General features: G+C 43.8%; 207 protein-coding genes and 1 riboswitch (2 of these 208 only partly in view). Of the genes, 103 read left to right on the top strand and 104 right to left on the bottom strand.

Translation table 11 applies throughout. From position 1 onward, the window contains the following. The 3 genes in view from G458_RS0104150 to G458_RS0104140 are tightly spaced (at most 4 nt apart) and all read right to left on the bottom strand, a layout consistent with a single transcriptional unit that may run on beyond the window. Window positions 1-259 carry the 5' portion of a secondary thiamine-phosphate synthase enzyme YjbQ gene (locus tag G458_RS0104150; protein WP_026950792.1) on the bottom strand. It extends 173 nt beyond the left edge of the window, so 259 of the gene's 432 nt are visible here — the first part of the coding sequence; it begins with the start codon at window positions 257-259; the stop codon falls past the left edge of the window. Continuing rightward, window positions 256-612, bottom strand: coding sequence for a TfoX/Sxy family protein (locus tag G458_RS0104145; RefSeq protein WP_026950791.1), 357 nt, complete (start codon window positions 610-612; stop codon window positions 256-258). Before G458_RS0104145 ends, G458_RS0104150 begins: the two co-directional genes overlap by 4 nt. 4 nt (window positions 613-616) lie before the next feature. Further along, entirely contained in the window at window positions 617-1,462 is an 846-nt protein-coding gene (locus tag G458_RS0104140) for a fumarylacetoacetate hydrolase family protein (RefSeq protein WP_026950790.1), read from the bottom strand. 93 nt (window positions 1,463-1,555) lie between these two features. Continuing rightward, a riboswitch (TPP riboswitch) is annotated at window positions 1,556-1,652 on the top strand. Between the two features lie 136 nt (window positions 1,653-1,788). On the opposite strand from G458_RS0104140, the gene G458_RS0104135 reads away from it, so the two are divergent. Further along, the gene (locus G458_RS0104135) at window positions 1,789-4,176 is read left to right on the top strand and encodes a TonB-dependent receptor (RefSeq protein WP_026950789.1); all 2,388 of its coding nucleotides are present in this window, start codon (window positions 1,789-1,791) and stop codon (window positions 4,174-4,176) included. A gap of 193 nt (window positions 4,177-4,369) precedes the next feature. Here the strand turns inward: G458_RS0104135 and G458_RS0104130 are convergent, their stop codons facing one another. The 8 genes from G458_RS0104130 to G458_RS0104095 all read right to left on the bottom strand — a co-directional run bounded on the left by G458_RS0104130 (window position 4,370) and on the right by G458_RS0104095 (window position 13,753). Continuing rightward, window positions 4,370-4,870: a hypothetical protein gene (locus tag G458_RS0104130; RefSeq protein WP_026950788.1), complete on the bottom strand. Its 501-nt coding sequence runs from the start codon at window positions 4,868-4,870 to the stop codon at window positions 4,370-4,372. Between the two features lie 67 nt (window positions 4,871-4,937). Continuing rightward, window positions 4,938-5,567 (bottom strand): YceI family protein, encoded by a 630-nt coding sequence (locus G458_RS21330; protein WP_051287012.1) that lies wholly within the window; start codon window positions 5,565-5,567, stop codon window positions 4,938-4,940. Beyond that, window positions 5,560-6,189 (bottom strand): dioxygenase family protein, encoded by a 630-nt coding sequence (locus tag G458_RS0104120; RefSeq protein WP_026950787.1) that lies wholly within the window; start codon window positions 6,187-6,189, stop codon window positions 5,560-5,562. Before G458_RS0104120 ends, G458_RS21330 begins: the two co-directional genes overlap by 8 nt. Before the next feature lie 75 nt (window positions 6,190-6,264). Continuing rightward, on the bottom strand, window positions 6,265-7,086 hold the full coding sequence (locus G458_RS21325) for a LytR/AlgR family response regulator transcription factor (RefSeq protein WP_026950786.1): 822 nt from the start codon (window positions 7,084-7,086) through the stop codon (window positions 6,265-6,267). 191 nt (window positions 7,087-7,277) lie between these two features. Then, window positions 7,278-8,345: a Fic family protein gene (locus tag G458_RS0104110; RefSeq protein ID WP_026950785.1), complete on the bottom strand. Its 1,068-nt coding sequence runs from the start codon at window positions 8,343-8,345 to the stop codon at window positions 7,278-7,280. A gap of 221 nt (window positions 8,346-8,566) precedes the next feature. After that, window positions 8,567-9,943 carry a TlpA family protein disulfide reductase gene (locus G458_RS0104105; protein ID WP_026950784.1) on the bottom strand — a complete coding sequence of 459 codons (1,377 nt, stop codon included), beginning with the start codon at window positions 9,941-9,943 and terminating at the stop codon, window positions 8,567-8,569. A gap of 50 nt (window positions 9,944-9,993) precedes the next feature. Then, window positions 9,994-11,106, bottom strand: coding sequence for an amidohydrolase family protein (locus tag G458_RS0104100; protein WP_026950783.1), 1,113 nt, complete (start codon window positions 11,104-11,106; stop codon window positions 9,994-9,996). Window positions 11,107-11,200: 94 nt separating this feature from the next. Then, the gene (locus G458_RS0104095; RefSeq protein ID WP_026950782.1) at window positions 11,201-13,753 is read right to left on the bottom strand and encodes a M14 metallopeptidase family protein; all 2,553 of its coding nucleotides are present in this window, start codon (window positions 13,751-13,753) and stop codon (window positions 11,201-11,203) included. Between the two features lie 93 nt (window positions 13,754-13,846). Here G458_RS0104095 and G458_RS20150 point away from each other — a divergent pair, with 93 nt between their 5' ends. From G458_RS20150 to G458_RS20145, 4 genes are read left to right on the top strand one after another with little or no spacing between them, the layout of a single operon-like run. Continuing rightward, on the top strand, window positions 13,847-14,098 hold the full coding sequence (locus tag G458_RS20150) for a PLD nuclease N-terminal domain-containing protein (protein WP_035467707.1): 252 nt from the start codon (window positions 13,847-13,849) through the stop codon (window positions 14,096-14,098). A gap of 12 nt (window positions 14,099-14,110) precedes the next feature. Beyond that, window positions 14,111-14,332, top strand: a complete 222-nt coding sequence (locus tag G458_RS0104085; RefSeq protein ID WP_035467758.1) for a PLDc N-terminal domain-containing protein — start codon at window positions 14,111-14,113, stop codon at window positions 14,330-14,332. 4 nt (window positions 14,333-14,336) lie between these two features. Beyond that, window positions 14,337-14,504, top strand: a complete 168-nt coding sequence (locus G458_RS21600) for a PLDc N-terminal domain-containing protein (protein ID WP_084438812.1) — start codon at window positions 14,337-14,339, stop codon at window positions 14,502-14,504. A gap of 8 nt (window positions 14,505-14,512) precedes the next feature. Then, complete coding sequence (locus G458_RS20145) at window positions 14,513-15,007, top strand: DUF1648 domain-containing protein (protein ID WP_157359695.1); 495 nt, start codon at window positions 14,513-14,515, stop codon at window positions 15,005-15,007. 63 nt (window positions 15,008-15,070) lie between these two features. Here the strand turns inward: G458_RS20145 and G458_RS0104070 are convergent, their stop codons facing one another. Continuing rightward, window positions 15,071-15,961 carry a TIGR01777 family oxidoreductase gene (locus tag G458_RS0104070; RefSeq protein WP_026950780.1) on the bottom strand — a complete coding sequence of 297 codons (891 nt, stop codon included), beginning with the start codon at window positions 15,959-15,961 and terminating at the stop codon, window positions 15,071-15,073. A 164-nt stretch (window positions 15,962-16,125) separates the two neighbouring features. Between G458_RS0104070 and G458_RS0104065 the strand changes: the two genes are divergently transcribed. After that, the gene (locus G458_RS0104065) at window positions 16,126-17,325 is read left to right on the top strand and encodes a voltage-gated chloride channel family protein (RefSeq protein ID WP_245579225.1); all 1,200 of its coding nucleotides are present in this window, start codon (window positions 16,126-16,128) and stop codon (window positions 17,323-17,325) included. On the opposite strand, the gene G458_RS20140 is transcribed toward G458_RS0104065, so the two are convergent. From G458_RS20140 to G458_RS0104045, 4 genes are read right to left on the bottom strand one after another with little or no spacing between them, the layout of a single operon-like run. Further along, the gene (locus tag G458_RS20140; RefSeq protein WP_035467704.1) at window positions 17,322-18,128 is read right to left on the bottom strand and encodes an ion transporter; all 807 of its coding nucleotides are present in this window, start codon (window positions 18,126-18,128) and stop codon (window positions 17,322-17,324) included. The two genes, G458_RS0104065 and G458_RS20140, sit on opposite strands and share 4 nt — an antisense overlap. 26 nt (window positions 18,129-18,154) lie before the next feature. Then, window positions 18,155-20,626, bottom strand: a complete 2,472-nt coding sequence (locus tag G458_RS0104055; protein ID WP_026950778.1) for a bifunctional UDP-N-acetylmuramoyl-tripeptide:D-alanyl-D-alanine ligase/alanine racemase — start codon at window positions 20,624-20,626, stop codon at window positions 18,155-18,157. Beyond that, complete coding sequence (locus G458_RS0104050; protein ID WP_026950777.1) at window positions 20,627-21,694, bottom strand: lysylphosphatidylglycerol synthase transmembrane domain-containing protein; 1,068 nt, start codon at window positions 21,692-21,694, stop codon at window positions 20,627-20,629. Window positions 21,695-21,696: 2 nt separating this feature from the next. After that, complete coding sequence (locus tag G458_RS0104045) at window positions 21,697-22,446, bottom strand: segregation and condensation protein A (RefSeq protein ID WP_026950776.1); 750 nt, start codon at window positions 22,444-22,446, stop codon at window positions 21,697-21,699. A gap of 178 nt (window positions 22,447-22,624) precedes the next feature. Between G458_RS0104045 and dxs the strand changes: the two genes are divergently transcribed. Together dxs and G458_RS0104035 are read left to right on the top strand one after the other, a co-directional pair. Beyond that, window positions 22,625-24,535, top strand: coding sequence for a 1-deoxy-D-xylulose-5-phosphate synthase (gene dxs, locus G458_RS0104040; RefSeq protein WP_026950775.1), 1,911 nt, complete (start codon window positions 22,625-22,627; stop codon window positions 24,533-24,535). A 4-nt stretch (window positions 24,536-24,539) separates the two neighbouring features. Next, window positions 24,540-25,310, top strand: coding sequence for an alpha/beta fold hydrolase (locus G458_RS0104035; protein WP_026950774.1), 771 nt, complete (start codon window positions 24,540-24,542; stop codon window positions 25,308-25,310). Here the strand turns inward: G458_RS0104035 and G458_RS0104030 are convergent. The 4 genes from G458_RS0104030 to G458_RS0104015 form a co-directional block, all read right to left on the bottom strand. Continuing rightward, complete coding sequence (locus G458_RS0104030) at window positions 25,307-25,789, bottom strand: GAF domain-containing protein (RefSeq protein WP_026950773.1); 483 nt, start codon at window positions 25,787-25,789, stop codon at window positions 25,307-25,309. The genes G458_RS0104035 and G458_RS0104030 overlap by 4 nt on opposite strands. After that, window positions 25,782-26,810 carry a bifunctional diaminohydroxyphosphoribosylaminopyrimidine deaminase/5-amino-6-(5-phosphoribosylamino)uracil reductase RibD gene (ribD, locus tag G458_RS0104025; protein ID WP_035467702.1) on the bottom strand — a complete coding sequence of 343 codons (1,029 nt, stop codon included), beginning with the start codon at window positions 26,808-26,810 and terminating at the stop codon, window positions 25,782-25,784. Before ribD ends, G458_RS0104030 begins: the two co-directional genes overlap by 8 nt. Continuing rightward, window positions 26,807-27,595, bottom strand: a complete 789-nt coding sequence (locus G458_RS0104020) for a DUF4382 domain-containing protein (protein ID WP_026950771.1) — start codon at window positions 27,593-27,595, stop codon at window positions 26,807-26,809. The genes ribD and G458_RS0104020 overlap by 4 nt, the downstream gene beginning before the upstream one ends. An 85-nt stretch (window positions 27,596-27,680) precedes the next feature. Beyond that, window positions 27,681-28,490: a DUF4382 domain-containing protein gene (locus G458_RS0104015; protein ID WP_026950770.1), complete on the bottom strand. Its 810-nt coding sequence runs from the start codon at window positions 28,488-28,490 to the stop codon at window positions 27,681-27,683. A gap of 107 nt (window positions 28,491-28,597) precedes the next feature. Here G458_RS0104015 and dgt point away from each other — a divergent pair, with 107 nt between their 5' ends. Beyond that, on the top strand, window positions 28,598-29,944 hold the full coding sequence (gene dgt, locus G458_RS0104010; protein ID WP_026950769.1) for a dGTP triphosphohydrolase: 1,347 nt from the start codon (window positions 28,598-28,600) through the stop codon (window positions 29,942-29,944). A 27-nt stretch (window positions 29,945-29,971) separates the two neighbouring features. Here the strand turns inward: dgt and hflX are convergent, their stop codons facing one another. Further along, complete coding sequence (gene hflX / locus G458_RS0104005; RefSeq protein WP_026950768.1) at window positions 29,972-31,240, bottom strand: GTPase HflX; 1,269 nt, start codon at window positions 31,238-31,240, stop codon at window positions 29,972-29,974. Window positions 31,241-31,414: 174 nt separating this feature from the next. Between hflX and rfbC the strand changes: the two genes are divergently transcribed. The 8 genes from rfbC to purU all read left to right on the top strand — a co-directional run bounded on the left by rfbC (window position 31,415) and on the right by purU (window position 38,825). Further along, window positions 31,415-31,966 (top strand): dTDP-4-dehydrorhamnose 3,5-epimerase, encoded by a 552-nt coding sequence (rfbC, locus tag G458_RS0103995; RefSeq protein WP_026950767.1) that lies wholly within the window; start codon window positions 31,415-31,417, stop codon window positions 31,964-31,966. After that, window positions 31,966-32,715, top strand: a complete 750-nt coding sequence (locus G458_RS0103990) for a tyrosine-protein phosphatase (RefSeq protein ID WP_026950766.1) — start codon at window positions 31,966-31,968, stop codon at window positions 32,713-32,715. Before rfbC ends, G458_RS0103990 begins: the two co-directional genes overlap by 1 nt. 8 nt (window positions 32,716-32,723) lie before the next feature. After that, on the top strand, window positions 32,724-33,677 hold the full coding sequence (locus tag G458_RS0103985) for an NAD-dependent epimerase/dehydratase family protein (RefSeq protein ID WP_026950765.1): 954 nt from the start codon (window positions 32,724-32,726) through the stop codon (window positions 33,675-33,677). A 161-nt stretch (window positions 33,678-33,838) separates the two neighbouring features. Continuing rightward, window positions 33,839-35,254, top strand: a complete 1,416-nt coding sequence (locus tag G458_RS0103980) for a tetratricopeptide repeat protein (RefSeq protein WP_026950764.1) — start codon at window positions 33,839-33,841, stop codon at window positions 35,252-35,254. Between the two features lie 109 nt (window positions 35,255-35,363). Beyond that, window positions 35,364-36,134 carry a phosphosulfolactate synthase gene (locus G458_RS0103970; protein WP_026950763.1) on the top strand — a complete coding sequence of 257 codons (771 nt, stop codon included), beginning with the start codon at window positions 35,364-35,366 and terminating at the stop codon, window positions 36,132-36,134. Window positions 36,135-36,277: 143 nt separating this feature from the next. Then, window positions 36,278-37,213: a DUF368 domain-containing protein gene (locus G458_RS0103965; RefSeq protein WP_026950762.1), complete on the top strand. Its 936-nt coding sequence runs from the start codon at window positions 36,278-36,280 to the stop codon at window positions 37,211-37,213. Next, the gene (locus G458_RS0103960; RefSeq protein WP_026950761.1) at window positions 37,210-37,947 is read left to right on the top strand and encodes a shikimate dehydrogenase family protein; all 738 of its coding nucleotides are present in this window, start codon (window positions 37,210-37,212) and stop codon (window positions 37,945-37,947) included. The genes G458_RS0103965 and G458_RS0103960 overlap by 4 nt, the downstream gene beginning before the upstream one ends. A 23-nt stretch (window positions 37,948-37,970) precedes the next feature. Next, window positions 37,971-38,825: a formyltetrahydrofolate deformylase gene (gene purU, locus G458_RS0103955; protein ID WP_026950760.1), complete on the top strand. Its 855-nt coding sequence runs from the start codon at window positions 37,971-37,973 to the stop codon at window positions 38,823-38,825. Here purU and alr read toward each other — a convergent pair. Then, window positions 38,822-39,976, bottom strand: coding sequence for an alanine racemase (gene alr / locus G458_RS0103950; protein ID WP_026950759.1), 1,155 nt, complete (start codon window positions 39,974-39,976; stop codon window positions 38,822-38,824). The genes purU and alr overlap by 4 nt on opposite strands. A gap of 85 nt (window positions 39,977-40,061) precedes the next feature. Between alr and G458_RS0103945 the strand changes: the two genes are divergently transcribed. Beyond that, window positions 40,062-40,646, top strand: a complete 585-nt coding sequence (locus tag G458_RS0103945) for a DNA-3-methyladenine glycosylase I (RefSeq protein ID WP_026950758.1) — start codon at window positions 40,062-40,064, stop codon at window positions 40,644-40,646. A gap of 135 nt (window positions 40,647-40,781) precedes the next feature. Here the strand turns inward: G458_RS0103945 and G458_RS0103940 are convergent, their stop codons facing one another. From G458_RS0103940 to G458_RS0103920, 4 genes are all read right to left on the bottom strand, one after another. After that, window positions 40,782-41,357 carry a hypothetical protein gene (locus G458_RS0103940; RefSeq protein ID WP_157359693.1) on the bottom strand — a complete coding sequence of 192 codons (576 nt, stop codon included), beginning with the start codon at window positions 41,355-41,357 and terminating at the stop codon, window positions 40,782-40,784. A gap of 559 nt (window positions 41,358-41,916) precedes the next feature. After that, entirely contained in the window at window positions 41,917-43,437 is a 1,521-nt protein-coding gene (locus tag G458_RS0103930) for a sodium:proton antiporter (RefSeq protein WP_026950756.1), read from the bottom strand. Window positions 43,438-43,618: 181 nt separating this feature from the next. Further along, window positions 43,619-44,845, bottom strand: coding sequence for a Glu/Leu/Phe/Val dehydrogenase dimerization domain-containing protein (locus G458_RS0103925; protein WP_026950755.1), 1,227 nt, complete (start codon window positions 44,843-44,845; stop codon window positions 43,619-43,621). 75 nt (window positions 44,846-44,920) lie between these two features. Further along, entirely contained in the window at window positions 44,921-45,994 is a 1,074-nt protein-coding gene (locus tag G458_RS0103920) for an anhydro-N-acetylmuramic acid kinase (protein ID WP_026950754.1), read from the bottom strand. A gap of 91 nt (window positions 45,995-46,085) precedes the next feature. Between G458_RS0103920 and G458_RS0103915 the strand changes: the two genes are divergently transcribed. The 11 genes from G458_RS0103915 to G458_RS0103865 all read left to right on the top strand — a co-directional run bounded on the left by G458_RS0103915 (window position 46,086) and on the right by G458_RS0103865 (window position 55,967). After that, window positions 46,086-46,802 (top strand): type III pantothenate kinase, encoded by a 717-nt coding sequence (locus G458_RS0103915; protein WP_026950753.1) that lies wholly within the window; start codon window positions 46,086-46,088, stop codon window positions 46,800-46,802. Next, window positions 46,792-48,075 carry a hypothetical protein gene (locus G458_RS0103910; RefSeq protein WP_026950752.1) on the top strand — a complete coding sequence of 428 codons (1,284 nt, stop codon included), beginning with the start codon at window positions 46,792-46,794 and terminating at the stop codon, window positions 48,073-48,075. Before G458_RS0103915 ends, G458_RS0103910 begins: the two co-directional genes overlap by 11 nt. 79 nt (window positions 48,076-48,154) lie before the next feature. After that, window positions 48,155-49,453, top strand: a complete 1,299-nt coding sequence (locus tag G458_RS0103905) for a hypothetical protein (RefSeq protein WP_026950751.1) — start codon at window positions 48,155-48,157, stop codon at window positions 49,451-49,453. 80 nt (window positions 49,454-49,533) lie between these two features. Beyond that, window positions 49,534-50,082: an LPS export ABC transporter periplasmic protein LptC gene (gene lptC / locus G458_RS0103900; protein WP_026950750.1), complete on the top strand. Its 549-nt coding sequence runs from the start codon at window positions 49,534-49,536 to the stop codon at window positions 50,080-50,082. Further along, the gene (locus G458_RS0103895) at window positions 50,079-50,288 is read left to right on the top strand and encodes a hypothetical protein (protein WP_026950749.1); all 210 of its coding nucleotides are present in this window, start codon (window positions 50,079-50,081) and stop codon (window positions 50,286-50,288) included. Before lptC ends, G458_RS0103895 begins: the two co-directional genes overlap by 4 nt. A gap of 2 nt (window positions 50,289-50,290) precedes the next feature. Then, entirely contained in the window at window positions 50,291-51,574 is a 1,284-nt protein-coding gene (locus tag G458_RS0103890; protein ID WP_026950748.1) for a hemolysin family protein, read from the top strand. 86 nt (window positions 51,575-51,660) lie between these two features. Then, window positions 51,661-53,769 (top strand): peptidylprolyl isomerase, encoded by a 2,109-nt coding sequence (locus G458_RS0103885; protein WP_026950747.1) that lies wholly within the window; start codon window positions 51,661-51,663, stop codon window positions 53,767-53,769. A gap of 83 nt (window positions 53,770-53,852) precedes the next feature. Continuing rightward, window positions 53,853-54,119 (top strand): DUF493 domain-containing protein, encoded by a 267-nt coding sequence (locus tag G458_RS0103880; RefSeq protein ID WP_026950746.1) that lies wholly within the window; start codon window positions 53,853-53,855, stop codon window positions 54,117-54,119. A 13-nt stretch (window positions 54,120-54,132) separates the two neighbouring features. After that, a complete protein-coding gene (locus tag G458_RS0103875) occupies window positions 54,133-54,366 on the top strand; it encodes a 4a-hydroxytetrahydrobiopterin dehydratase (RefSeq protein ID WP_026950745.1) in 234 nt (77 codons plus the stop codon). Continuing rightward, window positions 54,363-55,103: a 16S rRNA (cytidine(1402)-2'-O)-methyltransferase gene (rsmI, locus tag G458_RS0103870; RefSeq protein ID WP_035467698.1), complete on the top strand. Its 741-nt coding sequence runs from the start codon at window positions 54,363-54,365 to the stop codon at window positions 55,101-55,103. Before G458_RS0103875 ends, rsmI begins: the two co-directional genes overlap by 4 nt. 60 nt (window positions 55,104-55,163) lie before the next feature. Then, the gene (locus tag G458_RS0103865; protein ID WP_026950743.1) at window positions 55,164-55,967 is read left to right on the top strand and encodes an inositol monophosphatase family protein; all 804 of its coding nucleotides are present in this window, start codon (window positions 55,164-55,166) and stop codon (window positions 55,965-55,967) included. Window position 55,968: 1 nt separating this feature from the next. On the opposite strand, the gene G458_RS0103860 is transcribed toward G458_RS0103865, so the two are convergent. Further along, window positions 55,969-56,877 (bottom strand): AEC family transporter, encoded by a 909-nt coding sequence (locus tag G458_RS0103860; protein WP_026950742.1) that lies wholly within the window; start codon window positions 56,875-56,877, stop codon window positions 55,969-55,971. A 104-nt stretch (window positions 56,878-56,981) separates the two neighbouring features. Here G458_RS0103860 and G458_RS0103855 point away from each other — a divergent pair, with 104 nt between their 5' ends. Beyond that, window positions 56,982-57,209, top strand: a complete 228-nt coding sequence (locus G458_RS0103855; RefSeq protein ID WP_026950741.1) for a hypothetical protein — start codon at window positions 56,982-56,984, stop codon at window positions 57,207-57,209. On the opposite strand, the gene G458_RS0103850 is transcribed toward G458_RS0103855, so the two are convergent. Further along, the gene (locus tag G458_RS0103850; RefSeq protein ID WP_026950740.1) at window positions 57,206-57,580 is read right to left on the bottom strand and encodes a hypothetical protein; all 375 of its coding nucleotides are present in this window, start codon (window positions 57,578-57,580) and stop codon (window positions 57,206-57,208) included. The two genes, G458_RS0103855 and G458_RS0103850, sit on opposite strands and share 4 nt — an antisense overlap. A 250-nt stretch (window positions 57,581-57,830) precedes the next feature. On the opposite strand from G458_RS0103850, the gene glyA reads away from it, so the two are divergent. From glyA to rpiB, 3 genes are read left to right on the top strand one after another with little or no spacing between them, the layout of a single operon-like run. Then, window positions 57,831-59,099: a serine hydroxymethyltransferase gene (gene glyA / locus G458_RS0103840; protein ID WP_026950739.1), complete on the top strand. Its 1,269-nt coding sequence runs from the start codon at window positions 57,831-57,833 to the stop codon at window positions 59,097-59,099. Between the two features lie 16 nt (window positions 59,100-59,115). Beyond that, window positions 59,116-59,973 (top strand): twin-arginine translocase subunit TatC, encoded by an 858-nt coding sequence (gene tatC / locus G458_RS0103835; protein ID WP_026950738.1) that lies wholly within the window; start codon window positions 59,116-59,118, stop codon window positions 59,971-59,973. Window positions 59,974-59,978: 5 nt separating this feature from the next. Next, a complete protein-coding gene (rpiB, locus tag G458_RS0103830) occupies window positions 59,979-60,416 on the top strand; it encodes a ribose 5-phosphate isomerase B (RefSeq protein ID WP_026950737.1) in 438 nt (145 codons plus the stop codon). A gap of 72 nt (window positions 60,417-60,488) precedes the next feature. Here rpiB and G458_RS0103825 read toward each other — a convergent pair whose 3' ends face one another. The 21 genes from G458_RS0103825 to G458_RS0103725 form a co-directional block, all read right to left on the bottom strand. After that, entirely contained in the window at window positions 60,489-62,123 is a 1,635-nt protein-coding gene (locus G458_RS0103825) for a S8 family peptidase (protein WP_026950736.1), read from the bottom strand. Between the two features lie 69 nt (window positions 62,124-62,192). Next, window positions 62,193-65,939, bottom strand: coding sequence for an eCIS core domain-containing protein (locus tag G458_RS20135; protein ID WP_051287008.1), 3,747 nt, complete (start codon window positions 65,937-65,939; stop codon window positions 62,193-62,195). Between the two features lie 3 nt (window positions 65,940-65,942). Then, a complete protein-coding gene (locus G458_RS0103815) occupies window positions 65,943-66,128 on the bottom strand; it encodes a hypothetical protein (RefSeq protein WP_026950735.1) in 186 nt (61 codons plus the stop codon). 11 nt (window positions 66,129-66,139) lie between these two features. Beyond that, entirely contained in the window at window positions 66,140-67,489 is a 1,350-nt protein-coding gene (locus G458_RS0103810) for an ATP-binding protein (protein ID WP_026950734.1), read from the bottom strand. After that, window positions 67,483-69,045: a contractile injection system tape measure protein gene (locus G458_RS0103805; protein WP_026950733.1), complete on the bottom strand. Its 1,563-nt coding sequence runs from the start codon at window positions 69,043-69,045 to the stop codon at window positions 67,483-67,485. Before G458_RS0103805 ends, G458_RS0103810 begins: the two co-directional genes overlap by 7 nt. Further along, on the bottom strand, window positions 69,045-72,416 hold the full coding sequence (locus tag G458_RS0103800) for a carboxypeptidase-like regulatory domain-containing protein (protein WP_026950732.1): 3,372 nt from the start codon (window positions 72,414-72,416) through the stop codon (window positions 69,045-69,047). The genes G458_RS0103805 and G458_RS0103800 overlap by 1 nt, the downstream gene beginning before the upstream one ends. 12 nt (window positions 72,417-72,428) lie before the next feature. Further along, entirely contained in the window at window positions 72,429-76,619 is a 4,191-nt protein-coding gene (locus G458_RS0103795) for a hypothetical protein (RefSeq protein ID WP_026950731.1), read from the bottom strand. 3 nt (window positions 76,620-76,622) lie between these two features. Then, entirely contained in the window at window positions 76,623-80,024 is a 3,402-nt protein-coding gene (locus G458_RS0103790) for a baseplate J/gp47 family protein (RefSeq protein ID WP_035467696.1), read from the bottom strand. Next, a complete protein-coding gene (locus tag G458_RS0103785) occupies window positions 80,021-80,434 on the bottom strand; it encodes a GPW/gp25 family protein (protein ID WP_026950729.1) in 414 nt (137 codons plus the stop codon). The genes G458_RS0103790 and G458_RS0103785 overlap by 4 nt, the downstream gene beginning before the upstream one ends. Window position 80,435: 1 nt before the next feature. Beyond that, window positions 80,436-80,714, bottom strand: coding sequence for a PAAR domain-containing protein (locus G458_RS0103780; RefSeq protein ID WP_026950728.1), 279 nt, complete (start codon window positions 80,712-80,714; stop codon window positions 80,436-80,438). A 3-nt stretch (window positions 80,715-80,717) separates the two neighbouring features. Beyond that, window positions 80,718-82,478 carry a type VI secretion system tip protein VgrG gene (gene vgrG / locus G458_RS0103775; RefSeq protein ID WP_026950727.1) on the bottom strand — a complete coding sequence of 587 codons (1,761 nt, stop codon included), beginning with the start codon at window positions 82,476-82,478 and terminating at the stop codon, window positions 80,718-80,720. A gap of 3 nt (window positions 82,479-82,481) precedes the next feature. Continuing rightward, window positions 82,482-83,273 carry a CIS tube protein gene (locus G458_RS21320; protein WP_051287006.1) on the bottom strand — a complete coding sequence of 264 codons (792 nt, stop codon included), beginning with the start codon at window positions 83,271-83,273 and terminating at the stop codon, window positions 82,482-82,484. Between the two features lie 6 nt (window positions 83,274-83,279). Next, a complete protein-coding gene (locus G458_RS21760; protein WP_157359691.1) occupies window positions 83,280-83,435 on the bottom strand; it encodes a DUF5908 family protein in 156 nt (51 codons plus the stop codon). A 3-nt stretch (window positions 83,436-83,438) separates the two neighbouring features. Next, on the bottom strand, window positions 83,439-83,912 hold the full coding sequence (locus G458_RS0103760; RefSeq protein ID WP_026950726.1) for a phage tail protein: 474 nt from the start codon (window positions 83,910-83,912) through the stop codon (window positions 83,439-83,441). A gap of 4 nt (window positions 83,913-83,916) precedes the next feature. Next, a complete protein-coding gene (locus G458_RS0103755; RefSeq protein ID WP_026950725.1) occupies window positions 83,917-84,351 on the bottom strand; it encodes a phage tail protein in 435 nt (144 codons plus the stop codon). 30 nt (window positions 84,352-84,381) lie between these two features. Beyond that, a complete protein-coding gene (locus G458_RS0103750; RefSeq protein WP_035467694.1) occupies window positions 84,382-85,827 on the bottom strand; it encodes a phage tail sheath family protein in 1,446 nt (481 codons plus the stop codon). Between the two features lie 29 nt (window positions 85,828-85,856). Continuing rightward, a complete protein-coding gene (locus G458_RS0103745) occupies window positions 85,857-87,572 on the bottom strand; it encodes a phage tail sheath family protein (protein WP_026950723.1) in 1,716 nt (571 codons plus the stop codon). 12 nt (window positions 87,573-87,584) lie between these two features. Next, window positions 87,585-88,715: a hypothetical protein gene (locus G458_RS0103740; RefSeq protein WP_026950722.1), complete on the bottom strand. Its 1,131-nt coding sequence runs from the start codon at window positions 88,713-88,715 to the stop codon at window positions 87,585-87,587. Next, on the bottom strand, window positions 88,712-89,320 hold the full coding sequence (locus G458_RS21315) for a DUF4255 domain-containing protein (RefSeq protein WP_051287004.1): 609 nt from the start codon (window positions 89,318-89,320) through the stop codon (window positions 88,712-88,714). The genes G458_RS0103740 and G458_RS21315 overlap by 4 nt, the downstream gene beginning before the upstream one ends. A gap of 208 nt (window positions 89,321-89,528) precedes the next feature. Then, window positions 89,529-90,917: a hypothetical protein gene (locus tag G458_RS0103730; protein WP_157359689.1), complete on the bottom strand. Its 1,389-nt coding sequence runs from the start codon at window positions 90,915-90,917 to the stop codon at window positions 89,529-89,531. Between the two features lie 95 nt (window positions 90,918-91,012). Beyond that, a complete protein-coding gene (locus G458_RS0103725) occupies window positions 91,013-92,404 on the bottom strand; it encodes a hypothetical protein (protein WP_026950720.1) in 1,392 nt (463 codons plus the stop codon). An 85-nt stretch (window positions 92,405-92,489) separates the two neighbouring features. Here G458_RS0103725 and rbfA point away from each other — a divergent pair, with 85 nt between their 5' ends. Then, the gene (gene rbfA, locus G458_RS0103720; RefSeq protein ID WP_026950719.1) at window positions 92,490-92,873 is read left to right on the top strand and encodes a 30S ribosome-binding factor RbfA; all 384 of its coding nucleotides are present in this window, start codon (window positions 92,490-92,492) and stop codon (window positions 92,871-92,873) included. Window positions 92,874-92,884: 11 nt separating this feature from the next. Further along, window positions 92,885-94,111, top strand: a complete 1,227-nt coding sequence (locus tag G458_RS0103715) for an FtsX-like permease family protein (RefSeq protein ID WP_026950718.1) — start codon at window positions 92,885-92,887, stop codon at window positions 94,109-94,111. Here G458_RS0103715 and G458_RS0103710 read toward each other — a convergent pair. After that, entirely contained in the window at window positions 94,108-95,301 is a 1,194-nt protein-coding gene (locus tag G458_RS0103710) for a tetratricopeptide repeat protein (RefSeq protein ID WP_026950717.1), read from the bottom strand. The two genes, G458_RS0103715 and G458_RS0103710, sit on opposite strands and share 4 nt — an antisense overlap. A gap of 186 nt (window positions 95,302-95,487) precedes the next feature. Between G458_RS0103710 and G458_RS0103700 the strand changes: the two genes are divergently transcribed. The 3 genes from G458_RS0103700 to G458_RS0103690 all read left to right on the top strand — a co-directional run bounded on the left by G458_RS0103700 (window position 95,488) and on the right by G458_RS0103690 (window position 99,107). Continuing rightward, window positions 95,488-96,078, top strand: a complete 591-nt coding sequence (locus G458_RS0103700; RefSeq protein WP_026950716.1) for a hypothetical protein — start codon at window positions 95,488-95,490, stop codon at window positions 96,076-96,078. 43 nt (window positions 96,079-96,121) lie between these two features. Next, complete coding sequence (solA, locus tag G458_RS20120; RefSeq protein WP_035467749.1) at window positions 96,122-97,243, top strand: N-methyl-L-tryptophan oxidase; 1,122 nt, start codon at window positions 96,122-96,124, stop codon at window positions 97,241-97,243. A 76-nt stretch (window positions 97,244-97,319) separates the two neighbouring features. Further along, window positions 97,320-99,107, top strand: a complete 1,788-nt coding sequence (locus tag G458_RS0103690) for an ABC transporter ATP-binding protein (protein ID WP_026950715.1) — start codon at window positions 97,320-97,322, stop codon at window positions 99,105-99,107. Here G458_RS0103690 and G458_RS0103685 read toward each other — a convergent pair. Continuing rightward, window positions 99,104-99,775 carry a class I SAM-dependent methyltransferase gene (locus tag G458_RS0103685; protein WP_026950714.1) on the bottom strand — a complete coding sequence of 224 codons (672 nt, stop codon included), beginning with the start codon at window positions 99,773-99,775 and terminating at the stop codon, window positions 99,104-99,106. The two genes, G458_RS0103690 and G458_RS0103685, sit on opposite strands and share 4 nt — an antisense overlap. Before the next feature lie 152 nt (window positions 99,776-99,927). Here G458_RS0103685 and G458_RS0103680 point away from each other — a divergent pair, with 152 nt between their 5' ends. Both G458_RS0103680 and G458_RS0103675 read left to right on the top strand, forming a co-directional pair. Then, window positions 99,928-101,298 (top strand): exopolysaccharide biosynthesis polyprenyl glycosylphosphotransferase, encoded by a 1,371-nt coding sequence (locus G458_RS0103680; protein WP_026950713.1) that lies wholly within the window; start codon window positions 99,928-99,930, stop codon window positions 101,296-101,298. After that, window positions 101,288-102,220 carry a class I SAM-dependent methyltransferase gene (locus G458_RS0103675; protein ID WP_026950712.1) on the top strand — a complete coding sequence of 311 codons (933 nt, stop codon included), beginning with the start codon at window positions 101,288-101,290 and terminating at the stop codon, window positions 102,218-102,220. The genes G458_RS0103680 and G458_RS0103675 overlap by 11 nt, the downstream gene beginning before the upstream one ends. Here G458_RS0103675 and G458_RS0103670 read toward each other — a convergent pair. After that, window positions 102,210-103,124 (bottom strand): universal stress protein, encoded by a 915-nt coding sequence (locus G458_RS0103670; RefSeq protein ID WP_026950711.1) that lies wholly within the window; start codon window positions 103,122-103,124, stop codon window positions 102,210-102,212. The two genes, G458_RS0103675 and G458_RS0103670, sit on opposite strands and share 11 nt — an antisense overlap. 112 nt (window positions 103,125-103,236) lie before the next feature. On the opposite strand from G458_RS0103670, the gene thpR reads away from it, so the two are divergent. From thpR to G458_RS0103650, 3 genes are all read left to right on the top strand, one after another. Beyond that, on the top strand, window positions 103,237-103,782 hold the full coding sequence (gene thpR / locus G458_RS0103665) for an RNA 2',3'-cyclic phosphodiesterase (protein ID WP_026950710.1): 546 nt from the start codon (window positions 103,237-103,239) through the stop codon (window positions 103,780-103,782). 485 nt (window positions 103,783-104,267) lie between these two features. After that, window positions 104,268-107,336 carry a SusC/RagA family TonB-linked outer membrane protein gene (locus tag G458_RS0103655; protein WP_026950708.1) on the top strand — a complete coding sequence of 1,023 codons (3,069 nt, stop codon included), beginning with the start codon at window positions 104,268-104,270 and terminating at the stop codon, window positions 107,334-107,336. 27 nt (window positions 107,337-107,363) lie between these two features. After that, window positions 107,364-108,881: a RagB/SusD family nutrient uptake outer membrane protein gene (locus G458_RS0103650; protein WP_035467691.1), complete on the top strand. Its 1,518-nt coding sequence runs from the start codon at window positions 107,364-107,366 to the stop codon at window positions 108,879-108,881. 58 nt (window positions 108,882-108,939) lie between these two features. Here the strand turns inward: G458_RS0103650 and G458_RS0103645 are convergent, their stop codons facing one another. The 3 genes from G458_RS0103645 to G458_RS0103635 form a co-directional block, all read right to left on the bottom strand. Beyond that, window positions 108,940-109,332: a DUF302 domain-containing protein gene (locus tag G458_RS0103645; protein WP_026950706.1), complete on the bottom strand. Its 393-nt coding sequence runs from the start codon at window positions 109,330-109,332 to the stop codon at window positions 108,940-108,942. A gap of 116 nt (window positions 109,333-109,448) precedes the next feature. After that, window positions 109,449-110,429, bottom strand: a complete 981-nt coding sequence (locus G458_RS0103640) for a hypothetical protein (RefSeq protein WP_026950705.1) — start codon at window positions 110,427-110,429, stop codon at window positions 109,449-109,451. Window positions 110,430-110,730: 301 nt separating this feature from the next. After that, window positions 110,731-111,594, bottom strand: a complete 864-nt coding sequence (locus tag G458_RS0103635; RefSeq protein WP_157359687.1) for a hypothetical protein — start codon at window positions 111,592-111,594, stop codon at window positions 110,731-110,733. Window positions 111,595-111,878: 284 nt separating this feature from the next. Between G458_RS0103635 and crtD the strand changes: the two genes are divergently transcribed. After that, window positions 111,879-113,357: a 1-hydroxycarotenoid 3,4-desaturase CrtD gene (gene crtD, locus G458_RS0103625; protein WP_026950703.1), complete on the top strand. Its 1,479-nt coding sequence runs from the start codon at window positions 111,879-111,881 to the stop codon at window positions 113,355-113,357. Here the strand turns inward: crtD and G458_RS0103620 are convergent. Continuing rightward, window positions 113,351-113,857: a regulatory protein RecX gene (locus G458_RS0103620; RefSeq protein ID WP_026950702.1), complete on the bottom strand. Its 507-nt coding sequence runs from the start codon at window positions 113,855-113,857 to the stop codon at window positions 113,351-113,353. The genes crtD and G458_RS0103620 overlap by 7 nt on opposite strands. Before the next feature lie 66 nt (window positions 113,858-113,923). Here G458_RS0103620 and tpiA point away from each other — a divergent pair, with 66 nt between their 5' ends. The 9 genes from tpiA (at window position 113,924) to G458_RS0103575 (ending at window position 122,821) form a co-directional block, all read left to right on the top strand. After that, window positions 113,924-114,685 carry a triose-phosphate isomerase gene (gene tpiA, locus G458_RS0103615; protein WP_026950701.1) on the top strand — a complete coding sequence of 254 codons (762 nt, stop codon included), beginning with the start codon at window positions 113,924-113,926 and terminating at the stop codon, window positions 114,683-114,685. 79 nt (window positions 114,686-114,764) lie between these two features. Beyond that, the gene (prmA, locus tag G458_RS0103610) at window positions 114,765-115,592 is read left to right on the top strand and encodes a 50S ribosomal protein L11 methyltransferase (RefSeq protein WP_026950700.1); all 828 of its coding nucleotides are present in this window, start codon (window positions 114,765-114,767) and stop codon (window positions 115,590-115,592) included. Between the two features lies 1 nt (window position 115,593). Further along, window positions 115,594-115,800, top strand: coding sequence for a hypothetical protein (locus G458_RS0103605; protein ID WP_026950699.1), 207 nt, complete (start codon window positions 115,594-115,596; stop codon window positions 115,798-115,800). A gap of 92 nt (window positions 115,801-115,892) precedes the next feature. Next, a complete protein-coding gene (gene recJ, locus G458_RS0103600) occupies window positions 115,893-117,617 on the top strand; it encodes a single-stranded-DNA-specific exonuclease RecJ (RefSeq protein ID WP_026950698.1) in 1,725 nt (574 codons plus the stop codon). Between the two features lies 1 nt (window position 117,618). Further along, window positions 117,619-118,356: an LPS export ABC transporter ATP-binding protein gene (gene lptB, locus G458_RS0103595; RefSeq protein ID WP_026950697.1), complete on the top strand. Its 738-nt coding sequence runs from the start codon at window positions 117,619-117,621 to the stop codon at window positions 118,354-118,356. Further along, on the top strand, window positions 118,356-119,876 hold the full coding sequence (locus G458_RS0103590; protein WP_026950696.1) for a GH3 auxin-responsive promoter family protein: 1,521 nt from the start codon (window positions 118,356-118,358) through the stop codon (window positions 119,874-119,876). The genes lptB and G458_RS0103590 overlap by 1 nt, the downstream gene beginning before the upstream one ends. A 39-nt stretch (window positions 119,877-119,915) precedes the next feature. Continuing rightward, the gene (locus G458_RS0103585) at window positions 119,916-120,374 is read left to right on the top strand and encodes a hypothetical protein (protein WP_157359685.1); all 459 of its coding nucleotides are present in this window, start codon (window positions 119,916-119,918) and stop codon (window positions 120,372-120,374) included. A 41-nt stretch (window positions 120,375-120,415) separates the two neighbouring features. After that, on the top strand, window positions 120,416-121,354 hold the full coding sequence (locus G458_RS0103580) for a lytic transglycosylase domain-containing protein (protein ID WP_026950694.1): 939 nt from the start codon (window positions 120,416-120,418) through the stop codon (window positions 121,352-121,354). A 180-nt stretch (window positions 121,355-121,534) separates the two neighbouring features. Further along, window positions 121,535-122,821: a M24 family metallopeptidase gene (locus G458_RS0103575; RefSeq protein ID WP_035467690.1), complete on the top strand. Its 1,287-nt coding sequence runs from the start codon at window positions 121,535-121,537 to the stop codon at window positions 122,819-122,821. A 5-nt stretch (window positions 122,822-122,826) separates the two neighbouring features. Here G458_RS0103575 and G458_RS0103570 read toward each other — a convergent pair whose 3' ends face one another. Both G458_RS0103570 and G458_RS0103565 read right to left on the bottom strand, forming a co-directional pair. Beyond that, entirely contained in the window at window positions 122,827-127,908 is a 5,082-nt protein-coding gene (locus G458_RS0103570) for an adenylate/guanylate cyclase domain-containing protein (protein ID WP_026950692.1), read from the bottom strand. Between the two features lie 5 nt (window positions 127,909-127,913). Then, window positions 127,914-130,112 (bottom strand): carotenoid oxygenase family protein, encoded by a 2,199-nt coding sequence (locus G458_RS0103565; protein WP_026950691.1) that lies wholly within the window; start codon window positions 130,110-130,112, stop codon window positions 127,914-127,916. 354 nt (window positions 130,113-130,466) lie between these two features. Here G458_RS0103565 and uvrA point away from each other — a divergent pair, with 354 nt between their 5' ends. The 4 genes from uvrA (at window position 130,467) to G458_RS0103540 (ending at window position 136,061) form a co-directional block, all read left to right on the top strand. Further along, on the top strand, window positions 130,467-133,310 hold the full coding sequence (gene uvrA, locus G458_RS0103555) for an excinuclease ABC subunit UvrA (protein ID WP_026950690.1): 2,844 nt from the start codon (window positions 130,467-130,469) through the stop codon (window positions 133,308-133,310). 71 nt (window positions 133,311-133,381) lie between these two features. Continuing rightward, entirely contained in the window at window positions 133,382-134,434 is a 1,053-nt protein-coding gene (locus G458_RS0103550) for a sensor histidine kinase (protein ID WP_026950689.1), read from the top strand. A 14-nt stretch (window positions 134,435-134,448) separates the two neighbouring features. Further along, window positions 134,449-135,183: a LytR/AlgR family response regulator transcription factor gene (locus G458_RS0103545; protein ID WP_026950688.1), complete on the top strand. Its 735-nt coding sequence runs from the start codon at window positions 134,449-134,451 to the stop codon at window positions 135,181-135,183. 122 nt (window positions 135,184-135,305) lie between these two features. After that, complete coding sequence (locus G458_RS0103540) at window positions 135,306-136,061, top strand: LytR/AlgR family response regulator transcription factor (RefSeq protein WP_026950687.1); 756 nt, start codon at window positions 135,306-135,308, stop codon at window positions 136,059-136,061. A gap of 138 nt (window positions 136,062-136,199) precedes the next feature. On the opposite strand, the gene G458_RS0103535 is transcribed toward G458_RS0103540, so the two are convergent. Further along, on the bottom strand, window positions 136,200-136,448 hold the full coding sequence (locus G458_RS0103535; RefSeq protein ID WP_026950686.1) for a hypothetical protein: 249 nt from the start codon (window positions 136,446-136,448) through the stop codon (window positions 136,200-136,202). Window positions 136,449-136,811: 363 nt separating this feature from the next. Here G458_RS0103535 and G458_RS0103530 point away from each other — a divergent pair, with 363 nt between their 5' ends. Further along, a complete protein-coding gene (locus G458_RS0103530) occupies window positions 136,812-137,369 on the top strand; it encodes a hypothetical protein (RefSeq protein WP_026950685.1) in 558 nt (185 codons plus the stop codon). 118 nt (window positions 137,370-137,487) lie between these two features. Here G458_RS0103530 and G458_RS0103525 read toward each other — a convergent pair whose 3' ends face one another. The 4 genes from G458_RS0103525 to ileS all read right to left on the bottom strand — a co-directional run bounded on the left by G458_RS0103525 (window position 137,488) and on the right by ileS (window position 146,235). Beyond that, window positions 137,488-138,834, bottom strand: a complete 1,347-nt coding sequence (locus G458_RS0103525) for a PhoH family protein (protein WP_026950684.1) — start codon at window positions 138,832-138,834, stop codon at window positions 137,488-137,490. A gap of 260 nt (window positions 138,835-139,094) precedes the next feature. Continuing rightward, on the bottom strand, window positions 139,095-142,037 hold the full coding sequence (locus G458_RS0103515) for a DEAD/DEAH box helicase (protein ID WP_026950683.1): 2,943 nt from the start codon (window positions 142,035-142,037) through the stop codon (window positions 139,095-139,097). Window positions 142,038-142,229: 192 nt separating this feature from the next. Beyond that, on the bottom strand, window positions 142,230-142,850 hold the full coding sequence (locus G458_RS0103510; protein WP_026950682.1) for a lipoprotein signal peptidase: 621 nt from the start codon (window positions 142,848-142,850) through the stop codon (window positions 142,230-142,232). Between the two features lie 10 nt (window positions 142,851-142,860). Then, complete coding sequence (gene ileS, locus G458_RS0103505; protein WP_026950681.1) at window positions 142,861-146,235, bottom strand: isoleucine--tRNA ligase; 3,375 nt, start codon at window positions 146,233-146,235, stop codon at window positions 142,861-142,863. Window positions 146,236-146,468: 233 nt separating this feature from the next. Between ileS and G458_RS0103500 the strand changes: the two genes are divergently transcribed. After that, entirely contained in the window at window positions 146,469-146,906 is a 438-nt protein-coding gene (locus G458_RS0103500) for a hypothetical protein (RefSeq protein WP_026950680.1), read from the top strand. Between the two features lie 85 nt (window positions 146,907-146,991). Here the strand turns inward: G458_RS0103500 and G458_RS0103495 are convergent, their stop codons facing one another. Together G458_RS0103495 and G458_RS0103490 are read right to left on the bottom strand one after the other, a co-directional pair. After that, complete coding sequence (locus G458_RS0103495) at window positions 146,992-149,106, bottom strand: IPT/TIG domain-containing protein (RefSeq protein WP_026950679.1); 2,115 nt, start codon at window positions 149,104-149,106, stop codon at window positions 146,992-146,994. A gap of 99 nt (window positions 149,107-149,205) precedes the next feature. Beyond that, window positions 149,206-149,649, bottom strand: a complete 444-nt coding sequence (locus G458_RS0103490) for a hypothetical protein (RefSeq protein ID WP_026950678.1) — start codon at window positions 149,647-149,649, stop codon at window positions 149,206-149,208. Window positions 149,650-149,832: 183 nt separating this feature from the next. On the opposite strand from G458_RS0103490, the gene G458_RS0103480 reads away from it, so the two are divergent. Beyond that, on the top strand, window positions 149,833-151,821 hold the full coding sequence (locus G458_RS0103480; RefSeq protein ID WP_169719251.1) for a tetratricopeptide repeat-containing sensor histidine kinase: 1,989 nt from the start codon (window positions 149,833-149,835) through the stop codon (window positions 151,819-151,821). 18 nt (window positions 151,822-151,839) lie between these two features. Continuing rightward, window positions 151,840-152,469: a response regulator gene (locus G458_RS20115; protein WP_035467688.1), complete on the top strand. Its 630-nt coding sequence runs from the start codon at window positions 151,840-151,842 to the stop codon at window positions 152,467-152,469. Here the strand turns inward: G458_RS20115 and G458_RS0103470 are convergent. Continuing rightward, a complete protein-coding gene (locus G458_RS0103470; RefSeq protein ID WP_026950676.1) occupies window positions 152,466-153,521 on the bottom strand; it encodes a hypothetical protein in 1,056 nt (351 codons plus the stop codon). The genes G458_RS20115 and G458_RS0103470 overlap by 4 nt on opposite strands. 159 nt (window positions 153,522-153,680) lie before the next feature. Between G458_RS0103470 and G458_RS0103460 the strand changes: the two genes are divergently transcribed. From G458_RS0103460 to G458_RS0103445, 4 genes are all read left to right on the top strand, one after another. Beyond that, window positions 153,681-154,502 carry a VOC family protein gene (locus G458_RS0103460; RefSeq protein WP_026950675.1) on the top strand — a complete coding sequence of 274 codons (822 nt, stop codon included), beginning with the start codon at window positions 153,681-153,683 and terminating at the stop codon, window positions 154,500-154,502. Between the two features lie 122 nt (window positions 154,503-154,624). Continuing rightward, window positions 154,625-154,957, top strand: coding sequence for an ArsR/SmtB family transcription factor (locus tag G458_RS0103455; RefSeq protein WP_026950674.1), 333 nt, complete (start codon window positions 154,625-154,627; stop codon window positions 154,955-154,957). A gap of 39 nt (window positions 154,958-154,996) precedes the next feature. Continuing rightward, window positions 154,997-155,461, top strand: coding sequence for a DUF6428 family protein (locus G458_RS0103450; RefSeq protein WP_026950673.1), 465 nt, complete (start codon window positions 154,997-154,999; stop codon window positions 155,459-155,461). 95 nt (window positions 155,462-155,556) lie between these two features. Next, window positions 155,557-156,186, top strand: a complete 630-nt coding sequence (locus G458_RS0103445) for a low molecular weight phosphatase family protein (RefSeq protein WP_051287000.1) — start codon at window positions 155,557-155,559, stop codon at window positions 156,184-156,186. 15 nt (window positions 156,187-156,201) lie between these two features. On the opposite strand, the gene G458_RS0103440 is transcribed toward G458_RS0103445, so the two are convergent. Further along, window positions 156,202-157,734: a SulP family inorganic anion transporter gene (locus G458_RS0103440; protein WP_026950671.1), complete on the bottom strand. Its 1,533-nt coding sequence runs from the start codon at window positions 157,732-157,734 to the stop codon at window positions 156,202-156,204. Between the two features lie 455 nt (window positions 157,735-158,189). On the opposite strand from G458_RS0103440, the gene G458_RS21850 reads away from it, so the two are divergent. The 5 genes from G458_RS21850 to G458_RS0103410 all read left to right on the top strand — a co-directional run bounded on the left by G458_RS21850 (window position 158,190) and on the right by G458_RS0103410 (window position 164,490). Next, complete coding sequence (locus G458_RS21850) at window positions 158,190-158,366, top strand: hypothetical protein (protein WP_169719250.1); 177 nt, start codon at window positions 158,190-158,192, stop codon at window positions 158,364-158,366. A 10-nt stretch (window positions 158,367-158,376) separates the two neighbouring features. Beyond that, a complete protein-coding gene (locus tag G458_RS0103425; RefSeq protein ID WP_026950670.1) occupies window positions 158,377-159,000 on the top strand; it encodes a pseudouridine synthase in 624 nt (207 codons plus the stop codon). Between the two features lie 117 nt (window positions 159,001-159,117). Beyond that, a complete protein-coding gene (locus G458_RS0103420) occupies window positions 159,118-160,089 on the top strand; it encodes an AAA family ATPase (RefSeq protein WP_026950669.1) in 972 nt (323 codons plus the stop codon). A 187-nt stretch (window positions 160,090-160,276) separates the two neighbouring features. Beyond that, window positions 160,277-161,512: a hypothetical protein gene (locus G458_RS0103415; protein WP_026950668.1), complete on the top strand. Its 1,236-nt coding sequence runs from the start codon at window positions 160,277-160,279 to the stop codon at window positions 161,510-161,512. Between the two features lie 74 nt (window positions 161,513-161,586). Then, window positions 161,587-164,490, top strand: a complete 2,904-nt coding sequence (locus G458_RS0103410) for a TonB-dependent receptor (RefSeq protein WP_157359683.1) — start codon at window positions 161,587-161,589, stop codon at window positions 164,488-164,490. A 69-nt stretch (window positions 164,491-164,559) separates the two neighbouring features. On the opposite strand, the gene G458_RS0103405 is transcribed toward G458_RS0103410, so the two are convergent. Then, window positions 164,560-165,045 (bottom strand): cupin domain-containing protein, encoded by a 486-nt coding sequence (locus G458_RS0103405; RefSeq protein WP_035467686.1) that lies wholly within the window; start codon window positions 165,043-165,045, stop codon window positions 164,560-164,562. Next, window positions 165,042-166,136, bottom strand: coding sequence for a non-hydrolyzing UDP-N-acetylglucosamine 2-epimerase (gene wecB / locus G458_RS0103400; protein ID WP_026950665.1), 1,095 nt, complete (start codon window positions 166,134-166,136; stop codon window positions 165,042-165,044). Before wecB ends, G458_RS0103405 begins: the two co-directional genes overlap by 4 nt. Window positions 166,137-166,268: 132 nt before the next feature. Here wecB and G458_RS0103395 point away from each other — a divergent pair, with 132 nt between their 5' ends. Both G458_RS0103395 and G458_RS0103390 read left to right on the top strand, forming a co-directional pair. Continuing rightward, entirely contained in the window at window positions 166,269-166,940 is a 672-nt protein-coding gene (locus G458_RS0103395) for a hypothetical protein (protein ID WP_035467685.1), read from the top strand. Further along, window positions 166,937-168,637 (top strand): capsule assembly Wzi family protein, encoded by a 1,701-nt coding sequence (locus G458_RS0103390; RefSeq protein WP_026950663.1) that lies wholly within the window; start codon window positions 166,937-166,939, stop codon window positions 168,635-168,637. Before G458_RS0103395 ends, G458_RS0103390 begins: the two co-directional genes overlap by 4 nt. Here the strand turns inward: G458_RS0103390 and G458_RS21310 are convergent. Then, window positions 168,626-169,468: a glycosyltransferase family 2 protein gene (locus G458_RS21310; protein WP_169719249.1), complete on the bottom strand. Its 843-nt coding sequence runs from the start codon at window positions 169,466-169,468 to the stop codon at window positions 168,626-168,628. The genes G458_RS0103390 and G458_RS21310 overlap by 12 nt on opposite strands. Window positions 169,469-169,608: 140 nt before the next feature. On the opposite strand from G458_RS21310, the gene G458_RS0103375 reads away from it, so the two are divergent. After that, on the top strand, window positions 169,609-170,124 hold the full coding sequence (locus G458_RS0103375) for an FKBP-type peptidyl-prolyl cis-trans isomerase (RefSeq protein WP_026950661.1): 516 nt from the start codon (window positions 169,609-169,611) through the stop codon (window positions 170,122-170,124). A 128-nt stretch (window positions 170,125-170,252) separates the two neighbouring features. Continuing rightward, entirely contained in the window at window positions 170,253-170,759 is a 507-nt protein-coding gene (locus G458_RS0103370) for a DUF6252 family protein (RefSeq protein ID WP_026950660.1), read from the top strand. 117 nt (window positions 170,760-170,876) lie between these two features. Here G458_RS0103370 and G458_RS20105 read toward each other — a convergent pair whose 3' ends face one another. After that, window positions 170,877-171,707, bottom strand: a complete 831-nt coding sequence (locus tag G458_RS20105; RefSeq protein ID WP_051286999.1) for a hypothetical protein — start codon at window positions 171,705-171,707, stop codon at window positions 170,877-170,879. Between the two features lie 101 nt (window positions 171,708-171,808). Beyond that, a complete protein-coding gene (gene rlmH, locus G458_RS0103360; protein ID WP_026950659.1) occupies window positions 171,809-172,282 on the bottom strand; it encodes a 23S rRNA (pseudouridine(1915)-N(3))-methyltransferase RlmH in 474 nt (157 codons plus the stop codon). A gap of 167 nt (window positions 172,283-172,449) precedes the next feature. Here rlmH and G458_RS0103350 point away from each other — a divergent pair, with 167 nt between their 5' ends. After that, window positions 172,450-172,914 (top strand): fasciclin domain-containing protein, encoded by a 465-nt coding sequence (locus tag G458_RS0103350; RefSeq protein ID WP_407636945.1) that lies wholly within the window; start codon window positions 172,450-172,452, stop codon window positions 172,912-172,914. A gap of 152 nt (window positions 172,915-173,066) precedes the next feature. Here the strand turns inward: G458_RS0103350 and G458_RS0103345 are convergent, their stop codons facing one another. Further along, window positions 173,067-173,540, bottom strand: coding sequence for a YcxB family protein (locus G458_RS0103345; RefSeq protein WP_026950657.1), 474 nt, complete (start codon window positions 173,538-173,540; stop codon window positions 173,067-173,069). A 149-nt stretch (window positions 173,541-173,689) separates the two neighbouring features. Between G458_RS0103345 and G458_RS0103340 the strand changes: the two genes are divergently transcribed. Continuing rightward, window positions 173,690-173,920: a hypothetical protein gene (locus G458_RS0103340; protein WP_026950656.1), complete on the top strand. Its 231-nt coding sequence runs from the start codon at window positions 173,690-173,692 to the stop codon at window positions 173,918-173,920. Here G458_RS0103340 and G458_RS0103335 read toward each other — a convergent pair. Together G458_RS0103335 and G458_RS0103330 are read right to left on the bottom strand one after the other, a co-directional pair. Continuing rightward, window positions 173,914-174,330, bottom strand: a complete 417-nt coding sequence (locus G458_RS0103335) for a Fur family transcriptional regulator (protein ID WP_026950655.1) — start codon at window positions 174,328-174,330, stop codon at window positions 173,914-173,916. The genes G458_RS0103340 and G458_RS0103335 overlap by 7 nt on opposite strands. Before the next feature lie 78 nt (window positions 174,331-174,408). Continuing rightward, entirely contained in the window at window positions 174,409-176,949 is a 2,541-nt protein-coding gene (locus G458_RS0103330; RefSeq protein ID WP_035467740.1) for a zinc-dependent metalloprotease, read from the bottom strand. Between the two features lie 105 nt (window positions 176,950-177,054). Here G458_RS0103330 and G458_RS0103325 point away from each other — a divergent pair, with 105 nt between their 5' ends. After that, on the top strand, window positions 177,055-178,173 hold the full coding sequence (locus tag G458_RS0103325; RefSeq protein WP_026950653.1) for an NAD(P)/FAD-dependent oxidoreductase: 1,119 nt from the start codon (window positions 177,055-177,057) through the stop codon (window positions 178,171-178,173). Here G458_RS0103325 and G458_RS0103320 read toward each other — a convergent pair whose 3' ends face one another. Then, the gene (locus tag G458_RS0103320; protein ID WP_026950652.1) at window positions 178,174-179,067 is read right to left on the bottom strand and encodes a UbiA family prenyltransferase; all 894 of its coding nucleotides are present in this window, start codon (window positions 179,065-179,067) and stop codon (window positions 178,174-178,176) included. 64 nt (window positions 179,068-179,131) lie between these two features. On the opposite strand from G458_RS0103320, the gene G458_RS0103315 reads away from it, so the two are divergent. The 3 genes from G458_RS0103315 to G458_RS0103305 are packed head-to-tail and all read left to right on the top strand — an operon-like array spanning window position 179,132 to window position 181,771. Next, window positions 179,132-180,229 (top strand): type III polyketide synthase, encoded by a 1,098-nt coding sequence (locus tag G458_RS0103315; RefSeq protein WP_026950651.1) that lies wholly within the window; start codon window positions 179,132-179,134, stop codon window positions 180,227-180,229. Beyond that, a complete protein-coding gene (locus G458_RS0103310; protein ID WP_026950650.1) occupies window positions 180,226-180,930 on the top strand; it encodes a methyltransferase domain-containing protein in 705 nt (234 codons plus the stop codon). Before G458_RS0103315 ends, G458_RS0103310 begins: the two co-directional genes overlap by 4 nt. A 16-nt stretch (window positions 180,931-180,946) precedes the next feature. Further along, window positions 180,947-181,771, top strand: a complete 825-nt coding sequence (locus tag G458_RS0103305; RefSeq protein ID WP_026950649.1) for a mechanosensitive ion channel family protein — start codon at window positions 180,947-180,949, stop codon at window positions 181,769-181,771. Between the two features lie 52 nt (window positions 181,772-181,823). On the opposite strand, the gene G458_RS0103300 is transcribed toward G458_RS0103305, so the two are convergent. From G458_RS0103300 to G458_RS21845, 4 genes are read right to left on the bottom strand one after another with little or no spacing between them, the layout of a single operon-like run. After that, window positions 181,824-182,669 carry a hypothetical protein gene (locus G458_RS0103300; RefSeq protein ID WP_026950648.1) on the bottom strand — a complete coding sequence of 282 codons (846 nt, stop codon included), beginning with the start codon at window positions 182,667-182,669 and terminating at the stop codon, window positions 181,824-181,826. A gap of 51 nt (window positions 182,670-182,720) precedes the next feature. After that, on the bottom strand, window positions 182,721-183,401 hold the full coding sequence (locus G458_RS0103295; RefSeq protein WP_026950647.1) for a nitroreductase family protein: 681 nt from the start codon (window positions 183,399-183,401) through the stop codon (window positions 182,721-182,723). A gap of 54 nt (window positions 183,402-183,455) precedes the next feature. Continuing rightward, window positions 183,456-184,283 carry a hypothetical protein gene (locus tag G458_RS0103290; RefSeq protein ID WP_026950646.1) on the bottom strand — a complete coding sequence of 276 codons (828 nt, stop codon included), beginning with the start codon at window positions 184,281-184,283 and terminating at the stop codon, window positions 183,456-183,458. A 27-nt stretch (window positions 184,284-184,310) separates the two neighbouring features. Beyond that, window positions 184,311-184,481, bottom strand: coding sequence for a hypothetical protein (locus tag G458_RS21845; RefSeq protein ID WP_169719248.1), 171 nt, complete (start codon window positions 184,479-184,481; stop codon window positions 184,311-184,313). A 101-nt stretch (window positions 184,482-184,582) separates the two neighbouring features. Here G458_RS21845 and G458_RS0103280 point away from each other — a divergent pair, with 101 nt between their 5' ends. The 7 genes from G458_RS0103280 to G458_RS20100 all read left to right on the top strand — a co-directional run bounded on the left by G458_RS0103280 (window position 184,583) and on the right by G458_RS20100 (window position 190,951). Beyond that, a complete protein-coding gene (locus G458_RS0103280) occupies window positions 184,583-186,352 on the top strand; it encodes a MutS-related protein (protein ID WP_035467735.1) in 1,770 nt (589 codons plus the stop codon). A gap of 65 nt (window positions 186,353-186,417) precedes the next feature. Continuing rightward, window positions 186,418-186,570, top strand: coding sequence for a lmo0937 family membrane protein (locus G458_RS21755; protein WP_157359681.1), 153 nt, complete (start codon window positions 186,418-186,420; stop codon window positions 186,568-186,570). A 55-nt stretch (window positions 186,571-186,625) separates the two neighbouring features. Beyond that, the gene (locus tag G458_RS0103270) at window positions 186,626-187,771 is read left to right on the top strand and encodes a 5-(carboxyamino)imidazole ribonucleotide synthase (protein WP_026950644.1); all 1,146 of its coding nucleotides are present in this window, start codon (window positions 186,626-186,628) and stop codon (window positions 187,769-187,771) included. After that, window positions 187,768-188,283, top strand: a complete 516-nt coding sequence (gene purE / locus G458_RS0103265) for a 5-(carboxyamino)imidazole ribonucleotide mutase (protein WP_026950643.1) — start codon at window positions 187,768-187,770, stop codon at window positions 188,281-188,283. Before G458_RS0103270 ends, purE begins: the two co-directional genes overlap by 4 nt. Window positions 188,284-188,370: 87 nt before the next feature. Then, window positions 188,371-188,520: a hypothetical protein gene (locus G458_RS21840; RefSeq protein ID WP_169719247.1), complete on the top strand. Its 150-nt coding sequence runs from the start codon at window positions 188,371-188,373 to the stop codon at window positions 188,518-188,520. 135 nt (window positions 188,521-188,655) lie between these two features. Further along, the gene (locus tag G458_RS0103255; protein WP_026950642.1) at window positions 188,656-189,765 is read left to right on the top strand and encodes a Fic family protein; all 1,110 of its coding nucleotides are present in this window, start codon (window positions 188,656-188,658) and stop codon (window positions 189,763-189,765) included. A gap of 61 nt (window positions 189,766-189,826) precedes the next feature. Beyond that, window positions 189,827-190,951, top strand: coding sequence for an amidohydrolase (locus G458_RS20100; RefSeq protein ID WP_035467681.1), 1,125 nt, complete (start codon window positions 189,827-189,829; stop codon window positions 190,949-190,951). 30 nt (window positions 190,952-190,981) lie between these two features. Here G458_RS20100 and G458_RS0103245 read toward each other — a convergent pair whose 3' ends face one another. The 3 genes from G458_RS0103245 to G458_RS0103235 form a co-directional block, all read right to left on the bottom strand. After that, on the bottom strand, window positions 190,982-191,752 hold the full coding sequence (locus G458_RS0103245; RefSeq protein ID WP_026950641.1) for an NIPSNAP family protein: 771 nt from the start codon (window positions 191,750-191,752) through the stop codon (window positions 190,982-190,984). 167 nt (window positions 191,753-191,919) lie between these two features. Next, a complete protein-coding gene (locus G458_RS0103240) occupies window positions 191,920-194,250 on the bottom strand; it encodes a M1 family metallopeptidase (protein ID WP_157359679.1) in 2,331 nt (776 codons plus the stop codon). Between the two features lie 77 nt (window positions 194,251-194,327). Then, window positions 194,328-194,906 carry a HupE/UreJ family protein gene (locus G458_RS0103235; protein ID WP_026950639.1) on the bottom strand — a complete coding sequence of 193 codons (579 nt, stop codon included), beginning with the start codon at window positions 194,904-194,906 and terminating at the stop codon, window positions 194,328-194,330. 85 nt (window positions 194,907-194,991) lie between these two features. Here G458_RS0103235 and G458_RS0103230 point away from each other — a divergent pair, with 85 nt between their 5' ends. Then, on the top strand, window positions 194,992-195,483 hold the full coding sequence (locus tag G458_RS0103230; RefSeq protein WP_026950638.1) for a DUF6702 family protein: 492 nt from the start codon (window positions 194,992-194,994) through the stop codon (window positions 195,481-195,483). A gap of 101 nt (window positions 195,484-195,584) precedes the next feature. On the opposite strand, the gene G458_RS0103225 is transcribed toward G458_RS0103230, so the two are convergent. Beyond that, on the bottom strand, window positions 195,585-197,051 hold the full coding sequence (locus tag G458_RS0103225; protein ID WP_026950637.1) for a glycine--tRNA ligase: 1,467 nt from the start codon (window positions 197,049-197,051) through the stop codon (window positions 195,585-195,587). A 207-nt stretch (window positions 197,052-197,258) separates the two neighbouring features. On the opposite strand from G458_RS0103225, the gene G458_RS21305 reads away from it, so the two are divergent. Continuing rightward, entirely contained in the window at window positions 197,259-197,936 is a 678-nt protein-coding gene (locus G458_RS21305) for an outer membrane beta-barrel protein (RefSeq protein ID WP_026950636.1), read from the top strand. A gap of 44 nt (window positions 197,937-197,980) precedes the next feature. After that, a complete protein-coding gene (locus G458_RS0103215; RefSeq protein WP_157359677.1) occupies window positions 197,981-198,586 on the top strand; it encodes a hypothetical protein in 606 nt (201 codons plus the stop codon). A 40-nt stretch (window positions 198,587-198,626) separates the two neighbouring features. Here G458_RS0103215 and G458_RS0103210 read toward each other — a convergent pair whose 3' ends face one another. The 11 genes from G458_RS0103210 to G458_RS0103150 all read right to left on the bottom strand — a co-directional run bounded on the left by G458_RS0103210 (window position 198,627) and on the right by G458_RS0103150 (window position 209,277). Next, the gene (locus G458_RS0103210) at window positions 198,627-199,067 is read right to left on the bottom strand and encodes a hypothetical protein (protein WP_026950634.1); all 441 of its coding nucleotides are present in this window, start codon (window positions 199,065-199,067) and stop codon (window positions 198,627-198,629) included. Window positions 199,068-199,120: 53 nt separating this feature from the next. Further along, entirely contained in the window at window positions 199,121-200,167 is a 1,047-nt protein-coding gene (locus G458_RS0103205; RefSeq protein ID WP_026950633.1) for an oxidoreductase, read from the bottom strand. Between the two features lie 9 nt (window positions 200,168-200,176). Then, on the bottom strand, window positions 200,177-200,803 hold the full coding sequence (locus G458_RS0103200; protein WP_026950632.1) for a response regulator transcription factor: 627 nt from the start codon (window positions 200,801-200,803) through the stop codon (window positions 200,177-200,179). 66 nt (window positions 200,804-200,869) lie between these two features. Further along, window positions 200,870-201,619 carry a sensor histidine kinase gene (locus tag G458_RS0103195; RefSeq protein WP_026950631.1) on the bottom strand — a complete coding sequence of 250 codons (750 nt, stop codon included), beginning with the start codon at window positions 201,617-201,619 and terminating at the stop codon, window positions 200,870-200,872. Beyond that, complete coding sequence (locus G458_RS0103190) at window positions 201,609-202,367, bottom strand: hypothetical protein (protein ID WP_026950630.1); 759 nt, start codon at window positions 202,365-202,367, stop codon at window positions 201,609-201,611. The genes G458_RS0103195 and G458_RS0103190 overlap by 11 nt, the downstream gene beginning before the upstream one ends. Window positions 202,368-202,646: 279 nt before the next feature. Continuing rightward, window positions 202,647-203,399, bottom strand: a complete 753-nt coding sequence (locus G458_RS0103180; RefSeq protein WP_026950629.1) for a sensor histidine kinase — start codon at window positions 203,397-203,399, stop codon at window positions 202,647-202,649. 705 nt (window positions 203,400-204,104) lie between these two features. Then, entirely contained in the window at window positions 204,105-204,473 is a 369-nt protein-coding gene (locus G458_RS21300; RefSeq protein ID WP_051286995.1) for a hypothetical protein, read from the bottom strand. Window positions 204,474-204,586: 113 nt separating this feature from the next. After that, window positions 204,587-207,553 (bottom strand): protein translocase subunit SecDF, encoded by a 2,967-nt coding sequence (gene secDF, locus G458_RS0103165; protein ID WP_026950627.1) that lies wholly within the window; start codon window positions 207,551-207,553, stop codon window positions 204,587-204,589. A gap of 86 nt (window positions 207,554-207,639) precedes the next feature. Then, complete coding sequence (locus G458_RS0103160) at window positions 207,640-207,984, bottom strand: hypothetical protein (protein ID WP_157359675.1); 345 nt, start codon at window positions 207,982-207,984, stop codon at window positions 207,640-207,642. 57 nt (window positions 207,985-208,041) lie between these two features. Next, window positions 208,042-208,662, bottom strand: a complete 621-nt coding sequence (gene udk / locus G458_RS0103155; RefSeq protein WP_026950625.1) for a uridine kinase — start codon at window positions 208,660-208,662, stop codon at window positions 208,042-208,044. A gap of 33 nt (window positions 208,663-208,695) precedes the next feature. Next, window positions 208,696-209,277 (bottom strand): non-canonical purine NTP diphosphatase, encoded by a 582-nt coding sequence (locus G458_RS0103150; protein ID WP_026950624.1) that lies wholly within the window; start codon window positions 209,275-209,277, stop codon window positions 208,696-208,698. Window positions 209,278-209,358: 81 nt separating this feature from the next. Between G458_RS0103150 and G458_RS0103145 the strand changes: the two genes are divergently transcribed. Both G458_RS0103145 and G458_RS0103140 read left to right on the top strand, forming a co-directional pair. After that, a complete protein-coding gene (locus G458_RS0103145) occupies window positions 209,359-209,922 on the top strand; it encodes an LOG family protein (RefSeq protein WP_026950623.1) in 564 nt (187 codons plus the stop codon). A 93-nt stretch (window positions 209,923-210,015) separates the two neighbouring features. Next, complete coding sequence (locus G458_RS0103140) at window positions 210,016-210,519, top strand: hypothetical protein (RefSeq protein ID WP_026950622.1); 504 nt, start codon at window positions 210,016-210,018, stop codon at window positions 210,517-210,519. A gap of 85 nt (window positions 210,520-210,604) precedes the next feature. On the opposite strand, the gene G458_RS0103135 is transcribed toward G458_RS0103140, so the two are convergent. Then, entirely contained in the window at window positions 210,605-211,333 is a 729-nt protein-coding gene (locus tag G458_RS0103135) for an LOG family protein (RefSeq protein WP_026950621.1), read from the bottom strand. 164 nt (window positions 211,334-211,497) lie between these two features. On the opposite strand from G458_RS0103135, the gene G458_RS0103130 reads away from it, so the two are divergent. The 4 genes from G458_RS0103130 to G458_RS0103115 all read left to right on the top strand — a co-directional run bounded on the left by G458_RS0103130 (window position 211,498) and on the right by G458_RS0103115 (window position 213,642). After that, window positions 211,498-212,100, top strand: a complete 603-nt coding sequence (locus G458_RS0103130) for a YkgJ family cysteine cluster protein (RefSeq protein ID WP_026950620.1) — start codon at window positions 211,498-211,500, stop codon at window positions 212,098-212,100. Between the two features lie 64 nt (window positions 212,101-212,164). After that, the gene (locus G458_RS0103125; protein ID WP_026950619.1) at window positions 212,165-212,524 is read left to right on the top strand and encodes a phage holin family protein; all 360 of its coding nucleotides are present in this window, start codon (window positions 212,165-212,167) and stop codon (window positions 212,522-212,524) included. Continuing rightward, window positions 212,517-212,894: a hypothetical protein gene (locus G458_RS0103120; RefSeq protein ID WP_026950618.1), complete on the top strand. Its 378-nt coding sequence runs from the start codon at window positions 212,517-212,519 to the stop codon at window positions 212,892-212,894. Before G458_RS0103125 ends, G458_RS0103120 begins: the two co-directional genes overlap by 8 nt. Continuing rightward, the gene (locus G458_RS0103115) at window positions 212,887-213,642 is read left to right on the top strand and encodes a geranylgeranylglyceryl/heptaprenylglyceryl phosphate synthase (protein WP_026950617.1); all 756 of its coding nucleotides are present in this window, start codon (window positions 212,887-212,889) and stop codon (window positions 213,640-213,642) included. Before G458_RS0103120 ends, G458_RS0103115 begins: the two co-directional genes overlap by 8 nt. Here G458_RS0103115 and G458_RS0103110 read toward each other — a convergent pair. From G458_RS0103110 to panC, 6 genes are all read right to left on the bottom strand, one after another. Next, window positions 213,625-214,554, bottom strand: coding sequence for a helix-turn-helix domain-containing protein (locus G458_RS0103110; RefSeq protein ID WP_026950616.1), 930 nt, complete (start codon window positions 214,552-214,554; stop codon window positions 213,625-213,627). The genes G458_RS0103115 and G458_RS0103110 overlap by 18 nt on opposite strands. Window positions 214,555-214,691: 137 nt before the next feature. Beyond that, the gene (locus G458_RS0103105; protein ID WP_026950615.1) at window positions 214,692-215,831 is read right to left on the bottom strand and encodes an acyl-CoA dehydrogenase; all 1,140 of its coding nucleotides are present in this window, start codon (window positions 215,829-215,831) and stop codon (window positions 214,692-214,694) included. Between the two features lie 105 nt (window positions 215,832-215,936). Beyond that, entirely contained in the window at window positions 215,937-216,623 is a 687-nt protein-coding gene (locus G458_RS0103100; RefSeq protein WP_026950614.1) for a zinc metallopeptidase, read from the bottom strand. A gap of 35 nt (window positions 216,624-216,658) precedes the next feature. Beyond that, on the bottom strand, window positions 216,659-217,660 hold the full coding sequence (locus G458_RS0103095; protein ID WP_035467680.1) for a lysylphosphatidylglycerol synthase transmembrane domain-containing protein: 1,002 nt from the start codon (window positions 217,658-217,660) through the stop codon (window positions 216,659-216,661). After that, window positions 217,660-218,007, bottom strand: coding sequence for an aspartate 1-decarboxylase (panD, locus tag G458_RS0103090; protein WP_026950612.1), 348 nt, complete (start codon window positions 218,005-218,007; stop codon window positions 217,660-217,662). The genes G458_RS0103095 and panD overlap by 1 nt, the downstream gene beginning before the upstream one ends. Window positions 218,008-218,032: 25 nt before the next feature. Beyond that, the gene (gene panC, locus G458_RS0103085) at window positions 218,033-218,881 is read right to left on the bottom strand and encodes a pantoate--beta-alanine ligase (RefSeq protein WP_026950611.1); all 849 of its coding nucleotides are present in this window, start codon (window positions 218,879-218,881) and stop codon (window positions 218,033-218,035) included. Between the two features lie 125 nt (window positions 218,882-219,006). Between panC and G458_RS0103080 the strand changes: the two genes are divergently transcribed. The 5 genes from G458_RS0103080 to G458_RS0103060 all read left to right on the top strand — a co-directional run bounded on the left by G458_RS0103080 (window position 219,007) and on the right by G458_RS0103060 (window position 224,924). Beyond that, window positions 219,007-219,819 carry a glycogen/starch synthase gene (locus tag G458_RS0103080; RefSeq protein WP_026950610.1) on the top strand — a complete coding sequence of 271 codons (813 nt, stop codon included), beginning with the start codon at window positions 219,007-219,009 and terminating at the stop codon, window positions 219,817-219,819. Beyond that, window positions 219,779-221,149, top strand: coding sequence for a DUF4270 family protein (locus G458_RS0103075; protein WP_084438810.1), 1,371 nt, complete (start codon window positions 219,779-219,781; stop codon window positions 221,147-221,149). The genes G458_RS0103080 and G458_RS0103075 overlap by 41 nt, the downstream gene beginning before the upstream one ends. A gap of 122 nt (window positions 221,150-221,271) precedes the next feature. Continuing rightward, a complete protein-coding gene (glmS, locus tag G458_RS0103070; RefSeq protein ID WP_026950608.1) occupies window positions 221,272-223,113 on the top strand; it encodes a glutamine--fructose-6-phosphate transaminase (isomerizing) in 1,842 nt (613 codons plus the stop codon). A gap of 133 nt (window positions 223,114-223,246) precedes the next feature. Then, complete coding sequence (prfA, locus tag G458_RS0103065; RefSeq protein WP_026950607.1) at window positions 223,247-224,320, top strand: peptide chain release factor 1; 1,074 nt, start codon at window positions 223,247-223,249, stop codon at window positions 224,318-224,320. 79 nt (window positions 224,321-224,399) lie between these two features. Continuing rightward, window positions 224,400-224,924: a GNAT family N-acetyltransferase gene (locus G458_RS0103060; RefSeq protein ID WP_026950606.1), complete on the top strand. Its 525-nt coding sequence runs from the start codon at window positions 224,400-224,402 to the stop codon at window positions 224,922-224,924. A gap of 130 nt (window positions 224,925-225,054) precedes the next feature. On the opposite strand, the gene G458_RS0103055 is transcribed toward G458_RS0103060, so the two are convergent. Next, on the bottom strand, window positions 225,055-226,293 hold the full coding sequence (locus tag G458_RS0103055) for a cystathionine gamma-synthase family protein (RefSeq protein WP_026950605.1): 1,239 nt from the start codon (window positions 226,291-226,293) through the stop codon (window positions 225,055-225,057). A gap of 206 nt (window positions 226,294-226,499) precedes the next feature. Next, window positions 226,500-229,241 carry a YCF48-related protein gene (locus G458_RS0103050; RefSeq protein WP_169719246.1) on the bottom strand — a complete coding sequence of 914 codons (2,742 nt, stop codon included), beginning with the start codon at window positions 229,239-229,241 and terminating at the stop codon, window positions 226,500-226,502. Window positions 229,242-229,482: 241 nt separating this feature from the next. Here G458_RS0103050 and G458_RS0103045 point away from each other — a divergent pair, with 241 nt between their 5' ends. Then, a complete protein-coding gene (locus G458_RS0103045) occupies window positions 229,483-230,136 on the top strand; it encodes a Tll0287-like domain-containing protein (RefSeq protein WP_026950603.1) in 654 nt (217 codons plus the stop codon). A gap of 73 nt (window positions 230,137-230,209) precedes the next feature. Further along, a protein-coding gene (locus tag G458_RS0103040) for a formylglycine-generating enzyme family protein (protein WP_026950602.1) crosses the window boundary here: on the top strand, window positions 230,210-230,686 show its 5' portion. The gene runs 480 nt beyond the window's last position; the window shows 477 of its 957 coding nt (coding positions 1-477); the start codon lies at window positions 230,210-230,212; its stop codon lies beyond the right edge, outside the window.

Below are 230,686 nucleotides of genomic sequence, written 5' to 3'. Positions count from 1 at the left end.
CTTCGTAATTGTGAACAAATCGGGGATAATTCTCAGGAATTAATTCATTGATAAAAGTCTGAAAGTCCTTCCTTACCGTGGGATCTGCATTCTCGTTGATGCATAATCCCGCAGACGTATGTTGAATAAAAACTTGGAGAAACCCTACCCTGATTTCTCGAATTTCTGGAAAAGACCTTTCGATCTGGTCGGTGATTAGATGATATCCTTGTGGATAACTGGGTAATTTCAGGTTCTTTTGAAAAAAGAGGGTACTCATTTTTTACTCTTTTTGGCTTGAGGATTAAAGGCTAGGCATAGGCCTATCCAATAGTCTAATTGTTCATCGGCATCCAACCCTTCCGGATAAACATACACATATCCTTTCATCGGCCTGCCGGTAAAATCCATCGGACGACAGCCGGGTTTCAGGAGGGCTTGTTGGGAAGCTTCCTCACCGATACGAGCCATTAGCCTGTTTTCCCCGGTGTTCTTATCTTGATCCAGCCCCAAGAGCATTTTTTCATCCAAGAAGAAAGCGGCTCCTCCCATCATTTTCTTGAAGGTGAAAGGAGCTTTTCGCTGCTTCAGGTTTTGGGATATTCGATCAAACTGATAAGAATCGAAGGCCATGGTTTTAAATTAAGCTGACGGGATTTTCGAGCGTCCCAATTCCCTCAATGGTGATTTTTACCAAGTCGCCTTTTTCAAGGGTGAAGTTATCCGGGACTATTCCCGTGCCGGTCATCATAAAACATCCGATGGGAAATGTATTTGCCCGAAACAGCCAATCAGCCAATTCCTGAGGCTTCCGCTTCATCTGCGCAAGGGTTGTTTCGCCTGTAGCTTCGATTTTTCCATTTCTTAGGATTTCGAGACTGATTTTATGGGTGTCCGGAAGCATTTCTTCCTGAATCAAAATGCAAGGTCCTATGGAGGCACAGCCTTGGTAAACTTTGGCTTGGGGCAAGTAGAGCGGGTTTTCACCTTCAATACTTCGGCTGCTCATGTCATTGCCTACGGTGAACCCCTGTACTTTTCCAGATGGAGAAATCAGCAAAGTAAGCTCGGGCTCAGGGACATCCCAGGTGGAGTCTTTTCGGATATTGACTTTTTCTCCGGGATTAGATACCCGGCTTGCGGTGGCTTTGAAGAATAATTCAGGACGTTCTGCCCCATATACCTTGTCGTAAAAATCGGCTCCGCCAGCATCTTGGGATTCTTCCATTCTGGCCGTTCTGCTTCGGTAATAAGTAACGCCGGCAGCCCAAATCTCCTGATTGCCCATGGGGGCTAATATGCCTTCTGATTTTAATTCTTCGGCTTTTTCAGGTGTGATTTTTTCCCAATGAGCCGATTCGGATCGAAGTAATTTGGGGAGATTTTCCCTTCCTAAAAGCTGATCCCAGTCTAATTCTGGTCCAAGAAATAGGCCGTTTTCAGTTTCTAGAAGAGTAGAAGAAGAGAGTTTAAAGAGGCGCATAGGTTTTTGGGTTTGAGGAATAGGTTTTGAATTTAAAGAAAATCAATTCAAGGGGAAGAATTGCAAAAAAACTTTTCGCGCTTACCTTTGTTCTCAGATCATAAGGGGTGCCTTAACATAACGGGCTGAGATCATACCCATACGACCTGATCCGGGTAATGCCGGCGAAGGGAAATGAACAAGCAGAGTAAGAAGAAAACTGTCCCATCTGGTACCATTGGGAATAATGTATTCTTTCAGCTTTGCGAAGCGGGTAAACAAAAAAGAAATACCTCCCCTGGGTTTTTCAATGTTTAACTCAATCTCCCGAAAGGGAAAAAGTAACCATGAAAAAATTAATTATTGGCTTGGTGCTATGCCTAGTCACAACCACTCTTTGGGCTCAAAACAGCCTGAAAGGAAAAGTTTTGAATGCTCAATCCAAAGAACCTCTTTCTGGAGCTTCAGTCTGGATTGAAAATCTTCGAAAAGGAGCCGTCACAGATCTGGATGGCGAGTTTGCCTTGGGAAAATTACCCAATGGAAATGTTGAAATACGGGTTTCTTACCTCGGCTATGAAACTCAATCACTTTCGATCAACCTACCCGTTAGTGGGGAATTAGTCGTGGGATTATCTCCCAAAGAGTTTTTGGCGGAAGAGTTTATTGTTTCAGCCACTCGGGCCTCGGCAAGTACCCCGACCACCTTTCAGACGGTCACCAAGGATGAGATTGCAAAAAGAAATCTGGGACAGGACATTCCAATTCTCCTGAATTTTACTCCTAATGTGGTTTCTCATTCTGATGCAGGTGCCGGTGTGGGTTATACCGGAATCCGAATCCGAGGAACAGACCAAACCCGGATCAACGCTACAATCAACGGGATTCCATTGAACGATGCGGAATCACATGGGGTGTTTTGGGTGAATATGCCAGACTTTGCCAGTTCTGTGGAAAACGTCCAAATCCAGCGAGGTGTCGGTACTTCAACTAATGGGGCAGCTACTTTCGGCGCTAGCCTTAATTTCCAAACCGAATCCCACCAAGAGCAGCCTTATGCCCAGTTGGATAACGGTTTTGGCTCATTCAATACCTGGAGAAATACTGTGAAAGTAGGAACTGGGCTTTTGAATGACCGATTTTCTGTAGATGCTCGGCTTTCATCCATTACGTCTGATGGGTATGTGGACCGTGCTTTTTCAGATTTGAAAAGCTGGTTTGTCTCTGCTGGATATTACGGGGAAAAGAGTGTCATCAAGTTGGTGACTTTCTCTGGAAAAGAGCAAACCTACCAAAGCTGGTGGGGACTTCCACAGGACAAGCTGGAAAACGACCGTACTTGGAATTATTACACCTATGAAAATGAGACTGATAATTACCAGCAGGATCATTATCAGTTGATTTACTCTGGTCAGCTATCTGCAAATTGGAAGGCAAATGCTGCCCTGCATTATACCTATGGACGTGGATACTACGAGCAATTTAGAGAAAATGATAGGCTCTCCCGATATGGGCTTCCTAATGTGATCATCGGTGGGGAGACAATCTCCCGAACAGATATCATCCGAAGACGATGGTTGGACAATGATTTCTATGGCTTTGTAGGATCGGTCAATTATGTTTCTCCTTCGGGTAAATTAGACTGGATCTTAGGTGGTGGTGCCAACCGATACGATGGGGATCACTTTGGAGAAATCATCTGGGCCAGAATTGCCGGAGCTACCAACATCCGGGATCGATATTACGACAACAATGCCGTCAAAGATGATCGGAATATTTACACCAAAGCAACTTATGAGTTTAAGCCTGGATTGAATCTCTTTGGTGACTTGCAGGTCAGAGGAATCAATTACACCTTTTTCGGAGTAAATGACGATAGAAGAATCGTGGACGGAGAAGAAAACTATACCTTTTTCAACCCGAAGTTTGGGCTTTCTTATGAGCAAGGTGCCAAAACTTGGTATGCAAGCTTTGCAGTTGCAAACCGGGAGCCTACCCGCTCTGATTTCACCGATAATCCGATTGCAGAGGTTCCCAAGCCTGAGCGACTGAATAATATTGAGGCTGGAGTGCGGATGAATACTACCCAGTATTCTTTCAATGCCAATTTCTATTACATGGATTACAAGGATCAATTGATTCTGACAGGACAGATCAACGATGTGGGTGCCTATATCCGTGAAAACGTTCCAAACTCCTATCGGGCTGGAATTGAACTGGATGGTGCATATCGATTGTCCAAGACTTGGACTTTGGGCGCCAATCTGGCATTTAGTCAAAATAAGATCCAGGAATTCACAGAATATATCGATGATTACAGCACGGATGATTTCCGACAGGAGGCGATTTCATATTCCAATACGGATATTGCTTTTTCACCCAATGTGGTAGGTTCTGCCATATTGGAATACAAACCCACTCAGAATTTTTCTATCAATTGGTTGAGTAAGTATGTCGGACGGCAGTTTCTGGATAACACTTCTAATGTAGATAGATCTTTGGACGCTTTCTTTACCAATGATCTGAGGCTAAGCTATTCCGCAAATCCGAAATTCTTCAAAGGTCTTGAAGTGAATCTGCTGATCAACAATATTTTCAATGAGCTGTATGAGCCGAATGGATACACGTTCAGCTATTTTGTGCCTGAAAACTCCGGAAGGGAATTGATCACGGAGAACTTCTATTACCCACAGGCAGGAACCAACTTCCTACTGGGCTTAAGAATGAAGTTCTAAGATCTTTGTATTTATGACTTAAAGTCCTGTTTCTTTGGAGACAGGACTTTTTTATTCCTAAGAAATCGTATCCCGTGGATTGACGCTGAAAACTTCGGAGATTGTTAGAGTAGAAAGAGGAAAATAGATTTCACTTCTTTTATAAGGCCTTCTCAGTCTAATAATTGCCTAGACTGAGTCCTAAAGTCAGAGCTTAATCAATTAATCTCAAATTCGAATCTTGAATCAAATCGTTGATTTTATCCATGGTCTCCAAGGCTTCCTTTTCCTCTCGAATTTCCAAAACTAATTCCACCTTATCGGTGGAAATCAAGGCGATTTTGAAGACTAAGTTTTGGGTGTGGAAAGTAGGGGTAATCCCGTTTGGAAGGTTTTTGGAAATATACTCGTGCTGGATTAGCTCTACTTTCTTGATAGGCGGGAGTCTTTCCCATTTACCGAAATAGATTCCCAAAACCGAAAAGTATTCCCGAAATCTGGAATTCTTCAAGTCAACCATTTTTCCACTGGAAAGGCTCATCAGAACTCCCCCGATTAATACGGCACCGATCCCAAACCAAATTGTCTTCTGGATAGACGGTTCGTTTTCGATAAAAAGTAAGGAAGAGAAGGCTACAATTCCCGCTATCGCGCAAATGAAACCCAGTAGGTTGGGACCATTGGAGAAAAATCTTTGTGATCGGACTTTCAGCATAGCTGACCAAATAAACCGTTTCAAAGGAAAAAATCGAATAATTCTTCTTTTTTATGCGAGGCACGTACTATGGCAGCACTAATTTTACCCAGAATTCGATGTCCCGATCCACCAGGGTTCGGTCTGCCCATGAACCTTCATAGGCGATATTCCAATCAAACCGATTGATTTTGAAATTGGCCGATATTGTTTTTCCTCGGGATTCAGCTGCGAAACTGACTGTATTCTGAATTCCTTTTATTTCTAATATGCCGGTAACCCGATAAAAGCTTCCTTCTATTGGTTCAAATTTGGTGATCGAAAAATGAGAAACAGGGAATCGTTCAACATCGAAAAAATCCTCTCCTTTTAAATGGTTGGTGAGATTTCGAAGGGGAATCGGGTCCGAGGCGGGAATATCCGTGACTGTAAGGGTGTTCATTGAAACCGTGAAATTTCCCCCAGACCACTGCCCATTTCTTTGGACAAGAACTCCTTTTTGAATTTTTATTTCTCCTTCATGTTTCCCTAATCCCATCAACTTTGTGCCTTTCCAGCGAATTTCTGATCGCCGAAGGTCTATGGGAATTGTATCGTAGCGATTAATACCTCGGGTATCAGGTGAATGGAATTGAATTGCATCGCTAATGAAATTTATGCTGTTCTTTTCCGTGCAGGAGAAAAGCAGAATCCAGCTCAGTAAGATCAGCCTATTCATAATTCGGAATGTTTTTTCCCAATACTAGGTCACGGCGTATCACCCAGATGCCATTTTCCAAAACCGGATTTGTAATTCCGGATCCTCCCCGATTGGGAAGTCGATTTCGTTCAGCCTGAGTCAGTCTGGGGTCATCCTCAAAAACAAATTCATCCAGATAGTAGGCAATTTTACCCGGTTCCTTTAGGGTCAGATGAATGTGCTCCGGCTCACCTCGGTCAGGATAGGCTCCTGGGCGAAAGGTGTAAAAAGTATATTTTCCATCAGCATCGGTTTTCACCCAGCCACGGAGATAGCCATGCCGCTTGGCCCATCCTTTTTCATCACCCAGAACCGGATAAACCCCTGTTCGGTCAGTATGATAAATGTATAGGATAACCCCTTCAGCAGGAGTTTTACCATCTTTAAGAAGAACCTTTCCCGTGATTTTCAACTTGGGTTCGGTCTGAATGAAGTTAGGGAGGGTATCGGTGTTGCTTAATTTCTGACTTCCATATTCTTGCAAGGCTTCACATCCCTCACAGGGTCCACCAACGATTTTATCTGGAGTTTGCTGTGTTTGGCAGGCGATGGTTGTAAAAGCAATGGACACAACAAGAAAGGAGAAGCGTAGCGGGTTCATTTTGTTTTTTTCCTAAAGCTTTGAAAATATACGCTTTACACCAAGCCCAATAGTGTCTCCTGAGTATTAATTAGCTTAAGACGTGGAGTGCTCTTCAAATTTCTTGCGGAAACTTTCGGTAAAGTTTCGACTCAAGCGTAATTCCGTTCCGTTGGATAATACTATGTCATAGTCTCCATTGAGACGGGAGTGCATGGATTGCACATATTTGAGGTGTACTATCGTGGACTTGTGAATCTGAACAAACTTGCTCGGATCAAGTGTGGGCAGTAAGGCTTTGAGTGTGCCGCTTTGCAGATGTTTTTTACCGGGTGTATGGATTTCCACATAGGGAGAAGCTGCAGCAAGGTATAGGATGTCTTCAGTTGGGATCACTAAAGTCGTTCTTCCGCTACTGAAGCTTAAGTTTTTCTTAAAACCAAGAGCTGGGTTTGTGGGGCTTAGTGATTTATTTTTTCGGAAAATCAATAAAGTGGAAGCTCCATAAATCAAGAGATATTTATATAAATCCTGGGAGACGGTGTATTTCAAATTTCTCCAAAAGGAAAAAGTGTGCTCATAAAAAAGCCAAGAAATAAGGTGAACTAGGGCCGAAAAGAGAATTAAATGTGTGATAGTAGCCATTGCCACAAATAGTATATTTCGAAGCAAGGTAGATTTTAGCCTTTGGAAAAAGGGAAGGCTTAGAACAATCCACCTGAACCCCGCCGCAACCGGGAGGATAAACACCCAAAACAGATTAAAAAGAAAGGATTCTGAGGCATAAAATGGGTATTCATGATACCTGGAGCTGAGAAAATCCTGTAGAACCGCAACAGCCAACACAATTGCCAATAGAACCAGAAATTTGATGGTTTTCTTGATTTTAGGATTTCTGGGACGGCTAGGGGAATTCATCTACGGGTATTAAATGATCTTAAAAGGGGTTTTAAGATCATTTAATTTAAGCTTCTTCTGCCTCAGAAAGCAAGACTTCTTATGATTTGACCACAGCCGAAATGGTTGGGGACTGGTATTCTAATGGTGTAGAGAATAAATTTTGTCAGCTCCTTGCCAACTTTATTAGATGTGGATCTTTGAGAATCGATCTACCTACTACTCAGAAGCGCAAACAGCCGCTCATTCACATAATAATTCCCTGTTCCCAGCCTTTCCTTTCGAAGTACACCATCGGCCGCCAATTGGTTCAGATAGTTTGCAGCGGTAATGCGGGAGACTCCCAAGTCCCGGACCAAAAATTCAATCTTGGTGTAGGGATGGGCAAAAAGATTATTGAGCAATTCTTGTGAGTAGAATTTGTAGTTATCCCTCAGTTGAGTTTTCATGTCTGCCATGAGGGCTTTCAGTTCTTCGATAAGCACAAGGGTTTCTTTTGCGGTATTTTCCACACCACGTATCATGTAGCTGATCCAGCTTTCCCAGTCTCCGTTTTCTCTTACTCCCTGGAGCAATCGATAGTAATCCGGCTTGTTTCGGATCATATGACTACTGAGATAAAGGACAGGAAGCTTTTGTAACCCAGAGAGAACTAAGTAGAGGATATTCAAAATACGGCCAGTTCTTCCGTTACCGTCATAAAAAGGATGGATGCTCTCAAACTGAAAATGAATGATTGCCATCTTCACCAATGGATCATAATCGCTCATTTCCGGATCATTGATAAACTGTTCCAGATTGGCCATAAGGCTGAGGATTTCATTGGGATCCTGTGGAGGGGAATAAACTGTATCTCCGGTCTGGGCATTTTTCAGGGCAGTTCCGGGCAGTTTCCGGAAACCAGCATTATTTCCTTCCAAAGTCTCCTGAATTTTAAGGATCGTTTGGTTGGTCAGCAATCCCTGTTTTTCCACCAGTTCGAATCCCTGCTTCATTGCCGCCACATAGTTTTGTACCTCTTTGACTTCAGGGGAAATACTGACCTCAAAGTCAAGATTAGCTTTGTACAAGTCGTCATGGGTGGTGATGATGTTTTCAACCGATGAGCTGTCCTTCGCTTCCTGAATTCCCAAAGTATTGAGCAGGATGGTCTGATTAGGTAGGGATTGAACGATTCCTTTCAATTCAGCCAAAGCCGCATGGGCAGGCGGAAGTTGCTTGAGGATGGATTTGGTTTCCAAGTCCTCGGCATAGGGTAAAGGAATCAGTTTCCAGCTCATACTTTGTAAATAAAAGGCGAATTTCTTTACAAAGGTAAGTTGTTGTGTAAAGAAAACAAGCTTTTCTTTACAAAAGACAAGTTGAATGTAAAGCAACTGATCATTTAAGGAAAAGCCCCAGATTGAGGGGTCGAAATATCCAGTCCCTGATTTTTCACCAGAGATCATTAATGATCAACTTGGCTAAAGAAACTAAATCAATTTCTTTCTGATAACGGGCCTCAAGGTGATTTTTTCATTTTACCCAATTCTTTTTCAATGAGTTGTTCCATTCCCAAAGAAGGCTCCGGTAAATCTGAACTGAGAATTATTCCCTCAGAATCTATCAAGAAATACTTCGGAATAGCTTTTACTAAAAATTTGTCTCCAAAAGTGTTATTCATTCCATCTGGAATATTGACTTCATAGCCAAAGTTGCTGGGATTGGTTTTAGAAACATAATTTTTCCATCTATCCAATTCAGAATCGACAGAAACCATCACCACAGCCAATCTTGGATCATTTCCATATTTGGATGCAATTTCCAAAATTCTTGGTCGGTGCTGGATACAAGGGCCGCACCAAGTAGCCCAAGTATCAATCAGTACCAGCTTTCCCCGTAAATCTGAAAGTTTAATAGAGGAATCATCCAGTCGCTTTGCGGAAAAGTCATAAGCCGCAACCCCAGCCATGGAAGAGAAAAACGAGTCAGAAGCCCTGTTGATCAGATAAGCGTAGGGATTATTTTTTTCGCTTACTAGGGCTTCTTGGATTTGATCTGTGGTAAAAAGATGCTCATGGGGTCTCCAATAAGTTGGAAATTCAATTACAGATTGGATGTAATAAGCTTTCAAAAAATCCCTTAGGTCCTGATTGGCAGTTCTGGATTCAATGAATTCTAAAAATGAGGGAATGGAGCGAATCGAGTCATTTTTTCTGAGGTACTCAATTTCATATTGATACAAAAGCACATCGGGAAGGGATTTGGCTTCTGTTCCAAAGGCAGGAATTTTTTCAACAAAGTCAAAATACGAATTTGTGTGAGGTAATTCTCGGACAATCCGCCCATAAAACATCAAAAAATTATTTGCACGAGCCTGGTTTTGGTAATTCAAAATCTTACGCTCTCGATCAGTCAATTGATCTGTTACTTTCTGGATATCTGCTTGCCTCTTCGCGACCAAACTGTCAAATTTTTCTTTGACGATTCCCAAATCATCTTGACGAAAAAGGATACCGGCATACCTTGAAAACATTTCATCGGTGGAATGCCAGATATAATTGCTAAGCGAATCAGCTATTGCATTTTTGGTTTGGAACTCTTTCCCATCAAAGATCAACTCCTTTCTGCTTCCCGGCTCCAGAATACTCAAAAATGAGGTTTCTCTTCCCTTTACCTGAAAGCTTGTCAAAAGAGAATGCCGGATGGGAAAGAAGAATTTTCGCTGAGGAGAATTAAGCGGAAGTTTGGCAATCGTTTCCCCCGTGATTAACTCTTGGATAAATAAGCTGTCATAGGGATTTTGACCTTCGGGAACAGTTATTTCAAAAACCTTTGGGTCTGAACAGGATTGAAAAATCAAGAATATTCCAAAAAAGAAATAGAGGATCTTATTCATAATGAATTGTTTAAGATCCTCAATATATTAAATACCCGTGAAACAACTACTTATTCCGGAAAAAGAGTCTTGTCCAATCCTGGCACGATCCTAAGCGCATTTTTGTAATACACTTTTTTCAATACCTCGTCAGGAAGGCCCATGCCATACATCGCCCAAAAGGCATGGTATTTTTTGTAATAGGGGAAATATTCATCCTCTGTCTCCAAGACCCGGAAATAGGTATTGAATTCCTCAGGATTGTAGGCATCCTTGCCAAAAAGGATTCTGTCTTGGTATTGGATAAAGAATTCCTTGGCCCGTTTAGGCTGACGACCGAGTTCTGCGATGATTGCCCCTATTTCGTAATTCACATTTGGGTATTTGTCCAAATGGGCACCGGCTGCCTCCAGATCATTGGCCATCCAGCCCATGTGGGCATTGATAAACGTGGTTTTGGGGTGTTTGGCAAACACCTGATGCTGCTCGGCGATGATTTGCTCAAAAGGAGCCGGGTCAGTATCCGAACGCTTGCGGTTAGGATGTGTCTTTAATTCCAGCCATCGTTCATTGTTTGCATCCATGGGTTGCCAAAATTGGGCAGGATCAGCCGCATGAATTAAGACAGGAATCCCGAGCTCTCCCGCTTTTGCCCAAACTGGATCTAAATCCGGATGATCTATTGGAACCCGTTTTCCTTGATTATCCTTGACATTCAGTCCTAAGCTTTTATAGATTTTCAATCCCACGGCTCCAGCGGCAACGTCTTCCTCCAGCTCTTTCACGGCGACTCTACTCCAATTCTCATCTCCAAAGCCTGCAAAATTCAAATTGGTAAACACCATAAACCTGCCGGGAGCATGGGTGTTAAACTCCTGAATCATACTCTTGATGTATTCTTGCTGGGAATTGCTGTCCCCTCTTCCAAAGCCCCGACCACTGAGATTAATCATGATGCCCATGTTCAAGGCATCCATTTCTTGGATGAGCTGACCAATTCGTTCTTGATTGATTCCGCCTTGGTGACTGTGGATGTCTATAAATGGGAATTTAGCCCGGGTCAAGGGATGCTCAGGGACCTTAAGTGTGGATGGTGGATTATAACTTTCGAAGTCCATTTCCTGAGCATTCAGGATATTTATTGACAATAGGATGCCTAGGCTGAAGAGTATAGATTTTTTCATGGATGATTTAACTGAAAAGGAAGAGCATTGGGTTGGAAAATTCCTTGAGTGGACAAAAAAGAAATCCTGACGGATAAGTCAGGATTTCAATCCTTTATCGGGCAGTTCCTCCGGAGATAATCTGTCCGAAGAAAATCGAATTCATAAACAGCTTGTTGGTGCCAAACCAGAAGGCTCTAAAATTTGGGTTATCTGCAAATCCGATGATTCGTCCTCTTCCCTGAGATGAAACACGGATAACTGCGCTTTCTTTTACTCCCGGAAGATTGGAAGGATGAAGGTACCCAGATGCCAATGGGTTGGCTGTATATACCAATGGGTTGGCATAAGGATTTTCGGAAGGCTCCAAGAAGAAGTTGTCATTTCGGAAAGTATGGATATCCGAATCCGTATATCCATAGCCAACAGGATGGGTGACATCCAGTTTTCCTTTGAAGATTGCGCCAAAGGTCTGCTTGGACCCTGAAGCATTTTCATAATCTGCATAGCTTTTTTGGAGACCTTTCTCAGCGTTCTGGACTTCTCGGAAAGTGAATTTACCGATTTCGTTTTGGGCGAGCCAGCGAAGCGCACCGCCTTTGGCCACTAGGGTATTTCCTTGACTTACCCAGTTTTTCAGGGCATTGGCACCGGATTGTCCCAGTCTTCCATAATTTCCGTCTGCCATCAGAATTACATTGTAGCGGGAAAGATTGGCTCCGGCCACGGATTCCAAAGGAAGAAGTGTGACAGGCATATTCATGCGCTGATCCAAAAGGTGCCAGATTTCTCCAGCCTCATAGCTATCCACACCACCATCGACTATCAAGGCGATATTCGGCGTATCCAATTTTGAAATATAGGTGGATCCCATATTGATCCCAGAGGTATATCCCGTGCTGATCGCATGGATGTCCACGTGGGCAAATTGGGCAATTTCCTGCAGCTTGGCATAAAATGCAGCAGGATTCATTCCAGACTCCCCTTTGTCAATCAAGATAGTGCCGCGACGGAAAGTCTTGCCTTCCGGTGTCGTGAATTCTGCATTGGTGACTCTGACCAAAAAACCTGCTTTAAGGAGTTGATAGGCCGCTTTTGGAGCATAATAATCTGTCCATTCCATGGCATATTGATAGGCTCCAGCTTCTCCGATGACTTTGCCCGGTGCCAACTGGAGGGAATTTTTCTCAACCTGACGAACGCTTGCAAGATTCAGAATTCGGCTATTCAAAGCCATGTAATCCAAGTTGAACGCCATCGGATAAGTCCAGGCGGAAATGTCATAGAAAAGGCTGTCCTCAAAGGAAGTGCGGGTCTCAAACATCGCCTTGATCAGTCGGTATTGAGGCTGATCCGCAGGGACGATGTAGGAGGTCTCTTTCTTAAACTCTTTTCCGTTGACAGTGATGTTTTCATTCAGGGCAAATACCTTGATGTTGTGCTGAAGGATCAAGTCTGCCAAATGGTAGCTGCGGGCATCATCTTCTTTTGCACCGAAAATGTAAGCTTTATTGATGTCAGCAGTAGTTTCGTTTTTGATTTCATTGTAGAAATCCTTCATCCACTGGTTCAGCTCAACCCGCATTTCTTTGGCTGCCTGAAAAGAAGAAAGATTGGCCGTAAACTGGTTTCGGATAGTAAAAGGAAAACTCAGCATGCCATTGGCACTTTCCTGCAAATGCCCTCTCGAGCTGGCCTGCTCAAACAAAATTCCGATTGATCCCTGAACATCCGGATAGGTGGAGCCTTTTCCATAGTAGAAGTCATCGTAATTTTCTTTGGTGAAATACAGAGATCCGATTTCATCCAGTGCCTTGGCGTGGTAAGTGCCGATTTTGGAAGTTAACTCAAAGTTTTTCTTTGGAGTCAAAGGATGAACTCGTGCTTCCACGCCCGGCTGGAAAAAGAAGGTGCTGTTGGTACCCATCTCATGAAAGTCCAGGTGGATATTTGGAAGCCAGCTTTGAAATACGCGGACTCTGTTTCTTGACTCAGGATGCTGAACAGGCAACCAGTCACGGTTTAGGTCAAACCAATAATGGTTGGTTCGGCCCCTCGGCCAAGCCTCGTTTAATTCCCGCTGGGCAGGATCTCCATTCATGACATAGGCCTTGTGAGAATTAACCCAAGAAGCAAATCGGTTTAAGCCGTCTGGGTTGATTGCCGGATCCAAAAGAAGAATGATATTTTCCAACTCTCCGGCGATTTCATTGGCTGCTGCAAAGTGATAGGCAGCGAGTAAGGATGCATTGGCTCCGGACGGCTCGTTTCCGTGCACTGAATATCCCATAAACATCACCACAGGCATGTTTTGAATATTCACGCTTGCGCCAGGCTCCCGGAGTTTGGCCCGGTCTGCCTTGATTTGATCAAGTTTTCCCAAGTTGCTGGGAGAAGTAATCGTCAAAAGTGTCTGAGGACGCTTTTCGTAGGACCTTCCGGTTTCTTCGAAGATTACCCGGTCGGAAGCTTCCGCCACTGCTTTCATATACATCACCAATTGATCATGGGTGACGTGCCACTCGCCGACCTCGTATCCAAGAACTTGCTTGGGAGTAGGGATAGCCGGATTGTAGGTATAGCCTTTGGGTAAGTAATAACTCAGATCCTGTGCGAATGTAAGCGATGCGATTAGGGCTAAAAGCACCGAAAAGGTGAACTTTTTCATGAGTTGGGGTTTAAAACTTTTGACTAAATTCTTACTTCTTTTTGTCTGAAAAAGCTATTTTAGACAGGTGGTAAAAATAATAGAACAAACGATATGGATTTGGTAAGTCCTGGATCAGGATTGATTTTTTGGCAATTATCGGGCCTTGTTTATTTCGCATTCTGGGCATACGCTCTTTTTGATTGCGTGAGAAATGAATTTCGGACCCCCAATCAAAAATTGATTTGGTTGATGCTGATTCTTTTTGCCCCGATCGTAGGTACTTTTCTCTACCTAAGCATGAGCAAAAGAGCCAAAGAGAAGCGTGTTTTTAGACCCGATTTCGAGAAAAATAAAAATCAATAATTTTCAATGACCATGAGTTTAGCATTTATCATGAATATGGGTGGTTTCGGGATCATCCTTTTACTTTTATCGCTTGCCTATTTCATCCTATGGGTCTATTGCCTCGTGGATGTAATCAACGGGAATTTCAAAGATCCCAACATGAAGCTCATCTGGGTGATCATTCTGCTGTTTGCCCATGGTCTAGGGCCGATTGCCTATTTGATTTTAGGAAAAAACTCCAAAACCACGTAAGACTATGCTAAAAATACTTGGAATACTGATATATGCCTATACGATTTATGATGTGGTGACTAGCCGCTTTTCCAACTCGAATGACCGCTTAATCTGGATTTTGGTGGTGATTTTGCTGCCTATTCTGGGAACAATTTTGTGGTTTTTGGTGGGGAGGAATAAACGGATTTGATTCAATGGATGGAAAGACCTATTCTTAAACTCGAAAAGAGACCCTTTGATTGGGTTTTGAAAATACTCATTCTATGCGTTATCGGTTTTCTGTTGATTTACCCATTTATTTATTTTTCTGAATTGCCGGAGACTATTCCAGTTCATTTCAATTTTCAAGGAGAACCGGATGGATGGGGATCAAAAAATGGCATTTGGACCCTGCCCGCTATGGGAATTTTTTCGTACTTGCTTTTGGCTTTTTTCAGAAGTATCCCTCACGTGCTGAATATCCCTTTACAAATCACCCCTGAAAATGCGGAAAGACAGTATAGACTTGTCACGAGAATGTTAAGTTGGCTGAGTTTGCTGATCCTTTTGATCTCCTCCGTTCTTGTTTATAAACAAATTCAGGCAGGATTTGAAAACTCAATGAGGCTAGGCTTTTTCTTCCCTGTACTGTTGGGCGGAGGTCTTATTGGGATTTTGGGTGGCTTTATTTTTCTTTCTTTTAAGAATAAATAAGGCCAAGCTTAAAAGCCTCTAGCCCGGACATTAATACCATGGCCTTTTTGAAAATGGGATTATTTACCGGTGAAAAATATCTCTCAAAGCCGCTAAAAGCTCAGAGAACTCAAACTGAAATCCTGCCTTTTGGATTTTTTGGCAGGAAACCCGGTTGCCTCCCAAAACCATAGCGGCCATTTCTCCCAAAACCAATTTTAGCATAAAAGGAGGAGCTCCGATTCCCAAATAAGGCTTGCCCGAAGCATTTGCCGCTTCTCGGGTCAGCTGTTGATTGGTAGCAGGATTAGGAGCAACGGCGTTATAAACTCCCTGAAGCGTAGTCTTCTCCAAAGCAAAAACAAACATCCTGGCCAAGTCTTCGATGTGAATCCAACTCATCCATTGATCACCGCTTCCAAGTGGAGCTGCTACCGGAAGTTTGAGGATTTCCTTCAAGGCCCCCCCATCCTGATCCAGCACAATCCCGATTCTAAGCATGACGGTACGCAGGTGAATACTTTCCATTTTTTTGACTTCATTTTCCCATGCTTGGACTACCTCGGCTAAAAAATCCTTTCCTGCAGGGCTGCTTTCATCCATGAGTGCAGTTCCGGTATTGAAGCCATAGTATCCCACGGCAGAGGCTGAAATAAAGGTGCTGGGCTTGTTTTCTGCCTTTTCAATGGCTGAAAAAAGAAGTTTGGTGCTTTGAGTTCTGGATTCTAAGATTAATTTTTTCCGTTCGGGAGTCCATCGTTTTTCGGCCACTCCTGCTCCTGCCAGATGAATGACGGCATCGGCCCATTCCATAGCTCGGGGATCTATTTGGTCCTTTTCCACGTCCCATAGGAAACTTTTTCTGTTTTGGGTACTGCGACTGAGCCAAGCCACTTCAAACCCTTTCTTTTCCAAGAGGGCTGTAATTTCCTTTCCAACAAGTCCGGAACCGCCGCTAATAAGAATATGCTTCATGTCTTGCTTTTATTTGGTAACCTGAAAGTCCGGAGAAAGTTGAAATGTACGCTTTTGCTACAATCGACCGTGCAATCAGTTGGGATTATTAATGCTTATTTTATTCCAAAATTCTACCGGGTTGGTTTTCTTTGTTCTAATTCCTTAAGATCAACGCAGACATTTTGGTTCGATATCTCCTTCAATGGTTAGGTTTTGGCGCATTAGTGGGCATTTTGTCGGGCTCGGCTTCTGCTGTTTTTTTGATTTTGCTCGATTGGGCAACAGAATACCGTGACGCTCACCTCTGGCTTTTGGCCCTTTTACCTTTGGCAGGGTTCTGTATCGGCTATGTATATCACCATTATGGGGCCAATTCTGTACAGGGAAATAATCTCCTCCTGGAAGAACTCTACCAAAGCAAGCAGCCAATTCCCTTGAGGATGACTCCATTGGTACTTTTCGGAACAATATTCACGCATCTATTTGGGGGCTCTGCAGGCAGGGAGGGGACAGCTGTTCAGATGGGAGGATCTTTGGCGGATCAACTCAATAAATGGATCTCGATAGACTCGGAAAGCCGCAGGATTCTATTGATCTGCGGGGTAGCGGGAGGATTTGCTTCTGTGTTTGGAACTCCCCTAGCTGGGGCAATTTTTTCCCTGGAGTGGATGCTGACGCGCCAATTTCGATGGAAGTCATTGTTTCCGGCTTTTTGGGCAGCTTTTGTGGCGGATTGGGTTTGCGAGATTGCTTGGGGAGTAGGACACACGGCCTATTTTATACCGGAGATTCCAGCACATACTTTGGCAAATCTCCTTTGGATTTTTCCAGCAGGGATTGCCTTTGGTTTAGCAGCTTGGTTGTTTGCTCAAGTCGGTCATGGCTTTGGGGATTTATTTAAAAAGTACATTTCCTATCCTCCTCTTCGACCGGTAATCGGAGGACTGATTCTGGCAGTTTTCGTGTATGCCACAGGTGCTTTCGATTATATCGGACTTGGAGTTCCCAGGATTGTGGAGGCCTTTGAAACGCCGCTGCCTTGGTATGATTTTCTGGCCAAAATTGGGCTTACCGGCCTAACTTTGGGTTCAGGATTTAAAGGTGGAGAAGTGACACCTCTGTTTTTTACGGGAGCCACTTTAGGCAATGCACTTTCAGTATGGATTCCATTGCCGCTGGCTTTGCTGGCAGGATGTGGTTTTGTGGCGGTATTTTCGGGAGCCACGAATACCCCCTTAGCATGTACTGTCATGGGTATGGAGCTCTTTGGGTATGAGGCTGGGGTTTTTCTTGGATTGGCCTGCTTGGTGGCTTATTTGGCTAGCGGGAAGAGCAGCATCTATTCAGCCCAAAAATTTCATCAAAAATATCCCTGGCCCTAATCTACTTTGGTGCCGCATTTTCTGCAGTAGCTATCCCCTAGTTCTATTCCCTCAAAACTGCAGTGGGTGCAGGATTTCAAAAATTCGTAATGTCTTGGAGTTTTTCTTTTGGCCATCTCCGCAGTCACAATTCCCGTTGGAACTGCAATGATCGCGTAACCCAAGAGCATGATCACAGATGCCATAAACTGACCCAAAGGAGTGCTGGGGGTAATATCTCCAAAGCCAACGGTGGTCAAGGTGACGATAGCCCAATACATGGAAACAGGTATGCTGGTAAATCCATGCTCTGGTCCCTCTATTACAAACATTACCGTGCCCATGATTAAGACTATGGTTAAAACGGAAAATAGAAAAAGCTGAATTTTTGCAGCGCTGGCCTTTAAGGAGTCGCCAATAAAATCCGCCTCAGCCAGATACCTTCCCAATTTCAAAATCCTAACAATTCTCAATAATCTCAAGGCTCGAATTACGGATAGTAACTGAGTATTGGCGACGAAAAAACTCAGATAAACCGGTAAAATGGCCAGTAAGTCTACAATACCAAAAAAGCTACTAATATACTTGTAGGGCTTGGTGGTCAGCCAAATCCGAAGAATGTACTCGATAGTAAACAAAAAAGTAAAACCCAATTCTAGGTAATAAAAGGTTTGGCCATATTCATCTTTTAGGGACTGCACCGAATCCAGGATTGCCACGGTTACCGAGCCGAAAATCAGTATCAGAAGTACGATATCAAACAATCGGGATACCCGATCATTTGATTCAAATACGATGTGGGCTAACCTTTTTTTATCAAGCATAGATTCAAAATTTAGGAATTTTCTGCTTAATCAAGGTAATAAACTCGTTTTACTCTGGCGCTGATATTGGTCAAAAGCTCATAAGGGATCGTTCCTATTCGGTCAGCAAGCTCTTTGAGGGAGATTTTTTCCCCATAGATGACTACTTCATCTCCTTCCTTCGCTTCAGGGATATCGCGCAAATCTATCATGGTCATGTCCATGCAGACATTTCCGATTACAGGTGCTTTTTTCCCATGCACCAGCACATATCCATTTCCTCGGGAGAATCTTCGGTCATATCCATCTGCATAGCCAATAGCCAATGTTCCGATTCGGCCTCCTTCAGGCAATTCCCCCTTTCTGGAATATCCTACGGTCGCCCCAGGAGGCAAGTCTTTGATTTGGGAAATGGTCGTCTTCAGCGTGCTGACAGGCTTAAGGGAAGAATCATATCTGCAGGTGACCTCGACTCCGTAAAGGCCAATTCCCAAACGGACCATGTCAAGCTGAAATTCTGGAAAACTGATGATCCCAGCTGAATTCAGCGCATGTGCCAAAGGTTGATAATCCAAATGCGGCTCAATTTGGGCTTTCATATCCACAAACTGATTCAACTGGCTCAGTGAAAATTCCCGGTGGACTTCCTCATCCGCGCCGACCAAATGGGTGTAAAAGCTGGCGACTGTTAGCTCGGGATATAGCTTCAGGAGGTTCACCAATTCCGGAATATGCCGCTGCTCAAAGCCCAGCCGGTGCATTCCTGTATCTAAATCAAGGTGTATCGAAAGCGATGTCTGGTGAAGGCGGGCATAAGAGCCCAGTTTTTTGAAAAAATCCAGACTGAATACCACCGGCTCAAGTCCAAATTCACGAAGCAGATCAAAGGACTCCTCCACAGGGTTCAGAACCATGATTGGAAGCCGAATTCCCTGTTTTCTCAGCACCACACCTTCATCAGAGAATGCCACCGCGAGATAGTCCGCGCCCATGGTCTGGAGGTGGTTGGCAATTTCTGCAGCTCCTCCTCCATAGGCAAAGGCTTTGACCATCACCATAACTTTGGTGCTCGGGTTCAGCTGCTTTTTATAAAAATTGAAATTGTGGGTAATCGCATTAAGGTTGATCTCCAAGGTAGTGCCATGGATCCTCTGCTGTAGTTTGTTGACCACTCGCTCAAAAGCAAAAGACCGTGCTCCGGTGATCAAGACTAGGTCATTTTGAAATCTCTCGGGATCCAGCTCTGCCAACAAATGATCGGTGGTCGAGAAGATCTGAGCTTTCTCTCCAAAAACTTCCTTGAGCCGCTCTACCTCGGTTCCCACGCCCAAAATCAGGTCAAGTTGGTAGGTTTGAATCAAATCAGCTACCTCCGCATAGACTTTTTCAGGACTTCCCTGCTGAAGTAAATCCGACAAAATCAGGGTTTTGGTTCGCTTGGGCCTTTGTTGGCTCATAAACTCCAAAGCGACTTTTAGCCCTGCAATGTCATTGTTGTAAGTGTCGTCGATGAGAATGGAGTCATTGATCCCAGGCTTCAATGTCAGACGCATATCTACCGGCTTGAGGTGCTCCAAACCCTCCTGAATTGCCTGAATTTCCTGACCCAGAGAAATAGCGGCAATGATCACATGGGTGACATTTTCTAAGGATGCTTTATCCGAAAAGGGAACCGAAAAAGTCAAGATGCTGAGGTCATTTTTCATCAGCAGGATTCGGGTTTTGCCTTCAAGTTGCTTGTAAGAGACACTGAAATCAGCACCTGGAAGTTGAGACCAGGAGATCAGTTTATTTTCAGGAAAGGACTTTTCTATTGCCTCCCGGATTTCAGGGTGGTCTTTGCAGTAAATCAGGTATTGGCAGTTTTTGAATAGCTGCAATTTTTCTGAAATCTTTTCCTCCAGGCTGGAAAAGCCTTCTTTATGGGCTGATCCGATGTTGGAAAAAATGCCCAAATTGGGCTGAATCATCTCCACCAGATTCTGCATTTCCCCCACTCTTGAAATTCCGGCTTCCAAAATAGCCACCTGATGATAAGCCTGAATCCCGAAAATTGACAAAGGTACACCTACTTGGGAATTGTAACTTTTTGGGCTTTTGGCCACCGCAAAGCTTTGGCTCAAAACCTGCCCCAGCCATTCTTTGATAATGGTTTTTCCATTGCTTCCGGTAATACTTACTACAGGTTTGGTAAACTGAACCCGCTGAAATGCGGCTAGCTGCTGAAGGGCTTTTCGAGTATCTGGGACTTTCAGGAATAGAGCCTTTTTTTCAAGTTCAGAGGAAATCTCAAAATCCTCATGCACCAAAAAAGCAGCTACTCCTTCCTCTATCAATTGAGAGATGAAGGCGGCACCATCAGCTTTGGCACCTCGAAGGGCAACAAACAGCGACTGATTGGGGTGAATGAGTTGACGGGAATCAATGCTGATCTGTGTGATCCGAGATTCAAATTCCTTTCCCTGAGCTTTCCCTCCGGTAATATCGACTAATTGGGATATGGTCAGTTGAGCCAGCATTTATTCCTCCTCTTCTTTGAGCTTCTTTTTGAAAAACACTTGTCTAATCCATCTGGGAAGAAATATAGCTCCCAAAATCAAATAAGGATAGTAAGAAAGCATCCTCCAGGCAATACTGGTCACAAAGGTGTATTGTCCCAAGAATTGGGAGAAAAACTGCCCATAGAAGAATTCAGCCGTCCCGCTACTTCCCGGAGTAGGAGAAATCATCATCACGATCCACATGATCACCTGTCTGGCAAATACGATCACATGATCCATCATGTCCATTGGGACGAATGCTGCCACCAAGGCATTGAGCATCAAGTAGCGAGAAGTCCAAATGAAAATTGTAGCACCAATGATTGGCAACCAGTAACGATAGTTTTTTCCTGAAAGCTGTCTGGAAGCTTCGATAATCTGGTTTCCATATTCCTGGGCATCATGCTTCCACTTACTTAGGAATTTCAGGGAAAAGATTTTGATCAAGACCCATTTGAATACTCTTGGCCTGTAGAAAAGGGCTGCAGCCATGACGATGCTGTAGGAGGCATAGAGTGCATAGCTGATCCAAAAGATGGCTTCCAGACTGTTGCCCAGCTGGGTTTCCAGAAGTCTGCTGTCAGGAAAGATGTTTCCCTTGGCGAAATAAAGAATAATTGGAGCGCCGATGACAAAGAACAGATTGTCCAAAATGGCTGTCACCATGACAAAGGCAATGGCTTTCCCCATTTTGATGCCTTCCTTGTTGAGGATAAACATCGCTACGGCCGTACCTCCGACGACAGATGGGGTGACTGCTGAAGCAAATTCCCAGAGTATAATCACATAGATGGAACGAGTCCAAGTGAGCTGTCGGTCTGTGATTTCCCGGATTCGGTAAACATAGCCCAGGTCCCTTGAAAAGATCACCAAAACAGCCAAAATGATATAAGGGGCCGAAGCATCAAAGATCCCTTTCAAGGTGTCCGAATTTACTGTAGGATCGAGGTAGAACATCAAAAACACGATGCCAAGCCCGATCAGAACAGGAACCCAGACCTTATTGGGATTAAGGGTTTTGAAGATTTTCTTATTGTCCAACTTCATGCTTAGGCTGTAGCGACAGGCTCAGTCTTTTCGACCCAAAAGTTATTGTATCCTTCTCCGATGATGATAGTCACTTGGGAAAGCTGCAAGAGCTCCAAAATGGCCAAGAAAGTGTAAATCACAAAGATTTTGTCAGGTTGATATTGAATAAACTCGGTAAAGGGTACTTGTTTTTTGAAGGTGATCTTTTCCAAAACAAAATCTTTTTGCTGTTCAATGGTATAGGGATACTGAATTACAGTGTGCTTGGTTTCATCTGTTCGCGAAGCCATTCGGGCCATGCATTTCTGGAATACTTTCAGAAGCTTATAGAGATCAACGTGCTGCATTTCTGCATCCACGTCATCCACTTTGCTCAGTTCCTTGAGTTCGCGGGCCAAATTCCCCCGCTTTTCTTTGGAAAGCCTTTGTTCTTCCAGTAAAGCCAAATCCCCAATCACAGATTTATACTTTTTGTACTCCAGAAGGTTTCTGACCAATTCCTCTCGGGGGTCGATCTCTTCCCCTTCTTCGTTGAACTCAGGTCTTGGCAAAAGCATTCGTGACTTGATCTTCATCAGGGTAGCTGCGAAAAGGATAAATTCGCTGGCAACCTCAATTTCCATTTTTTCCAAATGATGGATATAATCCAGAAAGTCATTGGTTATCTTGGAGATCGGAATGTCATAGATATCCAGTTCATCACGCTCGATAAAGAAAAGCATGAGGTCGAAGGGTCCTTCAAATAGAGGCAATTTGATCTCGAAACTCACCGGATATTGAAATTAATAGGTTAATTTTGGCGCCTAATAGCCAAAGATATTCAATTAAGCTAAATTAATTGGACAGCAGGGAATTTACCGGAGAAATGAACCGATGAGGATTGCGCTTGTATCGCAAACATTCTAGTCTCCGTTAGGTTACCTACTTTGAACTCAAAGATATCAAGTAATGCAGATACAACCCGGTCCACTCCTAGCCCAAATAAATACTCCAGAGGATTTAAAGAAGTTTTCCAAAGATGATTTGGTCAAAATCTGCGATGAATTGCGCCAGTTTATTGTGGACAGTGTCTCCGTTTATGGGGGACATTTTGGAGCCAGCCTAGGAGTAGTAGAGTTGACAGTAGCTTTGCATTACGTGCTGAATACTCCTAAGGACCAATTGGTGTGGGATGTAGGACACCAGGCTTATGGTCATAAAATCCTGACTGGAAGAAGAGAAAAATTCCACACGAACCGGATTTATGGGGGCCTCTCCGGATTCCCAAAAATGAAGGAAAGTCCTTACGATGCCTTCGGGGTTGGCCATTCCAGTACTTCAATTTCTGCGGCTTTGGGTATGGCCGTTGCCTCCAAATACAAGAATTCAAACATCCAGCATGTGGCGGTCATCGGAGATGGATCCATGACGGGAGGAATGGCTTTCGAAGCCATGAACCATGCCGGAGTTAGCGATACTAACCTGTTGATCATTTTGAATGACAACTGCATGTCCATCGATCCCAATGTGGGGGCCTTGAAGGACTATTTGACCGATATCACCACTTCTCATACTTACAATAAAGTAAAAGATGAGGTGTGGAAGCTCTTGGGCAAGCTCAGCAAATTTGGAAGCTCTGCGCAGGAGGTTATATCCAAAGTAGAAGGTGCCATCAAATCCGCAGTGCTTAAGCAGAGCAATCTTTTTGAATCTCTCAACCTTCGGTATTTTGGTCCAGTGGATGGGCATGATGTCAACCATTTGGTAGAGATCCTGAAAGACCTTAAGGATATCCCTGGTCCTAAAATCCTCCATTGTGTTACCGTGAAAGGAAAAGGCTTTGGTCCAGCTGAAACGGGAAACAAAACCACCTGGCATGCTCCCGGAACTTTTGACAAAGTCACCGGAGAGATTTTCAAAAAAGTACCTTCAAGTCCTCAGGCTCCTAAGTATCAGGATGTGTTTGGACACACTTTGGTAGAATTGGCCGAGATGGACTCCAGAATCATGGGGGTAACCCCGGCGATGCCTTCAGGCTCCTCCATGAATATCATGATGAAAGCCATGCCTGACCGGGCATTTGATGTAGGAATTGCCGAGCAACACGCAGTTACTTTTTCTGCGGGGATGGCTACTCAAGGTCTGATTCCATTCTGTAATATTTATTCTTCCTTCATGCAGCGGGCCTATGATCAGGTGATTCATGATGTCTGTCTTCAAAATCTTCCGGTAGTATTCTGTCTGGATAGAGCAGGATTCGCAGGAGCGGATGGTCCAACTCACCACGGAGCTTATGACTTGGCATACTTCAGATGCATTCCAAACCTTGTGGTTTCTGCTCCCATGGATGAAGAAGAACTTAGAAACCTAATGTTCACTTCGGTACAATATCAGGGTCCATTCTCGATCAGATATCCTCGGGGAAATGGAGTCATGCCTGAGTGGAAAACTCCTTTCAGGGAAATTCCCGTGGGTCAGGGAAGAATCATCAAAGAAGGCGAAGACGTGGCTATTCTTACGATCGGTCATATTGGAAATTATGCCGTAGAAGCCTGCGATACGCTAGAAAAAGAAGGACTGAGCCCTGCGCATTATGACATGCGATTTGTCAAACCTTTGGATGAAAGCCTTCTTCACGAAGTGTTCGGAAAATTCAAAAAAGTGATTACCGTAGAAGACGGCTGTCTGATGGGGGGCTTTGGTTCTGCTGTCCTGGAATGGATGATGGACCATGGCTATCAAGCTCAGGTGAAGCGACTGGGAATTCCAGATGCTGTGATTGAACATGGAGAGCAGATTGAACTTCAGCGTGAGTGCGGATTTGATCCAGAAGGAATCGCAGAGGCGGTCAGAAGCTTTGTAGAGATCGAAAAAGTCTAATTTCATGTCTTCCGTTCATTTTTTTGAAAAAGGCGCTGGTCAGCCTTTGGTGCTGATTCATGGATACTGTGAAACCTCTAATATGTGGTCTGAATTCGCAGAATCCCTTTCCGGAGAATTTCGGATAATCTGCCCAGACCTGCCCGGATGCGGGAATTCTCCCATTCATGGAGATCAAATCACTTTGGAAGAAGTGGCGGTGATCCTAGAAGAGTGGATGGAAGAAAATCAACTGGAAAAACCTATTGTAATCGGTCATTCCTTAGGCGGATATGTGACTTTGGCCATGACTGAATTGATGGGCAATAAGCTTTCAGGCATTGGCCTTTTTCATTCCACAGCCTATGCAGATGATCAGGAAAAAAAGGATACTCGAAACCGCACAATTACTTTTTTGAAGAAAAACGGAGTGGAAAAGTTTGTCACTTCCTTCGTGCCTCCTCTTTTCCCCGAAAATAGAAGAATGGAGCTCGCTGAGGAAATCAATCAGGCAATCGAAGAAGCGAAGCGGTGCTCCCTCGAGGGGTTGGTCGCTTTCGCAGGAGCGATGCGGGACAGAAAAGAGAGAACTGAAGTTCTCAATTCTTTTCGGGGGCCAAAGCTTTTGATAGCTGGGACCGAAGATGGAGCTGTGAAAATTGAAGCCAGCCGCGCTCAGAAAGCTCTTTTTTCCAATTATGTAGAACTGGAAGGTGTCGGGCACATGGGAATGGTCGAGGAGAAAGAGAAAACGCTGGAGCTTATTCGGAATTTTGCTCTTTCCTGCAAGGATTAAAGGGTTTTGCTCAAAATGCCCATCAACTTTTCCAGGTATTCCTGATCGATTTGGTCGAAGTCATTCAGCTGATCGCTGTCCACGTCCAAAACCATAGCTACTTCCTCACCTTTGAATACAGGCACTACGATCTCGGACTTTGAGGCAGAACTGCAGGCAATGTGGCCTGGAAAGGCTTCTACATCCGGGACAAGTTGAGTTTGTTTTTCTTTCCAGGCTGTTCCGCAAACGCCTTTTCCAAAATTAATCCGGGTGCAGGCGATGGGCCCCTGAAATGGCCCCAAAACCAGTTGATCACCTTTTACCAGGTAAAACCCCACCCAAAAAAAGCCAAAAACTTCCTTCAAAGCAGCGGCAATATTGGACAGGTTGGCATACAGATCTGGCTCTCCACTGATCAGGGCTTCAATCTGAGGAAGGGAGGCATTGTATTTTTCTGCTTTGGTGGCAGCTTCTGGAATAAAAAGGGTCTCAGCCATGGTAATAGTAGTCTAATCGGTCTTCCCCGATAGCAATTGTTTCTAAAGGATTTTGGTTCAGGACAGGAGCAGAAATTCCGCTCCCAAATTTATTCAATGAAGAAAAAATACGGGCCTCATCCCACAGCCCTGCTTGGATGAACTGGTTCAGCACATAAGTTCCTCCTTCGACGATCAGGCTTTGAACTTTTCGATGATGTAGCTCATCCAGAATTTCTTTCGGGCCAAATTCCTTATTCATTTTGACCCATTCCACGCCATCCTTTTGATCAGATTTCAAGGTGTTTAAGCAAAGGGTTGGGACATTCCCGTCGAATAAATTCAGTTTTTCAGAAAGTTCAAGTCTGGAATCCAAAACAATTCGCAGAGGATTTCTGCCTTTCCAGTCTCTTGCCGTGAGGCTTGGGTTGTCAAAAACGGCGGTGTTTTTTCCTACGAGGATTGCATCTTCCTCGGTCCTCCATTTATGGACCAATTGTCGGCTTGGTGCGGTACTGATCCATTTGGATGAATAGTCAGCCTTGGCTACAAAACCATCTTGAGTTTGCGCCCATTTGAGGATCACATAAGGTCGGCTTTTTTCGATTTGAGTGAAAAACCTTCGGTTAAGCCATCTGGATTCCTGATCCATTAACCCAACTTCTACCTCAATTCCGGCATTTTTTAGAATTTCTATTCCTTTTCCTCCGACGAGGGGATTGGAGTCTGTAGAGGCAATGATGACTTTTTTGACTTTCTTTTCGACCAGGAGATTGACACAGGGAGGGGTTTTGCCCCAATGCGCACAGGGTTCGAGGGTGACATATACTGTGCTTTCAGCCAATAATTCAGGATCCTGAACAGAATTGATTGCATTCACCTCGGCGTGTGGTCCTCCATAAATTTGGTGGTAGCCTTCGCCGATGATTTTGTTATCATGGACAATCACACAGCCCACTATTGGGTTTGGGCTTACAGATCCCATTCCCAGTTGGGCGAGCTCCAAAGCTCTCTGCATGAAAAGATCCTTTTCCCGATTCATTTTTTGGTCAGGGTAATTTGATCCAAGGTGGTTTTCTTTTTCTCCTCTACGACCACATTGGAAATGGATCTGGAATTGTAGGTCGTATTTTTGGGATCTATGTAAAGGTTATAGGTCCCGGAGGGCAATCGAAAAAGAAATGTTCCTGAGGAGTTGATGTGAGTGGAAATCGAGTCTGTCCCTCTTATGGCGTAAATGGCCGGGTCCAGCGTGGCAGGAGTAATCGTCCCTTGAATATCACCGTTGCCGATGTCGGAGGTAATCCGGATGGTGGGCTGGAAGTTAAAGCTAAGCGGAGAGCTGCTTTTTTGACTGATAGATTTTTCCAAATCAAGATCCACAATCAGATCATAGGAAATCCCTGCTTGGAGATCCACGGAAACTTGCCCTGAATAGTCTGTTTGTCCGTTTGGTAAAGAAAGCGCGTAGCTTTTGTCACCTTGATATAAGGTGTTTTTCGAACCCAGTCTCAAAGTCGCTCCGGTAATGGTACCTAGATTCAGCTCTTTCCTTCCTATCTGCAGCACCGTTCCCCCTACCAATTGCGAAACATCAATCTGTTTGTCCTCCAATTCATAGGGGAAGTAGATTTTTTCTAAGCTTCCTTCACGAGCATTTGGAACAAAGTCCAATTCCACTCCCTGAATTTCCACTAAAACGGAGTCCCATTGGGCGGGAGCATCAATCAGAAAAATATTGACCAATGCCTTTGGGCTTTCATCAGGCCCTGTACAGGCACCAGTGATTGCTATCAAAAAGAAAGAAAAGTAAAGGAGTCTATTCACGACGCAAATTTAGGCCAAAACTTTTCAAAGTGGGACCTCGGGAAAGTGGAAATAAAAAATGCCGGAATTTCCGGCATTTCTTGGTTTAAGAGGCAGGTTCTAAATTGACCACATTCGGGTTGGTAACCTTGTCGTCTTCGACAATGATATTGGTCAGGGTCTGAGATTTGTATCCTTCCTTGGGCGTAAAAGTTATTGTGTAGGTACCAGGAGAAAGACCCATGACAGAATATTTCCCGGTGCCGTCAGCGAAGGTGTTTACTTCAGTCCCATTGCCGGTGACAGTAACCTGAATCGGTTGAGCTTCCAGCGGGAAGACTTGTCCCTGGATTCCCTGAGAGATCTCTAGATAAGCTCTCAACACAGGCTTGAGGATTACATTTCCTGAATTCCCGGCGTTGACGATGGATTTGGCAGCATCAAAATCAATCACCAAATCATAAGTTTGGCCGCCTTGGATTTCTTCTTCAACTTTTATTTTCAAGCCGCTCTGTTGAGCGCTTGGAGTTTTGAGCTCGATTTTTTGCTCACCTTTCATCAGGTAGTTGTTGTCGCCTAGGATCAATCTAATTTGATCGATTTCACCTTCTGGAAAATCTTCCGAGCCGATCAAAAGGCTATTTCCACCAGTGAGATCCAAAAGATTAACCATCCGCGGTCCATCATAGATGATTTCCTCCCAGGTGGAGTCATCCTCTTCCATATCGCTATTGTCATAATCGACTTTTACCCGAAGGGCCAGGACCTCAATCCAAACTTCATCATAGTCTGCCGGGGCATCTACAAGTCTGAAATTTACTCTGGCTTCAGAAGAATTGGGTTCATCGTTGACATCACAGCTGGATACCAGACCTGCGAGCAAGAGAAGGTTAAATAAGGCTAGTATAGTTTTCATGGGACAATAATTTTTGATTGTGGATGCTGTAAAGGCCAATGTCTGTGCCAATTTCGGAAAGATATTTTTTCAAGGGAAATATTCTGAGGAGATTTCTATTTTTGGGCATGATGAAATGGGAAAGACTTCTGGCAAAAGGAAGGTTTGGGGAAAGCGCCCGAACAAGTGGCTCAGAACAAGGAAGAAGCGAATTTGAAATTGATTATGACCGGATCATTTTTTCTGCTCCCTTTCGGAATCTGCAGGACAAAACTCAGGTTTTTCCTCTACCTGACCAAGCCTTCGTCCATACTCGTTTGACACATAGTCTGGAGGTTTCCAGTGTAGGCAGATCTCTTGGAAAAGGGGCCGGAGAGTTTCTTTTGGCCAAATTTCCCCATTTGGAATCATTTGAAATCAGCGCTTCGGCGATTGGTTCAATCGTTGCCGCAGCGGCACTAACCCACGACATCGGCAATCCTCCCTTTGGCCATGCCGGGGAAGAGGCTATATCGGATTTTTTCCGACTTCACCCAGACGGGAAGTTATGGGAAAGGCATGTTCGTGTAGATCAGTGGGCGGATTTGATCAATTTTGAAGGAAATGCCCAAGGATTCAGAATGTTGGTTTCCAAGCAATTTGGCCTGAAACTTACCTATGCCACATTGGCAGCATTTACCAAATATCCTCGTCCTAGCCTGATCGCACAGCGGGATATTGCCAGAAAGAGTCAGAAGAAATTCGGCTTCTTTATCAACCAACTGGTTGATTTTGAGCAGATGACGGACACTTTGGGAATTGAGAAAATAAGTGGGGACACCTGGGTAAGACATCCTTTGGCCTTTTTGGTGGAGGCAGCAGATGACATCTGCTACAGCATCATTGATTTGGAAGATGGCTGCACCATGGGCTTGGTTAGTTTTGAAGAAACCTTGGAGCTGCTTAAGCCAATATTGGGTGAGAGGTTTGATCCTGAAAAACTAAAAGACAGGACAAAAACTCAAAATTTGGGAGCACTCCGAGCCCTTGCCATCGGGCAGTTGATCCGGGAGACTGTGGAGGTGTTTGGACAGTATGAGGAAAATATGCGCAAAGGGACATTTGATAAGGCATTGACAGATATCATCCCATCCGCCAAGGCTCTTGCGGAAATCTCCAAAGTGTCTATCCAAAAAATATACAGATCCAAGTTGGTTTTGGAAAAAGAGGCCGCTGGATTTCAAGTGCTGGAAGGATTGCTGTCCGTTTTTTCCAGAGCCCTTTATCATCACTTTTACAATCAAGATGCTTTCTCTGGTCAGGACAAAAGTATCCTAAGGCTCTTGCCGGAAGATTTTCCAATGAAAGGCTGGGGAGCAGAAGTGAATCCCTATCCCTTACTGAGAGCATTGGTGGATTTTATTGCCGGAATGACGGATAAGTATGCGCTTAATCTCTACCGAAAAGTCAAGGGAATTGCACTCCCCGGCGCATAAAAAAAAGCGGGCTTTGACCCGCTTTGCTTATTCTTCAAAATCCAATTTGGAACTCCAGTCCACCACTTCATCTTCCAGATAATGAGGATAGATTTTTCGGTGCTGTTTCTTGACTTCCGCGACTAAGGCCTCCCGGAATCCTTCTACATTTTCGCCCGAGTTGGCAGCCATGAATACAGGTTTGATCCCATTTTTCTTTTCATAGGCTTCCGAAAGTGCCTTGAAGTCGAGGTATCGTGTCTCCTGCAATTCGTGTTCGCTGATTTGCATCGCTTCTTCCTCCGATGGCATTTGCTCTACTAGATCGATTTTGTTGAAAACCAAAAGGACGGGCTTATCTCCGGCTTTTATTTCTCTTAAAGTCTGCGTCACTACCCCAATATGCTCCTCGAAAGCATGGTGGGAGATATCCACCACGTGCACCAAGAGATCTGCTTCTCTAATTTCATCCAAAGTGGATTTGAAGGATTCGATCAGGTGTGTAGGAAGCTTGCGAATAAATCCAACCGTATCGGATAGCAAAAATGGAATATGCTCCAACACGACCTTTCTCACGGTGGAGTCAACGGTCGCAAAAAGTTTATTCTCAGCAAGGATATCGGTTTTGGTGATCAGATTCATTAGGGTGGATTTGCCTACGTTGGTGTATCCCACCAAAGCCACACGCACAATGCCTTTTCTACCCTTTCTTTGAGTTACTCCTTGCTTTTCGATTTCCCGAAGTTTTTCCTTCAAGAGCGTAATCTTATTTCGGATATCCCGCTTATCGGTTTCAATTTCCTTTTCACCTGCACCACCCCGGGTTCCTGTTCCCCCTCTCTGACGTTCCAAGTGAGTCCACATTCGGGTAAGTCTTGGAAGTAGGTATTGGAATCGGGCTAGCTCAACCTGGGTTTTGGCTTGGGCAGTTTGAGCTCTTTGAAGAAAAATATCCAGAATGAGCAGGGAGCGGTCGTAAATTTTGACTTTCAGCTCGTTTTCCAGATTTCTCATTTGGGAAGGGCTGAGGTCATCGTCAAAAATGACCATGTCTACCCCAAAATGCTCCACATAGGCTTGAACTTCTTCCAGCTTTCCTTTTCCGACAAAGGTCCGGATGTCAGGCTTTTCCATCTTTTGGGTAAAACGATAAACCGTCTTGACACCCAAGGTCTCAGCGAGGAAGGCTAATTCTTCCAAGTGCTCCTCAATTTCCTGCTCACTTTGCTGTTGCCGGATCAAAGTGACCAAGACAGCCGTATCCTGTTTGGGGGCGGTATCGTGTAGTTTTTGAAGTTTTCTGGAAATTTTACTCATAATGAATCTATCTTTTCAAAAGATAATTTGGTGGGATTTGGTTCAATTTCCTCGGTTGGACTTTTGAAATTGTTTGGACCCATTGCAAATTTGGGCATTATTCCTCAGAATAGTTAGGATACTCCCTTGGGGAGTGGTTATTTTACTCTCGAAAATCAAAGATTATCAAGCCAAATGGCAGAAATTAAGACAACTCCTATCGAAGGATTACTGGAAATATTTCCTAGAATTTTCCCGGATAACCGGGGCTATTTCTTTGAATCATTCCGGGAGGATTGGTTCAAAAACCGGGGGGATGAAGAAAAATGGGTTCAGGATAATCAGTCTTTTTCCCAAAAGGGGACCGTGAGAGGTCTTCATTTCCAGCGGGAGCCCTATGCACAGGCCAAGCTGGTTCGGGTGATCTCCGGAAAAGTTCTGGATGTAGCAGTAGATCTGAGAAAAGGCTCTCCGACATTTGGAAAGCATTATTCCACCATTTTGGATGTCGAGCGGTTCAACCTCTTTTATGTTCCCAGGGGCTTTGCGCATGGATTTTCTGTGTTGGAAGATGCCATATTCGCATACAAATGCTCCAATTTTTATCACAAAGAGTCCGAAGGAGGAATCCTATGGAACGACCCCGCTTTGGGCATTGATTGGGGAGTTTCGGCTCCGATCATCTCCGAGAAAGACAAACTTTGGCCAACACTTTCCGAATTTCAAGAGTTAACAGGAGGTCTTTGATGGGCTGGTTGGATTTTCTTAAGATGAAGCCTGAGGTCGTGGAAGACCTTGATTTAAGTTGGTTGGGAACCGACATGCACTCCCATTTAATCCCGGGAATAGATGACGGCTCCAAAACGATGGAGGAATCACTCTCCTTGCTTCAGCGAATGGAGAGCTTTGGCCTTAAGAAAGTCATTACCACTCCGCACATCATGTCGGAGTACTACAGAAATACCCCAGAGATTATCCAACTCGGATTGGAGGACCTGCAAAAAGCCGCCCGTGAAGCTGGAATAAAGCTTGAAATTCAAGCTGCCGCGGAATATTACATGGATGAGATTTTCCTGGAAAAAGTTAAAAATGAAGAAAAGCTCCTGACTTTCGGAGACAACTACATCTTGGTGGAAACCGGTTTTATCAACAAACCTCAAATGCTGTTGGAGATTATTTTCCATCTGGAAATGGCCGGCTACAAGCCTGTATATGCCCACCCGGAGCGATATCAATATCTTCTGACCGATAAAAAGCTTTTGGAAGACCTGCTGGAGAGAAAGTTGATTTTCCAGATGAACTTGCTTTCCCTGACAGGGTTTTACTCTAAACCCGTCAAAGATTTTGCGGAGATGCTCCTCGAGCGGGAAGCAGTTTCTTTTTTGGGAACCGATTGCCATAATCCACGCTATTTGGATATGTTGGAATCCTTGCCCAGAAACCAAAAAATCTATTCAAAAATTAGACAAATGGAGTGGATTAATTCCACCCTTTGAGATCAAGCATGGAGATTCTCATCACAGGAATTACTGGACTTTTTGGCAGCCAACTGGCCAAGGAATTTAGCCAAGTCGGAAGCATCCATGGACTAAAAAGAAAGGATTCCAAACTTGATCTTTTGGACCCAAGCCTGGAGATCATCTGGCATGAAGGAAGCATTGGCGATTTGGATTCGATTTTGGAAGCTCTCCAAGGAATTGATTTGGTGATTCATGCGGCTGGATTGGTTTCATTTTCCTCCAGAGATCAAGTAGCCTTAGATCAGGTGAACACTCAAGGCACGAAAAACTTGGTGAATGCAATGCTAGCTTCCGGGGTCACCAAACTGGTTCATGTCAGCTCAGTTGCAGCCATTGGAAGGATGCCGGGAATTCAAAGCCTGGATGAGAACTTTATCTGGACGGATTCTCCCCTCAATACCGATTATGCGATTTCCAAATATAGAGCAGAACTTGAGGTGTGGAGAGGGCAACAGGAAGGCTTGGAGGTTTTGGTGGTGAACCCTTCCATCATTCTTGGAAAAGTATCCTGGAAAAGAAGCAGCACAGAGATCTTGGACTATGTGATGAATGAGAACAGGTTTTATCCTTTGGGAAATCTTAATTACATCGATGTTCGGGATGCGGCTAAAATCACGAGGCTTTTGGTGGAAAAAGAGACTTGGGGAGAGCGGTATATTTTAAATAAGGAAAGCATTCCTTATCGTGATTTTTTTGAAACTGCCGGTAAGGTATTTTCAAAAAAAGCCCCTTCGATTCCCGTTTCTTCAAGTTTGGTAAAAATAGTAGCTCCCTTAATGGGGATACTGAGAATGCTGGGCCTGGGTAAAAGTACCCTGAATAGGCAGACTGCCATGATTTCCCAGCAGAAGACAGAATTCAATAATCAAAAGGTCAATGCCGCTTTGAATTACACTTATTTGACTCTTGAGGAAAGTCTGGAATGGGCAAAATCCTAGTTCATAAACTTATTTTTCAATCTTTGCGTTAGCACAACACGCCCAAAATCTCCCTGAATTTAACTCAGCAATCAATCCCGAGAGGATTAAGAAAAATTAATTTGTATCCGTTTTGAGATTCCTGTTTTATCGGTATCTTAAATAAACCTTAACTCATTCGAATGACCGGAGATCACGATCACGACTGGGAAGAAGACAAAAAGCTCGTCGAGCGGTTTGAAAACTCCCTCAAATCCAACTTGGACCTCTATTTCGAAGAAGAAGAACTGGAAGACATCATCCGGTTTTACTTTGATCAGCAAAAATTCCTCAAAGCCCTCAGAGCCTCAGAATTTGCCTTGGAAAAATTCCCTTTTTCTGTGGAAATCCGCTTGCTTAAAGCCCAATGCCTCATTTTTAATGATGAGCTAGACGAAGGCTTGAGTATTCTGGAAAATCTAAACAACCTCTCCCCCAATAACGAGGAGATTCTATTGGCTTTGGCCAATGCCCATATTTTGGCTGGAAACCCGCAAGATGGAATAGACCTTTTGGAAAGTTTTATTCCCTTGGCAGAGGACAAGGCAGAGGTATTCTATTCTTTGGGAAACCTATACCGGGCAAAGGGAGATAATTCCAAGGCCAGTGAGTACTACAAAGAAGCGGTCAAAAACAGGATCAATCATGAAGATGCGCTCTTTCAGCTAGCCATGATTACAGAGGAAGAAGGCTCTTTTGATGAAATTTTGGAATTCTACCAGGAATTTATCGATCAAGACCCCTATTCGGCAGGAGCCTGGTATAACCTAGGAGTGGTTTACAACCGACTCGGTAGATTTGAGGACGCGATCCAAGCCTATGAATACGCCTTGTTGATTGATGATTCCTTTGCCTCGGCGTATTTCAACATGGGAAATTCCCTGATGAATACCCAGCAATATCAGGCTGCTGTGGAAGCTTACCAAAATACAATCAATTGCGAAGGAGCCAATGCAGAAAACTGCTGCTACATGGGCGCCGCCCATGAAAAGCTCGGTAATATCGAGGAGGCATTCAAGTACTTTAAGAAATCCGCAAAACTGGATGAAGAGTACGACGATGCCTGGTTTGGCCTGGGTATGTGCATGCTGAAAAAAGAGAAGTTTTTTGAGGCCATCCATTATTTCCGAAAAGCCCTTAACCTCAACAAAGACAATCCCAATTATTGGGTTGGACTGGCGGATGCTGAATTTAACTTGGGGAACATGCAGGCTAGCTCGGAGGCTTACGAAGAGGCCATCAATCTGGAGCCTGGAATCATGGAAACTTACGTGAATCTTTCCGTGATTTATTTCGAGCAAAACCGTTTTGAGGAAGCCATTGACGTCGTTCGGGAAGGTATCGAAGAATCTCCCGAAGAACCTGAATTGTACTATCGCATGGTAGTGTATTTGATCAAAATGGGCAAATACAAAGAAGCCTTCACTTATTTAGAAAATGCCTTAACTTTGGACTTCGAAAGGCATACGATCTTGTATGAACTCATGCCGGAGCTCAAGCAGCAAAAGGCAATCTACAAGATCATAGACCAATATCGGGATAATCAACTGCCCTCTTAAACATTAAAACCTAGCAGATGGAATCAAGCATGATTAATACGTCACAAGCGGTGATGATTATTCAACATGCGAGGTTTCATGTGGCAATTAAAAAACAAATCAAAAACACATGAATTATGTGCTGAAGAATCTTCCTGTGCGGACTGAAAAGCCTCGTAACACGGGATTTACTATGGCGATGGACAAAGGTCTAAGCCTCAGGGAAACTGAAGATTTTGTAGATAGCTGTTCGGATTACGTGGACATTGTGAAGTTGGGTTGGGCGACTTCTTATGTTACTAAACACCTGAAAGAAAAAATTGCCGTTTACAAGGAAGCCGGCATTCCAGTTTATTTTGGAGGAACTCTTTTTGAAGCCTTTATTGTACGTGGTCAATTTGAAGACTACCGAAAAGTGCTTGACAAATTTGAACTTCAATATGCTGAGGTTTCTGACGGTTCCATCTCTCTTAACCATGACAAAAAGTGTGAATTCATCAGCACACTTGCCCAACAGGTAACTGTACTTTCCGAAGTGGGATCCAAAGACGCAGCGAAAATTATCCCTCCTTACAAGTGGATCGAACAAATGCAGACCGAACTCAGTGCAGGTGCATGGAAGGTAATCGGAGAAGCCAGAGAAGGAGGAAACGTGGGTCTTTTCAGAGATTCGGGAGAAGTACGCCAAGGTCTGGTGGAAGAAATTCTGACTCAAGTTCCTGAAGAAAGAATCATTTGGGAAGCACCACAGAAATCCCAGCAAGTTTGGTTTATCAAGTTACTCGGAGCAAATGTAAATCTGGGAAATATCAGCCCTTCTGAAGTTATCCCCTTGGAGACCATTCGTTTGGGACTGAGAGGAGATACTTTTGATCACTTCTTAGGAGAAATTAAGCTCTAAAATCACATCTTTCTAGGCTGATCGATCCATCGGTCAGCCTTTCTTTTTGACCATGAAATCGTGCAGGTAAAAAATTTCGATTCATTGATCGAAATATTTCCCTTTAAGATTTCATCGGAGCTTTTAAAACCAATTTAAAACAGATGAGATCCATCAAAAAATACGGTCTGACTTATCTAAAGGGAATGGCCATGGGAGCTGCTGATATTGTTCCCGGAGTTTCCGGAGGCTCCATCGCTTTGATTGCGGGCATTTACCAAACGCTCCTGGATAGCATCAATTCATTTAACCTGGAAAACCTTTCCTTACTCAAAAAGCTGGAGGTAAAGAAATTTTACAAGGCCGTCAACGGAAGCTTTCTCTTAAGCCTTCTGCTTGGAATTTTGACCAGTGTTTTTGCCCTGTCCAAGGTGATTACTTACCTGATGAGTGAGCATCCGATTCCTTTGTGGTCCTTTTTCTGCGGGCTGATTTTGGTCAGCGCATTCATGATTTTGAGAGATATCAAAAGGTGGCATTTGGGAGTCGTATTGGCTGTTTTGCTGGGAACTGTTTTGGCCTTTTGGGTGACAAATCTTCCCCCTACTGCTTCTCCGGATGCCAAGTGGTTTGTCTTCGTTGCGGGAGCCATCGCGATTTGTGCGATGATCTTGCCGGGAATCAGCGGAAGTTTTATTCTCTTGATTCTGGGGAAATATGAAACTATCCTTCAGGCTGTTTCAGAAAAAGATATATTCACTTTAGCCCTTTTTGCCTCCGGATGTGTGGTGGGAATTCTCTCTTTTAGCCGTTTGGTAGCCTTTTTACTCCGAAAATTCCATTCGACTACGATCGGTCTTCTTTCGGGATTTATGCTGGGATCAGTGAATGAACTTTGGCCGTGGAAAATTGTGACCGCATGGAGAACCTCTTCCAGTGGAGAGCAAAAACCTTTTCTCACTGAAAATCTTTGGCCGACTGAATATGCCGAGCAAGTAGGAAACGATCCATTGATTCTAAATGCTCTTTTGGCATTTCTTTTTGGGATCGGTCTGGTCTTAGGAATTGAAAGGCTGGCGACAAAACTTCAGAAATCATGAGAAAATTCGGGTTGATCGGCTATCCTTTGGGACATTCCTTTTCCAAAAAATATTTCACCGAGAAGTTTGAAAAAGAGAAGATCTCAGGATGCCAATTTGACCTTTATGAAATCCCGGAAGCGAAGCAGTTTGTGGAAATTGTGAAGGATCACCCGGAATTGGAAGGGATGGCGGTGACTATCCCCCACAAAGAAAGCGTGATTCCATTTCTGGATGAGTTGGATCCGGCGGCAAAGGCCATGGGAGCAGTAAACTGTATCCAAATCAAAGCGGGCAAAACGAAGGGTTACAATACGGACTATCTGGGTTTTAAGCATTCTCTTCAGGCTTGGCTTGGAAAAGATATTCCCCCAGCCTTGATTTTGGGAACCGGCGGAGCTTCCAAAGCCGTCCGACAAGCTTTGATGGATTTGTCCGTTCCATTTTTGTCCGTTTCCAGAAATGCCGGCAAAGACCAGATTACGTATGAGGATTTGAAAAATAATCCTGTTTACTTACGCGATTACCCTTTGCTGATCAATTCTACTCCATTGGGAACCTATCCAAAAATTGAGGGGATTCCGGATATTCCTTTGGAGCAACTGACTTCCTCTCATCGGGTTTATGATCTGGTGTATAATCCCGCCTTCACACAATTGATGCAGGCTTGTCTGGATCATGGAGGAAAAGCCAAAAATGGGCAGGACATGCTGGAGCTTCAGGCAGAAGAAAACTGGAGAATCTGGAATTCTTAACTTTGCCTCCAAACCTATTCCCTATGAAACAAGCTATTTTGATCGTGCAATGCCCTGACCAAAAAGGGATTGTAGCCGAGGTTTCCAGATTTCTATATGCTCATCAAGGGAATATATTGGAAGTGGACCAGCATGTGGATGAGGAAATGGGCAGGTTTTTTATGCGGGCTGCTTGGGAGCTGGATTCTTTTGCTCTGGGAAAAGATGAAATCGCTTCCAAATTTCAGGAAGAAGTGGCCTACAAGTTCGGGATGGAGTTTTCTCTGCAGTTCAATTTTCCCAAGCCCAAAATGGCCATTTTTGTCAGTAAGCTTTCTCATTGCCTTTTTGATATTTTGGGAAGGCACCACGGAGGTCAGCTAGAGGTGGACATTCCACTGGTCATCTCCAATCATCAGGATTTGAGAGGGATTGTGGAGGCATTTGGGATTCCTTTTCATCACATTCCTGTTACGGCTTCTACCAAGGAGGTCGCAGAGGCCGAACAATTGAGACTATTGGAGGAATATGAGGTAAACTTCGTGGTCTTGGCCAGATACATGCAGATTCTATCCGGAAATTTTATCAACAAATTCCCCAACCGGATCATCAACATTCATCATTCCTTTTTGCCGGCCTTTGTAGGGGCTAGACCTTATCATGCTGCCTACGAGCGGGGCGTGAAAATCATCGGTGCTACTGCTCATTATGTGACCGAGGAACTAGATGCGGGCCCGATCATTGAGCAGGAAGTAGCTCGGGTAAGGCACCACAATTCTGTGGCAGAGTTGGTTCAAATAGGGCAGGATGTGGAAAAAGTGACGCTTTCGAAGGCCATCAAATACCATGTCGATCGCAAGGTTTTGGCCTTTCGAAACAAGACGGTGATTTTCTATTAATCCACGATTCTTCTGGAAATTTCGGAAGGCAGACAAGTCAGCATTTCGTAATTGACTTGCCGGGTGGTCTCAGCAAAGGAGGCCACTGTGATTTCTTTGTCTCCCTGAGTTCCAATCAAAACCACCTCCTGTCCGGTTTGCACTTTATCCAGGTGGCTGACATCCACCGCAACGGCATTCATATTGACCGTGCCCACGACAGGGCAAATAACGCCTGAAATCAATACTTCCCCCTGGTTGCTGAGTATTCTCCGGTATCCATGAGAGTATCCCACCGGAACAATGGCTAATAGCATTTTTTCTAAAGTCTGATAGCTCTGCCCATAGCCAACATATTCACCCGTTTCTACGGGCTTCAAACTCATAATCTGGCTTTTCCAGCTGATGACTCTGCGAAAAGGGTTGTATTGGGATTCATGAAGACTAGGCTTGAGCAAGTGAAAAGTCTCTTGGGTAGGCCAAAAGCCATACCCTGCGATACCTATTCTAACCAAATCCAGGTGGAATTCAGGGAAAAGAAGGGTGGCTGCTGAGCAGGCAGTATGATATCGTTCAAAAGTGATTTCATGCTGGGCAAAGGCTTTTTTAAAAGTTTCATAGCGCTCAAACTGAAGTCGTACTCTCGGATGGTTGATGGCGCTTTCTGCTCCTGCAAAGTGGGTGCAAAGGCCTTTAAGCTGAAGATGTTTTTTCTCCCGGATTAAAATCTCCACCAAGCGGTCCAGACCTTCTAACTCAAATCCGGTTCGGTGAAATCCAGTCTCAACTTCAATATGGATTTGAGCCTGTTTTTGGAGGGATTTTGCGGTTTCGATAGCAGCTTCCAGACGTTCAAAATCAAACACATAAAAGCTGATTTCTTGGGTGATTAGCTGCGGTAACTCCTCCAAAAAGAGCATACCCATGATCATGATTTCACTGGTAAATTGGCTGTGGCGGTTGACCAAAAATGCTTCATCCGAACTGAATGTGCTGAAATGCCGAATCCCTGCTTCCTCTGCTACTTGGACCATCTGTGGAATACCGTGTCCATAGGCATTTCCTTTGACGACGGCAGAAATCACCGGAGAAGGCCCGATTCGGGATCGGATGAAGGCAATATTCTGTCGGTAGGCACTGGCACTGATTTCCAAGTAGGAGGTAGGTCTCATAGGTTTTGAATATCTTCAATCCAAAAAGTAAGGCCTGCGGAAGTCAATTCCCAATTCTTGGCTAATTTTAAGAAAATACCTAGCGATGACTCCTACTTCAGAACCCAAAATCCGATGCCCTTGGTGCCTGGGCTTTCCTCAATATGTAGAATATCACGATCAGGAATGGGGCGTACCGGTCTATGATGATCGGGTGCATTTTGAATTTCTTGTTTTGGAAAGTGCACAAGCCGGCCTGAGCTGGGCTACTGTTTTGAAAAAGAGAGACGGATATCGAAAAGCCTTTGCAGACTTTGACTACCGAATCGTGGCGGAATTTCCAGATTCCTATGTGGAGGAGCTTCTTCAGGATTCCAGCATCATCCGAAACGGTGCAAAAATCCGCTCAGCGATCAACAATGCCCGCCGGTTTATGGAGGTTCAGGAGGAATTTGGATCTTTTTCCGATTACATCTGGAGGTTCGTTGGAGGAAAACCTATTCAAAACGCTTTAAGAGCAGGAGAAGCCTATCCTGCCACTTCTCCGGAATCCGATGCGCTGGCCAAGGATCTAAAAAAGCGAGGATTTAAATTTTTGGGAAGCACCGTGATGTACGCCCATATGCAAGCCACCGGGCTGGTCAATGACCATTTGGTGGAATGTTTCCGCCACCAAGAAGTGAAAATTTAAATAGAAACCCCTTTCTATCGAGTAAACTCTATTCGTTATAAAATCCACGTAAAAAGTCCAGTTTTGGCAAACTTCGGTCTTCCAACTTTTCAACGAAAGAGATTATAGCTTGAGGCTCTATTGCTGATAAACCTATTATTTCACGGTCAGATTGATTTCATCAAAATAGACTTTTCCCAATGTATGATCGGGAACATGTAGGCCAACCACGATTCTTTCGGCATCTTTCGGAAAGTTTTCCAGGGTTGCTTTTACCAAGACCCAATTAAAATCCCCTTGCAAATCCAAAGCAGTGGTTGCTGCACTGATTTGATTGATTTGAGGAAATGTACTAACTCCGATATATACCCTTCCTCCAAGAGTAAGATCTTGAACTTTTTCCCCTTTGATGAAGGCGACTAACTCCAAAGTACTTCCCGGTCTGGGCATTGGGCCCGTGTATGTTTGTGACCAAGATGAAGCCGAAGCCATTTCCCTGGTTTTGTTTTCAATGAACAGGGAGCGGTTGCCGCTGATAAATACCTCCCGGCTCACCCCAAGCTGAATTCCGTCTGGGTTGGACGGTTTCCAGGGATTGACCGAATCAGAGTATCTGGACAAATTCGGATTTAGCATCAATTGAGCTCCTTTAGGAAGAAAATCCTCCTCTTCCTTTTGGCAGGAAAACAGGAACATCAGCAAGAGGAAATAAAAGGATCTAAACTTTTTCATTTTCCTTAAAGAATGATGTAAAAATAAATTCTATCTAAGATACTAGTTTTTGTGAAAGAATAACGTAACAAGGCTTGCTTTATTGATAGCCAAGGTTGACCCAGAATTTGGCTGGATGTTTATCAAGGATAAAAATCGAATATGATTATGCGCATTGATAACCACTTGGCAAATTTAATTAGTAGATGTAAAGGTCAATGTTTGGTAGCCTAAGATCCAAAGGATCGCAACAATTCATAACCCCCGGTGCAGCCGGGGGCAAAGTCAAAATAGTAGAAAATGAGCCCCGAAGGGGTGACACATTGAGGTTTCACCCCTTCAGGGCTCAAGGAAGAGAAATTTAAATGACTACCCTGCACTTCGTAAAGGGTCATGAATGGTTTGGCTCCTTCGGGGCTACTTGAAATTCTTTGAAAATTTTGACCTCATAAGTCTTATTCTGCTTTCCTTTTGGTGCTGGTACAATTCCGGATGTATAAAAAATAGAAATGCCAGAAATAAAACAGCCTGTTCAAGATAAATCTACTTGAACAGGCTGAAGGATTAGTGGGAGAAAAGCTTATACGAAAGCGATAAACACCAGCCAGACCAAGAATAGGATAGGCAACAAAATCGGAAGTGTAAACCGGATGATGTAACCGAAGAAAGAAGGCATTTTGATTCCGCTTTGCTCGGCGATGGATTTCACCATGAAGTTTGGACCATTTCCGATATAAGTCATTGCACCGAAGAATACCGAGGCAATGGAAATCGCCAACAACTGGAAAGTAGTGTCAGAATTATTCATCGTATTGGCGGCAAACTCCCGTACTTCTGCGATGTTTCCAATATCGGCTCCCTCTGAAGCCATAGCAGCGGCCAGGAAGTTCAGATAAGTCGGCGCATTATCCAAAACTGCCGAAAGGGTGCCTGTTCCCCAATAAAGGGTATTGACTGTAATCAACTCGGCACCTTCAGGGGATTTGGCAAAGTTTCCGACCAATTCCAAAGCTGGCATCATCGTCCCGAAGATCCCGATAAAGATAAAGGCCACTTCCCGGATCGGCTCAAAGTTGAACTCATTGCCTTTTAGGGCTCTTTGATCTGCAAACTTGTAAGAAAAGAATGCCACAGAAAGCATGATAATTTCCCGAAGGAAAGAGAACTTCTGTCCGTCGTATTCAATCGCCGGTACGCCTTCGATGACATTGGGGTCAAGAAATACTGCACAGATCACCACGAATAGCCAGCCGAAGTTTTTCGTACCGATCATGGTGAATTTGTTGGTATAAGTGATCTCTTCCTCGAACTCGTCCTCTCCTGCTTTGCCGAATTTTTTGTCCACGAAATAGAACAAAATCGCCAACAAGGTCAGCGCCATAGCCCAAGCCGGCCAGTTATGCTCAATCGTCCAGAAGAATGGCACACCTTTCAGAAATCCCAGGAACAAAGGCGGATCACCGATTGGCGTCAAGGAGCCTCCCACGTTGCTGACCATCAGGATGAAAAATACAATATGGTAGGGTTGAATATTGGCTTTGTTTAATCGGATAAAAGGCCGGATCAAGAGCATGGAAGCACCGGTGGTACCGATTAGATTTGAAATCACAGCTCCGATCAAGAGCAAAGCCACATTGGCTACTGGCGTGGATTTTTTATCGATTTCGATCAAAATCCCACCGGAAGCCACATACAAAGAGGCCAAAAGCGCAATGAATTGGACGTACTCAGCCAGAGCATGTACCGGAGCGTGGACATTATTCAGAGCAAAGAGGTAATACAAAACCACCAAAACGGAGAATCCTACTGCGATTTTGGGATAGTTGTGGTGCCAGAAATGCTCGTAGAACAAAGGTCCTGTAGCGATCATCAGCAACAAAGTGATGAAAGGAATGACTAGCCAAGCCGGTGCGGAATGCCCGTGAGCATCGTCAGCATGGGAATCCAATTCTAAAGACGCATCGTGTCCGGTATCCAGGGTACTCTGGGCTAATAATTCCTGGGCAGGCTCAAGAGTTTCAGCATAGCTTTCGGAGACTTGGGATAGTCCAAAAAATATTATTCCGAAAAGTATGATAAAACTTACAATAGATTTCTTCATTGGGTCAAATGAGTAAGCAGGGTTTTACTTCACAATAAACATAGAAAATTTTCTATAGGAATTTATTCGGTGAAGCGACCGCTAAACTACGATTTTTGATGGAAACTGTCCAAGAGAAGAAACAATCCCCCTCCTGATTTCACCAAAAGTTAATCTGGAAGGGGGAAATGAAGGCCTGCTTTTACACGAGTTGTGTCAAAGCTATTTTAAAGGACGCTTGAGCAATATTTGTTTTGGAAGGATTTTCTGAAAAAGTCTTTTTCAAGGCTTTTTCAATAGTGGTAGATACATCCGAAAATATCGCTTGGTCGGTGACTTCGGCATTGTCACTCATCAGATAGGCAAATACTCTCGCCATACCACAGTTGGCAATGAAGTCAGGAATCACGGATATCCGAGCATCTGCCCATACTCCTGTCGGCCCGAAGAAGATTTCAGGATCTGCAAACGGAACATTGGCACCGCAGGAGATTACTTCCAATCCTGCTTGATGCATTCTTGCCACCTGATCTTGGGTGATCAGTCTGGAAGCTGCTGCAGGAATAAAGATTTCACTTTTGATATCCCAGATTTTGGCATTGATCTCCTCAAAAGGAATCAAATTCTCTGCGACCAATTTGTTTCCCTCTCTTTTGAGAAACAATTCCCGGATTTCGTCCAAGTTAAAACCTTCCTCTCGGATCAGCCCACCTTCCCGGTCGATAATTCCGACAATTTTCACACCTTCCACTGCCAGGAAGCAGGCTGCTGCAGCCCCTACATTTCCCCAGCCTTGAATTACCGCTCGCTTTCCTTTGAGCTCGCCTCCCCAGATGGCATAGTAATGCTTCACCGCTTCAGCGACCCCGTATCCGGTGATCATATCGGCTACAGTGTATTTTTTGGATCCGTTAGGGGTAAAGTTGGGATCTTCCAATACCTTGGAAACTCCTTGCCGAAGCTGACCTATTTTTCGGATTTTCTGAGGTTCATTGGCTTGAAAGTGACCATTGACGATGCCCTCTTGAGGGTGCCAAAGTCCGTAGGACTCAGTGATAGGGATTACTTCATGGATTTCGTCCACGTTGAGATCACCTCCCGTTCCATAGTAATTTTTCAGAAGAGGCATCACCGCCTTGTACCATCTTTCCAATACGCCGGCTTTGCGGGGATCGGATGGATCAAAGTTAATCCCTGATTTAGCACCGCCGATGGCAGGACCCGAAACAGTAAATTTAACTTCCATGGTTTTGGCCAAGGATTCTACCTCCCGCTTGTCCAAACCTTTGCGCATTCGGGTTCCCCCGCCTGCTGCTCCCCCTCTCAATGAATTGATGACCACCCAGCCTTCCGCCTCGGTCTCACTGTCACTCCATTCAAAAGTTATTTCCGGTTTTTTGTTCTCAAACCGTTTGAGCAATTCCTGCATAATTCTTTGGGTTTATATTCGGACCCAAAAATAGAAAAATAACTTTGCCCTGAAGTGGAGCCAGGGAAAAGAGAATCAAGGGTAAACGGTTCCTCCGCTGCTATCCCGGCTGGCTCCCGTTACTGATGACAGGCTGTTGACTTCTCTCTGGAGTCTCAATATTCCCAAAAAAGCGAAGATCAATGCTTCTTTAAACTCGATTAATTCTGAGCTTGCAGCATATTTTTCCCATTCCTGATGCAGGTAATGGCTTAGTCTTTCCTCAAAAAATTCATGGTAAGCGCCACCGCCGGTGATCAAAATCAGCGGCTTTTCCTGCTGTTTTTCTTCCAGAATAACTTTCCCAATCTGGAAGGCAAAATGCTCGACCAGTGTTCGAAGCACATCCCGGGGTTTGAGATTGCTCTTTCGGATCAAGGGAAGGAAGGATTCTTCGATATCTTCTCTTCCCAATGATTTGGCTCCCTTTTGAATATAAAATGGCAGCTCGTTGAGCTGGGTGAAAAGCGGGAGATTCAATTCCCCTTTTCTGGATTCTTTTCCCCCTTCATCGTAAGCAAGCCCGAGTTTATTGGCTTCGGGATTGAGCAGCATATTAAATGGACTCATGTCAAAGGCCACCCGATTATTGCCTTTTTGAAAGGAGATATTGGAAATTCCTCCGAGATTGATGCAAAAGTCCACCTGAGGAAAAAGTAGCTGATCGCCAATCGGAACCAAAGGAGCTCCTTGTCCCCCCAATTGTACGTCCAGCATTCTGAAATCATTGATCACGGGCAGGCCGCAGGCTGCATGAAGGGCCCAGCCATTTCCGATTTGTTTGCTCAAGCCAAGCTTGGGCTGATGAAAAACGGTATGCCCATGAGAGGCTACGGCAAGGGGTTTTAACTCAAACTCCTCGCAAAACTCCCGAACTTTTTCTCCCATCCATCTTCCAAATTCCACATCTAATAGTGCCAGATCCAAGGCAGGAAGTAGGTGGGAATTGATGAGCTTCTTTCCCAAATAATCTGGAAAAGTATAGGTTTTGGCTTCCTCAATCTCAAATAGCCACTGGTTTTCCTTATTAAAATTCACGAATGCCACATCCAATCCATCACCGGAGGTTCCTGACATAAGTCCGATCATATTATAGGTGTTAGAGGCCATGGGTTAAAGATTGTTAAGTGAGCAAGGATTCTCAAAGATAATTTAAGTGTCAAAAAGTCTTCCTTTCAAATATGTCTATTTTGCACCCTTCATGAGAAATCTGATTATCGACATCGGGAATTCCAGAATCAAATCGGCTGTCTTTGAGCCCAAAGGCTTGGTTGGAGACCATGTTTTCGATTCTTTAGAAACTGCCCTGGAGTTTTGGCAAAACATGGACTTTGACCATTGTTTGGTGAGTTCTGTGAGATTTGAAGAGGAAGACTTACGGAGAGCTTTGCCTTTCGATTTTCTTTTTCTGAATCACTCCACCCCTCTTCCCATCCTTAATGGCTATGCGACTCCCAAGTCCCTGGGCTTAGACCGGATTGCAGCAGCAATTGGGGCTTGGCAAATTGCCGGGAAAGGTCCGGTATTGGCAATTGATCTTGGGAGTTGCGTGACTTATGAGCTGGTAGATGAGCTGTCGATTTATCGGGGAGGAGCCATATCTCCCGGCTTGGACATGAGAGCCAGAGCTATGCATGAATTCACGGCAAAGCTTCCGAGGATTTCCCTGAAAGAAAAGCCGCAAAGTCTGACTGGGGATTCTACCCTCACTTGCATGGAATCCGGTGTCTGGTACGGTCTGGAGTTCGAAATGAAAGGCCAAATCGAGGCTTATCGTATTAAATTTCCTGAAATTCGGGTGTTTCTCTGCGGAGGTGACGCTCAATCTTTTGTTTCAATGGCAAAAGACCACATATTTGTAGTCCAAAATTTGGTCCTGTTTGGATTGAATTGTATTCTAAACCACAATGTTGAGTAAAAAAGGGTTGAAAACTTTGGGTGTCATTTGCACCCTTTTATTATTTAGTAAGGCCTATGGCCAAAACAGTTCCTCGCCTTATAGTGCACTGGGGATCGGGGAATTCAATTATTCCGGACTTACCCAAAATCAGGGTATGGGCGGACTGGGAATCAGCTACGGTACCGGCTGGCAAGCCAATGTTGTGAATCCGGCACTTACTACCCGAAACACCATTTTTAACTTTCAGGTCGCTTTCAATTATGACCGAAATAATGTGGACAACGGCACCGAAAGTTCCTTGGTAGATGGTGGTGGTCTTTCTTACATCGCCATTTCCCTTCCGATCAAATCCGGAAAATTTACCACTGGATTGGGCCTAGGCCAGGTGACAAGTGTAAACTACCGCCTTCAAGTAAAAAGTGAAGTGGACAACTCCAATTTGGAAGCGATTAACTTCCTTCAGGGTGACGGAGGTATTTCGGAAGCTTATCTGAATTTTGGTTGGCTGATTGCCAAAAACCTCAGTATCGGGATGCAAGGTTCCTATTTGTTTGGATCCACCATCCGAACCAATCAGTTGGTAATTTATGATACCGAGAGTAAAGAGGTAGGAAATCCCTCAGAATATTACGAGCGACTGACTGTCTCGGACGTAGGATATAAGGCGGGAATTCATTACCAATTGAAGACTTCTGCTAAAACAAATCTTCATTTGGGCGCCATTTATCAGAAATTCGGGGATGTTAATGGAACCGGATTTGCAAAATTAGCCGGGATTAACCAAGCTAGCGACCCGGATTCCGATGGGGATTTGATTGCGAATAATGTCAAAGGAAGTGTTTACCTCCCTAATCGGGTAGGATTTGGGCTCACTTTCGAGAAAATGAATAAATTCGCGGTTGGTTTGGAAGGTCAATTCCAAGATTTTAATGATTATAGAAATTTCTTTGGCGATCCTTTGAACCTTCAAGCCTCCCAAAAAGTGGGTTTTGGCTTCCAGATTGTCCCTGATTATCTGAACTTTGACAACATTCTCATGAGGTCAACCTACCGCTTTGGTATAGAATATCTTCAGACTCCATACATGTTAAATAATACTAACATCAATGATCTTGGCATCAACCTTGGAACATCTATTCCTGTGAACAACTTGTCTCTATTAAATCTGGCAGTGAAAGTAGGCAGAAGGGGGACTCTGGATAATGGCCTAATCCGAGAATCTTATGTCAATTTCACACTTGGATTTTCACTGAACGACAATAGCTGGTTCTACAAAAGAGTATTTGAGTAAACCTTTATTACCAAAAAACTATTAACCAATCATAAGAACACCTGATTATCCATCTGCAACCGATTAAAACCTTACAGATATGAAACTTAAATCAACTCTTCTTGCTCTAGGGGCAATCCTTATGGCAGGATATGCACAGGCTCAGGACTGGAACTGGCCAGCCGATGCAGCCAAAGAATCCCTAGCCCGGGAGAAAAATGCGGCTTATGTGGACTACATGAAGTCCGATCAGTTTATTGAGGCGACTAAGCCTTTGAACTGGCTATTGGTAAATGTTCCAGAATTGAACGAATCTATCTATATCAATGGGGTGAACATCTACAAGGGTGCAGCTGATGCCACTGAAGATGCAGCCCAGAAGTTGATCTACCAGGATAGCGTAATGAAGGTCTATGAAAAAAGAGGTGAGATCTACAACAATCCTGAAAAATGGATTGAGAACAAAGCCTATTTCGGATACCTGTTCTTCAAGAATGATCCTAAAAGAATTCCAGGAGTAATCGCTGACTTCGACAAAGCGATCGAATTAAATGGAAATATCAACCACCAGTTGGTTGCAGCCTATTTCGATTTGATTTATCGAAACTATGCTTACAACGAAGCTTATACTGGAGAGCAAATCCTTGCACTGTATGACAAGTCCAACGCATTGCTGGACAAGTCTGCCGCAGAAGGTACTGACGTATCTGGTCCTAAGTCTACTTTGGAAACCCTACTAGTTGCAATGGAGCTGATCGATTGTAACTTCATAGAGAAAACAATGGGGCCTAAATTGGCTGCCGATCCATCTAACTTGGACATTGCCAATCAGATCTTCAAGTACTCTGTACAGTACAAGTGCTATTCTTCCAATTCCTTCTTGGCGGCTTTGGAATTGATTGACTCCAATAACCCTACTTTCGCTACTTCTCAGGTAAGAGCAATGCGATATATGGCAGCTGGTGACTTTGCAAAAGCTCAGCCTGTATTGGAAAAAGCCCTGACTTTGGCAGAAAACAACAAACAAAAAGGCGAAATCCAAATGGAATTGGCCAAGATCCATACCAATGCTGGTAGAAAAGCTGCTGCTAGAACTGCGGCAAAAGAAGCCGCTGCTTTGGATGCTGAATTGACTGCCGCTGCTTACTCCCTAATCGGTGACTTATACATGTCGTCTTTCAACGATTGTAAAGGTGGAGAAAGCCGTGCAAAAGATTACTCTGTATTCATTGCAGCCTACAATGCTTACCAAAAAGCTGGTGATTCCAAAGGAATGGGTCAGGCTAGATCCAGATTCCCTTCCAAAGAGGAATTGTTCACCGAAGGTCTACAAGTAGGATCTTCCATCAGCACTGGATGCTGGGTAGGTGAAACTGTAGCCTTGGCGACAAGAGACTAAGCTTAGCTTTAACCATAATAAAAAGGCAGCCTTCGGGTTGCCTTTTTTCGTTTTGAATGCTTCTATCCTATCTTTGTGGAATGTTGCGAAGTGCTTGGAAGAATTTCTGGATTTTGTGCTTGGTCTTCGGCGGGATTTCCTGCCGGGAAAGCATCAGTCCCGATTCCGTTGAAATTTATGATGGCCCCATCAATGAAGCCACGGATATCCTGCTCGTTCAAAGTGATTCGGCAGTACTTCGTTCGGAGATCCGTGCCTCCAAACAGTTGGAATTCAAAAACGGCGACCTCCATTTTCCGGAAGGAATAGAAATCAAGTTCTTTACTGTGCAGGGAGTTTTGGAGACCACCATGCGAGCGGACCGGGGGTTTTTTATCAAAGATGAAAATCTCTACCGAGGCGAAGGAAACGTCCAAATCCAAAACCTGATCAAAGATCAACGGCTACAGACCGAAGAGATTTTTTGGAACCAAGCCCAAAAGAAAATCTATACTGATAAATTTGTCACTATCCAGGAAAAGCAGACGCTTTTCAACGGTACCGGGATGGAGGCAGACGACAGCTTTTCAATATTCCAATTAAAAGAAGTTCGGGACAGCCGTACCCTATTACCCGGAGAAGGACTATGAAGCTAGGAGATGTATTGATTCTGTCCCTTGCCTTGGCATTAATTATCATTGGAATTCATCAGACCATGACTCAAGGTGTGGGCGCGTCCTATGCCATTTTTATGTTTGCGGTAGGCTTGCTATTTTGGTTTCAGCTAAGACGAAATCAAAGTAAACCTGCCCAAAATTCCCCCAAGCCTAACCCCAAAAAGAAGAAAAAAAGCTGATCATGGACAATACTTATCTTTTTTATGTGCTGGTCACTTTGTTGTTCTCTGCCTTTTTCTCCGGGATAGAAATGGCTTATATCTCTGCCAATAAGCTTCAGATCGAGCTTCAGAGCAAGCAAGGCATCCTCTCCGGCCAGATATTAAGCCGCTTTGTCAAAAATCCCGGTCAGTTTATCGGAACCACTCTGATCGGAAATACGATCATGTTGGTGCTATATGGCACTTTTATGGCCTTTCTTTTGGAAGACCCCATTCGAGACATGCTGCCCCCTCCTTTTGCCAACGAAGGAAGTATTCTGATTATTCAGACAGTATTATCAACAATTTTGGTTTTGGTGACTGGAGAGTTTTTGCCGAAAAGTCTTTTTATGCTGAATCCCAACAGCATGCTTCGTTTTTTTGCATTGCCTTTCTGGGGGATCTACCTTTTGATGTATCCTTTGGTCTGGATGATTGTCTGGATGTCCAGGTTCTTTATCACCCACGTCCTAAGGCTGGAATACAATGAGGAAAAGCCTGTTTTCACCATTACTGACCTGAATTCCTTTATTAAGGAGCATTTTCATCAGACCAAAAAAGAAGGAGGAAAAGTCGATATCGATACCAAGATTTTTGACAATGCCGTGGAATTCAAGACTGTCCGCGTTCGTGAATGTATGATTCCCAGAACCGACATTGTTGCCGTGGAGGTGGAAGATTCGATCGAAGATATCCGAAAGGTTTTCGAAGAAAGCGGGCACTCCAAAATTGTGGTCTATCGGGAATCCATTGACGAAGTGATCGGCTATTGCCACCAGTTGGAGCTCTTTAAGAAGCCCAAGACGATTGAAGAAATTCTTACTCCCATCATCATTGCTCCGGAATCAGCCTTGGCAAATGAGTTGTTGATCCAGTTTATTCAGGAAAGAAAAAGTCTGGCCTTGGTGGTGGATGAATTTGGCGGTACCAGTGGGATTGTCTCCATGGAAGATATTATTGAAGAGATTTTTGGGGAAATCGACGACGAATACGACAATGATGATCTGATTGAGCAAAAAATCTCCGAACACGAATATTTATTGAGCTCCCGTCACGAAATCGATTATTTAAATGAAAAGTACGGATGGGAATTGCCGATTGGGGACTTTGAGACATTGGCAGGTTTAATTCTGTCTTTGACCGAAAATCTTCCGAATAAAGGAGAAAACATCACCGTAGGCCGATATACCTTCACGATTGTTTCGAAGCAGGCACACCGGATAGACTCCGTTCGCCTGAAAATCAACGACTCCGACATTTTTTGAGTAGGGGACTTTGTTTCTCATTGATTTTGAATTTCGAGGGTAATGCTATTATTTTGCGACACTTCTAAAAAAGCGTAGTAACAATAATGGCGTTAATTAAGCAAATAAGACAGCGGACAGGTCTCGCAATCGGTGTAATCGCCGGCGGGTTGATTCTATTTCTCCTTGGAGGAGATCTTTTGAGTCCAAATTCCACTTTACTCAACAGCAATAAAAATATTGTTGGGGAGATCGCAGGCGAAGAAATTACTCTGGAAGAGTATTCTTTGAAAGTGGAAGAATTTAAAGCTGCTTTCCAGCAAAGAACAGGCAGAGTTCCAGCAGAGCCTGAAATGGTTTCTGTACGTGAGCAAGCTTGGCAGGCAATGATTGTGGAGCGCGTATTCGACGAGGAATATGAAAAGCTTGGACTGACTGTCTCCAATGCAGAATTGGTGGACATGGTTCAGGGGAAAAATATTGTACCGGAACTTAGAGCTCAATTGGTCAATCCACAGACAGGCCAGTTTGATAAAAACCAGTTGATTTCCTTCCTGCAGTCTTTGGAGACTGCGGATCCTGCACAGCAGGCTTTCTGGGCTCAGCAGGAGAAACTTTTCGCTCAGTCCAGAAAAAGAGTGAAGTATGACAACTTGCTAGCGCTTTCTGAATATGCTACTACTGCAGAGGCAAAAATGGAATACAAAGGAGCGAACTCCATTGCCGACGCTTCTATTCTTTACATTCCTTACTATGTCATTCCTGACGGAGAAGTAAGCATCGCTGACAGCGACTTGAGTTCTTATTTCAACAAGAACAAGGAAAAATTCAAAATCGGAAATTCTGCCAGCATTGAATATGTATCCTTCTCCATTTTGCCTAGCGGACAGGATTCAGCACAAGTAATCGGTGCGATCAATGAATTGACCGCCGAATTGAAGACTACTACTGAAGATTCTGCCTTTGTAAGCAGAAACTCGGAATTGCAGTTTCCTTTCCAAACTTTCGGTCCAGGCGATCAGCTTCCTGCTGGATTGACTACCAATGTGGGAGATATTCAAGAAGGTGAAACTTACGGTCCATTTGTGACTGCAAATTCCAGCTACGTGTCCTACAAAGTCACTGACCAATACCAAGGCACTCCAAAAATGAGAGCCTCTCACATTCTCTTCAGTACGGAAGGAATGGATGATGCTGGAAAAGCATCTGTCAAAGAGCAAGCTGAGAAAGTATTGGCTGAGATCAAAGGTGGATTGGATTTCGCATTGGCAGCCAGACAATATGGTCAGGACGGCACTGCGCAGACAGGTGGAGACTTGGGTTGGTTTGCCAAAGAAGACTTCGTAGAGCCATTTGCAAACGCTACCTACGCGGCAAAATCAGCTGGACTATTGTCCAATGTGGTGGAAACTGAATATGGTTACCACATCATCGAGGTGACAGAAATGCCAAAGTCCACTTACACCAAGCTGGCGATTTTGGAATTGGAATTGGTGGCTTCTGATGCTACCCGTGATGAAGCTTACAGAAATGCGGATTCTTTTGCAGCTGAAAGTGGCAACAGAAACGAATTCACTGAAAATGCTACCGAAAAGGCCTACAGAATTATTCAGGCAAATAACATTGATGCCAGCGCCAGAAATGTCAACAACCTGACCAACGCTAGAAGTGTTGTGATGTGGGCATTTGGTGAAGCTTCAGTAGGTAAGGTCTCTCCGGTATTTGAATTGGATAATTCTTACGTAGTAGCTACTCTGGTTTCCCGAAAAGAAGAGGGCGAAGCGAAGTTGGAAGACGTAAAAGATCAAGTTAGACAGCAAGTTCTAAATGAGAAGAAAGCTGCGATGATCAAAGAAAAAATTGCAGGCAAGGCTACCTTGGAAGAAATGAAAGCGGTCTATGCAGATGCTTCTTTGAATACACTTCCTGATCTTCGATTGAACACCTCTGTTCTTCCAGGAATCGGATTTGCACCAAAAGCTGTAGGAGCGATCTTCGGATTGGGCCAGGCTGGTAAAATCACCCAACCTATTCAGGAAGACATCGGAGTGATTGTGGCAAAATTGAATGCCTATACCCCTGCAGCTGAAATCGGAGATTACACGGCGTATCAGTCTCAGCTTTCTCAAAGTGCAGCACAGAGAATGACCTATCAGATTATGATGGCACTTCAGGATCTGGCAGACGTGAAAGACTACCGATACAAGTTCTACTAAAAGAAATCAAAAAATGAACCCATGTCGAAAGGCATGGGTTTTTTGTTTGATTATAAATTTGAGAGAAAGAAGTAAGTTTGATCATGCAAAAGAAATTTGATAAAGCAGGTTTCAAAGAAAAGCTGGAGGCAGTAGGGCAGTTCCCGATGCTTTATATGTTTAAATTCATCGTACCAAAAGGCCAAGAGCAAGAAATTGCCAAGCTTTTTCCAAAAAACGAAATCAGCCTAAAGCCCAGTAGCGGAGGAAAATATGTGAGCACCACCATTCAGATGATGGTGGACAGCTCAGATCAAATTATGGACATCTATGAGCAAGCCTCCTCCATTGAGGGAGTGATTGCTCTATAAACTTTACTTGGATATGTGGAAAGAAGAGAATAACCGTTTGAAAAGGACTTTCAAATTTGGAGACTTTCAGGAGGCATTTGCCTTCATGACGCGAGTGGCATTTTTGGCAGAAGCCCATAATCATCATCCCAATTGGAGCAATGTGTACAATCAGGTAGAAATCGAACTGACCACCCACGACGCCGGAAATACTGTCACTGAAAAAGACCGCAAATTAGCCAAAGCGATAGATCAGATTCTGAAATGAGCGAATCTCCCATCAGTCTATTTCTTGTTCCTACTCCCATTGGTAATCTTAAGGACATAACGCTAAGGGCGATTGAAACCCTGAAGTCTGTGGATGTTATTCTGGCTGAAGACACACGGACCACCGGGATTCTTTTGAAGCATTTGGAGATCTCCAGGCCTTTGCAGAGCTACCATATTTTCAACGAACATAAGGCCGTAGAAAAACTGGTAGATAGGATGAAAAATGGGGAGGTTTTTGCCTTAGTCAGTGATGCCGGCACCCCGGCAATTTCAGATCCGGGCTTTTTGCTGGTTCGTGAGGTCTTGGCTTCCGGACTGGATGTACAATGTCTCCCCGGCCCCACAGCCTTTGTTCCTGCTTTGGTCAACAGTGGCTTGCCCAATGACCGTTTTGTTTTTGAAGGTTTTCTCCCGCACAAAAAAGGAAGAAAAACTCGGATTGATTCCTTGATGCTGGAAACCAGAACAATGATTTTTTATGAATCCCCTCATCGCCTGATGAAGACGCTGGAGCAGTTTGCGGAAGCCTTTGGGGAAGAGCGCCAAGCCTGTGTCTCAAGAGAGCTTACCAAGCTCCATGAAGAAAATGTTCGGGGAACTTTGAAAGAATTAATTGAATATTATCAAAATAATCCGCTAAAAGGAGAAATTGTTCTTATTCTTGCAGGAGCAAATGAAAAACTAAAAGAGAAGGATCAGGAGAAGGAATGGAAGAAGGAGAAGAAATACAAGTAGGCATTTTAGCTTTTCATTTGAGGACTTTCCCTTTAATCAACCCATAATTTTTACCCATTCATGATTTCCAAAACAGAACTAGCCGATTTACTAGGGCAAACTCAAATGATCGCCAAGGAAGTGGGAGCCTTTATCCGTAAGGAAAGAACTCACTTCGATGTGGAAAAAGTCGAACACAAGGGCTTCAATGACTTAGTCTCCTATGTGGACAAAGAGGCTGAGCTGAAAATTGTAAATGCTCTGAGTAAGATTTTGCCAGAGGCGGGATTCATTACAGAGGAAGGCACCAGCACCAATCAAAAGGAAGTGTACAACTGGGTGATTGATCCATTGGATGGAACCACCAATTTCATTCATGGCATTCCTGTTTTTGCGGTGAGCATCGCTTTGATGGAAAAGGATCAAGTTGTCTTGGGCGTGGTCTATGAGATCAACAGGCACGAGTGTTTTTATGCCATGAAGGGTGAAGGTGCATTCTGTAATGACACACGCATCAAAGTCAGTAAAGCTCCAGATCTATCCGCATCCCTCGTGGCTACCGGATTTCCCTATTACAATTTTGAACTGATAGACCGATATCTCAATAGCATGAAGTCTTTGATGCAAAAAACCCATGGGTTGAGAAGAATGGGTTCAGCAGCAGTGGATTTAGTCTATGTGGCTTCAGGTCGTACAGAAGGATTTTTTGAATACAACCTGAATTCCTACGATGTGGCAGCCGGAGCCTTGATCGTCCAAGAGGCAGGAGGGGTAGTTACGGACTTTTCAGGAGGAGATGATTATATTTTCGGGAGAAAAATCGTGGCCAGCAATGGGCATATTCATGGAGAGTTTTTGAAGGTTTTGGCCGAGTTCTGGAATTAAATTAGCCCAATAGAATATACCAAATGGCCAAAGTGGCAGCTGAAATCGGCATGCCCAATCCTGATAACAAAGTTGCCAAGCGGGGCTGAAGCCCAAATTGGATCGCAATGATTGAGCCGGTAATCATTGGGGCCATTCCGCTTTCGAGGACTGTTACTTTAAATTCCAGAGAATTCCTGTCCAAAAACTGGACATAAACCAACCATACTACCAAAGGCGCTAAAATCAAACGGTATCCCATCCCATACCAAAAGAACTTGGAGGTAATGGATTGGATGTCCGGGGAAAAGCGAAGCCCAATGACCAATAGAGCCATGGGAGGCATAGTTTTCCCGATCCACTGTAAGGCTGGAATCAAAATCTCGGGAGTTGGAATTTTAAATAGACTCATCAACAAAGTCCCAACCAAAAACCCAAATGGAGGGAATTTTAAGATTTTCAAGGGGACTTTGGTTAGGCTTTCACTATGATCACCATAGATAGAGCCTACGAGAATTGAAAGCGAGGATACCAGTAGAAAAGAGCCACCCTGATCAATCAACAAGGCGATGGGAAGCCCTTCTTTTCCATACAATCCTTCCACAACAGGGAAGCCTAAAAATGAGGTATTGGCAAGGCCGGACACGATGATCAGGCAACCTGTGACATTGGATCCCCAGTTGAATTTTTTACCTAAAAGTCCGAAAATCAACCAAGAAAGCAGGAAAGTAAACCAGGCTGCCGAAATGGGAATCAACAGACTCCAGCTGGGGTTGATTTCAGGGATATAGAGCAAAGCCAAAGCCGGCAAAACAATATTGATCAAATACCACTGTACCCAGTTGGCTGCCTTGCTGGCCGAAAACTTGGGGACCTTTTGCAGGAATATTCCCAAAAAAAGACAGGCAATCGCAATCACAGCTCCATACATATTCGAATATTCTTATTCTTTATTTGTTTTAACATAAAATTAATTTTGTTTCTTTGCAGAAGCTTGATAATCAGTATACTTTTGAACAAATAAACTTTATGCGAATGGCTAAACTTATACCTATTTTTATTGAAGGCAAAAAGTGGGTGCAATTATCCCAGCTCAGCAGTGAACAAGCACAGTCCCTGAAATCTTGGCTGCCGGTAAATTGTCTGAAAAAGATTTTGTTTCAAGGAATCGAATTGACTGATTGCTTGGATTTTGAAACCTATGAATTATGGTTTAGAACCCGTCAGGTGGTCGATCAAAGACAACCCTTACTGGATTTTTAATCCAGCCCGAAGTTTTTTCGCTTCTCTTCAAAGTATTTTTTCAGTTCAGGATAAAATGGGCTCTCTGCCTCCGGAATCCCGTCCAATACCATAGCCATGTTGCCTTCCTGAAGATCTTGATTGACCTGCATCCCTTCGATCAGGTAGGTAAGTTCGTCAAAGCTCAGGGGCTCCCAGCTGCTTCCAGGATAAAGCACATATTCATTTCCGTAAAAATCCACCACCTCATAATGGATCTTACCATCCAATTGATGGGCATAAATGCTGATCTGCTCTCCCCATTGACTTTCAGGGAAATTCAGCCTCACCAATAAAATCGAGGTTACCCCATCGGAAAAATAACTTTCAGGCCGGAATTTGAAATCATACATGTCCAAATTTAGTGGGATAATGCTTTTTCCTCCTACCAAAATTTGCTTTTTGAGATAATATGAGAAACCTGCCGGAGGTTATATCAGATTATCCAGCCCCTCACTCAGCTTTAATTCAGCTTTTCATTTTTCATTTGAAAGCTATCTTTTTCCACATTGGATAATAGGGACTTTCAGGCTATTTTTGGACTCCTTTAGAATGGGCTATCAAAATCGCCCTATTGATTTTATTGCTTTCAAACCCCTGATTATGAAAAGAGACTCGCTTGTTTTTGACTTGATTGGCAAAGAAGAAGACAGACAAAGAAGAGGAATCGAACTGATTGCCTCTGAGAATTTCACTTCCAAGCAAGTCATGGAGGCTGCAGGCAGCGTCCTGACCAATAAATACGCAGAAGGACTTCCAGGCAAGCGCTACTATGGTGGCTGCGAGGTAGTGGATGAGATTGAGCAAATTGCCATCGACCGTGCCAAGAAGTTGTTTGGAGCCACTTGGGCTAACGTTCAGCCACACTCTGGAGCTCAGGCAAACGCAGCCGTAATGCTGGCCTGTCTGAAGCCTGGAGATTCAATTTTGGGATTTGATCTTTCCCATGGGGGTCACTTGACTCATGGTTCTCCCGTAAACTTCTCAGGCAAGCTGTATCAGGCTAATTTTTATGGAGTAGAAGAAGAGACTGGAATGATCGATTACGATAAAGTTGAGGAAAAAGCCTTAGCCATTCGTCCCAAAATGATCATCTGCGGAGCTTCTGCTTATTCCCGGGATTGGGATTATGAGAGACTGAGAGAAATTGCTGACGAAGTGGATGCGATTTTGCTGGCGGATATTTCCCACCCATCTGGGTTGATTGCCAGAGGTTTGCTCAACGATCCCTTGGAGCATTGTCATATTGTGACCACGACTACTCACAAAACCTTGAGAGGCCCAAGAGGCGGTTTGATCATGATGCGTGAAGATTTTGATAATCCTTGGGGTCTGACCACTCCAAAAGGAGAAATCAGAAAGATGTCTTCCCTTTTGGATATGGGAGTATTTCCAGGTACTCAAGGCGGTCCATTGGAGCACATTATCGCTGCTAAGGCAGTAGCTTTTGAAGAGGCCCTTTCTGATGAATACATGGATTATGTGCTTCAGGTAAAAAGAAATGCATCCGTAATGGCACAAGAGTTCGTATCTCGTGGATACCAGATCATTTCTGGTGGAACAGACAATCACCTGATGCTGATAGACCTGAGAAATAAAGAACTGACCGGAAAACTTGCTGAGGAAACTTTGGGCAAAGTGGATATCACCATCAATAAAAACATGGTTCCATTCGATACCAAATCTCCTTTTGTGACCTCCGGTATGCGCTTGGGTACTCCAGCGGTGACGACTCGCGGTCTGAAGGAAGAAGATATGGTCAAAATTGTAGGTTTGATCGATCGAGCTTTGCAAAACCATTCCAACGAAGACGAGTTGGCTAAAATCAAGGCAGAAGTAAATGCCTGGATGGTTCAATTTCCCCTATACTAATTATTAGAATTTATACGTGGCCCTAGATCAATATCAAGAGGAAGAAGAGGAAGGAATGTCGTTTTTGGACCATTTGGAAGCATTGCGCTGGCATTTGCTTCGGTCCGTAGCGGCGGTACTCATCTTTACGGTAATCGCATTTCTTGCAAAAAGCATTGTCTTTGGGGTAATTATCCTGGGGCCTTCCAAGGTAGATTTTCTTACCTATAGGGTACTTTGTGACATTGGTAATTACTTGGGAATTTCAGCTTTGTGCATTGATGATCTGCCGTTCACGATCCAAAGCCGGCAAATGACCGGGCAGTTTTCCATGCACATGACTTCAAGTTTTGTGGTCGGCTTTATTGCTGCTTTCCCCTATGTGTTTTGGGAAGTGTGGAAGTTTATCAGCCCTGGATTGTACGATAAAGAAAAAAATGCTGCACGTGGGGCTGTGTTTTTCGTCAGCTTGCTATTCCTGATGGGTGCTGCATTCGGATATTATGTCCTTTCTCCGCTTTCCATCAATTTCCTTTCCAACTACCAATTAGATCCCAGCATCACCAATGAGTTTGACATTACTTCCTATGTAACCACTTTGACGATGTTGGTATTGGCGTCGGCAATTATGTTCCAGCTTCCGGTGGTAGTCTATTTCCTCTCCATGTCCGGTCTGGTGACCTCCAAAATGCTCAAAGCGTATCGAAGACATTCCATCGTGGTGATTTTGGTGGTTTCGGCAATTATCACTCCTCCGGACGTGATCAGCCAGCTGTTGATTGCAATGCCGATTTTGGTATTGTATGAGATTGGAATTAATATCGCTAAACGATTGGAGAAGAAAAGGGCTTTGAAAGAAGCGGAATATCAAAGAAATAATCCATCTGAAGACTAACCATCATGGGAAAGAAAATCGCGATTGGAGGAGATCACGCCGGGTTTGATTACAAGGCGAAAATGATCGAAAAGCTGGGCTCACTCGGGTATGAGGTTAAAGATTTTGGACCTTTTACCACTGACTCAGTAGATTATCCTGATTATGTTCACCCTTTATCTACTGCAGTGGAAAAAGGGGAATACGAGTTGGGGATCGTGATTTGCGGAAGTGGAAACGGAGTAGCAATTACTGCCAATAAGCACCAGGGTATCCGTGCGGCACTTTGCTGGAATGAGGATCTGGCAGCTTTGGCAAGGCAGCATAACAACGCCAATGTGTTGGCAATTCCAGCCCGGTTTATTTCCTATGAATTGGCAGAAAAGCTAGCGGAAATATTTCTGACGACTGATTTTGAAGGAGGAAGGCATTCCAATCGGGTGAATAAAATAGCCTGCCAATAAAATAAGTTGATATATCAAAAAAGCCCATGAGGATAATTTCTTCATGGGCTTTTTTGATGGGTTAAAGGACTTTTAGAGTTTCACTTCTCCGCTTGAAACCTTACTTGCCAAAATCAAGGCATTATACAGGTTGGCTATTTTTCCGGATTTAGAAATTTCTGAAAATGCTTTTCTCGGTCCTTCCATACCTCCCACCACCACTTCTACTTGAGGGGAAATTCCGGATTCCATGATGATTTTCTTCACCTGAGACGCTGTAAGAGTCGGGAAGTAAGACCTAATCATGGCAGCAACACCAGCCACTGCAGGTGCGGCCATGGAAGTCCCTCCCTGGAATTTATAGGCATCCTCTGGCATGGTAGAATAGATCTGGTCGCCAGGAGCGAAAATGTCTACATTCTCTTTACCATAATTGGAAAACACCGCAACCATTTCTTCTCCAAATCCTGAGGACAATGCCCCTACGGTCAGGTAGTTATCCACGATTTCCTGCTTATCGCTGTCAGGTCGATCATTGGGAAAATTTGAGTTTTCCGGTGAGTCCAAATCAATTCCATCATTTCCAGCTGCATGGACAAAAAGGATGTCCTTAGAGGCGGCATATTTCAGGGCCTCATAGACCCATTCCGAATTGGGTGAAAAGGCTTTACCAAAGCTGGCATTGATCACTTTTGCTCCATTGTCAGCGGCATATCGGATAGCCAAGGCAATGTCTTTGTCATATTCATCTCCATTGGGTACTGCTCGAATTGACATGATTTTGACATTTTGAGCTACTCCATTAACCCCTTTTTTATTGTTTCGGGTAGCGGCAATGATTCCGGCAACATGGGAACCGTGACTTTCGGTATTGACTCGGTTATTTGGATTTCCATCTCCATAGCCGATGTCAGTAAGGTCATAAGGATTATCTCCTACAGACTTTCTACCGTCAAAATCCACGTTGAGATTATACTTCAACTGTTCCTCGTAATATTGAAGGCCTTCTTTCAAGTCATCCAAAGCAGAAGGGATATCTTCTCCCATGCCCATGATTTGCATCAGGATTCCGACGGTTCGTTCTTCCTGTGCATTCTTTGGCTGAAACTTCTCCAGATCTGCCAGGGAATAATATTCTTTTCCCAAAGCTTCCTGCATAGACTGGTGAGACATCCGCACGATTTGTTCGATTTGCTGAATCTGGGGGAAAGCGGATTTTGCTTCCTCCAGTTTCTCATCAAGCTTGGCTTTTGCTGCTTGCTGGTAAGCTTCGTCACCGATTTTGAGTCTCAAGATCCGTGCGGCTTCCAGCTGTTCGTGGTAGGATTCCCCTAGAAAATTATATCCGTGGATATCATCGACGTATCCATTTCCGTCATTGTCTATGCCGTCTCCCGGTTTTTCTCCCGGATTCGTCCAAAGGACTGATTTTAAATCTTCGTGGTCTAAGTCAATTCCAGAATCGATAACTGCCACGATAACAGTTTGTCCTTTCTTCTTTTTCAAAAGCTCTGAATAAGCACGATTCACGGACATCCCGGGAATAGTATCTTTTTGTAAATCTAAATGTCCCCATTGCATGGCTTCTTTTTCAGAGAGCTGGGCAGTTTTGGAGCTAGTACCAGTGTAACTGATTGAAGGAGCGGTAAATAAGGTGGAGGAGCTGCACCCCATGGCCAGCAGACCTACCGTAAGACCTGCCAACACTCTAAAATTGGATTTATTCATACCTAAATGTAACGCCCGGACTCGAAAAAGGAAGGGTGAAAAAGTGTTAAAAAAGGTGAAGTCACTTTATTATACTTCGTAAGGGTCGCTGGAAATATCATTGTTAATTACGGTCCCATCTGGAATTAACGTTGTCCTTTCCTCCCGGCCAGATCTCGAAATAGCTGCTGGAGTGATTAACTCAGCTTTACAAACCAATCTATTAGGAATATCAACTTCTCCAGATTTAATGGAATTAATTATTGGATCAGGATCTGTCTGTAATGTTCTTCCATATTGGGCCTCAACTTTATAGTACACCATATTTCCGGCATTTACTGCTGTTTTCACTCTCGACTCTGCAAATCTTTCATGTTCACTATTAGCTCGCCTAGTCAGTGGAGTTAAGTTTTTCCAATTAGCGCCAGTACCTCCTAATCGTTCATTCAATAAGTGGCCTTTAATATAGTAAGCACCACGACCTCTTTTTCTCCTGTTTATCAAATCATAGCGTGGATGATCAACACTTGGCCGAGAGCCATGAGGAGCATTTTTGTTTGATAAATAGGTTGCCTCCATGGAGGTCCCATATGGACCGGTTAATGACCCAAAAGCTAATTTTCCATTACTTTCAGAGGCACATTCTTCAAGGACCGAGCTAAATAATGGTCCGAGTTTTCGACTTAGTTCATCCACCAACCTTCTTATTTCTCTGGTTTTTTGCTCCTCAGCAGCAGCTTGCCTATTTGGATCTGTTTCATTTATAGTTTCTGCTTTTTTTGTCTCAATTTGATTGGCAACTTGGAGAGCCTCCGCTTTTTTGGCATTATCCGCTGAATTCGAAAAATTAAGATTGTTTAGCCAGGCGATTAGGGGACTGGCGGGGGCAGGATTTATCATGATAACCATTTCTCCGGCATTACTCTGAAAATAAATTCTATGTTGATTTCCATCTCCTCCTTCAAATCTTTGCTCAACCCCTAATAAATTTCTGGTCCAATTGACCACTGCCGCTACCGCATTCCTCCCAGCATTCAGAATTGCTCCTCCTACTGCCAAGGCCCGGTCGATTAGCCAGTCAATGGCTGCATTTACCCGGTCTCTCAGTCCTCCGATCATCTCTGCGATGCGGGTTCCCAATCCACGAAGACCAACTTGGTTGGCCAAAAATCCTATAGCCACCGGCACCGCTCTGGCCAAGGCTGATTCTAGGTAATTGGCCGCTTCTCCTACAGATCCACGCGCAATGTTTGCCACCCCTGCCACGAAGGAATTGACGATTTCCAGCATTTCCCGGAGCTTTTCAATAAAGGACTGGACGGCACGATAGAATGCGATAAAACTGTTTACCACAGCCATGATTCCCGTAGGGTCCAGCATCGAAAGCAGTCTTGTGGTGACTTGCTGAACGATACGGGTCACCACCCAATTCTGAATTTGCTCCAAGACCATATTCCAGAGATTGCTCAGCTGCTCTTGCACATATTCCCAAATAGCAATCGGCCCTCTTTCCCATACATCTTTGATAAAAGTCCATATCCCGGTGAGGGTATCAATGGCATTTCGGATCTGGTCCACCCGCTCTTGGCCGATTTTCAGGGCCAGTCTTTCCCAGACATTGTCCATCGTCAGTCCCAATACATCCAATACAAATCCCAAAATCGACTGGAAGCTGAGGTCAGCAGGTGGATTGATTCCTGCTGAGGCCAATTCTCCAAAAAGCCAATCTCTCAATCCTCCCAAAAGATGGGTGAGGATATTTTCAAAAAACTGAACAAAGCCTTGCTTGACTGCCCGAAGGAGATTTTTTATGAAACCGATAGGATCCCGCTTGATATCCTCAAAGGCCGACCGGGCATTGGCGATGATCTGATTAATCGTGTCGATAGGGAAATTCATCACGACTAACAGGATCTCCACAATGATTTGGACAATAGTGACCACAAAGTCAAAAAGCCTGCGGATTGGACTGGCAAGGGTTTCCACTATTCTAACAAATGCAGCGAAGGGATTGAAGACATCGGCGATGGTGAAGCTATTCCAAAGGTCAAGGAATAAGCCGGTGATATAGGCCCATGAAAAATTCAAGGTGGCCACCGCAGCATCTATTCTGACAACCGCCTGTTGGATCGCCCCGGTCTTCTTCATTTGCTGGAATTGCTCCTCTCCCCCCGGCAACAAACCCATAAATCCGCGGATAATGTTTTCGGTACTTCTTTCGACAACTTCCTGAGTAAATGGATCTTTTCCGAGAATCACCGTCACCAGATGATATCCTTGTTGCTCTCTGGCATAAGCCGAGAGTTGGGCTAGCAGGGCATCCTTGATAAATTCAAGTACTTTGATAGCTACATTGGCGGCAAAGGTGAAGACCCGGGCAGTAAAAGGAGCAAAAATCCCGATTGTTCGAGTAAATGCACCGACAGGATCTCTCAAATCCTCCAGGGAAAAAGCATTCCAAGCTTGGTCAAAAAGGGCTTTTATTTCCTCAAAACTAAAATTGAGAGCTGCCAATTCTGCATCAATCCAGGCGGCGGTCCTTTCGATGGTACCTTCGGCTCGCATCCTTTCCAGCTCCTGCTCTTTTCCGATCAGAAGTAAAAAGGCTTCGATTTTTTCTGCTGTGGTCGAGTTTACCTCTTCTCCCGTCAGCGGGTCTGTTCCGATCAGTTTGACTAAAAGGGGGTAGCCAAGGAAAGCATCTGCCAATGCCTTCAGAGCCGTCATCAGAGCCGCTTTGACCAGTTCGAATACTTTGTCGCGAACTCTGCCTGCAAAGGTGGAAATATCCCTAAAAAGCTGTCCAAAGGTCCGATCCAGGACGGCCATATTTTCATCCCAACCAGAAAAGACACTGGCTTCATCCCAAGCTTGCTCCAAGGTTCTTTCCAGGCGGCCTACGCTCAAATCCAAGGAAGCCATCTCCGCTTCCACCCAAGCCAAAGCATCGTTGATGATGTTCAACTCTACCAGCTTATTGAAAAGCAGGGTTCCGAATATCGGAATCAGTCCTAAAAGTCCTCCGATCAAATTCGTAGCATTTCGCTCTACATTCCTCCCGGCAAGAGGGTCGTATCCTATGATTACGCACAGAAGAGTATATCCGGGTATGTAGCTGGCAAATCGGGAAAGTCCCTCCCGTACAGCCCAAGGAAGCCGCTGAACTTGAGGCTCGGTTTGGGTGATTTCTTTTCTGGAAACTCTAGGCTGAGAGCTGCCCTGCTGGACAGTGTGGGTCAATTCATGTGCTAGAAGCCTCTTTCCGTCGGGCGATTCCGGCTGGTATTTGCCATCGTTGAAATAAATATCATTGCCATAAGTGAAGGCCTGAGCTCCAAGAGCATTGCTCATGCTGCTGGCTTGAGGTCCGGTGTGAATTTTTACTCCTGAGAAATCAGCACCTATTTTGCTACTCATTTCAGCTTGAACCGCAGGAGACATTTGGCTTCCTCCTCCTGCATTGGATTGAATTTGGGCGCTAAGTCTAGGGGAAGCTTGGGCACCATTTCCATCTGCTTGGATGCTATCTTCCTTCAATTGAAGGGTTTCTTCCTCTTCCTCCCCGGCAAGCGAGATCATCGAAAAACTCGAAGAAATCGGCATCATTTGAACTTCTTCCTCTTCCTCGGGCATCATTTGAAGCCCTCCAGAACTAGCTGAAAGAATTGGACTACTGGGCTGAGCCGGCATCATCATGACCTGATCGGCCACCCGGTCGGCTTCGACCTCGTATTTATCCCCCGGTTTGCCGACTTTCAGGGAAGTTTGGATCAGCGGATTCCCAGTCCCGAAGGCACGGGATTTTGAAGGACTTATTTTTTCCGCTGCGGCACCCATAGTTTAGTTTTTAATAGGGTTCATGGCCTCACCCAGATCACTGGGTTTCATGCCTTGTCTTTCTTTCTCGATAGGAGTCATTTTTTCTTTCTTCACTTTATCATCGGCTGCCTTTTCTTTGTCTACGACTAAGATGATCGGTTCCTGCTCTTCCTCCTTTTCAGGCTTTTTTCGGACTTTTCTTTTCATGGCTTAAGGGCTTAAATGGTACGACCAACTTTTTGGAATTCTCTTCGAATTCCCTCCCGGATATCTTCCATCCGAATGACTTTATCTTCATGCTCCAGCGCCATTAGCAAGCTGTGCTGAATCACATTGATGATGCTGCCGCCGCTGAGGTCGTAGTTGGAGGCCAAGGTTGGGAGGTCTACTTTTTCTTCAAACTCGGCCTTTTTGGGAAATCCCTTCTCCCAGAGCAGCAGTCTTTCTTCCGCTTGTGGCATTGGAAAAAAGATACTGGACTGAAACCTTCGCATAAAGGCATCATCCAGGTTGTTTTTAAGATTGGTGGCCAAAATGACCAGACCATCGTATTCCTCAATTCTTTGCAGCAGGTAGGAAACCTCTTGGTTGGCATACTTGTCGTGGGCATCGTTGACGGAAGTTCTTTTTCCAAAAAGAGCATCGGCTTCGTCAAAAAATAGGATCCACCCTCTTCTTTCAGCCCTATCAAAAATTTTAGCCAGATTCTTTTCTGTCTCACCGATATACTTGGATACCAAGCGAGAAAGATCTATCCGATAGACATCAAGCCCAGTCTTTTTCCCCAATAGGGCAGCCGTCAAAGTCTTCCCTGTGCCTGGAGGTCCAAAGAAAAGAGCTTTATACCCCGGCTTCAGTACCCTACCCATTTCCCAATCCTTGAGCAAAAAATCTTTGTGCTTCAACCAGATTTCCAGCTCTTTGAGTTGTTGCCGAGTCTCTTCTGGCAAGACCAAATCCTCCCAGTCCAGAGAGGTATGCAGCCCTTGTGCTGGGAAATCATTGCTGAAACTTGGCTTTTGGACCTTGCCGGTGGTGATTTGATCCAAGATTTCCCGGGAAATACTCAATGTCCCGGACAAAAAGGATTCATCGGACTCCACTTCAGTCAATTTGAGAATTCCTTCCTGAAATAGCTTACCATTCCCATCCAGAAGGTTTTGGTATTGGAAACGCTTCTTCAAATCATTCCCGGCCAGGATAAACAGGATGGTTTCTCCGGTTGGGATGAATCCATTATGTGATTTGGCTTTTCGACCTCCAAACTCCGTGTAGATCTGCTGGGTCAGTTGATTTCTGCTCATAAACATGTCCAGCAGCTGCGGGCGAATATGCGGGACCGCTGCCAAAATCAGCAGGAATCTATCTTCTGGCCCTAAGTGGAGGTTTTGGATTAATTGGGTATAGGGAGAATCCAAATCACCCAAATCCGGAGCTGGAATCTGGAGTAAGTCCGCAGGGCCAGTTCCGGGATTGGAGTTAAGAGCAGATCTCGCTTTGAGAATCTGCTGCAGCCAGTCGAGTTCTAGCTGGATGGTTTGGGCGTTATCGTGGGCTCGGCTTACCATTCTACAAATAAAGTTTCCTGCATCCAGGGCAGTTTGATAATCGACAGGGTCCAAGGCAAGCGGTTAAGAAGAATATCAATGGAGATTCTTGGAATGGTCAGCTGATAGCCACGGTCCACTTTTTTTAGAATTCCTTCCCTTGGGAAAAAGCCATTGGCCATGGATTCCCCAGAGGTGGATTTCAGGGCTGTCCATTGAGCCACCATAGCATTTAAAAGGTTGGGGATTTCTTCTTTTTCCACCTCAGAAAGGGTGATTTCTACCGGAATAATCTCTCCCGGAGAAATCCCGCAAAGCAATTTATTCAGCAAGAGTTCGGACTCCTCAAAGGCTTCCTCCTTTTCCAAAAGGCATTGTAAAAGCAGGGCCGCCCTATTTTGAGCCTCTTGGCTTACAAACTTTTTGTTTTCAAGGAGTCCAAGCCCTTTGAAGAAATAGGGCAAAAATGGAGCAACCAATACCAACCCTGCATTCAGAATGGGATAGGTCTCTTCCAACATCAAGTCTTGTTGGGATGATCGGGAATCTTTGGTAAAAGGAATGACTTGGGAATTTTCCTGTTGGTTTGTCGGCCTTTGAAACTCCTTCTGGAGAGTTTCCAGCCCAGGGGAAAATGCTTTAGGAGAATTGGATGTTCCGATTTCAGAATGAGTATGAATAAACGGGCTGTGGATCCATTTCTCCCAAGTTTTTTCGAGTATTGAGCTTGAAATAGCATAGGAAGAATCTATTCTAAAGCTCCATATCAGGGGTTCTACTAAGTTTTCTATCGGGATTTTGACCTTTTGTGAAGGTGAAACAAATTCCTCTATCCAGGAGCTTAGAGCAAATGATTTTTGGGTTTTATGGGCAAAGAATAATTCTGCCAAAAGCAGTCTCTTGGACTTTTTCCAACTGGCGGATGAGCTAATGTCATGGGGCAAGGAATTTTCAAGGCTGTTGATAAAAGCCTCCCAGCTTTTGGCTTTCTCTGGGAATACCCATTGGCCCAAAGACATTAAATCCAAGTATTGGGTATGGTTTAGTAGTCTTCTAAACTGATTTGCAGATAAGGATTTACTTTCCAGCAGGGATTTTAAAGCCGGATTTTTCTCCCGAGAAAGTTTTTGAAGCAAATCCCGGATTCCGGTTTGATCAAAAATGGATTTCCACCAGGGGTTGCGTCCATGTTCCAACAGGAAAAGCAGTAATTCCAGATCCTGAAGCTCGTCCCGAGTTCCATGGATTTCAGCTATGCCCGAATTTTTTGGCTTTGGCTTGACATTAGACTTAGACAGTTCAGGGATTTGTTTAAGAATTTGAGTTTTTAAGACCTCTTTTACCTTCTGAATAAGTAGATCAGCGTCCAAGTTGGAAGGGATTTTCCCCAAGTCCAATTTCAACAGGTTGATCCGGATGATTTGGTTTGGCAGATCCAATTCCTCCAGCACCTCCTCCATGGCGGGTTGGATGATTTTCTGGAAGCGCTCACCCCAGGAATTCATGTCCGCTTTTGCCTGAGCTACATTGTGGTACCTCAGTTGTAGAATCTGCCGATGAATGAGGTGATTAGCCATTATTTTCCAGTGATCAGGTTGACAAGACTTGTTTTATTCGAGTTGCTTCGGTACCTCAGGTCCCTGCTGTCGGCGATGACTTTAAGCGTATCATTTTTGAGCAAGACGAGTTCCTCAGTTTTCAGAGTCACCTCTTGCTTATCGTCCTCCATTAATCGGATCACCGTGTTTTTATCAGGATTTGATCCTTCAGATAAAAGCCCTCGGATAGTCGCTACTTTGATCAAATCTTCCTCAGTCAAAGTATTTACCGCTACTGCTACTCCCACGGATTCGGTATTCGTTTCTTGCTTTTCGGGAATCAGCGTAACTGTAATATTTTCTTGATTGCAGATTTCTATTTCTGTAGAAATAAACCGGGTAGCTTCGAAGATTAAGGTTTGTCCCGGGTTAGGGAACTGGATTAGGAATTCTCCTTTATCATTGGTCAAAACGGAAATATTGCTTCCTTTCACCGATACTTTTGCTCCAGAAACAGGACCTCCGGCAGGGGTCATTACTCTACCTATTACTCTTGTAGAAGTACAAGTCGGCTCGGGATTAGGCTGAGATGCCCCACAATTGGCAGCCTGATAGTCCAAAATCGCTTTTCCCATCGAATCATAATCCATTCCGTCTTGGAATAGGCCCAAACAGGATAGCAACTGTTTCCTTGATTCCTCCTCTTCCAAAAAGTCCACGGACATAATTTCCTCCTCTGTAAATCCACCGGTTTGTTGAAGGCTGGTGAGTAAACTTTGGATTGCAAACTCTAGGTCGTTGCCGGGATCCAACTTTCTGAATTCGACCGCTGCGAAAACATTTTTTTCTCCCCAGCAAGCCAAAATATCTCGATTGTAACAGGTTTGTGGCTTAGGTGATTTCACCCAGATTGTCACTCTTCCCACATCGCTCAGGCCACTATCCTCATCCACAAGCAGGTAGGAAAAGGCGTCATCTCCGGCAAAATCCTTAGGCGGCTCATAGATAAAAATCGGATTGTTTCCGTCTTGACTGACCTTTCCTCCTTTTTCTGAGCTTTCAGAAAGAGGTTTGACGATATAATTTCTTTTGATGGGGAGTCTGTCATTGACCATGACTTCAATGGAGACAGCAGAATTCTGAAGTGTGATCGCATAGTCCGGACGGGCAAATGGAGGAAGCAAACTCCAATCGTCAGAGTCACAGGCCTCGATACACTGACAATCACAGGCAGCTCCGGGAAGACTGAAGTCCCCGATTACTTTTCCTGAACTTTGCATATAAACCAATATGAATGTTCCTCCTCTATAGACTCCTGCTTCGTGAGTAAGGCCGGGATTTTCATTCAGGAATTCTGAAAATTTCCTGGAATTGTGAAGCTTGGATTTGCGGTGCAAATAGCTCAAAAACAGACGCTGGATTTTGGTAAAATAAAACAGATCCAAAATCCGGTAGATAAGAGGTGAAACTCTCGCCATCAGGCCGTTGATCAGTTCCAGATTTTTATCAGCCTCTTTGTCATTCACATCCATTTTGTCCAGTAGCTTCATCTGGATCAGGAGAAAGTCCAATAGGGTCTGCAGGATTTTCTTGTAGGCTTCCTGGAATTTGTCCCAGTCTAGATCCTCCAGGCATTCACTCATGGCGTCCACCCAGATTTCGAAGAGCTCAAAGGCTTTCAATACCTGATTTTCATCCTTGTCTGAAAACATCTCCTTTTCTCCTCCATACTTTTCATTCATTTTTTGAAGAAAATCCAGAATTTCCCTGAGGTCCCTTATCATTCCCAAAAGCTGGAATCGATGGTGCATGTACTCCTCCTGCAAATCATTCCAGCCACAGTTTTTATCCTGCAAAGGTCCGCCGGAATCCAAGTGGAGGCTTTCGAGATGGATGGGGAGATTAAACTTGTTGATCAGCTTTTGAATGTCCTCTTTGGCCTTCAGAATGTCGTAATCCAAGTGGCCTTCAATCCTGAGAAATGGGAAGGCTTCCCAGTTATAGGAAAGAGGTGATTCCCAAAAGCCAGGATTGGAAGGCATAGCATCGGGCTGATTGTCGTAGCCCAGTACTTTTCCCCGAGTACTTGACCAAAGCTGCTGAGGGGCTGGGTTTGCCCAGTTTTTCTCCAGGGAAAACCAATTCCCAAGATTTCCTTTGGATTTGATGTCGTAATAGTAAGGAATACTTCTAAGGCCCAGTGGACCTGATTTTTCCTTGCTAGGGGTAATTTTGATAGGAAATTGACCGGGCTTGGGGTTTTTCAAAATCTCCAATTCAAAAGTCTCAATCATCAAAACCAGTCTCCTGTATTGCTGCGCCAAAGTCTCCTTGAGCAATCTTTGTTCATTGTAAATCGGAGCCTGGACGAATCCATGCCTGTATTTGTAAAATTCCTCGGGGGATTCGGTGGAGGGTTTTGCTTTGCCAAGCATCAAGTGCAATGGGAAGATCGAGGGGTCTGTAGGGCAGGAATACCAAAGAGAAAGACCCGTTTCCACAAATTCACCCCAGGCCAATGCCAGTTCATGGAAGAAATCATAAAGGTACTGTGCTCCTCGGATCGTTGCTGGAGCATCGGTCAGACTTTGTTTGATCTGGGTGATTTTGGCCGTAAGCGCTGCCTGTGTAAATGGGTTTTTAAAGTCAAAACTCTTGGCCAAAAGGGGTTCAAAAACGGTATAACCTTTTTGAAGCTGTTCCCAGAATTCTGGAGTGGCAGTATCCTGAATGGTTTTTTGATACAAATTGATAAAAGGACCAATCTGATTGGATTCCAGACCAGATGGAGAAAACAAAGGCTTTTTGAAATGAAATGATTTCAGATCGGGAGCTCCTGAAAAACCTCCTGAGACATTTGCTGATCGGGTCAAAACTTTATCTAGGTCCGTCTTTGAAATCAAGAGGCGGCGCAGGGTCATGATTCGGTCCTGGCCTTTATCATCACAGGCATTTCCAAGACAGGATTTGAGGTCTTTGTCAAAAATTTCCAAAAACAGGAGGACATATTTTTCAGTCAAAAATGCAGCGGGGTCATTTAGCTTTTTGACATCCGTTTCATCCTCTGGTTTTGAAGAGAGAATTTCAAAAAGTGTCACATCCTGCTCAGGAAAGCCAAATGGCTTGTAGCTTATCCCTTCCGGTAAGGTATAGGGGCGATAATGGGTTCCGTTGAAATCCTGTCCGATCTGTATCAGAAATCCTTCTGAAGTGATCCCGAGTCCCTTGGTGATTTTGAGTCCATCAGTGAGGGGTTGAACCTGCATTCCACAGACGATTCCAATTCCAATCAATTTGGATCGGGTGAGCCTGTTTTGCTGATCCAAGTAGGCGCTCAACTGGTTGAGTTGTTCGCTTGTCAAGACTTGGCTGCCTTCGAAAATCGGATAAGTGGTGATGATCTGGCTCATAATCTATAGGGTTTAAAATTCTCCCAGAGAAGAAAAATTGAGGATAATGGCATCCGCAAGGCTATCGCTTTCGGCGCAGTCGTGAAGTGTGCCGGAGGGATAGACATTTCGGACTTTTTCCAAAACCCCGATCAATTGGGAAAGTGCTGTGGAAAGATTTTTAGGATGTATTTCTGGTTTCAAAGACTCAAGCTGCCAGATTTTCCAGGCGCGTTCGAGTTCCTGCATATGCTCGGGGCTGATCCAGCAAATCGTCAAAAAGACATGTGCCGGCGCCTCTATTTTGATTTTATGTTCTAGGAATTTCCTGAAATCCCGATTGGTGAATCTCCCTTCCCAAAATGGCAGGATCACATGTGCCATACAGGTATAGGGATCATCCAAGGTACATTGACATTCTTCCTGAAAATGTGGGTCCAAAAGACTGTCTTCCAAGTTTTCTGTGACTAACGTATCGGTGTCATCCAGGAATTTGTATTTGCCTTTGATTTTGGGTCGGAGCAAGATGTGCTCAAACAGGTGGGTGCCTTCATGGCTGAAAAACTGACTCAGGATAAATCGCCGGATTTTCTCTTTGAATTTGAGTTCTTCTCCTCCCGGGATCAGGAATTCGTCTCCCTGGATTTTGACCACTTCGAAAGTTCTGGAGATTAATACTTCTCCTTGGTCCAGGTCTGCTCTGGGCCCTGTTTGGAGGATTACTTCTGTATTTCCTGCAACAACGCTCAGGCTAAAAATCGGGTAGTGAACCATCACGTCTCCGGAACTAAGCGGCACTGAGAAAGTCAAGGAGGATAAAGAATCAAGCAGGACTTTGTGGTTCCCGGCCAATATCACTTTGTGGGTTTCCGGCTCCACAGTCAGGACTTCCAAAGATTTTTCAAAGTGAATATGATCTCCTTTGGCAGGGAGGACATTGGCTTTGATCCGGATTTTTGAGCCAAAAGCTACTGAAGAATCTAAGTTCAAGGACAATGGAGAAAACCCCTCCTGAATAAGCCAGGCATTTCCCCAGGTTCCGTTTAATAATTGAGCAGCCAAGGTGGAGTTGAAGTTGGAGTCCACGCTCTTGGCCAATACCCCGTCTCGTATTGGGTCGATAAGCTGAAGTTTATAGGGAGATTCAGAGTCTTTGGGAAATTGATATCCCAATTCTTTGGATCCGGCCGCAATCATGGTCCAGATATGATCCTTGATGGCCTCCTTCGCCAGATTTTCAAGTTCTGTGGTATTGACTGCGTCTGGTACTTCTGCCTCGATCTTCCCTTGAAAAATGGGATTCCCAGTCCCAAAAGGAGCATCAAAGAACTCGAAACTCACTTGATATTTTGGAGGTGCCGGAGCCATGGAGGTATGGATGGTGAAGGTGTACCAATGCTCCAATCCCAGGCTAAGATTTTTTCTGTTGGATCTTGGGTTGTCCAAAAATTCCGAGAGGAAAATTCCTTGAAGTTCTTCCAACATGACCTGAGCAGAAGCCTCATCAGCAAAGTCTTTTTTGACACTCTCGCCAAGTATTTCCTCTTCAAAATTGAGCTCAACCAGCATGTTTCCCGGACTTCCCGATATTGCCCAATGACTGATTTCGGAACCGATCATGAGGATTTTTTCAAAAGCCAGCGCTGCAGAATCTCTGGATTCGAAAGCCTCATGAATCTCAAAAATGACCTGGTCTGAACCGTTTTTGATAGAAATGCTCCAAGTAGCCGAGGCCTCGGTAAACACAAAATGTGGTCTAAAAATCAGCCAATCGGCCTTTTTTGCCCTAATTCCATACAGGCCTGCGAGTCGGTTTTCCAATCCTGAAAGATTTTCAGAATGGAAAAAAGATTCCGGCAAACTGTAATCATATCCCTGCCCTCTTTCTGAGCTCAGCGCTGGGTAGTTTTTCAGAAACTCCTGCTTGTCTTCAATCAATTGAGCTTTTCCGTCCAATCCCTTGAGTCGGAAAGTGAGCAGGCTGTAGTCAGTCAACTGTTCGGCAAATCTTCCCAAAAGATGGTTCAAAAAGCGATTTCTACGCTCCAGATAGGACTCCCTGGATTCGGAGATCTCCGCGACCAGAGATTTTAACCCTGCTAAGTCTTTCCAGAGATCCTGACAGTCCGGCACCACTTCTTCCAAGCTTTGGGAGAAATAGGTGTTTGATATCAGAGAATTGCCAAAGGCATCTTTGGATGAATTGAATGAAAAAAGCTCTTTGACATGGGAAAGCTGAGCCAGGTAATTGGCTAAAAGCTGCTCAAAAACCATCAAGTAGGCCTTCAGTTGTTTTACCTGATGCATTTCAGGTCTGCCTTCACTTTTGGGAAGCATGCCGTCTTCCCCAATTCCATAGACCAAAGGGAAGTCGTTTTGAATGGAATAGTAATTTCCTGAGTCAGTATATTCTCCTACTACCTGATCGAAATCCAGCTGAGGATATCTTATTTTCTGAGACCGCTTCCCTTGCTGAATTTCTTCCAGAAGGTCTTCTACCATTTCCCGATCAGCCTTGAAAGGAAGCCCCTCTTTGTAATACATCAGCTTGCTCAGTTCGGAGTTGAGTCGAGGAACGTAATTCTGCTCCATTGCCAGTTTTAAGCACCAGCGGACACTTTTTGAAGGGATTTTCCCTTCAGGGTCGTCCTGAGGTAGGTTGGCGATCTGGATGCTTTTGACGGCTTCCACCCCTTCGATATTCATGATGAGGTGGATCAAATCCGAAACATGAAGGCTTGATTTTCGATCTGCTTGAGCTAGCTCTTCAGAATCAATAAAACCATGCTGCAAGAGGGGTCCTTCGAAAATCTTTTCGGTTGGCAGACACTGTTCGCCTTCCCAATCTCCCAAAAAGACCCGATCATCTTCCCGGATTAAAGGACTCGGGAAATTGGGGGCAAGGCTGATTTCTGCGAGTTTGAGATCTTTTGGTGCTGTTTTTACTTCCAAGATCTCATAGGTCCCCACATTATTTCCTGATCCCACAATACTTAGCGTGGAACCGGTTTTTGGGTAGAGATCCTCTTTCAGCTCAATCCATATTTTGGCGGGATTTTGCTGGATTTTGGATATTTCCAGAGTGCCAGACTTACAGCGATGGAGCATTTCCTCCAAGGAATAAAAGTTTACTTGAGGAGAAAGGAAATCTCCGATGGCTGAAAAAATCCTCGCTTCGGTCAGCTCCACGTCAGCTTCCTGACTGAGTTCTATATCTGCACATACCAATATTTCCTCCACTCTCAAGGCATGGAATTCCACGAAATCCTCGCAGAGGTTCCGATTGGCCATGAGTGTGGCTTTTGCCCTACTTAGAATTTCCCGGATTTTTTCAATCTTCTTCAGGTAAAAGCTGAGAACCCCGTCTTCATCCTGAAAGGCAAAATCATTGACCAAAGAATTGATGGCGGCGAGGTCTTCGATTACCTCCAATCCGGAAGGTGTAAGTTCGGTCCCCTCTATTTGGATATAGTTGCTCGGAGAAAGTGAAAAGCCCATTTGAAAGCCTTCGGGAAGGTTTTGAAACTGGATGCTGATACTCTGAATGGCTTTTCGGATTTCCGATTTATTGGACCAGTCTATTTTTTCATCCCATCTTGGAAATTCAACTTGGATATCGACCACCACCCCCGACAAACTGATATGCTCGTCGATGGAGATTTCCATGCTCAGCTTATTTTCATTGAGATCTCCGAGGTCATCGGTAGTGTCAAACTCCAACAAGACATCGTAAAGGATTCCCAATTCCAAAGCTTTTTCCTTAGCAGGAAAGGGTTTGTAGGCTAATTTTTTGGCTTTTCGGTCAGGAAATATGGGGATTTCATTGCTTGCTCTCAGTTCAACCCAGGCATTTTTGATTCCCGCAAATGGTGCCAACTCTCCCTCTTCTCCTAGGACTTCTACATCGATTAGGAGCTTTCGGTAATCTTCTAAAGTCAGTGCTTTGGAAGGAAGAATTTCAGAGGCTCTGAAAAACTGGCCCAAGAGTGAGCCTTTTTCATCTGCTAAAAGGTCTTGAATAGGTTTATTGGCCCGGAAGCTAAGGTCTGTGATAGCATAGCAAAGGACCTCCAAAATGGTCACCCCAGGATCATGGGTATTGTAATCTGTCCACACCTTTCCTGAAATCCGCTGGATATAAGCCAAGGCTTCTGATCTCAGCAGTTCAAAGTCCAGTGCAGGTGAAGTGGGTTTTTGGTTCGATATGGTGATAGGTTGGGACATAGGTTAGGTTGGAAAAGCTTCATCCATATCAGAGCTCTCACTGCTAGCAATACTGGCGGTGGGTAAAATTTCATTGTCTGCACATTTGCAGTCCTCTGTTTCCAAAATCTCGATCAAATGATCTCCGTAGGAGTCTATTTTTCCCACGGAACCTAAAAGTGAAACCCCCGTGCTTCCTTGGGCTTCTTCTACTTTTTCCTTGGATATCACCGCTCCGTCCACTGGATTTTTGACGATGTGGTATAATTCGAAGCAGGTCAGGAAATCTACATAAGGTCTCTTTTCAATAAAATGCAATATCACCGAGCTGTGGATTTCTCCGGAAAAGTCAAAGTTTTCGATGCCGGCAAAAGCCCAAGGAGACAGGAATGCTTTGAGATCATCTTCCAGTTTCTTGGCAAAAAGGGAAGTGTCAATTCCGGGGAGAAACTTCACCTTGGTTTTTACCTGAAGCTCTTCATAGATAGGGTTGACCACGTGGAGCTTCACTCCGGCGGAGTTGATTTTGGATAAAAACTCGTCCACGTTAGCAATGAGGGAAACACTGGCTTTGGGACGAAGCGGATCGACAGCATTTTGGTTTTGCACATTGGCGACCAATACAACAGTAACATGTCTCGGGGCCAAAGCCCGATAGTCTTCCAGATTTCCCGAGTATTCGGTATGATTGAGGACGTTGACTTGATAGACCTGCGGAAACTGCTCCAATACCAAATGCTCATAGTCCCATCGCGTGATAGCCCGCTGCTTATGGCGGAGCCGTTCGGATACTCTCTGGTAGAAATCCTCAGAGATTTCCTCGGTTTTTCCTCCAAAAGAAGCAAAGGGCTGATCGATTTTGCTGATTTGGGCCTGGGAGACCTTCAGTTTGCCGATCGTCTTCTCCGGCAAGGCAGTGCCAAGACGATTGGGATCATTTCCTTTGTTTTCAAAAATCACCCGAATGGCTTGAGCCAATATTTGAGTGAAATCAGGAATGGCGTCACTGTTTTCACTCACAGATGCTCTGATCCAGGTGAGTCCATCTTCTAAAATGGTATGTTGATTATTGGCCGCTCTTGGCAAAGTAAATCCCAAAAGACCGGTTTGGATCAAGCCCTTAGTTTCGTCCAAAACAAGATCCAGCTTGTTGAAATCTACCCAGTCATTTCCGGCTAAGAAGCTCCATTTGACCGTAGGCACTGCCTTTTCAGGATTGCCGCTTCCATCCAAAACATGGACTAAGAGCTGAACAGACTGGGCCAATTCATGGTTTTTCAGGCCAATCAGGAGATATCCTTCCTCCGGATAATCAGTGAGAAGCAGGCATGGGCTTTTTACCTGTTCGGCCTCGCCAAATGCGCCGATCTGAAAAAAAGAGTTCCACTTGCTGTCTCCAGGTGCAAAGGAGTCTGTGGCAGAATAATCCAGCTTGACACTTTTGAGCTCAGGAGTATAGGGTTCGTTGGGGATGTTTGCTCCTGACTTTTCATTTGAAAGCTCTATAACTGCTGTTGCGAATATTTTAGGGAATTCCTGATGTCCGAAATTTTTTCCACTCAGGCTGAGTTTTAGAAAACCCCTTTTGGAAGAGGGACTCCAGGTGGAGAATTCTTCCAGTTCTGGCTCTGCTTCAATATTACCTAGTTCTGTCTTGGATAAGGTATAAGTTTGAATAGTTTCAGGAGCACTATCTCCAGAGAAAAGACCAATTGTTTTTTTGGAACTTCCCCAATCCCGGTCATCCAGGAAATAGGCTTTAGCTGAAAAGGAAGCATTGCTGATGGTTCCTGAATAGCCCGAATAATAATCCTCAAACCCTTTTGAAGTGGTGGGGAGTCCATGCCATTCGGTATGTATTTTTAAGGATTCCAATGCCTTGCTGAAAACCTCCTTGCTTCCGATATAGAAATTAGAGCCCAGAACAGGTCTAAAGCCGAAAGGCTGAATGTTTTTCCCAATGGGAAGGGTGGCCAGGTCATTTTGCAACACGAGATTTTCTACCCCTATTACCTCCACGGAAATATCGACTTTGGTCAATTTGGCACCTTGAAGGATGGGATAGGCGTAACTTTGAATAGTCTCGGCCAACTCTACTTTCAAGACAGCTTGGGAAGTTTTGAATTTTTGAAGTAAAACTTCTTCAGAGTAGCCCATCACCGCATCCTGATCCGGAATCAGGTGGCATTTTAGAACCAGCTGAATTCCAGCCGGCCCCAGGTCAATGAGTTGGTGTTTTTGGGTTTGAAAGCTGAAGTAGAGATCGGCGATTTTATCCTCTCCCATTCCTCGGACTGATTTCACTTGCTCTACTGAAGTGAATTTATTTCCGGGTAAAGAATTTCGAGTTTTTAGGATGTTCTCTGCGGTAGTTTCCCCGATATCATAGCCCTTAAAAGGTCTGTGTGAGCCCAATTCTGGGTTGTCGAAAACTGGCCCGGCTTGGGGTTCTATTCCGGCAATATCAATCCAGGTAGTGGCCTTGTTGAGAAAGTCCAAAAATGCAGCTTCAACCCCTTTCTCTCCCTGAATGGGATATCCGGGCTCTGCGGGAATCCATTCCTTTTCTCCACTCAGCCAAAACCTGAAGGATGAGTTTAAATAAAGGCTTTTGAGCTTTTCCAAAAGACCTTCTTGGGGCTGTAGTGTCAGGGCAAGCGTGATATTTCTTTGGCCCTCTTCTAAAGCTAAAGCCGGGGAACTTACCGCAAAGCCCAATGTGGCCAACTTTCGGTCAGAATCCGGGAAAAGTTTCTTGGGGATTCCAAAAGGATTCCATCGGCCTTCGGAATTAAGAATCTCAGCCCCGAGGCCATCTTCAGAATTGGCAATGGGAGAGGTATAGAATCTACCGTTTTCATCCCGAAACAGGGACTTGATGGAGGCTACTTCAGATTTGTTCAGGGCCTGGTCGCTCGAATTTTCAAAAAGTACCTCTACCCCGGTATCGTCTTTTCCTGCTTTGAAGGCAGACTTTTTGGGTAAAAGATATTCTCCTACCTGCTTGGCTAGGGTCAAGATCAAATAGGCCTGATCCGGTTCGGCGGCTTTTTCCTTGAGATGGAGTACATCCCGGTAGAAAAAATCTAAATGTCTTTTGCCTAAGCTGTTGATTTCATTTTGCGCAAGCTGAAAGTTTTGTAAAAAGGCTAAAAAGAGGGCAAAATGAGGATCCGTCCTTTGTTCTGAGTCAATGGACTTTTCGAAAAATCCGGCCCAATCCCCATCCCATTCCGGGTCGCCGGGGTTTTCGGTTTTAATTCTGAATTTGAGCTGAGCGGCAATTTTGACTGCGAAATCCTTTAAATCCTCTATTTTTCGCTCGTCCACAGCCACAAAGCCAGGCAGCAGACTATCTAGTAGTCTGTTGACACGATTAGTGCCTTTTCCTGAGGGTTGAACGCTATGGCAATGGTCTTGACTCATAAGTTGGCGTCAGTAGCTTCGATGAAGAGGTATGGATAGACTAGGTTTTTTCGGTTGTTCGTAGAGATAATGGTATAAGAAATCAGCACTTCGACACGCCCTTCCTGATAATCCGGGCGGAGGTCGATATCGTCTGTTTTAATTCTTGGTTCGTGGAAAAGAATGGCTCGTTTGATCCGGTTAGTTATCATAGTGGCCGTAGTCACATTGAGTGCTTCAAAAAGCAAATCCTCCATGTTGCAGCCGTATTCGGGGCGAAGTACCCTTTCGCCGATGGTGGTATTTAATAGGATAATCAGGCTTTGGCGAATGTCTTCCTCATTTTCGGCAAGCAAAACCTGTCTGGAGTTTTGATTAAACTCCACCGGGAATCCCCAACCTCTACCCAGAAATGTGTTTTTCTCTGTCATCTTATCCTATCATTACTGTGGGTTCCCCCACTATTACCGCTGCCCCACAAACACAGGAATCCCCAACTCTTAAGGCTGGCATCCCACCGATCAGCACTGTTGCACTTCCCATTATGAAAGGACTGGCAGTAGGCTGATGCGCATTGGGAGGTAAGGAGCATACATGATTATCTCCTAATACCGCCGCAGGCATTCCTCCGATCATGACAGTGGGCTTTCCTGGCCCAACGACCGTTCCGCCATGATTTGTTGTATCTCCGACTCTTGCTGCTGGGGGCATAGCTTAATTGATTTGCACTAGTGAACCTTTGACATTAGTAGCTCCAGAGGAGGAAAACTCCGCCCCTGCGCCTCCTTCGGCTTTCAATTCAGCCGAAGCTTTGATTTCTATATTGACTCCTTCAATTTTTACATCTCCAGAGGCCTTGATGATAAAATCTTTGGAGGATTCGTACTGGACTCCATCAGAATTCAGGACTACTTTATTTCCGTTTTCATCCTCCAGCACAAAGCCCTTTTCTTCATCAGAAATGGTCATTTTGTTACCATTTGGAGTTTCCAGAGAAATGGATTTGACTTCATCGTCAAATACCAGTTTGAGTCCGGTTTTGGTGACAAGCCCTTTTTGGAAATTGTCTTCGGTTTGTTCGAAAGGAGCAGGTTTTGCGGAGCTGTATAGCTTTCCCAAAATCACGGGATCTCTCGGATCTTCATTGATGAAGCCGACAATGACTTCGTCATCTACTTCGGGCATAAAAAACATTCCTCTGGCGGCATCACCTCCACCTGCATCCGGAGAAGCCATCCGTGCCCAAATTCCTTCAGAACTCGGCTCGATGACCGGAATAAAAATTCTCACCCGATGTTCACCATCCGGATCCTCGAGGCTGGTTACTTTTCCTACGTGCAGGCCTTTAATCGCAGGAATGATTCCGGCGGCAGGACGGTCTAATATGTCATCAAAAACCTCTGAGATGAACTTCGGCTCCAAACCGATGCCCAAGTGAGTAAACCAACCAGACTGGTTAGTCACTTCATGGTAAACGGAGGACACAAAAGCCTTTCCGTTGAATCGTTCTCCGAATCCATCCAATTTGACCAAATCCCCGGGCTTGATCTGATTGGTGCCGGTGACTTTAATGCTTCCCTGGATCTTTGAAAGCCTGCTTCTCAGTAAAGAAGCGTCTGTCCAGGCCTGCAATTCAGTATTGTCCAAGGCGCCGATGTGCTGAAGGCGGAAATCGCTTAAGCCGATAATGTCAGCCAGCTCTGTGGGACTAAAGTTTCCATGAATATCGAGACCCGGATCACTGGCTTCGACTTCCTTCAATTCCTGATTGGCTTTGTCCCAACTGAAGCCTTTGCTGGTAGCATATTGTCTTCTGGCATCCATTTCAGCCTGGAATTCTACCACATTTTCCCCAAAGGCTAAGTCTAATTTTGGGTCTGCGCTGACTTCAGGTTTCTTGATTACAACCTTGGAATCTTCCACAAAGACCAACTTTCCGTTGATCTCAGCTCTTGTCAGCAAAAAATCCCAATCGGTGACATAGTACTGGACCATGGAAGCATGGGTCGTAGGGGTATCTTCGACTTCTGCGCTGATTCCGGAATATCCGTTGATGATTTCTTCGAGGATTTCTGAGTCTTTGGAATCAAAAAAGTATTTGTTTTTCCGCCCTACCGTAAGCTTTACGCTTGGGTCTTTGAGTTCGATTACAAGTTTGCTGGTATTGCCCTCTAGGATCTCAATTCCATGGCGGATGACGGTGCCTTTAAAAATTGATTTGCTTTCCCCGTTATATCCGGCTTTGATTTCAATGCTTTTTCCCGGCACAAAAAGCTCTCCTGCACTGACCGAAAAATCTCCCTCCGTCACATCCCCATCGAAAAGGACTAGTCTTGCACTCGGGATTCTATTGATGGCCTTCTGAACTGTAATGGAGGCATATCCGATTTCCGGCGGCACCAATTCCCCTTCAGAAAAGATTTCGAAGGTGGTTGCACTTAGAAGGGTATCGCTTTTTACAGGTACAAGAGGCATGGCTTAGGATTTAGAAATGGGTGGAAAAAACAATTCTTGTCCGATCTCAAGCTTTCTGAAATTCTTAAGCTTATTGACCCGGGCCACTTCCAGATATAATTCCGAAGAGCCATAGACCCTTTTACACATGACAGGTAGGGTGTCTCCGGCTTTGACTACTCTCACATGGGTAAGGTCTGGGGAGGTTCTTCCTGCCTCGGCGGCCTGTTCCCGACGGGAGATGCTTTGCTTAAAACTTGCAGATACGGTTGCCCGGATGGGAAGTCCGGAGGAATTGAAGAGCTTGTAATTGATGGTGGCTTTTTCCAAGACCCCACGAAACTGAAAGGCTCCCCAGTTGATTTGAAGGTAATTGGGGCTGTGCGTGGAGGACTGGACTTTTTGGGTGATTTCGAGAAATTTCTGGATTGCCCTGTCCACATGTTTGTCCTCTCTGATAATGTCCACTGCATTGGCTTTATTACCACTGATTTTCTCCAGATTCGGTTTGCTGTCTCCCAAATAAGATAGATTGACATCTCCGGGGACATCATTCCCGGGAGGGGAGGTCAGGGTAGCATCGAACAAAAATTCAAAGGAAGCAGAGTCAGACTGATTGGATTTGAACTGAGTTTGGGCTCCATCCGCAAGACCTTCCTCCGGGATCCACTTATTTTTTACCTCCTGACTATAGGCCGTAGGATTATACATGACCACATAGGTTTCTGTGGAAGTTTCGTAAGTCACATCCGAGAATGCCGTGATCTTCAGTTTTTCCAGACCACCAAGAGGAGAAAAAATGTCTTTTAGCGCCATTTGATTTTATCGTTCGTTTTTTTCTTTGATCATTTTGACCATTTCACGCATGCCTTTCATAATCGCGTCTGTACTTGGGCTGGGACTAGATTGTCCAGTCGGAGTTTCATTGGAAGCATTGACTTCCACAGAGATTCGGATTTCATTGATTTGAATAGGCATAGGCTAGAAAGGCAAGAGGTCTCCTGGAGAAATTCTTCGGAAATACTGGTAGGCAAACTCAATGGATTCGATCATTAAGGTGTTTTCCATTGCATTGAGGCCTTCGATGCTCCACTTGACTGGCCAAGCATTCAGAAAATTCCAAGCTTGCAAGGGGACATGATCCTCATTGAGGAGGACGACCGTGATGTCATTGGCTTCAAACTGAAATCCTTCCACTTCATCTTTGAACCATTTTGCCGCGGGAGATCCGCTAAGCATGCCACGTTTTAAGGAAAGATTACCATAGCCCACAGATCCGGGCATCCGGTGTTTGAATCTGTTTTCTCCTCCTTCAGCATACTCTTCCACTGCGATTTCGACGCTCAATCCTCCCACTTCCTGAAATCCCACATCAGGGAATCCTGGATATTTGAGAAGAAGACCTTCAAACCGCACTAAAAAGTGAAATCCGGTAGGGGGATAGAACAGGGCCATTTATTTAAGGGGTTTCGATTCCTAAACCTTCGTGACAGAGCTCGATGGTTTCGATGGCCACTTCATTGCCGGTGGAATTCAGCGTGGGACCTTCAACTTTACATGGAAAGGCTTCTTTCACTTTCCAGACCATGACGGGCTCGTGCTCTTCATTGAGCAGGCTGATGGTGAGATCTCTTCGCTCAATGTTATTTTTCTTCACGGTATTGAGCCATTGGAAAAACTCATTGTCTGCTCTGAACACGCCTCTTTTCAAGGTGATGTTGGAGTATTGAGGAATGCCCGGCATTTTGGAAACATGATATTCCAAGGAGCTTCCCTCCCGGTAGTCAATGGTTTGCAATTCGATGGTGAGGCCGGATACCTCTGTGAATCCTATGCGCGTACCGCCCCATTCAACCTGGAAATGAAAGACGGAAACTGGATATGCTACTGCCATGATTTTTGGGATTTAGATGTCAGAAAAAGGTTATGATTCTTGGAGTTTGTGAGAGAATTTGAGGATAATGAATTCAGCTGGACGCACAGCGGCGAGTCCGATTTCTACATTCATCCGGCCTTCGAGAATATCCTGGGCAGTCATGGTCAGACCAAGTCCCACTTTGACAAAGAAGGCTTCCTCTGGCTTGGCTCCGGCCAAGGCCCCGTCTCTCCATAATTTGGAAAGGAAGTTTTCGATCATGGTCTTTACCCGAAGCCAAGTGTTGGCATCATTGGGCTCAAAGACCACGAATTCGGTGGCTTTTTTTACAGATTCTTCGATGAATATGTAAAGCCTTCTGACGGGGACATAGCGCCATTCATTGTCATTTCCAGCCAAAGTCCTTGCGCCCCAGACCAAGGTTCCTTTACCGGTAAAGGAGCGAATCACGTTGATGGATTTCCCCGAAGAGGCATCTACATTTAGGCTAGCCTGCTGCTCATGAGTCACTTTTACTGCGGGACCGATGATGGACCGAATGTCCACATTGGCTGGAGCTTTCCACACTCCCCTTTGGCTATCGACTCTTGCAAAAACACCCGCAACGGCCCCTGAAGGGGATACGGTCGCGTATTGTTTGGCGAGTGCAGCTAAAATTGATCTGTGCAAACTGGGGTCTGAAGCCGACAAGGCATCCAAATTCGAACCATTTGCAGGATTGGTGATGGCTGGATTTGAGGTGCCCGTACCTATATAAGAATGAGTTTGATTAATCGTCACAGAACCGGAATTGTATCCAATGGTCAGGGCCGTTTTTAGGTTGGGATAATAAGCAGCTCCGTATTTTAAACTTCCAGATCCGATTCCGGTATTCCTGAAATTATCCGCGTCGGTAATTGGATTGGCGGTATTGGTTTTTACATCCATGATCACAAATCGATCCTGGAGCTTTTCACATTGGGCTAAGGCCTGGTCATATACAGATTTGGCATTTGCCAGAGAAAGTTTGTCCGGAAATACGATCAATGTTGGTTCATCAACTTTTTCCAAGGCAGCCAATCCGCCAAGCAAACTTGTTGCGGTAGTACTATTTCCCACCGTTGGGGCAGCGGTGAAGTCATTGACCGAAACTATGAAACAAGGGCCTCCCCCATTGTCGAAAAACAATCGAAGGGCGTAGTACATTTCATAGCTACTTTGGGTAATCGGACTCACTGAAATACTTCTGGCCACCTGCTTGGCAGGCTGGTTATTTTCTCCTGTGTAAGTATCCGAGATGGATACCGTGATCGATTCGGGATTGGCAAAGCCAAATAAGGATTCGTATTCCAGCATGGAAGTGATCCGGGTTGGGATTCCTCTGAGACCATTGGATGGCCCTGCAATATGGGTATGGCCTATAAAGGCCGGAATGGCCGTTTCCACTGCTGCAATGGATGCTGGGAGCGTGGAAATTTCTTTGATATAGACTCCCGGGGTGGCGTAATTGGACATGATTTTTGGGATTTTGTGGAAAAATGGTTTTAAGATTCCTGAAGCTTATGGGAGAATTTCAGGATGATAAATTCCGCCGGTCTTACTGCCGCCAGTCCGATTTCTACATTCATTCGGCCTTCCAGAATGTCCAGAGCAGTCATCGTTTGGCCTAAACCCACTCTCACAAAGAAGGCTTGTTCGGGCTTGGCGCCTGCCAGCGCACCTTCTCTCCAAAGGTTGGACAGGAAGTTTTCGCACATGGTTTTTACCCTCAGCCAGGTATTGGCATCGTTTGGCTCGAAGACCACGAATTCGGTGGCCTTTTTAATGGATTCTTCAATAAAAATGAAGAGTCGGCGCACAGGTACGTATCTCCATTCATTGTCATTGCCGGCCAAGGTTCGTGCACCCCAAACCAGATTCCCTTTTCCTGAGAAAAACCGAATGGCATTGATGGATTTTCCGGAGGTAGCATCTACATTCAGCAGACCTTGATCCTCATGACTCACCGGGATTGCTGGTTTGAGGATGGATCTTACATCCACATTTGCCGGTGCTTTCCACACTCCCCTTTGACTATCCACTCTGGCAAAAATCCCTGCCATGGACGCAGATGGATAAAGAGTCATGAGCTTGGATTTCAAAAAGGAAAGGATGGAATTAAACAGTGTTTTGTCTGGAGCTGACCAGGAGAAAGTTCCACCCCCAGAAATGCTCGCTCCCGCGGCACCGCTTGGTGTATAGGTAAGAACAAGTGAAGCTCCCGCTTCCCCAGGTGCTTTAGCCGTAAGGTTTAAAACGCCTGCATTTCTCTGGTAAGTAAAGGGTAGATCCGCTTGACCATTTAGGAAGGTTTCCAAGGCTCCCGCCGTGGTCGCGACCCCAGCTCCTTTGGTAAATTCTGCTCCTTCAGTAGCGACAACACCCGCAATGTTAAAGCTATCATCATCGATTTCGTCATTATCAGAGATGGTAATTCGGCCGGTGGCAAAGGATTGTCCATTGCCGATTTCTGCCAAAGTTTTTTGATGAAATGGACCCGCTCCAGCACCTCCGCGATTATCTGTGATGGTCAGGGCATTGGGATTGAAATTTCGATACAAAATGGTCTCCATCCCGGGGTAATAAGCTGCCCCGTATTTGAGATCCGAGTTTCCAACTTCGGCCCGAAAGGCAGTTCCATCTTGGGCAACGGTATTTCCGTCATAGTGCAGGGCATCGAAAATGGCAAAGCGATCCTGAAGTTTGGCACATTGAGCAAGCATCTGCTCATGGAGGCTTTTTCTGTTGATATCTGAAAGCTGGGTTGCCTCCGGCACGACCAAAAGTGTGGGCTCATCTTCTTCTTCCAAGGCCTTGAGACCATTGAGCAAATCTGCCACATTGATGTCATCTCCTGTAGGTGTAGTCACATAGGATCCAACCGATACAATCCAACACGGTCCGCCTCCATTTGCAAAATAGAGATAGACTTGGTAGGTCATCAGGTATGGTGAAAATTCTGTAGGATCGGTGACACTAAAGTTTGGACCATCGGAAATAGTAATCTGATAGAGCTCATAAAAAGACTCTCCAAAAATCTCCTGATACTCCAAGTAAGAGGAAATGCGAACTGGGATATTTGCCCCGAAAGTGGTTCCGTTCCGGATTCGGCTTCGGGTATAGCCTATAAATGCTGGGATGGCAGTAGCCACCGGAACTATGGAAGCTGGCAGGGTGGAAATTTCCTGAATATACACCCCGGGGGTTTTGAATTCTGCCATATTTAGTTGGGATTAGATGAATACATAGATTTCAGAGATTTCTTCTCCCGGAGCCACTTTGGGAATATGACTTCTGGAGGGATTAGGGAGATGGGTAAAAAGCACTCGGTTGCCGGGAGTTCTTCGAAGCTCCAAATTGAGTTTTGGGCTTTCAAAAAACGGAATGGGTACCTGAGACTTGAATACTACGGTGTCGCTGTTGTTGATTTTGATATCTGCATTGGGAGATGCCCCTACCCGTTGAAAATTATAAACCGAATAGGGAGATCCAGGGGGATTTCCTTTATCTAAAATGGAAAGGTTGGCGCTGGATAGATCTACTTTTTGATTTTGGCTTACTATGAAAAAAGTCCATTTGGTGGATTTTCGCTTGAAGTCCAAGGCGTAATATTCCCTGCTACCGTAGAGATGAGCGGGAGCTGGTAAATAGGAAAGTTTAACCACGCCCAAGGCCAAACTTCCCAAAGAATCCTCTGCCAGAAAATACTCTTTCTTCCAAAGGTCCTGCGTATTGGCAGCGTTCCTTAGCGTAAAAGAGTAATTCCCTTGGTTCTGGCCTGGTAGATTGATTTCAAAAGATATTTCTCCTTGATCATCCGGAATAATTTCCAAATCCAATGGTTTCGGATTTCCATTTTGATCTGGTCCCGAGGAGATCTTTTGGCCTGCCGGATTTTTAACCTGTAGGATGACTTTGGATGGAATCGGTTCAAGCTTCACTTTTTGGGTAAAGACTTTTGGTCTTCCTCCATCCCAAAAGTCCAAGCTGATTTTTTCTGGACTGTTGGCATTCTGAGAAGCATTGCTGGGGTTGTTTTTGAAGGCCAAAAGATCCCCTTTTTGATATTTTCTGGAGCCTTTGCTGAGGTCTGTAATATTGAAAAATTGAGAACTATTGGAGCTGTAGAGGTAAAAGTAAAAGTCAAGTGGGGCGGAAAGTTGGACTTCTGGGGTAATCAAATCCTTTTCAGATCTATACAATACCACTATTCCACCTGGGATTTCTCTCCAAAGCATTCTTCCGCTTTTGAACAAGGACAGCGTTTCCTGAGTCGGGGCGAGGTGGAGGTCTTTTGCTTTCCCGTCCTGGAAGTAGTCGTGGAGGATCCCCAATTCCAAAAGTCTGGTGTAGATGATGTTCATAGCTTATGGAGTGAAGTGTGAAAAATTTGCTCAATAGGCTCTCCGCTTTCTTGAAGGGCATTTTCCTGAATTTGGATCGTCTTGATCTTGTAGAGGACACTGGGTAGGTATTTGGCACCCACCACTGACCAGAAATTATAGAGTTGCTCAAAAGAATAGCTGTATAGCTCAACAATTATCTTTTTAAGCTTCGGATCAAAGCTTGCCATGGCAGGACTGTTTTCCTGAGTGAAGACATTTTTGCTTTGAAAAAATGCGATCGCGTAGCTTAGCTGCTTCAGGCCTTCCGAGTAGTCTTCGGTCTGGGTGAGGTTGGGTTTGTTTTGAAAATTGGCAGTGATCAGGGCATACAGATTCAGCTGAATTTCAGGATTCCGCTTTTCAACTTTCCCCACTGAGTTGATGAATTTGCTTTGCTGCTCTTTATTGGTTCGCTCTTCTTCAATATTGATTAATGAAAGCCCTAGAGATTGATCCGGAATGGCTATTCCTGATTCATTGGTGACCCCGGAGAGATAGACCCGTTTGGTCAAGGGGTCCCCGACTTTGAGCTTGACAAAGGAGTTTATTTCTTCAGCCAAAAATTCCAAAGTGGAATGAATCATGATTAAAAATTTTAAATGTGAAAAAAAACAATGAAACAAAAGGTATTAAGCCTTTCAGCCAATTGATAGGACAAAATCGACTCTTTTTAAGCGAAAAATTAAAAAGTATGATTTTGTAAAAAACTGAAAATCAGCACTAAATAAAAATAATAAAGCTTTAATATGACATTCCCGGTATAAAGGGAATATTCTTGGAAATTCTCAGCATTTAGGCATTTTCAAGTCTTGACAGCTGAAAATGACTGGAAAACCAATGATCATATCGAATCAATTCAAAATCGATAGGGCTCCAGGAATATTCTCCAGTGCAGGATTGAAGTTTATGAAGATGGGTATGCTCTGCAAGCTGGTCTTGGAGGTCGATTTTATTGGTTTTCATCAGACACATGAAAACCAAAAATGCACTTTCAATCCTGGAATTGATTTTCCCTTTCCACCGAGCTAAGAGTTTTCTTAGGTTTTCCACTTTGTAGTCTAGCCAGTCCATTTCGTTTTGGTCAAAAAGGATCATCAGTTCCAGCATTTTAGAACCCAGATAATAGTCAGGGGATTTTTTTAATTCGTTTTGGCCATCGTGGATCAGTTGGAGGGCTGGTTTAAATAATTTCTGCCCAAATCGAATGTGCGCCTCCCAATATTTCCATTTTGGAATGTTTTCAGGATCTGATTTACTCAGGTTTTTTTTCAGGAGGTTCAGTGCTTCCTCCCATTTCTCCTGGTAAAACAAAGCATACCATTGGTATTCGGTCAGCTCCTGACAGGTTTCTTTCCGATGAATTTTGGACAGGTCAATCGCTTTATGATTCTGTAGGACCCGTATAAACTGGCTGGTTTGAAGCAAAACTTGCTGCTTTGCCAGAAGGAATTCTTCAAAAATTTCATTGGAGAGGTGATCCTTTTTCAATACTTCCTCGGATTCTGAAAGAAGTTTGTCTGCCTTTTCAAAGTCTTTTTTGTCAATGGCATACCGGATTTCGGCAAGAATCTCCCAGGTGTTTTTTTCCTTATTGAGCTGTCTAAGAAGTGGGGATAGCAAGGACTTTTGGGAATTGCCGGCCGGCTGCTTCAGGCAATATTGGCTTGCGAGAATACGGAGATGGTTTTTGACAATCATTTCTAGTTCTGGTATCTCCTTTTTTCTGATGATTCCCTCCAAGCCATATTCCCGTGCAGTACCAAAAATAGATAAAATCAAATCCGGGAAATCTGCATTAATCGCTGTTTTAAGGCTTTTTTCTAATTGTTTAGCGCCGGGACTTATCAGCCCTCGAGCCAGTAGAATTTGGCTTTGTAAAAGTGACTCTGTGCAATGGATCCGTTCCATGGCCTCACCCGAAGGTGTGGTTTTCTTGAGCATGCAGATCAGTTCGAGCACTTCTTTTTTTACTCTTTTTTTAAGCTGGGAAAAAGCGGGACAGGGCTCAGTTCCGTAAAATTTCAAGGAGTAGTGAGTGTCCTCTTGATGTGGATTTTCCACATACTCCTTGAGAAGGAGATAGATTTTGGACTGGGTAGAGTTACGCGTGGCACAGAAACATAGAATCTGGCTTTTTTCATGGTAAGGCAACCCATCGAGAATGTCAAAAATTGAATTCATAAAAAAACAGAAAAGCAATGTGAAAGGAAGGATACTATCCAAAAAGATTAATTAAAAGTACCTTATATATGGCTGAAAGCCAAATAATTAAAAAATTATTTCAAAAGGTAAATTCCCTTTTGTTGTTCTTGATACCAAGACTTGGTTGCAGGAAATTCTATCATAAATTCATCGAAAAAACCCTCCGGGTCGAATATGATCTCTGGTTTTTGGCGGTTTATTTTTCGATACACTCGGGTTTTACTTTCCAGACTTTTTTCTGTTCGGAGGTATTCCTTCGAAAGATGGAAATTCAGGAATGGGCCTCCCAACTTCCCATATAAGTAAGCATGGGAATCATCTCCAAAAACCATGATTTCTTTGTCCCGAATGTCCTTGAATTCGGTCGCTTCAGGAACAAAATAATTGTGAAAATTATGGGTTTGGGATTGCCAATACATGACTCCAGCCACTGGAAGGCCGAGGAAGATTAGGTAAAAGGCCAATTTACCGACTACAGTTGACTTAAAATGGAGGAAGAAATGAGTCAGCAAATAGGAAAAACCGGGAATAAATACCACCAGCTGGAAGGAGGCTTGCTTTTTAATGATAAAAAATACCAAAGCCGAGAAAATCATCCAGAGGACGATCAGCTGCTTTTGTTTTTGCTGATTGATCGTGGCTCCTCTGAAAAAAGAACTGGCAAAAAGGCCTATTGCTGCCAGAATTATCGGTATTCCAGCAGGGATCAACCAAGAAATGACGGATTGGTAGGAGTATTTTGGATAGGTAAAAAGCAGGGGAAAAATGTCCATCAAGTCCGGTAGGGCATTGTTCCAAAAATAAAAGACCAACATCAAAACTACGGGCAGCATAAAACCTGTTAAGGCTAGTAGAATTTGCCGCAGCGAAAAGCCTGAAATTACAATTCCGGTAAAGAGAATATATGGTAGGAAGATGACAAAATACAAATGAAATCCAGCTGCTAAACCCCCATATATCCCAATCAAAAGTGTTGACTCAGAGGTCTCCTTCTGCAAAACGGTTTGGGAAAAAAGCTGTCCCAAAGCCAACACCAAAAATGTACTACCTAATAAGGAGGGGCTGAGGCTCAGCATATCAAAGGAAAAATGGAACAAGGCTGCCATGATAATTGCTGGCAGATAGGTATTCTCATCAAATGCCCGAAATCGAAGTAAGGTAGAATTCCAGTGGAAAATCTGAAATAGAATAATTAGCCTCCCGACTAGTTCATAGGCAGTTTGATTTCTGCCAAATATCCAGTCCATAATGGAGAAAAATCCTGCGGAAAGTGGCCCTGTATCGTCAATGACATCCCGATAGAGTATTAGCCCGTCGTTTAGCCTTTCTCCCAAAACCATCCAAAGCAGGGTGGGTTCTGTAACCGAAAATGGGAAAAAGACCAGATAGATGACCGTAATCACAATCATGTATATTGCTATACCGATAAGTCTGAAAGGGTCGTTGACTTGGAAAAAACTAAACAAGGCGGATCGGAGGATTGAGGTTGGTTTGCGCTCGAAATTAAAGCTTACCCAAGTATTTCGCTAAATTTGTACCATAAATACTTCTATGGAAAGCAAAAGACAACAAAAATACGCCAAATTGATCCAGAAGGAACTGGGAGATATTTTTCAAAAAGAGGCCAGACACTTGGTGGGAAAGGCCATGGTGACGGTCACCAGAGTCGGGGTCAGCCCTGATTTAAGTGTAGCTAAAGTCAACTTGAGCTTTTTACTGGCAGATCCTAAGTCGACCTATGAGTTGATCAATGATCACAAAAGGGAAATCAGACATCACCTGGCCAAAAGAATTGGGAAAAGTGTGCGGATTATTCCTGAACTGGCATTTTTCCCGGATGAATCTGCCAGCTATGCCCAACATATGGATAAGGTCATTTCTGACTTGAATATTCCGCCGGCTCCAGAAGAGGAGGAAGAGGAAGACAATGACTAAATTCTGAACTATTGAATACCAGCAGTTTCATCGCTGTCCGCTATTTCCGCAGCAAAAAGAAGCGGAATTTTATCACGGTCTTGTCCATCATTTCTATGGTAGGCGTGGCGGTAGGTACTATTGCGTTGGTGGTGGTGATGTCGGTGTTCAACGGCTTGGAAGATCTCATCCGCAGTCTTTTTGCCAGTTTTGATGCTGAGCTCAAAGTGGAACCCACTTTGGGGAAAAGCTTTGTTGCATCGGAAGAATGGCTACAGGAAATCGAAAAACTGGAGGGTATAGAGGTTCTCACCGAAGTGATTGAAGACAATGCCCTCGTGGAGTTCAATGGAAACCAATTAGTAGCCAGATTGAAAGGGGTCTCTCCGAATTTTTTGGATCAGGGGAGATTTTCCAAAGGGTATTTCTGGGGAGACACGACTTTGGGCTCTGACCTGAGACCTGGAGCTATCCTGGGAAGGGGAGTTGGGTTTTTCCTTTCCGTCAATCTCAACGAAGCGAATTCTTTTCTGAAGGTCTATTATCCCAAGGCTCCTAGATCAGCTGGAAGTATCGATCCCTCACAGCTTTACACGACTGCGGTGATTGAGCCCAAGGCGTTTTTCAGCATTGAGCAGCAGTTTGACGATGAATATGTGATCGCTCCATTGAGGTTTGTCAGCACCCTGTTGAACTACGGTGAAAAAAGAACATCTCTGGAAATTAAGGTCAGGGAAGGCTATTCCATTTCCGAAGTCCAAAAGAGCTTAAAGGCTTTCCTGGGTCCGGATTTTCTGGTGAAAAATGCAGATGAACAACATGCAGGATTAATCAGAACCGTCAAGTTGGAAAAGCTATTTGTCTTTTTGACACTGACTTTTATTCTGGCCATTGCCTCTTTTAATATATTCTTTTCTCTAAGTATGCTGGCGATCGAAAAGCGAAAAGACATCGCCGTGCTTAAAGCTATGGGGGCTCCGGATGCCTTGATTCGAAAGATTTTTCTGAAACAAGGCTCCTTGATAGCGCTCAGCGGAGCAATAATTGGTTTGGTGTTGGGACTTTTGATTGTCTTAGCCCAGGAGCAATTCGGCTTGGTGAGCTTGGGCATCTCCTCTGCGGTGGTGGACGCCTACCCGGTTAGGATTGTTTGGACAGATCTGATCTGGATATCTATCACGGTGATTGGAATTACGTTTTTGGCCTCTTGGAGACCGGCTTGGCTGGCTTCTCAGGTAGATACGGTCAAGCAACTTTAATTCTTCCCACAAGCCTTTTCAAAGGCCTTCTTAGATGCTTCCATTCCCAGCTCCATCCCGCGCTTAAACTCCTCACAGGCAAGTTCTTTTTTACCCAGCTTTTGAAATGCAATGCCCTTGTGGTAATGTCCAGAAGCGTGATCAGGGTCAATGGATGTCGCAAGCGTGAAATCGGCCAATGCTCCCTCAGTTTGCCCATTTTGAAACCGGCTTTGCCCCCGGGCTAGAAAGTATTCTGGATTTGTGGGCTCCAGCTCAATCGCTTGGGTGTAGTTCTCTTCTGCCTTTTTCCAGTTTTTTTGGCGGGAATAGGCCCAGGCGAGGTAGAAAAAATTTTCCGGGTCGTTGCTGTCTTTTTGAATTGCCTTGCTGAAATCTTCAAGGGCACCATTAAGATCTTCATGACTCATACGATAAAATCCCCGCTGTTTGAAGGTTTGCGAATTGGCTTCTCCAGAGTCGATCAGGGTATTCAGCTCTGCCAGCAAAAACTCATCTCCGCCATTTCTGACTTGTGCCAGACCCTGTCTTGCTGGTTTGTGGGAAGGGTCTAAGTCCAAGGCAATTTCGTAAGATTCTATAGCGGCCATATTTTCTCCCAAACGCGCCAAAGCCTTTCCCCTTTCGGAATAATAATCCGGGTTGCTGGGGTTTTCCTCGGTAGCCAAATCCAGGTAACTGATGGCCAACTCATAATTTTTAAGCTCAATGGCACAAAGTCCCATGTGATAATATGCCTCATCCGGGGCAAAGGATTGCACAGTCGTAATCCCCGAAACGCCTGAATCTCCCGGGGCAATTTTGAATAGTACCCGATTGGTTTCACCTGGAGGTAATAGCAAAAAGTCCTCAAAATCATCCAAGGCACCTTCAAAAAGCTTCAATTGATATCTCAACCTTCCTCTTTCAAATAGGGCCTCAGCATTCTCAGGATCAAGCTCCAGAAGAGTGCTGAGATCCACGTGTGCTTTTTCCAATTCTCCCAGTCTTTCCCAAGCTTGTCCTCGAATCCAATAGGCCTCGGGATCTCTTGGATTGATTTGCAGCCATTTGTCCAGATTTTGGACAGATTCTTGCCACTTTTCAAGCTCAAAGGCTTCTATTCCGGCCTCTTTGGAATTACGGTTTTGGGAATAAGCATTTCCGAAAAAAACGAAAGTGACCAAAAAAAGAAATGCGTGAATTCTCATGGTTTAATCGATAGAATTGGCTCCAAGATAAAATTTTTAAACTTCATTAAATTCCAATTTATACTGGAAGTTCGGGCGAATTATTGCTTCTTAGGTGGTGAAATTCAAGTAAAAATCTTTCAGGAAACCCAAAAAAGGCACGTTTATTGAAAATGTATCCCCTAGTACCCTGAAAAAAGCCATTAGATGAAAAAAATCATACTATCCCTGTTTTTTGTTTCAGGCGTAATTGCCGCCTCTTTTGCACAAGATACTACGCCGGAAAATTCCCTCAACTCCGGGACGATCGAAAGCCAGTTTGAATACATTTATAGAATCTCCAACAATTTTGAGGATTACGAGGTGGTCAAAAAGACTAATCTCGAAAAGCTAAAATCCAACATTCTTGATTCTCTAAGAACTATGAGAAAGCAAGTGGGAGATCTAAAAGCTATGCAAGCCGCCCAAACTGATTCCATTAGACAAATTGCGGCGAACCTTGCCCAGGAAGTGGAGCTCAAGGAAGCTGCAATTGACCAACAGGAAAGCTTCAGCTTCTTGGGGATGAATATCCAAAAGACAGTTTACTCCTCCATGATGTGGACCTTGGTGGCAGGATTAGCCGGATTTCTGGCATTCTTTTCAATCCAATACTTCAGAAGTTTCGGGAAAGTCAAAAAAGCCCAAAAGGATCTGGAAGACATCCAGGAGGAATTTGATCAGCATCGGAAGAATACATTGGAAAGAGAGCGTAAACTTAAACGGGAACTCATCGATGCACAAATGGGAAAAAGCTAATGGAAAGCCGGAGATTATTCTCCGGCTTTTTTAACTTTTGGAAATGGGAAACCCTAAGAAATTCGATTTTACAGTCATCGGTTTGGGTGCTGTGGGAAGCGCCGCTTTCTATCAATTGAGTAAGTCCGGAAAAAGTGTCCTCGGCATTGACCGTTTTAATCCTCCCCATGAAATGGGGTCAAGCCATGGTGAAACCAGAATTACCCGGCTAGCGGTGGGCGAAGGAGAAGATTATGTGGCCTTGGCCAAAAGATCTCATGAAATCTGGAAAGAGTTGGAGGCGAAATCAGGTAAACAGATTATGAGCACCTGTGGGGGGATTTTGATAGATTCAGGAGAAGATCCTTGGTCCAAACACGGTTCTGAGGGTTTTTGGGAAAGGACCGTTCGCTTTGCCCAAAAGCAGGAAATTTCCCATGAAATATTGACTCCTGAGGAGGCAAAGGACTTCTATCCTGCCTTCAACATTCCCGAAAAGGGGAAGATTTACCGGGAAAAAGAAGCAGGTTTCCTTCGTCCAGAGTTGGCCATTTCCACCCAGATTCAGTTAGCCTGTTCCCTGGGAGCAAAATTACAAACCAACTGCCCGGTATTGAAAATTGAGGAAACGGTAGGTGGGTTTTGCCTAAAAACAACCGAAGGAGAATTCTGGTCAGAAAGAATTCTGATTTCTTCAGGCGGCTGGGTGAAGGATTTTCTCCCTTCAAAAGATCGACAAAGGTTTAAAATCTGCCGCCAGATTTTGCATTGGGTGAAGGTTGATCCGGAGCTAGGGGATTGGTCACAATATCCGGTGTGGATGTGGGGATTTGGTCCCAAGCCTGAAGATTTTATCTACGGATTTCCCTCTTTAGATGGTAAAACTGTAAAAATGGCTACAGAATCATTTTTGGATTGCGGACATCCAGATGCCTTAGCTAGAACGGTCAGTTTGGAGGAGCAAAAACTTTTTTGGGACACCAAAGTCAAAGGGAAAATCAAGGGACTTCTGCCTGAATTTCTGAAATCGAAAGTCTGTTTTTACACAGTGACCGAAGATGCCAGATTTGTGGTGGAAAACTGGAACGGGAGCTCCAAAGCTCAGCTTGTCTCGGCATGCTCAGGTCATGGATTTAAGCATTCGGCCGCACTGGGGGAAAAGCTTGCTCTTCAGCTTTTGGAGTAATCCTCCTTTCTGAAAGGTATTTTTGAGATTTCTACAGCTAAAGCCCTACTTTTGCCAATTGATCAAATAAAAACCAATGGCTAAGCAACGAGGAACCGCTTTGGAACCTGAAGAAAAGCGGAAGTTGAACAAGCAAAACCTGAGTAAACTGGGCGGGATTTTCCGCTTTTTGATGCCTTATAAATGGGCATTTTTTCTGGGATTGGTGTTTTTACTTTTTTCATCTCTGACGCTCCTGACCTTCCCCTTTGTAGCCGGAAAATTAATCGATACGGCGCAGGGAGGAGATTGGATTGTCAATGATGTCAATACCATTGCTCTCTTATTGATCGGGATTTTAGCAGTTCAGAGCATTTTCTCTTTTTTCAGGGTTTGGCTGTTTGCTTTGGTGTCGGAGCGCTCCATGCGGGATATCCGCCATTCGCTCTACTCCAGACTGGTGAGACTGCCAATGAGGTTTTTTGACCAAAGACGAACCGGTGAGCTGATCAGTAGAATTACGTCTGACGTCAGTCAGCTTCAAGACACCTTTTCTACTACTCTGGCTGAGCTTTTCCGCCAGGTCATCACCTTGGTAGCAGGGGTTGCTTTTTTGTTGATCAATACTCCAAAGTTGACCTTGTTTATGCTCGGTACTTTCCCTGTATTGGTCTTGGTAGCGATGGTCTTTGGGAGATTTATCCGAAGGCTGTCCAAGAAAACTCAGGATGAATTGGCCGGGGCAAATGTCATTGTAGAGGAAACACTCCAATCCATCGCAACGGTGAAATCTTTTGTTGGAGAAGGTTTTGAATCCGATCGATATGGTAAAGGTCTGGGCAGAGTGGTAGAGGTCGCTTTGAAGACTGCGAAATATCGAGGTGCCTTTATCTCATTTATCATATTTGCACTTTTCGGAGGCATTGTCGGAGTGATGTGGTATGGGGCCAGTCTGGTCGCATCAGGTGACATGAGCGTGGGTGAATTGGTGTCTTTTGTGCTTTATACCACCTTTATCGGGGGATCCATTGCGGGATTGGGGGATATTTATTCACAATTACAAAAAGCGATAGGAAGCTCCGAGCGGGTATTGGAGATCTTGGAAGAGCCAGCTGAATCTGAGACTGGCCAGTCTTCTGATAAGTTTTTGGGAAAAATTGAATTTGACCAAGTAAGCTTCAGATATCCAGCAAGGCCTGAGGTCGAGGTATTGAAGTCTATTTCTATGACCATCAACCCAGGGGAAAAAGTAGCCTTAGCCGGGCATTCAGGGGCTGGGAAATCGACAATTATCCAGTTGCTGCTGAGATTTTACGAAGTGGAAAAAGGGGCAATACGGGTAGATGACCGAGATGTCAAAGACTGGTACCTAAAATCCCTCAGAAGCAAAATCGGAATCGTTCCTCAGGAGGTCCTGCTTTTTGGAGGAAGTATCCGTGAAAACATTGCCTATGCCAAGCCTGGTGCGACTGAGGAGGAAATCATTCTGGCCTGCAAAAAGGCCAATGCCTGGCAGTTTATCTCCCAATTTCCTGAGGGTTTGGACACCTTGGTCGGGGAACGCGGCATCAAATTATCCGGTGGGCAGAGGCAGCGGGTAGCAATTGCCCGAGCCATCTTGAAAGATCCGGCAATTTTGATTTTGGACGAAGCCACCTCCTCCTTGGATGCGGAGTCTGAATCTTTGGTTCAGCAGGCATTGGACGAGTTGATGAAAGGGAGAACCACCCTGATCATTGCCCATAGACTGGCCACTATCCGAAAGGTAGATAGGATTTATGTCCTCAGTGAGGGGAAAATTGTGGAGGAAGGTTCCCATCAGGAGTTGGTACAGGAAGAAAGCGGTTTCTATTCCAACCTTGTCAAGTTGCAGTTTGCCGACTAACCCAAGTTATGGGCAGTGATGGATTTGGTCATGCCCAGGGCTTTTTCTTTAAGGATTTTTGATTTTGGGAAAAGCCTTTGCATTTCTATTTCATCCAAAAGCCGAATTTCATCCAAATATTGCTGAGCGGCCTTAGAATCCCATTTTTGAAAGCGGCTGAGTTTGGTTTTGGTCAGTAGATAAAACAAGAGCTTCTTGGGCATATACTGAGCAAAAGGGAGTGCATAGTGTGCTTCTACCGGGAAATATTTATTGGGAGTCTGGATAAAATATTTTTTTCCAACACGCTGGATTTCTTTTGCCATGCGCTGTTGGTTTTCCCAGGTATACAAATGCTCGATCACCGAGTTGGAAAATACCAAATCAAAGCTTTGATCCTCAAATTCCTTCATATGGGTAGCATCCCCAATCCGTGCTTCTATGTTTGGATGCGAGGTTTTTTCCAAATGAAGATTCAGCAAAACAATCCGACAGTCGGGCAAATTGAGGATTTGACTGTCTTTCCAGAAATAATCTGTTCCACCTACGTCTAAAATCCGAAGCGGACTTTCAGGATTAAAATTTTCGAAGAACAACTTCTCAAATTTCTCCAGTCTTTTCTTCCTGAATCTGGCTCCCAAAGAGTCTGGCTGATCTGAAGAAGCAAAAAGGCTGGTCAATGAACTCATACTGATAAGCAAAAGTGAAATGGGGATTACATTTAATTCCAAAAGTAATCATGCTTGATTATTTCTTTCTTAATTTTAAGCCGTAATCTAGAAGGGGTATGAAAATTGTCTAAGATTTCAGCCCTACAGATTGTCGGAATTCCTAAATTTTTATGAAGAGAAGATTTGATGTTTACTTTCCATGGTTATTCACGATATGTGATTTTTTGGCCGCATTGCTTTCATTATGGATCGCCAATAATACCCTCCAAAGCCTTGGGTTTCTGGAAGGCGTGGATTTTCTGGCCTATCTTCCCTTAGGAGGCGCTTGGTTTTTGATTTCTGTGCTCCGAAAGGATTACAAAATCGGAAGGACAGAGGAATATGACACTACCTTGCGTAAGCTTCTGGTTACAGTTTCATGGTTTTTAGCAGTTTTAGCCATTCTTTGGATTCCTTTGGAAGGAAAGGATTACCGATGGGTTCAAATATTGGGTTTTGGCGCGATTCAACTCATTTTGATGGCATCATTCCGGGTGTCGGTGCACATGGTGCTAAAAACCTATCGGATACAGGGAAAGAACTACAGAAATGCGGTGATTGTCGGAAAGGGGGGCACAAGTCCCAAGCTTGCCGATGTGTTCAGGATTCGAAAGGACTTTGGGATCAATTTTCTGGGATACTTTGATGATCAGTCTGACTGTCAGCAAACCAGAGGTGGTGTGGCGACTTTTTTTGAAGAAGCTCCGGGTTTGGATTTGGACTTAATATATATCCATGAGCATTTGGAGCCGGCTTTGGTGAAAAAAGTGATTGACTTTGCGGATGAGCATTACATCAAGGTGAAAATGATTCCTGGAGGTAGCCTTCAGCTGGAAAAGAATCTGTCTTTCTCCAAATACGGAGACTTTTTTGTCATCAATGTCAATGACATTCCTCTGGATCATCCAATTAACAGCTTTGCCAAAAGAGCTTTTGACATGATTTTCGCCAGTTTGGTGATAGTCTTTATCCTGTCCTGGTTAATACCATTGGTGGGGATCCTGATCAAACTGGAATCCAGAGGGCCGATTTTCTTTATTCAAAAAAGAAATGGAGTCAATAACCAGGTATTTAACTGCCTGAAGTTTCGCTCCATGACTCCAAATGATTACGCAGACACCAAGCAGGCTACCAAAAATGATCCTCGGGTGACTCGAATTGGAGCCTTCCTCCGAAACACCTCCCTGGACGAAATGCCGCAGTTTTTGAATGTGTTGATGGGAGATATGTCAGTGGTCGGACCAAGGCCTCATACTGTCCCGATGAACCAAACTTTCAAAACTCAGATCGAGCGCTACAATTCCAGACATAAAATCAGACCGGGAATCACCGGACTGGCGCAGGTGCGAGGATATAGAGGGGAAATCGAAAATCCACATCAAATCCGCTCCCGAGTGAGACTGGATTACTTTTACATCAACAACTGGTCATTTTTCCTGGACATGGAGATTATGGTAAAGACCGTTTATGAGTTGCTCTTAAACAGGGATAATGCCTACTGATTTCTCCGGAAAATCATGTCCTTACTGCGGGAGTACAGATCAGCAGTCTTTTCTGGCTGAGGAAAGAATGCTTGGCAAAGGTGACAAGTTTTCCTATTTGGAATGCCTCTCTTGCGGCTCTTTGCATATCTCAAAAGTCCCGGAAAATCTCGGAGACTATTATCCCAAAAGCTACTATTCCTTTCAAGAACTACAATTCTCCAATCCGCTGTTTAGATGGTTGAAGAGACTTCGCATGAGTATTTTTGGAACATTCGGGATTTTTTCGCCGATTTATGGGTATTGGCTGAAAAAGCTTCGACCCAGTAGGAATGCCAGAATCGCCGATGTGGGCTGTGGTAATGGACAGTTGCTTTATGAACTTTATTGTGGGGGATTTCAAAACCTGGAAGGTTATGATCCCTTTATAGCCAAAGAGGTTCGTATTTCATCAGGCTTAAGCTTGTTTCCGACAGAATTTGAGAAAGCAGTTGGCAATTTCGACTTGATCATGATGCATCATGCCTTTGAGCATATGGAGGACCCTAAAAAGGTTTTGACCACATGCTGGGAGAAATTAAACCCCGGAGGAAAGCTTCTTCTTAGACTTCCCGTAGCTGATTCCCAAGTATGGAAGGAAAAAGGAAATCTCTGGGTACAGCTGGATGCCCCTAGACATTTGACTATTCCATCGGTTAAGGGACTGCAGCACTTGGGCGAGAAAATTGGGTTAAAATTGGATGAACTGGAATTCGATTCCAATGAATTTCAATTTTGGGGGACCGAGCTTTACGAACGTGGGGAAAAGTTGGATTCAGGAAATATAGATAGTGTTTTTTCCAAGCCGGAGTTGAGCGAAATGCAAAAAAAAGCCCTCCGATTCAATCAGGAGGGCATAGGGGATCAAGCTTGTTTTTATTTTTCCAAGCCTCTTAAATCTTAAACAAGGCATCAAAGAATCCCATTGTCTCACCTTTCTTTTTGAAGATCAGCATAGGTAGGATTTTATTGGCTTTGACAAGTTTCTCAGCAGTACTTCCAAGCAATATGGCCGCAGAAGCAGTTCTACCTCTGGAGCCCAACAAAACTAAATCTGCATCTATTTCTTGGGCGTAATTGACAATTTGATTGCCAATATTATCCCCATCACGGAGCAGCATGACACAGTCCAGATTGGAGTTTTCATGTTTGGAGGCAAATTTTTTGAAGTCTTTTTTGGCATTTTCTTTCATGATTTCCGAAAACTCCTCGAAAGACTTACCGGTCTTTGAATATCCGTGAGGCACATCATAGACGTGAAGGGGTATCAGTTCTGCATGTAGGTCTGCCGCAATTCTTTCTCCAAATTCATAAAACATATGATTGTGGGAAGAAAAATCTGTCAGCATGAGAATTTTCTTTGGCAGCTTGACCTCCCTCTTTTCCTGAAGAAGTAATATAGAACAAGGAGCTTTTTTAGCTACCCCATCAGCTAAGGTTCCGCTTCCTTTAAGCGTTTCCTTTCTTCCCATAATGATCAAATCGGAATCCTTAAGCTTGGCCCATCTTAGAAAAGTGTCCAATGGATGACTTCCTTCCTCTACGAAAGCCTCCACTTCTATATCCTCCGGGAAATGGTGTTCTTTCAGTTTCTGAAGAATCATAGCTTCTATGGATTCATCAGAAGGAGCGATTAGGTCTGGGTATTGATCGAGGATTTCCTGAGGGATTTCCAGGTTCCTGGCCACATGCACAAAGTAGCATTTTTCGACCCCTAAAAACTTGACCAAGGCGGCAGTTTTTTTGATCAGGATATCATCCATTTCAGTGAGGTCGAGACCGATCATGGCCTTAGAAAAGTACTTCATAGTATTATTGGTTTTACAGGCTTAAGTTAAAGGATTGAGCGGTGAAATCGAACAGTTTTTTGTTTTTAGGCAGGAGCAAACTTTTTGAATTACTTTTAAGATGATGAAAAAAATGGAAAAATATTTTTTGGCCATCCTGCCTCCAGAGCCCATTATGGGGCAAGCGGAGGCCATCAAGCTAGGAATTAAGGAGAAATTTGGGGTGAAATATGCCCTCAAATCCCCGGCACATATCACGCTGAAAATGCCATTTTCCTACAATGAGGTAAAGGAAAATGTACTGATAGATCAATTGAAGGCTTTTGCCTCCAGCCAGAAGGAGTTTGCCTTGAAAATTGGGGGGATCGCCACTTTTGGCAACCGGGTGATCTTTTTGAATGTGAAAAAAAATGAACTTTTGGTCAAACTACAGGCCGATCTGAAGCAATTTTGTAAGAAAACCCTGCTGCTTAATGATGAATTGAGTGATCGAAACTTCCATCCCCACATGACTTTGGCATTTAAAGATCTAAAACCTTCTGTCTTTGGGGAAGTTCTTGAATATGCCAAAACCCAATCGTTCGAAAGCGAATTTTCAGTAAAAGATTTGGTCTTACTCAAGCGGGTAGACCATCGGTGGATAGCCCATTTCAGAGTTCCATTTTTTAAGTCAGATTAACAAATTGTGAATTTTTCCTCCGTTTGGGGCAAAAAATCCATGATTCATCAAAAAAAAATCGAATTAATAAAATTTTGAAAATTTGAATTAGGGTGTCTTTTAATTCGGAGATGAGAAATAGTGGAATAAAGACCTTCAAAATTTTAATTGGAACAAAGCCCGATTTTCGGGAGGTTTCGATAGAAAATTCTTTGATCGTAATTTTTATGCCCCGGAAAAAAAATTGAATTTTTTTTAGTTGCAGAATAAACCATTGTCCTTTTTCCAACGGGAAAATTTTATGAATCCTTTTTGACCTAAAGACCTTTGTTTATTGCGAGATTTTGGATGGGCAACGTATCGAAAATAGGTTATACTTATTTTTAACATTTTCTCAGAATAAAATTGCCTTTTAGAGCGAGTATAGGCCCTTTTTAACATTTGTTTACCACCTCCAATTTCCCGCATATTCGCCTTCTAATGTTAAATTATTAATTGACTAACCTATGAAGAAAGTTTTATTAGGTTTTGCTTTGAGCTTTCTGACCATCGTGTCAGTACTTGCGCAAACTAAAACGATCACTGGTAGGGTAACCTCGGCCGAAGAGCCGGAGGGTGTACCTGGAGCCAGCGTGGTGGTAAAAGGAACCACTCAGGGTACTATTACCAATTTGGACGGTACTTATTCCATTTCTGTACCTGAGAATGGTGCCGTATTGGTGTTCAGCTTTGTTGGCTACTTGACCAAGGAGATGCCTGTGGGATCTTCCAATGTGATCAATGTGGTCATGAATGCTGATGTGAAAGTTTTGAATGAAGTAGTCGTAACTGGTTACGGTACTCAGGAAAGAAGAGAAATCACAGGTTCTGTGACTTCTATCAGCAGCGAATCCATCGAAAACTTGGTTGCGCCTTCCTTCGAATCTCAATTGGCGGGTAGAGCTCCTGGTGTGCAGGTTACTACGCCAAGCGGTATCTTGGGTTCTAGACCAATCATCCGTATTCGTGGGGTGAACTCTTTGACTTCCAGTGCCAGCCCGCTGATCATCATCGACGGTGTACCGGTAGTGGACGACGACAGATCTGCTGTGAATGCTTCTAACCCATTGGCGAACATCAACCCAGCAGACATTCAGTCTTATGAGGTTTTGAAGGACGGTTCTGCTACTGCGATCTACGGTTCCAGAGCTGCTAACGGGGTGATCTTGATCACTACCAAAAGAGGTGTTTCAGGTAAAGCAAAAGTATCTTACAACACTTCTATGGGCTTCAACGAAGAGGTGAGCCGTTTTGAATTGTTGAATGGTGACGACTTTGTGACTATCGCAAACGAAAAAAGAACTAACGTAAACGCTTCTCCTCTTGCTAACCCAGGTGTAAACACTGATTGGCAGGATATTGTCTTCAGAAGAGGTTTTACTCAGCAACACAACATCTCCATTGCCGGAGGTTCTGAGGCTACCAAGTATTTCTTCTCTTTGGGCTTTACTGATCAGGAGTCTCCAATCGTAGCCAACGACTTGAAGAGATATTCTTTCAGAGCCAATGTGGACCACAGCATCTCTAAAAGAGTAAGAATCGGTAACTCTCTTTCTTATTCCTTGACAGAGATCAACGGTTTGAACAACGGTGCAAACTCACTTTCCGGTGCGATCTACAATGCTACCCGTTCTTTGCCAAACGTTCCGGTTTATGACCCAGCGAACACTGCGTTTGATGGCTTCAACGTAACTGCAAACGGTGCTACTACCGGTTTTGGAACAAACTTGGCCGGTCCGGACAACAACATTCCTAACATCGCCTTTGTATTGCAAAACAACATCTACAGAAGCCGTGCGCACAGATTGTTGGGTGCTGCTTACGGTGAAGTAGATATCATCAATGGATTGACTGCAAGAACTCAAATCGGTATTGACTTGACTTTGGCAGATGACTTTCAGTCTTTGGATCCTAGACACGGTGACGGACGTAGCTCCAATGGCTATGTGTATATGGCTTACAACCCAGCTTTCCGTTGGAACTGGCAGAATACTTTGAACTATCAGACTGTAATCGGTGATGATCATAACATCAACGTGACAGCAGGTTTGGAATACCAATTCACTAACTACTACAACTTTGCTGGTTGGGGAACTGACGTTTCTGACAACTTCTACCGTTTGAGAAACTTGATCTCCGGATCTTACAATAACCAATTCTCTGCTGGTGGTTTCTCTGAGCAAGGCTTTGACTCTTACTTTGGAAGATTCAACTATAGCTTCAGAGGCAAATACTTGGCTTCCTTCACGGTAAGAAATGACGGTATCTCTGATTTGGTTGGCGACAACAAGCGTGGTACCTTCTTCGGTGGATCTGTGGGATGGAGAGTTTCTGATGAAGCATTCTTCAACTCTGAATTGATCTCTGATTTGAAATTCAGAGCTTCTTATGCAGAAGTAGGTAACACGGGTATCGGTTCATTTGCTGCATTTGGTGGCTTCTCCCCAGTATTGGGTGGTGCCGGTGCAGGTATCGGATATGCCCGAGTTGCAAACGGTGGCCTTCAGTGGGAAACTTCCAAGAAATTCAACGTTGGTTTGGATATGACTATCGGAAGAGTAACCATCTCTGCTGACTACTTCACTAACGACGTGGACGGATTGATCCTTGCTGCTCCTACTGCTCCTTCTTTGGGTATCCCAGGTAACAGCATCAACCAGAACGTAGGTAGCATGTTGAACAAAGGTTTGGAATTGAGAACATTTGCCACTGTAATCAACAGAGGTGCATTCTCTTACAGCACTGATTTCAACGTTACTTTCATCCAGAACGAAGTGACCAACTTGGTTCAGCCATTGACAGGTACTTACAACAGAACTGAAGTAGGTGGACCAATTGCACAATTGTATGGCTTCAAGTGGGCAGGTGTTAACCCAGCAAACGGTAACGCGATGTACTACAGCGGTGAAAACATCGTACAGTTGCAAGGTGCTTCATCTTGGAGAGCTTATGATCCTGCAAATCCTTCCAATGTCGCCACTACGGCTACTTCTCCAACCCAATTCTTCTTAGGAAATACCCTTCCTAAGTGGCAAGGTGGATGGAGCAACAACTTCAAGTATGGCAACTTTGACTTCGAGGTATTCACCAGATTCTCCGGAGGTAACTACATCATGAACGAATCTTTGAGAGGTTTGATGGGTCTTGGTTTCTCTAACAACCACGCTTCTATCTTGAACAGATGGACTGAAAGCGGTCAGGTAACTGACGTGCCTAAGCTTTATGCTGGTCGTGATTCCAACACTTGGTTGACTTCTGCAGCAAACAGCAGATTCATTGAGAAAGGTGATTTTGTAAGAATCCAGAATATTATTTTGGGTTACACGGTGCCTACTGCAGCACTTCAGTCTGCATTCAAAGGTTCAATCTCCAATGCCAGATTCTTTGCTCAAGTTCAGAATCCATTCACTTTCACCAGTTACTCAGGTCTTGATCCAGAATCTAACCAGTTCTCTGGTCAGTTGAGCTTCGGTGTGGACTGGAACGTAGCTCCAGTGATCCGTACCTACACTGTGGGTGTAAACGTTGGGTTCTAATTTTAAACTCCTAAACGAAGAATTAAAATGAATAAGTTTTCAATAAAAAATTTCAAACTCATCGCTGCCGGTATGGCTTTGATGGGTGCGATTAGCTCCTGTGATGTCACTGAGCTGACTCCTGCAAACTTGATCCCTGATCAGGAAGCATTTGCTACAGCTGCAAGAGTAAACTCTGCAGTATTGGGTGTATATGAATCTGCTCAGCGTGGTTTCTATTTAGGTTCTGTACAAAGAGGTTACCCTTTTGGTGGCGCTAATGTGCAGCAAGGCGACTTGAGAGGTGAAGATATGTACAACGATCAGTTGTTCTACGAAATCACCTACGCAGGTACTTACAACCCAAATACTGCCAACAACAACGGGATGTGGATTTCCATTTATAGAATGGTAAACCGTGCCAACATTGTGTTGGAAAACCTGGATGTTGCCCTTGCTAATGGGGTGTTGACTCAAGCACAGCGTGACCAATACAGAGGCGAGATGTTGTTCTTGAGAGCTTTGGCTCATCATGAATTATTGCTGCACTTTGCTCGTCCTTATTCTGAGAACCCTTCTGCCCCTGGTGTTCCTTACAGAACTTTTGCCATCAACGATGTGCCTAAAGTTCCTCAGGGAGAAGCTGTCGGCAGAGGTACTGTAGGTGAGGATTACAACCAGTTGCTTTCTGACTTGAATGAAGCGGAGACTTTGTTGCCAACAGGTACTGCCTTGAGAGCGAACAAAGGAGCTGCTATCGCATTGAAGTCCAGAGTGAAACTTCATATGAAGGATTGGGCAGGAGTAATTGCAGAATATGCAAAAATCCAAGGATCTTATGCGGTGACTCCTAGTCCTACGACTCCTTTCAGAACTGCAACCAGCTCTGACAATATCTTCTCATTTGTCCATACAGATGCTTCCAATGCTGGCGTAAACGGTGCTTTGGCTTCTATGTATGGTAACCCAAACAATGGTGCCAGAGGCTTAGTAAAAGTTTCTCCAATCATCTGGAGAGCCTCTTTCTGGCATCAGGAAGATACCAGAAGAGCTTTGACTACTCAGAGTTCTGCAGGTGTTTATACCAACAAATACATCGATCCAGTTACTTACAGAGATCCTACCGTGATCTTGAGATTTGCTGAGGTGGTATTGAATGCTGCTGAAGCTAATGCTCAGCTGGGCAATTTGGATGTGGCTGTAGCTCAATTGAATTCAGTTCGTAGCCGTGCACTTCCTGCTTCTGTCCCTGCTTTCACAGCTGCTGGACTTGGTGGTAAGGAGGGTATCTTGACTGCTATCTATAATGAAAGAAGAATCGAATTCTTGGCTGAAGGTAGAAGATGGGCTGATATCCACAGACTCTCCGGTGCTGGTGTGATGACTGGTGTTCCAGCCAAGGCGACTTCCAGATCAATTACCAGCATTGATTTCTATACTGGCGCAAGAGCGATCCCTACGGATCATGCCATCCCTTATTCTAGCCACCTGTTTATTTGGCCGATTCCTTTAGAGGAAATCCAGACAAACGCTTCTGCTCCTATTGCGCAGAACCCTGGCTATTGATATTCTTGTAAGGTTTAAATGATAAAAGTCCGGCTGTTTTTTGGCCGGACTTTTTTGTTTAGGCTAAGTTGGCAATTACCGTTTTCAATTTTTCTTGTACTTCCTCGGCGAGGGCTCCCAATGAGGCGTTTTTCACGGAGGTCATGCTTGCGATGGGATCCACAGCTACGACTTCGATCTGACCGTCTTTTTGCTCCTTGACCAAAACATTACAAGGAAGAAAAACTCCGATCTTGTCTTCTGCGAGCAAAGCTTGATGGGCAAAATGAGGATTGCAGGCGCCCAGAATGGTATATCGATTGATGTCTTGATCGATTTTCTTTTTAAGGGTAGCCTGTACATCAATTTCGGTCAGGATACCGAAGCCTTCTTTTTTCAGTTCCTCTGTGACCAATTCCTTGGCTTCTTCAAATTTTTTTCTGGGTAATATTTTAGAAAAATAATAGCTCATGGGTCTTCATATATTGGATTCTCTTTAAGATAATGAATTCCAAATTTTTAAAAAGTGACAAAGGGCACCGTACAAGTAGATAAAAAAATCCCCCGAGGAGAACTCGGGGGAAGTATCTATTTGGGACAGGTATATTTTATTTTCCCTGCTTCACTTAGGAGGTTTCCTTCTCCTTTTACATTAAACACTGACAAAATAGTCGCATTTGTGTTCTTCTTGCCTAATTCATCGAGTGCTCCACAATCAGGAAGAAATCCTATTTTGAACGAGATTGGAGTACATTTAGTGATATCTCCATCCCACCTAAGAACATTCACCAAATCTTCGCCGAATCCAGTATAGGTTTTACCATCAAGTGCTTTATAAGCTATAATTTGTGGAACCGTAAGTTGGACTTCCCAACTATTTCCATTTGGGATATCATTGGCCGAAATTACTGTAAACTCATAAATGTGATATCCTTGATTGTCTATCTCGATGAAGCTTTTCACCAATGAAGAATCGCAATCTTCTTGCACTCCATCATCGCATACAGGAATTAGTTCATAGGAAGTTTCAAATTTCAAATATACACCACCGCCTGTTCCACTGCTGTTCTGCCTTCTCACTTCAATAGTAGCGGTTTCCAAATCACAAGCAACCCAATCTTCTCCGAAAGTTCCTAAGGGTACACTATGAATAAAAGGCTCCGGAGCATTGGTGTTTTGGGCATATAAATCCACTCCATTGAAGGTGACTTTTTTGATGTTTTGTTCTGTGCTGGTAATGGTGTAAACAATATGAGTCGGAGTATTGTGAATAGTTACCGTCACTGATCCCTGAGGTCCTGCAGTATAGGCTTTAGTTTCCGCCTTGTAAAACCACGAATTTGGATCCCAAGTTATACAATCGTCCGGCCCTCTTTGGTTACACTCCAAGTATGCCTTTGAGTTTATGCCCGAGGGTGTTTCAAAAGGATCCAATTTGAATCCCGCCCGTTCCGCTGAAGCCTGTTCGTTCATTAGGTCAGCATCTTCAAAAGTAGCCGTCTGGCTACATGCGCCAAGAATCAACCCTGCCAGGGCCAATCCTAAAAATTTGTAAAATGAAGTTTTCATAAACCGTTTGTTTATTTTGAAACCAAATAAATGTAAATCAATGGCTTAAAAATGTATTTTGGACAAGTTTATTTTTAGTAAAATTCACTAAATCAGCAGTTTGTTTGCTTTTTTTGTTAAATTTTTTCAAAAAATTCTAAAAATGGGCTTATGATGTTTTTTCGAGCTGCTATGGAGGCTATTGGGAAATTGCTTTTTTGCCTTTTGGATTACGATTAAACCAAATGGAGATTGGTATAAAGCAAAAAAATCCCCCGAGGGAAGCTCGGGGGAAAAATATTAATTATTCAAAGCCTTACTCTCAATTACATTTAATATTGGATAGAGATCCTTTTTTGGAGAAATCATTTACCTTAAAGTCTGTCCACTTGTTTTGGGCGTTATTCAATGGTTTGCAGCTTAAGCTGACAGTCCAGGTGTAAGTTGCACAAGCGTCTAAATCCATAGTTTTTCTCATTGTTTGGCCATCGTAACTCCATCCTTCTAGTGGGTTGCCATCTAATGCACTTTGAGGGAAAGTGAAGACTAATTCCGCATTATCTAGATCTGCTGAAGGGACATAAGTAAAAGTAACTTCATTACCATCAACTTCATAGCTGAAACTTTCATCACAGCCTACAACGCATTCACCTATTAAGCTATAATTGGTTGAAATTGGTCCAGAGACTACTGCATTATCTCCATCGAGAATTTCTGCCGCAATGGTAACAACCCCGCACGCAGCCCATGAAGCATCAAAAGTAAATGTATTGGACCCACTGACAGGTCCCCCATTAAGTTGGCTGGTGGTATAGGTTTTAGGGGAGGCAAATCCAGCTCCGGATACTGTTATTCTTAGCTTTCTTCCAGCATTGTTACTTGAGGCATAACTCCAATCCAATTGAAATCCTGTGAGCGTGTTGTAAACAGAATATGTAAATACACGGGATTGAGGCCCGCTATTATTTGATATGGTAGAAGTTTGCACAGAATACTCAGGATTAGCTGGATCTATGCAGAAGTTTCCACAGTCTGTTGCTGAGTAAGTCCTTGCGTTCTCGTTACCTAATCCAAAAGGATTCAAATTAAATCCATTTTTCGCAACAGCCTGCTCATTCATCAGATCTGCTTCCTCGAAGGTAGCCATCTGGCTACATGCACTGAGAATCAACCCTGCCAGGGCCATTCCCATTAAGTTTTTGGTAAAATTCTTCATAAGCTTAGTTATATTTTGCACTAAGATAAATGTATTTTATCCAATAATAGATGCAGGTCATCAAAAAAAAATTTTTGCAAAAAATACTAAAAAGTACCCTGTGATATTTAATAGGGCCTTTTTCTGATGTTTTTATGGTTTTCCTTAAAGTAAAACTTTAAAATGATTTGATAAACGGTAAAAATCTGCCTGTTTTTGGAGGCATTCCTAAACATTTTCAGGAATATTCGGGTCTTGAATTAGACTGAGATATCATGACCAAAAAAGCATTAGTAATCGGTTCGGGAATAGCCGGGATTGCTGCTTCTATCCGGCTAGCTTTAAAAGGCTATCAGGTGGAGGTATTTGAAGCCAATGCCTATTTTGGAGGGAAGCTCTCCGAAATTCGGATTCAGGGTTATCGTTTCGATGCTGGTCCTTCTTTGTTTACAATGCCCGAACTCGTGGATGAGCTTTTTCATTTGGCAGGAAAGGATCCCAAAGAGTTTTTTGACTATTCCCGTCTAGAGGTCATCTGCAATTATTTCTGGGAAGATGGAAAAAGGGTACAAGCCTTTGCGGATTTGGACCGGTTTGCGGAAGAAGTCGAGACCAAATTGGGAGAGCCTGCCCAACATATCAGAACGGCTCTCAAGTCCTCCTCCTATATCTATGAGCACCTCGCTCCCCTATTTATGGAAAGGTCTCTTCATCAAATGGCCACTTGGACCAATCCCCAAGCACTAAAATCTTACCTGAAAATGGGGAAGTTGGGAATATTCTCCACCATGAACGCTGCCAATGAGAGGCTTTTTTCTCAAGTCAAACTCGTTCAGATGTTTAACCGATACGCGACCTACAATGGATCGGATCCCTACCAGACTCCTGCGACTTTGAATATTATTCCTCATTTGGAATTCAACAGAGGGGCCTATTTCCCCAAAAAAGGGATGCATGAAATTTCTCACAGCCTTTTCAAGCTGGCAGAATCTCTGGGAGTGGTTTTTCATTTCAATTCTAAAGTCGAAGAAGTGTTGGTGGAAAATGCGCAAGCAGTTGGAATTCGGGTCGGGGACCAACCTATCCTAGCGGACCTGGTTGTCAATAATATGGATATGGTGAATGCTTATAAGACCATCCTCAAAAAACAGAAGCAGCCGAAAACCCTCCTAAACCAGCCCAAATCCAGTTCGGCTTTGATCTTTTATTGGGGAGTAAAAAAAGTATTCCAGGAGCTCGATCTGCACAACATCCTATTTTCAGACAATTATCGCGCGGAGTTTGAGCATATCTTCCAAAAAGGGACCATCTATCATGACCCTACAGTCTATATTAACATCACTTCGGTGGAAAGGCTTGAAGATGCTCCCGAGGCATGCATGAATTGGTTTACCATGATCAATGTGCCCAATAACCAAGGTCAGGATTGGGATCGGATGATTGCAGAGGCCAGGAAAAACATCATTTCCAAAGTCAACCGTATTCTGAATACCGATTTGGAAAAATTGATTGAAGTGGAGGAAATTCTAGAACCCCGAACCATAGAATCCAAGACCTCATCCGCACAGGGGGCTTTGTATGGCAATAGCTCCAATAATAAGTTTGCAGCTTTTCTCCGTCATGCGAATTATTCATCCTCTATCAAGAATCTCTATTTCTGCGGAGGATCAGTTCACCCGGGTGGAGGAATACCGCTTTCCTTGCTTTCTGCGAAAATTATGAGCGAAATGGTGCCGCCTGTGACTGGTTATTGAGACTGAATACTGGCAATTGCTTCCTGAACCAAATCCTGCTCAAATCCTTTGCTCATTAGGAACTGGAGCACTTTGAATTTCTTTTTGTAAGGATCTTTTTCGGTCGTTTTTTCCCATTTCTTTTCGGTTTGGGAGAGCAGGGTATCGTAATATTCCTCAGGGTCGATTTCAGAAATCCCTTTTCGAATATTTTCAGGACTGATATGCCTGAGTTTTAACTCCTGCACGATCCGGTTTTTTCCCCATTTTTTCAGACGGAATTTTCCCCTTGCAAAGGATCTTGCAAAGCGTTCTTCGTGTAGAAACCCGTCTTTAATGAGCTCCTCTACCAGTTTTTCGACTGTTTCGCCTTGGATCCCTTTTTCAAAAAGTTTCCTTCTCACCTCCCAGGCACAGCGCTCCTGATAGGCACAAAAAGTTTCCAGTTTTCCTTTGGCCTCCTGAAGGGTCCAGGACTTTTTTGGGTTTTGATCCGGGTTATTTTTTCCCCAAGTGGACATTTTTGGTAATTTTAAGCCAAAATACCCACTGCTCAAGTTTTTTCAAACCATAAATCAAAAGCTCTCATGAGAAAAAAAATCGTTGCTGGAAACTGGAAAATGAACATGACATTCGACGAAGGCCAAAAGCTGACTTCCGAAATTGTCAACATGTTTAAGGATGAAGCAGTCAAAGATGTGACTCTTGTTCTCAACCCTCCATTTCCGCATATCCATCCCGTAAAAAAATTGATCGGAGATACCCCCGGCATAGGCTTGGGTGCACAAAACTGCTCCGACAAAGAATCAGGAGCTTTTACCGGCGAAGTGTCAGCAAAAATTTTAGCTTCCTTCGGAGTGCAGTACGTGATTTTGGGCCACTCTGAGAGAAGAGAGTATTTCAAAGAATCCAACGAGCTTTTGGCGGTCAAAGTAAAACAGGCACTGGCCAACGGATTGACACCGATATTTTGCTGTGGGGAATCTCTCGAAATCAGAACCGCCGGAACCCATGAGCCTAATGTAAAATTCCAACTTACTCAGAGCTTGTTTGACCTATCTCCTGAGGATTTTTCCAAAGTGGTCATAGCCTATGAGCCCATCTGGGCAATTGGTACAGGAAAGACAGCTTCCGCTGACCAAGCACAGGAGATGCACTTAGCACTTAGACGTCATATCTCCTCCAAGTATGGAAAAGAGATTGCTGAGAATACTTCCATCCTGTACGGAGGAAGTGCAAATCCAGGCAATGCCAAAGAGCTTTTCTCCAAACCGGATGTGGATGGAGGACTGATCGGTGGGGCATCTCTGAAGTCCAGAGACTTCATCGACATTGCGAAGTCATTCTAAGTTCTTAATAGAAATATCTAAATGAATACCTGGGTCTGTGTCCGCACAGACCTCTTCTTTATCCTACCTTACCCATACCATGGACTATTTAGAGTTTAAGATCAAATGTAAAGAGGAGTTTCGGGAAATCCTGATTGCCGAGTTGGCAGAAATCGGTTTTGACTCATTTCTGGAAACGGAAGAGGGTATTGATGCTTACGCTCAGGAAGCGGATTTCGATCGGGAGGAATTCCAGCGGGTGATAGAAGGATATCAGGAAGCTGCGGAGATTTCTCTGACGGAAGGGAAAATGCCTAAAGTCAACTGGAATCAAGAATGGGAAAAAAACTATGATCCCATTTCAGTGGATGACTTGGTCTATGTTAGGGCGTCTTTTCATGAATCCAAACCAGGATTTCGCCATGAAATTGTGATTAATCCCAAAATGTCATTTGGTACTGGCCACCATGCCACAACTTTCCAAATGCTCAAGCATCAAGGGCGATTGGATCATGCCGGGAAAAGAGTTTTGGATGTTGGTTCTGGCACAGGGATTTTGGCCATTATGGCACATCTTCTGGGAGCCAGTGCAGTAGAGGCTTTTGATATCGATGATTGGTGTGTGGAAAATGGTAATGAGAACTTTGACCTGAACGGACTCAGTACCCGAATGGGCTTGGGTACCATCAGAGATGTGAATCCACAAGGACCTTTTGACATTGTCCTTGCCAATATCAATAAGAATGTTCTGCTGGACGAAATGCAGATCTATGCTGAGCTTCTTGAGCCACAGGGCTATTTGCTTTTGAGTGGATTTTACTCGGAAGATATTCAGGATCTCCTGGAGGTAGCAAAGCCTTTGGGTTTAGAGCTGCTAGAATCCTCTACCAAGGATAATTGGGCAGCTTTGATTCTTCAAAAGAAATAAAATGAGAGAGTTGGTAATTTATTCCATTCTTTTGATCGCGGTTTTGGGACATTGTATTGCAGCGGTCAAGATGTACCGAGAGGTCAATGCAGATTCAGGATTAAGCTTTCATGAGAAAAATGCATGGAAACTTCGAGCCCTAATTTCTCCTCTTCTATTTCTGTATTATTATCGACAAGAAAAAAAGCGTCGAAATTTCGGGCATTAGAAACTTTTTGAGGCCAATGACCGCTTAAAGTCTATCACCCAATTCCAAAATCAGGGAGAAATCTCTTCCTTTTACTTTTGTAATTTTACCCTATGGAGTACATCTGGAAACTGAAACCCAAAACTTCTCAAGCAGCTATAGAAAGGCTGGGTAAGGAGATTAATATCAATCCTACCTTGGCCAATATGCTGATCAATAGAGGCGTGGAGAATTTTGATCAGGCAAAGGACTATTTCCGCCCCAGCCTCAGTCAGCTCCATGATCCTTTTCTGATGAAGGATATGGACCAAGCTGTGGACCGAATTGAAAAAGCGGTCTTAAACCATGAAAAAATCATGGTTTACGGGGACTACGATGTAGATGGCACCACGGCTGTGGCCTTGATGTACAGCTTTTTGAAAAGCTTCTATCCCCACGTGGATTTTTACATTCCCGATCGGTATAAGGAAGGATACGGAGTTTCAGAACGGGGAGTAAGAAATGCTGCTGATTTGGGCTTTTCGCTAATTATTTCTCTGGATTGCGGGATCAAAGCCATCGACAAGGTAAGGCTTGCCAAAGAGCTCGGAGTGGATTTTATCATTTGTGATCACCATACTCCCGGAGAGGAATTGCCTGCTGCAGTGGCAGTATTGGATGCCAAGCGTTCTGATTGTAATTATCCCTATAAAGAACTCAGCGGCTGCGGAGTTGGCTTTAAGCTGATCCAGGCTTATGCCAAGACGCACGGAATAGAGGAATCTGCCTTATACCCGTATTTGGATCTCCTGGCGGTGAGTATTGCCGCGGATATTGTTCCGATTACCGGTGAAAACCGTATTCTGGCCTACTATGGGTTGGACCGGATTAATAATACTCCACGGCCGGGTTTGAAAGCCCTCATCCTCCAAGCCAAAGTCGAAAAGGAAATCCAAATCTCAGACATTGTCTTCAAAATTGGGCCAAGGATCAATGCCTCAGGTCGTCTGGAGCATGCTAAAGCCTCAGTGGAGCTATTGATTTCATCCAACTTGGAGGAGGCGATTCTCCGGGCAAAGTCAGTGGACGAAGTCAATGCCACCCGGAGGAATTTTGATGAAAACATCACCAAGGAAGCTTTCGAAATGCTGGCTATCCGGGAAGAAGAGGCTGAGTGGAACTCGACTGTATTATTCAAAGAAGATTGGCACAAGGGAGTGATCGGGATCGTGGCCAGCAGGTGCATTGAAAAATACTATCGGCCGACAATTATCCTCACTGAGTCGAATAATAAGGCCACCGGAAGCGCCCGCTCGGTGGTGGATTTTGATATTTACGAGGCCATCGCAGAATGTGCCGAATTGCTGGATCAGTTTGGAGGACATAAATATGCCGCGGGTCTGACCATGTCAGTAGAAAATGTCCCGGCATTCCAGGCCAAATTTGAATCGGTGGTCCGAAGTCGGATTGAAGAGGTTCACCGTAAACCGGTGATCGAAGTCGATGATGTTCTACTTTTGGATCAGATCAACTATAAATTTTACAATATTCTCAAGCAAATGGCTCCTTTTGGACCGGGGAATACCGAGCCGGTATTCCGGATCAACAATGTGTATGCGGAGGAGGTTACGGTGCTCAAAGACAAGCATTTGAGGTTCAAAATCGTCCAAGATGGTCAGGTGACTACCCCGGTATGTCTGGGCTTCGGCATGGCAGACCGGATGAAAGATCCTGATTTGACTACGGTGAATTTGCTTCGTGGGAAGATGAGATTTGATATATTGGCAGAACTTAGGGAGAATTTTTTCCGGGATAAAAGTAGTTTGCAACTCTACGTGAAAGACATCAAATTTGACTGATATGCTGCTCCGAGCCGAACACCTCGTCAAAATTTACAAAGGCCGCCGCGTGGTCAACGACATCTCTGTGGAAGTTAATCAGGGTGAAATTGTAGGGCTTTTGGGCCCAAATGGTGCCGGGAAAACCACTTCCTTTTACATGATCGTGGGCTTGGTGCAGCCCAATGAGGGGAAGATTTTTTTGGATAAGGAGGAAATCACCAGCCTTCCCATGTACAAGCGGGCCAAGCTGGGAATCGGGTATCTGGCACAGGAAGCCTCTGTGTTCAGGAAGCTTTCCGTAGAGGAAAACATCCTCGCTGTACTGGAAATGACCAACTTACCCAAAGCCCAGCAAAAGGAAAAAGTGGAGATGCTGCTGGAGGAATTCAGCTTGACCCATGTCCGCAAAAACCTCGGAATGGTGCTTTCAGGAGGTGAGCGAAGACGGACTGAAATCGCCCGAGCCTTGGCAGTAGATCCCAAATTCGTCCTGTTGGATGAACCATTTGCAGGAGTGGATCCCATTGCCGTGGAGGAAATCCAAACCATTGTAGCTAAGCTCAAGACCAAAAATATCGGTATTCTGATCACCGATCATAATGTGAATGAGACCCTTTCCATCACAGACAGGGCGTATCTGATGTTTGAAGGTAGATTGCTCAAAGCCGGAACTGCGGAGGAATTGGCCGCTGACGAGCAGGTAAGAAAAGTTTATTTGGGTAGTCAGTTTGAGTTAAAACGCAAAGTTTTTAACTGATGGAAGTGCTCAATAGCTTTATGACTTGGATTTTTAAAAGCCGTCTGGGTCAAATTGAAAATCTCAAAAACAATCCCCTGGAAGTCCAGGATTCTACTTTTTGGTATTTGATTCAGGAAGGCAGAGCAACCGATTTTGGAAGGGAATATGGTTTTTCGAAGATCAAATCTTATGAAGACTTTGCCAAACAGGTACCACTTTTTGAATATGAGACTTTTAAGCCATACATCGAAAAAACGATGAAAGGACAGCAGCAGATCATTTGGAGCTCAGACATCGAATGGTTTGCCAAATCCTCAGGGACGACTTCCAGTCGCAGTAAGTACATACCCGTATCTGAAGAAAGTCTTGAAGAATGCCATTATAAAGGAGGAAAAGATATGGTTTCCCTGTATGTAAGCACCTTTCCGGACACCAAGCTTTTTACCGGTAAGAGTCTATCCATCGGCGGGACTTTGGAAAAAAATCCGCTCAATCCTGGCGGTTCTGCCAAGGCAGGGGATGTCTCGGCGGTTATCATGCAGAATCTGCCCATCTGGGCCCAGTTTGCCCGAACTCCAGGTTTGGAGACGGCCTTGATGGGGGACTGGGAAACCAAAATCGAGAAAATGGCCCGGGAGACTATGGATGAAAATGTCACTTCCATCGCCGGTGTTCCGACTTGGACTTTGGTTCTCCTACAGCGGATTTTAGAAATCAAAAAGGCCAAAAATATCCTTGAAGTTTGGCCGAATCTGGAGGTGTTTTTCCATGGAGCGGTGGCTTTTGGTCCGTATCGAAACTTGTTTAAGGAACTTATTCCTTCTGATAAAATGAGGTATATGGAAACTTACAATGCCTCTGAAGGATTCTTTGGGATTCAGGATCAGCCGGATTCCGAGGAATTGCTGCTTCTGCTGGACTACGGGATTTTTTATGAATTCATTCCTATGGAAGAGTGGGATAAGGAAAATCCAGAGGTAATTTCCTTGAAAGATGTGGAAATAGGAAAAAACTATGCCTTGGTGATTTCCACTAATGGAGGGCTTTGGCGATACAAAATCGGAGACACCATCAAGTTTACCTCTTCTACTCCCTACCGATTCAAAATATCAGGTAGAACCAAGCATTTTATCAATGCTTTTGGAGAGGAAGTCATTGTAGAAAATGCAGAATCAGCCATCCAGTTTGCCTGTGAGCAGACGGGGGCTACGATTACCAATTTCACGGCTGCGCCGGTATTTTTTGAAGGGAATGGATCCAAAGGGGCCCATGAATGGGTCGTGGAATTTAAAAAGGAACCGGAATCCTTGGAACAGTTTGGAAACCTTCTGGATGAAAAACTCCGGCAGATCAATTCCGACTACGATGCCAAAAGGTACAAGGATCTGGCCCTGAAACGCCTGGTATTACATGCAGCTCCTCATGGGCTTTTTGAAGCTTGGCTGGGAAAAAAAGGCAAATTGGGAGGGCAGTTTAAAGTGCCCAGATTGGCTAATTCCAGGGAGTATATTGATGAGATTTTGGGGATGATGGGGTAAGCGATGAAGAAAGTCTGCTTGTTTTTATTTTTTTCAATCTTGATTTATTCACCTGCGAAAGCCTGTGAGTGCATTTTTGGACCGCATACTTTGAAGGAATGGGCCAAAAACTATCCTTACATTTTTTACGCCGAGGTTGAAAGCTTGGTAGATAATCAAATCGAAGGTTTTGAAGACACCATTTACGCTTTACACAACTCTCAATATTTCCTAAAAGGTGGTTATCATCCTAAGTTGAAGGTTAAAGAGGTATTCAAGGGGAAGGTTTCTAACTTCATCCAAGAGGGTTATTTGGTCATGAATAATGGTTGGACCTTTTGTGGAGATTTTTTTAGGCCTGGTGAAAAAATTCTGATTTTTGCTTACGAAGGCCAATATGGAACGCTTTCCACTTCCACTTGTGACTTAAATCGAGTTTTTGCCTCCGAGGAAGAGTTTTTGAGTCAACGGGATGAAATTAAAAAAGCCACTCGCAAAAAGTTATTGGGTATTTTTTGAGAAGTAGCTTACCTTAAGCTTGACTTCTTCGTTGTTCATTTATGCCCCGATTTCACCTTATATCGCTCTATATTTTTTGTTGTGTCGCCGTTTTTTTGGCTGCTTTGGCCTATTGGTCCAAAACTCCGGAAATTCCCCAGGAGGAATCCCGGTTTCAGGAGCAGCCCATTGTGCATTATCCATCCTCATCCCGAGATTCCATCAGGCTTTTTGACTTGCCTAAGGAATTGACTTTTGCCGGAGAAAAAGTGCCTTTGGAGGAACCAGATGTCTTTGAGCGTTTGGAAAGGGAGATTTATGTGAATGCCTATTGGGAATCCAACATGATCTTGTTGATGAAAAGATCAGCCAAATTTTTCCCGGAAATAGAGCGGATTCTATCCGAAGCAGGAATTCCTTCCGATTTCAAATACTTGGCGCTCGCGGAAAGTGGATTGATGAATGTTGCTTCACCCGCAGGGGCCAGAGGCTTTTGGCAGTTTATGGAAAGTACTGGGGAAGAGTATGGACTCGAAATCAGCAAGGACGTGGATGAGCGGTACCACTTTGAAAAATCCACGGCTGCAGCTGCTAAATACCTCCTAAAGGCGCATGCTAAATTTGGAGATTGGACGGCCGTGGCTGCCAGCTACAACATGGGCCAATCCGGCTTTTCCAGAAGACAGGAAGAGCAATTCCAAAAGAATTATTACCAGCTTTATCTCAATGAGGAGACTAGCAGATATTTGTTTAGGATTCTGGCCTTTAAGGTGATTTTTGAAAACCCCGGAGCTTTTGGGTTCCATCTTAGAGAAAAGGATTATTACAAAAATCCATCACTTCGATCCATACGTGTAGATTCCGATATAAAAGACCTTGCCAGTTGGGCCAGAAATCAGGGTAGCAATTATAAAAACCTAAAGCTCTATAACCCTTGGCTCCGGGATAAAGACCTGAATGTGAAAAGAGGAAGAGTCTATGAAATTCGATTGCCGGAGTGAGGGGAAAGTACCAAGTACAAAGTATCAAGTACTAAGTACCAAGTACAATGTATCAAGTATCAAGTACCAAGAGGCAAAGGGCAATAGGCAATGAGCAAAGGTCAGGGGGCAAGAATTTTACCTCTGGGATCATAAAAACCATATCTTGAATTTTCAATACAATTACCACCAATTCAATCGATGAAAAGAAGAAATTTCCTCCATGTATCTGCCCTGGGAGCAGGAACCTCCTTGTTGGCGGGTTCTCCTGTTTTTGCAGATTCTACTTCCAAATCCTCAACTCATGCTATGGATAATTTGAAAAATATCGCTGCCGAAGCCCAGCCGATTTCTCTGGAAGAGCGAAAGGCCCGCGTGGCCAAGGCTCAGGATCTGATGGCCAAGAACGGTATTGCAGGTGTTGTCCTGGACTCAGGGACCTCTATGGATTATTTCACCGGAATGACCTGGGGCCAAAGCGAAAGACCCATGGTAGCTGTAATTCCTGCCAAAGGAGCCGTCAGCTTCGTCTGTCCCAAATTTGAAGAAGATCGCTTGGAAGAACTGATCGCTATGGGGAATAAGTTGGGAGAAAAAATCTACCCTTGGGAAGAAGATGAAAGTCCCTATGCCCAAATCGTTCAGGCAGTCCGGGATTCCGGAGTTTCTTCTGGGAAAATCGGGATGGAGGAAAGAGTACGTTTTTTCATTGCAGATGGCGTAAGAAGGGTGTCTTCGAGCTTTGAAGTGGTCAGCGCAGACCCGGTCACCATCCCCTGCCGGATGATCAAATCTCCTGCGGAAATCGCATTGATGCAGATCGCCACCAATGTAACTATTGAAGCGATGAAACTGGGATTTGCCGCTTTAAAGGAGGGGGAAGGCCCTTCTAATTTCAGCTCAGCTGTAGCTCAGGCTCATCAAAAAATGGGAGGCCGACATGCATTTGCCTTGGCCAATTTTGGTCCAGCTTCGGCTTTTCCTCATGGAAGCTCCCAACCTCAAATCTTGAAAAAGGGTGATGTAGTACTGGTGGACTGTGGTTGCAGAGTGCAGGGATACAATTCGGATATCAGTCGGACTATTGTTTTTGGAACTGAGCCTACTGCCCGGCAACTGGAAATCTGGAATCTCGAAAAAGAAGCCCAAGCAGCAGGATTCAAAGCCGCTCAGATTGGGGCTCCTTTGGAAGCAGTGGATGCCGCCGCCAGAAAAGTCATTACGGATGCGGGCTTTGGGCCGGATTACAAATTACCGGGACTCCCTCACCGTACCGGCCATGGTATCGGAATGGACGGACATGAATGGGGCAATGCAGTCCGGGGCAATAAACAAATCTTGGAACCGGGAATGTGCTTCAGCATTGAACCCAATATTTCCATTGTCGGTGAGTTTGGGGTGAGACACGAAGACTGTGTGTATATGACAGCGGATGGTCCGGTTTGGTTTTCCCAGCCTAGCCCTTCGATTTCCCAACCTTTCGCCTAAAAGACTTAACCCTCTAGGTTCAAAATCACGAAATACATGTCGATTTCCCCTTTGTTTTTAGCGGGAAGTTTGCCTCTGTATTTGCAGGGGATTTGATCTTTGACCAGTTCATAAGTGGCTCCACTGAGATTGATCTGTCCGGGTAATGAATTCTGTTCCATTCTGGCGGCGATATTTACCGTATCTCCCCAGATGTCATAAGCGAATTTCTTCTCTCCTACGACTCCGGCAACCAGTGGGCCACTGCTGATTCCTACTCTAGCTTCAAATAGTCCTCCATTTGAACGGCTCTTCCGAATGTAGGAGAGCATTTCAGCGGCGGCTTGGATGCATTTGATGGCATGCTCCGGATCTGGATTAGGTAGGCCAGCAACAGCCAGATATGCATCTCCAATGGTTTTGATCTTTTCCAGCCCGTACTTTTCGAGGATTTGGTCAAAGGTCTGGAAATAGGAATGCAGCTCGTGGACCAATTTCTTCGGGGAAAGGTTTTCGCTGATGGTCGTGAAGTTGACAATGTCCACAAACAAGACGCTGACATTGTCAAAATGGTCTGAAATAAAGGTTTCTCCGGCTTTCAACCTCTGCGCAATGCTTAGAGGCAGCATGTTGAGCAGAAGCATTTCATTTTCGGAATAAAGCCGACTCAGCTCCCTGGTTCTTTCCTTGACTTTCAGCTCCAGGTTTTTGTTGGTTTCTTCCAAAGAAGTATAGAGTTCTGCATTCTCAATACTGATTCCCATCTGGGTAGAAAGCAGTCTTAAGATTTCTGCAATATTTTCCCCAAAAGCCCCAAAAGCCAGATTATTTTCCAAATACACCAAGCCTTTCAATTTTTGCTTGAAGCGGATAGGCACACAAATGACACTTTTGATAGGGTGCTTTTGGAAATAAAAATCCTGTCCAAATCGCTCGTCCGAGCTGGCATCATGGAGGACTACCGATTCCTGACTATGCAAGACAAAGTTGATCAGCCCATCTGGGTATTCTCCCGAGCTGATGTCAGACCAATTCCCTATCTGGGCCTGAATGAATGAATTCCCATTTTGGACTTTGAAGTATCTTCCACGCTCTGCGCCGGCATTTTCCTGACAAATTTGAAGAAGACTGGTAAGGAGTGTGTCAATATCTGTTTCGGCGCTAAGCACTTGAATACTCTTGATCACGCTGAGGTAATCCAGATCTGTTTCCCCTGAAATTTGAGAATCCCCTGTTTTGAAGCCTTCCTTTTGGGTTTCAAAGGCAAATTGAGGGTAATTTTGTCTCAGGCAGTGGACCTTTTGGATGGATCCATATTTATTGTAAGCATGCAGGGCCTCGCCAAAGTAAGATTTCGCCTTGTCCAGGTTATTGAAGGAAAGGTAAATCTGGAACAAGGACTCCTGGATCAATCCCATATTCCTGAAGTTCCCGGTTTTCTTGGCAATGGACAAGGCTTCTTCAAATTCAAGAATTGCCACCTTGGGCCCTTTGGAGATCCAGGTCAGGTAGGCGTTCATCAAGGAAATCGCCCCTTGGAAAAAATCGTTGTCAGCCTGATTTTGGGAATGAGTCCAATCGAGAAGTTCCTTGAGCTCCTTTTCCGGGTTTTCTCCTCCGTCATTGAGGTAAAGCAAAGCTTTGCTGATGAAGTATTGAAGTTTGATAGCCGGAACCATCAAATTGGAGAAATAGGCTTCCTCCAATTGGGAAAGAAGAGCATAATGTCCCAACACTTCAGTGTGGTTTCCATGCAGATTAGCCAATGAGCAATGGAAATTCAAAAAGATACCCAAGACGTTATACAACTTATTTCCCATCATTTCCCCGATCCATTCAGCTATGGTTTTCTCAAGGATAATGTTGTTTTCCGGGTTTTCTTCCTGCTGTTTTTTGGCTAATTCATTAATCAGGCTGTGCAAAAGCGAAGCATCTCCCTGTCGGATTGTCTGGAGAATAGAGTGATAATTTCGGGCTGTTGAGATCAGTTGACTCAAAGGGTTCCCATGGTAAATCATCAGACCGTATTTCACCTGGATAGAAAACCCAGTATATCCCAAATCTCCAAATTTGAGTCCGTCTCCAATGGCTTCATCGAGTAATGGATCAAAATAATCCTTGTTTTTTACCCAAGGTGCCAAAAAGTAAGAAGTGACAAATTTGAGCTGAGGATCCAAGGAGGGGTCGTTTAGTTTTTCAGAGATCTTGATGGAGGCCTCACCGATCCTTAAGGCTTTCATTTTATCTCCGATCACTGCGCCCATGATCATTCCAAAGCTGCACAGACCCAGGGCACCTTGGATGGAGAGTCCCTTAGTGAGCAGGATTTTAGTCATTTCCAAAACTGTCACCATCCACAGCTGCCCATTTCCGGAAAGGAAGGCACAGGGAAGTTGACTATAGAGAACCTTATTGATCAAGAAGGTTTGCTCATCCTGAATGGTGTCTAGTCGGATGAGGTCATGTGGATTTTGGTCGCCCAAAAGGCCAAGCACCTCTCCCAGTCCTTTTCCTATGGAGTCTTGACTCGGATCGGGGAGCTGATAGTTTAGGTTTTTAAACCCTTTTACACATTCCTGAGCGGCTTCTTCAAATTTCAGGGTATAGACCAAAATCCCGATTTTCTCACAAATCGCAGAAATCTGATGCTTAAGATTTTTGGATTTTTCCTCAATAAAATCCAAGAGAGAAAGAGCCCTTGGAGGGTTTCCATGAATGAATTCACTTTGGGCCAAATTAAAATAAGCACGGAAGGTTTCCTCCGGCAAGGTCTTCCAACAATTCTCAGGCAACAGCTTGATGGCCAAGTTGAGAAATGGGGCGGCAGGGGCATTGTTTTCTTTGGCGATGATTCCGGCCTGGATAAGGGTCTCTGCCACGGACAGCTTTTCATTTTCCTTGAAAATCAGATCTTCTGCCATCAAATAGTGGGAAGCGACTTCCAAAATCTCCGAAGGTTGAAAGGCTTGGTCTTCGCCTAAGCGTGCAAGGGTATAATGGATCTTCTGTGTGGCAGTTTTGGGCTGAATAGAATAAAGAGCCTGCTGGATTCGATCGTGAGCAAAGCAGAAAGAGGCATTCAGTGAAATACCCGACAAAATGATGAACCTGTGGTTTTCATTGATTGGAAAAATAAGCTCAGACTCCAATGCTTCCACAATTCCTCGGGCAAGGGTATCCCGGTCCTTTTCCGGGAAAAGTGTCTGAAGTGTATGAAAATCGAAGGTTTTGTTGATACAGGATGCTGCACATAGAATGTCCAGACAATTGGGGGAAAGGGACTCCGTACGGGAAATGACCAAATCCACCACATTATCCGTAATTTTTAAAGAATTGAGTCGGTCTTCGTCCCATACCCAGCGGACTTTTTCTTCACTCAGTTCGAGACGGACGATGTTTTCGGTAGATAGCTGTCGGAGGATTTCAGAGATGAAAAAGGGATTTCCATTGGTTTTGTGAAACATCCTTTCCGCAAGATTTTCCACTTCTTCTTTCTCCCTTAGCAGGGTTTCGGACAGAAGCTCCACGAAGTCCCTTTTTTGCATCGGGGGAATGGTGAGCATGACTTTGTTGTCCTGGCTTTCGCTTACTTCTGCAATCCATTTTTCAAAGTAAGAATTCCAATATCGAGGCTCGGACCTGTAGGCACAGACAAAAAGAGTCTGGCCTCCCAAAGAATTTTCCTGAAGCCATTTTGCCAAGGCCAAGCTGCCGGCATCGGCCCATTGAAAGTCATCCAGAAATATGCCCAAAGGCTTCACGTGCTTGGAGAAGAGGTATAAAAACTGCCGAATGGTCAAGCGGAATCGGTTTTCGGATTCTCTTCCGGCCAAGGGTGCCAAAGCCTGATTATCTCCAAAAATCAGTTTGGCTTTAGGAATTAAGGTGGTAAGCACTGCTGAGTTTTGGCCGAGCTCCAGCCTGAAAAGGTTGATGAGATGATGAAGGTCTTCTGGTTTGGATTTTAAAATTTGGTCCAGAAGGTCCTCAAAGCATTCAATGACTGCGCTATAAGGGACATTTTGGTTGAATTGATCAAACTTTCCTTCGACAAATAATCCCTTTTTGCTGATGAGGTTTTTCTTCAGGTAAGAGACCATTTTTGTCTTCCCCACACCAGATTCCCCACTGATAAACAAATTGGTCTGAAGACCATCAAAAAGCCTATTGGTGCAATTGTCCAAGACCTCCAATTCTGCCTTTCTTCCATAGATCCTATCCGGCATTTTGAGGTTAAAATGGTAGTCCATTTTCCCCAACTCGAAATCCGGGATAAAGCCTTTGGTAAGAAAGTGGGTTTTGGAGATTTCCAAATCATGCATGATTCCTTCAGCTCCTTGGTATCGGTCATCTCCTGTTTTGGATAAAAGTTTGAGAATGATTTCTCCCAAGGTTTCAGGAAAAGTGGGATTAAACAGAGAGGGGCTTTCTGGGATCCTGGCGATTTGTGCGTGCGTGAGTTCCAGAAGGTCTTCAAATTCGAAAGGTAGCCTTCTTGCTGCCATCAAATACAAGACTACACCCAAGGAGTAAAAGTCAGAGCGATGATCGATTGCTTGGTTGGTTCTTCCGCTTTGCTCCGGGGATTGGAAAGGAAGGATATGCTTGGATCCTACCAAAGGCTGGGATTGAGGGATTTCGTTTTTGACATTACTGGAGGCAGTAAAGTCCACCAGTTTAACTTCTTTCCCATCTTTGGAGATCAAAACCGTGTAGGGATTGATGCTTTTGTGAATCAGTCCTTTTCTATGGAGCTTGCTTAAGATTTTACAAAGCTGAGTGGCGATGGAGAGAAACTGGGGAATAGTAGGGGAATTGGCTTGCAGCCATTTGGCCAGCGTAGTCCCGTCAAAATCCTCACTGAAGATGGTGAAATTTCCGTCCTTTTCCTGGTGAGAAAGCACCTTGGGAATACCCTCCATCTCAAACTCTTTCAGAATGCGGACTTCATGGTGAAAATTGGCAAGTTCCTTAGTGCTAGGCTGTTGGTTTTTCAGCTTTTTGGCCAAGAACTTTTGATCCTGTTTTTTAGAGTTTACCCGGCATAGGATAAATTGCTCATCCTCGAAGATGAGCTCATCTAATAAGTATCCAGGTAATAATTCCATTTGTGTTAAGCTTTTTTGAAATATGGGAATACATGTTCGTCAAATAGAGCATGTAGCGTTTTATCTTTTTTGCTTCTAATCCTCTTATTCAATTCTTCGACGACATCTACTTGATATCCTTTTGTGGGGACAGGCTCTGCTGTGGGAGTATAGGCAGTGTGGAGCGTCATGCCAAAGATGGCATCAGGATGCCCCAGCCTACAGATAGGCCCCTGGGTCAAATTCCCCCCATCGAATATCCAGAACTCGCAATCTATATCACCGGGTGTAACATTCTCGATATAAGTATAAACTGTACAGACAATGTATCCATTTTTCTGATCTTTAGGCTTTCCGCTCTTGGGAATGAACTGGGGAGACATGCCCACCTGATTTGGCGGGAAGATAAAGCTGTCTTCGATTTCCATAGTCTGGCAATTGACCCGGATCAGGTTGGAGGGCTTGCCGGTTTGGGTGATATGATCGAAAAGCTGAAGCGATATTACTCGATGCTCATATTTCGCATACATCCGGTGAATAAATTCCGTCAAGGCCTCTGGGAATAGACCACTGCACATCCAGAAGATGTACGCTATCTTTTCCGGAAGCTGATCCACTGGAGTTTGGTCCAGATAGGCATAGAAACTTAAATTAAAAGTATTGGGGGATTTCTCTCGTGTGCCATTTTCTCCCAGAGGATCTCCGAAGCTCATGAGGTTGAAGGAACGAAGTGGGCTGTAGGTCTCCGGGTCTATTTCGACTTTTTCGATGCGACTGACATCCATTTGTCCCACCGCAATCATACCCAGTAGGTCGGTTTGGATTTTGGTTTTGCCCAAGCCAAACAGCTTTTCCCAGAAGGTATATTTCTTGCCGGTGTATTGATAATCGTAAGGGCGCAACCATTCCGCGAGGCAGGCGGCATTGTTATGGGCTAGGTGCATGGTGATTTTGCCTCCTTCCTCCCGGTAATCGGTCAGAAAATGCAAGGTTTCAAAGGGTAGCTCGGTACTGTTGACTTGGACATTGGGCAGCTGATCCCCATGGACTGGGGATCTCAGGGCTTGCTCAAAATCCTTCCTTTTCACAAAATAGAACATTGCATTGGGCTCCATGGGAGAGGTCATGAGCCATCTTAACACCCTTTCAAAAAATTCAGATAGGAAGTTGTCGGTTTTACGGTATGGACGAAGTGAATTGATGATCTGATCCGGTGTAAACTTAAAAGAGGCGTCCAATAAAATGATGTGATTTTCGGTCAAAGCAATCTGATGTAGGGTTTGCTTGATTACCAGATTTTTTCCGTTTGGAAGCACCAGATTGGCTTTCTTCAGTTTCCCTTTTCCATCCCATGAAAATACATGGGTAAACCTCTTGGTGTTTCTTCCTGCCCATAGCCCGTTGAAAAGGTCCTGAATCAAAAAGAAAACCCCGAACAAAATCAGCAGAATTGCTTTGGGTAATTCTACCAAAAGGACTCCCAACAAGTCCCTGATGGATTCAATTTTAGAATTGATGACCCCCAAATTCCGAATGGTGTCTGCAAATACCCGCCCATAGTTTACACCAATAAATTCATTGGTTTTGGGATCAAAAACCGGGTGAGCCGTAGCCATTATGAGAGGGAAAGGCTTGATTCCATAGGAAAAACCCAAGAACTTCTTTTCGGAACCCATCAAAGCCTCCCACTCATCCAAAGTCCCAATGGGGCTATAAGTTTTGAGAGTTTTGGGATCGCATAGATAAGGCCTGCCATCGTCTGCACAGACGACGATTCTTTCGGTAGGATCTTCTGAGAATTTTATCGGAGTGATTGCCGTATTGAGCCGGTTTCTCATGCCGATTTTGAAGCTTAATCTTCCCAGTCCAAAATCACTGAATCGGTATTTATGAAATGGATTTTTTTCTTTTCGGCCTTCTTTGTCAAGGGTAAATGGACTGAAAGTAGCCTCGTCTGCCAAAAAACTTTCGCTGACAGAAAATTTAAAACTGAGCTTTGCGGCATCTTCCTGATTTAAATCCAGCTTGAGAATCATGCCGTCTCCTCCTAAAATAGGTTCGTTGGCTTTTGAAAATTCTCCGTCCTCGCAATCTCCCGCAGGAACCATAAAATAGGCGTAACCCCGTATGTCATTAGGGATTTGGCCACCTAGGACTTGAAGAGAAAGGTCGGTAAACTCCTCCCTTTTGGTCCTCATCAGTGCTCTTGGAAGTTTGTACTTCATAATGAAAATTGGTTAAAAGCGGGACTATGAGAAATACTAAAAGCGGAAAAGGCACCCTGGAAAGAAGCAAATTGGATTCCTACCTTTTCTAAATTACTTAATATCCTTTCAAAAAAAAATAACGTAAAAATGAGTTTTTGGAAAACGAAAACTAATAAAAATTTAATTTTTGCAATTTTTCATTTGATTTTTCCACGATTTATCGGTCGATAGGAATTCTGTGGTTTCGGGAGATTTCAGGAAAATAAAAAATGATAAGCCGAATAAGTAAACTCAGATTGCCTAGTATCAGTTACCTTAAGGTCTACTCAATCGAAATTCGTACTTTCGCAGTTTAATAATTCCCCTCCTCAAATGAGTCAATCCCCTGCTTCACAGGAAGAATATATAGAAATTTTCGGCGCCCGAGAGCATAATCTGAAGAACCTTGACCTGAGCATTCCTCGCAACAAACTCGTGGTAATAACGGGGCTGTCGGGAAGCGGAAAAAGCTCCTTGGCCTTTGACACCATCTACGCCGAAGGTCAAAGGAGGTACATGGAAAGCTTTTCTGCCTATGCAAGGTCATTTTTAGGGGGAATGGAACGTCCGGACGTGGACAAGATCAATGGACTTTCTCCGGTGATCGCCATAGAGCAAAAGACTACTTCCAAAAATCCCCGCTCCACTGTGGGAACGGTGACGGAGATTTATGATTTTATGCGTCTTCTATACGCCAGAGCCGGTGAAGCTTACTCCTATCTGACGGGCAAGAAAATGATCCGCCAGACGGAGGATCAAATCATTGAGCAGCTTTTTTCAAAGTTTCTGGGAAAAAAACTCTACATCCTTGCCCCTGTGGTCAAAGGGCGTAAGGGACATTATCGGGAGCTGTTTGAGCAAATCCGAAAAATGGGGTTTTCTAAGGTTCGTGTGGACAATGTAGTCATGGATATTGTCCCAAAGATGCAGCTGGACCGGTACAAAATCCACGACATCGAGATTGTAATAGACCGGATAGTGGCAGACGAATCAGACCGGTTTCGTATCACCCAATCACTGAAAGCTGGTTTACAACACGGTAAAGGAGTGATAATGATCCGGGAGGAAAACGGAGACATTCATCATTTTTCCAAGTATTTGATGGACCCGGAGACTGGTTTGTCCTATGATGAGCCCGCCCCAAATTCTTTCTCTTTTAACTCCCCTTATGGTGCCTGTCCTACCTGTAACGGTCTTGGAATAACTGAGGAAATTACCCGGGAAAGTATCATTCCCGATCCGAGTCTGAGCATCACCCGAGGAGGAATTGCTCCCTTGGGTGAATACCGGGATATATGGATCTTCAAGAAAGTGGAGGCCATCCTCAAGCACTATAAATGCAGCATGAGTACTCCGATCAAAGACCTTCCGGGCCATGTGGTAGAGGTTTTGCTCTTTGGAGACAAAGTGGAAGTGGCCGTGGATTCTGTCAAATACCCCGGTACGAAATGGCATACGACTTTCGAGGGGATTGTAAATTTTCTTCAGAAATATCAGGAAGGGAGTTCTGAGAAGATCCAAGATTGGGTTTCTGAATTTACAGTCACCAAAACCTGTCCCGATTGTGAAGGCTATCGTCTGAAAAAAGAAGCACTTCATTTCAAGATCGATGAAAAGCATATCGGCGAGCTGGCGATGCTGGATATTCGCGGACTTGGGGATTGGTTTGAAGGCTTGGAAGAGCGTATGAGCGATAAGCAAAATATGATTGCGGCAGAAGTTCTTAAAGAAATCCGAAAACGGATTGGGTTTCTGCTCGACATTGGCTTGGACTACCTGTCTCTGAACAGGCCCCTTAGGACGCTTTCCGGAGGAGAGGCTCAGCGAATTCGTCTGGCCACCCAGATCGGGACTCAACTGGTAGGAGTGTTGTATATCCTGGACGAACCCAGTATCGGGCTTCATCAGCGGGACAACGTTAAACTGATCAAGGCGCTCCAAAGCCTCAGAGATTTGGGTAACTCCGTGTTGGTGGTAGAGCATGACAAGGACATGATGCTGGAATCGGACTATGTGCTGGATATGGGACCCGGAGCCGGTAGGCATGGTGGACATGTGGTAGCAGCAGGTCCGCCTCAGGAGATTTTCAACAACGGCTCCATTACTTCCAGATACCTGAGCGGAAAACTGGGACTTCCGATTCCTGAAAAAAGAAGAGAAGGCAAAGGCAAAAAACTTGTTCTCAAAGGCGCCTCCGGCAATAATCTCAAGAACGTGGATTTGGAAATCCCATTGGGGACACTGATCCTGATCACCGGAGTCTCAGGAAGTGGGAAAAGTACCCTGATCCACGAGACCCTTTTCCCAATTCTGAATCAACAGTTTTACAACTCCAAAAAAGAGCCGATGCCCTACAAAAGTATCGAGGGATTGGAGCATTTGGACAAAGTCATCGAAGTGGATCAAAGTCCGATCGGAAGGACTCCAAGATCCAATCCGGCGACGTACACAGGAGTTTTTTCTGATATCAGAACGCTGTTTACCGAATTGCCAGAGGCTAAAATCCGGGGATATAAGCCCGGAAGATTTTCCTTCAATGTCAAAGGCGGGCGATGTGAAGATTGCGAAGGTGCAGGAATGAAGCTGATCGAAATGGACTTTCTTCCGGATGTGCATATTCCTTGTGAGACATGCAAAGGCAAACGGTACAACCGGGAAACCCTGGAAGTCAGGTTCAAAGGAAAATCCATCTCCGATGTCCTAGATATGACCGTGGAGCAGGCGGTGGAGTTTTTTGAGAATCAACCCAAAATCCTTCGAAAAATCAAAACGCTCAACGATGTGGGATTAGGCTATATCACGCTCGGACAGCATGCCACCACCCTGTCCGGTGGAGAAGCTCAGCGGGTTAAGTTGGCCACTGAACTTTCGAAAAAGGATACCGGAAAGACCTTCTACATTCTGGATGAGCCGACTACGGGGCTACACTTTCAGGACATTGACCTGCTGATGACGGTGCTTCAGAAATTAGTGGAAAAAGGAAATACTGTCCTGATCATTGAGCATAATCTGGATGTGATCAAAGTGGCGGATTATGTGGTGGATTTGGGTCCGGAAGGTGGAAATAAGGGAGGGTCAATTTTGGTTCAGGGCAGCCCAGAGCAGGTGGCGGAGCATCCAAGCAGCTATACCGGGAAATTCCTGAGGATGGAACTTGATCGGTCAAATCAAGGGTAATATCAATCCTCTCTGCCTTTTATCACATTCACCAAAGGCAAAGCGGAACATGACTTATTTTTGGATTAGGTATGTATAGAATTAGGCTGTATTGGGTATTGCAGATTTTTGGCTGGGGGAGTTTCGCCTTGGTCAATATCGTTTTTGCGTCTCTTTCTCAGGGAGTTTCGGCAGTTCAGCTTTGGGCCTTTATTGCTTTGGCGGCATTTTACCTGGTCTCCACTCATGGGCTACGGCATGTGGTCAAAGCCTATGAATGGTTTAAACTCGGGATTCTTCGGCTTTTGATCCAGACACTCCTGGCACTGTTGGCCTTAGCTGTGGTCAATGTTTTGGCCCAGATTCTGATCAACCTGGCTTTTGGAACATTAAACCCCAACGAAGATTTTAGAGCCCTTGTCATCACGGTCAATCTCTTTGTCAGCTTTCTTTATTATGCTTTTTGGTTTTTGCTTTACTTCCTATTTCACTTTTTGGATAATTACAACAACAGCTTGAAATATGAAGCCAAGATCAATGAAATCCGCCTAAACCACCTGAAAAGTCAGCTCAATCCCCACTTTATTTTTAATGCCTTAAATTCGGTGCGTGCATTGGTGGATGAAGATCCCGAAAAAGCCAAAAATGCGATTACCAGAATTTCCAATATGTTGAGGTTTTCGCTGGTGATGGATAAAAAGCAGGTCATTGATTTCGCAGATGAGTTGTCCACGGTCAAGGACTATCTGGCTCTGGAATCTATTCGTTTTGAGGAAAGGCTGGAGGTGGTCTATTTGATTGAGGAAGAGGCCTTCAACTATAAAATCCCACCGATGATGCTACAAACGATCGTGGAAAACGCCATCAAGCACGGCATATCCAATCTGGTCAAAGGAGGCTTGATTGAAATCAAATGCAGGGAAGGTCTTCAGGATGAATTGTATATTCAGGTCAAAAACAGTGGGTTTTTGAACACCAACTCCAAAAATTCCTCTAAATCCGAAGGAGGTCATGGCTTGGTCAATACTAAGCAAAGACTGAAACTTCTGTACGGTGACAAGGCGAGTTTCAGGATTTTTAATTCCGGAAACCAATACGTCATCACCGAAATAAAAATTCCAAAACAAAGAGTTACTTTAGAATAACCAACCCCAATAAAATGAGAGCCATAGTAATAGATGATGAAAGATTAGCCCGAAAGGAGTTGATCAATTTGCTTAATCAGCTGGAAACGGTCGAGGTGGTGGGAGAAGCGGTCAATGTCGATGATGCCAAAGAGAAGATCGAGCAGTTGCAGCCGGATGTAATTTTCCTGGATATTCAGATGCCCGAAAAAACCGGGTTTGATCTACTGGAAGAACTGGATCATGTTCCCCATGTAATCTTTACCACTGCCTACGACGAGTATGCCTTGAAAGCATTTCAGGTCAATGCCTTGGATTACCTTCTCAAGCCCATTGAACCCAAGCGCTTGGAGGAAGCAATCAATAGGTTGGTCGGTAAAATTGACAATGGAAACAAAAATCAAGAGTCTGCTAATTATCACAACAACAAAAAACTTACCCTGGATGATCAGGTATTCGTCAAGGATGGAGACAGATGCTGGTTTGTGAGATTGTCCAATGTCCGACTCTTCGAATCCGACGGGAATTATATCAAGGTTTACTTTGACAATTTCAAGCCCATGATCCATAAGTCCCTGAATGCCTTGGATGAGCGATTGGATGAAAAGTCTTTTTTCCGCGCCAGCCGAAAGCACATCATCAATTTGGGTTGGGTCGAAGCCATCGAACCTTGGTTTAACGGGGGATTGGTTGTGACACTTCGTGGCGGGGACAGAATTGAAGTAAGCAGGAGACAAGCTGCCAGATTTAAAGAAATGATGAGTCTTTAATATTTCATAGTCAAAAAAAAGCATTTGATTTTCCAAACTAAATTTGGACATTAGGGTAAAATTAGATTCTCACTGGAAAATTTGAGTCTTCCTTACCCAGAAAGCACATCAATTCTTTAACTATGAAAGAGGAAAGAATCCTGATCGTCGAAGACGATATTAGCATCGCAGAAAATATTCAGGAAATCCTGGAACTGTTGGGCTACGTCAATATCGACATCGCCAACTCAGCCAACCAATGCATTAAGGTAATTAAGAAATACCGCCCGGACTTGATATTCATGGATATCAAGCTTAAAGGAGATAAGGATGGAATTGAGTTGGGAGAGATTGTCAAGCAGATGGTGGATGCACCTTTGGTATTTGTCACCTCTTATTCTGATCCGACGATTATTGAAAGAGCTAAAAGAATTGCTCCTGCAGGATTTATAGTTAAACCCTTCAATACCAACGATATTCATGCGATCGTAGAGATCGTTCTTTATAACAAACGTACCAAACCTGCACCAGAAGCGGCAGTTGTTAAGGTAAGCAACGAAAGTCCATTCTTGGTCAACGATGCGGTCTTTATCAAAGCGGACAATGCCTTTGAAAGAGTCCCCTATGAGGATCTGTATTATGTAGAAGCCAATGGAAATATGGTCTCCATCTTCACCAAAAACAGGGAATACAGCATCCGAAAGTCTATGAAAGAAATCGAGGATATCCTGCCCTCTCATTTGTTTCTGAGAGTTCAGAAATCATTTATTGTGCAGCTGGGGCAGATTGAAAGCTTTAACACTAAGGATATCAATCTGAAGTCCGGAGCGGTGGTCCAGGTCGGAAGACAGTATTACAATAGCTTCTTGGCGAAATTGAATACCATCACTGAAAGTTGAGCGATTACAGTTAAACCCTCCAAGGGTTTCGAACCCTTGGAGGGTTGATTTAATCACAAGAAAACAAAAAAAAGGCGAGCAAAGCCCGCCTCTTTTGATAACCAAACAATCAACCAAATTAACCCTTACGAGTCACTCTTAACAAGCCTCGAGCGCCGTATGCGCTTGGGGCTTTTGAGTTTTGTAAGTACTGTAAATGTTCACCTGAAGTATTTCAGGACCTTTTTCTGATTCGAATCCGATCTGTGGAGTTGGTTTAGTAGTTTCAAATCGGGCAGTTTGTTGTGCTAGCTTAGCTTCTGATTTCGCCTTGAGGACGATGGTAAAAGCCATGGCCAATCCCAGTGCCGCACAGACGTTTTTTTGTGTGAAGATTGATGAGTTCATGGCAATAAAAGAGTTGGTTTAGATTCGTATTTCTCAATATGCCAAAAGGCGACCAATTTGTAAAAAACGGCTTATTCCTCTCAGAATGAGGTTTTAAGGATTTTGGTCTGTACGGTTCCGTACACCATTTCCTCAGGTGCGGACAAAAAACCGAACATAATTTGGTTACACCCTATTTTAAAATTTAACAAAAAATAGTATTTGGACAGACCTGAGGATAAAAATGAAAATAGCCTACTTGCACGGTTGCACTTTTCCACTTGGCATACAAAACCTGAAAATATACCCAATATTAGGGATTTTTTGAGGTTTAAAACCCAACTACATTTACCGAAAGAATAACACTATTAAATAAATTGTTTTATGAGAAATCTGATCATTGCGAATTTCTTTTGCTTCTTTATTTGGCCAAACCACCTTTTTTCCCAAGAAGTAAAGGAGAAGCGATTTCAAATAAATCTAGGATATCTTCAGGTTGAAAGTAGATTAAGAGGGTTTTCCGATACAGGAATTGGACTAGGAGCTGAGTATAGATTTCCGATTGTTAAAAAAATTGGGTTGGATGGTTTGGGAGGTTTAGGCTATGAGAAATTGTTGAATTGTACCACTTGCTACTCGGAATGGTTTCAAAATGGATATTGGATTGGAATTGGACTCTCGAAAACGATCCCAATTAATTCTAAAGATACATTTGTAGCCCAATTGAGATATCGGAGAGTTGGATTTGAGCGAAATGAAGCGACTCTACTAGATGGAGAAGGAAATGTCCTTCGATATGATGTTGCAGATCATGGTCAGGAAGTTTTTGGTTTGCGAATAGGGTACATATTACCGGTAAAAATGCCATTAGTCCTTTCCTATACCTATGAAAAAGCCAGTTATCATTGGATCAACTCCCTGTCCGTCGGTATTCAACTTTGAATTAAAAAATTTCTTGTTAGCAAAGAGTAAATTAATTTAAACTTTGTTTTCTTTTTTAAGATTAGGGTAGGCTAGTATATCTAGCCTACCTTTTTTTGTCTTAATACATTCCCAAAGACTACAACAACTCATTCGCCAGATTGGCCAGTTCTGATCGCTCCCCTTTCTCCAGCTTGATGTGCGCGTAGAGCGGGTGGTCTTTGACCCGGTCAATCAGATAGGAAAGCCCGTTGGATTGGGAATCGAGATAGGGAGTATCGATCTGAAATACGTCCCCGGTGAAGATAATCTTGGTATTTTCACCGGCCCTTGAAATAATGGTCTTGATCTCATGAGGTGTCAGGTTTTGTGCCTCGTCCACAATAAAGAAGATGTTGGACAGTGATCTACCCCGAATGTAAGCCAATGGCTGGATGACCAGCTTCTCTTGGTTGACCAGCTCGGTGATTTTTTGGTATTCCTTATCGGTTTCCTTGTATTGATTTTGGATAAACTTCAAATTGTCCCATAGCGGCTCCATGTAGGGATTCAGCTTGGACTTAATGTCTCCCGGCAAATATCCAATGTCCTTATTCGACAAGGGGACAATGGGTCGGGCCAGAAATACCTGCTTATATTCTCTCCGCTGCTCCAATGCACCGGCCAAGGCTAAGAGGGTTTTTCCTGTACCCGCCACCCCTTGGATGGAGACCAGCTTGATCGCAGGATTCATAATTGCATGCAAGGCAAAGGTCTGCTCTGCATTTCTAGGCTTGACATTGTAAGCCAGGCGTTTGTCCACCCTTTCCAGAATATTTTCATCCGAATTGAAATAGGCCAATACGGAATTTTTCTCGCTTTTCAGGATGTAATAGGCATTGGATTTTCGTTTTCGGGTACCCAATACAGCTTTTGCCTCAATATAGCCTTGGTCATAGATCTTGTTGATCGCTGCAGGATCCACGTCATCCAGAATGTATTTTCCGGTGTTTTCGAGTTCCGTAATATTCTTGATTTTTCCGGTCTCGTAGTCCTCTGCATGGATTTCCAAAGACTTGGCTTTTAGCCGGAGATTGATGTCTTTCGAAACCAAGATGACTTTGCGGTTCTTCTCGTGCTCTTTGAGGTAAAGGGCAGCGTTGAGGATTTTGTGGTCGTTTTTTTCCTCTCCGAAAATCACATTTGCATTGAGCTTGTTATCCGGGTTCATCAAGACTTTGAAGTTGCCCCGTGTTTTTCCATTGAGTGGAGTCCACTCGTGAATCATATGATCCATGGAAAGCTTATCCAGCAATCGGATAAATTCCCTGGCTTCAAAGTTCTTGGTATCATTTCCCTTTTTGAATTGATCTAGCTCTTCCAACACAGTAATAGGAATCACCACATCGTGTTCGGCAAAGTTCATGATGGAGTTGTGTGCATACAGGATCACGGATGTGTCCAGCACAAAGATTTTCCGATCTTTTTCGGATTTGGCTCTAGGCATGTGCAGGAAAATTGTAGTGGTATTGAGTAGAAATAATTTAGAAAATAATCTTGGGGAATAGGCATAGAAGCCCAAGAAATTATGGTTAAAAATCCCGAAATGCATTCATGGTGTTGAGAATCAATTTGATAAAATTGGAAAATTGGAAAATTGGAAAATTGGAAAATATAATTTTTGAAGGGATGAATACATTCCAAATTTTTAAACTCAGTCCCGAGGATTTAATCTTTCAATTTTCCAATCTTAAAATCTTTCAATCCTTAATCTAACAATGCCCGAATATCCTCATTGTCCAGACTCTTCATAAAGCTTTCCTCATTGCTGATCAGTTCTCCTGCAAGGGCTAGCTTACGGTTCTGAAGGGCCATGATTTTTTCTTCCACTGAACCTCGGGTGATGAATTTGTAGATAATTACCTTGTTTTCCTGCCCGATTCGGTGGGCACGGTCAATGGCCTGAGCTTCAACGGCCGGGTTCCACCAAGGATCCAATAGGAATACATATTCCGCTTTGGTCAGGTTAAGTCCTACGCCCCCTGCTTTGAGGGAAATCAGGAATACCTTGATATTCTCGTCATTTTGGAATTTCTCCACCTGCGCCTGACGGTCTTTGGTGGCTCCATCCAGGTAGGCATACGGGATGTTGTTTTCATCCAAATAAGCCCGGACAATACTCAGATGTCGGACAAACTGGCTAAATACCAATACTTTATGATCTTCGGAAATCGTTTCCTGAAGCATGTAAGTGATGTCTTCCAGTTTTCCGGATTCATCTTTATAGTCTTCCCGAACGAGCTTAGGGTGATTGGCGATTTGCCGAAGTTGGGTCAAGCCTCTCAATAAGGTAAACTGCTGGGAGCCACGGCCTGCTCCGCTGAGCTCTCCAATAATCTTTTCCCGATAGTAGGACTTTACTTCCTCATAGACTTTTTCCTGTTCAGGAGTCATGTCGGAATACTTCACGTTGGTTAATTTTTCCGGAAGGTCCTGAGCTACCTGCGATTTTAGCCTTCTTAGGATAAAAGGCTTGATCATGGCATGCAGTCGGCTGGCCTTGTCTTTGTCGTTTTGCTTTTCAATCGGAAGCAAATACTGCTTTTTGAACATGTTCTGGTTGCCAAGCAATCCAGGATTGACAAAGTTCATCTGAGACCAAAGGTCCATGGTGCCATTTTCCACTGGAGTACCGGTCAGGATCAGCCTTCGTTTGCTCTTGAGCTTATTCACCGCCACCGCAATGTTGGAGGATGGGTTTTTGATGGCCTGGGATTCGTCCAAAATCACGTAGTTGAAATAGAAATCCTTCAGGATATCGATGTCCAATCGTACAATGCCATAGGAAGTCAAGACCACATCATAGCCTCTGAACTTCCAGGGATCTTTGATCCGTTGAGTGCCTGAATAAACCAGGATTTTCAGATCTGGAGTGAATTTTCTGGCTTCCAGCTCCCAATTGTAAATCAGGGAAGTCGGCATGACCAATAAAGAGACAAAACCTGGATTCTCTTCTTTTTCATGTGCGAGCAGTGCCAAAGTTTGTACTGTCTTACCCAGACCCATGTCATCGGCCAAACATCCCCCAAACTGGTATTCATTCAAAAACCGCAACCAGTTGTATCCCGCGTGTTGGTAAGGCCGAAGAGAGCCATTGAAGCTGGCCGGAATCTCATAGTCATCAATCGCATCAAAATTCCGCAACCTCTCCAACTTTAAGCTGAGATTAAGCTGAATCAACTCTCCGTTTTGAAGCTCCTTGGCAAATGCCAAGTGATGCTTTCGAAGAACCAATTCTTCAGAAGACCTCTCTTCAATGAAATTGAACAGTTCGGAATAGTTTACAAACCAGGAAGCCGGAATCACCGCTATTTCCCCATTGGGTAGTTCAAACTCTGTCTTTCCCTGAATGAGAAGTTTCCTGAGTTTGGCAAAAGGCACCAGATATACGCCAAACTTGATTTGAGCTTTGACATCAAACCAGTCGATGTTTTCATTGACTTCGATGCTGATCTGAGCTTTCCCGATATGGTAGGTTTTGCCGCTGAGACTGCTTCTCTGCTCGATTTTGATCTTGTTTTCCTCCAGAAAATCTTCATTCTGCCCTAGCCATTCAAAGGCTTGGGTTTTTGGTAAGGCAAATTTCCCGTGGGTAAAGACCATATTTTTCTTCTTCAGAATGGTCTCATATTTCTTTTCTACCTGAGTAGTCCGGACAGTTTTATAGAAGGTATAGGTTCCGTTTTTTTCCTCTAGACGAACCGAATTTCCGGAGTTTTCTCCATCAGCGGATTGAATTCCAAAATCGTATTCTCCGTATTTGAAACGAAGCTCAAATACGATTTTGCTTTCCTGAGGAGTTTCATTTCCGTTTCCAAACAGATCTGGACCGGTAGCGTTTTCCTGGAGTTCACTGAAGGTAAGCAAGGCATTGGGAGTACCCTGCTCCGTATGGATGTCAAAGCCTCTCGCCTCCACTTCAAACTGGGTAATCAGGTTTTTCATAAAGCCTCGATAGTATCCCGGCTCGATCCGCTTCTCGATGACGATGAATTTTTTGTGAAGGAAGGCCTGAAGTTTTTTGCCGTCAATCCCTTTTTCAAAATGAAACAGCTGTCCATTTACAATCAGCCAAGCGGGGTCCTTGCAGAGGAAATACCCGTTTTTGTACTGCCAGTCGAGTTTTTGTCCCTGAAACTTGATAGTCGGCCAGTAGTGGGTATTGTCCTCGTTTTTGTGAAAATGGAAAAGGACCGTGGCCGGCACCGGGTTTACGGTGATTTCTTTCCAGGTCGGATTGCCATCCGAACCCATTTCAAAGAGCCTTTTCCCAATTATCATGGAAAGAATTTTCGCCCTTTTGTTTTCCAGGTTTGTGGCAATCAACTCCTGTATATTTTTATCTTCTGTTTTGGGATCGTAAACTTTCTCGAGAAACTCCTTGGGACGGAGATTCTTCTTTTTGACCATGTAGGGCTTGGCCACCACCTCCGGCTGCATGGAGTCCATGAGCTTTATCAGATCATAATCCTTTTTATCGAGGCCGGCGTCAAACTCCTTTGCATTGGCATAGCTGATATTTTGATAAGCTAGAGAGAGCCTGCCTTTTTCATCTAATTGGACCACGAAAGACTCAAAAAGTAAGCCTAGAAATTCGTGACTAAATATAGAATAGACAATCTGAAAAGGTTGTTCTGAATTTACGATCATGCGAATGTGATAATATAGCTCAAAGAAAAATCCCAGAACTATATTCAATAAGGATTGGTGGTGCCAGATAGATAATTAATCTGAAAAGTATAAAAAAATGGGGGATTGATGATCCTTTTATACTTGAAAAATAAAAAAAGGGCCTTATTTCATCAAAACAAGGCCCTTTTGGATTAAAGAGAGTGAAAATCTTTAGGAATTCACTTCTTGATCCTGTGGTTTTATTTCCTCCTTTTTTTCTGGAAAAAATCTATTTTGGAAGATTAATATAATGGCAACGCCTACAAAAATAGAAGCATCTGCTACATTAAATATAGGCCAAAGTGCGGTATAACTTCCGCCCCAAAGAGGTACCCAATCCGGTATATATCCCTCCCAAATATCAAAATAAAACATATCCACTACCTGACCATGAAACCATGGAGTAGGAGCATTGTAAGGAGCATTATCCAGCCAGATTCCATAAAAAACAGAATCCACTAGATTGCCGATTGCACCCCCTAAAATCATGGCAATGCAGAGAATGTATATCGGGTGATTTTCCTTTTTAATGATCATGGAAAGGTAATACCCAATGCCCACCATGGCCACCAGTCTGAAGGAAGTCAGAATCATTTTGCCATACTCTGAGCCCAGTTCCATCCCAAAAGCCATTCCCGGATTGGTAGTGTAATGCAGCTTAAACCAATCTCCAAAAATTGGGATTTGTCCCGGTGTGCCAAAATCCATTTGGAAATGCACCAGCATCTTGACGGCCTGATCAATAAGGATGACCAGAAGGGCAATCCCAAAATATTTGATGTAATTATTCATTCGTAGAGGCTTAAGCCTTTTTTACTTTTACTGCCAATTCAAACTCATCCATGTCCAGGAGGGTTGCGTCTGCTAGCTCGGATTTCAATTCCAGACTCAAGGCTTGTGTTTCGGATTGAATGTAGTTTCCGAAGCTCTCAACCGCTGAATTAACCAAAACATTGCTGTTGGCGAGGCTGATGTGAATCTTGTCCTGCACTTCCAAGCCCATGTCTTTTCTGAGATTCTGAATTCGGTTGACCAAATCTCTGGCTACACCTTCCTGCTTTAGTTCGTCGGTCAAAGTCACATCCAGAGCTACCGTCACGCCGGCATCGGTGGCGACTGACCATCCCGGAATGTCCTGAGAAGTGATCAATACCTCCTCTAGCAGAAGTTCGATGGTTTCTCCTTCTACCTGAACAGAGTATTTACCTTCTCTTTCGATCTGGGCTATTTCTTCCTGACCCCAAGTATTGATGGCCGCGACCACAAATCGCATCTTGGGACCCAATTTCTTACCCAATACCGGAAGATTTGGCTTTACATTTTTCACCAGAATTCCGGAGGCATCATCGAGGAATTCGATGTCCTTGATATTGACTTCAGTTTTGATCAGCTCTTCCACGTGCTCGATTTGAGCCTGGGTTTTCTTATTCAAAACAGGAATCAAAATTCGCTGTAATGGCTGACGAACTTTAAGTTTTTCTTTCTTTCTAAGAGAGTGAACCAAGGAAGAAATGGTCTGAGCCAAGTCCATGCTGGCCTCGAGATCATCATTGATCAGGCCTTTGTCGGCTGATACCCAGTCTGTCAAATGAACAGAGCCTTTTCCGCTTTCTCCAGCTTCAGTCAAGTTTTTGTACAACCAGTCTGCGTAGAATGGTGCAAAGGAAGACATCAATTGGGTCAGGGTCAGCAAGCATTCGTAAAGCGTCTCATAAGCGGCCTGCTTGTCCGTGTTCATGTCGCCTCTCCAGAACCGTTTTCTGGCCAAGCGTACATACCAGTTGGAAAGCTGATCTACGGTAAAGTTCATGATGGCCCTGGTAGCCTTGGTCGCATCGTAATTGTCCATGGCTTCTTCTACCTCAGTGATCAAAGACTGAAGTTTGGAAATGATCCATTGATCCAATTCGGCACGTTCGCTGACCGGAACAGATTTGGACTTGTCATAGACAAAAGTGTCCAAGTTGGCGTATAGTGCAAAGAAATTATAAGTGTTCTGCAGGGTGCCGAAGAAGCGTCTCTGTACTTCAGCTACTCCATCAAGATTAAACTTCAGATTGTCCCAAGGATTGGCATTGCTGAGCATGTACCAACGCAGGGCGTCCGGTCCGTATTCTTTCAAGGTCTTGAAAGGATCCACGGCATTGCCCAGGCGCTTGGACATTTTGTTTCCGTTTTTGTCCAGGACAAGTCCATTGGCAATGACATTTTTGAAAGAAACACTGTCAAACAACATCACTGAGATGGCATGTAGGGTAAAGAACCAGCCACGGGTTTGATCAACCCCCTCAGCGATGTAGTCTGCCGGGTAGTTGGCTTTGAAAATGTCCTCATTTTCGAAAGGATAATGCCATTGTGCATAAGGCATGGCTCCGGAATCAAACCAAACGTCTATCAGGTCCGGCTCGCGGAACATTTTTTTTCCTTTTGCAGAAACTAAGATCACATCATCCACATAAGGCCTGTGAAGATCAAGCTCCTTGCCCTCATAGGGAGATTTTGCCATAAATCCGGCAGCGATGGACTTTTCGATTTCAGCATTCAGTTCAGCAATAGAACCGATGCATTTCTCTTCTGCACCATCCGAAGTTCTCCAGATTGGGAGGGGAGTTCCCCAGAATCGGGAACGGCTGAGGTTCCAGTCCACCAAGTTTTCCAGCCAGTTGCCAAAGCGTCCGGTGCCGGTTGCTTCTGGCTTCCAGTTGATGGTTTTGTTGAGCTCCACCATTCGGTCTTTGAATGCGGTGGTTTTGATAAACCAGCTTTCCAAAGGATAGTACAAGACAGGCTTGTCTGTTCTCCAGCAGTGTGGGTAGGTGTGCTCGTATTTTTCGACCTTGAAGGCCTTGTTTTCATTTTTCAGGATGATGGAAATGATGACATCGGTGTTTTTGTAGTCCGTTGCATTCTCATCGTCCTCAGTATAGTTTTTTACATAGAAATCATTCACCCCATATTCTTTGTGGGCGGTGATTCCATGTTCTTTCATTTTAGCGGCGAGATATTCTCCTACGACAGGAAGGAATTTTCCTTGCTTGTCTACCACTGGGATGTCATTCCCCAATTCGTCCTTGACGAAGACGCCTGGGACATTATTTTGTACCAAAGTTCTAAAGTCATCCGCACCGAATGCTTTTGCCAGGTGTACGATACCTGTACCGTCTTCTGTGGTCACATAGTCTCCCGCCACCACGGTAAATGCAGGACTAAGCAAAGCTAGATCCGCGATCGGGAACAACTGCTGGTATTCCCAGCCCAGCATAGATTTACCTTTGAACTCCTCGATGATTTCATAAGGAATCAGCTTGTCTCCAGCCTTGTAGTCCTCCAGCTTGAGTTCGGCAGCTTTAGGATTGAGGTAGGCAGACATCCTGGCTTTCGCCAAAATCACCGTTACCGGCTCATGGGTATAGGGATTGAAAGTTTTCACCTTTACATAATCCAAGTTCTCCCCGATCGCCAGAGCAGAGTTGGAAGGCAAAGTCCAAGGCGTAGTCGTCCAAGCTAGAATGTAGGTGTTGTCCTGACCTTTGAGCTTAAACTGAGCTGTGATAGAGGTGTCCTTGACATCTTTGTAGGTGCCTGGCTGATTCAGTTCATGGGAAGAAAGTCCGGTACCTGCAGCCGGTGAATAAGGCTGAATGGTGTATCCTTTGTACAAAAGACCCTTATCATACAGCTTCTTCAGCAAGTACCAAAGTGTCTCGATATAGTTGGAATCAAATGTGATATACGGATCATCCAAATCCACCCAGTAGCCGATTTTCTCGGTTAGGTCATCCCATTCGTTTTTGAAGCGCATGACCGTCTCGCGGCACTTGCGGTTGTACTCTTCAACAGTGATTTTTTTTCCGATATCTTCCTTGGTAATCCCAAGTTCTTTCTCGACCTGAAGCTCTACTGGAAGACCATGAGTGTCCCAACCGCCTTTTCTTTTGACTTGAAAACCTTTCAGCGTCTTGTATCGGCAGAAAATATCCTTCAAGGTACGGGCCATCACGTGGTGGATACCCGGGGTTCCGTTGGCAGAAGGAGGACCTTCAAAAAAGGTGAAGGTTTCAGCTCCTTCGCGGTTGGCAATGGACTTTTCGAAAATCTGATTTTCTTTCCAATACTGAAGGACAGATTCTCCGATTTGAGGGTAATCTACCTGTTTAAATTCCTGATACGTTTTCACAATTTCCTTTCTTAAGGGCAAGTAGGTGAAGAAAAGGGGAAGGTCTTTTGGCCATTCCCCTCAAAACAAGCCACAAAGATAGAAGAATTGGGCTTTTGGGGGAAAGAAAATTGAAATACCCACCGAGAACAGCTTGGAAAGAAAGAATTTGAAGAAATCGATGAAAAATTTTTCAACGAATTTTTTAAAATAAAAAAGCCGTTTAGTTTTACGGAAGTTTTAACTATTGATTTATGAGATACATTTTAATCCTCTTTTTTATCCTGGTTAGTTTTGGACATGCTTTTTCTCAAGTTCAAGTCGGAATCTACCATAGCGGTACAATGGCCCAAATCGGAGTGGGCACTGATATTGAAAAGAAGTTTTTTGGGGAGCTCCGTTTTTTAGCTCCTGATCGGATAGAACTCGATCATGGAGTGGAAGTTATCGGACAGTACAATTTCTATCGAACGGAATGGTATAATCTTCACGGAGGTTTAATGGTAGGCTTTTTCGGTGATTTATCAATTGGTCCAGATGCTGCCATTGGCCTTCCATTAGGAACGACCATTAAGCCCATATCGGCCTTTCAAAGACTTGGAATATTGATGGAAGCGACACCTTATATCCTCTCTGATCAATTCTTCCTGAGAGGAAATATTGGTCTTAGGATGCGGCTTGGAGGCGATTAAGCTGTGTACTTGAAACCTAGGAAGTGAAAAGGAACAAAAAAAGAGAGGAAAACTTCCTCTCTCTTTTGCTCTATCATCTCAGTCCTTATTGAAATTTTACTTTATAAATTCCTCCTAAGGGTCCGGCTACTTGAACCCCCTGACTGGTCATTGGAGTACTTATCAGAAAATAGATACTTCCGTCTTTATCTACTCCCATGATCTTATTGAACGTCTTTCTAGAGCTTAGGTAATAGGTCGTTCCCAGGTATTCAAAAGTCTGCTTGATCTTGAAGCCTCCTTTCTTCTGAAAGTTTCCAGTAGCTCCTGACTGGACTCCCAAGGTGTATTCGAATTGAGGATAGTTGGCCACATTTCCAGCTGCTCCTCCGAACAATCCATAAATATTCCCACCGGTCTGGTCCAATCCTATGGGTTGAGTGAGTACCTGTCCTCCTACTTGCATTCCAGAGAGAGTAGCACCCATAGCTACTTCTCCTGAGGCTTCCGTTCCGTTGATCTCATGGTATTTCAGGGAGTTCAGGGTATTGTCTCGAACCAATCTAAAGCTATTGGCACCCATAGGTATGATGAATGTGGCCAATCCTCCGGTCATACCTTGGATCAAAACATTTCGGTTGCCAAGGTTTTCATCATAGGAAGCCAAATGATACCCGGAGGTAAATTCCGGGATGTAGATGCTTTTATTAGTGCCAACAAAAATCCCATTTACTCCGGCTCCATTGTTGAATTTGGAATTACCCAGCATAGTCACCGCCTTAGATTCTAGATTTAACTTAAATACATTGTTTGGTGAAAGAGGGACGCTGTAGACACTTTTTATTCCATACAGATTTCCGTCTGCCGCTGCGAAAATGGTTTGTGGAATAGTTGCGGCATTGATAATGCCAATCTCACTTCGGTAAATTTCACTGCTGGTATTGACCACTTTCGTGATGGATTTATTTGAAAGGTTGATGGAAACCAGTCCTTTTTCCCCTACCGCATAAAGGACATTTTTTTCTTTATCAATTTCGATTGTCCAAAAAGGCCCATACTCATGGCTGTTGACGATTACTTCCTCGAAGCTGAGGTTTCCGGACAAGGTCTCAAAAATATCCCCGATCGCCGGTCCATTCGCCACTGGATCAGCAGTGATGGTAAACTCAGGTCCTTCTACCTCAGAACGGCCTTTTCGGGCGACAGAAACTTTTCCGGACTCTGTTCCGGCAGGGATCTTCACCTGAATGGATGTGAGCGTGGAAGAGACGATATCCATCACTTTTGCACCGATTTTCACTTCTAAAAGGGTCTTGTCTGCATCAAAGTGCTTCCCGGTGATCGTGAAATCCTCCCCGACTTTTGCGGAAGTTTTATTCAGAGATAGCACAATAGGTTCGTAGTAGAAAGTCCCACTTTCCACACTACTTCCGAGCACTTCTACTTTGAATTTTCCATGAGAGCCATTTTCAGGAATTTTCACCTTGATTTCGGTGGCGGAGGATGAGGTCGGTTCAAGGCTTAGATCGCCTAACTTGACCTTGTTTTCAGTACTCAAAGCGCTGAATCCAGCCCCCTTGATCACGACCTCTGTTCCCGCCTTGCCATAATCCGGAGATATACTAAGGATATTCAGGTTGGATGTAGGATTGCTGACCTCAGCTTTTGGCTTTTGATTGGATTTGAAATCCTTCAGGGTTAAAGTACCCTTGGAAGTAAAGGTGTTTCCCTGCACATCTCTGAAAGTGACTTCCCAGTCAAAAGTCAAATTATCTCCTTCAATCTTGATGGTGATTTTCCCGGAAATGGCAAAGAAGGTATTGGCCGACTTCAGGTACTTCACATAGGTGCCGGGTATTGCCTGTACTTTTTCACCTGCCTTACTGGGTATTTCAGATCTTAAGCCAAAGGAGTTTCCCTCCATTACCGCAGGGAAAATTTGAGTAAGCGTAAGGGTACCGGCCTTGACCTCATTCAGGAAGAATGTGAGCCTTTCTCCATTCGGAAGGGTCACTGAAGCTTCTAGAGAGCCCGTACTTTCTCCCTGGTCGGCATAGTAAATTCCCTGAATAGCGGAGGAATTTACACTGATTGACTGGCCAGCAATTTCTCCTGAAAGCTGAGTGGTGAATTGTTCCACCGGTATTGGGTCTTCTGTATCTTCCTTACATCCTGTGACCCAAAGACCCAATAGGAATAGGGGTAATAGTATCTTTTTCATGCACTAACAATTTTTTGCCTCAAGGAATCAAGCAAGTCAGAACTTCTTGGCGTGTTCCGTTTCACAGATGCCCGATCTCTTGAGACAAAAAGACTCAGTTTATTTCGAGATGTTTATATCGGTAAACTTTCCATTGGTGATGCTCACCTCTGGTCCTGTTCCGGTCATGGGTTTGGCTTTAAAAGAGAAGGTTCCGGAGGCCTTGTTGCCTTCAAGCTTGGTGATCACCAAGGTGCCAGAGGTAGCACTGTGAACTACCTGGTCAGAAGTGGTCCAAAGCGCTTTGCCATTGAGGTTAAAATTTCCGGTTCGCTCAGCATCCAGTGTGAAAGCCATATTGGATCTGTCCGTGGCGCCTGCGCCGATTGCCCATACGGTAAATCCGGCCACACTGGTGACTTGACTGTTTCCTGAGCCTTGCCAGGCTTTTCCGTCCACAGAAGCTTCCACATTGAGTGATCCTGCCGGGACATCATCTTCTTTACTCGGGCAGGCAAAAAGTACAAAGGCCATCAGGCCTAAAAGTAAGGATTTGATTTTCATAGCTTTTTTTAATCAAAACTGCCCCTAATCCGCCCCAATAGCCATACCCGGCATCCCGCATTCCGCATCCGTGCCAGTTGGTATTTTTCTCAAAACAGAAGTCAAAAAAATAGAGGATAAGTCCTACTTTAAGTTTGAAAACCGAGGAATTGATTTTACTTTGAGCCAGTAACCCTAATGCCCTTGTCAGCTTTTCGAATTACCCTACTTTTTTTCCTGGTGCTAGCGATCCCTTTTTGTAGTTGGGGAATGCAAGCAGACCGTCTGGACAGCTTAGAAAAAGTCTATCTGGACCGGAAAAACCCAGATTCAATCCGCTACAAAGCCGTCCAAGAACTCTCCTTCTCTTTAATCTTTTCGGATGGCCCCAAAGCCAAAAAGCTGATTCAGGAAACCTTAAAAACCATTCAAAAGGAAGTCCCCAATTCAAGATTTTATTATGAGATCTATCAAAATCTGGGGATTTACTACGATGTAAACCAAGAGACAGACAGTTCACGACAGATTTTTTCCGAAATCCTTCAAAAGAGTAAAGCTCAAGGCTGGTCAGCCATGGAGCAGCGCTCATACAACAACTTAGGAATGAACAGTCTTAACTCCTCGGATTACAGGAGTGCGATTGAGTATTTTTCAGAGGCCTTGGAGCTTAGCCGAGCCAAACCCGGCGCCAAAGAGGGAGATTGGGTGAATTACCTTTCCAATTTGGGATTGGCTAATCAGGAACTTGAACTCTATGATCAGGCCATCAAATATCACCTGGAAGCCTTGACGATCCGGGAGAAACTGGAGGACAGCAATGGCATGGCGATTTCCTGTGCTAATCTGGGAATTTGCTACAAGCTCATGGGCGAATTGGATCAAGCCATTGGATATTTTCAAAAAGCTATTGACAATGCCCGGGAGGCAGGGAATAAAGTTCTCTATCATCGGGTTCATGACAATCTGGGCAGTTTGTACATCGGACAGAAGGACTATAAAAAAGGTCTTGAAATGCTTCAGATTGCCTTGGACACCTCAGATGGCTTTACGCTCGATCCCAAGATGAAACTGAGCATTTTGAGCAATTCCGCTGCAGCCTATGTGGACTTGGGTCAGATCGAGAAGGCCTTAGAGTTTGCTCAGAAAGGAAATGAAGTCCTGGATGAGCACCCTGACTTGATTAATTATTCCATGACCCTGAAAAATGCTCTGGCTAAGATTTATTTCCGAAAAGGGGATTTTGAAAAAGGGAATGCCTTCCTAGAAGAATATCAAGAGATCAGTAGGAAAGTTTTCAATGAGGAAAATGCTCAGCTCCTGACGGATCTTCAAGTTCAATACGACTTGGAAAAAAAGGAAAGTCAAATAGCCCTTCAACGGGCAGAGCTTTTGGAAAAATCAGCAACGCTCCAGCGAAACTACTTTGCTTTTGCCGCTTTGGGTTTGTTGTTGCTATTTCTGGGAGCCACCTTTATCTATTATCAAAACCGCAACAAAAGGAAACAGGAGCTTTTGGTGAAAGACCGAGAGCTGAAAGTGAAAGAAGCCTATATTCAGGCCTCTTTGGAATCCCAAGAGCAGGAAAGAAGACGGATGGCTCAGGATCTTCATGACGGTTTTGGGCAGTATATTTCCGCGTTGAGAATGTATGTCTCCCAGCTAAAAAACGCCCAGGCTAAAGAAGAGCTGAAGGCCGAGCTCGTGGGGAGAACCGATTCGGTTTTGGATGAAATGTCCAAAGAAATCAGCAATGTGGTCTATGATCTGATGCCTGCAACGCTGATCCGTTTTGGGTTAAAAAGTGCCTTGGAAGATCTCGCTCATCGGATCAATGCCGGACAGAAAGTGGCAGTTGAGCTTCAGTTTGAGGGGATTTCCGAAAGGCTGGATGAGCTTGTGGAAATCAATCTGTTTCGAATTTGTCAGGAATGGATCAACAACATCCTCAAATACGCTGGTGCAAAAAACATTTTGGTCAGTCTTCGTCAACAAGCCGGATGGATGACCCTTTCCATTATGGATGACGGGATGGGATTTGACTCAGCAGTTTTTGTCCACAGCAAAAGAAACGGATGGAAAAATATCAATACCCGTGCTGGACTCCTGAACGGAGAGCTGCAATTGAATACCCAGCAGGGAATTCAAGGCACAGAATTGCACGTTAAATTCTCCCAAATCCTTCGAACCAACTAAACCTAATCGCTTGATTTCATGAAAATTCTTTTGCTGGATGACCATAAGATCCTTTTGGATGGCTTGAAGTTTTTAATACTTGGTCAGCAGGAAGTGGAAAGTGTAGAAGCTGTAAGTACCGTAGAGGAGGCAATGCAAAAACTGGATTCCTTTCGGCCTGATTTGATTGTATCGGATATCTCAGTGCCCAAGGAAGGCGGGATTGTATTTGCCAAAAAAGTCAAGGCTTCTTTTCCAGATATCAAAGTAATTTTTCTCAGCATGCACGAGGAGCCCTACATGGTGAAAGAAGCTCTCTCTACCGGTGCTGAAGGATATGTGCTAAAAAAAGCAGCCCATGAAGAGCTGCTCAAGGCGATCAAGGATGTGGCTGAAGGCGGGATGTTTTTCAGCGCTGAAATCCAGAAAATCCTGATTCGGAGAATGGCTTTTCCGGAGGATGAGAAAATTCTGACTGCCCGGGAAAAAGAAGTGTTGGAGTTGATTTTTGAGGAGCTATCCAATAAGGAGATTGGCGAAAGACTATTCATTTCCGAACGAACTGTGGAGACTCATCGGAAAAACCTGTATACAAAAACAAAGACCAACACGGTGGTTGGTCTTTTGAAATTCGCTTTGGAAAATAACCTGATTTCAGGACTCCATTAATCTTTAGTCATCTCGAGGAAGTTGGATACACCGGTATCAATCATGTCTTTCATGACTCCGGAGGCAAATGCCACATATCCGTCGTGATCACAATCGGCAAAGTGAGAGGCTACAGTTTTTTGATCTCCTGAAACCATTACCAGTTGGGAATATCCCGTTTTGGAAAACATATCTGTTTGAGCTTGGGTGACTTCTTTGATTTTTTTATCCTTAAATACTCCTTCAGCGTAGACCGCTTTTTTCGGTTCCACTTTCGCATGAAACAAAGGGTTGCTTCCGATATCCAAGCCCGAAATGAACCTCACCTGAACAGGAATTGGTCTAATGCCAAAATTGGTGATAGATCTGTTGTTTTCAGTGGGATCCAAAAATGGATCTATTCGGTATCCGATCGTTGCTTTTACTGAGCTGGAATTTGTGAAAGAAGAAGCATCAGCATCTAAATTGACAAAAGGAAAGGCAAAAGTGACATCCGCTATAAAGGCATTTTCCAATTCTTTGGAAATTTTGGGTGTCGGATCTACCAATCCTCCGCCGGTTTTTTCTTTACCGCCTTTAGATATGGACTTGACCAAATATTCATACCCTGTCGGCGTCACCATAATATAGCCTTCTACTTGATCATCTGAGGAGGCACCGCCTTTCATTTTGGTCCATCCTTGATAGTATTCAAATTTGCTGGCTTCATCAGCGGTCATGATTTCAAATCCCTGGCTCTTCAGTTGGCTTACAAATGACTGGTAAGCTTCATCGATCATTTTTTGGAAATCAGGGACATCTACGCCTTGAATCTGAACTCCCATCCTGGTCATCGTTCCGGAAGTGAAAGTAGTCCGGTTGGCCCGCTCATTCTTGGACCCTGAGGTTTTGGCAGTAGCTTCTTCAAAAACTTCGAAGTAGGCATTGAAACTTCGGATAAAGACCTTTTTGGGGGCTTTGGAACCTTGGTTTTTTTTGTTGTAACTGGTGACTTTGATGTCTTTATCAGTCAGCACAGTTCCGGGTGCCATCTCCAGAAAAAGGAGAAGGAACACGAGAAGTAAAGTTTTCATAATCTTTCAATTTGGTTAGGCGGTTTAAAATTCAGTACTAAAAACCTCGCATAGAATACCTCTTGACATGGATATTATATCCGTGCCAGTACGGAGGAGATTGAAATTAAAAAGTCAAAAACCTGTATCTTTTCCTGAACCAATTGTTCCAAACCCATCATGTCCAGATTGATTTATCCTTGTTTATGGTTTGATCAGCAGGCCGCTGAAGCTGCTGATTTTTATGTCTCCATTTTTCCCAATTCTGAGATTTTGGAAAAGAATCCCATGGCGGTAAGCTTTCAAGTATTAGGTACTCAGATGATGGGATTGAATGGAGGGCCAATGTATCAACAAACCCAAGCTAGCTCCTATTTTGTCTATTGTGGCTCGGAAGTGAATATTGAGGAATTATATGACTCCCTTTTGGATGGAGGGAAGGCAATTTTTCCGCTTGGCAGTTATCCCTGGAATCCAAAATATGCCTGGGTCACCGATAAATTTGGAACAAACTGGCAGCTGGATGCCGATCCGATCCGTGGCTCCCAGAAGATTGTGCCTTGCCTTCTTTTCGTCAATGAAAATAAAACCCGAGTGCGGGAAGCGATGGATTTTTATATCTCGGTATTTCCTGAAAGTATGAAGCTGATGGAAGCACCACATCCGCATTCGGAAGATTTATTGTTTGCCCAATTTAAATTGGACGGCTACCTGATCAATGCGATGAGTAGTACAGAGTCTCATGATTTTGGATTTACTCCAGGTAATTCCCTCGTTGTTACCTGTCAAGACCAGGCTGAAATTGATTATTTCTGGGAGAAATTGGGGGAAAATGGAAGGTTTGATCGCTGCGGATGGCTATCGGATCGGTTTGGACATTCCTGGCAAATCATCCCCAAAAACCTGGGCAAGTTGATCAGCGATCCGGTGAAAGGTCAAAAAACCATGGAAGCCCTTTTACAGATGGATAAGCTTATTCTCGATAAGCTCATTAATCCATAAGGACGAACCTATGTATAATTCATTGCAGGAAAAACTCAACTTTTTAATGCATTTGGAAAAAAACATGAAACTTTTTGAAGCCCATTTTTATTATCGTAATATTGCAATAAACAAATTCGATTATGGGAGTCACACAGGCACATCTCTTTACCGAGGAGCAAAATGAACTGGCCCTGATTGCCAAAGCAATCGCTCATCCAGCGCGAATTGCTATTCTCCAGCACCTGATCAAATCCAAGTCCTGCATCAATGGAGATTTGGTTTTGGAAATCGGATTGGCACAGGCAACCATTAGCCAGCACTTGAGGGAGTTGAAAGAGCTTGGAATTATTCAAGGAACGATTGAGGGGACCAAAGTCAACTACTGCATCAATCCTGAGAAATGGAAGGAATTGAATAACCTGTTTTTAACCTTCTTCGAGAGCTACAACTCCTGTTGTGATCCTGCCTGTTAAAATAAAATTGAATTCAAAAATCTTACTAATCCTAGCGCCATGAAACTATCAGAAGCAAAACAAATCCTGGCAAAATCTCAAACTATCTCATTTCAGCTACCCAACGGTGAGCTGGTTCCATCCCATTTTCACGTCACTGAAATCGGCTTGGTGGACAAGCACTTTATCGATTGTGGAGGGACTGTCCGAAAAGAGCAAAAAGTCAATTTCCAGCTCTGGAATGCAGATGATTACGATCATCGCCTACATCCGGAAAAGCTGATTCATATTATTGAACTTTCCGAGAAGGTCTTGGGAATTCCAAATCTTGAAATTGAAGTGGAATACCAAGGCGAGACGATCGGAAAATATGGATTGGAGCACGATGGAACCTATTTTCTACTGACCACCAAAATGACCGATTGTTTGGCAAAAGATCAGTGCGGAATTCCTGCTGAAAAGCCGAAGATTCGTTTATCCCAACTTCAGGCCAGCACCTGTGCTCCCGGTTCAGGTTGTTGTTAAGTAATAAAAAATCTAGTCCTTTCAGGCTCCTTAATGTCTGAAAGGACTTTCCTTACTCGGTTTTCCGCCCTCCTCTTTTTCAATAAATCAATCTAATGCAGCCAATATTGCAATCATTTATGCCCAAACTTTCAGAGACCATACAAAAAGCTCAAGGCCTTGCTATTTCAAATGATAGAAAGACTGTTCTGAAAGTTCTGATCCAATACATTCAACAAAAAGTGGATGAAGGACAGGAAGTCAATCTCAATTTTATTTGTACCCATAATTCCAGAAGAAGCCAGTTTTCCCAGGTTTGGGCTAAGACAATGGCTGAGCTTTACAGGATTCCGGTCAACAGTTATTCCGGAGGAGTGGAGGTAACTGCGTTTAATTCTCGGGCAGTGGATTCTCTGACAAGGAGCGGCTTCAAAATTTCTGTGAAAGAAAATGGCTCTAACCCCGTCTATTCCCTGTATTTCTCAGAGGAAAGCGATCCTATAATCGCTTTTTCCAAAGTTTTTGATGATCCTGCCAATGATGCAAAGCAATTTGCAGCGGTAATGACCTGCGATCATGCTGATGAAAACTGCCCTTATATCCCAGGGACAGAACAAAGGATCCCCGTGCGATACGAGGATCCAAAGGCATTTGATGATACTGAATGGGAATCAGAAAAATACGACGAACGCTCTCTGCAGATCGCTTCGGAGATGCTTTATGTATTTTCTCAAATCAAAAAATAGATTACCTACTACTTCTTAGGCCAAGTCATCAACGACTAACTTATAGGTAGGATCATCCAGAATGTTTACTTCGATAATCTCATCCGCTTTGGCCAGCAGTTTTCGGCAATCCGGGCTGAGGTGTCGTAGATGAACCTTTTTCCCGACTTTCTGATAGCGCTCCGTGATTTTATTCAAAGCTTCAATAGCTGACATATCCACTACGCGGCTTTCCGCAAAATCAATGATTACTTCTTTCGGGTCATTGAGGACATCGAATTTTTCTCCAAAGGCCGTCACTGAGCCAAAGAAAAGAGGGCCGAACAATTCGTAATGTTTGACCCCATGGTCGTCCACATACTTTCTTGCTCGGATTCTTTTGGCATTATCCCAAGCAAAAAACAAGGCTGCCAAAATCACTCCGATCAATACTGCCAAGGCCAAATTGTGTAGGATGGCTGTCACTCCGGTAACCAAAAACATCAGAAAAATATCTTTCTTAGGCATCTTGGTAATCGTCCGCAAACTGGCCCACTCGAAGGTCCCAATGGATACCATGATCATCAGTCCTGTCAAGGCCGCCATAGGCACCTGCTCTATGAGGCTGGAGCCAAACATGATAAATACCAAAAGCATGACCGAGGCCACAATTCCGGAAAGTCGTGCTCTGGCACCTGAGGAGATATTGATCAAACTTTGTCCGATCATCGCGCATCCTCCCATTCCTGAGAAAAATCCTGAAGCCACATTTGCCAGCCCTTGAGCCACGGCTTCCTTATTACTCCGCCCGCGCGTTTCGGTGATCTCATCCACGATATTCAAGGTCAGCAGGGATTCGATCAACCCCACCCCGGCCATAATCAGCGCATAAGGGAAAATGATCTCCAAAGTTTCCCAAACAAAAGGGACACTTGGAATATGGAAAGGAGGAAAACCACCCTTGATGCTGGCCATGTCTCCGACAGTTTTGGTGTCTAATCCAAATGCTGCCACTACCCCAAAAACCACCAGGATGGAAGTTAGCGAGGCCGGAATAGCCTTCGTCAACTTTGGCAATCCCCAAATGATGAGCATGGCCAGAAAAACCAATCCGGAAAATAGGTAAAGCGAACTCCCACTAAGCCAATGCCCGTCTGACCCTTTGAATTGGTCCAGTTGTGACATGAAAATAATGATGGCCAGTCCGTTGACGAAGCCAAAAATCACCGGATGAGGAACTAGGCGGATGAATTTTCCGAGTTTCAAACTTCCAAAAATCACTTGCAATAAGCCCGAAAGCACTACTGCCGCAAAGACATATTCCACGCCTTGAGTGGCCGCCAAAGTCACAATGACCACGGCAATTGCCCCTGTAGCCCCGGAGATCATCCCAGGTCTTCCTCCCAAAATCGAGGTGACCAAGCCCATGACAAAGGCAGCATAAAGGCCTGTCAAAGGAGAAAGTCCAGCGATAAAAGCAAAGGCAACTGCTTCAGGAATCAGAGCCATGGCTACCGTCAAACCGGATAAAACTTCAGTTTTGTAATCTACTTTTTGGCTTAGGTCAAATAGGTTGAAATACTTCTTCATCTTTTGGGAATGAGATTAAAAGGGAGATTTTTTGGTGGTGGAAATAATTAAACCACCTTAAGGAAGAGTGCAAAGGTAACCAAAAATGCTCCTTGGAAGAATATTTTGTTTTATGAGCAATAATCAAATAATGTTTCGAGCTACCGAATTCTTGAATTTTAGGCAGTTCAATCGATGTCGTGAAATTTTTAAAAAGATTTTGGCTAAATCAGCGCTAGTTGAACTTTATCACTTCTTGATGGAAGTATGAGTACATAGTCCCATTCTCCTGAAATGTAGTTAATGGCTTCCCGCGCCACCTATTTCTAATTCTTAATTCTCAATTCCTCATTTAATCCCCTCATTCTCAACTGGCCTCATTTTTGACCCTAAAAAACTGAAGCTATATCGGAACCTTTTCCCAGGTTTTGGTTATTTTCAATCCACTCAATCACTAACAACCAAACACTACTTTTATGACCGAACAACAGATCCAAGCAATCAATGAGCAAATTGAAAGCTTGAAGAAACAACTAACCGGTAATTTGATTGCCGATTCAGAAATCATGGATCAAATCCATAATTTGAAAATGCAAAGAGATGGAATTAAACCCGTTAACTCGCATTTTGACTGTGTAGGCTGCGGAAGTTAAACCCTAAGTTTTGCACCGGTACTTTATTATTTACAAACCATTTGGCGTAGTCAGCCAATTCAGCGGAGAGGGGCCCACATTGGCCTCTCTCGGCGCTTTTCCCAAGGAGGTTTATCCTGTTGGCCGACTGGACAAGGACAGCGAGGGGTTGTTGCTGATCACTGATGACAAATGGCTGAATCATCACCTGCTGAACCCGAGGTTTGGCCACCAACGCACTTATTTTGCTCAGGTAGAAGGCATACCCACCTCTGAAGCGCTGAAGCAATTACAAGCTGGAGTGACCATCAACGTGGATGGAAAGGACTACCGCACTAAGCCTGCGGTTGCCAAAATTCTGGATCCTGCCCCAAGTCTTCCAGATCGAAATCCTCCGATTCGCTACCGGGCTTCCATTCCGGATACTTGGATCTCCCTGACTCTGATTGAAGGGAAAAACCGGCAGGTTCGCAAGATGACTGCAGCCGTTGGATTTCCCACCCTGCGATTGGTGAGATTTTCCATGGAGAAGATTTCGATAGCAGATTTTCAACCTGGAGAAATCCGTGAAATGGATCAGGAAAGTGTGTACAGACTGCTAGGGCTGACAGGATATGCCAAGGCCGGGACTAGCAAGAAACCTCGTCGCTCTTAAAAATTCCTAAAATTTGCCTTGGATCGAGGCTTTTCCGCTTATACCATTTAAGATTGTTGGTTGGTATAAATTCCCCTATTTTAGGCCTGCCAAATCGGCGAATAAACATTGAATTTCATGCATCAGGAAAAAATTGCAGCAGTCATACAGGAAGTAAAAAAGGTGGTTGTAGGTCAGGATAAAATGGTCAACCGCCTGTTGATCGGCTTGTTTACCAACGGACACATCCTTTTGGAAGGGGTGCCAGGACTGGCCAAAACCCTCACCGTAAATACCCTTGCTAAAGTTCTCCACCTGAATTTCAACCGAATTCAATTTACCCCGGATTTGTTGCCTGCAGACTTGATCGGTACTATGATCTACAATCAGCAAACGGCAAGTTTTGAGGTGAAAAAAGGGCCGATTTTTTCGAATGTGATTTTGGCAGATGAGGTCAACCGTTCCCCCGCCAAGGTGCAATCGGCACTGTTGGAAGCCATGCAGGAGAAGCAGGTAACTATCGGAGAGACCACTTTCCAGCTAGATCGTCCTTTCTTGGTTTTAGCAACCCAAAACCCGGTGGACCAAGAGGGTACTTACCCTTTGCCAGAAGCTCAGGTAGATAGATTTATGATGAAAGTTCATATTGATTATCCAAGCAAGACCGATGAATTGGAAGTCATGCGCAGGATGTCCAATATGCAATACAGTTCTGAGGTAAAGCCTATTCTTTCCAAGCAGGATATTTTTGACATCCGGAATGAAATCAATTCGGTGAAATTGGCAGAGCCTCTGGAAAACTACATCATTGAACTGGTCTTCGCCACCCGATTCCCCCAGCAATATGGACTGAAGGATGAAGCGAAGTATATCATGTTTGGAGTATCTCCGCGAGCAAGTATCAATCTGAACCTCGCTGCCAAGGCTGTGGCCTATATGGATGGGCGCGATTATGTGTTGCCTGAAGACATCAAGGAAATCGCGGAAGATGTTCTAAATCACCGAATTCTGCTCAATTATGAGGCAGAAGCTGATGGAATCAACACCAGAAGCCTCGTAAAAATACTTTTGGAAAAGGTGCCGATTAATAAGTCGGTAACATTAAAATAACATGAAATAACCCTTTAAAAGGCTTCTCAGGCGAGAAGCCTTTTTTTATGCATTTTTTGTTAATCCAATATTAAATTCTGCGTCCATTTTTAAAAAAACCATAATTCAAATTATTCTTCTGGGGGAAAAATTGAATTCACCTTTGTACCAGAAAATGTGCAAAACCACAATTCAATTTTATAAACCAATGAAAAAAGTAAACAGCATTTTGATCGTTTTTTTGGTGTCCTTAATCGGATTTACCAGCTGTATCGAAGGCAATGACAAGCCAACCGATGTGGATGGCAACAGCGGTTCTAGCATCGTTGTCAGTTCCAACATTACCACCAATACTACTTGGCAAACCGGTAAAGTTTATGTGCTTTCCGGAAGAATCTCGGTAGTATCAGGAGTAACGCTAACGATTCAGCCGGGAGTGATTGTAAAAGGTGAAGTAGGAACTGGTGCAAATGCAACTGCCTTGGTAATTGCCAGAGGTGCAAAAATCAACGCAGCAGGTACCGCTACTCAGCCTATCATTTTTACCACTGTAGCTGATGAAATTCAGCCTGGTCAAATCGCTTCTCCAAACTTGGATCCTACTTTGGAAGGTCTTTGGGGTGGCTTAATCGTGCTTGGAAAAGCTAAAGGTTCCTTTGCCGGTGATGTAACCGAAATCCAAATTGAAGGAATTCCTGCCTCAGATACCAATGGACTTTACGGAGGTACTGATGACGCAGACAATTCTGGAGTCCTAAAATATATCTCAATCCGTCACGGTGGTGCAAACATCGGTGAAGGTAACGAAATCAATGGTTTGACACTTGGTGGAGTTGGATCAGGAACTGTAATCGAAAACGTTGAAGTCGTTGCCAACCAAGATGATGGAATTGAATGGTTTGGAGGTACAGTATCTGTGAAAAACGCCTTGATCTGGAACTCCGGTGATGATGCAGTGGATACTGACCAAGCTTGGGCCGGTACATTGGATAACTTCCTGATCATTTGCGGAGCAAACACAGACCATGCTTTGGAAATCGACGGCCCTGAAGGATCCTATAATGCGGCACACACTGTAAAGAACGGTTCTGTCAAAGGCCATCCTGCTTCTGAGTTCGGTGACTTCAGAGCATCTGCAAGAGGAACTTTCGAAAACATTTACTTCTTCAATTTCCCTTCTCCTGCAGACAACAACAACGCCGGAAGAGGTGATTTGTCCCTAAGCACTGGTTCTGATGTAACCTTCGCTAACGGAGCTCTAAAATTCAACAAGCTTGAAGCTACTTTGAAAGAAGGCGTAACGCTTCAGCAAGCTTTCAGAAGCGGTACTGACGTGCATGCTAGCACGGTAGCCTTGAAAGCAAACACTGTTGGTGCTACTAAATCTGTATTCGAAGGCTGGACTTGGGCTGCTGCTGCAGGTCAACTAGCCGACTTCAAATAAAAAATCTTACGGAAAGACATGGGTTTGCAAGGCCTGTGTCTTTCCTCCCCCTTGCTTTGAAACTTAATCGCTGTATGAAAAATATCACTCCAAAATCTAAGATTGCCCGATCAGCCGCCTTCGCACTGATTGTTCTATTTCAGATGATTACCGGTTTTGCTTATGCGCAGACCGGAACGATTAGAGGAACCATTTACGAAGAATCTACCGGAGAGCCATTATTTGGTGTTTCCGTATTGGTGAGAGAAACTTCCACCGGTGCTGTTACAGATTTCGATGGAAAATTTGACATCAAAGTAGCTCCCGGTACTTATACCCTTCAGATTTCCTACATCTCCTATTCTACTGTGGAATTGACCAGCGTAGTGGTGGAAGATGGAAAAGTGGCTGTCATCTCTGATATCCTGATGAAGGAAGAGGCCTCTGAGCTGGAAACTGTAACCATTGCAGCTTCTGCCATCCGAACTACAGAATCAGCTATGATGTCTGTCAAAAGAAATGCACCAAACGTTTTGGACGGGATAACAGCGAGCACCTTCCGCCAAATCGGTGATGGTGACGCAGCTTCTGCGGTAAAGCGAGTGACCGGTGTCTCTGTTGAAGGTGGAAAATATGTTTACGTTCGAGGATTGGGTGACCGATATACCAAGACGGTTTTGAACGGAATGGACGTTCCTGGATTGGATCCAGATCGAAACACCATCCAAATGGATATTTTCCCAACCAATGTGATTGACAACATTGTGGTGGCAAAATCATTTACTGCGGAGCTTCCTGCCGACTTTACTGGCGGGGTGGTTGACATCGAAACCAAAGACTTCCCTGAGGAAAAAACATTCAGAGTAAGTGTATCTGGCGGCGTAAATCCATCCATGCACTTCAATTCCAATTACCTGACTTACGAAGGTAGCAAGACCGACTTTTTAGGTTTTGACAATGGTGCCCGAGCTATCCCTACAGGAGGAAGCACCAATGTTCCTCAGTACGGTGAGGTAGTGGGCAATCCCAATGGTGCCAAAGGCCAGGAATATCAGTCAATCTTGGGTGGATTCAACAAAACTCTCGGAGCTAGCACCAAGACTTCTCCAATGGACTTTGGATTTGGAATTTCTTTCGGAAATCAAATCGCAAGACCAAAAGTAACCTGGGGATACAATGCTGCCTTTACATACAAAAATGAGACAGAGTTCTACCAAAACGCACAGTATAATCTGTTTGCAAAGCCAATTGAGAGCTCTGAGTTTGAATTGGATGCTTTAGAAAGACAAACCGGTAACTATGGGGTAAACAACGTATTGCTTGGTGGATTGGCAGGAATTGCTTTGAAAACCAACGCTTCCAAATACAAGCTAAACTTCATCCACCTTCAAAACGGTGAGTCTAAAGCCGGAACTTTTGACTTCGTGAATACCAACTTGGGAGCAAACTTTGAAGCCAAGCAGTATAACCTAGAATACAGCCAAAGAACGCTTTCCAGCATCCTTTTGGCAGGTAGCCATTTCTTTGACGGGACCAACTGGGAAGTCAACTGGAGATTGGCTCCGACAAGATCTGTGATCGAGGATCCAGATGTAAGATTTACCAGATTCAGACAGCCAACTAACACCATTTCTACTGAGGTAGGTCTTCCGGTAAGAATCTGGAGATTTTTGGAAGAATACAACGTGAATGGTAAGGTGGATTTGACCCGAAACATGAAGTCTTTCGGACGTGATTCCAAATTGAGATTTGGTGGAGCTTATACCTTTAAATACAGAGACTTCGAAATTCAAAGCTTCCAGTTTGTGACCGGAAATACAGTTCTTGACGGAAATCCTAACACTATTCTGAACCAAGAGAACTTGTTTTCTGCTGAGAACAGAAACGGGGTAAGATACAATCCTGATTTCATTCCAATCAATCCAAATCAGTACCAAGGCTATGTGACCAATTTCGCAGGATATACCTCTTTCGAGTCCAATCCAGCCAAAAACCTAAAAGCCATCCTTGGTCTTCGAGTAGAGCAATTCAACCAATATTATACTGGAACCAACCAGACCGGTACCATCAACTATGACTTGGTGGAGATGCTGGACGATTTGGACTTCTTCCCGACTCTTAACCTTGTTTACGGTCTTAAGGAAAACCAAAACCTGAGATTCTCTGCTTCCAGAACTATTGCAAGACCTTCTTTCAAGGAGCTTTCTTATGCCGAAATTTTGGACCCAATCACCGGTAGAACTTTTATCGGCGGGATGTATAGAGAGACTACCAATGGTGGGCAGGATGTGCTTTGGGATGGTAACTTGGTTTCTACCCGAATCAACAACTTTGACTTGAGATGGGAAGTATTCCAAAACAGATCAGAAATGGTGTCTTTCAGTGCTTTCTACAAGACCTTCGAAAAGCCTATCGAAATCGTTCAATTCCTTGCTGACCCAGGATCTTTCCAGCCAAGAAACGTAGGTAACGGTACAGTAGCCGGTGTGGAAGTAGAATTCAGAAAATCTTTGAAATTCATCGCTCCATCTTTGGAAAATATCCTTTGGACCACCAATGTGACCGTGACTAAATCCCAGATTGCAATGTCTGAGTCAGAACTGAAGTCCAGACAATTGACTGCCCGTGAAGGTCAGGAGATCGGAAGAACCCGAGACATGGCTGGTCAGGCTCCTTACTTGATCAACACAGGTTTTGCTTACAATAACTTCAGCAACGGTTGGGAAGCAGGGATTTTCTATAATGTTCAGGGTGCTACCTTGAACTATGTAGGATTCGGTAACAGAACTGACACGTATTCTGTACCTTTCCATGCCTTGAATCTGAATGTGAACAAGACTTTCGGAGCTGACGAAAGAATCCGATTGAACTTCGGTGTACAAAATATGCTAAACGACAGAAAAGAATTTGTCTTCACTTCATTTGGAGCCCAAGATCAGATTTTCTCCAGCTTGGCACCAGGCGTGAAAGTTAACTTTGGAGCATCCTTTGCCTTCTAATACCACAATGTCTAGTAAACGAAAGAGCCTGCTGATTTCAGCAGGCTCTTTTTGTTTTTGGGGGATTGGTCAGGTAAGTTTTTGTATTATTTCGGAATGACCGGGATACTGATCAATAAGATCTTTCCTCGTGAAAAGCTCAAAATCCTCAAAGTCAAATCCTGGAGAGACAACACAGGAAACTAAGGCATAACTATTCGGGTCATCAACAGTACTTCCAAAAATGGTGTTTTTGGGCACAAGATGAAAAGGTCGGCAATCTTCCTTATTGACCGGCCCCAGCTTCAAAAGCTTATGACCTTCGTGGGTCAAAATATGCACAGATAGAGGGCTTCCTTCATGCCAAAACCAGAGTTCATCACTTTTAATCCGATGAAATCGGGAAACATCTTCCGACCTAAGGAGGAAATAAATGGAAGTTGCCAGGCTTCTTTCTCCATAAGACAGTGTGGTACTTTCCTTGGCTCTATAAGTTTCCGAATAGAATCCCCCTTCAGGATGCTCCTGAAGGTTCAATAGTTCGATTAATTCTGATATTCGGTAGGAGGATTTCATGAATAATGCGTGATTAAGATATCCACTATTCTTTGTGCGGTCTTTCCGTCCCAAAGTGGAATTTCCTGATACTTTTTCCAATTTCCGGACATGATTTTTTCCAGGTAAGGAGGAAGATTTTGGGGATTAGTACCGACTAATTCATTGGTTCCGAGGGTAATAGTCTCAGGCCTCTCGGTATTGTCACGAAGGGTAATGCAAGGCACATTCATCACGGAGGTTTCTTCCGTTACTCCTCCAGAGTCGGTTATCACTCCTTTGGCATTTTTCACCAAGTAATTGAATTCCAAATAACCTAAAGGTTCGCAGAGCAAAAGGTTGGGAGCATTAATGCCTAGTGATTGCAGATTCTTGGCAGTTCGGGGATGAACGGGAAATACAATCGGGAGCCCGCCTGTTCCGGAAAGGATTGCATCAATCATATCTTTGAGAGACTTTTCCTGATCCACATTGGCAGGTCTGTGCATGGTCATCACAAAATAATTTCCGGCTTCAAGGCCGTCAAATATTTCGCCTTCCGGCTTTTTGAAATTTGGCATTTGTGCCAATAGGGTATCAATCATCGTGTTTCCCACGAAATGGATCTTTTCCTCAGGCACTCCGGCTTTTCTCAGGTTGGTATTGGCAATTTCAGAAGTGGTGAAAAAATGATCTGTAATGGAGTCAGTCACCATTCTGTTGATTTCTTCGGGCATGCTCAGGTCACCCGACCGGATTCCACCTTCCACATGCGCCACATCAATGCCCAGTTTTTTGGCGGCAATGGAGCAAGCCAAAGTACTAGTCACGTCTCCGACGACGATTACTAGATCGGGGCGGTTTTCCATCAGTTCCTTTTCAAAGGCTACCATGATGGCAGCGGTTTGTTCAGCTTGGGTTCCACCTCCTCCGCCGAGATTGGCATCTGGTTCCGGAATGTTGAGTTGCTCAAAAAAGTCACCCGACATTTTTTTGTCGTAATGTTGACCGGTATGGATGAGTCTGAATTTAACCTCCACTCCTTCCCTTTGCTTTTTTTGAAATGCGTGAATGATCGGCGCGATTTTCATGAAATTAGGTCTCGCACCGGCGACTACAGTAAAAATTGCCATAGGTAAATTTTATTTCGGGGTAAAAATAGGGAATCCTTAAGGGAAGATTGGCTTTTCTGGGAGAATCTTAGCCTCTATTTAGCCTGATTTTTGTTTCTTTGTAGGGCTTAAATTTTTGCAAAACTGCTACAAATGAAATTATTACCAAGGCTGAGATTACCGTATTTATTCACGGTATTTGGGCTGCTTTTGACGTTGGGATCTTGTGTGGAAACGGTAGAAAATCAGCAGATCGTTTATTTCAATAATTTTTCCAACTTGAATTTGGAAGGCTTTGAGAATGGGAAGCTTTTCATTTGGAGGAACGATACCATTGCCGGTTACTATCATAATGAGGAAGTTTCGGTCAATGTAAAAGATTTGCCCGCCCATAATTTTGTGAAAATCACCGCCGAAATTCTGATTCATGACAGCTGGGATGGAAATCCTGATGATGGGATTTCTGGTCCGGACTTCTGGTATCTTGGGTATGATCGGACTGAGCTGTTCCGAACTACCTTTTCAAATTCACCTTGCGAATCAACTTATTGCCTGTACCAATCCTACCCAAATGAATTTTTTAGAGTCAACCGTCCTAAAACAGGAGCCATTCAGACCAACCTTCCAGGGCTTTGTATTTTTGGGGCTTTTGCCAATTATACGACCCGATATCAAGTGGAAAAGCTGATTGAGCACTCGAATCCGGATATCAAAATATATATGGGGGCTGAGCTGATTCAGGAAAATTCTCCTGACCCGATTTGTGATGAATCTTGGTCTATTGCAAGTATTAAAGTGGAAGCCATTCAAACGAACAGGAAATGAGAGGTAAAACAGTGATTTTTCGCTTGCTTTTTTGTGCCCTTTTGGGCTTGGTGCTTTCTCCTGCCAAGGCTCAGGTAATTCCGGTTGGTACGCCCGTTTTGGATGATTATCTCAGAAGGCTTCAGCTGCTGGGAAAAGTGGATTCTGTCAGCTCCATGATGATTCGACCTGTTTATCCCACAGAAGTGATGGGATTGGAAAATGGATTTGATCTGGATAGCTCCACCGTAGATTTTGACAACTCATCTATCCACTGGAGATTTGGCAAAGAGGGAAAAGGAAAATTCCTGACTCTCCCGGGGGTGTATAAGATGCAATACAATTCCAATTATGCTTTCGGAGTAAATGATGGAGCGATGATTCCCAATCGCGGGATTCAGCAAATAATCAGCCCGGGAGCATTTGTAGAATATGGGAAGTTCAGTCTCCAGTTTCAGCCGGAGATACTTTTGGCGCAAAACAAAGATTACCTCGGTTTTCCGATAGAGCACCAGGCTACGATTCTCTTTTACTATGAGTACATGAATCGGATCGATATGCCGGAGAGATTTGGGGATGGGCCATTCAACAGGTTTTACCTGGGACAATCCAGCTTTCGTTTTAACCTCGATGCCGTCTCGATTGGTGTATCCACAGAAAACCTCTGGTGGGGACCGGGAAGAAGAAATTCTCTGCTTTTAGGTAATAATGCTCCGGGATTTTTGCACTTCACCGTCAATACCCGAAGACCAGTCAAAAGCTCTATTGGATCCTTCGAGGGCCAGTTGATTTCCGGGTTCTTGAGAAGTACCACTTTTCTTCCTCCTTTCCCAGACTATGCAATTCAAGGAAATTCTGTCTATTACCCTAAGGCTGAAGATGGGGACCGCCATTTGTCAGGATTGGTATTGACCTATCAGCCCAAGTGGGTTCCGGGGCTTTTCCTGGGTTATGGTTCGGTAAATCATGTCTATAAAGCTGATATTTCTGGATTGAGTGACCTCATTCCGGTATTTAATGGAAGAAAAAAAGCTCCAAATGTCTATGATCCCATTCAGGATAAAAGGCAGCAGTTTAGTTCGGGCTTTTTTAGATGGCTGAGTCCTGAAGGAAGGTTTGAGTTCTATGGTGAATATGGCACCCGGGACAATGACCGAAGATTATCTGATTTTATGATTACACCAGAGTCTGGACGGGCGTTTACGTTTGGATTTGCTCACCTTTTGGGTACCAAAAACCCAGACAGGTTTATAGAAATAAGTTCTGAGATGACTCTTTCAGGGCAAACCATCAGGGAAGACATCCGTCAGCTTCGGACTTGGTACATTCATGACCATGTGCGCCATGGATATACGCATCAAGGGCAGGTTTTGGGAATTGGAAATGGTCCTGCCTCCAATCAGATCTTTGTCGGAGCAGCATGGGTGGAAGGGTTGAAAAAAATAGGTTTTCAGGTCGAAAGGATAGAGTACAACAATGATTTCTACTATTACCGCTATGAGGCTTCCAAAGACTTCAGAAATAAATATGTGGATATCGTCTTTTCTCTTACTCCGGAGTGGAAGTTTGGCAATATCCTAGTAGCCGGAAAAATCCAATACGTCAATACCCTGAACTATAAATGGTATTTGGAAAATGATCCCAATCAATACTTCGTTCCGGGGTATGACCGAAACAACTTTGTGGGTCAATTGGGCCTAACCTACTTATTTAAATAATTCGATCACCCTTTTTTTGGCTCTGGAGCCTAGTAAAGTCCATAGTCTTTTTCTTAATTCTTTCCTTTCGGAGGGGGAAAGCGGGCTTGATTCAATTTCCTTAAGTATTCTGATCCAGAGTGCAGCTTTGTTTTTGGAATTGTGTTTCCATTGAATGGAGACAGAGTTTTTACTATAGATTTTTTTGAAGAGTATTTTGTCCGAGGTAGCAAATGGTCCATAAAAGCCCATTTTTAGGAGCAAAATTAAATCCATTGAAAATTCCCTTTCTCCAAATGCTAGTTTTGGGAGAGGGAAGACTTTTGGAATCAAATCACTTCGATGCAAGGCATGGTAGGCAGCCCACCAGAACTCAGCGTCTTTTTTAGCAACTCTAAAGCATCTTTCCACAGGATCTTCGATGTCGGAGGCATCGGTATAAAACGAATTTATGGTTGAGTTCCAGTATTCGTTTTCCATTCCCGGAATAGCCAGAGAAAGGTTTGGGTTTGCTTCCATGAGAGCCACCAAATCCGAAATGAAATTAGGGTAGGGAATGTCGTCATGTGGGTTGACAAAGCAGTATTTGCCCCGTTTGGCAGATTCCAGCCAAAGGCTCTCTGTATTAGTATGCCATCCTAGGTTTTGTGGGTTTTTGATTAAGGTAAATCTGGAATCTTTTTCACAAAAAGCCTCGCATAGTTCCGAAGTTCGGTCTGTGGAGGCATCATCTGCTATGATGATTTCAAAATTGGAATAGGTTTGTGCGGCTAAATGTTCAAGCGTATTGAGGATAAAATTTTCAGCATTATAAGCCGGAACAAATCCGATAACTTTTGGAGGATGTGACATTGATTCTAAAAATACTGTAATAATAAATCGAGACATGGAACGGAAAGGAAGGGCCTATGCGTTCCTTTTTGGATTTCTTCGGGAGTCTAAATTAAAAAAAAGCAGATCTTTGGAGCCTTATAACGCATAATGAATTAAACATGAAAGCAGAGAATAATAAAGTAGTGGCTGTATCCTACACACTCAAAGTAGATGATGGGGAGTCTGGCCAGGAGCTTTTTGAAACAGTCAGTGAAGCATCTCCTTTTTATTTCCTTTTTGGACATCAAAATGTTCTTCCAAAATTTGAGGAGGCCATTCTAGGCAAGGAAGCTGGGGAAGCTTTTTCAGTTTTTATAGATTTTGAAAATGGCTACGGCGATTATGATGAAAACAAGAAAGTAATTATCCCAAAGGCTAATTTTAAAGAAGACGGCAAGAAGAACAAAGACTTACTTCGGGTGGGAAATGTCATTCCGATGCAGGATGATAAAGGGAATCAGATGCGCGGAGAAATTCTCAAAGTAGATTATCGGGGAGTTCATATGGATTTTAATCCTCCTTTAGCAGGCTTTGATCTGTTTTTTGAAGGGAAAGTTGTTGCTGTTCGAGAGGCCGAGCCTGTGGAAATCGAACACGGACATGCGCATGGTCCAGATGGACATCATCACCACTAAGGTTTTGAAAATTCCATTTTCTCAAATGCCCTGTTCTTTTAGAATAGGGCATTTGTCGTATAGGGCCGGATGGGAATGAGGGATACTTTTGATTCATACAATGATTATTAACCTAACCTTTTACGACTATGAAAAAGTGGATTGAAATTTTACAAAAAGCCGCACTGCTGAGCTTTTTTATTGCATTTATGGCCTGTACCAGTGAGGATGGGCAGGATGTCTCCGGTGGTGCCGAGGAGTTCGTTGCTGAAGTTGGAGGTGTGGGTACCGTCTCGGCCTCCAAGGATTTTGATACGATCTCGGGGACCAAAGTGACGGCAGGGAGTACCAACGTGGTGGTGCTTCAGGGGACAGATAATTCTGGGAAAGGGTTTATGCTCCGGCTTTCTACCTACAATGGCACGGGAACCTACGATCTGGGCTTTACCAACATTGCCAATACAGCTACTTATATCGCTGGGACTTCTATGGGCCAACAATATTCTACTTCCTACCAGGGTACTTCGGGAAAAATAGTCGTCAGCTCTGACGACGGCAAAAGGCTGGAAGGCACTTTTGAATTTGTGGGCAAAGTAAACAATACCTCTAGTTCAGTGACTGTTACCAACGGAAAGTTTAAAGTAAACTTACAATAAGCCGGATCACCCGGACAGGGTTTCGGGTGGTTAGGCTATTTTTTAAGTGCTTTTTTTGGATAGATCGGGGTGATTTGATCTAAAAAAAGCGGCCTCCCCAGCTGGGGAGGCCTTTTTTTATCGGCTTGGCTTGTAGCCGTAGGTTTTGAAGGCGAGATCTATGCTTAGTTCTCTGAGTCCTTCAATCCGCTCCGAAGGGTACAGCAAATACGCTTTGGAAAGTTGGTGCACAGCCTTGCCAAAGGCTTGTGAATTAAACTGCACAATGGCGTGGTTGTAATATTGGAGACCGGCCAATTCTCTTAAGTTAACTTTTCGGAAGATAGAGTTGTCTTTGTAATCTACCTGAGGGCCTGCCAATCTTTGGTTGAACTCTCTTAAAGGAGCCTCGTTGGCAGCGGTGTAAGACTTGAGGTAATTCGCAACCTCTGAAGGGGAAGTGATCATCCCACCCACTGGCAGGGTGCTTTCTAATATTATTTCTTTCCCGTCGATTTTGGCAACAAGAAAGACATGATAATCAGTTTCGATTATGTCATACTCAATTCTATAGCGGTCCAAAAGTATCGCCAAAGCCGCGGAGCCACTCACACAATCGTACTTTCCTGAATTCAATGTGGCAGAGAAGCTGGAATGAATCTCATACTTTTTGAGAATTCTCTGATGAGTTTTCTGAAAAATCTGTCTCAAAAGCTTGAGCTCGTCCTGATTTTTGGAAGCCAATTCATCCAATTCAATCACTAATTTCTCCCAATTGCTGGAAGAAGTGCTTTCTGAAGCCTCTACTGCTAGGAAAAGCTGGAATACATCTTCTTGCCCCTTTTGCCAGAGCGTCTTTTCAACTTCAGATTCAAAAGTCAGTTTTTCGTCACCGGACACGATATCCTGGGACTTTGCACTCAGTGCAAATCCGATCAGAATGAAGGCCAATGCGAAAACTTTTTTCATTTAAAGTGAAGTCAATGTTACTCACGTTAGGTAAAGTTAACAATTTGGTAACATTGGAAAAAATAATTTGGCAGTTAATTAACATTGGCTTAATCTGAGTTTTACTCGTGATGGTAAGGTTCGTTTCGGAGAATGGTCATTGCCCGGTAGAGTTGCTCCACGAAAAATGGGCGGATCATTTGATGTGAAAATGTCATTTTGGAAAGGGAAATTTTTCCATTAGACCGGGCATAAACGGCCTCAGAAAAGCCATATGGGCCTCCAATTACAAAAATTAACTGCCGCAATCCGGAATTCATTTTTTTCTGCAAAAAGTCTGAGAATTCAATGGAAGAGAAGGTTTTTCCTCTTTCATCCAAAAGAATCAGCTCATCCGAGTTCTGGATTTTCTTAAGAATCTGTTCTCCTTCCTTTTCCTTTTGGGTAGCCTCAGTCAGGGATTTTGTGTTTTTTAAATCTGGAATTACCTCCATTTCAAATCTTAGGTAATGTCCCAGACGGGCACTATACTCCTCTTGAAGTCTCTGGATAGCAGGATGATCAGTTTTCCCTATTGCCAAAAGTCGAATTTGCATGCGGCAAATATCCGAAAATTTATGAGTTGGTATTTGAGGTGTGATCTCCAGACCAAGCAGAAACTGAATTTTTTAAACATTCCTGTAAAACAGGCTGTTCCAATCCCACTAACCAAAATTTATAACTACCTATGAAAAAATTATTTTCAATTCTGATGGTGATGGGAATGATCATCTCCTCTTCCTTCACTCCAAAAAGTTCAAATGTACATGAGGTGGATGCCGATATTGTGGATTTGGCAGTTTCTACCGAATTCCTTTCTACTTTGGTTGCAGCCGTCAAGGCGGGTGATCTTGTAGAGGTATTAAAAGGAGATGGCCCTTTTACAGTTTTTGCTCCTACCAATGAAGCCTTTGCAAAACTTCCTGCCGGCACAGTTGAGAACCTGCTGAAGCCAGAAAACAAAGCTCAATTGGTGGCTGTATTGACTTACCACGTCGTACCTGGAAAGGTCATGTCTTCAGACCTAAAAAATGGAATGAAAGCTTCCACAGTTCAAGGTCAGGAAATCACAATTACCCTGAAAGACGGAAAAGCTATGGTCAATAATGCTACAGTGACCGCTGCCGATATTGAGGCGAGCAACGGAGTAGTTCATGTGATCGACACAGTGATCCTTCCCTCCATGTAATTGAATCCATGAAAATGAAAACGGCTCTCATAAACCATGAGAGCCGTTTTTTTTGGTGTTTATTGGTGCTTTTCTTTCCTGAGACCTATTTTGCTTCAATCACTTTTTCTTAGAGCATATAATCTTAAGTGATGGAGTAGCTGCTAATTAGATTATTTGATCAGATCTTTTCTTTTCAGAATAGTCTCGAGGAATTTCTTCTCATTGTCCGTATTGAAAATCCGGTAAGGAAGATGGATGAATTGGGCTTTGGATAAGTAAAGAACAAATGCGTCTTTGGTCATTTCTGCCTTTTTGATCATGTTCCATTGTACGGGCATCCCTTCGCGGGCATTGATTTTCATTAAAATCTGTCTGCTGTCAATCTCATAGCCCATCTTTTGAAAAATGGGTTTGTTTTGCTCCATCTGGGTAACTCCGGTAAACTGGATTGCCCAAAAAAGCACATAAAGTACGTAGGCGATCAATGCTCCAATAATCCACCAAATGGAGGGAATCCAGAAATATCCGCAGCAGATAGCCAAGGCAATGAGAATGACCCACCACTGCTCTTTGAGGATTGAAATAAGACCCATCTTGATGTAAGTCCCGGTTTCCAGTTGGTATTTTTTGGTTTTGATAATCATGAGTCAGGAATTTGAGTCCGCAAATATCCACCTATAGTTGGGATTAAGCAAGTTGAGTGCAATCATAAATGGGAGAATGAAAGTAAACAAAACCGCTAAACCATTGATTTAATAGGGGTATTCATTTAACTTATAGGAAATTATCAGCCATGAACAGTCTCGTGATCGATCTTTTTCTGTGTGGCGTGGCCTACGTCATTCTGATTTATTTTGTGGCCACCATGACCAAAAATTCCCTAAGAAGAGGAAATCGAAGAGGGGATGATGGAGATGGGGGAGTAGAAAACTTTACTCCACCAAAGATTGACCTGCCTCCGGGAGTGATTTGGCCCAAGGATGCACCCAAAAGGTCAAAATCTCCAGAGCCTGTAGATTATTGATGGCATTTTTCACAAACACCCTGTACCAATAAGCTCATTTCCTTTTTTTCAAAGCCTTTGGGCAGCTTCACCTGAGGGAGAAGAATATCTTCCAGGCAAGTGGTTTCTCCGCATACCTCACATTTGAAATGTACATGCTCATGGGTATGGTCATGTTTTTCTTCCCCGTGGGCGCAAAGGGCGTATTTGGTTGCTCCTCCATCGTCAAGAACCTTGTGGATCAGGTCCTTTTCCAAAAATGTTTTCAGGGTTCGGTAGATTGTTACCCGGTCAAAATGATCTTTGAGGTTTTCCTCCAGATCCGAATGGGATAGCGCGACATTTTTCTCCAGAAATTCCTGAATAATTTCGATTCGACAATCGGTAATTCTTAATTGATGACTTTGAAGGATTTCAGCAGGGTTACTCATGGCATTGGATTGCTTCACAAATTAATCTAAAAATCCGAAGCATAAAAAAAGGTGCCTTTTGGGCACCTTTTCTGAAGTTTACTCTCCGGAATACTCAGAGATGATTTTGTTGATTCTGGTAAGGATATCTTCCAAGTGAAGCTTGCTGACACGGTCAGAAGTTCTACCAATGGCTCCTCTTACCTGTGATTGGAGCGTTTTGAGTTCTCCAAGTGCCATTGGGCGGATATCAGATTGAGAGGCATTGATTTGCGGACCTGCAAAGGCTCTAAACTGAGCAGGAAGGTTAGGCTCATTGCCGGTAAGCAATAGCTCCAATCTCTCAATATGTGCTCTCTGCAATGCTCTTCTGTGGACATCGATGGTACGTCCTGCAGACAGCTCTGTCCAGATGCCTTTTCTCAAGTCGTCAAACAACTCGGTCATTTTGTAGGCATTGTTTCCATTCAGAGCTTCATTTTCGATGACTCGGCCCAATCTTCCCCATTCCAAAATTCCATTTAAGGTTGTCACCTGAATGCCTCGAATTCTTTCCAAAGCACCGAAGTCTCCGATTCTGGAGAAAATGGTCTCGTCCATCAACCATTGCGGAGTAGCAAACAGTTGAGTGTTTAGGAATTCAACAGCTGATTTCTGGATGTTTTTCGGAGTGTGGGTATATACTTCCTCGTTTTGACCAGAGGATCTGTAAACTTCCATCACCCCACCTACATTGGTTCTTACGTGCCCCATGTAGCGGTTAAACTGGCCAATTACCTGACCATACATTTCATTAAGATCACTGTAATCTTTGAAAGGCTTGTCTTTTTCAGCAGTCCATTCGATCAGATTTGGAACAATTCTTTTCAGGTTTTTAATGCCGTATTCGGAGGCCTTCATGGCGTTGTCACCCAAATCTTCAGACTGAGTGGTAGGGTCATAATTATTACCCTGACGTCCATATCGGTAAACAGGATCTCCCTGCTTTTCCAAAATCCACTTGTCCAAAGTAGCCAATTCATCCTCAGGAGTGGCAGCATCCAAAATCGGTCTGTAGCCCCAAGCGATGGCGTATTTGTCATAAGGTCCTACATCTGGCATCAAGCTTACGCCCACGTCTTCAGGCTGTGCGATGTAGTTGAATCTTGCGTAGTCCATGATGGACGGAGCAGTTCCCATTTCTTTGGTGAAAGCTGGGTCTCTCAGTTTTTCAACTGGATAGGCAACAGAGGAAGCGAAATTGTGAGGCAAGCCTAAAGTATGTCCTACTTCGTGAGCAGATACAAATCGGATCAATCGTCCCATGACTTCATCGTCAAACTTAACCTTACGAGCATCCGGGTTGATTGCTGCAGTCTGGATGAAGAACCAGTTTCTCAACAAGTTCATCACATTGTGATACCATCCGATATCGGATTCGATGATTTCACCGGATCTTGGGTCGGACACGTGTGGCCCGTAAGCATTCTGAATGTCAGAAGCGAAATATCGGATTACAGAATATCTAGCATCTTCTGGGCTCCAGCTAGGATCTTCTTCCTTGCTTGGGGCTTCTTTAGCAATGATGGCATTTTTGAAACCAGCAGCTTCAAAAGCTTTTTGCCAGTCTTCCACACCTTGTTTCAGATATGGAATCCACTTTTTAGGGGTGGCGGGGTCGATGTAGTAAATAATCGGTTTTACTGGCTCTACCAATTCACCTCTTTTGAATTTCTCTTCATCACCTGGCTTCACTTCCAATCTCCATCTGTCCAGATATCTTCGGGAAGTGGCTCTTTGCTCATCAGCACCGTAGTCCACATAGGATCTTGCAAACCAGCCTACTCTTCGGTCAGCCAATCTTTGTTTCATCGGCTCTTTTGGAAGAAGAATCATAGAGGCATTCATTTCCAAAGTAATCAAGCCAGTAGCGCTGTTTGAAGGAGGTTCTGCCGCAGCATAGGTAAGGACATATCGAGATTCCACATTGATAGGATAGGAATTGATATGCACGATATAAGAACGCTCCGTGTCCAGTCTGGAAACTTTGAATTGGGTTCTGGAGGAACGCTCCATTCCCAAAGCCTGATTGTCCTTGGTAAATAGGTCTGTTGCCTCGATTACAGTACCCGTTGAATCGGTTGCTTTGGATTTAACGGCGAATTTTTGGAGGATAGGTTCTAAGTTGGAGGCTTTTACGGCCAAGGAAATCGGTAGAGAATCAGCAGCAAAGTTGTTGACTGACACTACTTTCAAAAGAACATCATCATTGTTCTTTTCCCATCTCACCATCAGGTTGTTGGTGTTTTCACCTCCGTAGCCTAGACCATTGGCAGTTTTGGCAATACGTACCACCATAAGCATATCCCGGCCAAACAGGCTGTCTGGGATTTCATAGAAATACTTTTCTTCGATTTGATGGACTTTAAAAAGTCCAGAAGTAGTTTTTGCTTTCGCGGTAATCACCTCTTTATAAGGCTTAGGGCCATTGGTATTACCATTTGCTGGCCTTGCAGCAGCAGCCGGAGCGGCAGCGGGAGGAGGAGTCTGGTCTTTCTTCTTTTTCTTTTGGGCAAAAGAATCTTCAGAATAAAGCACCGCTCCCATTACCCCCAGCACCAGGGCTGTTCTCTTCAGTAATTTGGGTAAGGAATTTTTCATCATAAACTGATTTATTTTTAGAATAAAGTAACTTCCAATTATCTAAATGGTGAGAAGACAAAACTTATTTTTTGATAGGCGGTTGATTCAGCAAACCAAAGGCAATTGAAAACATCAGAAATTGAAGTTGCAATACTCGGAGGAGGGCTAGCAGGATTAGTTTCCGCTCACTTGCTTGCGCAAAGCGGGCAGAAGGTAATGCTGTTTGAGAAAAAAAGCTATCCTTTTCATCGGGTTTGTGGAGAGTATCTCTCTGCTGAAGTTTTGGGTTTTTTAGAAAAACAGAGGCTTTTGCCGGAAGGTTTGGACTTACCCAGAATAAGCGAGTTTGAGTATTCGGACACCAATGGAAAGACCGAATATATTTCCTTAGACCAGGGCGGAATAGGTGTTAGCCGATTTGTTTTGGATGAATGGATGGCAAAAAGGGCCAGAGAATCAGGAGCGTTTATGGAAGAAGGCGTACAGGTGGAGGAGGTTGATTTTCTTCCTAAAGAAGATAGATTTTGCATCACCTTGAATGATGGCAGAGAGTTTTTTGCCAACCATGTCCTTGGGGCCTTTGGCAAAAGAAGCAAGCTGGATAAAAGCATGAGCCGGTCCTTTATTACCCAGCGGAGTCCCTATATCGGGGTAAAGTACCATATTCGGACAGACTTCGATAAAAGCAGGGTTGCTCTTCACAATTTTGAAGGAGGATATTGCGGAATCAATGCTGTCGAGGAAGGAAAATATAATCTCTGCTATCTGGGCCTGAGTAAACATTCCAAAAAGTTCGGTTCGATAGAAGCCATGGAACGCGAAGTTCTCTGGAAAAACCCCAAGCTGAAGCACCTTTGGATGGAAAGCGAATTTCTTTTTGAAAAGCCTGAAGTCATTTCCGAAATAAGTTTTGAACCCAAAGCACCGGTGGAAAACCATGTGCTAATGATCGGGGATGCGGCTGGCTTGATTACCCCTCTATGCGGCAATGGGATGGCCATGGCGATCAGATCCGGGTTCATGGCATCAGAGCTCCTGATGCAAAACCTTTCCCGCCCTCAATTAGAACAAGCCTATCAAAAAGCCTGGACTCAGGAATTTGCTTTTCGCCTTTGGGTAGGTCGCCAATCCCAAAAACTCTTTGGGTCTGGAAAAACCTCCTTCCTAGGCAGAATATTGATAGGTCAATTTCCTTTTTTAGCGAGGCAAATCATCCAAAAGACTCACGGAAAACCTTTTTAATCAATAACTGAAAACCTGAAGAATCTGGGTGTTTTCGAGAAAATAATAGATAAAAAACACATTCAGGCAAAGGGCGGAAATCACATTCATACCCATGGCCCAGGAAAAGTTTGCTGCTTTCAGATCTTTTTGAACAAAATAGAACCAAATCAAAAAATAGAGTAGAATGGGGCACATGGCTCCCAGGTAGGTCCAAAGGATGGATACTTGTCCTTTTTCCCAAAAGAACCAGCAAAAAGCCACACCAGTAAGAGCAAAACATACCGAAGCGAAATAGAAGGTCCCTTTTATGCCAAGAGTTAGACTTAATGTTCGGTCTCCTCTTCGGGAGTCCTCTCCATGCTGATATACCTGCGTCAGGGGATAATTTCCCCAAAGCATCAGGCTAGTCAGCAGTCCGGGAATCAATACATGGGATTTTTGCATCACCTCCCATCCGAAATCGCTGAGTCCTGCATAAGCCAGGGCGAAGGTAAAGCAGCCTTGGAATAAGCCTGCGATCAACCAGCTGGCCCAAGGGTATTTTTTGATACGAATAGAGGGATGGCTGTAGGCCATACTTACCAAACCGTATAAGAGCACCATGCTTGCAAAGCTCCAATTGATCCAAGCCGCCAGACCTATGGCAATCCCAAAAAAGACCAGGGAGACGACTAAGAGATCGGGAGTCACCTTAGGTGGATTTTTTAGTCCTCCGATACTTTCCTCATCCCGGTCGTAAAAACTGTTGTACCCGTTGCTGGAAGGGTATAGAAAAAGATGTAAGGCCAAGAAGACCAAGAGAAGCCGGGATTCATTCAGATTTGGGCTGGTGGCTAGGGCAAATAAAAAAACCGGCAGCAGGAAAAGCGAAAACGGAATCCGTAAATGGCTGAGAGTCGAACGTGAGATCATGTTGGGAATTTGAGCGAATAACCTTAACTAGTAGAAATGGTTGTATACTAAAACTTGTCAAAAATTGGAGGGAAACCAAACAATATATCCCAGTATCGTCAGCATTGGTACCGCAAATCCCGGAAAAGGGGTTTTGCAGACTGATATTGCCGAATTTATGAAAATGGCCCATCAACTTTCTGAGGAGGATTCCCGAAAGCTGGGTATTTTTTATAGGATGTCTGGGATTCAAACCCGGTATAGTGTCATTTCCGATTTTGAAAATAAGACTCCGGAAGAGTTTTCCTTTTTCCCAAAATCAAAAAATCTGGAGCCTTTTCCAGGGACTAAAATCCGAATGGAAAACTTCGGGCAGCACGCGCCAATTTTGGCCACTGAAGCTGCTCAAAACTGCTTGTCAAAGTCTGGAACCTCTCCTAAAGATATTTCACATTTGATTCTGGTCTCCTGTACGGGAATGATGGCTCCGGGAGTAGAGATGAGACTTATAGAGAATTTGGGTTTGAACTCCTCCGTGGAGCGGTATTGTCTTCATTTTATGGGATGTTACGCGGCTTTTTCAGGAATCAAGCTGGCAGAAAAAATTCTCAAGGCGGATAGTAATGCTCAGGTATTATTGGTGACGGTGGAGCTTTGCACACTGCATTTTCAAAAGGAATATACAGAAGACAATGTCCTGGCCAATTCCCTTTTCGGAGATGGTGCGGCCGCGGCCTTGCTCCAAAACTCCAGCACTGGACTGGGAGTCAAGGACCACTTCAGCCAGGTGATTTGGGAAGGGGAGCAGGATATGGCTTGGGGAATCGGAGATTTTGGATTCGAAATGAAGCTCAGCAAATACATACCGGCGCTTTTGGACCAAGGTATCAAAGGCTTGATGGAATACTTCGAGCAGAAGTTTGAAATCAGCAAGATTTCCAATTTCGCTATTCATCCCGGGGGAAAGCAGATTTTGCAAAAAGTCCAGGAAGCTCTGGGCGTCTCTCCGGAGGTCAACCGACATTCTGTGGAGGTACTTCGAAACTTCGGGAATATGTCCTCCGCCACCATTTTGTTTGTCCTGGAGAAATTCTTGGATGACACTGGGACCGATGGAGAGATATTATCCTTAGGCTTTGGCCCGGGTCTAACCCTTGAAACCGTTTTATTCGAAAAGTCATGAGCCGATTTTCCCAAAGAAGTACTGAAAAGGAATTGATGGACGACTTGGAGTGCTCCGGGCCGGTTTTGCAGGAAACCCTCAAAGAACTCAAGACCATCAATCGCTGGCTGGGAGGAAATAAGGTGACTTTGACCGGGCTCAAAAAGCTAATGAAGGCAAAGCCCCAAGGCGCTTATTTCTTGACAGATATAGGCTGTGGAGGCGGAGATATGATTCGGATTATGGCTAATTGGGCGAGTAAGGAAAAAATAATTGTTAATTTTGAAGGAGTCGATGCCAATGCTAACATCATCGAGCTGGCAAAAAAGAGGCAAAAAGACATTCCTCAAGTTCATTGGAAAGTCCAGAATGTATTTGAGGAGGAGTTTCAAAATGATCCCTGTGATATCGTTACCTGCACCCTTTTCACGCATCACTTTACGGATCAAGAGTTAGTTGATTTGTTTGGTGCCATCCGAAAAAAAGCTCGGATTGGAATGGTCATCAACGATCTGCACCGACATCCCATTGCTTTTCACAGTATTCGGGTTTTGACCTCCCTTTTCTCTAAATCACCAATGGTAAAGCATGATGCTTCCTTGTCGGTTTTGAGAAGTTTCTCCAGAAGTGATTGGGAGAAAATCCTCTTTTTGGCTGGAATTACGCAGTATCGAATCCGTTGGTATTGGGCATTTCGATGGCAGATTATTATTTCTTTTTAACTAAAAACAAAAATTTATGGAATTATCACCAGAGACTATTAAATCTATTTGGGACCAGGGAATACAATTGATGTATAAGATCGTCCCTACCCTGATTTACGCCTTACTATTTTATGTGATAGGCCGGTTTGTGGTAAATAAGCTTATCAAAGGATTTCAGAGAGTATTGGAAAAAAGAGAATCAAATCCATCTCTTAACTCCTTTTTGGTAGGATTGGTAAAGGCCTTGTTGTTTGTGTCTCTATTTATCGGGATGGCCACCATTTTGGGCGTTCCGATGTCCTCTTTCTTGGCGATTTTAGGTGCGGCAGGTCTTGCCATAGGTTTAGCACTCCAGGGTTCGCTATCCAATTTTGCAGGTGGGGTATTGATCCTTTTGTTTAAGCCTTTCAAGGTAGATGATGTCATCATCGGTCAAGGACATACCGGAAAGGTCAGTAAAATCGATATCCTTTACACCCACCTGTTGACTTTTGACAACAAGGAAGTAATTATTCCCAATGGTAGCCTAGCCAATTCGGATGTAGTGAATATCACCGCTATGCCTACCAGAAGGGTGGATATGGCCGTAGGCGTCGGCTATAGCTCCAACCTCAAGAAAGTCCGAGAAGTCATTTTAGGAATTTTGGATAAAGATGAGCGTGTCCACAAAGACCCAGCTCCGGTTGTATGGCTGAGTAATTTTGGGGATAGTTCACTCGACCTGACGGTAAGGGCTTGGGCTGATAAAGATAATGTCTGGCCAGTCTATTGGGACACCATGGAAAAGATCAAAGAGGAATTTGAAGTTCATAACATTGAAATTCCTTTTCCTCAGCGAGTGGTCAAGCAAATCCAATAATCCTTTCAAAAAATCAAAACGGCGATCTTTTGGAGATCGCCGTTTTTTTTGCTTAAGATCTTGGGACAGTTATGGTTTTTGTCTCTCCATTGACCGTGATCGAAACTTCCCGGTCACAGGCTTCAGTGCCAAAGTCGATCTCCATGGTTCCTCTGTTTTCAACTGTTACCGTCATGGTGCCTTTGCTAGGCACTCTGATTCCGGACTGAATGCAACGAACCAAATACAAAAGAGGAGAGGTGATTTTTACCTCGTACACATTACCGTTTCGGTTTTTTCCTCTGCTGCCGCCGGTAATTGCATAGTACATCCCTCGATCTCCATTGGGCAGGAATACCTTTCTGATATGTCTGGATTCAAAAGTTCTGAATGTGCCGTCAGGCCAAGTGATTTTTCCGCCCTCTACGACAGTTTTGAAAGAGAAAAACTTATCATTTTCATTGAATCCTTCATTAGACACGACTCTTATACCTTCGATTTTCTTCCCATCCACATAGTAGTCTTCAAATCGAGTAGTAATCACCGTTCCTTTGACCCAATATCTTCCGGTATAGGTGACGATAATTTTTCCTTTTCGCTCCACGCCCCGGGGACTGGTGCAACCTGTTCCGAAGTCAATGATCATTTTCTTTTCTCCCGGAAGCCAGGTGATTATTACCTTGCTGCAAAGGTCTTCTTCCAAGGTCACTGTAGTTCGGTCAGAAAAACCATTTCTCTGAAATCCGGTCAGGGTGACTTCGTCAATGTCCTCCATGGTCGCGGTAAGGTCTACTTCTTGAGCCGTTTCGGTGTTTTCATCCAGAGAGGAACTGGGGAGTGCTTCTTCGTTACAGGAAGAGAGCAATCCCAAAGCAGCTATAAAAAGGGCTGCGACATAAGTTTGGGTTTTTGCCTTCATGATAGATAGATGTTAATTTTTGCTAATTGGACAGGAGTATCAGAAATTGGTTTAATAAGGTACCAGGATTTTTTCCAATTCCTTTCGCTGAATATCAGGAACAAAGGTTTCTGACTTGGGATATCCAACTGGCAAGAGGAGGTAAGGCTTTTCGTTTTCGGGGCGGTTCAGAATCTTAGCCAAGAAGTTCATCGGACTGGGGGTGTGGGTGACTGTGACAAGTCCCGCTTGGTGGATTGCTGCAATCAAAAAACCGCAAGCAATTCCTACAGACTCAGAGACATAGTAATGTTGGGATTTGTTACCTGACTCGTCTAGTCCATAAGATTGTTTGAAGACCACGATCAAATAGGGGGCTTCTTCCAAAAAAGGCTTTCTCCAATCTGTCCCAAGGGGTTTGAGGTCCTTTTTCCATTCTTCGGGCATTCTTTGGGAGTAGCTTATTTTTTCTTCTTCTTCTGCGGCTTCCCTGATCTTCCGCTTGAGTTCCGGGTCCGATATCAAGCAAAAAGTCCATGGCTGCTTGTGCGCACCAGATGGGGCCGTGCCGGCAGTTAGAATGAGGTTTTCCATCACTTCCAGAGGAACGGGACGGGTATCAAAGTCCCTGACGGTTCGCCTTTGGTTCATTTTATAATAAAACTCCCGGGCATTGTTGACGACATCCACCTCTGGCGTATCGGCAAATTCCAATCGGATATGAGGGTATCCATCGATGATTTTTTTCTCCATAAACACAAAAAGCTATCCCGAAAGATAGCTTTTTCAATCAAAATCTAATTTGGATTAGTCGGCAGTGATTTGTTTGCTTCCTCCCGGATAAGTAATCAGGATTTTTTTGTCACAGTTGCCAGCTCCATAATCCGCGGAAATGGTAATTCCTTGGTAGCTGAGCTCCAAGATGCCTTTTCCAGGCACGTAAACTCCAGTTTGCACACATTCTTGTTTAATGACAAGAGCTTCTGTGATCACAATTGAGTAATCTTTGTTTTCTCTGCTTTTCCCGGATGCAGTTCCTGTGATTGAGGCTTCATATCCGTTGTTTCCCAACTTCAGCTTTCTTACCTGATCACTGTTGAAAGTCACAAAAGTGTTATTAGGCCAAGTCAATTTGCCATTTTCAACTTTCACTGCAATGGTGATAGTGGAGGTGGCCAAATCGACCGCAGTATTGGTCATGGTTCTTTTTCCTTCAATCTTGTAGCCATTTACTTCATAGCCATCAAATGTGGTCACGATAGAAGTGCCTGGAAAAAGGAAGTTGGTACCAGTATAGGAGATGATAATTTTTCCTTTTCGGATATTTCCTTGGGGGCCAGTGCAACCCGTTCCAAAGTTCACCGTGATTTTTTTCCCATTGAGGTCATGAGTGATTATTGCTCCAGTGCATAATGCAGTCATGCCGGTTGTTCTTAATCCTAGGCCGCTACTTTGCATCACATCTATGGTGACATTGTCCAAGTCCTCAAAGGCAGCATTGACCACCACCTCGTCTTCATAAGTGGCAATTGCAGGATCAGGGTTGAGGGGAGCATCGTCTTCTTTACAGGAGACCAAAAGAACGGAGCCTAGAATCATGGCCCATCCAAATAGGTTGAAGGTTGATCTTTTCATGGGATTTGGTAATAAAAGTTAAATAAGTTAGTTGTTGTCTTTTTTTTCTTTGCTGCTTTTCGGGCCCTTTCCACCAGCACAGCCTATGTTTTGAGTTAATGAAACGTCATCTGGGATGATTCCATGACCTTCAATAGGGTTCCACTCTTCCCATCCAGAAGCTTCATTTTCAGGAGTTTTGAGTTTTTTCTTTTTCATGGATTTGTTCTTTGGGTACAACGGCGAATCCAATGCCAAGATTGTTGATTCAAGAAAAAGATTGGTTCAGGTTGAGATTTTCACATTGGCTATCTTTGGCCATGAACAAATTTGATTTTGTATCTCAAGAATTAGACCTAAAGCTCTCTATCGTAAGGAAAAAAACCATTAACCTGTCCTTAATCCGGATTGTGCTGTTTTTTGCTTTGGGAGCCTTGGTGATTTTGGGCTTTGCGGAAAGTGCATTCTGGTGGATTCCTGCCCTATTTTTTGGTTACTTGTTTGTCTTTTTTATCAGGAAATATAATTTCCAAAAAGATCAGGAAAGCATCTACCTCGCTTTACAAAGGATAACCAAAGAGCGGGAAAAGAGACAAAAACGGGACTTGAAAGGCCTAGATCCCGGCAATGAGTTTTTGGATAAATCGCATCCGTTTTCAGGGGATTTAGATCTTTTTGGAGAGCATTCTCTTTTCCAGTTGATGAATCACAGCATTTCTCAAGGTGGGAGAAAAAAGCTGGCGGAAATCATGAAGTCTCCTTTTTCCTTAAAAGAAATTCCGGATCGGATAGAGGCTGTTCAAGAGCTAGCCTCAAAAGGGGAGTTTTTGGAAGCCATGGAAGCAATAGGCAGAGCTTTTCAGCAGGAAAAGGTGTCCAATCAAGCTTGGTTGGAGTGGATATCAAAGCCTGAAAAAGCCAATTTTCTGATTTCTATATTGGCCTTCTTAGGCCCCATCGGCGGGGTGTTTGTTTTGGTTTTGATCAATTTGGGGATTATTCCTACGGCCTTCTTGGGGCTTTGGATTCTGCTGGGAGTAGGCACTTTAGGAGTGGTTTTCCTCCCTTTGAAAAAAGCTTCCGAAGCCATTCCTCTTTCTCAGACCTTGAGATCTTTTCAATTAAGGGCTGAATTGATTGAAAATGAGGTATTCGCTTCTAAAACCCTTCAGTTCGAAAAATCCAAAATCAACAGTTCAAAGGGAAAAGTATCTCAGCTTTTGGTAGAACTAGACCGCCTTGGACTTTGGGTTCAAAACCGGCTGAATTTGCTCTACCTTCCGATCAACCTGATTTTTTGGACAGATTTTCTGTTATTTCTTCAGCTTTCCCGTTGGAAAGCAAAAGTGGGAAATACGCTTTCCCAACTTCCTGAGCATCTGGAACAATGGGAAATGTGGGTTTCACTCGGCGCTTTCGAATTTGAACTGGAAGGAAAAGGGGAAGTAAGCATGACTCAGGAGAGGATGCTGGAGGTGGAGGAGCTTGATCATCCTTTGATTTTGCCAGAAAAATCCATTTCTAATTCCCTTACTCTAGGCTCAGCACAAAGGCTCATCCTATTGACCGGCGCCAACATGAGTGGTAAGACTACTTTTATGAGGACGCTTGGGATCAACTGTGTTTTGGTCAACCTTGGGTTAAGTCCCTTTGCCAAAAAGGTAAGATTGGGAGACTTTCAACTGTTTACAAGTATGCGGAATTCGGACAATCTGGGCGAAAGTGTGAGTTCTTTTTATGCGGAACTCAGCCGGATCAAAAATCTGATCCTAAAACTGGAAGCGGGTGAACCTATTTTATTTCTCCTGGATGAAATCCTAAAAGGAACCAATACTCAAGACAGAATCGAAGGTTCTAAGGCGCTGATTTACCAGATTTTAGAAACGGAAGGCTTTGGCATCATCAGTACACATGATGTGGAATTGGCCGAAATGGGGAAAAGTGTGGAAAAAGTACACAACTTTTCCTTCCATTCGGAGGTAAAGGATAAGACGATTTTGTTTGATTATAAATTGAAAAAAGGCCCCTGCCCGAGCTTCAATGCCCATAAATTGATGGAACTGATGGGGATACGGTTCAAGGAACACTAATACTTGGCACTGTGATTGAAAACTCAGAGAACATAATCGAATGTTTTACCTAAACCAAAAACGTCATGAGTTCTCTATTGTATTTAATCGCAGTAATTTTAATTATCGGGTGGATTTTTGGAGCGTTTGTATATAGTGTTGGGGGATTGATCCACATTTTGTTAGTCTTGGCTGTTGTAGCCATCCTTTTGAGACTGATTCAAGGAAGAGGGGTCTGATAGGATAAGGAATTTCCGAACTTTTCGGGGATAAATCCTTAATTTTGGCCTGTCTATGGCCCATACAACTCAAAATCAGATTCTAGGTGTACTTGGTGGCGGGCAGCTTGGGCGTATGCTCATCCAGTCCGCCATCAATTACAACCAAGACATTCATATTCTCGACCCCGATCCCAATGCCCCTTGCCGTGATATTGCCCAGCAATTTCAGGTGGGTTCCCTGAAGGATTTTGACACTGTCTATTCCTTTGGAAAAAACTGTGACGTGATCACGGTGGAAATCGAAGCGGTCAATACCGAGGCTTTGCAAAAACTTGCAGACGAGGGAAAAAAAGTATTTCCACAGCCTCATATTCTCAAATTGATTCAGGACAAGCGCGAGCAAAAGCAGTTTTACAAACAGCATGGGATTCCTACGGCTGATTTTGTGCTGACTGCGAATAAGGCGGATGTCATCGCCAAAAAGGATTTTTTGCCTGCAGTCAATAAGTTGGGAAAAGAGGGCTATGATGGACGCGGAGTTCAGATATTGCGTAGCGAAGCCGATCTGGAGCAAGCTTTTGATGCTCCAGGATTGCTGGAAAAACTCATCGATTTTGATAAAGAAATCGCTGTCACCGTGGCCAAAAATGAAAAGGGCGACTTGATAGCTTATCCAGCCGTAGAGTGCGCTTTTCATCCTACTGCCAACTTGGTAGAATTCCTTTTTGCTCCTGCGGAAATTTCTCCCCAAATCGAAGCTAAGGCCCAGGAAATTGCCAAAGAGGTAATTCAAAAATTAGACATGGTGGGAATTCTTGCGGTGGAACTATTTGTCACTAAATCAGGAGAAGTTTTAGTCAATGAAATTGCCCCGCGGCCTCATAATAGCGGTCACCATACCATTGAAGCCAATTATACTTCTCAATTTGAGCAGCATCTTCGAGCGGTGATGAACTGGCCACTAGGAGACCCAGGACTTCGCTGTCCGGCTGCGATGATCAATTTGTTAGGAGAAGATGGCTATACCGGTGAAGCTATCGTGGAAGGGAAAGAGGAAGCCATGGCTGAAAAAGGAGTCTTCATCCACCTTTACGGTAAGAAAATCACCAAACCCTTCCGGAAAATGGGCCACGTGACTCTATTGGACGAAAACGTAGCGAGCCTAAAAGCCAAAGCCAACCGAATCAAAGAACTTATCAAAATCAAATCCAACGCATGAACCCACAGGTAGGAATTATCATGGGAAGTCAGTCAGACCTTCCTATCATGGCGGAAGCCGCACAGTTTTTGGAAGAATTGGGAATTGCCTATGAGCTGACCGTCGTGTCGGCGCACCGAACTCCCCAGAGAATGATTGACTATGCAGAATCTGCTCGTGAGCGTGGGATCAAGGTGATCGTAGCTGGCGCAGGGGGTGCTGCTCACTTGCCGGGGATGGTAGCTTCTTTGACCAGTCTTCCGGTGATTGGTGTTCCTGTGAAAAGCTCCAATTCCATCGACGGTTGGGATAGTATTTTGTCCATTTTGCAGATGCCAAGCGGCATTCCTGTCGCTACTGTAGCCTTGAATGGAGGGAAAAATGCAGGCATTCTGGCCGCTTCGATAGTTGGTGCATACGATGCTGAAGTCGGGAAAAAGATGGATGCTTTTAAAGCTGGACTACGACAAAAAGTAGAAGAATCCGCAGCCCAATTGGAAGAAAAAGGCTGGAAAGAAGTGTTGAAAAAGTAGAAAGTTGGTAATCGTCACCTGGAAATCCTTTTGAATTTATTTTTCCAATAACCAATAACCAATAACCAATAACCAATAACTACGCTCGTGAACTGGAACAAGCTCATCAAATTCAAATTCGGGGGTGAAGACTGGGAAATGCCCTTGTCCACGCTCCTTTTATTGATTTTCCTGACTTTGGTGTTGATGTTGGGAGGAGCTTGGTTGGGATATAAATTTGGAGCTGGGCAGCTTTAAAGAATCGACATAAATTCGTTTGAGCCGATTAGGGTTACTAATCGGCTCATTTTTTTAAATTCATGAGCCGAATAATTTATTTATTCGGCTCAAAAAATAATTATATTTGAGCCGAAAAAGATTAATGTTTGGCTCATGACTTACAATTGGCAATTAGATGGCTGGCCGGAATTCCAATTTTCCCGTGGATTGCTGGACGATTTTCAGTTGAAATTTCTGTTGAAGTCGGGTAAATCCAACGGCCAATATTCCGGCATTTCCTCGGAGAAGAAAGACCAACTTCTTGTGGACATTCTTTTGTCAGAAGCAATTAAGACCTCGGCCATCGAGGGAGAATTTCTCAGCCGAGTGGATGTGATATCCTCACTCAAAAAAAACCTAGGTATCCATGAAGAGCAACCCCGATTGGTGAAGGATCATCGAGCTAAGGGGATTGCTAAGCTTATGGTAGCGGTGCGGCTGTCTTGGCAAGAGCCTTTGAGTGATTCTATGCTTTTCTCCTGGCATGAGATGCTGATGGAAGGCAACCGCTACATCGAAGCAGGAAAATGGAGAACCGGATCTGATCCCATGCAGGTGGTTTCAGGGATGCTGGGGAAAGAAGTAGTGCATTTTGAAGCGCCACCTGCTAAAAGGGTACCGCAAGAGATGGATCGGTTTATTGCTTGGTTTAATGCTACAGCACCCGGAGGAAAACAAGCAATATTGAACCCTGTTTTGCGATCGGCTTTGGTACATATCTATTTTGAGAGCATTCATCCTTTCGAAGATGGAAACGGCCGTATTGGCCGTGCTTTAGCAGAAAAAGCACTTCATCAAGGTGTACAGCAGCCGATCTTGATCAGTCTTTCTAATGTAATTGAAGCAAATCGGAATCTTTATTACGAAAAACTTAAAGAAGCTCAAAGTTCACTTCAAATCGATAATTGGCTGAAGTATTTTGGTGACGTTGTGCTTAGAGCTCAGGAAAAAGTAGAGGAGTTGATCGAATTCTCTCTTCAAAAAACGCGGCTTTTCGATACTTATGGAGAGGAGCTGAACGAACGTGAACAGAAAGTAATCAACCGAATGCTCGATGAAGGTCCTGAAGGATTCGAAGGAGGAATGAATGCAAAAAAGTACATGTCAATTACAGGGACTTCCAAGGCGACTGCCACCCGGGACTTGCAGCATTTGCGAGATTTGGGAATTTTAATTCCCGAAGGTGGGGGAAGAAGCGTGAAATATCAGATAACCTTGATCTGATTAGTTTTTCAAGGAAACTTTTCCAAAGTTCGAAACTTTGGAAAAGTTTACCTCTTCGACTATGAACCACCTGATCCAACTCAGACATACCCTTCATCAGTTTCCTGAAATTGCCCAGGAAGAGCACAATACCGCTCAGAAAATCATGGAGTTTTTTGCCTCACTAGGAGCGGATCGTACTATCCAAAATCTGGGAGGAACAGGCTTGGCGTTTGTATTTAAAGGCAAAAAAGCTGGTAAGCGGCTTCTTTTCCGATGCGAATTGGATGCCTTGCCTATTGAGGATTTAAAGCCCAGTGATCATCAAAGTCAAATTCCCGGCAAGGGGCATCTCTGTGGGCATGACGGTCACATGACGATTATTTGTGGGCTAGGCGAAAAACTATCCCAAAACCGACCGGAATCCGGAGAGGTGGTTTTGCTTTTTCAGCCGGCTGAGGAAACAGGAGATGGGGCAAAAGCAATTTTAGAAGATCCCAGATTTGAGGAGATAAGACCTGATGCTGCTTTTGCCCTGCATAATTTGCCGGGATATCCTCTTCATCAGGTCGTCATGAGAAAGGGAACTTTCGCTGCCGGCAGCACGGGAATGACGATTAGCCTGACTGGTAAAACTTCCCATTCTGCACATCCTGAAGCCGGAATTAATCCGGCCCAAGCCCTAGCCAGCTTGATGCAAAAACTACCGGAATTACCCAAGGAAGTTTCGGGTTTTGCTCTGCTCACCCTGATTCATGCTGAGTTAGGCAGTTTGGCTTTTGGCACCAGCGCGGGAAGGGCAAGTTTAAGTATGACCTTGCGCGCTTATGACCAGAATGATTTGGAAAAGCTGATTGATTTGGTGAAAGAGAAGGCTACACTTGTGGCCGAAAAAGCTGGTTTAAAAATCGATTTTGGGTTTGTAGAAAGCTTTGCGGTGTCTAAGAATGATCCTGAGCTTTATCCGATTGTAGAAAACGCAGCAAGGAATCTTGGTCTTTCAATTATTGAAAAACCTGAACCCTTCCGCTGGTCTGAAGATTTCGGGCTTTTCTCCCAAATCTGTCCATCATTTTTATTTGGTCTGGGAGCAGGTGAAGACTGTCCCCAATTGCACGAAGGGACCTATGATTTTCCGGATGAGTTGATTAAGACTGGGGTGGGGATGTTTGTGGAAATATGGAGATTGATCCAAAAGGAAGAATGAAAAAAGCCGACTTTTGCCGGCTTTGTTTGCTTAGAAATCCGAGTAATCTGTGGGATACAAAAGGCGCTGATCGTTTTTGTTCATGATATTTTGATACTCCGGCATCACTTTCATTCGATCCCAATCTGGATCAGAGCTGAAGGCCTTCCAGTGTGCATCCCGGGATTCGATATTGGAGAATGTGGTCATGTACATCAGGTTGGGCATATTGGCTCCTGCAATCACTTCTCCATAAAATATCGGATTGAAGTCCAACTTGGTAAAAATGTCCATTTCTCCACTGTTGAACATCTTGACTTTCTGTTTGTAAAGTTTCTCTGTAGGGCTTTCATAGCTCCTCAATTCATACACCCGGTCTTTTTTTGGTCCTGTTACCTTAGATTCGGTAAATCTAGGATGTCCAGTAAAGGCTTGAAGAAAGGCAGTTTCAATTCTTTTGTAGGGAGGGTTTTCAAATGGGGCATTGATATAAGTAGATCCAGCCGCCTGATAGACCTCATCTTTAGTCAATTTTCCCTCCATTCCAGAATAGACCTTCATAGAGGAGTAAGGAATAAATAGATATACTTTTTTTCCAGCATCAGCTTGAGAGGCAATGGGTTTGAAAACTCCCACTTTGGCCACTCCATTCCGGTGAAGTGCTGGTAAAAGAGCCTTTTCCAAATAAGCGTCGATTTGACTTTCCTGCTCGGAATTTTCAATGTGATAAATCCTCAATTCGTAAAAATCCCGTTTTTGGGCATATGTGAGGGTGGAAAATAAGGCGAATAGAAGGAGTGAGAAGAGTGTTTTGATTTTCATGAAGATAGGTTTGAGGGTTATTGAAATGGATTGGGCAATAATTTAGGCTTTATCCTCTATTTATCATCCTGTTGCTTCCTCTTAGGACCAAAAAAAGCCCCAGAGGCTTTTCTCCGGGGCTTGATGATTCATTTACTTCGCTTTTCTGTCTTCCGACTTCCAGCTTTTTACTTCTTCTGGGCCTTTTTCATTGGGTTGTCCCCAATAGAAGCACCTCGGACTCCTCCAGTACCCTTGAATAGTTCAAAGCGGGTCGGCAGGTATTGTCTTGGCCAATAATTGCTGCTTTCATCGATATCAGCAGTTTCGCGCATTGGATCGAGGACAAAACGAACGACTTCCTTTTTCTTAGGGAATACCTTGGTTACTTCAGACTCATTTTTTCTCCAGATTTCAGCCGGAATTCTCTCAATCTCAGAAGTGCCATCGGCATAGTGAAACTCAATAATCAGTGGCATCACCAAGCCTCCCACGTTTTTGAAGGTCATTTCGTAGAAGTTCATGTTGCTGTTGAGCAAGGCCTTTTCCTTTTCACTTAGGCTAGCCATGAATTTCTTGTATGCTTCTTCATCCTCTGGAGTTACGGTGAAAGGATTGTAAGTGGTGTAAAAATCTTTCGTCGCAGGATCGGATTCCACAAAGGTCTGTGGTACATCCTTGGCGTTAAAGTTACGGCTGACATTCGTCTCGTCTTTAGTGAATTCAGCCTTGGCACTTGCTTTTTTCTCTGCCGGAGTTCTGTTGTCCAGCTTGTACCAGTTCACATTTTCGATGGAAATATCGACCGGATCTGTACCATAGAACCATCCTCTCCAGAACCAGTCCAGATCTACCGCAGAAGCATCTTCCAAAGTTCTGAACAAGTCATCCGGAGTCGGGTGTTTAAACATCCATCTTCTGGAATATTCTCTGAAAGCAAAATCAAATAGCTCACGACCCATTACTGTCTCACGAAGGATATTCAAGGCAGTTGCAGGCTTAGCATAGGCATTTGGGCCAAACTGGATGATGTTTTCGGAGTTGGTCATGATAGGCTCGAGCAAGTTTTTGTCGCTTTTCATGTAAGGCACGATTTTATGTGCTGGTCCACGACGGGAAGGGAAGTTTCTGTCCCATTCTTGCTCAGCCATGAACTGCATAAAGGTGTTCAAGCCCTCATCCATCCAGGTCCACTGACGCTCGTCTGAGTTGACGATCATCGGGAAGAAGTTGTGGCCTACTTCGTGGATAATTACCCCGATCATTCCGTTTTTGATGGCTTCAGAGTAGGTTCCGTCAGCATCTGGTCTTCCGTAGTTGAAGCAGATCATAGGGTATTCCATACCGTTGCTGGCTTCTACCGAAATCGCCACAGGATAAGGATAATCAAAGGTATGTGCAGAATATGATTTCAAGGTGTGGGCGACCACTCGGGTAGAATATTGCTCCCAAAGGGGATTGGCTTCTTTGGCATAGTAAGACATCGCCATGACGTCTTTTCCCCCCAATTTCACAGCCATCGCATCCCAGATAAACTTTCTGGAAGAGGTCCATGCGAAATCACGCACATTTTCAGCCTTGAAAATCCAAGTTTTCTTGTCTTTTGATTTTCCTTTTTCCAGTCTCTCCGCTTCTGCTTGAGTTCGGATGATCACCGGCTTGTCATACGTCTGGGTAGCTCTTTTCCATCTTTCAAGTTCGGTCGCGGAAAGTACTTCCTCTGGGTTCTGAAGGACACCGGTAGCACCGACCATGTGATCCGCAGGTACAGTGATTCTTACTTCATAATTTCCGAAAGTCAGGGCAAATTCACCGGAACCCAGGAATTGCTTGTTTTGCCATCCTTCAAAGTCTGAATACACAGCCATTCTTGGAAACCACTCCGACATGGTGTAGAGGTAATTTCCGTCTTTAGGGAAAAGCTCATAGCCCGGACGTCCACCGATAAAGCCAACGCGATCTGTGATATTGAAGCTCCAATCGATGGAAAAAGTAAAGGTTTCACCAGCCTTTAGAGGTTGAGGGAGATCCACACGCATCATGGTTTTGTTGATGGCGATATGCAAGGGATTTCCTTTCGCATCCTTGATGGAGTGGATTTTCACATCATAATCATCCGAATGCCAAAGAATTCCTTCCAAGGCCCGCAAAGACATTCTCGGTCCTATGCTGGATTCCTCCACTTTTGGCGTATCCGAATCTTTGCCTCGGTTGTTTTGATCCAGTTGCAGCCAAAGGTAGGTCAGCTGATCTGGAGAATTGTTGATGTAAGTGACGGTTTCAGAACCTTTGATGGATTGATTATCATCGTTCAGTTCTACATCGATCACATAATTGGCCTGCTGCTGCCAGTACATATGTCCTGGAGCCCCAGAGGCTGTTCGGTAGACATTTGGGGTGCGGAGCATGGTTCCCAATTGCTCAAATCGATATCCATGATTTTGTTCAGTATGTTGGGCTAAACTTGGTAGAATACCAGCCACCCCAACTGCTGCAATAGCAATAAGTTTTTTGATCATATGATTAAAGAGTAAGAATTGCGAATAAAAGGATTGATTTTCAAACAGAAAAGAATTCTGTTTTTGACGGTAAATTTTTACCAAAATTTGGTTTCCAAGAGCAGCATGCAAGCCACTCCGAGTACAAAAGCAGAAACAATCAGCGTCCAATCCTTACGATTTACTCCTGCCAAATGAAGCAAGGAAGTCAAGAGTAAAAAGGCCGCGACGATCACGATTTGTCCTACTTCCAATCCTAGGTTAAAAGCTAAAAGAGGCTGCCAGATGCTGGCTTCTTTTCCTAGAAGTTCCTTCAGATAATTCGAAAAACCCAGCCCATGGATTAACCCAAAGAATCCTGCAAAGACATAATTGAGCTGAACCCCCCTGCCAGTAGAAGGACGGTTTTTAAACAGATTGACCAAAGCGGTGATGGCGATGGTGACCGGGATCAAAAACTCGATGATGTCTGAGCGGAACTGGATGATATTGAAAGTGGCCAAGGCCAAAGTCAGAGAATGGCCGATGGTAAAGGCAGTTACCAGAATCAGGATTTTTTTCCAATCCCTAGCTACATAAACTGCGCACAGGGCCAAAACAAATAAAATATGATCAAAACCGTTGATATCCAGGATATGCTGGAGCCCAAGCTTGAAATACAATTGAAAGGAAGACATATTTGGGTGAAAAGCTTCTGAAAGAGTTAAATTGCAGGCAATAATACGGCATTATTTGCGAAGTACAGATGATCGACCCCACTAAATGAATCTCACCCTAATTTCCGTTTTGACCTCATTCTGGATGATTTTGGCTCATCCCTTCTTTATCAGCCTGACTGAAATGCGGTACAATTCCAATTCGAAAAAAATGGAAGTGGCGCAAAAGATTTTCTGGGATGATCTGGAAGTCTCTTTGGGAAAGGAATTCGGCCAATCCGTGGATTTTTTGAACCCAAAAGACAAGGTCAAATTGAACCAACAGCTTCAGACTTACCTGCTAAAGCACAATCAGCTTTGGGTGAATGGAAAGCCCGTGGTTTTGACGTATTTGGGCTACGAGGTGGAGGAAGATGCAGCCTGGTTTTATTTGGAGTCGGCTGCCACCGAAGTTCCCAAAACGGTGGAAATGAAAAACACAATTCTACTGGAAGAATTCAAAGGCCAGCAGAATATTGTCCATGTCTATTTCCAAAGCAAATCCCCACGAAGCATGCTTTTAGGAAAAGGGGAGGAAAAGGGGAAGGTGGAGTTTTAGAGTTTAGACATTAGGTTTAAGACACAAGATATAAGACAAAAGCCGTCAGAAACTCAATTCTGACGGCTTTACATCGGTCATCGGACACCCGACATCGGGCATTAAATCTTCTCAAATATTCTTCTAAAGCTAGTCGCCTCCGCGATTCGTCCATGAAGCTCAGAGATGGCTACTCGCTCCTGCTCGGTGGTGTCCCGGTGACGGATGGTGACGGTATTGTCTTCCAAAGTCTGGTGATCCACGGCGATACAGAATGGCGTACCGATCAAGTCTTGACGGGCATATCTCTTTCCGATGGACGCAGCATCCTCATAAATGATGTTGAAATCATATTTCAGCAGGTCCACAATTTCTTGGGCCTTTTCTGGCAAACCGTCTTTTTTGGTCAAAGGAAGGATGGCCGCTTTCACTGGTGCGATAGCCGGGTGGAATTTGAGGAAGGTTCTGCTCTTTTCCTCGGACTTCTCCTCAGTATAGGCATTGCACAACGTCAACAAGAACAATCGATCTGCACCGATCGAAGTCTCGATCACATATGGGATATAGTTTTGATTGATCTCTGGATCGAAGTACTGCTGCTTCTTTTTGGAGAACTCTTGGTGGGATTTCAGGTCAAAGTCAGTTCTGGAATGAATTCCTTCTACTTCTTTGAAACCAAATGGAAATTCGAATTCGATATCCATGGCGGCATTGGCATAGTGCGCCAACTTCTCATGGTCATGCTTGCGGAGTTTGGAGGCAGGAGTTCCCAAAGCCAAATGCCAGTTCATCCGGGTTTCCGCCCATTTTTGATACCAGTCGAGCTCAGTGCCAGGGCGTACAAAGAATTGCATTTCCATCTGCTCAAATTCACGCATACGGAAGATGAACTGACGGGCTACAATCTCGTTTCTGAAGGCTTTTCCAATTTGGGCAATTCCAAAAGGAACTTTCATTCGGGCCGTCTTCTGCACATTCAGGAAGTTGACAAAAATCCCTTGAGCAGTTTCCGGACGCAGGTAGATAGTGGAAGCATCTTCCGCTACCGAACCCACTTGGGTAGAAAACATCAAGTTGAACTGACGTACATCGGTCCAGTTGGACGTGCCGGAAATTGGGCATTTGATGCCTTCGTTGGTGATCAGATCACGCACGCCAGCTAAGTCCTCAGCTTCTAGCAATCTCGCCAAAGCAGCGGTCAGAGACTTAGCTTTCTCCACCTGTCCTTCATTTTCCAACTTGGCAGCATGCTCTTCGACGAGGACATCGGCACGGTAGCGCTTTTTGCTGTCCTTGTTGTCGATCATAGGATCGTTGAAAGAATCCACGTGACCGGAAGCCTTCCAGGTGGTAGGATGCATAAAGATCGCCGCGTCGATGCCGACGATATTTTCATGCACTCGGGTCATGGTTTCCCACCAAAGACGCTTCAAGTTGTTTTTTAATTCTACTCCATAAGCCCCATAATCGTAGACAGCTTGCAAGCCGTCGTAGATCTCGGAACTAGGGTATACAAAACCATACTCTTTGGCATGGGAAATAATATCTTTCAATTGGGCGTTTTCGCCCGGAGTCTCTGTTTTTGCCATAGGGCGCAAAAATAAGGAAACAAATTGATTTCGATGAAGTCAATAGAAGTCATGGTTCAGTGATTTTTAATTTTTGAGTAAGGATTTTTCAACTTCAAGTGGTTTTAAACCAGGTAAATAAAAACTCCTGAGAATTATTTAATCTCAATTACAGAACTAAATAATTTTATTGTCGTCATAAACTCCAACCCTTCAAATTCAAAATCAATGAAAAAAATCATTTTGGCCATACTGCCCCTTTTTTTGATTTCCTTGACGGCCTTTGGTCAGCTGGAAAAAGGAACCATTCTTCTCGGAGGAGGAATTGGATACAGCTCGACTTCTTCGCAATCGGAGGAGGACGTCGCTGTTGCTCGGGAATTCACCAATTCAGCATTTAATATAAGTCCTGATGTAGGCTATTTTTTTAAGCCAAAATGGGTGTTGGGTTTGAGTCTGCCGATAAGCGGTTCTAACCAAAAGACTACCTCGGTCAGCTCCTCAGGCTCGGAGACTCTGCAAAATGAATCCAATTCCAATTCCATTGGCATCGCACCTTTTGTCCGAAAGTATATCTCGATGAGTGAGGTTTTTAGCTTCTTTTTGCAAGCGCGGGTGGGCTACTATCATTCCCGATCCGAATTCACCAACTTTTCTGCCTCCCCCAATACGTCAACCAATACACAATCCAAAGAATTTGCTTTTGATTCAACAGCTGGAATGGCCTATTTCCCCAAGAAATGGCTAGGAATCAATCTGTCGATTTCTCCGCTAAGTTTCTCGACATGTTCTTCGCAGCTGGAAAACGGTCATAGTTCTTCAGATCAAAAGTCAAGCGGATTTGATCTAGGGCTTGATACTTCTGCGATTACCTTAGGTGTTAACTTTTTTCTGACCAAGAAATGAAGAGGTTGTTTTTAGTACTATTCTTTCTGCTTACGCTCACTTTTGTGAGCCTAGCACAACTTCAGAAAGGCTCCTGGATGCTCGATGGGCAAGTTGGCCTTTCCTTGAATCGACAGAACAATGAATCGCTAGGTTCTCCTTGGGGAGCCTATACTCTCTCAAGTAGAAATAAGCAATTTACGCTGAGTCCGGGATTGGGATATTTTGTCCGGGATCATTGGGCATTTGGACTGTCTCCGAGTTTCGGCGTAAGCTGGGGCAAGGGAGAAAGTGGCTATAATTCTCTGGTGAGAGGCAATTTGTTCGATTATGGTGTAGGTGTTTTTTCAAGGAAATACATCCCTGCGGGAGACAAACTCTTTTTGTATGGTGACCTTCGCTTTGGCGGTTTTTGGGGCAATTCTGGCTGGAACGATAACGGGGCATCTGACCGGATGGTTCTTTCAAAAAGTAATGGAATCGAAGCAAATGCCAGCCTGGGATTGCAGTACATGGTCAAGGAGCAACTCGGCATCCATCTGCAAAGTACGCTGATAGATTACTGGAAAAGGACGGTAAACGGAGTGGCCTTTCAGGGTTCGGAAACGAGGGAAAGTTTGAGTGTTCGCTTGTTTTCTTCCTTCCAGATCGGAGCCACAGTATTTTTCTAACTAAAAAATCCCTCTGGATCTCAGGTCCAGAGGGATTTGGTTATCTAAAAGTATACTTCACTCCAATCCCACCTCTCAAGTAGTTCCCGTGATCATTGGCAAATACGGGAGCGGCTTCTATTAAGAACCCGAATTGTTTGTTATCAAAAGGCTTGATCAAAACCCCTACTGGAATTGCCAAATGCAAATCGTTGTGGTGATGGTCATGCTTGTGATGGTGGTGATTTCCCAAAATTCCCAATCCTGCACCCACGTAAGCATTGACATCTGATTTTCTCAGGAAATTATATCCTCCCATCAGCTCGAGACCCAAATCATGGGCTAGACCTAATCGGGCTTCTCCAAAGAATTCCTTGTCAGCATCCGTGCCGACGGTGATAAATGTATCGGAAGTTTGGAAGTTGATCCCGACGCTGACCTGTGCCTGGGCTACTGATATCAAGCCCATCAGGAATAAGGAAAGAAAGAATAACTTTTTCATGGTAATTTTTTGGTTGGTTGGTATGTCGATAGACAAAGCCCAGGCCAATCGAATTACCAGTTTCCTTCTTCCCGAAAAATTTTCCTTCCCTCAGCAGCAGAGATAAATGCCGCTTCGATCAGTTTCAATACAGCGATGGTCTGAGGTAAAGTCACCTCCAAAGGACTTCCTTTGACAATGGCATCCGCCACATTTTGATAGAAGATTCTATAGTCTCCGTTGACGGTCTGGACTGGGGTGTTTTGGTCTTCCAAATAGAGGGTGCCCCAGCGTTCTTTGGGGTCCACTCCCCAATCCGGTCCTTCGGGTTTTATGCCGTCTTTGAAGGCTTGTTCCTGTACATCTAAATGGTACTTTTGGAAGCTTCCTTTTTCTCCTAAAAGCAGAAATTTTGGAGTGGGAACATTGGCCAAAACACTGGCCGTCACTCTGGCTTTAAAGCCTTCGTAAAAGAGTGAAATATCGAAATAATCGTCCGCTACGGCGTTTTTTCGCTGTTTTTGGATATCTGCAAACAAGGCCTTAGGTTTTCCAAAAAGCAAAACTACCTGGTCGATCAAATGGGATCCTAAGTCGTAAGTTATCCCGTTTCCGGGCCCGTCTTTTTCCCTCCAGTTTTCTGACACCTGAGGTCTAAACCTGTCAAAATGAGACTCTAAATATACCAGTCTTCCAAGGGTGTTTTCGGCTACGATTTTTTGCAAAGTTCGGTAGTCCCCATCAAACCTCCGGTTGTGAAAAACGCTGCAGATTAGTCCCTTTTCAGAAGCGATTTTTTCCAATTCTTCTGCCTCCCAAGAATGGATGGTGACTGGCTTATCCACGACCACATGCTTCCCTGCTAGGAGGCATTTTTTGGCCATGGGAAAATGAAATTCATTGGGGGTGGTGATGCAAATCAAGTCTGCTGCGTTCGCTGCCAAGAGGTCTTCCAAGCTGCGAAATGTCCTCACATTGGGGAATTTTTTCTCACATTTATTGTCCCTTCTTTCTACAACAGCCACCAAGTCTAGGTCCGGACAAACGTCTATTAGGGGAGCGTGCATTTTTTCAGCTACAGATCCGTAGCCTACCAAAGCTGTTTTTATCGGGGAGTTCATGGTAATAAATTAAAGGTTCATTTCCTTGACCTTATTGAGAAGATCCACCATGGAATTGACCTGAAGTTTTTGGTTGATATTTTTCCGGTGGGTTTCGATGGTCTGGATACTCAAAGAAAGTGTATCAGCGATGTCTTTGTTGATCATTCCTTCAGAGATCATCTTGAGAATTTGGGTCTCACGCCGAGAAAGGCGGTATTTTTCTCTAAACCCATCGAAGAAAGGCCCCTGCTTCGCTTGCTCGATGACTCGGTTGAAGTTTTTCAGGTACCGGCCTTCATAAACCTCTGTAATAGTAAAAATCAATTCATCAGGATCTGCATCCTTCAAAATAAAAGCATCTGCGCCAAGGCTAATGGCTTCTTTGAAAATCTTCTCCTCATCGTACATGGAAAGGACGATGACTTTGGTATTCGGGATAGTTTTTTTGGCAAATTTGAGGACCTCAAATCCGTTCATTAGCGGCATATTCAAGTCCGTTAGGATTACGTCCACAGGGTTTCCTTTGAGGTACTCGACCAGCTCCTTTCCATTGGGAAATACTTCCTGCACCAAAAACCCTTCATGCTCCTCGATCAAACCCTCGAGGGCTTTGGCAAAAAGCTTATGGTCGTCAGCGAGTACGATCCGGATCATAAAAGGGGAGTTTATTAGGCGAAGAGGGCGTAGGTACTAAATCTTTCTCAAAATAAGACGCATAATCTAATTTGGCAACACCAAATTGATATCTGTACCTTTTCCAAGGGTAGAGTGGATTTTAAATTTACCCCCAATAGCTTCCATTCTCTTTTTTAGATTGGTCATGCCACTTCCTGAGGAAGCAATAGAGGTATCAAACCCTTTTCCGTCATCGGAGATTTGGATAGTTCTTTTTTCCGGAGAAATCGTAATTGAAATCTGATTGGGGTGGGCGTGCTTAATCGAATTGTTTAGGCATTCTTGAATGACTCGAATCAAAATCAGTTTTTGATCTTTGGTGAGGTTTTTAATGGTTCCTTGGGAGTCGAGATGAGTTTCGCAGAATCCTGTAGATTGGATTTTGCGCAGTTCATTTTCAACAAATTTTTCCAAAGTGATGGATTCTACCCAATCTAAGTTTAAGGATTTAGAAAGACCTCTCACCTCTCGGATGATCTCATTGATGTATTCTTTGCCTTCAGCCTGCTTTTCAGGTTTGGAGGAATTCAGGTTCAACTTGGCCAAGGAAAGTAACTGACCGATATTGTCGTGCAGCTCCCGGCCGACTTGCGTAAGTGTTTCTTGTTGAATTTCGTTTTCGATATTCAAAAGAGTTTTTTCGTATTCAGTTTTGATTTTTTCAATCTTTTCCCGGTTTTGAATTTGCCTTTGGCGGTGCAGGACGACCATGGCTACGACAAAGGTTCCCATCAATAAGGCTAGGAATGCTCCTGAGAATAACAGAAAAGTGAATTGGCTTGCCTCAGGCTGCATGACGGACTGTTTTATTTTTTTCTTTTCGAATTTCAAAAAAGAAATAGAGACCAATGGTTAAGAATATCAGCAGATACAAAACCATCGAAATGTAATTGAAAAAGAAATAGAGGTCCAGATCATTAAATACAAGATAATCGTAGGCTATATCAGCCAAAAATGACAGGGCACTTTGGAAAAGAATTAAGGTAATAATCCAGAAATTCCAGTTTTTAATCAAATCCATTTCCAAATGCTTTTCCTCAGTGATCAAATCGATAAAATACAGTCCACTTCCAAAAATAAGGGCGGAATTTCCAAAAAAGTAAATGGGGGGCTGGAAGTTATACAAGGGATACCAACCGGACACCTGAAGAATCAGACAAAAACCCACAAAGAAAAAGAGTATTCCCTTTAGGATTGTTTTTCTAAGAGGGGAGTATATTAATTGGAGGATATAAATAAGAAGGAGAGCTTTCGAAATTTGGTAATTGAATAAATTGAGAATCCAAATGTTCCAACCTTGGAAAGGAGTGCTGCTGATCATACTATGGAAAAACGCATTGCTTTTTTTGTCTACCAGCATGTAGATCGCAAAGTTTTCGTAGAAATACACCAGAACCACAAAGAGAAATAAGTAGAAAAATTCAGGCCTTCTCTTTTTTTCTTTAGGTAAGAAAAAGAAGGAAAAAATCACCAAAGCCCCTAAGACAAGTAAGGTCTGGCTGTAGAGGTTGTTGTTTAATTTGGTAAAAAATTCTTGAAACACTTTTTCTTAGTTTCCTTACACGCTGTAGAGCAAGGGGTTTGGTAATTCTATTATGTTCTCCTTTTTTCCAGAATAACGACTATCCTTGATTTCTTGAGACTAATAATATACCAAATCCTGCAAGCTTTGTAGGCATTTTTTGGTTTTTGGAAGGGTCATAGAATGGGAAATCGTCATGGAGTACTGGTCTCCTAAATACGATTCGGACTTCAACATGAAAATCCCAGTCTTGATTCCTTGGGCGTCAACTGTTGGGATTTCTGCAAATAGAGAAATTGGTTAATTGGCGGGTAAAATCAGTTCAATCTTCGTTCCTTTTCCGACTTCGGATTCCAAAGAAAATTTTCCTCCGATGGTTTCCATTCGTTTTTTGAGATTGGCCATGCCACTTCCTTTGGAAGCCACAGCAGGATTAAATCCTTTCCCGTCGTCCAAAATTTGAATGGATTTTTGGGAAGCGGAAATCTTAACCTGGATTTTGGAAGGATGGGCATGTTTGAGGATGTTATTCAGACATTCTTGAATGACCCGGATCAAAATCAGTTTTTGATCCTTGGAGAGATCCTCAATAGTTCCTTGAGCCTCAAGATGGATTTCACAAAAGCCTGTAGATTGGATTTTGTTCAATTCATTTTCTACAAACTTTTCCAAACTGATGGATTCCACCCAATCCAGGTTGAGAGATTTGGAAAGACTTCTGACCTCCCTGATGATCTCGTTGATGTATTCTTTTCCTTCGGCTAGTTTTTCGGGTTTGGATGAGTTTAGGTAAAGTTTGGCCAGAGAAAGAAGTTGACCAATATTGTCGTGGAGTTCTCTTCCGACATAACTTAAGGTTTGCTGTTGAATTTCAAATTCGGTATTTAGGATCGTTTTTTCGTATTCAGCTTTTACCTGATCGAGTTTTTGCTTGTTCCTAAGTTGTCGTTGTTGGTGAGCAAATACAATTCCGACCACAAAAAGAGTCATCAAAAGTGCAAAGAAAATCCCTCCGAATAAAAAGACCAGGTATTGGCTTTCAATTTCACTCATAAGAAACGGGAGTTTGGGTTTGAAAATATCCTTTCCAATTGGCCAGAGTTATAAAACAAAAGGCATAAAAAATCATGGCAGAGGTACGGGTTACCTCGATCACAACGTAATACATTTCTAAATAATTATTGATCAAATAGCTGTAAGAAATTAAAATCATGAAGGAGCCTGAAAACAAAAATAGCAAACTGGTTATGAGCCAAAACCCAGAAAATCTAATTGGCTTTATTGCCAAATATCTATCATCAAGGACCAACTCATAAAAAAATATCCAACAAGAAACAATAATGAATGTGGAACCAAGAATAGAAGAATATTCTCCATTATCATTGATAGGAATAATCCCCAGAAGAAGGGGAAGACCGGAAAATACAATATGGACCAGGATGAACCCTCGGATAATCCATTTTCTTTTCTTGTTCAGTACAAATTCCTGGATAATTGCCAGATTGAGATAAACTGCGAAATGATGGAAGAATAGCAGATAAACCCAAGCGTTTACCGTATGTAAAGAAACCAGAAAATAGGCCAAGCTTTCATAAAAGGAAACCAATGCTAAGGAACCCGCTACAAATTTGTTGACTCTTTGCTTCCGCCGTTCTTTTGGGAGCCTAAAATAGGCAGTAATCCCCAACAAACTAAAAACATAAATAATAATTATATAATAATCTAACGATTTGAGGAAACCCACCACCAATTCACCAATTAGATTTCACAAGTTGGAGGGCACATTCTACCGATATTTTCCAAATCGGAGCTGTCTTCCACCGTAAGATTGTCCGCGGAAGCAGCCTCAAAGACTAATGTCATCAAGCCTTCGTATTGATCTCCTTCTCCGGGATGGTATTTTTCAGCGGTCTCCTTAGTGTATTCCGAAAAGTGGAATTTTATACCTCCCTTTTTGGGATCTGGATCAGCTTGGGCGAGTACTTTTTCTATACTTTCCCTATCGAAAAAAATCCAACTAGTCTGATTGACAACATCTCCTTTTTTGGATTTCGCGGGTTTTCCCTTTTTGACTTCCTTGTCATACTTAGCCTTCATTTGGTCAAAGTCTTCTTTTGAAATCTTCATTTATGAATAGTTAGTGGTTGAGAATTTTTGAAAAGATAGCATTTTTCTGGGGCTGAAAAGCAAAAAAAAGGAGCGGAAAAAACTCCGCTCCTTTTAAATGGGGATATTCTTATTTAAGCTGTTTTCTTGGTCTCCTTAGCAGCTTGTTCATTTTCGATTTCTTTCTTCATCAAGTCAACCACAATAGGGGTAGCGATATAGATGGAAGAATAAGTACCAACAGTGATACCGACAAACAAGGCGAAGGAGAATCCTCTCAATACTTCTCCACCAAAGATCAATAGGACGATCACCACGATCAAAGTGGTAAAGGAAGTGATCAAAGTTCTGCCCAAAGTTTGGTTGACTGCATCGTTAAATACCTTGACCAATTTGTTGGTTCCTCTGTTTTCGATGTTTTCCCGGATACGGTCAAATACAATCACGGTATCGTTGATGGAGTAACCGATTACTGTCAGGATTGCCGCAATGAATACTTGGTCGATTTCGAAAGTAGCTCCCAAAGCACTTGCAATCGCAAAAGCAGCAATCACAAACAGGGTGTCGTGCACCAAGGCTACAATAGAGCCCAAGGAGAACTGCCACTTACGGAATCTGATCAAGATGTAGAGGAAGATGGCAATCAATGCAGCAATCATGGCTTCTGCAGAAGAAGCTTTAATATCGTCTGCTACCGTAGCCCCTACTTTGGATGATCCAGTGATAGAGAATTGATTTGCTCCGATCTGCTCGGCATTTTCAATGTAAGAGAAGCCGGTCACCTTGGCAATTCCTTCTTTTACTTTGGTCTCTACTTCTTTGTTAGAAGCATCGTCATCCTCATTGATCAGGTAGGAAGTGGTCACTTTTAGGATGTTGTTTGCACCGTAGGTTTTTACTTCTACAGATCCGTCAAATTCGCTGTCCAAACCTACTTTCAGTTCGGAAGGAACAACTGGGGTGTCGAAGGCTACGATGTAGGAACGTCCACCTGTAAAGTCAACTCCAAATTTCAATCCGCTGATCGCCGCAATAGCCAAACCAATTACGATGATTGAGGAAGAAATCAGGTAAGCAACTTTTCTCTTGCTCAAGAAGTCGATGTTCAGGCTTGAAAGAGCATTCTTTGCAAATGGTGCAGAGAAGTTGATAGAGCTCTTGTCACCCTTCTTAGACATCCAAGTGATGATCACTCGGGTAATGAATACGGACGAGAAGAAAGAACATGCAATACCAATCATCAATACGATCGCGAATCCTTTGATAGGACCTTGGCCCAAAGCATAAAGAATTGCACCTGTCAAGAACGTGGTCACGTTACCATCCAAGATGGCCGAGAAAGCCTTGCTGTAACCTGTGCTGATTGCAGCCATCAAGCCAGTTCCGTTTCGAAGCTCTTCCTTGATACGCTCAAAGATCAACACGTTAGCATCGATGGACATACCGATGGTCAATACAATACCCGCAATACCCGGCAAAGTCAAGGCAGCACCTAACTGGGCAAGAATACCTAGGATAAAGAATACGTTAAATACCAATGCCGCAATTGCCACCAAGCCGCCTTTGGAGTAGTAGGCGATCATGAAAAGGACTACCAAGACCAAGCCGGCAACCATAGAGATGATACCCTGGCTTTGAGCTTCTTTACCCAAAGTTGGACCAATGATGCTTTCTTCTACGATTTGTGTAGGCGCTGGAAGAGAGCCAGACTTTAGGATGTTTGCCAAATCCTGTGCTTCCAACAAGGTGAAGTTTCCGGAAATTTCGGATTGACCATTTGGAATCTCCCCATTTACCACTGGAGCAGTGTAAACATAGTCGTCCAAAACCACAGCGATTCTTCGACCGATGTTTTCGGAAGTAAGTTTTCTCCATTTTCTGGCACCTTCAGCATTCATTTGCATGGATACAGCAGGTCTGGAAGTCTGGTCCAGAGTCTGTCTAGCATCGGTTACCACATCTCCTTCCAGAGGAGCCTGGTCAGTACCACGGGTAGTTTTGATGGCATAAAGCTCTAATAGCTCGGATCCGTCTTCAGCTTTGGTAGGCTTTACACCCCAAAGCAATTTCAAATCTCTAGGAAGGAAAGAAGCGTAGCGCTCGTTTTTAAGAATTCTGTTGATCGCAGTGGTGTCACGTACGTCATACACCAAGCCATAGTTGGCCTTGATCAAGTTGATCAATGGAGATACATCTGTGGACTGATTCATTGGATCCAGCTCCTGAAGCTGCTTTTCCAATACATTTTTCAAAGAATCTTCCTCAGAGAGACCTTCAGTAGAAGGAGTTTCCGCTGGTGTAGTGGATGATTTTTGGTCTGCTACCCAGGTAGAATTGATCGCTTCGATAGCTCCACCGTATTCGTTCAGTTCCAATACTTCCCAGAATTGAAGCTTAGCAACACCCTGAAGCAAGTTTCTAACTCGCTCCTGATTGTCAACCCCGGGCAATTCGATCTGGATTCTACCTGAACCAGCAATTCTTTGAATGTTTGGTTGAGAAGTACCGAATCGGTCGATACGGGTTCTTAGGATGTTAAAAGATCTGTCGATGGCATTTTCTACCTCAGTATTGATAAGGTCCAAAATTTCAGAATCAGAAGATTCCAAAGAGATCCGACCGCGGTTTGCAGCAGTAGCGAAGATGCTGCTGAGGTTTTTGCCCGCGTTGTTTCTCTGCCAGGCAGAATAGAAAAGGTCCACAAATCTAGCGTTGGAAGTCTTGGCTTCTTCTCTTGCTTCATCCACGGATTTGTTGAAGGCCTCATCTTTTGGGTTGCCAGCAATTCCCTTTACAATTTCCACCGGGGAAACTTCCAGGGTCACGTGCATCCCGCCCTGAAGGTCAAGGCCAAGTCCAAGCTCGGTTTCTTTGACTTCCTGATAGGTATAATCTGCACCTAGGAAATTGTAAACTGGCTGTCTCCAGATCGAGTCTAGGAAAGCTCTTCTTTTGGCAAAATCGATATTGCCGGAAGCGTCTGTAGCATAAGCCGTAGCTTTTTGCTGTACGCCATTGGATACGAATGTGAATGACAGATAATACAGGCAAAGTGCTGTAATAATCACTGTCAAAAACACAATGACACCTTTGTTTTGCATAAGGAATTAGATATTAAATTGAATTAGAAATACAGAATTAGGTCTTCCTGATTCAGGAAGGGATTAAAGGCGAAAAGTGGCTTTTCTTAGGGTCCTTTAGTGGAAATAATCCGCTCAAAAAGTATCTCTACCCAGGATAAGGGTATCGATGCAGTAGTCGTCTCGATGGACGGAAGCTTGATTTCAAAGCTGAAAACCTGGTAGAGCAGGTGAAAAACTGAATGCACGATATGCAGTGCAAAAGGCACCACGGCATCTACTGCTACCTTGAGGAAGGTTTGGTCAGGCTGATCGCCTTGCTGTTCAGTTTTGGTAATTTCGTCCTGATAAGGAGTGAATTCGACGCTGGAAATGAACATACAAAACAAAATAGCCAGCAACAGCGTGATCCGCTGTCTCATAAGGCTAGTGTATGTTCGGGTACTTTTCATGCGCGGCAAATATATGCATTATTTGATATTCAAGCCTTTTCAGTCCGATTTTTTGGATTACATGCCTGTTTTGGACCTCAAATAAGTCCGTACCACATCCAAAGCACGGTCAAAACTTGAATTGTTTGGAACAATCAAATCCGCTTCATTTTTGAAGGGCTTGATGTATTTCTCATAAGTAGGCATCACGTGCATTTCATAGCGATAAAGCACATCGTCCAAATCGTACCCTCGCTCCACTTTGTCCCGGATGATTCTTCTTTTCAGTTTGATGTGATCTTTGGCGTCAATGAAAATTTTCAAATCCAAAAGATCGGCTAGTTCGGGATAGTATAATACAAATATACCTTCGACCACCACTACCGGTGCAGCTTCGAAGGTGAGCATTTTTGGTTTTTTGGCAGCGTTGTTAAAAGTGTACTCTTCCCGATGGACTGTTTCACCGTTTTGGATTTTCCTGATATCACAGGCGTATTGCTCGAAATCGATGCTGTGTGGAGTATCAAAATTGTGAACCCCCTGAGCATCTACCGGTTGCAAATGTCTGGGCTTATAGTAATTGTCCTGGGAGATTAGGCATACTTCCCCGGGCTCGAAAGTGCTAAGCAGACGTTCCAAAAACAATGTTTTCCCAGAGGCAGAGCCTCCCGTAATCCCGACGATGAATGGCTTTTTCATGAGGGGCAAAGATAATTTAATTTTGGCTTGTGCTCAGAATTTTCTTTGGCTTAAAAAGGAAATCAAAGCTTTGACGGCCTTTCCACGATGACTGATTTCATTTTTTTCTGAGAGACTGAGTTCCGCAAAAGTGTGTTCAAACCCGTCCGGCTTAAATACCGGATCATACCCAAACCCTCCGCTTCCAACCCGTTGAGGAATGATTTCTCCTGCTGCAACTCCCTCAAAGCGATATTCCTGACCTTCCAAAATCAGGGCAATGACTGTTCTAAAGCGAGCTTTTCGGTTTTCTTTTCCTTCCATTTTGGAAAGCAAAAGGTCAATATTCCGCTCATCACTTCGAGGCTCTCCGGCAAATCTCCCGGAATAGACTCCCGGAGCTCCGTTTAATACCTCAACTTCAAGTCCGGTATCATCCGCAAAACAGTCCACTCCATAGTTGTCCTTGACGTACCTGGCCTTTTGGAAAGCGTTATGATCCAAAGTGTCGCCTGTTTCGGGGAGTTCCTCATGGCACCCTATCTCCTGCAGGGACACAATTTCAAACTCTTCTCCTAGGGCAGCTTTGACTTCTTCAATTTTTTTGACATTGTTGGTGGCGAAACAGATTTTCATTTTAGGGTTCTTAAATTCAAAATTTTCAGATTCCTTCCAAACTTGAGTTTGGGAGAGCGTTGGATTAGTTAATTTCAAGTCATGAAGAAAATCACAATTTATTGCGGTTCCAAAAAAGGAAACAGCGGAGTTTTTGAAGCCGGTGCAAGAGCTTTGGTGCAAGAGATGATCCAAAGAGACCTTTCTTTGGTTTATGGCGCTGGAAGAGTAGGACTGATGGGAGTAATAGCGGATGAAATGTTGGCCGCCGGGAAGGATGTTTTGGGAATTATTCCTCAAAAACTGGTGGACCGGGAAGTCGCGCATGAAGGTTGTACCGAGTTGATCATTGTGGAGACTATGCGAGACAGAAAATGGCTGATGGCGGAGCGTGGTGATGGATTTATCGCCATGCCGGGAGGAATCGGCACTTTGGAAGAGCTATTTGAGATTATGACACTCAATCAACTCCACTACATCCAAAAGCCTTTGGCACTGTACAATGTCAATGGATACTATGACAAGCTTTTGGAGTTTCTCAATCATGCCATGGAGCAGGGATTTCTATATCCTGAGCAGGAGGAGCTGCTGATCATATCAGATGACCCTTCGGATCTTTTGGATCAAATGGCTGCTTATCAATCGAGAAGACCGGCAGACTGGTAGTCCTAATTTTCTTTGGAAAAATTGAAAATCATGTTCTTTTAACAGATGAACTTCTTGGAATAGTTGTATTTTTGCTCCCATCCCAGTGACAATATGATCGATAAGCTTTTTCCATTAGACAAAAATTACATTCTCCGGCAAGCCCAGTTTGCCATGGAGGAGGAGTTATTGGAGCAAATGGTTTACGAATTAAAGCGGTCTTATACTTTTTTATATAATCCACTTCAGCTAATGGATTCCACCTATGCCAGGATTTTGGATGAATTTGAGTATCCCTCAGATCGGATCCGACTGATTTACCGCCAGCTTTGCGGGATTTATCGATTCAGACATGGAGATAACCAGTTGGAGTTTCTTTTTGACGGGAGAAGTCATTTTGACAAGTTCAAGGAAGAATGGGAGGCCTGTTTTATTGATTGGGTAAAAAAGCTCGGTCAGCATGAACAATATGTCAAAACCATGTTGAGAATGACGATTCTCTTTGATACAGAGACACGAGCAGAATGGGCTGAAAATCACTGCAAGGCATTTATCAACCAGTATTTCGACCTTAAAGTCGTCAAAAGACAAGGAGAGCTTTTGCTTAAAGTCAGCTAAAAATTCAAATTTATACCACCAAAAAGGGCCTTCACTTCGAAGGCCCTTTTGTTTTTTATGAAAGTGTGATTTGCCAAATTCCGGTTTAAAAATTCGGACTCAACAAGTACTTACTGTAGAATTCATCAATAGCCTTCACTGCATCGGTAGCATTATCTACTACTGTGAAAAGATCTAGGTCCGATTCGCTGATGTAGTTGGGATCGCCTCTTAGCAAGGTCTTTTTTATCCAGTCTACCAATCCTTCCCAATAATCTTTACCGACCAAAACAATCGGGAATCTTCCGATTTTGTTGGTTTGGATCAAGGTAAGTGCCTCAAAGAATTCATCCAAGGTTCCAAATCCACCGGGCAAAACCACAAAACCTTGGGCATATTTGATAAACATGACTTTCCTTACAAAGAAGTAGTCAAAGGTCAGCAACTTGTCCCGGTCTATGTAGATATTATTGAATTGTTCGAATGGCAATTGGATATTGAGACCGACAGATTTACCTCCTTCTGAATAGGCGCCTTTGTTACCGGCTTCCATGATACCTGGACCACCTCCGGTGATTACTCCGTAGCCATGTCTGACCAGCTTTGCGGCGATATCTTCAGCCATTTGGTAATATTCATGATCTCTGGGAGTTCGGGCCGATCCAAAAATAGAAACGCAAGGTCCGATTTTGGCTAATTTTTCAAAGCCTTCTACAAACTCCGACATGATTTTGAAAATCGCCCAGGAGTTTTCACTTTTTATTTCATTCCAATCTCTCTCCTCAAAAGCCCTGCGGATTCTTTCATCCGATTTTTTTTCATCAATGTGACTCATATTCGAACTGTTTATCTCATCAAAAAAACGATTCTAATCAGTAAATGGACAGGATTGTAACCAATATGTCCATAAGCAATTGATAACCAGGATTAAAAAATCTTCAGCTCTTTGGATTAATAGCCGATTCTCCAACCTAATTTTGCCAACTGAAAATAAATTGAATGAATCTTCAGCAGAAGTCCAAATTGGTGGAGGAGCTTTTCCGGGAATTAGAGGAAGAGACAAGTGAGTTTTACAGGCAAGGTGGCTTAAGCTGTTTGGCAGGTTGTGGTTTTTGCTGTGCCAATCCTAAAATCCCAGCGACGCCTTTGGAGTTTTTGCCCTTGGCATTTGATCTCTATGACAAAGGTTTGGCGGAGGAATTTGCCAATCAATTGGCTTTAGAAGAAAAACCTGGAAACTGCATTATTTACCGAGCTCAGGCAGATGACGAGAAGAAGGGATTTTGCGGTAGTTACAAACATAGGGGATTGATCTGTAGATTATTCGGGGCTTCCAGCCGCAAGAATTCCAAGACTGGAAATAAGGACTTGATCACCTGCAAAATCCTAAAGGAAAAATTTCCGCAGGAATTCAAGGAAACTACTGAGAGAATCAATTCTGGTTTTCCGATTCCGGTTTCAATTGCATGGTACACGCAGCTTCATGATATCGATGAATACCTAACCACTCAATATCCCATCAATCAGGCGATTTTGATGGCGCTGGAGTTGGTATTGAGGTATAAATTTTATCAGGAGGGAGAAGTGGTAGAGCAGCTTTGATTTTTTTGCTCTTAGGTTTTAAAGTATATTCGGGTACCGGTATTCATCCTATTTATTATTCTTTATGCTAAAAATTGGAGAAATAGTCCAAACAGTAAAAGGCATCGTGGAAACACGAGTGAGCCTAGTCAAGCAGGAAATCCAAGAAGAGTTTGTTTCCATCCTTTCTCGCCTTGTGCTTCTGTTTGTAGTGGGAAGCATGATCATGATGTCCTTTATTTTTCTTTCCCTTTCCCTAGCATTTTACCTCAGCCAGGTCACGCAGAGTCCTTATCTGGGATTTTTCATTGTGGCATTGATATATCTATTGGCGGTGATTGTCTTATATGTGACAAGAGATTCTTTCAGACTTCAGAAAAAAGCCGGGAATGTATTGGATGACTTTATTTTTAAATCACGAAAAAGGAAAGATAACCATGAGTAAGGAACTAGAGAAGCAATCTGAAGAGCTCGAGCAAACGCTGGCTAAGCAGCTGGAGATATTAAAAAGGGAGTCGGAAGACTGGTTGAAAATCGCGGCGGTAGTGGGTGCAGGTGCCTTGCTGACCTATGCGATTGTCAAAACTACCCGAAAGAAAAAAGCCGAAAAAACACACCTGGCCATGGAGGTTTTGGAAAAAGAAGGGCTGCTTAATGAGGATATCAAAAAGCGGCTGACCGAGACCAAGAAGTCCAGATTCTGGCCAAGTCTTTCTGAAAGATTATTGATTTTAGGATTGGCATTGGCAAAGGATAAAATTTACAGCGCGATCTTCTCTTCCCCATCCAGCGAGCAGGAAACAAAAAGTGAGTAAAGTCCAGTCGCTTCTTCAGGGCCTTTTTCAATCCGGGAGTAAAGGCCTGGCTTGGTTGATTGACCCTGAGAAGGAATTTTCGATACAGGATTTTGAATGGATTAGGCATTCGGCCTTGGATCTGATTTTGATTGGTGGGAGTACTGCAGATCCAATCAGGCTGGAAGGTTTGATTAAATCAATTCGCTCTCAATCCCGTCAAATTCCAATTTGCTTATTCCCGGGCTCTTATCATCAGATTTCCCCTGAGGCTGATGCTATTTTGTTTTTGTCACTTGTTTCGGGAAGAAATCCCGAGTTTTTGATCGGTCAGCAAGTCAAAGCGGCTGAAGAAGTGAGTGAATCAGGACTTGAGGTATTACCGACTGCCTACCTTTTGATCAATGATGGGGAAATCCTCGCCGTGCATTCCATCAGTCAAACCATGCCTTTGATCAATTCCCAATTGGGTTTGATTTCCGCAACTGCTTTGGCAGGAAAGTTTTTGGGAATGAGCTATTTTTTTCTGGATGCTGGAAGTGGTGCAAGCAAGCCGGTTTGTGCTGAAGCAATCAGAATAGTGAAGGACAAAGTCAAATGTCCGGTGATTGTAGGAGGAGGATTAAATTCCTCAGAAAAAGTAAAAACGGCATTTGAATCAGGCGCTGACCTGGTCGTCATTGGGAATGGTGCAGAAAATAACCCCGGCTTTTTGGCCGAGGTTCTTAATCTTAAGCAGTGGTATAACCACTCATTGAACATTAATTAGAGACTCTCTTCTTCTCATTTTTCCGGCCGGAACCCCGTACATCATTTTAAAACGTCGGCAGAAGTAAGCAGTGTCTTTATAGCCGACTTCTTTTCCGATATCCCGGATGGACTTTTTGGAAGTTCTCAACAAGTCCACAGCAGCTTCCATACGCTGATATTCGATGTAATCCTGTGGATTGATGCCAGTTAGCATTTTGAAATACTGACCCACATAGTCTTCAGAGACGTTGGCAACTTTTGCCAATACTTTATTGCTGAGGTCTCCGCTGAGGTTGGTTTTAATAAAACTGAAAAGATCAATCAACCGAGGATCTTTGAAATAAGTCGCGTTGGTGGACAGTTCCTCGGTGAATAGTCGGTTTTTCAGAATGTGCCTTAGCAACTCAATCATCAGGATCTCTGACAATGACTTCAAAACTCTTTCTTTACCTACGGTGCCGGTTTCTAACTCTTTGACGATGTCTTCCACCAAGGATGCTACTCGGTCATTAAATCTGATAATGAAAGGTGGAATGTCCAGAGAATTGAAAAAGTTGACCACGTCAAAGACCTTGGATTCAAAATTTACCAAAGAAATGCAGTCTTCCTCTGCGCTTTTGATGTCTTTGAAGCTGATGCTTTGGAGGTATTTTCGCTTGTTATCCGAAAACTGCTCAAAGTCCAAGTCTGCTTTTTTATTCCCAGCACCTAAGGTCAAAGTGGTTTTTCGACCTTTGGGAAGAAAAAGTACCTCGCCCTCATTGACGAGCTCTTGCTCATCACCGAATTTCATGGTGCCATGATGAAGGAGAATCAGACCGTTTTCGTTTTCTTGATAATTGATTACACTGACGGGTCTTTCGATTTTGAAATTGTTCCCTTTTAAAAATCGAATATGGACCGATTCAATAATTTTATTGTAATAATCCATGAATAGCGCTTGAGTTTACCTCGTAAAAATATCACTTTTCCTTAGAGATACAGTAATATTTTACATCAATGACAGGCAAAATAAAAAAAGGGTATAATTTTTTGTAATTATACCCTTATTGTCAAGATCTGAAAAACTTATCGCAATATACCTCTTGCGATTACGATTCTTTGGATTTCTGAGGTCCCCTCATAGATCTGAGTAATCTTGGCATCTCTCATGAGACGTTCGACGTGGTATTCTTTGACATATCCATAGCCACCGTGCACCTGAACAGCCTCGACGGTGACATTCATCGCAACCTCTGAAGCATAAAGCTTGGCCATGGCTGAGGCATGGGCATAATCTTCCCCTTGGTCCTTGAGCCAAGCTGCCTTATAGACGAGCATTCTTGCGGCTTCGATCTGGGTCTCCATGTCCGCTAGCTTAAACTGGATAGCCTGATGCTGGCTGATCGGCTTGCCAAAAGCTTTTCTTTCTTTGGAGTACGCCAAAGCCAATTCATAAGCTCCAGCTGCGATCCCCAAGGCCTGAGCGGCAATTCCAATTCTTCCTCCATTGAGGGTTTCCATGGCAAATGTAAAACCAAATCCATCCTCCCCGATTCTGTTTTCTACAGGGACTTTGACGTCCGTGAACATCAGAGAATGGGTATCAGAGCCGCGAATGCCGAGTTTGTCTTCTTTTTTTCCGATCACAAATCCATCCCAGCCTTTTTCCACAATAAATACAGAAATACCTTTATGTCCCTTCGAGGCATCGGTCTGAGCAATTACCAGGTAAACGCTGGCGCTATTTCCGTTTGTGATCCAGTTTTTGGTTCCATTCAGGATATAGTGATCTCCTTTGAATTCGGCAGTCGTTCTTTGGGAAGTAGCATCAGATCCGGCTTCTGGTTCAGAAAGACAGAAGGCTCCGATGATTTCACCTGTAGCCAGTTTTGGGATGTATTTTTCTTTTTGGGCTTCGGTTCCATACTTTTCAAGGCCCCACAGCACTAGGGAGTTGTTTACGGACATGCAAACTGATGCAGAGGCATCCACTTTGGATAGCTCCTCCATGGCAATGACATAAGAAAGCGTGTCCATCCCTCCTCCATTGTATTTTGGATCCACCATCATTCCCATGAATCCAAGTTCTCCCATTTTCCTTACTTGTTCCTTTGGGAATTTTGCCTCCGTATCTCGATCAATTACTCCTGGCAACAATTCAGTCTGGGCAAATTCTCTCGCTGCATCTCGTACTGCCAAATGCTCTTCTGTAAGGTTGAAGTTCATACTTTTCTGAAAATTTTTTTGGGTTTAAGTTCGGTTCGAAAAGATAGATCAAAAAAAGAAAAGGGGCAAAAAACTGCCCCTTTCCGAATTTTATTTTGATGTGGATCAATCCCGACTCCCAAAGAAAATATATATGTAGTAGGCCAGTGTAGCCAAAGAAGCCAAGGCAGCGACCACATAAGTCATTGCAGCCCATTTCAAAGCGTCTTTAGACATGGCATATTCTGAGGAGGTGACGATGTTTCTGCTCTGCACCCAGGCTAAGGCCCGATTAGAAGCGTCAAATTCTACTGGCAAAGTAACCAAGGTGAATAAGGTCATGACTCCATAAGATCCGACTATTATATACCCTAAGATAGGGACTGGAAGGCCAAGCGCGAATCCCCCGAACAAAGAGGCGATCAGAACGATATTCAGGATTTTACCGGAGATATTCTGAATAGGCACCATGGCTGATCTAAAATTCAACCAAGTATAGGAAGTGGCGTGTTGCACAGCGTGTCCGCATTCGTGAGCAGCTACTGCAGCGGCGGCGGCATTTCTACCATAATACACATCCGGTGAAAGATTCACGGTTTTGTTCATCGGGTTGTAGTGGTCTGTCAATTGACCTTCCACGCAAGTCACCTGTACGTCGTGGATGTTGTTGTCTGCAAGCATCAGCTTGGCGATTTCAGCACCAGATAGGTTTGCTTGTAAAGCAGTTTGAGAATACTTTTTGAATTTGCTTTTCAGCCTGCTGCTAACTACAAATCCAAGGATTGCAAAAACGACTACGATTAGAATAATCATGTTTTATAATTGTTTAACTGGGTGTGAATACGAAGTTAGTCCTTGTCAGGTTTATTCCAAGAGGGGATTCTCATCATCCAAATCCAACTGATCAATCCGACGACCATGACCAAAATGACTTGGGTTCCATGGATTATGGCTGCGAAAATCTTTCCGTCACTTTCTGACACTCCCAATTGGATCAAAATGTAGGCCACCAAGGCATGGAAGGTGCCAATTCCCCCTTGTACAGGAGCAATCATGCCAATACTTCCCATCACCATGACTAATAGGACCTCGCCGGGAGTCAAATTGGCAGTACTTTGGATTCCCATGGAGACGGTATACATAGTCAAAAAGTAAATAATCCAAATCACAATCGAACTAGCCCAAAATCCCAAAGGATTTTCCAAAGACTGAATTGATTTGAGTCCTGAAACCATTTGCCTGAAGAAGGACTGTAGTTTGTTGATGATCCCGCGATTGCGGAATTTTTGGAAAATGAAATATATCAAAAGCACAAAAACTGCTAAGGCCCCAATCAACATTGGGAGATTTTGCAGAAGCTTTAGACTAAGAGAATTCAGATCGATCAATTGATTGGTGAGGGAAATAAAAAGCTGATTTTCCAGAAGAAAAGCCAAAAAAATCGTGGATACCAAGAAAAGCAGATCCACACTTCTTTCTAAAATCACAGTGCCCAATAGATGGCCTAGAGAAATATTATTGCTTCTGGAAAGTACTCCGCATCTGGCTACTTCCCCTGCTCTTGGCACCAGCATGTTAACCAAATAGCCCACCATCACGGCATGGTAGGCTCGATTTGGGCTGACTTTTATTCCTTCATCTTTCCGGATCAATAGTGACCACCTCCAGCCTCTAATCCAATATCCGACCCAAGCAATTCCCAAAGAGAGAAGGATCCAAAACCAGTTGCTGGATAAGATTTGCTCTTTTAGACTTGAAAACTCGATGTCCCGGTATAAAAGCCAAAAAATCCAAATGGCAATCCCCAAAGAGACAGTCACTTGGATCGCTTGTTTTATTTTTAGACTCATCAGATCAGCCTGTTTCTTTCGTCAGGGAAGATAAGGGTAGGTTTGTATTTTTTGGCTTCTTCTAATTCCATTCCGGCATAGGAGATGATGATGACAATGTCACCTACAGCTGCTTTTCTTGCCGCAGGACCATTCAGACATACTTGGCCGCTTCCCCTTTCTCCTTTAATAACATAGGTCTCCAGTCGCTCTCCGTTGTTCACATTCACGACCTGAACTTTCTCGTTTTCAATCAGATTTGCCGCATCCATCAGATCTTCATCGATGGTAATGGATCCCACATAATGTAATTCCGCCTGGGTGATTTTGACCCGATGGATTTTGGATTTCAGTACTTGGATATGCATTGGTTTAGTTTTTCCCGGCGCAAAATTAAGGAATTATTGGCAGGTTGTCGATTAAACGGATTTCTCCAATAAAGGCTGCCACACAAACAGAGGATTTTTTTTCAAGTTGAAATTCTTGATATTCCTCAAAAGTGTCTGGGTGGATTAAATCAAAATATTCAAGCTGTGCAGTAGGCGTGTTCTCAAAGTTATTAAGGATTTCTTGCTTGATTTCGGTCCAGGATTCCCCAGAGAGAAGCTTTCTCTTTGCCTTTTCCAAGCTGTTAAAGAGAATTAAGGCCTGTTTCCTTTCCGTTGGGTTGAGGCGAAGGTTTCTGGAGGACATTGCCAATCCATCGGCTTCTCTGCGGGTGGGTACTACTTCCATTTCCAATGGAAAAGAAAGGTCCTCGACCAATCTTCTGATGATAGCTACCTGCTGAAGATCTTTTTGGCCAAAAAAAGCAATGCTTGGCCGGATCAAATGAAATAATTTGGATACCACTATCCCTACTCCATTGAAGTGCCCCGGTCTGAATTTCCCTTCCAATACTCTCTCCAAATCCCCAAAATCAACCCGCAGCTCTGTGGCTTTTGGATAAATCGTCTCAACTGAAGGAACGAAGACATAATCGACTCCAATGCTTTCTAGCAATTCCAAGTCTTTGGCCAGAGTGTTGGGATATTTTTGGAAGTCTTCGGGGTTATTAAACTGGGTAGGATTGACAAAGATAGATACCACCGTGACCTGGCAGGATTGCAATGATTTTTCTACCAAATCCAGATGTCCTTGGTGCAAAGCCCCCATGGTTGGGACTAGTCCAATTCGATGATTTTTTTGAAGATGACTGAGCCAGAGCGGATTCCAGTCGGTGGGGGTTTTGATAAGCTTCACAAATGGGCAGTATTTCGGCCAAATTGGGGCAAAAGTAGATTAATATCCAGAAATACAATGATTTTTGCCTTTTTTTTCTTAGATTTGTGGCCGTTGTTTATCACGTTCATTAAAATCCAACAAGCATGTCCAAACTACGTATCCTCTACGTTGCAAGTGAAATCAACCCTTTCTTACAAACTTCTGAAGTAGCAAATTTCTTAAGAACTCTTCCTCAAGCGATGCAAGAGAAAGGGATGGAAATCAGAATTTTGGTACCCAGATTCGGTTTGATCAATGAAAGAAAAAACCGTCTTCATGAGGTGGTAAGACTTTCTGGAATCAACATCGCAGTTGGTGAAGAAGAAAAGCCTTTGGTCATCAAAGTCGCTTCTATTCCTAACGCCAAGCTTCAGGTATACTTCATTGATAATGAAGACTATTTCCAAAGAAAGAGTGTGTTTCACGACAAGCAGGAAAAATTTTACGAAGACAATGATGAGCGTGCTATTTTCTTCTGTAAAGGTGTAATCGAAACTGTCAAAAAATTAGGCTGGGCTCCGGATATCGTGCATTGCAACGACTGGATGACTTCCCTGATTCCGATGTATTTGAAGACCACTTATAAAAACGATCCGCTTTTTAAAGAGACCAAAACCGTATTTGGGATTTATTCCAACGGATTTTCTCATACCTTTGGCGACGATTTGTTAAACAAGGTTAAGATGGTGGACATCGATGACACAATTTTAGCACCTTTGAAAAGCAAAGACTTCACCGGGTTTATCAAGATGGGTATGGAATATGCCGACACGGTAATCAAGGGTAATGATGTCTCTGCGGAATTAAACCAACTCATCGAGGATTTCTCAAAAGACAAAAAGTTTGAAATCAGTATTGAAGAAGAGCACCAAGCTCATGAAGAGTTATACGGCATTTATACCAACCTCGCCGGTTAAACTGGCCACTTTGGCCCTGTTTTCAATCCTTCTTATTTCTAGTTCCTGCAGCGATCCTGCAACAGTAGGTATCGAACTTGCTCCCGGTAACAACCAAATTGGTGTGTTTTACCGGGAGTTTGTGCTCGATGCAGAAGTGATTTTGCTTGATTCTTTCAGCACAACCAACTCTACTGTTCTGATTGCAGGACATGAGCAAGATGATTTTTTCGGCAAAACCGAATCTACGGGCTTTAGTAGAATGTACATGGACTTTACCAAAGAAAGACCCAGAAATGACGCGATTTATGATTCCGCGTTTTTCAGTCTGGACGTGGTAAGCGTCAATGGTTCTAATCTTACACAGCCTAAACGGTACACTATTCACAGACTCACAGAACCTATTCTAGATACGGTTTATTATAATTTCAATAGTCTGGCTTTTCAGCCTAACCCAATCGCTACCACTGATGTAGTTTTTGGGGATAAAAAGGATACTACCTTAGTTTTTCCGATCGAAACTGCTTTTGCAGAGGAAATCTTTTTGAAACTGAGAGATACCAGACAATTCAGAACCTTATTCGAGTTTAGAAATTATTTCCCCGGATTCGCAGTAAAAGCGCGGGAAGGAGATAATACGACCGCAGGAATTGCCTTAGGAGGAGAGACGAGTATGACTTACTATTATCACTATGCAGGTGATACCGCTGCCTCTTCTTACACTATTACGACATTTTCTTCCAGAAGCTTTAATGGCATTAAGTCAGATAAATCAGGAACACCTACTCAAGGTGTCACTGAACGCGGAAAGACCTATGATGTAGGTCAAATTGTAGGGATGAAATCCAGCTTAGCAATGGCCTTGAAAATCAATACAAGCCCGATTGATGCTTTTTTGGATACCCTTTCCGGAGTTACTTTCAATCAGGCAAATCTGAAAATAGGTGCAATTGAAGACCAAAGCGCAGATAATACTCCTATTTCAGGCATGATGCTGAAATATATCAATTCTCAAAACAAAGTTTTGGTCAGTACGGTAGTGCCTAGAAACGAGCTTCACGTAGTTACGGACGGACAGCCTCAGGTCATCGAAAATGAAAACGGCGAATTGGTGCCATCCAATGTCTATGCTGCTTCTGCTGTTTTGAGTTATAATACTGAAAACAAAACTTATTCGACTCGAATTACTTCTCACATCAATGCAATCTATAGAGGTCAGCTTCAACGTCAGGATTGGCTCTTATTCGCAGAAACCCCAACCACGGGGATTGATTTCAGAAGATCTTTGAGGCAGTTTAAAGTGGATAAGAATAAAATAAAAGTAGAGGTCATCTATTCGAAAGTCCGATAATCAATCGATTTCGAAAAAGCCAGAGTAGTCCACTTCTTGATTTTAAAGAAGTGGATTATTTTTTTTGGCATGAAAGGTGTTTCTTTGTGGAAGATCTAATTATCGCTTAAGAATTTTTAATTATGTGTGGAATTGTCGCCTATGTAGGCCAGCAAGAGGCCTTGCCAATTATTCTCAAAGGTCTTAGAAGATTAGAATATAGAGGATATGACTCTGCTGGAGTTGCCCTTCTAGACCAAAGAGGTTTAAGTGTTTATAAGAAAAAAGGTAAAGTTGCCGAATTGGAAAAGTTTCTCCATGAAAACGGAGAATTGAAATCCAAAATCGGAATCGGACATACCCGTTGGGCTACCCACGGTGAACCCAATGACATCAATGCTCACCCGCATTATTCTGCTTCAGAGCGTTTTGCGATGATCCATAATGGAATCATCGAAAACTATGAGGTCCTGAAAAAGGATTTGCTTCAGAAGGGATACAAGTTTCAAAGCGATACCGATACCGAGGTATTTGTAAAATTCATCGAGGACATTTTTGTTAACAATAAGTGCTCTTTGGAAGAAGCCCTCAGACTTGCTCTTCACAAAGTGGTAGGTGCCTATGCCATTGTTTTGATCAATATGGAGGAACCAGATACCTTGATCGCAGCAAGAAAAGGCTCTCCATTGGTGATTGGGGTAGGGGAAGATGAATATTTCCTTGCTTCCGATGCTACTCCAATCATCGAGTATACCAATAAAGTGGTCTACTTGGATGACTATGAAATTGCAGTAATCCGAAACGGTGTACTTCAGGTAAAAACCATCGAAAACGTCGAGACCAATCCTTATATCAACCAGCTTGAGCTTGAACTTGAAGCGATCGAGAAAGGTGGATACGAGCACTTTATGCTCAAGGAAATTTACGAACAGCCCAAATCCATCGCAGATTGCCTTCGAGGCAGATTGGATGCCAAGTCAGGAAGGTTAGTTCTTGGAGGTCTTCGGGATTACATGAACAAATTTCAAAATGCCGAGAGGATCATCATTACTGCCTGTGGTACCTCTTGGCACGCAGGTTTGGTCGCGGAATACCTTTTTGAAGAGTTTGCCAGAGTCCCTGTGGAAGTGGAATATGCTTCTGAGTTTCGCTACCGAAACCCCGTGGTCAATGAAAAGGATTTTGTGATTGCTATTTCCCAATCAGGGGAAACGGCGGATACCTTGGCGGCTATTGAACTTGCCAAACAACGTGGTGCCACCATCTTTGGTGTTTGCAACGTGGTGGGTTCTTCCATTCCTCGAGCGACCCATGCGGGTTCGTACACCCATGCAGGGCCTGAGATTGGGGTAGCTTCTACCAAAGCATTCACTGCCCAGATTTCTGTGTTGGCCATGATGGCTTTAAAACTCGGTTATCAGCGGGGCACACTTCCTGAAAATAAATACGTTCAGCTTCTTCACGAATTGGCTTCTATTCCTGAAAAAGTGGAGAAAGCACTTCAATCCAACGATTTGGTACAGTATATCGCATCCGAATACAAAGATGCGAGAAACATGCTTTATCTGGGAAGAGGGTATAATTTCCCGGTAGCCTTGGAAGGAGCCTTGAAGTTGAAAGAAATTTCCTACATCCATGCTGAGGGTTACCCTGCGGCAGAAATGAAGCACGGGCCAATTGCCTTAATCGATGAGGAAATGCCGGTGATTTTCATCGCCACCCAGGATAGTTCTTATGAAAAAGTAGTGAGCAATATCCAAGAGGTAAAGGCAAGAAAAGGAAAGGTGATAGCCGTAGTTACTGAAGGCGATACCCAAGTGAAGGCTATGGCCGACCATGTGATTGAGATTCCTGCAGTTCACGAGGCCTTTGTTCCTTTGGTTGCAGTAGTTCCTTTGCAGCTATTCTCTTATCACATTGCCGTCATGAGAGGATGTAATGTAGATCAACCTAGAAACTTGGCTAAATCCGTAACGGTGGAATAAAATTACTTAAATACCCTTTTGAGAATGGAATAGCCCGGGTCTTATCTCGGGCTATTGCATTTGGGGGAGAAGACGGATTTCATTCCTTCACTGAAAATAAATTCTTTACTTTTGCGCAGCCAAGGAAATAATCATGCTCGATAAGTTACAAGCACTCAAAGAACGGTTTGAAGAAGTAGGTCAATTGATCATTTTACCGGATTCAATGACGGATATGGCCAAGTATGCCAAGCTGACCAAAGAGTATAAGGACTTGGAGAAAATCGTCTCTGCATACGATGAATATTCCTTGGTCTTGCAGAATATCGACAGCTCCAAAGTCATGCTGGAGAAGGAAAAGGATCCTGAGTTCAGGGAAATGGCCAAGATGGAACTGGAAGATCTTCGGGCAAGGAAAGAGGTTCTGGAAGAAGAGTTGAAGCAATTGCTGATTCCGAAAGACCCCAACGATTCGAAAGATTGTATCCTTGAAATCCGTGGGGGAACTGGCGGAGATGAAGCTGCAATTTTTGCAGGGGATTTGTTCCGGATGTATGAGCGTTTTTGTGAAATGCAAGGATGGAAACTGACAGTGCTGGATTTGACCTTTGGCTCGGCAGGCGGGTATAAGGAAATCATTGCCACTGTATCGGGAGCAGATGTGTACGGAATGCTCAAGTATGAATCAGGAGTGCATCGGGTTCAGCGGGTTCCTGCCACTGAATCTCAAGGGAGGGTTCATACCTCAGCTGCATCTGTAGCTGTGTTGCCGGAAATGGACGAAGTGGAGGTTCATTTGGACATGAACGATATCCGAAAAGATACCTATTGCTCTTCAGGGCCTGGTGGACAGTCTGTGAATACTACTTATTCAGCGGTTCGATTGACACATAATCCGACCGGCTTGGTAGTTACCTGCCAGGACGAAAAATCCCAGATCAAAAACTTCGAAAAGGCGCTAAAAGTACTTCGCTCCAGGCTTTATGAAATTGAGCTTGCCAAACATAATGAGGCAGTTGGTGCTCAGCGAAAGTCCATGGTCGGAAGCGGTGACCGCTCTGATAAAATCAGAACCTATAACTATCCTCAATCGCGAGTTACTGATCACAGGATCAACAAAACGGTCTATAATCTTCCGGAAGTCATGGATGGACATATAGAGGAATTTATCTCTGCGCTTAGATTGGCAGAAAATTTGGAGAAAATGCAAGCAGGAGGCATTGAGTAATCCATACACCTTTGGTGGACTACACTAAAGCCCTTATATTGAATTGCGTTCCGTCCTTTAAATCAACCTAAATACTTTTATGATCATTGCTGGAGAAAGAGAAATCAATTTGGTTACTTGGAATGATTCCCATTTCCATCATCTCTATCCTATAGCTAATAACCCTAAGATTGCGATGAATCTTCGGGATAGCTTTCCCCAGCCATATACCATTCATGATGCCAGACATTGGATCGAGCATAATCAAAAGTTCAACCCGCCTCAGAATTTTGCTATCGAATTTGAAGGGAAACTCGTGGGCTCCATTGGTTCGGAGAGAGGAAAAGATGAATTGAGAACCAATGTGGAACTGGGATTTTGGATTGCAGAACCCTACTGGGGAAAAGGAATCGCCACGGAGGCGGTGAAGCTTTATACCAAATACATTTTTGAAAAATTTAATATCGAACGAATTTTCGCTCAGGTATATGACTTTAATGGGGAATCGATGAGTGTCTTAGAAAAAGCAGGATATGTCCCAGAAGCGATTCTGAAAAAGGCCTATATCAAACGGGGTAAAGTCGGTGACATTTTCCAATATGTAGTGATAAGGGATGAGGAATAACTCATCCCTTTTTTATTCTGGTCTTAGGATTACTTTTTCCTTACCAAAAACTGGAATTAGTGGTTAAAAGCCGGAAATAAATTCATCCTTTTTCCACCTGTGCTTTGGCCTAGACTAATCATCCAAGTAATTATACTTTTTCCAAAGCCTGCTGAATATCCCAGATCAGATCTTCATGGTTTTCAACCCCGATCGATAGTCGTACCAGCTTCTCTGAGATCCCCAAGCGATTCCGATCCTCTTCGCTGACATCGCTGTGAGTCATCGCCGCAGGATGTTCCGCGAGAGATTCTGTACTTCCGAGAGATACCGCCAAGTGAAATAGATTGAGGTTGTCCAAGAATTTAAAAGCCTCTTTTTCCCCTCCTTTGATATCAAAAGAAACCATGGCGCCAGCTGAGGTTAATTGCTTTTTGAAAATCGTATGTTGAGATGAGCCTGGCTCCAAGTGCCCTAGGTAATAGACTTTTTCCACTTTGGGATGCTGAGCCAGATAGTCTGCCACTTTTGCTGCATTTTCAGCTTGCTGAGTCATTCTCACCTTCAAAGTCTCCAAGCTTCTCATCAGAAGCCAGCCTGTCCAAGGGCCTGCCATATTTCCTAAAAATGTCCTCAATGTCAAGACCCGTTGCATCAAATCGGCTTTCCCCAATACTGCACCAGCAATCAAATCAGAATGTCCTCCAATGTACTTCGTGGCGGAGTAAAGGACTAAGTCAGCCCCGTGTTTCAGGGGATGTTGCCATAAAGGCCCCATGTAGGTATTGTCCACTGCTACATACACCTGATAGTCAGCGGTGCTTAGCTCGTCAGCCATTTCTTTGCAGAGTTCCAAATCAAAAAGGGCGTTGGTTGGATTGGCAGGTGTCTCCACATAGATCAATTTGACGGATTTTCCTCTGGCTTTTTCCAGAACCTCTTCTTTACTCTCATCCGGCGTAAATCCGATTCCTTTGATCCCATATTGAGGAAGAACCTTATTGATGAAATGATCTGTCCCACCATATACAGGCATGCTGTACAAAAGATGATCGCCTGGACGAAGAAATTCCAATAGAACCGTGGAAATGGCTGACATGCCACTTTCAAAGACGGCACATTTATCGGCCCCGTCCCATAGACAAAGCCTCTCCTCTAGAATTTGAAGGTCTGGATTATTGAGTCTTGAATAGATCAATCCTGGCTGCTCGTCAGGGTTTTTCTCCCTTTTGCCATAGGCAAGTTCAAAAAACTCTTTCCCTTCCTGGGCTGACTTGAAAACAAAAGTGGAGGTCTGAAAGATCGGACACTTGATTGCGCCTTCGGAAAGCTCCGGCTTATAGCCGTAAGACATCATGAGGCTTTCGGGATGGAAATTTCTTGAGTTCATTGGGTTTATATTTTAACCCAAATGAGAGAAAAGTTTTGGATTAAACAAAAATCCAAATCAGAATAAAGTTTTGATAAATTTAATTACACAGTTCGAAATTTTGAAAAAAATAAAATAAAATTAATATTATTTCTATAAAGCAAAATATTATTTGGCAAGGGTGTCCTTCTAAGCCTGCCTTCGAATTTTAATTTTTTTTGGAAAGATCAGTGGATTAGAAGCTTTTTCTGAGTTCTTCCCTTAGGTCCCGACAATTGGATGAAAATCAGTCCTTTGGGAAGATTTTCAAGGTAAATCGAAGTGTCTCCCGGTAGGATAGTTTGGGATCCAATGGTTTGCCCTAAAGAATTGAACAAATCTAGGCTGGTCCAGTGATCCAGATTTTTTGATGCTATGGTGACAGTTCGGTTAAAACTCGGGTTTGGATAAATTCTTAATCCAGCTTCATTCAAATCTGGTTCTAGACCGGTGATGATATTTACTGAAACCTGAAGGGTTCTTTTGGGCCCAAAGTCACAGGCATTTTGTGCCTCAACGCTTAGGTCAAACTTGCCTTCTTTTTCCCATTGAACCTGAATTTGAGGAGTGCCCTGTCCAGAGATAATTTTACCTCCATCGGCTAAAGTCCATTTATAGTCCAATCCAGCCACTTTTTCGATGGAGTAGGATTGAATACCAAATGCGACCAAAACTTCTCCGGAAATAGCCGAAGGTTGGGCAGGCTTAGTTAGTATTTGAACGGGCAAGTTGATTTTGGATGACTTTCCACAGCGATTTTCCAACTCCGCCACAAGTGATCCAGCGCCTCCTGTAATCCATTTAACTTGAATAGTCCTTGATCCTTGGCCTTGAACAATTTCTCCTCCTGTAACAGTCCAAGAGTAGGTAGAGCCTGTAACCAGTGGCATGGAATAAGTAGCAATCTGGTCCTGACAAACCGTGCCTTCTCCTTGAATGGTCAGATTGGAAGGAGGGACACCAAGCACCTGTACTTCCAAAAAGGAGGTTTCTCCAGCTCCGCAAAAATTCACTCTGCTGACATAGACTCCATTTCTCCCCGCATTGGTCCAGTTGACTTCTATGGAATTACTTCCTTGGCCTGTGACAATTTGCCCACCATCTACTCTCCAGACTATTTCGGATCCCGCTTCTGCCATGCTTGGAATGGTGTAGGTTTCAGTTCCTAGACAAGCTTCTGCTTTTCCGGCGATTGCCCCTAAGCTGCCGGTAGGAGGTATGCACGTGTATTTGATGATCGTCCCGTCTTCTCCGGCAGCATAGGCTACCAGAGGGATTCCGACACTTACTGAAGTCAAGTCTCGGTAAGTTCCGGATGGAATATTCGTCCAGGTCTCTCCCCCATCTTTAGAGGCTAAAAACAGGCCCTTCTTCCCGCTGATGAATCCATTTTGGCTGTCAAAAAAATCAACTGACAGTAAATCGTTCTCGAAAGGAATGGGAATACTTTTCCAGGTGATCCCCATGTCTGAGGTTTTGAGGATGGTGCCTTTATTTCCTACCGCAATCGCCTGAAGTCCATCCAACTTCGCCAGCCCGTTCAGATTTTCATCGGTGATTTTTGAAAGGTTAGTCCAGACAGCTCCACCGTTGGAATAAGAAAGCTGTCCATTATCTCCAATCGCAACTCCAAACTGAAAATCAAAAAACATCAAATCTTTAAGATTTACGGTAGTGTTGGTGGTGGTTCCTTTATCCCAGACGTCTCCGGATTCTGAAGACCTAGCCACAAATCCGGAATTTCCTGCGACATATAAAACGGAAGGGGCAAATAAATAAAATCCATTCACCTGAGGGCTGGAGGGGATGCTTCTTTCCAGCCATGAAGATCCGGCATTGGTTGTCCTGTAGATTTTCCCATTCGGCCCGGATACATAGCCGAAAGCCGTATTCCAAAAATCTAAAGTGATGATTTCGAAGTTTTCCGGAATGGGGCGGCTGATAAAACTGGTTCCGCCATTGGAGGTAAGTAAAAATTGACCTTTCTGACCCGCCACAAATCCCTGAGTTTCGTTTTTGAAGTCAATCCCGGTAAAGTTATTTCGGTATCCATCGAGTCTTGTGGTATAATTTCTACCACCGTTGGTGGATGAAGCCATATAGCCGTCGGCCCCGCAGATCCAAACTGTATTTGAGTTTGGAAGAAATCCAATTCCCTTAATATTTTTCAAAAAACTAGTTCCCAAAGATACCTTGACAAAGGAAGCACCTGAGTTATTGCTTTGAATGGCTGTGCCTTGGTCGCCTACCGCAGCGATGATTCTGACATCAAGCGGTGAAGTGGTCAGATCTCTTAAAGGAACAGTAACCCCAGAGACCAAAGAAGACCAAGTAGTCCCCCCGTCTTGAGTTCTGAACAATACGCCATTGTCCCCTGAAACATATCCTATCAGGGTGGAAGTGAAGTTGATGGCATAGAGATCAGCAGAAGTTGAAATGGTTAATTTTTGAAAGGATTGCCCGCCATTTTGACTTTTTAGAACAGTTCCGCTTTTCCCAGATAAAAAGATGAGGTTCTCGTTGACAAGTTGGGCTCCAAATAAATCATTGGTGGTGCCGGCATCTCCAGATTTCCAGGTTTTTCCTAAATCTGAGCTGAGGAAGATTTTACCTTCTGCGCCAGTAATTATTCCCAAGCCTGTGCTCAAGACCTTGACACGAAAAAAATCTCCGGTGTAACCAAGATTAACGGTAGTCCAGTTTTGTCCCCCGTTTTGGGTTTTTAACACCAAGCCATTTTTACCAACGGCCCAGCCTTGATTCTCATTGATGAAATGAAGATCATGGATTCTGCCTTCAAACTTGTAGGGAATCTCAGCCCAAGTCTGGCCACCATTGGTTGATTTAGCCAGTAAATTTTCCCCTCCAGCATAGGCGATTTGTGAATTCACCCAAAAAACCGATTCGAAATCCAGGCCCCAGCTTTGCATTCTGGTCAAAGTTTGCCCCAGTGCCGAAAACCCATATAGGAGGAATACCAAAATCAAAAAAGGATATCTTCTCATCTTACGTCAAGCATTCGCATCCAATTTACTCGATATTTAAGTTTTTTGAATTTCTTAGGTTAAAAACTCCTGAAAATCAAAGATAAATTTCAACCTCCATCCCCGGGATTGATTTCAGATAAAGGCTGGGTTTTTCTACTTTTAGCTAACCAATCCAAAAAGTGAAATGAAGAAGGTACTAAGTTTTGTCCTTGGTTTAGGCTTGTTAGTCTCCTGTGGACGGGGAGAACGAGTGTCGAAAGATGTTTTTGAGGAAGTGAACAAAAACATGGAAGTGAAGCGGTTGACAGAAGTAGAAATCTTGGAAGAGGCCATGATTTGGGGGGATTCCATCACCCAAGAGGCACAACAAAATCTAATCACTAAGCTTCAAAATGCCATTGCAGAAAAAGGAATTCCAGGCGCCGTTGAATATTGTAAAGTAAATGCCTTGCCGATATTAGAGGAGGTGGGAAAAAAACATGGAGTCACTGTAAAAAGGGTGTCAAATAGGTTCCGAAATCCCGCTGATCAGCCTGACTCCGATGAAGCTCCGATTCTGGAGGCTTATGAATACAATGCAGAAAACGGACTCTCCATTGATCCAAACCTTCAGAAATTGGAAAATGGGGAGGTTTTGCTTTATACCAAAGCTATTATTATTCCCGGAGGACTTTGTCTCAATTGCCATGGAGATCCTGGAAAAGACATCAGTGCTGAAACTCTCCAAACCTTGGAGTCACTTTACCCACAAGATCAGGCCAAAGGCCATAAAGTAGGTGATCTTAGAGGAATGTGGGCTGTTCGGTTTCCAAAAAGGGAAGTGGTGAAAAGGCTATGATTCCTGCTAATCCCCGTCGAGTGCCAGAAAAAGCTTCTATTTCTCCTAGGGCTTTCCAATAAAATTTAAAAAAATGAAAAAATGTATTCTGTTGATAGGGATTGTCCTAATGAGCTTTCAGCTCAATGAAGCCCCACTTTTTGACGCCTATACCCAAAAGATTCCCGGTACTCCCGTGACCTTTGATATGACGCCCATTCCAGCAGGTAGCTTTGTCATGGGCTCTGATGATCCCGATTTTCCGGATCAAAATCCAGCTCACGAGGTAAATATTGATGCATTTTGGATGGGAACTCATGAGGTGACTTGGGAGGCCTTCGAACTTTTCCTAGACAAAATATATGAGGGAAACATGACCGAAGGTGGGGTGGAAGAGCGAGTAGATGGCCTAACCCGGCCAAGTCTGCCTTATTTGGATATGACTTTCGGGATGGGAAAAGAAGGCAAGCCCGCAGTAGGAATGACTCAATACGGAGCTATCCAGTATTGTCACTGGCTATATCTGAAAACAGGGATTTTCTATCGTCTTCCGACTGAGGCGGAATGGGAA

It is taken from the genome of Algoriphagus mannitolivorans DSM 15301, assembly GCF_000429425.1.
In the GTDB taxonomy this organism is placed as follows: Bacteria; Bacteroidota; Bacteroidia; order Cytophagales; family Cyclobacteriaceae; genus Algoriphagus; species Algoriphagus mannitolivorans.
Note: the sequence above shows the minus strand (reverse complement) of the source record. Positions and strands in the feature narration are given on the sequence as shown.

Coding starts and splice junctions, on each gene's coding strand:
- G458_RS0104145 (WP_026950791.1), bottom strand. CDS start 612: ATGGCCTTCGATTCTTATCAGTTTGATCGAATATCCCAAAACCTGAAG.
- G458_RS0104140 (WP_026950790.1), bottom strand. CDS start 1,462: ATGCGCCTCTTTAAACTCTCTTCTTCTACTCTTCTAGAAACTGAAAAC.
- G458_RS0104135 (WP_026950789.1), top strand. CDS start 1,789: ATGAAAAAATTAATTATTGGCTTGGTGCTATGCCTAGTCACAACCACT.
- G458_RS0104130 (WP_026950788.1), bottom strand. CDS start 4,870: ATGCTGAAAGTCCGATCACAAAGATTTTTCTCCAATGGTCCCAACCTA.
- G458_RS21330 (WP_051287012.1), bottom strand. CDS start 5,567: ATGAATAGGCTGATCTTACTGAGCTGGATTCTGCTTTTCTCCTGCACG.
- G458_RS0104120 (WP_026950787.1), bottom strand. CDS start 6,189: ATGAACCCGCTACGCTTCTCCTTTCTTGTTGTGTCCATTGCTTTTACA.
- G458_RS21325 (WP_026950786.1), bottom strand. CDS start 7,086: ATGAATTCCCCTAGCCGTCCCAGAAATCCTAAAATCAAGAAAACCATC.
- G458_RS0104110 (WP_026950785.1), bottom strand. CDS start 8,345: ATGAGCTGGAAACTGATTCCTTTACCCTATGCCGAGGACTTGGAAACC.
- G458_RS0104105 (WP_026950784.1), bottom strand. CDS start 9,943: ATGAATAAGATCCTCTATTTCTTTTTTGGAATATTCTTGATTTTTCAA.
- G458_RS0104100 (WP_026950783.1), bottom strand. CDS start 11,106: ATGAAAAAATCTATACTCTTCAGCCTAGGCATCCTATTGTCAATAAAT.
- G458_RS0104095 (WP_026950782.1), bottom strand. CDS start 13,753: ATGAAAAAGTTCACCTTTTCGGTGCTTTTAGCCCTAATCGCATCGCTT.
- G458_RS20150 (WP_035467707.1), top strand. CDS start 13,847: ATGGATTTGGTAAGTCCTGGATCAGGATTGATTTTTTGGCAATTATCG.
- G458_RS0104085 (WP_035467758.1), top strand. CDS start 14,111: ATGAGTTTAGCATTTATCATGAATATGGGTGGTTTCGGGATCATCCTT.
- G458_RS21600 (WP_084438812.1), top strand. CDS start 14,337: ATGCTAAAAATACTTGGAATACTGATATATGCCTATACGATTTATGAT.
- G458_RS20145 (WP_157359695.1), top strand. CDS start 14,513: ATGGAAAGACCTATTCTTAAACTCGAAAAGAGACCCTTTGATTGGGTT.
- G458_RS0104070 (WP_026950780.1), bottom strand. CDS start 15,961: ATGAAGCATATTCTTATTAGCGGCGGTTCCGGACTTGTTGGAAAGGAA.
- G458_RS20140 (WP_035467704.1), bottom strand. CDS start 18,128: ATGCTTGATAAAAAAAGGTTAGCCCACATCGTATTTGAATCAAATGAT.
- G458_RS0104055 (WP_026950778.1), bottom strand. CDS start 20,626: ATGCTGGCTCAACTGACCATATCCCAATTAGTCGATATTACCGGAGGG.
- G458_RS0104050 (WP_026950777.1), bottom strand. CDS start 21,694: ATGAAGTTGGACAATAAGAAAATCTTCAAAACCCTTAATCCCAATAAG.
- dxs (WP_026950775.1), top strand. CDS start 22,625: ATGCAGATACAACCCGGTCCACTCCTAGCCCAAATAAATACTCCAGAG.
- G458_RS0104035 (WP_026950774.1), top strand. CDS start 24,540: ATGTCTTCCGTTCATTTTTTTGAAAAAGGCGCTGGTCAGCCTTTGGTG.
- G458_RS0104030 (WP_026950773.1), bottom strand. CDS start 25,789: ATGGCTGAGACCCTTTTTATTCCAGAAGCTGCCACCAAAGCAGAAAAA.
- ribD (WP_035467702.1), bottom strand. CDS start 26,810: ATGAATCGGGAAAAGGATCTTTTCATGCAGAGAGCTTTGGAGCTCGCC.
- G458_RS0104015 (WP_026950770.1), bottom strand. CDS start 28,490: ATGAAAACTATACTAGCCTTATTTAACCTTCTCTTGCTCGCAGGTCTG.
- dgt (WP_026950769.1), top strand. CDS start 28,598: ATGATGAAATGGGAAAGACTTCTGGCAAAAGGAAGGTTTGGGGAAAGC.
- hflX (WP_026950768.1), bottom strand. CDS start 31,240: ATGAGTAAAATTTCCAGAAAACTTCAAAAACTACACGATACCGCCCCC.
- rfbC (WP_026950767.1), top strand. CDS start 31,415: ATGGCAGAAATTAAGACAACTCCTATCGAAGGATTACTGGAAATATTT.
- G458_RS0103990 (WP_026950766.1), top strand. CDS start 31,966: ATGGGCTGGTTGGATTTTCTTAAGATGAAGCCTGAGGTCGTGGAAGAC.
- G458_RS0103985 (WP_026950765.1), top strand. CDS start 32,724: ATGGAGATTCTCATCACAGGAATTACTGGACTTTTTGGCAGCCAACTG.
- G458_RS0103980 (WP_026950764.1), top strand. CDS start 33,839: ATGACCGGAGATCACGATCACGACTGGGAAGAAGACAAAAAGCTCGTC.
- G458_RS0103970 (WP_026950763.1), top strand. CDS start 35,364: ATGAATTATGTGCTGAAGAATCTTCCTGTGCGGACTGAAAAGCCTCGT.
- G458_RS0103965 (WP_026950762.1), top strand. CDS start 36,278: ATGAGATCCATCAAAAAATACGGTCTGACTTATCTAAAGGGAATGGCC.
- G458_RS0103960 (WP_026950761.1), top strand. CDS start 37,210: ATGAGAAAATTCGGGTTGATCGGCTATCCTTTGGGACATTCCTTTTCC.
- purU (WP_026950760.1), top strand. CDS start 37,971: ATGAAACAAGCTATTTTGATCGTGCAATGCCCTGACCAAAAAGGGATT.
- alr (WP_026950759.1), bottom strand. CDS start 39,976: ATGAGACCTACCTCCTACTTGGAAATCAGTGCCAGTGCCTACCGACAG.
- G458_RS0103945 (WP_026950758.1), top strand. CDS start 40,062: ATGACTCCTACTTCAGAACCCAAAATCCGATGCCCTTGGTGCCTGGGC.
- G458_RS0103940 (WP_157359693.1), bottom strand. CDS start 41,357: ATGAAAAAGTTTAGATCCTTTTATTTCCTCTTGCTGATGTTCCTGTTT.
- G458_RS0103930 (WP_026950756.1), bottom strand. CDS start 43,437: ATGAAGAAATCTATTGTAAGTTTTATCATACTTTTCGGAATAATATTT.
- G458_RS0103925 (WP_026950755.1), bottom strand. CDS start 44,845: ATGCAGGAATTGCTCAAACGGTTTGAGAACAAAAAACCGGAAATAACT.
- G458_RS0103920 (WP_026950754.1), bottom strand. CDS start 45,994: ATGGCCTCTAACACCTATAATATGATCGGACTTATGTCAGGAACCTCC.
- G458_RS0103915 (WP_026950753.1), top strand. CDS start 46,086: ATGAGAAATCTGATTATCGACATCGGGAATTCCAGAATCAAATCGGCT.
- G458_RS0103910 (WP_026950752.1), top strand. CDS start 46,792: ATGTTGAGTAAAAAAGGGTTGAAAACTTTGGGTGTCATTTGCACCCTT.
- G458_RS0103905 (WP_026950751.1), top strand. CDS start 48,155: ATGAAACTTAAATCAACTCTTCTTGCTCTAGGGGCAATCCTTATGGCA.
- lptC (WP_026950750.1), top strand. CDS start 49,534: ATGTTGCGAAGTGCTTGGAAGAATTTCTGGATTTTGTGCTTGGTCTTC.
- G458_RS0103895 (WP_026950749.1), top strand. CDS start 50,079: ATGAAGCTAGGAGATGTATTGATTCTGTCCCTTGCCTTGGCATTAATT.
- G458_RS0103890 (WP_026950748.1), top strand. CDS start 50,291: ATGGACAATACTTATCTTTTTTATGTGCTGGTCACTTTGTTGTTCTCT.
- G458_RS0103885 (WP_026950747.1), top strand. CDS start 51,661: ATGGCGTTAATTAAGCAAATAAGACAGCGGACAGGTCTCGCAATCGGT.
- G458_RS0103880 (WP_026950746.1), top strand. CDS start 53,853: ATGCAAAAGAAATTTGATAAAGCAGGTTTCAAAGAAAAGCTGGAGGCA.
- G458_RS0103875 (WP_026950745.1), top strand. CDS start 54,133: ATGTGGAAAGAAGAGAATAACCGTTTGAAAAGGACTTTCAAATTTGGA.
- rsmI (WP_035467698.1), top strand. CDS start 54,363: ATGAGCGAATCTCCCATCAGTCTATTTCTTGTTCCTACTCCCATTGGT.
- G458_RS0103865 (WP_026950743.1), top strand. CDS start 55,164: ATGATTTCCAAAACAGAACTAGCCGATTTACTAGGGCAAACTCAAATG.
- G458_RS0103860 (WP_026950742.1), bottom strand. CDS start 56,877: ATGTATGGAGCTGTGATTGCGATTGCCTGTCTTTTTTTGGGAATATTC.
- G458_RS0103855 (WP_026950741.1), top strand. CDS start 56,982: ATGGCTAAACTTATACCTATTTTTATTGAAGGCAAAAAGTGGGTGCAA.
- G458_RS0103850 (WP_026950740.1), bottom strand. CDS start 57,580: ATGTATGATTTCAAATTCCGGCCTGAAAGTTATTTTTCCGATGGGGTA.
- glyA (WP_026950739.1), top strand. CDS start 57,831: ATGAAAAGAGACTCGCTTGTTTTTGACTTGATTGGCAAAGAAGAAGAC.
- rpiB (WP_026950737.1), top strand. CDS start 59,979: ATGGGAAAGAAAATCGCGATTGGAGGAGATCACGCCGGGTTTGATTAC.
- G458_RS0103825 (WP_026950736.1), bottom strand. CDS start 62,123: ATGAATAAATCCAATTTTAGAGTGTTGGCAGGTCTTACGGTAGGTCTG.
- G458_RS20135 (WP_051287008.1), bottom strand. CDS start 65,939: ATGGGTGCCGCAGCGGAAAAAATAAGTCCTTCAAAATCCCGTGCCTTC.
- G458_RS0103815 (WP_026950735.1), bottom strand. CDS start 66,128: ATGAAAAGAAAAGTCCGAAAAAAGCCTGAAAAGGAGGAAGAGCAGGAA.
- G458_RS0103810 (WP_026950734.1), bottom strand. CDS start 67,489: ATGGTAAGCCGAGCCCACGATAACGCCCAAACCATCCAGCTAGAACTC.
- G458_RS0103805 (WP_026950733.1), bottom strand. CDS start 69,045: ATGGCTAATCACCTCATTCATCGGCAGATTCTACAACTGAGGTACCAC.
- G458_RS0103800 (WP_026950732.1), bottom strand. CDS start 72,416: ATGAGCCAGATCATCACCACTTATCCGATTTTCGAAGGCAGCCAAGTC.
- G458_RS0103795 (WP_026950731.1), bottom strand. CDS start 76,619: ATGTCCCAACCTATCACCATATCGAACCAAAAACCCACTTCACCTGCA.
- G458_RS0103790 (WP_035467696.1), bottom strand. CDS start 80,024: ATGAGTCAAGACCATTGCCATAGCGTTCAACCCTCAGGAAAAGGCACT.
- G458_RS0103785 (WP_026950729.1), bottom strand. CDS start 80,434: ATGACAGAGAAAAACACATTTCTGGGTAGAGGTTGGGGATTCCCGGTG.
- G458_RS0103780 (WP_026950728.1), bottom strand. CDS start 80,714: ATGCCCCCAGCAGCAAGAGTCGGAGATACAACAAATCATGGCGGAACG.
- vgrG (WP_026950727.1), bottom strand. CDS start 82,478: ATGCCTCTTGTACCTGTAAAAAGCGATACCCTTCTAAGTGCAACCACC.
- G458_RS21320 (WP_051287006.1), bottom strand. CDS start 83,273: ATGGCGCTAAAAGACATTTTTTCTCCTCTTGGTGGTCTGGAAAAACTG.
- G458_RS21760 (WP_157359691.1), bottom strand. CDS start 83,435: ATGCCTATTCAAATCAATGAAATCCGAATCTCTGTGGAAGTCAATGCT.
- G458_RS0103760 (WP_026950726.1), bottom strand. CDS start 83,912: ATGGCCCTGTTCTATCCCCCTACCGGATTTCACTTTTTAGTGCGGTTT.
- G458_RS0103755 (WP_026950725.1), bottom strand. CDS start 84,351: ATGGCAGTAGCATATCCAGTTTCCGTCTTTCATTTCCAGGTTGAATGG.
- G458_RS0103750 (WP_035467694.1), bottom strand. CDS start 85,827: ATGTCCAATTACGCCACCCCGGGAGTCTATATCAAAGAAATTTCCACG.
- G458_RS0103745 (WP_026950723.1), bottom strand. CDS start 87,572: ATGGCAGAATTCAAAACCCCCGGGGTGTATATTCAGGAAATTTCCACC.
- G458_RS0103740 (WP_026950722.1), bottom strand. CDS start 88,715: ATGAACATCATCTACACCAGACTTTTGGAATTGGGGATCCTCCACGAC.
- G458_RS21315 (WP_051287004.1), bottom strand. CDS start 89,320: ATGATTCATTCCACTTTGGAATTTTTGGCTGAAGAAATAAACTCCTTT.
- G458_RS0103730 (WP_157359689.1), bottom strand. CDS start 90,917: ATGAATTCAATTTTTGACATTCTCGATGGGTTGCCTTACCATGAAAAA.
- rbfA (WP_026950719.1), top strand. CDS start 92,490: ATGGAAAGCAAAAGACAACAAAAATACGCCAAATTGATCCAGAAGGAA.
- G458_RS0103710 (WP_026950717.1), bottom strand. CDS start 95,301: ATGAGAATTCACGCATTTCTTTTTTTGGTCACTTTCGTTTTTTTCGGA.
- G458_RS0103700 (WP_026950716.1), top strand. CDS start 95,488: ATGAAAAAAATCATACTATCCCTGTTTTTTGTTTCAGGCGTAATTGCC.
- solA (WP_035467749.1), top strand. CDS start 96,122: ATGGGAAACCCTAAGAAATTCGATTTTACAGTCATCGGTTTGGGTGCT.
- G458_RS0103690 (WP_026950715.1), top strand. CDS start 97,320: ATGGCTAAGCAACGAGGAACCGCTTTGGAACCTGAAGAAAAGCGGAAG.
- G458_RS0103685 (WP_026950714.1), bottom strand. CDS start 99,775: ATGAGTTCATTGACCAGCCTTTTTGCTTCTTCAGATCAGCCAGACTCT.
- G458_RS0103680 (WP_026950713.1), top strand. CDS start 99,928: ATGAAGAGAAGATTTGATGTTTACTTTCCATGGTTATTCACGATATGT.
- G458_RS0103675 (WP_026950712.1), top strand. CDS start 101,288: ATGCCTACTGATTTCTCCGGAAAATCATGTCCTTACTGCGGGAGTACA.
- G458_RS0103670 (WP_026950711.1), bottom strand. CDS start 103,124: ATGAAGTACTTTTCTAAGGCCATGATCGGTCTCGACCTCACTGAAATG.
- thpR (WP_026950710.1), top strand. CDS start 103,237: ATGGAAAAATATTTTTTGGCCATCCTGCCTCCAGAGCCCATTATGGGG.
- G458_RS0103655 (WP_026950708.1), top strand. CDS start 104,268: ATGAAGAAAGTTTTATTAGGTTTTGCTTTGAGCTTTCTGACCATCGTG.
- G458_RS0103650 (WP_035467691.1), top strand. CDS start 107,364: ATGAATAAGTTTTCAATAAAAAATTTCAAACTCATCGCTGCCGGTATG.
- G458_RS0103645 (WP_026950706.1), bottom strand. CDS start 109,332: ATGAGCTATTATTTTTCTAAAATATTACCCAGAAAAAAATTTGAAGAA.
- G458_RS0103640 (WP_026950705.1), bottom strand. CDS start 110,429: ATGAAAACTTCATTTTACAAATTTTTAGGATTGGCCCTGGCAGGGTTG.
- G458_RS0103635 (WP_157359687.1), bottom strand. CDS start 111,594: ATGGCCCTGGCAGGGTTGATTCTCAGTGCATGTAGCCAGATGGCTACC.
- crtD (WP_026950703.1), top strand. CDS start 111,879: ATGACCAAAAAAGCATTAGTAATCGGTTCGGGAATAGCCGGGATTGCT.
- G458_RS0103620 (WP_026950702.1), bottom strand. CDS start 113,857: ATGTCCACTTGGGGAAAAAATAACCCGGATCAAAACCCAAAAAAGTCC.
- tpiA (WP_026950701.1), top strand. CDS start 113,924: ATGAGAAAAAAAATCGTTGCTGGAAACTGGAAAATGAACATGACATTC.
- prmA (WP_026950700.1), top strand. CDS start 114,765: ATGGACTATTTAGAGTTTAAGATCAAATGTAAAGAGGAGTTTCGGGAA.
- G458_RS0103605 (WP_026950699.1), top strand. CDS start 115,594: ATGAGAGAGTTGGTAATTTATTCCATTCTTTTGATCGCGGTTTTGGGA.
- recJ (WP_026950698.1), top strand. CDS start 115,893: ATGGAGTACATCTGGAAACTGAAACCCAAAACTTCTCAAGCAGCTATA.
- lptB (WP_026950697.1), top strand. CDS start 117,619: ATGCTGCTCCGAGCCGAACACCTCGTCAAAATTTACAAAGGCCGCCGC.
- G458_RS0103590 (WP_026950696.1), top strand. CDS start 118,356: ATGGAAGTGCTCAATAGCTTTATGACTTGGATTTTTAAAAGCCGTCTG.
- G458_RS0103580 (WP_026950694.1), top strand. CDS start 120,416: ATGCCCCGATTTCACCTTATATCGCTCTATATTTTTTGTTGTGTCGCC.
- G458_RS0103575 (WP_035467690.1), top strand. CDS start 121,535: ATGAAAAGAAGAAATTTCCTCCATGTATCTGCCCTGGGAGCAGGAACC.
- G458_RS0103570 (WP_026950692.1), bottom strand. CDS start 127,908: ATGGAATTATTACCTGGATACTTATTAGATGAGCTCATCTTCGAGGAT.
- G458_RS0103565 (WP_026950691.1), bottom strand. CDS start 130,112: ATGAAGTACAAACTTCCAAGAGCACTGATGAGGACCAAAAGGGAGGAG.
- uvrA (WP_026950690.1), top strand. CDS start 130,467: ATGAGTCAATCCCCTGCTTCACAGGAAGAATATATAGAAATTTTCGGC.
- G458_RS0103550 (WP_026950689.1), top strand. CDS start 133,382: ATGTATAGAATTAGGCTGTATTGGGTATTGCAGATTTTTGGCTGGGGG.
- G458_RS0103545 (WP_026950688.1), top strand. CDS start 134,449: ATGAGAGCCATAGTAATAGATGATGAAAGATTAGCCCGAAAGGAGTTG.
- G458_RS0103540 (WP_026950687.1), top strand. CDS start 135,306: ATGAAAGAGGAAAGAATCCTGATCGTCGAAGACGATATTAGCATCGCA.
- G458_RS0103535 (WP_026950686.1), bottom strand. CDS start 136,448: ATGAACTCATCAATCTTCACACAAAAAAACGTCTGTGCGGCACTGGGA.
- G458_RS0103530 (WP_026950685.1), top strand. CDS start 136,812: ATGAGAAATCTGATCATTGCGAATTTCTTTTGCTTCTTTATTTGGCCA.
- G458_RS0103525 (WP_026950684.1), bottom strand. CDS start 138,834: ATGCCTAGAGCCAAATCCGAAAAAGATCGGAAAATCTTTGTGCTGGAC.
- G458_RS0103515 (WP_026950683.1), bottom strand. CDS start 142,037: ATGATCGTAAATTCAGAACAACCTTTTCAGATTGTCTATTCTATATTT.
- G458_RS0103510 (WP_026950682.1), bottom strand. CDS start 142,850: ATGAATAATTACATCAAATATTTTGGGATTGCCCTTCTGGTCATCCTT.
- G458_RS0103500 (WP_026950680.1), top strand. CDS start 146,469: ATGAGATACATTTTAATCCTCTTTTTTATCCTGGTTAGTTTTGGACAT.
- G458_RS0103495 (WP_026950679.1), bottom strand. CDS start 149,106: ATGAAAAAGATACTATTACCCCTATTCCTATTGGGTCTTTGGGTCACA.
- G458_RS0103490 (WP_026950678.1), bottom strand. CDS start 149,649: ATGAAAATCAAATCCTTACTTTTAGGCCTGATGGCCTTTGTACTTTTT.
- G458_RS20115 (WP_035467688.1), top strand. CDS start 151,840: ATGAAAATTCTTTTGCTGGATGACCATAAGATCCTTTTGGATGGCTTG.
- G458_RS0103470 (WP_026950676.1), bottom strand. CDS start 153,521: ATGAAAACTTTACTTCTCGTGTTCCTTCTCCTTTTTCTGGAGATGGCA.
- G458_RS0103460 (WP_026950675.1), top strand. CDS start 153,681: ATGTCCAGATTGATTTATCCTTGTTTATGGTTTGATCAGCAGGCCGCT.
- G458_RS0103455 (WP_026950674.1), top strand. CDS start 154,625: ATGGGAGTCACACAGGCACATCTCTTTACCGAGGAGCAAAATGAACTG.
- G458_RS0103450 (WP_026950673.1), top strand. CDS start 154,997: ATGAAACTATCAGAAGCAAAACAAATCCTGGCAAAATCTCAAACTATC.
- G458_RS0103445 (WP_051287000.1), top strand. CDS start 155,557: ATGCAGCCAATATTGCAATCATTTATGCCCAAACTTTCAGAGACCATA.
- G458_RS0103440 (WP_026950671.1), bottom strand. CDS start 157,734: ATGAAGAAGTATTTCAACCTATTTGACCTAAGCCAAAAAGTAGATTAC.
- G458_RS21850 (WP_169719250.1), top strand. CDS start 158,190: ATGACCGAACAACAGATCCAAGCAATCAATGAGCAAATTGAAAGCTTG.
- G458_RS0103420 (WP_026950669.1), top strand. CDS start 159,118: ATGCATCAGGAAAAAATTGCAGCAGTCATACAGGAAGTAAAAAAGGTG.
- G458_RS0103415 (WP_026950668.1), top strand. CDS start 160,277: ATGAAAAAAGTAAACAGCATTTTGATCGTTTTTTTGGTGTCCTTAATC.
- G458_RS0103410 (WP_157359683.1), top strand. CDS start 161,587: ATGAAAAATATCACTCCAAAATCTAAGATTGCCCGATCAGCCGCCTTC.
- G458_RS0103405 (WP_035467686.1), bottom strand. CDS start 165,045: ATGAAATCCTCCTACCGAATATCAGAATTAATCGAACTATTGAACCTT.
- wecB (WP_026950665.1), bottom strand. CDS start 166,136: ATGGCAATTTTTACTGTAGTCGCCGGTGCGAGACCTAATTTCATGAAA.
- G458_RS0103395 (WP_035467685.1), top strand. CDS start 166,269: ATGAAATTATTACCAAGGCTGAGATTACCGTATTTATTCACGGTATTT.
- G458_RS0103390 (WP_026950663.1), top strand. CDS start 166,937: ATGAGAGGTAAAACAGTGATTTTTCGCTTGCTTTTTTGTGCCCTTTTG.
- G458_RS21310 (WP_169719249.1), bottom strand. CDS start 169,468: ATGTCACATCCTCCAAAAGTTATCGGATTTGTTCCGGCTTATAATGCT.
- G458_RS0103375 (WP_026950661.1), top strand. CDS start 169,609: ATGAAAGCAGAGAATAATAAAGTAGTGGCTGTATCCTACACACTCAAA.
- G458_RS0103370 (WP_026950660.1), top strand. CDS start 170,253: ATGAAAAAGTGGATTGAAATTTTACAAAAAGCCGCACTGCTGAGCTTT.
- G458_RS20105 (WP_051286999.1), bottom strand. CDS start 171,707: ATGAAAAAAGTTTTCGCATTGGCCTTCATTCTGATCGGATTTGCACTG.
- rlmH (WP_026950659.1), bottom strand. CDS start 172,282: ATGCAAATTCGACTTTTGGCAATAGGGAAAACTGATCATCCTGCTATC.
- G458_RS0103350 (WP_407636945.1), top strand. CDS start 172,450: ATGATCATCTCCTCTTCCTTCACTCCAAAAAGTTCAAATGTACATGAG.
- G458_RS0103345 (WP_026950657.1), bottom strand. CDS start 173,540: ATGATTATCAAAACCAAAAAATACCAACTGGAAACCGGGACTTACATC.
- G458_RS0103340 (WP_026950656.1), top strand. CDS start 173,690: ATGAACAGTCTCGTGATCGATCTTTTTCTGTGTGGCGTGGCCTACGTC.
- G458_RS0103335 (WP_026950655.1), bottom strand. CDS start 174,330: ATGAGTAACCCTGCTGAAATCCTTCAAAGTCATCAATTAAGAATTACC.
- G458_RS0103330 (WP_035467740.1), bottom strand. CDS start 176,949: ATGAAAAATTCCTTACCCAAATTACTGAAGAGAACAGCCCTGGTGCTG.
- G458_RS0103320 (WP_026950652.1), bottom strand. CDS start 179,067: ATGATCTCACGTTCGACTCTCAGCCATTTACGGATTCCGTTTTCGCTT.
- G458_RS0103310 (WP_026950650.1), top strand. CDS start 180,226: ATGAGCCGATTTTCCCAAAGAAGTACTGAAAAGGAATTGATGGACGAC.
- G458_RS0103305 (WP_026950649.1), top strand. CDS start 180,947: ATGGAATTATCACCAGAGACTATTAAATCTATTTGGGACCAGGGAATA.
- G458_RS0103300 (WP_026950648.1), bottom strand. CDS start 182,669: ATGAAGGCAAAAACCCAAACTTATGTCGCAGCCCTTTTTATAGCTGCT.
- G458_RS0103295 (WP_026950647.1), bottom strand. CDS start 183,401: ATGGAGAAAAAAATCATCGATGGATACCCTCATATCCGATTGGAATTT.
- G458_RS0103290 (WP_026950646.1), bottom strand. CDS start 184,283: ATGAAAAGATCAACCTTCAACCTATTTGGATGGGCCATGATTCTAGGC.
- G458_RS21845 (WP_169719248.1), bottom strand. CDS start 184,481: ATGAAAAAGAAAAAACTCAAAACTCCTGAAAATGAAGCTTCTGGATGG.
- G458_RS0103280 (WP_035467735.1), top strand. CDS start 184,583: ATGAACAAATTTGATTTTGTATCTCAAGAATTAGACCTAAAGCTCTCT.
- G458_RS21755 (WP_157359681.1), top strand. CDS start 186,418: ATGAGTTCTCTATTGTATTTAATCGCAGTAATTTTAATTATCGGGTGG.
- G458_RS0103270 (WP_026950644.1), top strand. CDS start 186,626: ATGGCCCATACAACTCAAAATCAGATTCTAGGTGTACTTGGTGGCGGG.
- purE (WP_026950643.1), top strand. CDS start 187,768: ATGAACCCACAGGTAGGAATTATCATGGGAAGTCAGTCAGACCTTCCT.
- G458_RS0103255 (WP_026950642.1), top strand. CDS start 188,656: ATGACTTACAATTGGCAATTAGATGGCTGGCCGGAATTCCAATTTTCC.
- G458_RS20100 (WP_035467681.1), top strand. CDS start 189,827: ATGAACCACCTGATCCAACTCAGACATACCCTTCATCAGTTTCCTGAA.
- G458_RS0103245 (WP_026950641.1), bottom strand. CDS start 191,752: ATGAAAATCAAAACACTCTTCTCACTCCTTCTATTCGCCTTATTTTCC.
- G458_RS0103240 (WP_157359679.1), bottom strand. CDS start 194,250: ATGATCAAAAAACTTATTGCTATTGCAGCAGTTGGGGTGGCTGGTATT.
- G458_RS0103235 (WP_026950639.1), bottom strand. CDS start 194,906: ATGTCTTCCTTTCAATTGTATTTCAAGCTTGGGCTCCAGCATATCCTG.
- G458_RS0103230 (WP_026950638.1), top strand. CDS start 194,992: ATGAATCTCACCCTAATTTCCGTTTTGACCTCATTCTGGATGATTTTG.
- G458_RS0103225 (WP_026950637.1), bottom strand. CDS start 197,051: ATGGCAAAAACAGAGACTCCGGGCGAAAACGCCCAATTGAAAGATATT.
- G458_RS21305 (WP_026950636.1), top strand. CDS start 197,259: ATGAAAAAAATCATTTTGGCCATACTGCCCCTTTTTTTGATTTCCTTG.
- G458_RS0103210 (WP_026950634.1), bottom strand. CDS start 199,067: ATGAAAAAGTTATTCTTTCTTTCCTTATTCCTGATGGGCTTGATATCA.
- G458_RS0103205 (WP_026950633.1), bottom strand. CDS start 200,167: ATGAACTCCCCGATAAAAACAGCTTTGGTAGGCTACGGATCTGTAGCT.
- G458_RS0103200 (WP_026950632.1), bottom strand. CDS start 200,803: ATGATCCGGATCGTACTCGCTGACGACCATAAGCTTTTTGCCAAAGCC.
- G458_RS0103195 (WP_026950631.1), bottom strand. CDS start 201,619: ATGCAGCCTGAGGCAAGCCAATTCACTTTTCTGTTATTCTCAGGAGCA.
- G458_RS0103180 (WP_026950629.1), bottom strand. CDS start 203,399: ATGAGTGAAATTGAAAGCCAATACCTGGTCTTTTTATTCGGAGGGATT.
- G458_RS21300 (WP_051286995.1), bottom strand. CDS start 204,473: ATGAAGATTTCAAAAGAAGACTTTGACCAAATGAAGGCTAAGTATGAC.
- secDF (WP_026950627.1), bottom strand. CDS start 207,553: ATGCAAAACAAAGGTGTCATTGTGTTTTTGACAGTGATTATTACAGCA.
- G458_RS0103160 (WP_157359675.1), bottom strand. CDS start 207,984: ATGAAAAGTACCCGAACATACACTAGCCTTATGAGACAGCGGATCACG.
- udk (WP_026950625.1), bottom strand. CDS start 208,662: ATGAAAAAGCCATTCATCGTCGGGATTACGGGAGGCTCTGCCTCTGGG.
- G458_RS0103150 (WP_026950624.1), bottom strand. CDS start 209,277: ATGAAAATCTGTTTCGCCACCAACAATGTCAAAAAAATTGAAGAAGTC.
- G458_RS0103145 (WP_026950623.1), top strand. CDS start 209,359: ATGAAGAAAATCACAATTTATTGCGGTTCCAAAAAAGGAAACAGCGGA.
- G458_RS0103140 (WP_026950622.1), top strand. CDS start 210,016: ATGATCGATAAGCTTTTTCCATTAGACAAAAATTACATTCTCCGGCAA.
- G458_RS0103135 (WP_026950621.1), bottom strand. CDS start 211,333: ATGAGTCACATTGATGAAAAAAAATCGGATGAAAGAATCCGCAGGGCT.
- G458_RS0103130 (WP_026950620.1), top strand. CDS start 211,498: ATGAATCTTCAGCAGAAGTCCAAATTGGTGGAGGAGCTTTTCCGGGAA.
- G458_RS0103125 (WP_026950619.1), top strand. CDS start 212,165: ATGCTAAAAATTGGAGAAATAGTCCAAACAGTAAAAGGCATCGTGGAA.
- G458_RS0103120 (WP_026950618.1), top strand. CDS start 212,517: ATGAGTAAGGAACTAGAGAAGCAATCTGAAGAGCTCGAGCAAACGCTG.
- G458_RS0103110 (WP_026950616.1), bottom strand. CDS start 214,554: ATGGATTATTACAATAAAATTATTGAATCGGTCCATATTCGATTTTTA.
- G458_RS0103105 (WP_026950615.1), bottom strand. CDS start 215,831: ATGAACTTCAACCTTACAGAAGAGCATTTGGCAGTACGAGATGCAGCG.
- G458_RS0103100 (WP_026950614.1), bottom strand. CDS start 216,623: ATGATTATTCTAATCGTAGTCGTTTTTGCAATCCTTGGATTTGTAGTT.
- G458_RS0103095 (WP_035467680.1), bottom strand. CDS start 217,660: ATGAGTCTAAAAATAAAACAAGCGATCCAAGTGACTGTCTCTTTGGGG.
- panD (WP_026950612.1), bottom strand. CDS start 218,007: ATGCATATCCAAGTACTGAAATCCAAAATCCATCGGGTCAAAATCACC.
- G458_RS0103080 (WP_026950610.1), top strand. CDS start 219,007: ATGTCCAAACTACGTATCCTCTACGTTGCAAGTGAAATCAACCCTTTC.
- G458_RS0103075 (WP_084438810.1), top strand. CDS start 219,779: ATGAAGAGTTATACGGCATTTATACCAACCTCGCCGGTTAAACTGGCC.
- glmS (WP_026950608.1), top strand. CDS start 221,272: ATGTGTGGAATTGTCGCCTATGTAGGCCAGCAAGAGGCCTTGCCAATT.
- prfA (WP_026950607.1), top strand. CDS start 223,247: ATGCTCGATAAGTTACAAGCACTCAAAGAACGGTTTGAAGAAGTAGGT.
- G458_RS0103060 (WP_026950606.1), top strand. CDS start 224,400: ATGATCATTGCTGGAGAAAGAGAAATCAATTTGGTTACTTGGAATGAT.
- G458_RS0103055 (WP_026950605.1), bottom strand. CDS start 226,293: ATGAACTCAAGAAATTTCCATCCCGAAAGCCTCATGATGTCTTACGGC.
- G458_RS0103050 (WP_169719246.1), bottom strand. CDS start 229,241: ATGCAAAGCTGGGGCCTGGATTTCGAATCGGTTTTTTGGGTGAATTCA.
- G458_RS0103045 (WP_026950603.1), top strand. CDS start 229,483: ATGAAGAAGGTACTAAGTTTTGTCCTTGGTTTAGGCTTGTTAGTCTCC.